Origin of the sequence: Belnapia arida (genome assembly GCF_016773205.1) — a bacterium.
Lineage (GTDB): Bacteria > Pseudomonadota > Alphaproteobacteria > Acetobacterales > Acetobacteraceae > Belnapia > Belnapia arida.
Window position 1 is genome coordinate 108,253 of the sequence record NZ_JAETWB010000005.1, and the last position, 175,471, is coordinate 283,723.

Consider the following 175,471-nt stretch of genomic DNA (forward strand, 5'->3'; position numbering starts at 1 on the left):
GCAGGCTGGCGATGGACTGGGCGCCGGGGGGGCTCGAATGCCACATCGCCCTGCCCGCCGCCCGCGTGGTGGCAGCGGCCGACCCGAACCAGCCCCAGCCGGCCGCCTAGCCGCCCCTCCACCGGACCCGAAGCCGACCGGGGCTGCCAGACCCGACCTGCGACCGCCGGCTTCCGCCTATGCCGTGAGCTGGTCGAGCGGCCAGCGTGGCCGTGGCGCATGGCCGAGCGGGTCGGCCAGGCCGCGCCGCAGCCGCTCGACCCCAGCCCAGGCGACCATCACCGCATTGTCGGTGCAGAGCCGGATGGGCGGCGCCACCAGCGCCAGCCCCCGCTCCCCCGCCACGCGGCCGAGCGCCGTGCGGATCGCCGCATTGGCCGCGACGCCGCCGGCGACCACCAGCGCCGTCGCCGCGGGCAGCATGTCGAGCGCATGCCGCGCCCGGTCGGCCAGGACCGCCGCCACCGCCGCCTGGAAGCCGGCGGCGAGGTCGGCCCGATCCCCTGCCGGCAGCGCGCCCGGCGGGTGCCTGGCGACGGCATGGGCAACCGCCGTCTTCAGCCCGCTGAAGGAGAAGTCGCACCCGGCCCGCCCCAGCAGCGGCCGCGGCAGGGCGAAGCGGCGCGGATCGCCGCTCGCCGCCAGCCGCTCCAGCGCCGGCCCGCCCGGCCAGGGCAGGCCGAGCAGCTTGGCCGATTTGTCGAAGGCCTCGCCCACCGCATCGTCGAGCGTGGTACCGAGCCGGCGGTATCGCCCCACCCCCTCCACGGCGACGCATTGGCAATGCCCGCCCGAGAGCAGCAGCAGCAGGTAGGGGAAGCGCGCCCCGCCCTCGACCAGGCCCGGCAGGGTGGCGGTCAGCGCATGCGCCTCCAGGTGGTTCACCGCGACGAAGGGCAGGCCATGGGCGATCGCCAGCCCCTTGCCGAGGCTCGCCCCCACGATCAGCCCACCGATCAGCCCGGGTCCGGAGGTGGCGGCGATGCCGGCGAGGTCGCTGAAGCCGAGCCCCGCCTCCGCCATCACCCGGGCGGCGAGGCCCGGCAGGTGCTCCAGATGGGCCCTCGCCGCGATCTCCGGTACCACGCCGCCGAAGGCCGCATGCTCCTCCAGCTGGCTCAGCACCGCCTCGGCGAGAATCGTCCCATCCGCCCGCAGCACTGCCGCCGCCGTCTCGTCGCAGCTCGATTCCAGGCCCAGCACCGTGGCCGAGGCATCCATCCGTACTTTCCCCTTCCCCGCGGCCGCTCTATGACGCCGCGATGCCGCTCGACGATACCCTCGCCAAGGTTCCGCACCATGGCCGTGCCCTGCCGCTCCGCGTCGGCACGCGCGGCTCGCCGCTGGCGCTGTGGCAGACCCGGCACTTCCTGTCGATCATCACCCACGTCTGCCCTGTGCTGCGCGCGGCCGAGGCCTTCGAGGAGCGGATCATCGCCACCTCCGGCGACCGCATCCAGGACCGGCCGCTGGCGGATATCGGCGGCAAGGGCCTCTTCGCCAAGGAGATCCACGAGGCACTGCTCGACCGGCGGGTCGACTTCGCCGTCCACAGCCTGAAGGACCTGGAGACGCAGCTGCCCGCCGGCATCAGCCTGGCCTGCACCCTGGCGCGTGAGGATGCGCGGGATGCCATCGTGCTCGGCCCCGGCTGCACCCCGCCGGACCCGGCCGACCCCTATGGCTGCCTGCCGGCAGGCGCCCTGATCGGCACCGCCTCCGTCCGGCGACAGTCGCAGATCCTGCATGCCCGGCCCGACCTGCGCTGCGGCGTCATCCGCGGCAATATCCAGACCCGGCTGGGCCGGGTGCGGGCGGGCGACTTCACCGCCTCCTTCCTGGCACTCGCCGGGCTGAAGCGGATGGGGATCGAGCGCGAGGCAGGGGTCGTCCTCGATGCCGAGGCGATGGTCCCGGCCGCTGGCCAGGGCATCGTCGGCATCACCTGCCGCAGCGCGGATGCCGAGCTGCTGGAGCTGCTCTCCGCCATCGAGGATCGCGCCGCGGCGGCGGTCAGCCGGGCCGAGCGGGCACTGCTCGGGGCGCTGGACGGATCGTGCAGGACGCCGATCGGCGGCCATGCCCGGCTGCTGCCGACCGGGGCGCTGCACCTCACCGGCCTCGTCGCCCGGCCGGATGGCAGCTTCCTGCTGAAGCGCTCCGTCACCGGCGCGGCGGCGGATGCGGCCCGGCTCGGCGCCGCCCTCGGCGCGGAGCTGAGGGCCGACAGCCCGGCCGATCTCTTTGCGTGAGGCCGTGCTCGTCACCCGGCCGGAGCCGGGGGCGGAGGAGACGGGGCGCCGCCTCGCCGGCCTCGGCTGGGAGCCGGTGCTGGCCCCTGCCCTGCGTCTTGCCCCTCGCCCCATGGCCGCCCCCGTCGGGGTGCAGGCGCTGTTGCTGACCAGCCGCGCCGCGGCGCGGGCGGTGCGGCCCGGCGCGCTGCCGGCGGGCCTGCCAGCAGACCTGCCGGTGCTCGCCGTCGGCGAGGCGACTGCGGCCGAGGCGCGGCATAGCGGTTTCGTGAAGGCCGAGGCCGCGGCGGGGGATGCCGTCTCGCTGGCGCAACTGGCAGCTGCACGGCTCGACCCGGCGGCCGGTCCGCTGCTGCTGGCGGTTGGCCAGGGATATGGGCTGGAGGTGGCGTCGGCGCTCAGGCAGCGCGGCTTCAGGGTGCAACGCCGGGTTGCCTATGCCGCCGCCCCGGCGCCCGGCCTGCCCGACCGGGCCAGGAAAGCCCTGGCCGATGGACGGGTCGTTGCTGCGCTGTTCTTCTCGCCGCGTTCGGCCCATTGTGCCATCTCCCTGTTCCACGAGGCCGGGCTGGCCGAAACCGCTGCGTCGGTCATGGCGTTGGCGTTGAGCCCCAGGGTCGCGGCGGCGCTGCGAGCAGCACCCGCCCCTCTGGCGTGGCGCGCCGTGCAGGTCGCCGACCGGCCCGACCAGGACTCGCTTCTGCAACTGCTCGGACCCAGGTTAGCGAAACGATGAGCAAAGCTCCCGACCCGAAGCCGAAGGCCTCGCGCGCCGCCGCGCCCAACCGGCCGCCGAGCGAATCCCCCGTCACCACGCCCGCCATCCCGCCGGGCGCCGCCCCGGCGGTGAGGGCGGAACCCATCCCGGTTGCTGCCGGCATCACGCCGCCCGCGGCGCCTCCCGCACCGGCTGCCGCCGCGGCACCCGCTGCCGCGCCCGCATCAGCCTCCATCACGGCCCCGGCTCCAAAACCGGCGATGGCCTCGCCGCCGCCGCCACCCCCTCCCCCACCACGGAATTCACCATTGAACCAGCCTGAACCGCAGCCTTTCATCGGCAAGCGAATCGACCCGGCGGCGATCGTGATCGGCATCGGCGGCGCGGTGCTGGTGCTGGCCCTCTGGTGGCTGCTGACGACGCCCCGCTCCTCGCAGGAAGCCAGCGTCGATCCCGCGCGCGTGGCGCAGATCGAGCAGCGGGTGACCGCGCTCGACGGGTTGCGCGGCGAGGTCGGCGCGCTGAACGGACGCATCCAGCAGGTCCAGCCGCTGGAGGCGCGCATCAAAAGCCTCGAGGAGCGGCCGGTGGCGACCGACACCCGCCCGATCGAGACCCGCCTCGCCGCGCTGGGCGAACAGGTGGCGGCAAATGAGCGCAACTCCGGCCAGGCCAATGAGCGCGACACCGCGGTGGAGCGCCGGGTGCAGGCGCTGGAGGCGCGGCCCACCGTCGATCCCGCCGGCTTCGCCCCGCGCGACGCGGTCGAGCAGATGTCCGGCCGTGTCGAGCGGCTGACCGAGCGCGTCGAGCAGCAGGCCGGCAGCCTCGATGGCCGCTTGCAGGACCAGGCCCGCGCTGCCGAAGGGCGCCTCGCCGCGCAGGACAAGGCCGTGCAGGACCGGCTCGGGGCGCTGGAGGGCACGCTCAACCAGCGCATCGCGGCGCTGGAGGGCACGCTCAACCAGCGCATCGCGGCGCTGGAGGGGACGCTTGGCCAGCGCATGGCCGCGCTGGAGCAGGCGCAGCAGCGGCTGGCGGCGATTGAGGGGCGCACCGCCCGCCTCGCCGCCATCGACGGGCTGCGCAGCGCGCTGACGGCCGGGCAGCCGCTCGGCGCGGCGCTCGGGCGCATCGACCAGCCGCCGCAGGCGCTCTCCCGCTTCGCCCAGGCGGCGCCGCCGACCGAGGCTTCGCTCCGCCTTTCCTTCGAGGATGCGGCCAAGGCCGCGCGCGCCGCCTCCGATGCCGCGCAGGGGCCGGACGGCAGCCGCGGCGGCGTGGTGGACAGCGCCCTCTCCCGCCTCGGCGGGCTGGTGACGGTCCGCCGCGGCGACCAGGTGGTCTGGGGTGATGCGGCGGAGGCCGAAATCGAGCGCGCCCGGCGCGCGCTGGAGGCCGGGGATATTGAGATGAGCCTACAGCATATCGACAAGCTGCCGCCGCAGGCGCGGCAGGCCATGCAGGGCTGGGCCGACCAGGCCCGGGCGCTGATCGCGGCGCGCGCGGCGCTCCGCCAGCTGGCGGCGGGCTGAGCCGATGGCCCGCGCGATCTGGGTGCTGCTGCTCCTCGGCATCGGCACCGCCGCCGCCATGTGGCTCGCGGAGCTTGGCGGCACCGTCGAGATCAAGGTGGGGGATGCCTGGATCGGCACCAGCTTCCCCATCGCCCTGCTGGTCCTCTGCCTCGCTTTCCTGGTGCTGCACGGCATCCTCAGCCTGATCGGCGCGATCCGCCGCTGGCCGGGGCGGGCGCGCAACAAGCGCGCCTGGCGCCGCCGGCATGACGGCGACGCGGCGCTGACGCGGGCGCTGGTCGCGCTCTCGGCCGGCACCGCCGAGGCGGCGCGGCTCGAGGTGCGGAAGGCCCGCAAGCTGCTCGGCGACACGCCGCAGACCCTGCTGCTGGCCGCCGAGGCGGAGCGCCTCTCCGGCCATGACGAGGCGGCCGCCGCCGTCTTTCGCCAGCTCGCCGAGCGCGACGATGCGCGCTTCATCGGCCTGCGCGGCCTGCTGCGGCAGGCGATGGCGCGGGGCGACTGGAATGCCGCGCTGGCCCTGGCCAAGGAAGCCGAGGCGGTGCAGCCCGGCGCCTCCTGGTTGCGGGAGGAGCGGGCGCAGCTCGCTCTCCAGACGCGCAATTGGCGGGAGGCGCTGAGCCTGGCGCCGAAGGAGGCGCCTCGCGCGCCGCTCGCCCTGGCCGCGGCCGGGCAGGAGCCGGATGGAGCCAAGGCGGCGGAGCTGGAGCGGCAGGCCTTCCAGGCCGACGCCACCTTTGCCCCGGCGGCCATAGCCCATTCCAGGCGGCTGCGCGGCGAGGGCAGCCCGCGCCGCGCCAAGGGCGTGCTGGAGGAGGCTTGGGCGGCCACGCCGCACCCGGACCTCGCTGAACCCTATCTCGCCGACGAACCGGACCCGCTGGCGCGGGTGAAGGCGGTGGAGATGCTGATCCGCCGCAACCCGACCGCGGCCGAGAGCCGGCTGCTGCTGGCGCGCGTCTCGCTGGCCGCCGGCCTGACAGGCCGGGCACGGGGCGCGCTGGAGGCGGTGGTGAAGTCGGGCGAGGCGGACCGGCGGGCCTATCTGCTGCTGGCGGAGCTGGAGGAGGCGGAGCATGGCGAAACCGCCGAATCCCGCGCCGCGCAGGCCCGCTGGCTGCGCGAGGCTGCCGGCGCCCGGCCGGAGCCGCGCTGGCGCTGCGGGCATTGCGGGACCGAGCATCGCCGCTGGGCGCCGGTCTGCGAGGCCTGCGACACTGCCGGCCGCATAGCCTGGACGGCGGAGCCGGCGGCGGAGCGGGATGCGGCGCCGGTTGGCGCGCGGGCGATCAGCGGGCCGTTGCAAGCCGTGACTGGCTGACCTGCGCGAAGGGTGTTGCCGTGGCGGGCGGGCGCGGGTATTGAGCGCCCGTCTGCGTTGCCGACATAGCTCAGCGGTAGAGCAACTGATTCGTAATCAGTAGGTCCCCAGTTCAATCCTGGGTGTCGGCACCAGACTTCCCCTTGATTGGTTATGCGGCGATGGACGTGGCGGATTCGCCGGCTTCCAGCGTGCGCAGGGCGGCTTGCCCGGCCTTCCAGGCATCTTCCGCATGGGCGAAGCCGGTGGTGGCGCGCAGCACGAGGGTTTCCGAATCCGAGCGGTGGATGGTCCAGCCCCAACGGCGTGGTGCGCGGCCCTGGACCTCAACCTTCACATAGCCATGAAAACGTTTATGGCGCTCGGCGTGCATAGCAATCTCCTGGGGGGTCCGGATGAGGTGCTGTCGGCGTTCGTCGCAGCAGCAACCTCAGGATGATTACGCTGCAGCGCGGCATACCGCTATGCGTTGATCAGTCACTTCGGTGTCAGGTCGATGCGTATTCGTCACGCGTAACGGCGTCCTCTGTTAAGAACCGAGTGATGCAGCTGGTGGATATCATCAACCTGAGATTGTCACCCTCCGGAATGAGCACGCCATGCCGTTGTTCGGCCTGATCCCCCTCCCAACCGCGGCAGAGGCCACGGAATGGTCGGCGAGCACTTATCGCGGTCCCTGCTACGTCATGGCGTCGGATGAACGCCGGGCGCGGCTCTATGCCGCGAGCTTCTTCGCCCGACCGGATGCGGCGCGGCTGGATTCCGGGCTTCAGGTGGAGTCGCCCTGGGTGCGGCCGCGAATGGTCGCGTTGCAGCTCACCTTCCGGCATGTCGACCGCTCGGCGCCGGAGGGCACGGTCGTCGTGCCGGAGGCACGCGAGGCAATCGTCCTGCCGCAAACACGCAGGGCTGCGGTCTTGCCGCAGGCGCGCGGGGCGACGGTCCTGCCGCAGGCAGGCGGGGCGACGGGGCTGCCTGCGGCAGGCGGGGCGGCTGTCCTGCCGCAGCACTGCGGGGCCAAGGTGGTGTCGCTGTCGGAGTGGCGGGCGCTGCGGGGCTAGGTCTCGGCTGCCAGGGCGGCCTCGGCGCGCAACAGGGCACCGCACATCGCCAACGGCAAGGTGCAGGCCCATTGGCGGTGCAGCAGGCCGCCATCGGTCCGGCGACAGGCCATGTGGACGCGGTCGCCGGAGCGGATGGGAGCAAGCCAGGCATAGCGCTGCGGCAACAGGCCCCAGGCGAGGTTGGCCTGCCGCGTGTAGGGCAGCACATCGCCTTCGAGGGCAAGGGCGAGGTGAAGGCTGAGATCGGCGCCACCACCGCCGCGCTCGACCTGGCCGAGGCGGTCCGCGAGGTAAAGCAATTCCTCGGCGCGGGTCACATCACGCCCGGCACGGGGTCAGCCTTGCGTCTTGTGGCCAGGGCGATTGTGCGTCGACTTGTCGCTGCCACTGCCGGAGATGTCGCGCTGCTTGTCGCCCTTGCCGCCGCTGGCGGAGGAGCTGCCGGAACCGGTGGCGGTGCCGCCGGCATTGCTCGTGCCGCCTTCGCCGGAATGGTGCTCGGCGGCGCGGCGGTTGTCCTGCTTGGCGGTACTCATCGCGTCCTCCCCATATGGGATGAGGGACGAACCGGGATGGGTGGGGGAGGTTCCTGCCGAAGGCTCAACGGCCCCGCGGCGAGGTTCCTGGTGGAGCCAGGCGGAATCGAACCGCCGACCTCTTGAATGCCATTCAAGCGCTCTCCCAACTGAGCTATGGCCCCCCAGGAAGGAGGCGCCGTATAGCGGTGCCCGGCAGGGTGCGCAAGCCCCTCCGCGCCTCTTTCCCGCGATCATCGACACGACTAGGTTGCGGCCACGATATCCGCCGCAGGCAGGGAGCTGGCGCCCATGGGGAAGGTCTATAGCGACGCGAAGGAGGCCCTGGCCGGGACGCTGCGCGACGGCATGATGATCATGTCCGGCGGGTTCGGGCTGTGTGGCATTCCCTCGCTGCTGATCGAGGCGATTCGCGACAGCGGCGTGAAGGATCTGACCATCGTCTCGAACAATGCGGGCATCGACGATGCGGGGCTCGGCCTGCTGCTGCAGACGCGGCAGGTGCGGAAGATGATCAGCAGCTATGTCGGCGAGAACAAGACCTTCGCCGAGCAGTACCTGGCCGGGCAGCTCGAGATCGAGTTCAACCCGCAGGGCACGCTGGCCGAGCGCATCCGGGCCGGCGGCGCGGGCATCCCCGCCTTCTACACCAAGACGGGCGTGGGGACGAAGGTCGCCGAGGGCAAGCCGACGGCGGAGTTCGACGGCGAGACCTATGTGATGGAGCGCGGCCTCGTCGCCGACCTCGCCATCATCCATGCCTGGAAGGGCGACACCGAGGGCAACCTCGTCTATCGGAAGACGGCGCGGAACTTCAATCCGATGATGGCGACGGCGGCGCGGATGACGGTCGCGCAGGTGGAGCGCATCGTGGAGGCGGGCGACATCGACCCGGACCACATCGTCACGCCGGGCATCTTCGTGAAGCGGATGATCGAGTGCCCGGCCGGTTTCGAGAAGCGGATCGAGCAGCGCACCACGCGCAAGCGCGTTTTGGCCTGAGGGAGAGCGACGATGCCCTGGACGCGTGACAAGATGGCCGCCCGCGCGGCGGCGGAGCTCGAGGACGGCTTCTACGTCAATCTCGGCATCGGCATCCCGACGCTGGTGGCGAACCACGTGCCGTCCGGCATGAGCGTGCAGCTGCAGAGCGAGAACGGGATGCTGGGCCTCGGGCCGTTCCCCTACGAGGGGGACGAGGATCCGGACCTCATCAATGCCGGCAAGCAGACCATCACCGAGCTGCGGACGAGCAGCTATTTCTCGAGCGCCGACAGCTTCGCCATGATCCGCGGCGGACATATCGACCTGTCGATCCTCGGCGCCCTGCAAGTGGCGGCGAATGGCGACCTCGCCAACTGGATGATCCCCGGCAAGATGGTGAAGGGGATGGGCGGGGCGATGGACCTCGTCGCCGGGGTGAAGAAGGTGGTGGTGCTGATGGAGCACACTGCGGGCGGCAAGCCGAAGCTGCTGCGCGAATGCTCGCTGCCGCTGACGGGGGCGCGGGTGGTGGACATGGTCATCACCGAGCTTGGGGTGTTCGAGATCGCTCGGAAGGGCGAGACAGAGGTGAAGCTGGTCGAACTGGCGCCGGAGGTGACGCTGGAGGAGATCACGGCGAAGACCGAGGCGGGGTTCACCGTGGCGCTGCGGAATGGTTGAAGCCGGATAAGAACGGCTCAAGCGGCCTCAATTCCGGGGCCTGGGAACCGGGCCAAGTCTTTGACTGGGCTCCGTTTTCCTGGCGTCGCTTGAAGTTTTTAGGGATTTAGGGCGTCGCGCCGGTGCGGCGCGACGCGGCTCGCCGGGCGGGCGAGATGAAGTTCCTGCTTGCAACCCAAAGTAACGATTCCTTGTTCAGGAAATCCGTGACTGGGAATGGATCAAGATGTCCAATCCTCGACCGGAGGGTGAAACCCTCCGGCGAGAGGAAACACCAGAATGTCGTATCTTCCCGGCACGCAGGCCGATGACACCTTGCGTGGTACGATCGGCAGCGACCTCATCCTCGGTCACCAGGGCGACGATGTCCTCTTCGGGCGGGCGGGCAGCGATGTCCTGCTCGGCGGGGCCGGCAACGACTTCATCGCCGGCGACAACTACTTCCTGCTGACGGAGCCTTACGCCTCCGCGAATTATGGCCCGATCCTGGGCTCGACGCCGGGGCCGGGCAACAACCTCATCCTCGGCGGTGCCGGGGATGACACCGTGCTGGCGGGCTATGGGGCGAACACGGTGTTCGGCGGGGCCGGCGACGACTCGATCATGGGCTATGGCACCATCCCGAGCCACGACATGGAGCTGTACGAAGCCTTGCCGCAGCACCTGCATGGCGGCGCGGGCAACGACTTCATCCGGGGCAGCTCGAGCGACGACCTGCTGGCGGGCGGGGCCGGGCGTGACACGCTGCAGGGCAGCACCGGAGTGGATGCGCTGGTCGGCGGCGGGGGGCGGGACGTGTTCATGTTCGGCTACCTGGCAACCTATGGGGGGGCGCGGGATACCGCGGTCGGGCCGGCGGAGCGGGACATCATCCGCGACTTCCATCACGGGCAGGACGTGATCGACATCTCGGGCTACTACAACCACCACGCGCCGCCCAGGGGGCAGCCGGCGGGGATCTTCCTTGGCACGGGCGACTTCGTGGTGAGCTATGCCATGCAGGCGCGCTACGACATCGAGGACGGGAACACGATCATCAAGATCTCGGCGCCGAACGGCTTCCGCAACGTGGACGACCCGCCGGAGAAGCCGACGACCTATTGGCAGGAGATCGAGCTGACCGGCATCCACCACCTGACGGCCAGCGACTTCATCCTGCCCGACAGCCTCGGGCCCTTCTGAGGCAAGGATATATTCCTATACCCTTGGCCCGGACGTTTTGCAAGCGCAAAGTCAGGCCGGGGTCCGGGGGGACGCCTGTCCCCCCGGTGGGGTTGGACGCACTGCGTCCGACGGGGGGCCTGGCCCCCAGCCTTACGCCGCCTTCCGCGTCAGCGCCGGGTAGTCGGTGTAGCCGTGCTCGTCGCCGCCGTAGAAGGTCTCCTTCTGCGGCACGGCCAGCGGGGCGCCGGTGTGGAGGCGCTCGACGAGGTCCGGGTTGGCGATGAAGGGGCGGCCGAAGGCGATGGCATCCGCCCTCCCCTTGGCCAGCGCGGCCTGGGCCAGCGGCAGGTCGTAGCCGTTATTCGCCATGTAGGCGCCGCGGAAGGCGCGGCGGAGGGCGCCGAAGTCGAAGCCGCCCGCGTCGCGGGAGCCACCGGTCGCGCCCTCGACCACATGGAGGTAGGCGAGGTTGAAGGGGGCGAGGGCCGCGACGGCGTGGCCGAAGAGCGCCTGCGGGTTGCTGTCGCGGATGTCGTTGGCGGGCGAGATCGGGGAGAGGCGCAAGCCGACGCGCTCGCCGCCCCAGACGGAGGTGACGGCCTCGGTCACTTCGAGCAGGAGGCGGGTGCGATTCTCGATGCTGCCGCCGTAGCGGTCCGTCCGCTGGTTGGTGCCGTCGCGGAGGAACTGGTCGATCAGGTAGCCATTGGCGCCATGGATCTCGACGCCGTCGAAGCCGGCCTCCTGCGCGTTGCGGGCAGCGCGGCGGTAGTCCTCGACGATGCCGGGGATCTCGTCCGTCTCGAGCGCGCGAGGGGTGACGAAGGGGGCGAAGCCGCTTTCGGTGAAGGCCTGGCCTTCCGGCTTGATCGCCGAGGGGGCGACGGGGAGCGCGCCGCCGGGCTGCAGGCTGGGATGCGAGATGCGGCCGACATGCCAGAGCTGGAGGACGATGCGGCCACCGGCCTGGTGGACGGCCTCGGTCACCTGGTGCCAGCCGGCGACCTGCTGCTCCGTGACGATGCCGGGCGTGTAGGCGTAGCCCTGGCCCTGCTGGCTGATCTGCGTGGCCTCGGCGATGATGAGGCCTGCGGTCGCACGCTGGGCGTAGTAGGTGGCGTTCATCGGGCCGGGGATGCCGGCGCTGCCGGTGCGGCTGCGGGTCAGCGGCGCCATGACCACGCGGTTCCCCAGGTCGATCGCGCCGAGGCGCACGGGCTGGAAGAGGTCGGACATCGGGCAGGCACTCTCATGTTGCGTTGCAGCGAGAGGTGGGCAGGCCCGGTGGATGGTCCAATGCGTCGTGTCGATACCGGCTATTCACGGGTTGGATAGAACGACTTCGGCTGGTGGCGGGGCTTCGCGTGGCGGCAGGCGGCGCAGCAGCCAGAGCATGATCGCCATGGCCGGCAGCGCGGCGACCGTCGTCATCAGGAAGAAGACGGGCCAGTCGAGCCAGGCGGCGAGGAAGCCTGAGCCGCCGCCGAGGGTGCGCGTGGCGAAGGCCGCCAGCGAGGAGAGCAGCGCGTATTGCGTGGCGCTGAAGGCCCGGTTGGTCAAGCTCGAGAGATAGGCGAGGAAGGCGGCGTCGGCCATGCCGTCGGTGAAGTTCTCGATGCCAACCTGGGCCCAGAGCAGCGGCAGGTCGTGGCCCGCAAGCGCCAGCGCGACATACATCAGGTTGGAGAGCATCTGGCCGAAGCCGGTCAGCACCAGGGCGCGGGCGATGCCGAGCCGGCGGATCAGCCAGCCGCCGGCCAGCGCGCCGGCGAGGATGGCCAGCAGGCCGAAGACGTTGTTGATCGCCGCCAGCTCCAGCCGGGTGAAGCCGAGCTGGGCGTAGAAGGGCTGGGTCATCACGCCGGCCAGCGCCTCGCCGAGCTTGAAGAGCACGACGAAGAGCAGGATCGCCAGCCAGTGCCGGCGCTGCATGAAGTCGAGGAAGGGGTCGATGATGGCGGCGCGGAGGCGGCCGCCGGGAGCCGTCGTCGCCAGCCGAGGCGGGGCGGCGGGCTCGGGGGCGAGGAGGACGGCGAGCAGGCCGATGCCGAGGAGCGCGGCGCAGAGGCCGTAGCCGAGGGCCCAGCCGCCCAATTCCGTCACGGCGAGGGCGCCGGCGCCGCTGGCCAGCAGCGCGCCGCGATAGCCCCAGACATAAAGGGCGAGGCCGTAGCCCTGCTCGTTCTCTTCCAGCAGGTCGATGCGGTAGGCATCGACCACGACATCCTGGCTGGCGGAAAGAAAGGCGACGAGGGCGGCGAGGGCGAAGGTGGCGGCGTAGCCGGTGGGGCCCGGCGTCGTCAGGCCGAGGGCGGCGATGGCGAGGATCAGCGCCGGCTGGATGCAGGCGAGCCAGCCGCGGCGGCGGCCGAGGGCGCGGAAGAAGGGCGGGGCGAGCTGGTCCAGCGCCGGGGCCCAGAGGAATTTCAGCGTATACGCCAAGCCAAGGGAGGCGGTGAGGCCGATCAGCTCCACCGAGAGCCCCTGCTCCGACAGCCAGCGGCGCAGCGTGGCGGCGGTCAGCGGCAGGGGAATGCCGGAGGCGAAGCCGAGGGCGAGCAGCACGAGGTATCGGCGGTCGCGCCACCAGGCGGAGGGAGCGGGATGCGGCATGCATCCCGGCTAGCAGAAGCACGGGCGGCTCGCCATGGCGGTGCGGGGCCGTGGCAAGGGACCGGAAAGGAAGCGCGCCGGTCGCCAAGCGGGGCGGTGGCCGGCGGGCTTCGGAACACTTCGCAAGGCCGGCCCGCGCCCCGCCTTCCGCGGCAGAGCCGCGAAGCGGTTCAGCGGGCCATCAGGGGCGGCCGCCGCCGCCACCGCCGCCACCGCCGCCCTGGCCACGGGGCGAGCCGAGGCGGTCCTGGCGGTCCAGCTCCTGCGCGGCGAAGGCGGTGGCGGCGGCGACGCGCGGCAGGTTGGGGAGGTTCGACAGGCGCTGGAGGGTGGCGGCGCCGCCGGCGGGGAAGGCGGGGTTGGAGAGGACGCGCTCGGCCGCGGCCTGGTCGCCGGCATTGATGGCGCGGGAGGCGGCGTAGAGCGACTGCACCACCGGCTGGGCCTGGGCATTGGGGGCGATGCCGATGGCCGGGCGAAGCTCATTCAGCCCATCCGTGAAGAGCGGGCCGATGGGGCCGTTGAAGCCGCGCCAGCGCGGGCCATAGGGCAGCTCGGTCGCCAGGTATTCGTAATTGGCGACGGCGCGGGCGGCGGCGGCGGGGTTGCCGGCGAGGCTCGACGGATTGCCGAAGGCATAGGAAGTGCCGATGACCGCCGAGCGGGTCGGGTCGCCGGCACCCTGGACGGAATCGGGGGGCAGGGTGGCGTAGCCCTGGGGCGGCTGGTCGGGGGTCACGCAGCCGGCGAGGAGGGCGAGCGTCGCCAGGAGGGGGAGGGTCGGGCGGGGCATTGGCGGTTCCTCTTTTGGACCTTCAGCGCGGGGCGGGGCGGCAGGTTGCCTTCCGCGGCTTTGGCGTGAAGATGTGGTGCAAGCAACGAGATGGGAGGGGCGGCATGAGCAGCACAGTGGCGGAGACGCCGGCCGCGCGGCTGCGCCGGCGCTTCCCAAGCTTCGATGATCTGCAGCGGCGGGCGCGCCGGCGGGTGGCGCGCTTCGCCTATGACTTCGTCGCGGGTGGCGTGGGTGACGGGGCGCCGAATGTCGCGCATAACCGGGCGGCGATGGATGCGGTGCGGATCGTGCCGCGCTATGCGCTCGACGTCTCGGCCGTCTCGGTGCGGACGGAGCTGTTCGGGCGGGTCTACAACGCGCCGGTGGGCGTGGCGCCGATGGGCAATATCGGCATGGTCTGGCCGGGGGCGGATGCGATCCTGGCCGCGGCGGCGCAGCGGGCGGGCATCCCCTATGTCTCCTCGACGGTCGCCAATGTCGGGATGAAGGAGCTGGCGCGGATCGCGCCGGATGTCTTCTGGTTCCAGCTCTATGGGTTGCCGGGGGAGAACCATGCGCTCTCTTTCGATCTGATCCGGCGGGCGGAGGCGGTGGGGGCGCATGCGCTGGTCGTCACCCTCGACGTGCCGGCACGGCAGAAGCGGGTGCATGACGTGCGCAACGGGCTGGTGATGCCCTTCCGCTACCGGCCGCGCACCGTGTTCGACATCGCGCGGGCGCCGCTCTGGGCGATGGCCTCTCTCAGGGCGGGGCTGCCGAGCTTCCCCAACATGCGGGCCTATGCCGGCGAGGGGGCGGGGCTCGCCGAGATGGCGGGCTTCGTGCAGCGGAACATGGTGACGGGTGTGACCTGGGAGGACATCGCCCGCTTCCGTGAGGCCTGGCCAAGGGCGCTGGTGGTGAAGGGGTTGCAGCACCCGGAGGATGCGGAGCGGGCGGTGCGGCTCGGCGTCGACGGCATCTGGGTGTCGAACCATGGGGGGCGGCAATTCGACGCGGCGCCGGCCTCGATCGACACAGTGCCGGCGATCGCAGCGCAGGTGGCGGGCCGGGCGAAGGTGCTGTTCGACGGGTCAATCCGCTCGGGGCTGGATGTGCTGCGGGCGGTGGCGGTGGGGGCGGATATGGGATTTGCGGGGCGGGCCTTCCTCTATGCGGTGGCGGCGCTTGGCGAGGCAGGAGGCGACCATGCGGCGGCGGCCTTCGCCGAGGAGGTGCGGGGGACCTTCGCCCAGGCAGGCGTGCTGAGCGTGGCCGATGCACCGCGGGCGACGGTGCTGCATCCCGGCGCGGTCAGGTTCGAGCCGCCAAGGAATGCGCCGGGGCAGGCTGCGATCAATCCTGGCTGAAGATGCGCCGGAGGACGCGGCGTGCGGCATGATCGGCGGCGGGGAGGCTGCCGCCATGGATGCCGATCGGAATTTCCGGGGCTCTGTCCCGGCGCTGTACGACCGCTATCTCGGCCCGATGATCTTCGCGCCCTATGCGGAAGACATGGCGGCGCGGCTGGCGGGGTTGGCCGAGGGACATCTGCTGGAGACGGCGGCGGGGACGGGCATCGTCACGCGGGCGCTTGATGCGGTGCTGCCGCCGGGTGTCGGCATCGTGGCGACGGACCTCAACCAGCCGATGCTCGACCATGCGGCGGGGCAGGCTGCCTCCGCGCGGGTGAGCTGGCGGCAGGCGGATGCGCAGGCGCTGCCCTTCCCCGATGGGATGTTCGATGCCGTGGTCTGCCAGTTCGGGGTGATGTTCTTCCCCGACAAGGCGCGGGCCTTCGCCGAGGCGCATCGGGTGCTGAAGCCGGGCGGGCGCCTGCTGTTCAGCGTCTGGGACCGGATCGAGGCGAATGACTTCGCCGATGCGGTGGTGAAGGCCGTGGCGGGGCTGTTCCCGGATGATCCGCCGATGTTCCTGGTGCGGACGCCGCATGGGCATCACGAACTGGCGCCGCTCTGCGCGCTGCTGCGGGAGGTTGGGTTTGGGGCGGTCGAAGAGGAGGCCGTCGAGCGGGAGAGCCGGGCGGCGGAGGCGCGGGCTGTTGCCATCGGCTTCTGCCAGGGGACGCCGATGCGGGGCGAGATCGAGGCGCAGGGCGACGGGGCGCTGACGGCGGCGACGGAGGCTGCGGCCAAGGCCGTCGCGGCAAGGTTCGGCGAGGGGCCGGTCGTCGGGCGGATCAAGGCGAAGGTGGTGACGGCGGTGCGGTAGGGTGGCTTCCCTGCCTCAGGTCCTGGGCGCGGGTGCCGGCCAGCCATGCGAGTTCTCGGAGCCCGGGCGGTTCTTCAGCCACCAGGACCAGTCCTGCGGCAGGAGCGAGAACGGGTCGTCATGCGTCAGCTCGCGCGCGGCCCAGACCGGCCAGTGGGGGTTGGCGAGCGCCGGGCGGCCGAGGAAGACGAGGTCGATCAGCTCCTCGCGGATCACCCGGTCGGCGATGGCGGGCGTGCCGAGGTTCCAGCTGACCGCGACCGGGATGCCGCATTCGCGGCGGACGCGGTTGCCCCGCTCCACCATGAAGGCGGCCTGCGCAAAGGGCGGCTCGCGCAGGTCGTCGGTGTTCATCCCGAGGCTCAGGTCGGCGAGGTCGAGGCCGTGCCGCTTCAGCTCGCCGACCGCCCAGACCGCGTCGTCGAACTGCACGCCGTCAGGATGGAAGTCGTCGGAGCCGAGGCGCATGGTCAGCGGCAGGCGCTCCGGCCAGACGGCGCGCACGGCATCGAGCGCCTCGCGGTGGAAGCGCAGCCGGTTCTCCAGGCTGCCGCCATAGGCGTCGGTCCGCTGGTTGGCGAGCGGTGAGAAAAAGCTGGCGCCGAGATAGCCATGGGCGAAATGCATCTCCAGCCACTCGAAGCCGGCCGCGAGCGCCCGCCTCGCCGCATCGGCATAGGCGCGGTGCAGGTCGTGGATCTCGGCGGCGCTCAACGCCTGCACCGGGTAGGTGTAGCGGCCGCCATAGGTGATGGCGGAGGGTCCGCGCACCTGCCAGCCATCCGGGTGGTCCGGGGCGATCTGCCGCTTGCCCTCCCAGGGCTTCTGCTCGCTGCCCTTGCGTCCGGTATGGCCGAGCTGGATGGCGGGGACGGCGCCCATCTCCTTCACCAGGGCGCAGACGCGGGCCAGGCCCTCGATCTGGGCATCGTCCCAGAGGCCGGCGCAGCAGGTGCCGGTGCGGCCGTCCGGGGTGATGGCAATCTGCTCGGGGAAGACCAGGCCGAAGCCGCCGGCGGCGCGCGAGCCGAGCAGCATGAGGTGGTAGTCGCCTACCTTGCCGTCCACCGACCGGTACATGGTCATGGGCGACATGGCGATGCGGTTGCGGAGGGTGATGCCCTTGAGGGTGTAGGGGCTGAACAGGTCGGGCATGGGACCTTGCTGACAATGGCCGGGAATACCACGACATTGGCGGATCGGGCCGCCGCTGGCGAGCGGCCCGTTGCGCTGGCCGCCGCGGCGATGCGCCTCAGGCGGCGGTGCCGATGCCGTCCAGCTCGGCCATCGCATCCGCCGGCAGGGCGAGTTCGGCGGCGGCGAGGTTCTCCCGCAGGTGGGCGACGGAGGAGGTGCCGGGGATCAGCAGGATGTTGGGCGAGCGGCGCAGCAGCCAGGCCAGCGCCACCTGCATCGGCGTGGCGCCCAGCCGCTCCGCCACCGCGGAGAGCGTCGAGGATTGCAGCGGGCTGAAGCCGCCGAGCGGGAAGAAGGGCACATAGGGGATGCCGTCGCGGGCGAGCGCGTCGATCAGCATATCGTCGCCGCGATGGGCGAGGTTGTACTGGTTCTGCACGCAGGCGATCTCGCAGAGGCGGCGGCCTTCGGCCACTTGCTCGGGCGTGACGTTGCTGAGGCCGATATGGCGGACCAGGCCCTGGCGCTGCAGCCCGGCCAGGGTGGCGAGCGGGGCTTCGATCGAGCCTTCGGCGGGGCCGTGGACGTCGAACATGATGCGGAGGTTGACGGCCTCCAGCACGTCGAGGCCGAGGTTGCGGAGGTTGTCGTGGACGGCCTGCGTCAGCGCCTCGGCCGAATAGGCGGGGAGCCAGGCGCCCTTGTCGTCGCGCCGGGCGCCGATCTTGGTGACGAGGGTGAGGTTGGCGGGATAGGGCGAGAGCGCCTCGCGGATCAGCTGGTTGGTGATGTGGGGGCCGTAGAAGTCGCTGGTGTCGATGTGGTCGACGCCGGCGGCGGCGGCGGCGCGGAGCACGGCGAGCGCAGCGTCCCGGTCGCGGGGCGGGCCGAAGACGCCGGGGCCGGCGAGTTGCATGGCGCCGTAGCCGAGGCGCTTCACCTGGCGGCTGCCGAGCTGGAAGGTGCCGGCCTTGTCGATGTTGGTCATGGGGGTTCTCCTGGGTGCCGGCCAGAGTTAGGGCCTGCCGCACTGCGCGAGAATCAGGCATGATCCGCACGACCTGTGCGGAATAACGGACAATGGCGACGGATCTGGGCGAGTTGCAGGCCTTCCTCGCCGTGGCGCGGGCGGGGGGCTTCCGCGAGGCGGGGCGGGCGGCGGGGGCCAGCGCCTCCGGCCTCAGCGAGGCAGTGCGGCGGCTGGAGACGCGGCTCGGCGTGCGGTTGCTGCACCGGACGACGCGGAGCGTGCGGCCGACCGAGGCCGGCGAGCGGCTGCTGGAGCGGCTGGGGCCGGCGCTCGGCGAGGTGGAGGCCGCGATGGATGTGGTCAACGGCTTCCGCGACCGGCCGGCGGGGACGCTCCGGCTCAACGTGCCGGTCAGCGCGGCGCGGCTGGTGCTACCCGCGATCGTGCCGGGATTCCTCGCGGCCTATCCCGAGATCCGGCTGGAGATCACCGCCGAGGAGGGCTTCGTCGATGTGCTTGCCGCCGGCTGCGATGCGGGCATCCGCTACGACGAGCGGCTGGAGGCGGACATGATCGCGGTGCCGATCGGGCCGCGCGTGCAGCGCTTCGCCACGGCCGCCTCGCCGGACTATCTCCGCCGCCGTGGACGGCCGGAGCATCCGCGCGATCTGCTCGGCCATGCCTGCCTGCGCGGCCGCTTCCCGAGTGGCAGCATGCCCCCCTGGGAGTTCGAGCGGGAGGGCGAGACGGTGCGGGTCGATCCCACCGGGCCGCTGGTCGTCAGCATCGGCGGGGCGGTCGATCTGTCGGTGGATGCGGCGGTCGGCGGCGCGGGGATCGTCGCGCTGTTCGAGGACTGGCTGCGGCCGCATCTCGACAGCGGGGCGCTGGAGGCGGTGCTGGAGCCGTGGTGGCCGGCCTTCTCGGGGCCGTTTCTCTACTATTCCGGGCGGCGGCTGGTCCCGGCGCCGCTCAGGGCCTTCATCGACTTCATCAAGCACCGTCCCGCAGCAGGCCGGCGATGATGCGGTCGAGCGCGTCGAGCGTGTTGCAGACGGCGGCGACGCGGCAGTGCGGGGCGTAGCGGGGCATGTCGGAATCGCCGGTGCCCCAGATCGGGCGGGGCTCCGGGTTGAGCCAGACGATCTGCTTGGCGCGGTTGGCCATGGCGGCGAGGATCTCCGCACGTGGGTCCGTGCGGTTGCCGCGGCCGTCGCCGAGGATGATGACGGTGGTGCGGCTGTCGAGCAGGGCCATGTGCCCTTCGGCGAAGTCGGCGAGGGCCTGGCCGTAATTGGAGGAGCCGAAGCCGGCGCGGTCGAGCACGGCGGGGATGGCGCGCTCGATCGGCTGGCGCTCCAGCAGGTCGGAGACGGGGACCAGCGTGCCCGAGAAGGCGAAGGCGTGCAGGCCGGACAGCGCCTCGTTCAGCGAATAGAGGAAGAGCAGCAGGAATTGCGCCATGGCGGCGACGGAGCCGCTGACGTCGCAGAGCACGACGAGGCGCGGCTTGTCGATCACCTCCTCCTTCCAGACGGGGAGGAAGGGCAGCCCGTCCCAGCCCATGTTGCGGCGGATGGTGCGGCGCGCGTCGAGCAGGCCGCGGCGCTGGCGCTTGCGGCGGCGGCCGTACTGGGTGGCGAGGCGCCGGGCCATGGCGCGGACCAGCTTGCGCATGCGGTCGTGGTCGCGGCGGTCGATGGCGGCGAGGCGGGTGCGGGCGAGGCTGCGGTTGCGGTACTCCTCCGCCTGGCCGCGGGCGTAGAGGGCGAGGTTCTGCTGCACCAGCTCCTTCACCTGCTCGCGCAGGCGGTCCCGCCCCTCGCGGAGGCGGTCGGCGGTTGGGGGCGGGGCGGCGGCAATCTCGCGATCGAGGGCGGCGAGGCCCATCCGCTCCAGGATGCGGCGGGTGTAGAGGTTCACCTGGGTGAAGATGGTGATGTTGGCGACCTCCAGCTCCGCCGCGGCGCCCTCGGCGGCGGCGGCGAGGGCGGACTGGTCGCCGGCGAGGAGCATCCGCGCCAGCGGACTCTCGGCCGTGCCGGGGGTGGCTTCCTCCGGCTGCTCCGGGGTGAAGGCCGGGCGGGAGAAGAAGAGGTCGAAGCAGTCGGCGAAGAGGCGCTTCTCCTCCGCGGACTTCGCCAGGACGAGGGAGAGCGTGTCGCGCAGGGTGGTGCGGTCGGCATAGCCGACCTGCTCCACGGCGCGGGCGGCGTCGATGCTCTCGGCCGGCGAGATGCGGAGGCCGGCGCTGCGGGCGGCGCGCAGGAAGTCGAGCAGCGGGCCCTGCATCAGCGGATCGGGACGGCGTCGCGCCGGGCGGCGGCCAGCAGCTCGGCGAGGCGCGGCTCGGCGGCCTCGATATCGGCCTCGAATTTCAGCAGGACGTTGAGCGTGTCGCGCACCAGCGCCACGTCCAGCTCGCGGACATGCAGCAGGAGCAGGGTGCGGGCCCAGTCGATGGTCTCGCTGACCGAGGGGAGTTTGCGCAGGTCCAGCGTGCGGAGCTGCTGGACGAAGGCGACGAGCTGGCGGCGCAGCTCGTCCTCGAGGCCGGGGAGGCGGGCGGCGAGGATGCGCGCCTCCAGCCGGGCATCGGGCAGGCCGATATGGAGGTGGAGGCAGCGGCGCTTCAGCGCGTCGCCGAGGTCGCGCTGGCTGTTGGAGGTGAGCAGGACCAGCGGCGGGACATCGGCGCGGATGGTGCCGATCTCGGGGATGGAGACCTGGTAGTCGGAGAGCAGCTCGAGCAGGAAGGCCTCGAATTCCTGGTCGGCCTTGTCGACCTCGTCGATGAGGAGGACGGCGCCGCCGGGCTCCCTCAGGGCGCGCAGCAGGGGGCGGGGTTCGAGGAATTGCTCGGAGAAGAAGAGGTCGCCGAAGCCGTGCAGGCGGGCGAGGGCGGCATCGAGGCCGGGCTCCTCGCCAAGGGCGGCGCCGAGGCGGTCCTTCAGGATCTGGGTGTAGAGCAGCTGCTTGCCATACTTCCACTCATAGAGGGCCTTCGATTCGTCGAGTCCCTCGTAGCACTGCATGCGGATCAGCCCGATGCCGAGCCACCTGGCCAGCGCCTTCGCCAGCTCCGTCTTGCCGACGCCGGCGGGGCCTTCGACGAGGATGGGCTTCCGCAGGTGATGCGCCAGCCAGGCCGCGGTGGCGATGGGGCGGCTGGCAATGTAGCCGGCGGTGGCGAGGCCGGCCTCGGTCGCCTCGATGGAATGGAGCCGGTCGTGCCAGGGGGGTGTCATGGGGTGGGGCGTTTCTCCGTTTGCCCGGGATGATGCCCTGTCGGCGCGCGGGCGCCAAATCGGCGGAGGCGGTCTGGACCTCGGGCATGGGCCGGGTAGAGTGGTTGCGGAGAACGAGCGTCCAGGGGGAAAGAGTCCGTGCAATTATCCGACCGGGTGACCGGGGGGGTCCTGGTGGTCCTCGGGGGCCTCGCGGCCTGGAGCGGCTCGCGCCTGCCGGCGGTGCCGGGGCAGGATGTCGGACCGGCCGCCTTCCCGATGCTGATCGGCTCCGGCCTCGTGATCTGCGGGGCGTTGATCGCCCTCGGCATCGGCCGCAGCTTCGAGGTGCCCGAGGGGGAGATGCCGGAGGACGCGCCGGCGACGGCCTCGCGCTTCCATGGCCTGCGCGTGCTGATCCCGCCCGCCCTGCTGCTGTTCTACATGCTGGCCTCGGAGCCGCTGGGCTTCCTGCTGACGGCGGGCATCATGGTCTTCGTCGTGGCCTGGGCACTCGGCGCGTCGATGCGGCTCGCCGTGCCGCTGGCGCTGGTGGCGCCGGTCTTCGTGCATCTCGCCTTCTACAAGCTGCTGCGGGTGCCCTTGCCCGACGGCGTGCTGCCGGCGCCGTGGTAGGCGCATCATGAACGAAGTCATCGAAGCCTTCCGCCTGGTCGCGGCGCCCGATGTGGTGATCGCGATCGTCGCCTCGGCGATCTATGGGCTGGTCGTCGGGTCTCTGCCTGGCCTCTCGGCCACCATGGCGACGGCGCTGCTGGTGCCCGTTACCTTCTGGCTGAGCCCGATCGCGGCCATCGCCACCATCATCACCGCCTCGGCCATGGCGATCTTCTCGGGCGACATTCCGGGCTGCCTGCTGCGCATCCCGGGCACGCCGGCCTCGGCCGCCTATACGGACGAGGCCTATGCGATGACGCGGAAGGGCCAGGCGGAGATGGCGCTCGGCGCCGGGCTCTGGTTCTCGGCCATCGGCGGCATCGTCGGCACCCTCTCGCTGGTGCTGATGGCGCCGCTGCTCGCCGAGATGGCGCTGTCCTTCTCGACCTTCGAGTATTTCTGGCTCGCCTTCCTCGGGCTGATGTGCGCGACGCTCGTCGCGCGGTCGTCGCCGATCAAGGCGATCGCCTCCATGCTGCTGGGGCTGCTGGTGTCCTGCATCGGGATGGAGAATCCGGCCGGCACGCCGCGCTTCACCTTCGGCCTGACGGATCTGCTGGGCGGCATCGAGCCCATTCCGGCGCTGGTCGGCGTGTTCGCCGTCAGCGAGGTGATGCGGGCGATGGCGACGGCGGAGCCGCCGAAGCTGCCGGACCGGAAATTCGGCTCCATCCTGGCCGGGCAGTGGATGCTGACCAAGAAGTACCAGTGGCCGATGTGGCGGGGGAACCTCATCGGCATCATCATCGGCGTGCTGCCGGGGGCCGGGGCCGACATGGCCGCCTGGGTCAGCTATGCCATGTCGAAGAAGTTCTCGAAGGAACCCGAGAAGTTCGGGACGGGGCATCCGGAGGGGCTGGTCGAGGCGGGGGCGTCGAACAACGCCTCGCTCGCCTCGGGCTGGGTACCCTCGCTGCTCTTCGGCATTCCGGGCGACACCATCACGGCGATCGCCATCGGCGTGCTCTACATGAAGGGGCTGAACCCGGGGCCGACGCTCTTCACCGAGAATGCGCGCAGCATGTATGCGCTCTATCTCATCTTCATCATCGCCAACATCATCATGATTCCCTTGGGCATCGTCATGATCCGCATCGCGTCCAAGGTGCTGCGGGCGCCGCGGGCCTCGATCATGCCGGTGATCCTGCTGCTCTGCGCGGTCGGCGCCTATGCGACGGGGAACAACCTGTTCTCGGTGCTGCTGGTGGGCGCCTTCGGCATCCTCGGCTTCGTCATGGAGCGGAACGGCTATCCGGTGGCGGCGCTGGTGCTCGGCATCGTCATGGGGACGATGGTGGAGCAGAATTTCATCACCTCGCTCATCAAGTCGGACGGCGACGTGATGCCCTTCTTCGAGCGGCCGGTCTCCGCCGTGCTGGCGGCGATGACCATCGGGGCGCTGCTCTGGCCGCTCGGCGTCTGGATCTGGAACCGCACGGGCGGGCGGCGCTTGCCGGCATAGGGTGCGGTATAGTAACGATAATCACAAAGTCAGCCGGAGGACATGTCATGGTTTCGATCGATCGCCGTGGGTTGCTGGGGGCGGGCGCTGCCCTGCTCGCCTCCCCTGCCCTCGCCCAGCCGCGCTGGCCGGCGCGGCCGGTGCAGCTGCTCTGCCCCTGGGCCGCGGGCGGCGGCACCGATGCGGTGGTGCGCATCGCTGCCACCCTGCTGGAGCGGGAGCTGGGCCAGCCCTTCAACGTGGTGAACCGCACCGGCGGCTCCGGCGTGGTGGGCCATACCGCCATCGCCCAGTCGAATCCGGACGGCTACACGCTCGGCATCATCACCTCCGAGATCTGCATGCTGCACTGGCAGGGGCTGACGGAGGTCACCTACAAGAACTTCACCCCGCTCGGGCAGCTGAACAACGACCCGCCGGGCATCCAGGTGAATGCCAGCTCGGCCTACCAGAACGTCCAGCAGCTGGCGGATGCGATCAAGGCGAGCCCGGCGGGCAAGTTCAAGGCGAGCGGCACGGGCCAGGGCGGCATCTGGCACCTGGCGCTGGCGAGCTGGCTGGGCGCGATGGGGCTGAAGGCGGACCATGTGCGCTGGGTGCCCTCCAACGGCGCGGCGCCGGCGATGCAGGACCTGGCGGCGGGCGGGCTCGACTTCACCACCTGCTCCGTCCCCGAGGCGCGGGCGATGCTGGATGCCGGGCGCGCGCGCAGCCTCGCCGTGATGGCGCCGGCGCGGCTCTCGGCCTTCGCCAGCATCCCGACGCTGAAGGAGACGATGAACATCGACATCACCGCGGGCGCGATGCGGATCATCGCCGGGCCGGCCAACCTGCCGGCCGAGGTGAAGGCAGCGATCGAGCCGGCGCTGAAGAAGGTGTTCGACAGCAAGGAGTACCAGGACTTCATGAACGCGCGCGGCTTCGGCCTGGTCTATGCCGATGGCGCCGGCGCGGGACAGGCGCTGGCGGCGGCGGACAAGGCGCTCGGCGATGCGATGAAGGCGGCGGGACTGGCGAAGGCGTAGAACGAACTCCGCTCGGGTGGCATCACCCGAGCGGAGGCAGAACCGTGCAACGAGGTAGCGCGGCTTCCATGAGCTAAGGCGAACGGACGTCGCCCTATCTCACCTTCCGCCCGGCGCGGATGGCTTCCAGCCGCGTCGCCATGCGGCGGCCGGCGGCTTCCATCGAGAGGTCGCGTTGCAGTTCGGCCTGGGCGCGGGCGCCGAGGGCGCGGGCGAAGTCGCGGTTCTCGAAGACGCGGCGCATGAGCCGCGCGGCATGCGCCTCGGAGGGCTCGGCCCAGCGGGTGCCGGCGTCGTAGGGTGGGATCGGCTTTGCGATCTCGACGAGGCGATAGTCGACAAGGAGGCTGTTCTCCTCGCTCATGAAGTCGAGGTTGCCCGAATAGCGCGTGCCGATGACCGGCTTCGCCAACAGCATCGCCTCCGCCATGGTGAGGCCGAGCCCTTCGCTGCGATGGAGCGAGATGTAGCAGTCGCAGGCGTCCATCAGCGAGATGGTCTCGTCGAAGGTGAAGACGCGGTCGATGACGATGATGCGGCCGCCCGCCTCGGCCGCGGCGGCGTGCAGCTCGGCGATGAGGGCCGGGTGCTTCTCGCCGAAGGAGGTCTTCAGCACCAGCGTCGCCGCATCCGCCGCGGTGAAGGCCTGGCGGAAGGCGCGGATGAGGCCGAGCGGGTTCTTCCGCTCCATGATGCTCATCATGTGGAATGCGAAGAGGAAGGTGAAGCGGCCGGGCGGGATGCCGAACTGCTCCGGCGTGCGGCGGGTGAAGGGCGGCAGGGCGACGCCGGGCATGAATTCGAAGACGGGGATGTCGAAGCGGGAGCGGAGCGCGTCGCCGACGAAGCGCGTGGCGGTCCAGATTTCGTCGGCTTCGGCGACGGCGCCGGTCCAGGCGGCGGGCACGGAATCCAGCTCCCAGTACCAGTAGCCGATGCGGTGGGTGCGCGGGCGGCGCGGCCGCAGCCCGACGCGGTCATAGGCCTTGTGGAAGAAGGGCTCCGGCTGGATGTGCAGCAGTGTCGCGTCGTACAGCTCGAAGCCGCCGAAGGCGGCGTGCTGCGGCAGGTCGTGCTCGGCATCGACCGGCACGTCGCGCATCGGCATGTCATAGCCGAAGCCGCGGAGGCCCTCGGCGATGGAGAGGGTGGAAGTGCGCAGGCCCGAGGGGTAGCAGAGGTGGCCGATGATGGTGAGGCCGGGGCGCGCCAACGCTTCGGCCAGCGCCTCTTGCGGCTGAGCGGCGAGCCAGGCGCGGGCGGCTTCGTCGAGCGCCGCCTCGGGGCCGGCGAGCCAGTCGAGCAGGGCGCGGGCGGTGGCGGAGGTGGAGAAGGCGTCGGGGTGGCGGTGCTGCCAGTGCGGGCGGCTGTACCAGCCGAGGCGGATCTGCTCGGCCGGGGTCTGGGTTTCCGGCCAATGGGCCGGGTCGGTCCAGTCGCCCTCGCAGCGATAGGTGGCGCGGAGCCAGGCGGCCATGCGGCCGCTGCCGAAGGCGGTCGGCCCGTCGGGGAAAAGGGCCTGCCAGCCGGGATTGAAACGGTGGCTCAGCAGCAGCTCGCGCGCAGGGTCCTCGGCGCAGAGGAGCGCCAGCCACCAGATCTCCTCGCGGCGCAGCGGGGCGCCGTCGCGGCGGAACAGCAGGCTCAGCAGGCCCGCGCGGCCGGGGGGCAGGAAGGCGAGCGGCACTTCCTCGGGTAGGCCGCCCTGGCCGAGCACGGCCTGGCGGGCGCGGGCCGCGGGGTCGGCGGCGAGGGCGGCGGCGATATGCGGCAGGGCGTGGGCGGGCAGGCCGAGGGTGGTGGCGCCCTCGGTGGCGAGCCAGCGGGCGAAGCTGCCCTCCGCGCCGGCGGAGAGGGCGTCGCGGAAGCGCGCGCGGAGGTCGGGGCGGCGGCGCAGCAGGTCGACGATCCAGCGGGCGGCGGACCAGGTGTCGCCGATCGCCTCGGCGCGGAAGGGAGGCCAGAACAGCGCTTCGGCAGGCAGGCCAACCGCCTCGGCGACCTCGGCATCGTTGCAGAGGTCGAGCGGCACCGGCGCGGCAAGGCCGGCGTCGTGGCGGCGCGACCACTGCACCAGGTTGGCGGCATTGCCCGGCTCCGCCCCGATGCGGAGGCGCGGGATGTTGCTTTCGGCATCGAGCGCGGGGTGGAAGAAGGGATCCTCATGATAGCCGAAGCGGCGGAGGTCGAGCGCGGTGCGCGTCAGGTCCGCCACCGGGTTGCTGTGGCCGCGGCTGGCGCCCTCGTGGTGGATCAGGCGGGCGAAGGGCGTGTAGGCGGTGCGCCAGCCGAGGGCGCGGGCGGCGAGGCAGAGGGCGACGTCGCTGTTCGCCATGACGAAGCTCTCGTCGAAGCCGCCGGCCTGGGCAAATGCCTCGCGCCGGACCATCTGGCAGGCGCCCATGATGGCCGAGACCGTGCGCGGCACGGAGGGCGAGCCGATCGGCCCCCACTCCGCCTCCGGCGCCAGGCGGAAGAGCAGGCCGCAGAGATGCATGCCGATGGTGACGCCGGCATGCTGCAGCCGGCCGTCCGGATAGACCAGCATGGTGCCGACCACGCCAACGCCGGGGCGCTGGGCATAGCGGACCAGCTCGGTGAGCCAGTCGGGCCGGGTCACCGCGATGTCGTTGTTGAGGAAGAGCAGCAGCGCGCCCGTCGCCGCGCGGGCACCGGCATTGCAGGCAGCCGAGTAGTTGAAGGGATCGCGGAAGGCGACGAGGCGGATGCGGCCCGCCGCCTCGAGCCTCGCGTAGAGGGCCAGCGTCTCCGGGTCGGAGGAGCCGCTGTCGACGATGACGATCTCGATGCGCGGGTAGTCGGTTTCCTCCAGCAGGCCACGCAGGCACTGGCCAAGCAGCGCGGGCTGGTCGCGGTTCGGGATGATGACGGAGACGAGTGGCGGCTCGGCGATGGGCCAGGTGGCGCGCTGGGTGCCGTCGTGCTGGGTCGCCACCTCGGCCGCGATGCCCTGGCGCTGCCAGTGGGCGGCGAGCACGGCGCGCAGCTCGGCCGCTTCCGGGCTGCCGGCCTGCGGGCGGTCGCCCATGGACTCGGCCGGGCGGTGGCAGAGGATGCGGGGGATGCGGGCTACCCGTGCGCCGGCGGCGGTGAGGCGGAGGTGCAGGTCCCATTCCGCGCCGGCGCCGGTGCCAGGGGTGAAGCCGCCGGCGGCTTCCACCGCGGCGCGATCGAGCGCCACCGGACGGCCGGGGTAGTTGAAGGCCTCCAGCAGGTCGGGCGACCATTCCGGCTTCAGGAACGGCTCCATGCGGCGGCCGTCAGGACCGATCCGGTCCTCGTCGCCATGGACGAGCGTGGCCTCGGAGGCGGCAAGGGCGGCCAGGGCGTCGGGCACCAGGGTGTCGCCGGGGTCGAGCACCAGCAGCCGCTCGCCGCTCGCGCCGGCGGCGAGGACGGCCAGCATGGCGCCGCGCTCGGCGCTCTCCAGCGGGAGGGTCGTGAGGCGGGCGGCGATCAAGGGGTCCAGCCCGGCAGGCGGCGAGGCGCCGGGGGCGAGGCCGATCCGGCAATCCCAATCGGTACCCGCCTGGGATCGCAGGCTGCCGAGGGTGGCAGCCAGCGCAGTCGTCCCATCCACGAGAACCGGCAGCAGCAGGGAGATGCGGCGGGGCCGGAATGCGATGGGCGGCGGGACCAGGCCCTCCTGCTCCGCGATCCACTGCTCGTAGCGATTCCTGGTGGAGACGACCGGCGGCGCGGTCACCGTGCCGTCGCCGAGCAGGGTCTGGCCGAGGATCTGGCGCAGGCCGGCCCGGCCCTTGCTGCGCCAGGCAGCCTCCAGGCTACGGGCGGATTGCGTGAAGTGCCGCGGCTCCTGCATCCAGCGTTGGCCGAGCGAAAGGGCGAGGCGGGCGCCGACCAGTGGACGCGTCGTCGGATGCGCTTCGATGAGGTGGAGGCGGAAGGGGCCTTGCGACACTGGCGACGTCATCGCCAGGGCGATGGCCCCGGGCGGCAGGTAGATTATCAGGCTCCAGCGCCCGCGGGCTGAGGACCGCGGCATCACGACGCGAAGCGGCTGGTACCCGCTGCCGGTATCGACCTTGAAGCCCGGCACCGCCAGGGCATTGCGCGGTGCCTGGACCATCATGGTGAGGCGCAGCCAGCCCTTCGGCAGGCCGGCGGGACCGGGCTCCAGGCGGAAGGCCGCAGCCGGGCTGGTTGCCTCCCACCAGCCATCCGCGCCGTCGATCTCCGCCAGGTCGCGCAGGACCCGCGGCTTGAGAGGATAGGACTTCGGCATCAGGAGCATTCCGTTCAGGACATAGGCCAGCGGGCAGGCCTATTCACCGGCTGCAACGCGGCTGCGCCAGTCGGCGAGCACGGAGCGCAGAGTCTCTTCCCAAGGGATGGTCGGAGCCCAGCCCAGGATCTCACGGGCCCGCCTTGGGTCGCCCTGGACACGTTCCACATCGGTCGGGCGGAGGCGGACGGCCTCCTGCTCGATGCGGGCCTCGACGCCGGCCAGGGCGAGCAACGCGTCAAGGATGTCGCCGATGCGGCGCGGGGTGCCGCCGCAGAGGTTGAGGGCAAGGCCTGGCGGCAGGCGCTCCGCCAATTCCAGGGCGCGGACATAGCCGGCGCAGATGTCTCGCACGTCGAGCAGATCGCGCCAGCGGTCGAGGGCGCCGGTGCGCAGGACGGGTTCCTGCTGCCCGGCCTCGATCCGGCAAACCTGGCGGGCGAAGTTGGCGACGGCGAATTGCGGCGCCTGGCCGGGTCCCACATGGGTGAAGGGGCGGAGCCGGATGGCGCGGAGGCCGCGCAGCGCCATCTCGCCGATCGCCAGGTCGGCGGCGGCCTTGCTGGCGGCATAGGGATTGGCGGGCTGGAAGGCGGCGTCCTCGTCGAGCGGCTGCCCGGCCTGGAAGCCGAGGCCGTAGATCTCGCCGGAGGAGACGTAGAGGAAGGCAGCCTCGGGCGCCTCCCGCAGCACCGCTTCGGCCAGCGCCAGGGTGCCGAGCAGGTTGGGCCGCCAGGTTTCGTCCGGGGCGCGGAAGGAAGCGGCGACATCGGCCTGGGCGGCGAGATGCAGCACCGCATCCGGCCGGACGGCGGCGATGGCGCCGGTCATGCTGCCGTGGTCGAGCAGGTCGAGGTGCAGGCTCTCATCCGTGCCGGGGATGGCGGGCCTGCGTCCGGCGCCGATCAGCACCGCCGCAGGAAAGGCGGCCCGGAGCGCAGGCAGCAGGCTGCGGCCGACGAAGCCACCGGCGCCGGTCACCAGGATACGGGCCGGAGCGGCCATGCGGGCGGCTCAGCGCATGCGGGCGCGGTGGCGGAACAGATCGGCCTCGACCATCTCGGTGATCATCTCCTCGAGCGTCGTCCGCGCCGACCAGCCGAGCTTCGCCTTCGCCTTGGAAGGATCGCCGAGCAGAACGTCCACTTCGGCGGGACGGAGGAAGGCCGGGTCGGCCTTCACGAATTCCTCGTAGTCCAGGCCGACATGCCCGAAGGCGATGCGCGCCATGTCGCGCACCGTGACGGTACGGCCGGTGGCGACGACGTAGTCGTCCGGCTTCTCCTGCTGGAGCATCATCCACATCGCCTCGACGTAGTCGCGCGCATGGCCCCAGTCGCGCTTGGCGTCCATGTTGCCCATGAGCAATTCGGTCGCCAGGCCGAGCTTGATGCGGGCGGCGCCGTCGGTGACCTTGCGGGTGACGAATTCGATGCCGCGCAGCGGGCTCTCATGGTTGAAAAGGATGCCGCCGGAGGCGTGCAGGCCGAAGCTCTCGCGGTAGTTCACCGTCATCCAATGCGCGTAGAGCTTGGCGACGGCATAGGGCGAGCGCGGGTAGAAGGGCGTTTTCTCGCTCTGCACCGGCTCCTGGATCAGGCCGTACATCTCGGAGGAGGAGGCCTGGTAGAAGCGGGCGCCGGGCGCCACGAGCCGCACTGCCTCCAGCAGGTTGTTGGCGCCGAGCGCCGTCACCTGACCGGTCAGCAGCGGCTGGTTCCAGGAGGTCTTGACGAAGGACTGGGCGCCGAGGTTGTAGACCTCGTCCGGCTTTACCTCGTTCAGGATTCGGATGAGCGATGACAGGTCGATCAGGTTGCCGTCCATCATGCGCACCCGCCCGGCGATGCCGAGCCAGCGCAGGCGCTCGTCGATCACGTCACCCGAGGAGGAGCGGCGCAGCAGGCCGAAAACCTCGTAGCCCTTGTCGAGCAGGAGCTTCGAGAGATATGCCCCATCCTGGCCGGTGACTCCGGTAATAAGTGCGCGCGGCATGCGAAATCGATCCTGTAGGGGCTCTTGGTCGCGTCCTTAGCGACATCGGATGGAAATTCCAAGGCTGTGAGCCATAGCTACCGTCCGGCCCGAGGACTTCACGGGCCGGGGCTCCCTCCCCTTCCCTCCTGCAACAGCCGCGTCAGGAGGTCGATCTGTTCCTGCTGGCGCGCGAGCAGCGCCTCGATCTCGCGGGTGCAGAGTTGGTCCAGCTTCTCGTGCAGGGCCATGATCTCGATCTCGGCCTTGAGCTTCACCTCGTAGTCATGCGCGGCGTCCAGCCGGTCGCGCACGGCCTGGCGGTTCTGGCTCATCATGATGATCGGCGCCTGAAGGGCGGCGATCATCGAGAGCAGCAGGTTCAGGAAGATATAGGGATAGGCGTCGAAAGGGCGCGGCAGGACCGCGTTCAGTAGCGTCCAGGCCAGCAGGAACAGGCCGAAGCTGAGGATGAAGGCCCAGGAGCCGCCGAATTCGGCCACGCGGTCTGCCAGGCGTTGGCCGAAGGTCAGCTCGCCATCGAAATCGCGCTCGATGTCGCGGCTGATCACCCGCCGCTCCTTGGTCGAGGTGAGGACAAGCCGCTCGGCTGGGCTGAGGTCGCGGGGCTTGCGGCCGAACCAGCGATGGGCGGCGGTGTCGGTAGGCTCGGGCATGCTGGGACTCCAGGGGATGGGCCGAAGATAGCTTGCCCGATGCCGGGGGAGAGGCCACCTTTCCGGGCAGAGCGACAGCAAGGGGGCGGGCGTGGCCGGGTTCAGGAGCACCGAGAATTACATCGCCTCGCGCGACCTGGAGGTCGCGGTCAATGCCGCCGTCACGCTGCAACGGCCCTTGCTGGTGAAGGGCGAGCCCGGCACCGGCAAGACGGTGCTGGCGCATGAGGTGGCGAAGGCGCTCGGCCTGCCGCTGATCGAGTGGCACATCAAGTCCACCACCAAGGCGCAGCAGGGGCTCTACGAGTACGATGCCGTCTCGCGGCTGCGCGACGGGCAGCTCGGCGACGAGCGCGTCCACGACATCTCGAACTACATCGTGCGCGGCAAGCTGTGGGAGGCCTTCGCGGCCGACCGGCAGCATGTCCTGCTGATCGACGAGATCGACAAGGCCGACATCGAATTCCCGAACGACCTGCTGCTCGAGCTCGATCGGATGCAGTTCTTCGTCTACGAGACGAAGGAGACGGTGGTGGCGCGGCACCGGCCGGTGGTCATCATCACCTCGAACAACGAGAAGGAGCTGCCGGATGCCTTCCTGCGGCGCTGCTTCTTCCACTACATCCGCTTCCCCGACCGGGAGACGATGGAGCGCATCGTCCAGGCGCATTTCCCCGACATCAAGCAGGAGCTGGCGCGGGAGGCGCTGAACGTCTTCTTCCAGGTCCGCGGCGTCGGCGAGCTGAAGAAGAAGCCGGCGACCTCCGAGCTGCTGGACTGGCTGAAGCTGCTGATGATCGAGGATCTGCCGCCGGAGGTGCTGCGCAGCCAGGACCCGAAGGTGGCGATCCCGCCGCTGCACGGGGCGCTGCTGAAGAACGAGCAGGACGTGCACCTGTTCGAGCGGCTGGCCTTCCTCTCGCGGCAGCGGCAGAGGTAGCGGGCGGTGCTCGCGCATTTCATCCTCGCGCTGCGCAACGCCGGTATCCCGGCCAGCATCACCGAATACCTTGCCCTGCTGCGCGGGATGAAGGCGGGGGTCGCCGACTACAATGTCGACGACTTCTACCACCTCAGCCGGGCGGCGCTGGTGAAGGACGAGCGGCACCTGGACCGTTTCGACCGGGTCTTCGGTGAGGTGTTCAAGGGGCTGGAGGCGCCGGAGGGCGAGGGCTTCGATACGCTGGTACGGCAGCTGCCGGAGGAATGGCTCCGCAAGATGGCGGAGAAGCTGCTGACCGAGGAAGAGAAGGCGGCGATCCAGGCCGCGGGCGGGTTCGACAAGCTCATGGAGATGCTGCGGCAGCGGCTGGCCGAGCAGAAGGGGCGGCACCAGGGCGGCAGCAAGTGGATCGGCACGGGCGGGACCTCGCCCTTCGGGGCGCACGGGTACAACCCGGAAGGAGTGCGGATCGGGCAGGAGGAGAGCCGGCACCGGCGGGCGGTGAAGGTGTGGGACAAGCGCGAGTTCCGCGACCTCGACGATTCGGTCGAGATCGGGACACGGAACATCAAGCTGGCGCTCCGGCGGCTGCGGCGCTTTGCCCGGCAGGGGGCGGCGACGGAGCTCGACCTGCCGGACACCATCCGCTCGACCGCGAACAATGCCGGGTCGCTCGACCTGAAGATGGTGCCGGAGCGGCACAACACGGTGAAGGTGCTGCTCTTCCTCGATATCGGCGGATCGATGGACGACTGGGTGAAGCTCTCGGAGGAGCTGTTCTCGGCGGCTCGGGCGGAGTTCAAGCACCTCGAGCATTTCTACTTCCACAACTGCCCCTATGAGCGTCTGTGGACCAACAACCGGCGGCGGCGGGAGAGCGAGGTCTCGACCCTCGAGGTGCTGCGGAAATACGGGCCGGACTACAAGGCCGTCTTCGTCGGGGATGCGAGCATGAGCCCCTATGAGATCGTCCAGCCCGGGGGCAGCGTCGAGCATTGGAACGAGGAGCCGGGGAGTGCCTGGATGGCGCGGCTGACCGGGCATTTCCGGCGTAGCGCCTGGCTGAACCCGATGCCGCAGGCGGGCTGGGGGCGGACGCACTCCATCGGTCTGATGCGACAGGTGATGGAGGACCGGATGTTCCCGCTGACCCTCGGCGGGATCGAGGCGATGACGCGGGAACTCAGCCGCTAGGCTGAGCCCCCGGCCCGGTTACGGCAGCGGCTGCGGGCTGGCCGACAGGCTGCGGAGATAGGCGATGATGTCCGCCCGGTCTTCCGGCTTGGAGACGCCGGCGAAGGCCATGCGGGTGCCGGGGGCATAGGTCATCGGCTTGAAGAGCCAGCGATTCAGCTCCTCATAAGTCCACGGGCCCTGCTTGCCCTTCAGCGCAGCCGAGTAGTTGAAGCTCTCGAGATGGCCGTGCGGCTTGCCGACGACGTCATAGAGGTTGGGGCCGACGCCGTTGCGGCCACCCTCGGTGAAGGTGTGGCAGACGGCGCAGAGGCGGCGGCTGATGGCCGCGCCGTTGTCCGGGTTGGCATTGGCCAGCAGCGGGGCGATCGCCGGCAGCTCGGCCGAGGCGGCGGCCGGGGCCGCGGCGGGGGCACCGCCCGGGGCCGGGGCGGCGGCCGGCGGAGCAGCTGCAGCGGCGGGTGCGACGGCCGGGGCCGCGGCCTCGCCGGCGGGCGGCAGCGGCTTCGGGCTCGGCGAGAGGCTGCGCAGATAGGCGACCACATTGGCGCGCTGCTGGGTGTTGCTCAGGCCGGCGAAGGCCATGCGGGTGCCCGGCGCATAGGAGGCCGGCTTGTAGAGCCAATGGTTCAGCTCCTCGTAGTCCCAGGGGCCCTGCTTGCCCTTGAGCGCCGCCGAGTAGTTGAAGCCTTCGACATGCCCATGCGGCGCGCCGACGACGTTGTAGAGGTTCGGGCCGATGCCGCTCCGGCCGCCCTGGTCGAAGCTGTGGCAGGCGCCGCAATTGCGCTGGGCGATCTGCTGGCCGGCGGCGACGTCGGCGCTGGCGAGGAGGCCGGAGATCGGCTCGGCCTGCGGGGCGGCGGCCGGAGCGGCGCTCGGGGCGCCGCCGGTCGGGTCGCCGATGCGGATGGCGCTTTCATGCGGCTTCTCGCCATGCACCAGCAGCTTGCCCACCTGGCCGGCCACCATGAAGGTGATCCCGGCCGTCAGCACGGCGGCAAAGGCCTTGTTCAGCTCGAGCGAATTCATAGGCGGTGACGTCCTCGGAGCGGCGGCGGCCAGTGGGCCGCGCGTAACGGGCGCGGGGCGCAAGGGCCAGGATGCATATAGCCGAAGCGGTGGTGCCCGCAACCCGTCCCGGCCGCCAAACATGCCAAGGGCCGGCCTTCCCCGCGCAGGGAAGGGCCGGCCCCTGGCTGGCGGGCGCGCTACTGCCGGATCGGCGGCGGCGCCTCGATATTGGTGATGCGGGCGAGCTCCGGGTAGTCCCGCAGCATCGAGACGCCGTTCAGGGGCTTGTTCACGCCCTGGTGGCAGGTGGTGCAGTTGACCTTCAGCGGATCCTCATGCGGGCCGAGGCGGGCGCGCTGCGGGCCGCCCGGCGGGCCGTTGGGGTTGGCCGCCCAGAGGGGCTGCAAGGGGTCGATGAAGTTGTGGTTGATGTCCCGCACCATGCGGATGCCGTGCCAGGCATTGGTCCGCTGGGGGGCGCTCTGGTCCCAGGCGGAGAAGGCGCGGCTGTTGTGGCAGGTGGTGCAGTTCACCCCGAGCGCCTGGGAGAAGTGCATCATCAGCCCATAGGTGAACTCGGCCTCCTTGATGCCCTGGCTGTTGCCGGCGGGCAGCGCGTCCGGCGTCTGGACGCGGATGTTGGCGGCCTGGTCCAGGTAGCGGCTGAAGGGGTCGTAGGGAAGCGAGCTGTCGCCCACCACCGGCGAGGCGAGGTTCTGCCCGTTGGAGGAGGCGGAGAAGCCCTCGCCGCGCATCGGGCCGGTATTCTCCGACCAGACATTCAGCGGGACCGGGTTGCCGCGGTGGCAGGTATAGCAGGTGACGCCGGTCTCCAGCACATGCGGCTTCCATTCCGCATTGATGCGGGCGACCATCTGCAACATGCGGCGGGCCACGACCTTGGTGTAGACCTCGTCGGAGGCCATGTTCGCCGGGTTGTGGCAGTAATTGCAGCCCTGCTGCGGGGAGACCCAGGCCGTCATCGCCGCCATGGTGCGGGCGAATTCGGCGACGCCGAGTTCGCCCAGCACCTGCACATTCCGATAGGCCTGGCCGGCGCGGGGGCCGACCGAGGGCACGCGCGGGATCATCGGCGGCAGCTGGTTGGCCGCGGCCAGCGCCGGCTGCAGCCGCGGGTTGGCGATGTTGCCGAGCGCGACGCCGCGGAAGCCGGTCTGCACCGTTTCCACAGGCGGGCGCTCGAAGGTGAGGAGGATGACCGCGAGGCCGAGCAGCCCCGCGAGCACCGCGCCGAGTTTGAGGGAGAAGCTCATTGTGCGGCTCCCGGAGCGAGGAGTGGGTCGGGCATGGCGCGGAAGACCTCGGGATAGGCCGGTGCGATGCCGTGCTTGACGCCCCAGAGGTACCAGTTGTCGACCACCGTGCCGGTCAGCAGGATGCCGATGCCGCCCGTCAGCGGGCAGAGCACGGCGAACCACCAGAGCCAGCGGTGGACGCTCTCGAAGGTGGCGTTGAAGCCCATGGTCCAGCGCCAGAAGATGGCGCAGCGCTCATGCGCCGTGCCGCGGTCGATCACCTGCTCCACCTCGCGCTCCGCGCCGAAGCGGCCGGCCGCCAGGATGGTCGCCCCATGCATCGCGAAGAGCAGGGTCGAGCCGTAGAGGAAGACGATCGAGAGCATGTGGAAGGGGTTGTAGAAGAGGTTGCCGTAGCGGAGCGAGAAGGCCGCCGTCCAGTCGAGATGCGGGAAGATGCCGAAGGGCACCGCCTCGGACCAGGAGCCCATCAGCAAGGGCCGGAAGAAGCCGAGCACCAGGTAGAGCCAGATGGCGGCGGCGAAGGCCCAGGGGACGTGGGTGCCGAGGCCGAGCTGCCGGGCACGGCGGTAGGTGCGGGCCCACCAGAGCAGGATGGAGACGGTGAGGAACAGGCCGGCGAGCAGCCACCAGCCGCCTTCCGCCAGCGGCGGGATGCTGAGGCCGTAGGCGGGCGAGGGCGGCTCCAGCGCCAGCCAGGGGAGCTGGCGGATGAACTGGACGGGATCCCAGTTCACCGAGGCCAGCATGTTCAGGCCGATGATCTCGAAGGCGGCGAAGCCGAAAATGAGCGAGATGATGCCGAGCCAGCCGAGATAGACCGGGCCGACCTGGGCATCGCCGAGCCAGCCGAGGATGTAGGCGAAGTTCGGCTTGCCGTCGCGCGGGCTGCTGCCGCGGACGAGCGGCACGCCGACATAGGCCGGGCCCCTGACCTGCACGCGGGTGAAGATGTTCTGGTATTCCGCCATGGGGATGTTCCTCCTCCTTGCTTGGGCTCAGTTCCAGATCGGCAGGTTGAGCCACCAGCCCCACCATTGCGGCCAGCCATGGGTCCAGAAGGGACCGGAGATGACGATGCAGACCGCGCTCCAGAACCCGGCGGACAGCGCGAGGAAGAGCCCGACGCGGTGGATGCCGAGCGTGCCGATGGAATAGCCGATGGTGTCGCGGAAGAAGGTGTTCTCATGCTCGGCGGTCTTCACGTCCTCGCCCGGGGCGGGGTTGATGGCCGAGAGCACCAGCGCGCCGTGCAGCGACAGGGCGAGCGTCGTGGTGAAGAAGAAGGTCACCGCGAGCATGTGCGCCGGGTTGTAGTGGAAGTGCAGGTACTGGTAGCCGGTGTTCGACACCCAATCGAGGTGGCTAAGGATGCCGTAGGGGAAGCCATGGCCCCAGGCGCCCATCAGCACAGGGCGGATCACCACCAGGGTGAAGTAGGCGAAGACCGCCATGCCGTAGGCGACGGGAATGTGGTAGCCCATGCCGAGCTTCCGCGCGATCTCCGCCTGGCGCAATGCCCAGGAGACGAAGGCGCCGAGGGCGCAGACCGTCACGATCTGCCAGATCCCGCCATCCTTCAGCGGCGCGAGGCCGAGGCCGTATTTCAGGTCGGGCGGGGCGATGTTGATGGTCCAGGGGTTCCAGGTGCCACCGATGGCGGCGCCGTAGAAGAGCATCAGCGTGCCGACCAGGGTGCAGAAGACCGTCGTGACGCCGAAGAAGCCGACATAGAAGGGCCCGACCCAGAAGTCGAACAGGTCGCCCCCGACCAGGGTGCCTCCGCGGACGCGGTACTTCCTCTCAAAGCTGAGCATCGCCATGGTGGATACCCCGAACGGGGAGGTGCTCTGTGCGGGCAGCCTCGTTGAAGCCGGATCGGCGGCGGACGGAGGGATGCCCCGTCCGCCACCCGGGCGGTCGCGCCAGAACGGATTGCGAAGGAGCGCAGGCGCCCCGAAGCGTGAATCCGCCCTGCCAACAACCGGCCAGGGCAGCGGGCGCGTAACGCGCCCGTTGCCCTAGACGACCGAACTGATGGTGTCGGTGATCATCGCCTGCGGGCGCGGACCCTCGATCCAGTTGAAGCGGTTCGTGCTGAGCAGGATGAAGTGGATCACCAGCGCGAGCACGAGAAGGAAGGTGAAGAGCCCGACCAGCGCGCGACGCGGGTCGAACAGCAGCCAGATGCGCCACATGAGTTCTGCCCTCCCTTCAGGTGAGGTAGGTTGCGAACGAGGCCGCGCCGTCGATCATCGACTGCACGTAGCCGCGCGGCCCGGGGAGCCACGGGCGCCATTGCCAAACCAGGAAATGCGCGACGATGGCGATGACGGTGAAGATGATGAAGGACGTGACGAAGATTCCGTGGAATTCCTTCGCCTCGTTCTCCGTCAGCCCCGTCAGCGAGCCATCTCGCATATCGGTACCGGCCATCTCGATTGCCTCCGTGATGGCGGCCTTGCGGCCGTTACCGCGCAACTCCCGCGCGGCAGGGATCGACGCGGCCGGAATAGCCACGCACGAGGGAAGGCCGCGCTGTCTGGGCGCGCGGCGATGGGCCGGAGGCGGTCATGCGACGCGGCCCTCCGCTAATTCCTGGATGAGGCGGGCGATGCGGGTGGCGGTCACCACCGGCTCGGCGGCCTCGCGGGCGTCGCGCTCGGCGCGGTCGCGGAGGCGCTTGGCCGCCGAGATGCGGAGCAGGAAGGGCTCGGTCTCGAGATGCGCCTCGAGCAGCGACTGCGCCTCCGGCTCCCAGCGCTCGGCGGGGCGGGCGGGGGTGGCGGCGACGCGGTCGAGGTCCGTCCCGAGGGGGAGGATGTGGAAGAGCGCGTCGAACAGCGCGTTGCAGTATTCCTGGATGAGGTAGGTCGCACCGGCATAGCCCATGAAGGGCGTGCCGGTGGCGCGGCGGATGATCGCGCCCGGAAAGCTCGCCGGGATGTAGGTGCTGCGGGCCTTGGCCTCGGCGGCGTACATCCGCTCGTTGTAGGAGCCGAAGAGGACGAGGTGCGGCGTCTTGTGGACCGCCATGCGGACGGCGGCGTTGTCGGTTTTCATCCCCGGCTGGCGGGCGAAGGAGAAGGCGCAGGGGATGCCCATCTCCTCCTCGAGGAAGCGGCGGAGGCCGCGAACATAGGTCTCGGTGGCGACGATGGCGAAGCTGGCCGTCGCGTAGAAATCCTGCGTCACGCTGCGCCAGAGGTCCCAGATCGGCTTGATCGTGGTGTGCTTCTCGCGCTCGATGAAGGGCTCCGGGTCGAGGCCGGTCAGCTCGCCGAGCTTGCGCAGGAAATTGGTCGTGGCGAAGAGGCCGATGGGGGCCATCAGGTAGGGCCGCTCCAGCGTCTCGCAGAGCTTGCGGCCGAACTCGCGGTAGAGGCAGATGTTGACGTCCGCATCCGGCAGGCGGGCGATGTCGTCGACATGGCTGCCGAGCGGGAAGACGAGGTTGATCTCGCATCCGATCCCCTCGACCAGGCGCCGGATCTCGGCGAGGTCGGAGGGCATGTTGAAGGTGCCGTAGATCGGGCCGATGAGGTTGACGCGGGGCGGGCTGCCCTCGGCGCGCTTGCGGGCGCGGACCTTCTTTGCGCCGAACTCGGTCCAGAGCCAGTTGATGGCGCGGTCGGCGGCCTGCCACTGGTCCTCGTCGATGGTGCGGGGGATGAAGCGGCGGAGGTTGCTGCCCTCGGGCGTCACGCCGCCGCCGATCATCTCGGCGATGCTGCCGGTGACGACGACGGCGGGGAGGTCGGCATCGCCGGTGGCGGCGGCGCGCTTCATCGGGCCTTCGGTGCCGGTCTGGGACAACGCCTCCTCGTCGAGGCCGGTGACGACCACGGGCAACTCGTGCGGCGGCAGGGCGTCGGTGTAGTGGAGGACGGCGGTGACGGGCAGGTTCTCGCAGCCGACCGGGCCGTCGATCACGGTGCGCAGCCCGCGCACGGCGCTGAAGGCATAGACGGCGCCCCAGTAGCCGCCGGCGCGGTCGTGGTCGAGGACGAGCATTGTGCTAGCTCCCCACCGCTTCGTCGGCCTTGAGCTTGGCGGCGCGCAGCTTGCGCTGGCGGTCGCGGAAGCCGGCGGGCTCCTCCGGCTTGCCGCGGAAGCCGTAGCCGGCGCGGTCGGGCGTGCCGACGCCCTCGAAGAAGGAGACCATGCGGGAGAAGCGCTCCCTCCCCCGCGTCTGCGCGGCGACGATCGCGGCCATGGAGCCGGCGCCGGCGGGACCGAACAAGGGCCGGGCGGAGACCATGTTGGTGAAGTAGAGGGCGGGGATGCCCATCTCCTTCGCCTTCTGCACCAGCGGCGTGGTGCCGAGGGCGAGGTCGGGCCTGACTTCCGTCATCGCCGCCATGTCCTGCTCGAGGCTGGCGCGGTACTGGACATGGGTGCCGTGGGCGGCGAGCCAGGCGCGGTCGGCCTCGGACCATTCGGTGCGCGGGCAGGCGGTGCCTACATAGGGCACCTCGGCGCCGGCTTCGGTCAGCAGGCGGGCGACCAGCAACTCGGAGCCTTCGTAGCCGGAGACGGTGATGCGGGCGCAGATCGGCGCGGCGGCGAGCGCGGCCTGGATGGCTGGCAGGGCCTTGGCCTTGGCGATGTCGATGCGGGATTGCGGCAGGCCGGCGGCGCGGCCGATGCCCTGCAGCCAGGCCTCGGTGCCGTCGAGGCCGACGGGGCCGGAGCCGACGATGGGGCGGCCGGCGGCGACGAATTCGCGGATGCTCGCGGTGTAGAAGGGGTGGGTGGCGGCGGCGACCTCGCAGTCGAGGGCGGCGTAGAGGTCGCGCCATTCGCGGGCGGGCGTCTGCGGGGCGACGGCGAGGCCCATCGGCGCCAGCAGCGCGGCGATGCCCATGGGGTCGGCGGGGAAGAGCTCGCCGATCAGCGCGACGGTCGGCTTGCCATCGACCAGCGAAGCGGGGCGGGCGACGGGGCCGGCCTCGGCCTCGTGGCGGGCGTAGCGGAGCATGGCGCCGGCGAGGACGTCCTTCGCCTCGGCATGGGTCGGGACGCCGAAGCCGGGCACGTCGATGCCGATGACGCGGACACCGTCGATCTGCTTCGGCAGCAGGTCGAGCGGCACGCCGGAGGCGGTGGGGACGCAGAGGTTGATGACGATGATGGCGTCCAGCTCGTCGGGCTTCGCGGTGGCGTGGACGGCCTCGCGGATGTCCTCGAAGAGCTTGCCGGTGACCAGCGTCTCGGAATTGAAGGGCACGTAGCCGACACTGCGGCGGGCGCCGTAGAAATGGCTGGTGAAGGTGAGGCCGTAGACGCAGCAGGCGCTGCCCGAAAGGATCGTCGCCACGCGGCGCATGCGAAGCCCGACGCGGAGCGAGCCGAAGGCGGGGCACATGCTCTGCGGCTGGTCGTGCGGGCCGCGCGGGTAGTCGGCCATCAGCCGGTCGAGCGCATCCGACTTGCCGGCGGCGCGGGCGGCCGCCTGCATCGTCTCGCGGCCGCCGTGGCAGGATGCGCCCTCGGCCATGCTCAGCTGCCCTCGTAGACGACTTCGAGGGAGGGCTTCTCGACCAGGGCCGAGCCGCACATGTCCTCCATCGTCGCCGGGTTCAGCACCACGCCGCGGCCGACCGCATCGCCCTTGAAGAGGCCGAGCAGGTTCTCGTGCGTGAGCGGGCTGGGGCGGACGGGTGGGGCCGTCGCCACCTGCTCGGCCAGCGTCTCGAAGACCGAGGCCCAGGGGCTGCCGGGCATGCCGACGATCTCGTAATTGGCGGACTTGCGGCGGATGTCATCATCGGCGGGGATGGCCGAGAGGACGGGGATGCCGACGGCGTCCGCGAAGGCCTGGGCCTCGCCGGTGCCGTCATCCTTGTTGATGACAAGGCCGGCGACGCCGACATTGCCGCCGAGGCGGCGGAAGTAGTCCACCGCCGAGCAGACGTTGTTGGCGACGTAGAGGCTCTGCAGGTCGTTGGAGCCGACGACGATGACCTTCTGGCACATGTCGCGGGCGATCGGCAGGCCGAAGCCGCCGCAGACCACGTCGCCGAGGAAGTCGAGCAGGACGTAGTCGAAATCCCACTGGTGGAAGCCGAGCTTCTCCAGCAGCTCGAAGCCGTGGATGATCCCCCGTCCGCCGCAGCCGCGGCCGACCTCCGGCCCGCCGAGCTCCATGGCGTAGACGCCGTCGCGCTTGAAGCAGACATCGCCGATCTGCACGGCCTCGCCGGCCAGCTTCTTCTTCGACGAGGTCTCGATGATGGTGGGGCAGGCGCGGCCGCCGAAGAGCAGGCTGGTGGTGTCGCTCTTCGGGTCGCAGCCGATGAGCAGCACGCGCTTGCCCTGCTGCGCCATCATGTATGAGAGATTCGCCAGGGTGAAGGACTTGCCGATGCCGCCCTTGCCGTAGATGGCGATGATCTGCGTCTCGCGCTTCACCGGGCCCGTGTGCGGGGCGTCCGGCTCCTGCGCGGCCTCGGCGCGGAGCGCGTCCTGCATGCTTGCCTGCGGGGTGGCCGAGTTGGGCTTGCCGACGGATGCGTTCATGAACACTCGCTCCAATCCAGGACCATCTTGAGGCAGGACGCATCGGTGAAGGCGGTGCGGTAGGCGGAGGCGGCCTGCGGCGCGGCCTCCCGATGGGTGATGAGGCCGTCGAGGGAGAGGCGACCGGACCCGATCAGCGCGGTCACCGCGGCGAGGTCCGGGGCGCGCCACTCGGCGGCGATTCGGATTCGCGCCTCGCGCATGAAGGCGGGCGGGAAGGCGAAGGAGAGCGGTGCGGCGTAGAAGCCGGCCAGCACGATCTCGCCGCCCGGGGCGAGGCGGGCGATCAGCGTGTCGAGCAGGGCACTGTCGCCGCTGACATCGACGATGCTGCGGTAGTCGCGCCGCGGGTCCGCTGACGGGTCGAGGACGGGGTAGCCCTCAGCGCCGGAGCGGCGGGCGGGGCTGCTCTCCCAAACGGTGGGCGGGGCGGCGCCGGCGGCAAGCGCGAGGCGGGCGAGCAGGCGGCCGAGGACGCCGTGGCCGACGATCAGCTCGGGCTGCGCTGCGCCGGCGGTTGCATGATGGGCAGTGGCGGCGAGGGCCAGCAGCACCGCATTCTCGCGGAGGGAGGAGGCGGCGAGGACAGTTTTCTCGCCGGCGACGACCAGGCGGCGGGCGGCGCCGCCGAACAAGCCGCGCACCGGGCCGAAGCAGCGGGCGCCGGGGACGAAGACGCGCTGGCCGGGCGTGCGGCCCGAGAGCGGGCCGGCCTGCGCGATGCGGCCGACCGACTCATAGCCGGGGACCAGCGGATAGCCCATGCCGGGGAAGCTTGGCATCTGTCCGCTCCAGAGCAGGCGCTCCGTGCCGGTGCTGATGCCACTCCATTCGACGTCGACGACGACATCCTCCGCGCCGGGCGGGGTGAGGTCGAGGCGGCGGAGCATCAGTTGCTCCGGTTCCTGCAGCAGGACTGCCATGGTGTCCATCGTCAGCCCTCCCTCTTCTGATTGGTGTCAGCTTAGACTGACACTAGTAGGTGTCAAGGATTAACGACAACTTCGGCTGTCATCACCCGAACGAGCAGCGGCGTGCGGGTCGGGCGCAGGCGAGGCGCGGTGAAGCCGGCTTGGCGGAGCAGGACGGACAGCTCGGCGGGCGTGCGGGCGCGGCCGGTGCCCATGGCGAGGAGGTAGAAGCCGAAATAGGCCTCGCCGATCGGCTCGGCGCCGCGGGTGGCGGCCATCGGCTCGGCGAGCAGCAGCGTGCCGCCGGGGGGCAGGGCGGCACGGGCGGCACGGAGGATGGCGAGCGCCCGGTCGTCGTCATGGTCGTGGATGACGCGGACCAGGCTGAGGATGTCGGCGCCTTGCGGAAGCGCGTCGGTGGTGACGTCGCCGCCGTGCAGGCTCGCGCGGTCAGCCATGCCGGCGGCGGCGAAGCGGGGGCGGGCGCGCTCGGCGACGGCGGGGAGGTCGAAAAGCATCAGGCGCAGATGCGGGTGGCGCGTGCCGGCCGCGCGGAGGAAGGAGCCGTCGCCGCCGCCGACATCGAGCAGGCAGCGGTGGCGGCGGAGCGGGAGGGCAGCCAGGACCTCTTCCGCGATGATGGGCTGGGAGGCGGCCATCAGGTCGGTGTAGGCGGCGACCTGCTCAGGGCGGAGGCTGGCGGGCGCCGCCGTCCCGGCGTAGGGCCAGTAGCCGGAGAGGTGGTTGCCGCCGCGCGGGCGGCGCAGCAGCGCGACCGGGTCGGCGAGGTCGCCGTAGACGAGGGCGTGGTGCTCCACCATCGCCGTGACGCCCGGGTTGTCCACCATGGCGGCGCCGAGGGGGCCGAGGCCCCAGCGGCCGCCGCCGCGCCGCGCCAGCAGGCCGAGCGAGGCGGCGGCGGCGAAGAGCCGGGCGGCGGCCTCGGGCGGCAAGGCGAGGCGGGCGGCGAGGCACGCCTCCTCCTCCGGCCCGTCGCGCAGGATCTCGAACAGGCGGAGGCGGACGCAGGCGAGCAGCACCTGCGAATAGACGAAGCCGGCGCAGAGATCGAAGAGCGCGCGGACGCGGCGGCGCGCGACCGGGCGCGTCAGCGGGAAGCGCGCCGCCAGGCTGCGGAAGCGCGGGCTGGCGAGGATGCGATCGTAGGTGTCGCGCGCACGGTCCAGCAAGCCGGCGGGGCGGACCATGGCGCCGGACATGCGGGCTATGCGGCCCGCACCGCGAGGCTGCGCGGCAGCAGGCGCTGCGTCTCCAGCAGGATGACGGCGCGGAGGCCCTCGGCGCCCGGGCAGGGCGGGATGGCGGCGGCGGCATCGGCGGCGAGGGATTCGAGGCGGGCGATGGCGCCGGGGAGGCCCAGCTGGAGGACGGCGCTCGGGCGGTGGTGGGCAGCGTCCTGGCCGATGGGCTTACCGAGTTCCTCCTCGTCGGAAACGGCATCGCGGATGTCGTCGGCGACCTGGTAGGCTTCGCCGAGGCGGTCGCCGAGGAGGCGCCACGCGTCCGGGTCGGCGCCCGCGGCGGCGGCGCCCGCGGCGGTGGCGGCGGCGAAGAGGGAGCCGGTCTTCTGCCGCTGGTATTCGGTGAGGTCGCAGCGGGGCTCGCTTTCCCAGCCCTGGCCGGCGACGATGCCCGTCGGCATGCCGACCGAATCGCCGATGGTCAGCATCAGGGGGCCGAGGCGCTGCGGCGCGGCGGCGGCGGCGCGGGCCATCAGCTGGAAGGCGAGGACGATAAGGGCATCGCCGGCCAGCACTGCCAGAGGTTCGTCGAAGGCGCGGTGCAGGCTCGGCTTGCCGCGGCGGGTGGCGGCGTCGTCGAAGCAGGGCAGGTCGTCATGCACGAGGGAGGCGCAGTGCAGGAGTTCGATGGCGGCGCCGGCGGACTCCGCGAGGCCGGGCTGGTCGTCGCCGACCGCGCCGGCGACGGCGAGGACGAGGCGCGGGCGGAGGCGGGCGCCGCGGGGGAAGACGGCGTAGCGCATGGCTTCGGCAAGGCGCGGCGGGCTGCCGGGGCCTTCGGCGAGGGCGATGGCAGCGTTGAGGGCTCGTTCGATCCGCGTCACGGCGTCCATGGCGACCTCCCCTGCCTTGATTGTAAGGCTTGATTGTCAGTAGGAAGTGTCATCTTTAATGGACAATGGCGTCAACGACTAATCCAGCTGATGCGCGAGTGGTGGTGATCGGGGCCGGGATCGCCGGGCTGGCGGCCGCCGTCGTGCTGGCGGCGCGGGGGCTCGACGTCACCGTGCTCGAGCGGGGGGCGGCACCGGGCGGGAAGATGCGGGAGGTCGCCGTGGGCGATGCGCGCATCGATGGCGGGCCAACGGTCTTCACCATGCGCTGGGTCTTCGAGGAGCTCTTCGCCGAGGCGGGGGCCTCGCTCGATGAGCATGTCGGGCTGCGGCCGGTCTCGGTGCTGGCGCGGCATGCCTGGGGCGAGCGGGAGAGGCTCGACCTGTTCGCCGATATCGGGGCATCGGCCGATGCGATCGGGCGGTTCGCGGGGGCGGCGGAGGCGCGCGGGTATCGCGACTTCTGCGAGCGGGCGCAGAAGATCTACCGGACGCTGGAGGGGCCGTTCATCCGGGCGGCGCGTCCGACGCCCCTGTCGCTGGCGGCGGGGGCGGGGCTGCGCGGGCTCTCCGACATGTGGGGCGTCTCGCCCTTCGCCACGCTCTGGAAGGAGCTGGGGAAGCATTTCCGCGATGCGCGGCTGCGCCAGCTCTTCGGGCGGTATGCGACCTATTGCGGCTCATCGCCTTTCCAGGCGCCGGCCACATTGATGCTCGTCGCGCATGTGGAGCAGGCTGGGGTTTGGCTGGTCGATGGCGGGATGCATCGCCTGGCGCTGGCGCTGGCGGGGCTGGCGGAGGCCAGGGGGGCGCGGTTCCGCTACGGCGCCGAGGTGCGGGAGATCGAGGCGCAGGGCGGGCGGGTGTCGGGCGTCGTGCTGCGGAGCGGCGAGCGGATCGGGGCGGAGGCGGTCATCGCCAATGCCGATCTGGGTGCGTTGGCGGGCGGATTGCTCGGAGCGGCGGCGCAGGGCGCGGTCGAGAGGCCGGCGGCGGAGCGGAGCCTGTCGGCGATGACCTGGTGCCTGGAGGCCAGGGCTTCGGGTTTTCCGCTGGCGCGGCACACGGTGTTCTTCTCGCGCGACTACGCGGCGGAGTTCCGCGACATCTTCGGGCGCGGGCAGCTGCCCTCGGCGCCCACCGTCTATGTCTGCGCGCAGGACCGCGACGATGCGGGGGCCGGGCCCGATGGGCCGGAGCGGCTGCTCGTGCTGACCAATGCGCCGGCGCTCGGCGACCGGCGCGCCTTCACCGCCGAGGAGACCGCATCATGCGAGAGGAACAGCTTCGACCTGCTGCGGCGCTGCGGGTTGCAGGTGGAACGGCGGCCGGAGGCGACGGTGCTGACCACGCCGCTCGGCTTCGAGCGGCTGTTCCCGGCGACGGGGGGTGCGCTCTACGGCCGGGCGTTGCATGGCTGGGCGAGCAGCTTCGGGCGACCGGGGGCGGTGACGCGGCTGCCGGGCCTCTACCTGGCGGGGGGGAGCGTGCATCCGGGGCCGGGCGTGCCGATGGCGGCGATGTCGGGGCGGCTGGCGGCGGCGCAGCTGCTTGGGCACCTGGATTCGACCGTGCGGTCGCGCCGGACGGCTATGCCTGGTGGTATGTCGACGCGCTAAGCGACGATGGCCGGCACGGGCTGACGATCATCGCCTTCCTCGGCAGCGTCTTCTCTCCGTACTACGCGATGGCGCGGCGGCGGGGGGCGGCGGATCCGCTGCATCATTCGGGGCTGAATGTCGCGCTCTACGGCGCGCCGCGGCGCTGGGCGATGACAGAGCGCGGGCGCGATTCCGTGCGGCGGAGTGCGACGACGCTGCAGCTCGGGCCGAGCGCGCTGGACTGGGATGGCGAGGTGCTGACCATCCGCATCGAGGAGGTGACGGCGCCGATCCCCTCGCGGCTGCGGGGCGTGGTGCGCGTCAGGCCGGCGGGGATCAATCCGCGGCGTTTCCTGCTGGATGCGGCGGGGCGGCATCGCTGGCAGCCGATCGCGGCGGTGGGGCGGGCGGAGGTCGCGTTCGAGAAGCCGGGGCTCGCCTGGTCGGGCGCGGCGTATTTCGACACCAATGACGGCGATGCGCCGCTGGAGCGCGACTTCGTCGAATGGGACTGGTGCCGGGCGCCGCTCAGTGAGGGGGCGGCGATCCTCTACAACGCGGAGCGGCGGGACGGGACGCGGCAGTCGCTCGCGCTCCGCGTCGATGCGGCGGCGCAGGTGCGCGAGATGGCGGTGCCCTCCCCTGCCCTGCTGCCGCGGACGCGCTGGGGCATCCGCAGGCCGACGGGGGTGGATGCGGGGCATGCGCCGCGCGTCGTGCAGGTGCTGGAGGATGCGCCCTTCTATGCGCGCTCCGTCGTCGAGACGCAGCTCTGCGGCGAGCGGGCGACGGCGGTGCATGAGAGCCTGATGCTCGACCGGTTCGCGGCGCTGCCGATCCAGATGATGCTGCCGTTCAGGATCCCAAGGCGGTGGTGGTAAGCAGTCCGCTGCGCAGTCCTGAGACGGGGCCGGCCGCAGCCACCACCTTGCGCTACCCCCTGATACCTCGCTACCACGGTCTGGTCGTGCCGGCCCCAAGGCATGCGATCTTCATCCTGCAGCGGGAGTGCCCGGCTTGTCGGTCGACATCTTCGTATCTCATGCCCAGAATGGTGAGGACGTGGTGCTTCGCCGCGCATTCCGGGACCTGACAGGCCCGGGATTCTATGTCGATATCGGCGCCTGCCACCCGACCGAGGACAGCGTCACGCTGCATTTCTACGAGCAAGGCTGGCGAGGTATCAACGTGGAGCCGGACGAGGTGCTGCACGCCGCGCTGGCCGAGGCCCGCCCGCGCGATGCGAATATTTGCGCAGCCATTGGGCGGACGCGCGGCCGCGCAACCTTCCAGCCGACCGGAATCCGCGGCCACGGTACGCTGGACCCCGGCCTCGCCCGTATCCGGGCCGGCCAGGCGGAAGGAGCGCAGGTCCCGGTCTTCACGCTGCCGGACATCATCGACTGCTATGGCCCCGAAGACGGCGAAGTCGCGTTTCTCAAAGTCGACGTCGAAGGCTGGGAGACGGAGGTCCTTGCCTCGGCCGACTGGGACCGGCACCGACCAAGGGTCGTCTTGGTCGAGGCGGTCGACGACACCGGGCGTCCGACGCATGAGGCCTGGGAGCCAGCCCTCCTCGCACACCGCTACCGCTTCGCGCTTTTCGACGGGCTGAACCGCTTCTACGTGCGGGAGGAGGATGCCGCGCTGCTCCTGCCACGACTCGCGGCGCCGGCCAATGTGCTGGACGGCTGGCGCCATGCACGCGAGCAGGATGCCATCGGCCGCGCGGAGGCGCTTGCGGCGAAGCTGTCTGCCGCCGAAGCCCGGGCCGACGCTCTCGGAGCGGATGCCGAGGAGGCTCGCAGCGAAGCCTTTGCCGCCGTCCGACGGCGAGAAGCGGATGCCGAGGAGGCTCGCCGCGAAGCCTTGGCCGCCGTCCGACAGCGAGAAGCGGATGCCGAGGAGGCTCGCCGCGAAGCCTTGGCCGCCGTCCGACGGCAAGAGGACGCCGTCCAGGCCAGTGTAGCGGAAGCACGGAACGTGCTTGAGGCAGAGTTGCAACGAGCCCGCGAGGCGGAGGCGTCCGCGCTGCGCCGGGAGGAGGCGGCCGAGGCGCGCTTGGCCGAGCTTGAAGCTGCAACCGCCCTGGCACCGGCACCGGCACCGGTAGCGGTAGCGGCACCGGATCGCAGCGCTGAAGTCTCGAACCTGGAGGTGCAGATAGCCAACCTGGAGGCGCAGGTCGCCGCGATGCGGCGGTCGACATCCTGGAGGGCAAGCTACCCGATCCGCCTCGCCGGCAAGACGGTATATCGGCTGGCCGGCCGGAATGGCTGACCACACGATGCCGGAAGCGGTTCCGCCGGCAACGGCCGCGACGCCGGCCGATGCCGAAGCTGCCCAGGTCCTGGAACAGTACCGCCTCCTGTCTGGCCGCGCGGCACCGCCCGCGCCTGCCCCGCTAGATGCCGCCCTCGCGCAGCGGATGGCAGCCGCGCCTTGGCCCTTCGCCTCTGGCGATGGGCGACATGCGGGCCCTGTCCTCGCAGGCTTGGGCTTCGCGCTGGAGCGAAGCAGGGTCCGCCGGGGACATCGCGTCCTGGAAGCGGGAGCGAGCGGAGGTCCGCTGTCCTTCCTGATGGCGAAGCTCGGCTGCGCGGTCACGCTCCAGACGGACGACCCGACCGAGGCCGAGGCGCTGCGCCGGCAGGCGAACGAGGGCGGGTTGCCGGTCCAGGTCGCCGGCGGCCCGCTCGGCGCAGTTAGCGGCCGGTTCGACATGGTTCTCAGCCATGGAAGCCTGCGCCGGCGCCTGGACCACCGCGGATTCCTCGCGCATGTGCGGGATGTCCTCCTGGCACCGGGCGGCCGGTTGCTCCTCGTCGGCGAACCCCTGGCCGAGGATCGGCCCTCGGCCTGGGGCCTCGATACGGCTCCGGAGGCGGCGGACGCCATGCGACGGGATGGCGCCCTCGCGCTGTCCTTCCGGCCGAGCTACCTCCTCCACACGCTGGCAGAGCTCGGCTTCGACGCCGACCTGTCCTCTTGTCCTTACTCTCCCTATGGGAACACGTTCGTCGCCGGGCGCCGCCGTGACGCGCGCCCTGCCACACCCATGCATCCACCAGCGCCCTAGGATCAGGGCGATGCCGCGAGCAGGCTCGTTTCCCGGAGCTACGGAAGCAGCGCCGGGTTCCGCCACCCCTGCACGCCGTCGACCGCGACGGATCCAACGAGATCCTGCGGGTTCGGGAAGGCCGGCCGCTCGATCTCCAGTTGCCAGCCCGACGCACGCAGGGCCTGGAAGAGGCGGCCCTCGATCGGCCTGGAATGGGTGCCGATCAGGAGATACGCGACCTTCTCGCGCAGCAGCGGCATCGCGGCCTCGACGAGGTCGGCCTCGCCGCCCTGGATGTCGACGTGCAACAGGTCGATCCGGGCGTGCGGCGCCGCCAGCTCGGCCAGCGAGACCATGGGCAGGACCTCGTAATCGCCGGAGCGCAGCGCCGCCTCGCGCTGCGCCTCGGTCGCACCGAAGACCGGCTCGAGGCCCCAGGACATCCCCGCGTGTTGCTGCCGCGGAAACAGCGCCGTGCCGGAGGCCGCGGCGGCGATCCCGTGGTGCAGGCTGCGCTGCTCCGGGGCGAAGCCGTTGGCCGTGGTCGCCTCCTCGGCAAAGCCGATATGCCCACGGTCTCCCTCGACGCCGATCAGGTGGACGCTGAGGCCCGCCCGCCGCGCGGCAACGCCCGTGTTGTTGAGCCAGCACCCCCAGCCGCAGCCGAGCTCGATGACCGTGAAGCTGCCCCGTGCCAGGTCGACGGCGCGGAGCGCGGCGCCCCATTCGGCGATGTCGGCATGCCAGTTCGCCGGGATCGGGATGCCTTCCACCGTGCCGGCCCGGTCGTCGAGGATGGTCGGGAAGAATTTCGGATCGATGACCACGCCGAGGAAATTGGTGAGGTAGCCGGGCCGCGGCGCGAGGCCGGTCGCCGCATGGCGCCGCATCACCTCTTCCGGGTCGAAGACGGCGGTGTAGTGGAAGAAACGGCTGACCGCCCGGTTCCGCCAGAGCGCCAGCTCGGCCGCCGCCTCCGGCCCGAAGCCGCCCGCGGCATCGCGCTCGCGCAGCAGCGCGTCGCGCTCCTGCAGCAGGGCGTCTCGCGCCTCCCGCAGGCGCCGGAGGCGCGGGAGGCGCATGGCGAGGTCAAGGAGCATGCTCAAGGACGGACTCCGTAGCGGTCGAACAGCGCCTCCGGCGGGCCGTCCTCGGCGGTGGCCCGCCCGGCCTCCCGGGCGGCAGCATAGGCCGCATAGAGCTTGGCGAGCTCGCTGCGAAAGGCCGGCAGGTGCTTGCAGCGTTCGATCAGCCGCGCCACCGAGGTGCCATCGCGGATCGCGGGCTCCGCCTCCATCAGGGCCATGCGCGTCCACTCGCCGGCATTCCAGGCATGCTTCGTCCGGTGGCGGTCGACGCGCACCGGATCCACTCCGGCGAGCTCGGCGGCATCGAAGAGGTCGGGCATGCGCTCCAGGTGCCAGATCAGTGCCCAGCGCAGCCAGGAGACGTTCATGTTGACGACGATGGCCGGCTGGCCCACCCACCAGGCGGGCCGGTCCGCCAGCGCCGCCAGGGCATAGACCGAGGATGGCACGCAGGTCAGCAACGAGGAGAAGGGTGTCCCAGAGGTGTCCTGCCCGTAGGCCCGCAGCGCATGGTCGCGGCGGAAGGCGCAGGCATAGATCGCCGTGAAGAGGTTCTCGTTGTAGGCCGCGACCTCCCGCAACTCGCGGACGTATCGGTTGGGGCCGCCATGGCCGATGGGCCTGGCGTTGCGGATGACCGAGCTGGCGTCGGCGATCTCTTCGGGGGAGTCGAAATTCGTGTAGGCGTAGTTCAGGTACGCCATTTCGACATCGGGATGCGCCCTGAGGCCCTCCAGCACCGCACCGATGGCGCCGTCGACCACCAGGTCGTCGTCGCCGATCAGCCAGATGTAGCGGCCGCCGGAGGCCCGGGCGGTCTCGCCGAGGTTGCCCAGCATGCCGACATTGGCCGGGTTGCGCCGCAGGGTCAGGCCCGGCAGGCCCGCATAGGGCGCCAGCACTTCCGGCGTCGCATCGGTCGAGGCGTTGTCGCAGACGACGACCTCGACCTCCGCGCCATAAGGCCGCGCAGCCTCTATCAGCCGCGGCAAGCTGTGGCGCAGCCAATGAGCACGGTTATAGGTGGTGATGGCGCAGCTCAGCAGCGGACGCGGGCGCGCCGGCCCCGCGAGCACGGCCGGGAGCGGCCAGCCCGGAGCGGTCCCCGTCCGGGCCAGCGCCAGCACGACATCCTCTGCATATTCGTCCCAGTTGCGGATGGGGCGGGATACCGCCTCCCGCCCGAGCCGCGCCAGCAGCCCCTCCTCCGAGGCCAGCCGGGCGATGCCGCCGGCGATCTCGGCCTCGTCGAGCATGTCCACGACCAGGGCGCCGCCGCCGGGCGCCACCTCGGCGAGCGACGAGCCCTCGTGGCAGAGGCAGGGCAGGCCGCGCCAGAAGCTCTCCAGCACCGGCAGGCCGAAGCCCTCCTCCCAGGAGGCGAAGATGGTGGCGTGGCTGCGCTGGTAGAGGGCCAGCACCTCCTCGTCCGACAAGTGGCTGTGCAGCGTCACCCCGCCCGCCTCGGCGGCCAGGCGCTCGATTTCGGCGTCGAGCGCCTCGTAGCCGGCGCGGCGCCCGACCATCGCGAGCTCGATCTCCCGGTCTGGGCAGGAGCGGCGCGCCTCCATCAGCGCCCGCAGGACGCGCGGGTAGTTTTTCCGCGGCTCCCAGGTCCCGATGGCGAGCAGGCGCAGGGGCTCGCCCGGCGCCGGCGTGGCCTGCGGCGCCCGCTGCCGCGCCGTGCCGGGCAGGTCGCCCGCCAGCGGGCAGGGGACCAGGGCCGGCACCGGGAGGCCGCGCTCCGCCAGGTAGCGCCGCAGGTCGCCGGCGACGCTCCAGGAGATCGGCAGGGCAACATCGATTTCGCCGAAGAGCGCGGCGTAGTGGTTGAACGCCTCAAGCGCCACGGCCGGGAAGCCTTTCTGCAGCTTCACCGGGATCGCGTCGTAGAAGATCGATGCGACCCGCATGCCGAGCTGCCGGCCGAGCCTGGCCGGGTTCGACCCCGGAGGAACGGTCGGCACGACGATCTCGGGCAGCAGCAGCCATTCGCCGCGCAGGTCGGCGGGAAGCGCCTCCATCCGGGACGGCGCGGGCCCGCCCCAGGCGCCGAGCGACGTCGCCTCCTCCGCGGTCAGCAGGCCGAGACCGCCTGTTGCGGGCTCCCATTTCACCGGGACCAGATCCACCCCGGCACGCTGCAGGGCGGCGCCCAGGGCGCGGGTCACCCGTTGTACGCCGGTGTTGAAAGGCTGGGTCGCCGTGAGCCCGGCCCAGTAGTAGAGGCGCCGGGGCCGCTGCATCGCCGGGGCCACCGAGAGCCGCGCGCGCTCCCGGTGAAGCTCTGCCAGCATGGCGCCGCCATCCGCCGCCACGCGGAAGCGCCGGCGCAGGGTGGCGGTCCGCGGCAGCGTCCGCAGCGCGAGGGCCAGCGCCGAATCGCGGCTTGCCGGGGTCGAAAACAGCAGCAGGTCCATCGTCGCCAGGGCACGCAGCTCCAGCGCCGTCACCTGCAGCTCTGGCGGGATGACGGCTGCGACCTTGAGGCCGAGCGCCCTCGCCTCCACCTCGCCGCGCATCGCCTCACCCAGGTCGGCGACCGTCGAGATGGGCAAGATGGCCCAGAGGTTGCCGAGCTGGCCGTCGCCTGGAGCGACCACTGCCTCGCTGCCATCAGCGCCGCCGGGTAGCCAGGCCGCGGAGTCCCGGCGCCAGCGCAGGCGCCTGACCGCGGCACCTGCGGCCCGCAAGGCCTCGGCAAGCGGCCCGGCCCCCTGCGCCGTGCCCTCGAGCACGACGACGCGGCCGAGCCCGGGCAGTTGTCGGAGTTCCGCGAGGATAGCATCCCCGTAGTCCGCCCAATCGAGCAGGTGGCGGCGGCAGGCCTCCTCAGCGAGGCGATGACGAAGCGCTGCGTCGCAGGCCAGTTGCTCCAGGGCATCCTCGATCGCGGCGGGGTCGCCCGGATCGATGGCAAGGCAACCGCCGCCCTCGGCGATCTCGCGCATGGAGCCACGGTCCGAGCAGAGGCAGGGGCGGCCGCGCCAAAGGCTCTCGGCGACCGGCAGGCCATAGCCCTCGGCGAGGGAGAGGAATACCGTGGCGTCGCAGGCCCGCATGAGCGCGCCGACCTCCTCGTCGGGGCGGTAGCCGAGCAGGCGTATCACCCCGCCCGATTCCGCAGCGAGCTGCTCCGCCCGCTGCGCCACGGCGGGATGCAGGCTGCCGACTACATCGAGTTCGAAATCGAGGTCTGGCCGCCGCAGGCGCAGCCGGCTCAGCGCCTCCATCACGGCGACCTGGTTCTTCCGCGGCTCGACCGTGCCGAGGGCCAGGAGGCGAAGGCGACCCTCCGCCGCCGGCGCCGCGGCGTCGCCTGCCTCCCGCGGCGTGCCGCAGATCTCGGCCGCGAGTGGTACCGGGCGCACTGGCGGAAGGCGGGCCCGGTCGAAGCCCTGCTCCCGCCACCAAGCGAGAAGGTCGTCGCCCGCCGTCCATGAGATCGGCAGGATCACCTCGCAGGCGGCCAGCGCCGTGGCGTAGTCCGCATGGGCGGGGGCCATTGCCTCGTAGCCCGGCGCCCTGAGCGGGATCAGGTCGTAGAAAAGGGCGGCGAGCCGCAGGCCATGGTACCGCGCATAGTCGAGGACCACGGCGAGGGCGGGCACGGCCGTGCTGTCCGGGTCGACATGCGGCACCTCGGGCAGCAGCAGCCAGGACCCATCCCGCGATCCGGCCTTCGCCAGGTGTAGCGGGCGGCCAGCATGGGCCGGGACGGCAAGGCGCGGCCCGCCGAATTGCGCAAGCCCCTCGACCAGCCCGGCCTCCGCCTCGACGATGGCCTCCTGGAGGGGGCACCAGCGAACGGGGATCAGCTCGACATCGGCGCGGCCGGCAAGCGCGGCCCCGAGCGCGCGGACGACCCGCTGCACGCCGCTGTTGCCGGGGTACACCGCCGTATGATGGATCCAGTAGTGGATCCGGATGGTCCCCATTGCCGCCCCGGGCCTCGGCTCGACCAACTCAGACGATCTCGATTTCGGGGAAGGGAAAGATCATGCGCCCGCCATTGGCCAGGAATTCGGCCTCGCGGCGGATGATGCCCTCCTTGAAGTGCCAGGGCAGGACGAGGAAATAATCCGGCCGCATGGCGCGCGCCTCGGCCTCGGACACGATCGGGATGTTGGTGCCGGGAGTATAGGCCCCGAATTTGTCCGGGTTGACCTCGGCGATGACCTGAACTTCAGCGGTGGTGATGCCGCAGAACTGCAGCACGACGTTGCCCTTGGTCGAGGCGCCGTAGCCGAAGACCTTCTTGCCGTCGGCCGCAAGGGTCTTCAGCAGGCGGGTGAGGTCATCGCGGTGGCGGTAAACCCGCTCCTCGAAGTCGCGGTAGGGGCGCGGCGTCGAGAGGCCCATGCGATCCTCCTGTTCGAGCAGCCAGCCGATGACCGCCTCGGAGCCCCGCCTCGGCTCGCTCGCGCGGACGGCGCTGACCGCGAAGCTGCCGCCGTTCACGGCGTTCATCTTCACGTCGATCGCGCGCAACCCGGCAGCGGCGAGGATCCGCTGCACCGCGCCGAGGGAGTAGTATTCCAGGTGCTCGTGGCAGACCGTGTCATAGCTCGTCAGCCGCAGCATCGAGGGCATGTAGCTCTGCTCGAAATGCCAGACGCCGCCCGGGGCCAGCACCTCCTCGACCTGGCGCGCGAAGGCGATCGGATCTTCCAGATCGTAGAACATGGCAATGGAGGTGACGACCTTCGCCGGCTTTCCGCCCGCCGCGAAATAGGCGCGGGCCGAGAAGAAATCGGGGATCAGCTTGATGTCGTCCGGATAGTACTGACGGAACTTCACCCCGGTCGGGTCCATGCCGGTCCGCGACAGGCCGGACACCGAATAGGCCTTGAGTGAGGTCGCGTCGTTGCTGCCGATGTCCAGCACGGCATCGCCCGGCGCGACCTCGGCGAGGCGCTCGAGCTCCCGGATCTTCTGGGTCAGGTGCTGGACCATGCTCTGGTTCAGGCCCGAGCGATAGCCGTAGTTCTCGCCGTACATCTCGCCGAGGTCATAGGAGCAGTCGAGCTGCAGCAGCCCGGAATTGGGACACCACACGAGGCGCAGCGGGCCGGTCGTGACCGGTTCCGCGACGTCCTTCGGGAAGACGCCGGTCAATGCCTGCTGCCCGAGGTCGAGGACCGGAATAAGGGTCGTTCCCCCACCGATGCGGCATTGCTCGATCGGCGTGTAGCGCTTGTCGGTCACACATCACTCCTCTGATGGCAGCCTACGGTCAGTCACGGTGCGGCGGGATCACCGAGGGGCCCATGGCGCCGCCGTTATTCACACCTCGGGAGCCCGTCCGCAAGCCTCGGCGTCGGAGTGCCTGGACACGGGCTCCCCGCCTGTCCTCAGGAGCCGCCAGCGGCCCGCGCATCATCCGCGCCGCCTTGCGTCGTGCCCCGGGTCCTTCCGCTTGTCGCGCCGGAGCCGGATCAGCTCCCAGACCGCGAGGCCGAGGACGAGGAAGAGGATCAGCGCCCATTCGAACTGGGCCAGGACTTCCATCATCGGCCGGTTGCCTCACAGCGGTGTGAAGCGTCGATCACTGCCATGGTAGTCATATATCACCTGTCGCGTGCGGTCCGGTCCCGGTCCGGGGCCGGACTTATCAGAGACAGGGAGGATACCCCATGGCCAATGGCTGGACGACCGACGCCTCTGCGATCCGTGCCGAGCCAACCATACGGCGCATCGGCATCGCCGATCTGCGCGAGGCCCTGCGAGAGGGGCTCGACGATTTTCTGGCGACGCCGACGCAGCTCGCCTTTCTCTGCGTGCTCTATCCCGTGGTCGGGCTGGTGGCTGCGCGGGCGATGGCGGGAGGCGAGATGCTGCCGCTGCTCTTCCCGTTGGTCGCGGGGCTCTCGCTGGTGGGGCCGGTGGCGGCCGTCGGGCTCTACGAGATCAGCCGGCGGCGGGAGGCAGGGCAGCCGGCGAGCTGGCTCAACGCCTTCGACGTGCTGCGCAGCCCCTCCTTCTTCTCCATCGCGGCGATGGGGGTGCTGGTGATGGCGATCTTCGTCGCCTGGCTCTTCGCGGCGCGGATGATCTTCGAGGCGACGGTGGGGCCGGTGCCGGGCTCCATCGGCGAGCTGGCGCGGATCGCCTTCAACACGCCGGAGGGGCATCGGCTGATCCTCATCGGCAATGCGGTGGGCTTCGTGCTGGCGGTCGCGGTGCTGATGCTGACGGTGGTGTCGGTGCCGATGCTGCTCGACCGGAATGTCAGCGTGGGGACGGCGATCCAGACCTCGGTGCGCGCCTGCCTCGCCAATCCGGTGACGATGGCGGTCTGGGGCCTGCTCGTCGTCGCGCTGCTGCTGCTGGGGAGCCTGCCGGCCTTCATCGGGCTCGCCGTGGTGATGCCGCTGCTCGGGCATGCCACCTGGCATCTCTACAGGCGCGTCGTGGCCTGATCCGCGCTAGCCTTCCCCCGGACCCGGGGGAAGGCATGGGCTGGCTGTTCGAGGATGGGTTGGTGGCGCCGCTGCTGCTCGGCTTCGTGCTGGGCGAGGCGGCGCTGCTGCTTCTGCTGCATCGGCGGAGCGGGCGGGGATTGCCGCCGGGCGATGTCGCAGCGCTGCTGGCGCCGGGGGCCTGCCTGATGCTGGCGCTCTGGGCGGCGATGGCGGGCGCCTGGTGGGGGTGGATCGGGCTCGCGCTCAGTGCCGCGTTGGTGGCGCATCTGGTCGATCTCGGGCGGCGGTGGTCAGGCCGGTAGGCGGTGGCGGGCCTTGGTGCCGAGCCAGTGGCCGTAGGCGGCGAGCAGGGCGAGGAAGCCGATGAGGTCGAGCGGGCCGAAGATCCCGGCGCCGCTCGTCAGCCAGAAGGCGAAGGCGACCTGGCCGCCGGCGATGACGAGGCCGAGATTGACCAGCGGGGGCATGACGCCGCCCATCATCTGCAGGGATGGATGCAGGGCGGGCGGGGCCTCGCCGCGGGCGGCGGCCTGTTCCGCGCCGCGGCGGCGGCCGAAGGCGGACCAGACGAGCCAGGCGGCGCCGGCGAGCATGAGGATGCCGGGCAGGTTGCGCATGGGAGCCTCCTATCCGTTGCGGCGCAGCTCCTGCTGCTGCAGCCGGGTGAAGAGATCGACGAGCCAGGCGATGCGCTCGTCGAAGGAGCGGGCGGGGGCGCGGGGGCGCGGGCGCGGCGGCATGGTGGCGGCGACGGCCTCGACGAGATACCGCGTCGCCTCCAGCGGCGGGGCGCCGACGGCCGGGCGCGGCATCAGCAGGGCGCCGAGGCTGCGGGCGAGCAGCACCGCCTTGCGCCGGCCGGGGACGGTGGCGCGGCGCGTCACGCTGTCAAGGCCGGCGCGCTCCACCGCGCGGCCGATCTCGGCATAGATGAAGCGGGCGGCGCCGATGCCGGGGCGGCAGGTGAGCGGCAGGCTGGCGATGCCGCCCTCGGAGCGTCGGTAGAGCGCGTCGGCGACGGCGAGCAGGCGTTGGACGACGCTGGCGAGGCGCGCGTCGAAGGCGGGGGCGGCGAGCCAGGCATCCGGATCGAGGCCGGCCTCGCGCATCCAGGCGCGCGGCAAATAGAGGCGGCCGTTGCGGGCATCCTCGCCGACATCGCGGGCGATGTTGGTGAGCTGCATGGCAACGCCGAGGTCGCAGGCGCGGGCTACGACCTCGGGCCGGCGCTCCTCCATCAGCAGGGCCATCATGGCGCCGACCGAGCCGGCGACCCGGGCGGCATAGGCTTCGAGCTCGGCCAGCGTCTCGTAGTGCCTGCCGGACTGGTCCCAGGCGAAGCCGTCGAGCAGGGCGGCGGGCAGGGCGCGGGGGATGGCGTAGCGGGCGGCGACGGCGGCGAACGCGCGGTCGGCCGGGTGCGGGTGCGGACGGCCGGCATAGGCGGCGTCGAGCCGCATGTGCAGGGATGCGAGGGCGGCGGGGCCGCCGCCGTCGTCGATCACGTCGTCGGCGATACGGCAGAAGGCGTAGAGCGCGGCGGCGGGTTCGTGGATACGGGCGGGGAGGAGCTTGCCGGCGGCGTGGAAGCTCTTCGACCCGCCGCGCAGCAGGGCACGGCAGGCGGCGAGGTCAGCGGCGGCGAGGACGGGGTTGGTGCGCATCAGGGGGTGGCCTCCGTGCGGTGTCCTGCCGTGGCGGCCTCCCGGGGATGAGGGGCGGCGCGGCGGTGTCGGGGGGGATGCCTAGGCGAGGACGGAGGCATGCGGCACCACGCTGTCGAGGACCTTGGCGGAGGAGATGACGCCTGGGATGCCGGCGCCGGGATGCGTGCCGGCACCGACGAGGTAGAGGCGCTCCACCTCCTCCGAACGGTTGTGCGGGCGGAACCAGGCGCTCTGCGTCAGCACCGGCTCCAGGCCGAAGGCGGCGCCGTGGACGGCGAGCAGGTCGTCCCGGAAATGCTGCGGCGTAGTGAGGCGGGAGGTGACGATCTCCTGCTCGAAGCCGGGCAGAAGCGTCTCGTGCAGGCGGCGGGCTATCATTTGCCGGTAGGGTTCGGCCTGCCCGGCCCAGTCCATGCCGCTGCCGAGATGCGGGACCGGCGACAGGACGTAGAAAGTGTCGCAGCCGGGTGGCGCCATCGATGGGTCGGTCGCGGTCGGGCGGTGGAGGTAGAGGCTGCAATCCTCCGCGAGGTGCTTGCGGGTGAAGATGTCGCGCAGCAGGCCGCGGTAGCGCGGGCCGAGCAGGATCGTGTGGTGGCCGACCGAATCGTAGCGGCGGCGAGTGCCGAAATACCAGACGAAGAGGCTCATCGAGTAGCGGGCGCGGGCCAGCTTGGCATCGGTCCAGCGTCGGCGCGCGACGCCCGGCAGCAGCTTGCCGTAGGTCCAGGCAGCGTCGGCGTTGGAGACGACGACATCGGCGGCGATGGTCTCGCCATCGGCGAGCGTCACGCCCGTCGCGCGGCGGCCGGTGGTCTCGATGCGGGCGACCTCGGCCCCGCAGCGGAGGCGCCCCCCCTGCCCTTCGATCAGGCGGACAAGGCCCTGGATCAGGCTGCCGGTGCCGCCCATGGCCCAGTGGACGCCCCAGCGCTGCTCGAGATGCGAGATCAGCGCGTAGATGCCGCTGGCGGCGAAGGGATTCCCGCCGATCAGCAGCGGATGGAAGCTGAAGACGGTGCGCAGCCGCTCGTCGCGGAAATGCGCCGCCGCCGTGCGGTAGACGCTGCGCCAGGCCTGCAAGCGCGCGAGGCCGGGGGCGACCTTCGCCATGTCGGTCCAGTGGCCGAAGGGCGTGTGGCCGAGCTGCTCGAAGCCGATGCGGCAGGTCTCGGCGCTGAGCGCCATAAAGCGCTCGTAGCCCGCGAGGTCGCCGGGATCGAAGGCGGCGATCTGGGCGCGCATCGCAGCCTGGTCGCCCGAATAGGTGAAGGTGGCGCCGTCGTCGAAGCGGATGCGGTAGAAGGGATCGAGCGCGCGGAGGTCGATGTCGTCCGCCATGCGGCGGCCGCAGAGCGTCCACAGCTCCTCCAGCAGGAAGGGCGCGGTGACGATGGTCGGGCCGGCATCGAAGGTGAAGCCGTCCTGCCGGTGGACGCGCGCGCGGCCGCCCGGCTCGGCCAGGCGTTCGAGCACCGTGACGCGGTAGCCGCGGGCGCCGAGGCGGATGGCGGCGGCGAGGCCGCCGAAGCCGGAGCCGATCACCACCGCATGCGGACGCGTGGCCTGCGGGAGCAGGGCTGGCAGGCCGGGTGGCGCGGCGGGTGTAAAGTCGGGCATTAAAGCCAAGTGTAAACCTGGCTTGACGGAAACCACCAGCGCGGAGAGTGCGGCTTGCGACGAATTGCGAAGGTGGTGGTGGCACTGCTGGCCCTGGCGGCCATCGGGCTCGGCGGCTGGCGTCTGCATGCGGCGCGCGAGGGGGTGGTGGAGACGTCGCTGGCCGTCGGCGAGATTCCGGCGCGGGTGTTCCGGCCGGCCTCCGGTGCGGCGGGGCCGGTGTTGGTCGTGGCGCATGGCTTCGCCGGATCTCAGCAGATGATGCAGGCCTTCGCCGTGACGCTGGCGCGGAACGGGTATGTGGCGGTGACCTTCGACTTCCCCGGGCATGGGCGGAATCCGGTGCCGCTGGCGGGTGGGCTGAGCGACGACCGGGCGGCGGCGGGGGCGCTGATGGCGGCGCTCGGGCGGGTGGTGGAGGCGGCGGGGCGGCTCGGCGACGGACGGCTGGCGCTGCTCGGGCACTCCATGGCGGCGGATATCGTGATGCGCTGGGCGGTGCCGCGGCCGGAGGTGGCGGCGATGGTCGCGCTCTCGGGCTTCGGGCCGGAGGTAACGGCGGACCGGCCACGCAACCTGCTGCTGCTGGTCGGGGCCTGGGAGCCCGGCTTCCTCCAGGAGGCGGCGCGGAAGGTGGTCGGCCCGGCGACGGAGGAGCGCGTCACCTACGGGCGGTTCGACGATGGGACGGGGCGGCGATACGCCCTCGCCGCGGGGGTGGAGCATATCGGCATCCTCTACAGCCGGGATGCGCTGGCGGAATCGCTTGCCTGGCTCGATGGCGTCTTCGGGCGGTTGGGCGACGGGTTCCTCGATATCCGCGGCGGGGCGCTGGCACTGCTCTTCGGGGGGTTGCTGGCGCTGGGCTGGCCGCTCTCGGCGCTGCTGCCGCGGGCGGTGGCGCGCGAGGAAGGCGGGGGGATGGGATGGCGGCGGTTCTGGGTCGTCGCGCTGGTGCCGGCGGTGGCGACGCCGCTGCTGCTGCGGCTGGTGCCGGGGCGGTTCCTGCCGCTGCTGCTCGGCGATTACCTCGCGCTGCATTGCGCGCTCTATGGCGTGCTGACGGGGCTGCTGATGTGGTGGCGGGGCGCGGGGTGGAGCAGGGCGCGGCCGGGACGGGTCGCGCTCGGGGCCATCGGCGTTGCGGCCTATGCGATGCTCGGCTTCGGTGTGGCGATCGACCTGTTGCTGACGAGCTTCTTGCCGGTGGGGATGCGGGCCTGGCTGGTGCCGGCGATGCTCTGCGGGACGCTGCCCTGGTTCCTCGCCGATGAGTGGGCGGTGCGGGGGCCGCATGCGGCGCGCCTCGCGGCGCCGGCGACCAAGCTCGCCTTCCTCGTCTCGCTGCTCCTCGCCGTGGCGCTGGATCCGCGGCGGCTGTTCTTCCTCGTCATCATCGTGCCGGTGATGCTGTTCTTCCTTACTGTCTATGGGCTGGTGGGGCGGTGGAGCTGGCGGGCGACGGGGACGCCGCTGCCGGCGGCGATCGGGCATGCCCTGGCCCTGGCCTGGGCGCTGGCGGCTACCTTCCCGCTGGTGGAGTGAGGAACGTCGTGCGCCTCGTCACCACGTGGCGGAATTGGCGGATGCCGAGGGCGACGGCCACCGCGACAACCGGGATGGCGATGCCGGTGACGACGTCGACATCGAGATGCAGGCCGGCGGCCTTCAGCCCCTTCGCCACATAGGCCACCAGGCCGACGATGTAGTAGGTGATGGCGGCGACGGAGAGGCCCTCGACCGTCTCCTGCAGGCGGAGCTGAAGCTGGGCGCGGCGGTCCATGTTGGCGAGCACCACCTGGTTCTGCTGCTCGCGCGTCAGGTCGACACGGGTCGAGAGCAGCTGGGTGGCGCGGGCAACGCGGCGGGAGAGCGCATCCTGCCGGGCGGCCATGGCGCGGCAGGTGTTCATGGCGGGGGCGAGGCGGCGCTCCATGAATTCCTCGAGGGTCTGCATCCCTTCCATCCGGCCCTCGCGGAGCTCGGTGATGCGGCGATGGACGAGGGCGTGATAGGCCTCGGCGGCGCTGAAGCGGTAGAGGGTGCGGGCCTCGCGGCTTTCGGTCTCGGCGGCGAGGCGGGTGAGGCTGTCGAGCAGCTCCGGCTCGTCGGCGGCGCGGGCGGTGACGAGGGCTTCGGTTATCTCGGCCAGCTTGCGCTCGCTGGCGGTGATGGGCGGGCCGAGATCGCGCGCAAGCGGCAGGGCGAGCAGCGCCAGCATGCGGTAGGTGTCGATCTCCAGCAGGCGCTGGATGAGGCGGCCCGCCTGCCGCGGGGTGGTGCGGATATCCTCGACGAGGATTCGGCTGAAGCCGCCATGGATGCGGAAATCGGTGACGACGCGGGCGGCACCGCCGCTCATCGTGCCGCCGATGAGGCTGTTGCCGGCGAAGAGGCGGTCGGCGAGCGCATCCGGCTCGGCCTCATCGGCGGGGAGCAGGGCGAGGTGGGTTGCGACGAGCAGCTCGCCCGGCAGCGCCTGCACCCAGCCGGGCGGCAGGGCGGCGATGGCGGGGCTGGCGAAGGGATCGGCCGCATCGGCGCCGGGGGTGATCACCATGATGCGGCTGAACTCGGTGTGGCGCTCCCATTTCAGCCGGAAGGGGCCGAAATCGGCGCTGAAATGACTGGCGCCGGGCAGCGGCGGCGGGATGGCGGAGCGGCGGGCGAGGTCGCAGACCGCCTCCCAGGAGGCGTCGCGGCGGGCCGGGTCGGTCAGCAGGGCGAGGTAGGAGAGGCGGAGCGGCGGGGCCAGGGCCTCGGGCGGGCGGGCATGGACCTCGTCGTTCAGTTCGAGGCGCTGGGGGTGCGAGGGCGGGAGGATCATGCCTCGGCGAGGGAGGCGAGGCCCAGTTCCTCGGCCAGGCTGGTGATGAGGGCTGCGATGCGCTCCGGCTGCTCCTCATGCGCGAGGTGGCCGAGGGTGGGGAGCGGGATGACGCGGAGGCCGGGGAGCATCGCCTTGAGGCGGCGGGCATCGGCAGGGGGGATGGTGCGGTCGGCGCCACCGACCAGCAGGATCAGCGGCGGCTTCAGGCGGCGGAGGTCGCGCAGCAGGGGGTGGAGGTCCCAATTCGCCATCATGCCCAGGGCGGCGGCGACATGGGCGGGGCGGCGGACCAGGCGGGCATAGAGCTCGACGCCGCGCGGATCGAGGGCGGAGCCGGTGTCGCGCAGCAGGCGCTCGACGACGCTGCGCTCGGCGGCGCGGCGGGCGAAGAACCAGGGGACGGCGGGCACCCCGGCGAGCATTCGGGCGATGGGGGAGAAGACCTGGCCGGCGAAGCCTTCGAAGGGCAGCAGCGCGGCGTTGAGGCCGATGACGGCGCGTGGGGCAATGCCGGCGTCGAGCGTCATGCGGGCGAGGATGGCGGCGCCGGCGGAATGGCCGGCGGCGAGGTCCGGCGGGAGGCCGAGCGTGCGGGTCAGCTCGGTCAGGGCGCGGGCCATCACCGGCAGGGACAGGCGGGCGCCGGTGGGCGTGTCGGTAAAGCCGTGGCCGGGGAGGTCGGGGGCGACCACGGTGAAGCGGCTGGCGAGCAGCGGGAGCAGGCCGCGCCAGGAATGGGTCGCAGCGCCGGTGCCATGGGCGAGGAGCAGCACGGGCCCCTCCCCCGCCACCTGGACATGCCAGCGGAAGCCGGCGGCCCTGACGAAGCGGCTGGCGGAGCGGTTCGGCCAGTCGCGACCGTCGGTCGCCCAGTCCGGGCGGTTGGAGGTCATCCTTGCCGGACCGCCCGGGAGATGGCGGCGGCGTCGGCATAGGGGAGCGGGATGTAGCGGCCGCCCAGGGCCGCGGCGAGGCTGCGGCCGGCCTCTTGCGGGCGGGGCGAGGTGTCGACCAGCAGCGCGGCGATGCGGGCGGCGCGGAGGGCGCGGGCGGCCTCCAGCGCCTCGGCCATGGCCCGCTCGCGGCCGGGCCTGCCGTCGCGGGCTATGTTGGCACGGCCATCGGTCAGCAGGACCAGCAGCGGGGTCTGGCCGCGGCGCTGGATGGCATCCGCCAGCGCCAGGGCCCCGTCGAGGGCCGAGGCGATGGGGGTGCCGCCGCCGCCGGGCAGGGCGGCCAGGCTGCGGCGGGCGCGGACCAGGGAATGGGTCGGCGGCAGGAGGAGTTCGGCGCCGGTGCCGCGGAAGGCGAGGAGCGCGACGCGGTCGCGGCGGACATAGCATTCGGCGAGCAGCAGCTCGACCGCGCCCTTCGCCTCGGCCAGGCGGTGCAGGGCGGCGGAGCCGGAGGCATCGACGAGGAAGAGCGTCGCCGTCTCCGAGCGCTGCTGGAAGCGGCGGATGCGGATGTCCTCGCGGGCGATGCGGAGGCGTGGGCTACCGCCGCCGCGCAGGCGCTGCCAGGGGGCGGCGGCGCGGAGGGTATCGACCAGGGCGAGGCGGGCGCCGCCGCGCAGTTCGCCGGGGCGGCTGCCGATGGGGCGGCCGCGCAGGGGCGAGGCGCGGCGGGTGCCGGAGGTGCCGGGCGTGCGGGTGCGGGCGGGGGCGAGGCGAAGCTGGTCCAGGAGCCCGGCGGGGATGGCGGCCTCGACGGCGGCGAGGAGGATCTCGCCCATCTGCTCGGGGCTGGGCTGGGGGGGCTGGTCCTCGGCCGTCTCGGGCGGCGGGGGTGGCGCCTCCGGCTCGGGGGCGGCGGGGGCCTGGGTGGCGCGGGGGCCGAGGACGAGGCGGGCGGCCAGCGCCGCATCCTCTTCGGCCACCGCCTCGCGCCCAGCCAGGGCGGCGGCGGCGCGGGCAAGGCGCAGCGCCAGCAAGGGCGGGCGGAGGCTGTCGATGCCGAGGGCGGCGGCGGTGGCACAGAGCGCCTCCAGCACGTCCGGGCCGGCAAGGATGCGGGGGAGCAGGGCGCGGGCGGCGATGATCTGACCGGCGGTGGGGGTGAGCGCCGTGGTGGCGGAGGGCGGGATCGGGGTGAGGTCGAGGCGGAGGGCCAGGCGGTCCAGCAGCGCCGCGGGCGGGGATTCGTCGGGCCCGATCCCTTCGTCGAGGGCGATGAGCGTGATGCGGGCGGGGGCGCGGAGGGTGAGGCCGTCGCGCTCGGCGGCGACCTCACCGGTGTCCAGCGCGGCGGCGAGGCGGGCAGCGGTGCCAAGGGCCAGGCGCTCGGCCATCGCCAGGAGAAGGAGGCCGCCATCGGCCTCGGCGAGGAGGCCGCGCTCGGCGACGGGGCGGCCGGATTGCAGCGTGGCGGCGAGGTCGAGGCCGCCGAGCAGGCGGGAATCGGCGATGCCGGGGGGCAGGCGGCGCCAGGGCGTCGCCGGCGGCAGAAGGCCGCGCAGCAGGGCGAGCCAGGCGTCGCGCACCGGGCCTGGCGGGGCGCGAAGGGTGGCGCCGCCGAGCCCGGCCGGGTCGATGGCCAGGAGGGCGGCGGCCCGCGCGGCATCGACCCAGGGCTCGGCGGTTGAGGTCACGGGACGAAGACCTCGGCGATGGCGCGTTCGACCCTCGTCGTGGAGACGGCCTCGTCCAGCGGGTTGCGGCGGAGGCGGTGGCGGAGCGCGGGCGGGGCGACGCGGCGGAGGGCGGTGTCGTCCACCTCGGCCTCGCCCTCGAAGGCGGCCAGGGCGCGGGCGGCGCGGATGAGGGTCAATTCGCCACGGAGGCCGTCGGTGCCGAGGGCGAGGCAGAGGCGGGCGGCGCGTTCCAGCGCAGCATCGGGGAGCGTGATGTCGGGCAGGCGGGTGCGGGCGGTGAGGATGCGGTGCCGCAGCGTCGCTTCCGCGCCGGACCAGTGGGCGGTGAAGGCGGCCGCGTCGCGCTCGAAGGCGTCGCGGCGGCGGATGACCTCGATGCGGCTGGGCAGGTCGCGCGGCGTCGTCACCTCGACCGAGAGGCCGAAGCGGTCGAGGAGCTGGGGACGAAGTTCCCCTTCCTCGGGGTTGCCGCTGCCGACCAGGACGAAGCGGGCGGGGTGGCGGATGGAGAGGCCCTCGCGCTCCACGACGTTCTCGCCGGACGCGGCGACGTCGAGCAGCAGGTCGACCAGGTGGTCCTCCAGCAGGTTCACCTCGTCGATGTAGAGGAAGCCGCGATGGGCGCGGGCGAGCAGGCCGGGCTCGAAGACCTTCACCCCTTCGGCCAGGGCGCGCTGGATGTCGAGGGCGCCCAGCACGCGGTCCTCCGTCGCGCCGAGCGGCAGGTCCACGACGGGAACGGGCGCCATGGCGGTGCGGAGCGGACGGCGGCCGCGGCATTCGGCGCAGAGCGATGGCTCGTCACCAGGGTCGCAGCGATAGGGGCAGCCCTCGATGACGGGGATCTCGGGTAGCAGGGCGGCGAGCGCGCGGATGGCGGTGGACTTGCCGGTGCCGCGGTCGCCGAAGACGAGAACGCCGCCGATGCCGGGGTCGATGGCGGCGATGAGGATCGCCAACTTCATCTCCTCCTGCCCGACGATGGCGGAGAAGGGGAAGGCGCGCCGCCCGGTCACGGCCGCCTCCCTCCGGCCGGCGCGGCGAGCGGGCCGCGCCGGGTCTGCTTCAGCCCTTCGCGGCCCAGACTGCGCACCAGCCCTCGGGCTTGATCTCGCCGTTGACGATGGCGCAGGCGTTCGGCGGCTGAAAATGCAGGCAGCCGTCGCACCGTTGGCCGTCCTTTGGCTGGACCTGGTACATCACCATCTCGGGGGCAAGCTTGTCCTGCGCCCGCGCGGTGGCAATGGCGACCGGCGCCAGGGCCGCGAGGCCGGCGATCTGAAGGCCAGTCCTCTGCAGGAATTCGCGGCGCGCCTGCGGCTTTCTCGTCCTGTCCATGTCTCGCTTGTCCTCCTCCTGTGGCCCGGCCCACGAAGCTTGGGCCCGGATTCAGATTTGCCAAGCGCAGCAAGGAGGGAATTCGTTCCATGAGAATGATTCTCAAGCCGCGCGCTGGAGGCTGAACTGCGACCAGATCTCGGACAGTGCCGAGACGAGATGGTCGATATCCGCCGCGCTGTGCAACGGGCCGGGGGTGAAGCGCAGCCGCTCCGTGCCGCGCGGCACCGTCGGGTAGTTGATCGGCTGGACGTAGATTCCGTAGTGGTCCAGCAACAGGTCGCTAATCTGCTTGCAGACCACCGGGTCGCGCACCATCACCGGGACGATGTGGCTCGGGTTCTCCAGATGCGGCACGCCGGCGGCGTCGAGCTTGGCGCGGAGTTGCGAGGCGTTCGCATGCAGCAGGTCGCGCTCGACGCTGCTCTCCTTGAGATGGCGGATGCTGGCGATGACACCGGCTGCCGCCGCGGGCGGCATGGAGGTGGTGAAGATGAAGCCCGAGGCGTAGGAGCGGACGAAGTCGCACATCGCGGCGGAGCCGGCGATGTAGCCGCCGACGACGCCGAAGGCCTTGGCCAGCGTGCCCTCGATGACGGTGAGGCGATGGGCGACGCCGTCGCGCTCGGTGACGCCCCCTCCCCGCTTGCCGTAGAGGCCGACGGCATGGACCTCGTCGATATAGGTCATCGCGCCGTATTCCTCGGCGATGTCGCAGAGCTCGGCGATGGGGGCGATGTCGCCGTCCATCGAGTAGACGCTCTCGAAGGCGACGAGCTTCGGCGTCTCCGGGTCGAGTTCGGTGAGGATGCGGCGGAGGTCGGCCGGGTCGTTATGGGCGAAGACGCGGCGCTCGGCGCGGCTGTGGCGGATGCCCTCGATCATCGAGGCGTGGTTCAGCTCGTCGGAGACGATGACGCAGCCGGGCATGCGCGAGGCGAGCGTCGAGAGCGTCGCCCAGTTCGACATGTAGCCGCTGTTGAAGAGCAGCGCGGCCTCCGTGCCGTGGAGGTCGGCGAGCTCCTGCTCGAGCATGACGTGGTAGTGGTTGGTGCCGGCGATGTTGCGCGTGCCGCCGGCGCCGGCGCCGCACTTGTCGAGCGCCTCATGCATCGCGGCGAGCACCTTCGGGTGCTGGCCCATGCCGAGATAGTCGTTGGAACACCAGACCGTCACCTGCTGCTGGCCGCGCGGGCGGTGGTGCGTCGCGTAGGGGAAGGCGCCGGCCTGGCGTTCGAGGTCGGCGAAGACGCGGTAGCGGCCTTCGCGGTGGAGGGCGCCGATCTGCTTCCGGAAGAACGCCTCGTAGTTCATCGTCCCCTCTCCCTTTCAGGGCTTATGGCTTCAGGCGGCGGGGCGCAGCACGCGCAGGTGCTGAGGCTCCGCCTCCACCACGGCCGGTGCGGCCGGGCGGCGTGACTTCATGCTCCAGTTCCAGAGGGCTTCCGCCGGGATGGGGAGTACCAGGAACCAGTGTTCGAGAATGGCGAGCGCGGTCAGCACGCCGAGGAAGGTGAAGCCGGCAGCCTCGAAGTCGCTGGCCCCGCCGGCCAGGGCACGGTGGAAGAACCAGGCGCAGAGCAGCGTGCCGCCGGTGACGGAGAGCGGGAAGAGCAGGTTCATCGGCTTGCGGGCGAAGAAGCTGCCGAGATAGGCAAGGTGCGGCGGCAAGAACTGCTCGTTGAGGTTCCGCACGCCGAGAAAGACGTTCAGCTTGGCACTCTGCCGCATGCCCCAGAGCAGCAGGAAGGTCCAGGCGCCGATCTGGTTCGGCTGGCCCCAAGTCAGCGCCAGGACCGCGACGGCGCCGGCGACGATCGCCAGCTCATGGTGGAGGATGGTGAGCACGGCGAGGCGGAAGCGCGGCCAGCCGGTGCAGCCCGGTGGGCAGGGCGCACGGCGGGGCCCGGTGGCGAAGCCCATGAGGAAGGCCATCTCCTGCCAAGCCCAGGCGAGCAGGCCGCAGGAGAAGGCGCAGTAGGCGCCGAGGGGCGAGGCGTCCGCGCTACTGGCGGCCAGGCCCCAGAGGGCGGCGCCGAGCATCGCGGTCGCGCCCAGCATGCTGCGCCGATAGGTCCGCGCCGGCAGCCCGTCCAGCCAGATGATCGCCCCGGTGCTGAACCACCAGACGAACAGCGCATAGAGGGCGGGCAGACCATAATCGGCCATGGGGCGCTACCAGGCAGGCGCCATGCGGATCTGCGCCGGCAGCGCCGCATGCTTGCCCGGGAGGAGGTAGAGGCGGGCGAAGGTGGCGGCCGCCGCGACGCCGAGGCCGGCGCGGTGCAGCCTGCCGACGAGGCCGCCGCGGGCCTTGGCCGCCGTCATCTTCTGCGTGATGCGGAAGAGACGGTCGAAGCCGCGGCGCATGGCCGGGTGGTCGGTATCGAGCGTCACCGGGAAGACCTGCTTGCAGATCTCGGTGCAGGTGTCGAAGACCTGGTAGTCGTAGTCGGACGGCGTCATGCCGAGGGCCTTGTGGAACTCCGGCCGAGCGTGGTCGCGCACATACATCGTCGCATAGACGGCAAGCTGGAAGAACTTAACCCAGAGCTTATTGCGGCCTTCGAGAAGCTTCGGGTTGGCGCGCATCAGCAGGGCGAAGGCCTCGCCGTGGCGGAACTCGTCGTTGCACCACTTCTCGAACCACAGAAAGATCGGGTGGAAGCGCAGCTCCGGATGCCGCTCGAACTGGCGGAAGATGGTGATGTAGCGGGCATAGCCGATCTTCTCGCTGAGGTAGGTGGCATAGAAGATGAACTTCGGCTGGAAGTAGTGGTACTTCTTCGCCTTGGTGAGGAAGCCGAGGTCGACGCCGATGCCGATGTCCTTCAGCGCGTCGTTGATGAAGCCAGCATGGCGCGCCTCGTCGCGGCTCATCACGCCGAAGAGGTCGCGCATGTCGGGGTTCTTCACCCGCTTGCGGATCTCGGCATAAAGCACGCAACCCGAGAATTCGGCGGTGACGGAGCTGACGAGGAACTCGACCAGCTCCTTCTGCAGGAGCTCGGGCAGCGCATCGAGCCTGAACTCGTCGAAGGCCTCGGTGCGGACGAAATGGCCCTTGTTGGGGTCGGCGTGGAATTCGGCCATCAGCGCGTCCCATTCGGCGCGCAGGCTGCCGACATCGATGCGGTCCATGGCGTCGAAGTCGGTGGTGTAGAAGCGCGGGCTGAGGACGGTGTCGGTCGTCGCCTCGCGGGTGACGGCGTTGACCGGCCGGCGCGGTGCGGGAGTTACGGCGTTCATGGCGCTTCCTTGGGCTCGAAGCCGCAATGGTAGAGTTCGGTCAGCTCCAGGATGGCGGAGGCCTCGGTCCAGGCGCGCTCCAGCCAGCCCGCGCGGATGACGGTGGCGCGGGCCTCGAAGCGCATCGTAGCACCTGGGGCGACATGGTTGGGCAGGCCATGGACGAGGACGCGGTCGCCGGGGCGGAGCTGCACGCCTTCAGGAATGGCATGGGCGTGCAGACTGTCGAAGGTCTGCTCGATATCGATGGTGCAGGGCACCTCGAAGCGGCGACCGCCGGTGAGGCGGGATAGCAGGCCGAGGCTCATGGCAGGGCCCTCCCCGCGGTCAGCAGCCGGGCGAAGGCTTCCATGTTCGTTGGGCCGAAGGCCTCGAGGCCGATGCTGGCGCCGGTTGCCGGGTCTTCCAGCGTCAGCCTGCCATCGGGCCAGGCTGCGAGGCGGAAGGGCGCGCGGCCGGCGATCTCCTCGCGGCGGCGGTCGCGCACCAGGGCGCGCAGCGCGCCGCGGACGAAGCCGTTGGTGCCGGGCTCCAGCACGGCGATGTCGCGGCCGGCTTCCGCGTCGCGGACGAGGATGGCGCCGTCGGCGCGGTCCTCGAAGCCGAGGCTGCGGGTGAGCGTCGGCGTCTCGTTTCGTGGCGCGGTGGTGCCGGCGCCAGCCATGCGTCCGAGGCCGGTGGCGACGAGGACCGTGAGGATGAGCAGGCCGGCGCCGATCAGCGGCCCGCGCGGCACCGGCATGTCGTGGGAATGGCTGCGCATCTTCCCTCTCCTCAGGCCGCGGCCGTCTGCGGGCCGGTTGTGGCCCCGGCGGAAGTGGCGGAGGCGACCGGACGGACCGGCATCGCCGCCGCCGCGGCCAGGGCCCGCGACAGGATCTGCGCCACCGCTTCCACATCCGGGATCGCGCGCAGCGCAGGCTCGGGACGAGCGTAGCGCCACGGACGGACATGCGGCCAGAAGAAGATGTAGGAAATGCGTTGGCGCGGCGCGATCGTCAGCGTCAGGTCGCCGCTGCCATCGGCATGGCGACGAAGCGCCGCGGCCTCGATGGCGGCGAAGGGGATGTTCACCGTCATCGACAGCGCGATGCCGATACGGAAGACGATGCGCCTGCTGGTGATGGTGTAGGCGCTGGTGCGCGCCACCAGCACGGCGAGCAGCAGGATCAGTGCCAGCGCCACCAGGGCGAAGGGCAGGAACCAGGCGGCATCGCGCAGCGCGACCGGCAGGCTCGCACCATCCATCAGCGAGGCGGTGCAGCGGGCGCCGAGCAGCAGCGCGAAATAGAGGGCGAGGCCGCGGAGATGCAGGCCGCGCCGGGCATAAAGGCGCCAGTCGGGCGCACCCTGCCAAAGGATCGCTTCATTGGCCGGGGGGCGCTCAGGCAGGCCCCAGACCGGCTCCAGCTCATGTTCCTGCATGGCGGCCTCCTTCAGATGAGCGGGCCGAGGCGTTGCGGCGTGGCGTACATGTGGCCGCCGGCGAAGTAGCCGCTGATGCGGTCTTCCTCGCGCAGCGTAATGGTGTCGGCATCCTTCAGCATCGGCGCCTCGACGAACTGGTTCGCCAGGACCGAGACGACCTTGACGATGCGGCGCTTCGCATCCACGCGGGCGAGCGCCATGGGGAAGACCACGCGGCGGGCACCGGAGGAGCCTTCGGCATCGGCCTCAAGGTAGCGCACCACGGTCTCGGAGCGGTCCACCCAGCAATCCATCACCGTGCCGGCGATGCGGCCATCGGCGGTGACGACCTGATAGCCGCGCGGGTCCGGGTCCTGCGCGGCGAGGTAGTAGCCGGTGGCGGCGCGCAGCGGGACGATCTTCGGCAACTGCTCGTCGAAGGTCACGTCCGGCACTTCGGCGCGGAGGGCATAGGAAGCGGGGCCGACGCCGTCCTGCATCGGGTCACCGAGGGGCTGCATCGGCGCGCCGGGCCAGGGAGCAGTCGGGATCAGGATTCCATCGAGGTTCCGCTCCTGCGGGCGCGGGATCCGGTGGCCCTCATGCGCGAGCTTCAGGGCCTTCGGAGCCGGGATCGGCGGGAAGCCCTGCACCTGGACATGGGGCGAACGCTCGTTCTCCAGCGGGTAGCCTTCGCGCTTGTCCTCCTGGCGGAGGTAGAGGATGAGGCCGGCGAAGAAGAGCCAGAAGGCGTAGAGCGCGACCTGCGCGACATCGATATAGCTGGTGATGGCACCGGTTTGCATGACGGCGTTCCTCCGCTAGCTCGGGGACCCGGCGAGGCCGAGCGTGGGTGTGGGCCGCGGCCGGACGACGCTGACGAGCGGGCCGATCACGGCAATGGTGGCGAAGAGCAAGACGATCTCGAGCAGGTAGACCGCGCCGTAGCCGGTGGCGGCGACGGTGAGCGTCGTGCCGAGGCCGCCATGCATGGCGAATTCCGAGACGAGATCGCGCAGCACGCCGCCGATGGCGACGGCGCCGCCGGCGCAACTCGCCTGCACCGCACCCCAGGCGCCGAGCGCGAGGCCGGCCTGGCCGCTGCGCGCGAGGTCCATACAGGCCGTCAGCGTGCCGACGGTGAAGAGGCCGCTGCCGAGGCCGATCGCCACCGTGCCGAGGCCGAAGGCGACGGCGCTATCGAGGGGCGCCGCGAAGATGACGGCGGCGAAGCCCGTGGCGCCGACGAGCGCGCCGAAGCCGGCGATACGGTGCGGGTCCGCGCCACGGCCGAGGCCGCGCGCGGCCATGGCGAAGCCGGCGATGCCGCCGCCGGCGAAGAGCGCGGTCAGCGTCGTCGTCGCGGCGACGGACAGGCCGAGGATCTGGCCGCCATAGGGCTCGAGCAGGATGTCCTGCATGCTGAAGGCGGCGGAGCCGAGGCCGATGGCGGCCAGCCGCCGGGTCCAGCGCCCCTCCCCGCGCAGGCGCCGCCAGCTCTCGACGAAGCCGGGCTGGGGGCGGCTCACGCGGGTGCGGTTCGGGTCGCGCGGCTCCTGCTTCCAAAGTGCTACGCAGTTCAGCACCATGGTGAGCAGCGCCGCGCCCTGGATCACTTGGATCAGCCGGATCTGGCTGAAATGCTGCAGCAGCGCACCGAAGCCGAGGGCGCTCACCATCATGCCGAGCAGCAGCATGAGCGAGAGCAGGGCGACGACGCGCGGCTGGGACTCGGGCGGGGCGAGGTCGGTGGCGAGCGCCAGGCCCACCGTCTGCGTCGTGTGCAGGCCGGCGCCGACGAGGAGGAAGGCCATCGCCGCGCCGATATGGGCGACGATCGGCGGCGCGTTGCTGTCGCCCGAGAGCAGGATCAGGGCGAAGGGCATGATCGCCAAGCCGCCGAATTGCAGCAGCGTGCCCATCCAGATGTAGGGAACGCGGCGCCAGCCGAGCGCCGAGCGGTGGTTGTCGGAGCGGTGGCCGACCAGCGCGCGGAAGGGGGCGAAGAGCAGCGGCAGGGAGACCATCGTCGCCACCAGCCAGGCGGAGACGCCGAGCTCGACGATCATCACCCGGTTCAGCGTGCCGATCAGCAGCACGGAGCCCATGCCGACCGAGACCTGGAAGAGCGAGAGGCGCAGCAGGCGGCCGAGGGGCAGTTCGGCTGAGGCGGCATCGGCGAAGGGGAGGAATTCGGGGCCGATTCTCGTCCAAGCCCGTGCGATGCGGCTCATCTGCGGCGCACCTCCAGGGCCTGGGAGATGTAGAAGCCGGCGGCGATGCGGCGGCTGCGGGCGGGCTGCCAGCCGGGGAGGCCGGCGGCTACGAGGCGCGCGAGGCGGCGCTCTGCGACCGGCTCGATGGCGGGCGAGCGGTCGCCGCGCGGGAAGAACTGGCCCGCGGCGTGCATCGCCGCCAGCAGCGGGGTGCGCGGGGCGAAGGTCAGCAGCATCGAGTGGCGGGTGCGGGCGGCGAGGCCGGCGAGCACCGCCACGACATCGGGTGCCCGGTAGTGGATCAGGCTGTCCATGGCGACCACGTGGTCGAACTCGCCGAGCGCTGGGTCCTGCATGTCGCCGGTGAGGAACTCGACATGGCCGGCGCCGGTGTTGCCGGCGGCGCGCTCGGCGGCGAGCGCCACCAGGGTTGGCGAGAGGTCGATGGCGGTGACATGGGCGCCGCGGCGGGCGGCCTCGACGGCGAGCGCGCCGGTGCCGCAGCCGGCGTCCAGCAGGCGGCGGCCGGTGAGGTCGGCCGGGAGGTAGGACAGCAGCGTGGCACGCATGGAGTCGCGGCCGACGCGGACGGTGGCGCGGACGCGGCCGACCGGGGCGGTGGAGGTGAGGCGCGTCCAGGCCTCGACGGCGGTGCGGTCGAAATAGGTCTCAAGCTCGCCGCGGCGGGCGGCGTAGGTGCTGCTCGGCATCAGTCGAATCCCAGCAGGTCGAAGATGTCGCGGTCCTTCATGGGCGAGGCGCTGAGCGCAGCCGTCCCGGCCCAGAGGTTGGCGGCGAGGCGGAGGTACTCCTCCTGCACCGCCTCCAGCTCCGGCGTCGGGTCCATCTCGAAGAGGGTGGACTTCTTCAGGCGGGAGCGGCGGATGACGTCGAGGTCGGGGAAATGGGCCAGCGTCTGCATCCCCGTCACGGCGTTGAACTTGTCGATCTGGTCGGTTGCCGCGCTGCGGTTGACGATGACGCCGCCGAGCCGGACGTCGTAGTTCTTCGACTTCGCCTTGATGGCGGCGACGATGCGGTTCATGGCGAAGATGCTGTCGAAGTCGTTGGCGGCGACGATGATGCCGCGGTCGGCATGCTGGAGGGGCGCCGCGAAGCCGCCGCAGACCACGTCGCCGAGCACGTCGAAGATCACCACGTCGGTGTCTTCCAGCAGGCGGTGCTCCTTCAGCAGCTTCACCGTCTGGCCGACGACATAGCCGCCGCAGCCGGTGCCGGCGGGCGGGCCGCCGGCCTCGACGCACATGACGCCGTTGTAGCCCTCGAAGACGAAATCCTCGGGGCGCAGCTCCTCCGAGTGGAAGTCGACCGTCTCGAGCACGTCGATCACCGTGGGGATCAGGCTTTTGGTCAGGGTGAAGGTGCTGTCGTGCTTCGGGTCACAGCCGATCTGGAGGACGCGCTTGCCGAGCTTCGAGAAGGCGACCGAGAGGTTGGAGCTGGTGGTGCTCTTGCCGATGCCGCCCTTGCCGTAGACGGAGAAGACCTTGGCGCTGCCGATGGTCATGTTCGGGTCCAGATGGACCTGCACGCTGCCGTCCCCGTCCATCCGGGCGGGCACCACCGGGCGCCGGTGGAGGGCGGCATGCGGCGTCTCGATTCTCATGCGGCCATCTCCACGGTGATGCCTTCGAGCCGGTCCTCCAGCTCCTCCCCCGCCTGGCGCAGGGCGTCGAGCACGCCCTGGTCGGGCGACCAGTAGCGGCGCTCATGCGCTTCCAGCAGGCGGTTCGCGATCTTCGCCGAGGCGGTCGGGTTCAGCGCGGCCAGGCGTTCGCGCATGGCGGCGTCGAGCACGAAGGTCTCGGTGAGCTGCTGGTAGACCCAGGGGTCGACCTCGCCGGTCGTCGCCGACCAGCCGAGGGTGTTCGTCACCTGCGCCTCGATCTGGCGGACGCCCTCATAGCCATGGGAGAGCAGCGCCTCGTACCATTTCGGGTTGAGAGCGCGGGTGCGGGTCTCGAGCGCGACCTGCTCGGAGAGGGTGCGGACGGCGCCGTCGCCGCGGGTCTGGTCGCCGATATAGATCGAGGCGCTGCTGCCGCGGGCGCGCTTCACCGCGCGGCTGATGCCGCCGAGCGTGTCGAAGTAGTGGTCGACGGTGGTGACGCCGAGCTCGACGGAATCGAGGTTCTGGTAGGTGACCTCGACGCTGGCGAGGACATGGGCGAGGACGGCGGCATGGCGCACCGGCTTGCCGTTGACGCCATAGGCGAAGCCCTTGCGGCGCTCATAGGCGTCGGCCAGCTCGTCTTCGTCGGTCCAGGCGCCGTTGCCGACGAGCTGGTTGACGTTGGCGCCATAGGCCCCGTCGGCGTTGCCGAAGACGCGGAGCGCGGCTTCCGCCATCGACCCGCCATGCGCGGCCTGGAAGGCGAGTGCGTGCTTGCGGATGAAGTTGCGCGAGGGGGCCTCCTCGGCCTCGGCGGCGAGGAGCGCGGCTTCGGCGAGCAGGCGGGTCTGCAGGGGCAGCAGGTCGCGGAAGATGCCGGAGAGGGTGACGACGACATCGATGCGCGGGCGGCCGAGCGTCTCCAACGGCAGGAGCTGGGCGCCGCAGAGGCGGCCGTAGCTGTCGAAGCGCGGGGCGGCGCCCATCAGCCATAGGGCCTGGGCGATGGGGCCGCCCTCGGTCTTTAGGTTGTCGGTGCCCCAGAGGACGAGGGCGACGGTCTCCGGCAGCGCGTTGCCATCCGCCGCGTGGCGGGCGAGCAGGCGGTCGGCCTGGCGGGCGCCGTCCTGCACGGCGAAGGCGCTCGGGATGCGGAAGGGGTCGAAGCCGTGCAGGTTGCGGCCGGTGGGCAACACCTCCGTCGTGCGCAGCAGGTCGCCGCCGGGGGCGGGGTGGAGGTAGCCGGCATCGAGCGCGTGCAGGAGGGCGGGAATTTCGTGGTCCTCGGCGAGCAGGGCGTCGAGATGGGCGCGGCGCTCGGGCTCCGTCACGCCGGCGGCGTCGAGCATGGCGGCGCGGTCGGTGGCGTTGGGCGGCTCGCCGATGACGTGCAGGCCGTAGGGGATCAGCGTCTCCTCCAGCGCCAGCAGCTCGCGGCCGAGGGCGAGGATGGTTCCGTCCGCGTCGTCCCAGGCGGGCTCGGCGGCGGCGAGGTCGACGGCGGCGGCCTGGGCCTGGATCAGCGTGGCCAGCGCCGCCTGCTGCTCCGGGTCGCTGCCGGGCTCGAGCGCGCGCCAGCGGTCGATGGAGGCCTTCAGGTCCAGCAGGCCGCGATAGAGGCCGGCATGGGCGACGGGCGGGCTCAGGTAGCTGATCAGCGCGGCGCCGGCGCGGCGCTTGGCGATGGTGCCCTCGGAGGGGTTGTTGCTGGCGTAGAAGTAGAAGTTGGGCAGGTCGCCGATCAGCCGGTCGGGCCAGCATTCGCCGGACATGCCGGCCTGCTTGCCGGGCATGAATTCCAGCGCGCCATGGGTGCCGAAATGCAGCACCGCGTGGGCGGCGAAATCCTCGCGGATCCACCGGTAGAAGGTGCTGAAGGCGTGGGTCGGGGCGAAGCCGTGCTCGAAGAGCAGGCGCATCGGGTCGCCCTCGTAGCCGAAGGCGGGCTGGATGCCGATGAAGACGTTGCCGAGCTGGAGGCCGAGCACGAGGATGCCGGCGCCGTCGGTCTGCAGCTTGCCCGGCGCCGGGCCCCATTGCGCCTCGATCTCGGGCAGGTAGGCCTCGCGGCGAAGGATGTCGTCGGTCGGGACGCGCAGCGCGACATTGGCATCCGTGCCGTAGCGGGCGCGGTTGCCGTCGAGGATCATGCCGCGGAGCTCGTCCACCGTGGCCGGGACGTCGAGCGTGTAGCCGGCGTCGCGCAGGCCGACCAGCGTGTGGTGGAGCGAGGCGAAGACGCCGAGATAGGCGGCGGTGCCGGTGGCGCCGCTGTTCGGCGGGAAGTTGAAGAGGATGATGGCGAGTTTGCGGGCCGCGCGCTCGGCCCGGCGAAGCTCGACGAGCCTAGCGATGCGGGCGGCGAGCATAGCGGCGCGCTCGGGATGGGCGGCCATCTCATGCGCGCTCTCGCCGTCGGAGGTGCCGGTGCGGCCGCCGAAGGTCATCGGCCAGATGCCGCCGTCGAGCTCGGGGAGGGCGACCATCATCGTCGCCTCGACCGGCAGCAGGCCGCGGGCATCGGCCTGCCATTGCTCCATCGTCTGGAATTCGAGCGGGTGGGCGGCGATGTAGGGGATGTCGAGCTGGGCGAGGATCGCCTCGGCGGCGCGGGCGTCGTTGTAGGCGGGACCGCCGACAAGCGAGAAGCCGGTGAGCGAGACCAGCGCGTCGATGCAGGCAACGCCGTCCTTCAGGAAGTAGCGCTCGATGGCCGGGCGCGAGTCGAGGCCGCTGGCGAAGGCGGGGATGACGCGGAGGCCGCGCGCCTCGAGCGCTGCAATGACGCCGGCATAATGGGCGGCGTTGTTGGCGAGGACGTAGGAGCGGAGGATCAGTAGGCCGGCAGTGCCGGCGCTGCCCGCGGCGGGCAGGTCCTCGACCCGCTCGGTGATGCGGGCAGCGACGCGGGGGTGGAAGAGGCCGACCTCCGGGTATTCGATCGGCGGGGCGGCGGGCTGCAGGCGTCCCTGCGGCTGCTGGCGGGGCCCCGTCGCGTAGCGGCCGACCAGCAGGCGGATCATGTTCGCCAGGTTCTCTTCCGAGCCGGCCAGCCAGTATTGCAGGGCGAGGAAGTAGGCGCGCACGTCCTGCGCGGTGCCGGGGACGAAGCGCAGCAGCCGCGGCAGCTGCCGCAGCATCTTCATCTGATCGCGGCCGCTGCTCTGGCCGCCGGGCTTGCGGTTGCCGCGCAGGCGCTTGAGCATGCCCATCACGCCCGTCGCCTCCGCATCCATGCGGAAGCGGCCGATGCGGGTGAGGCGCATCACCTCGCCGGCGGAGAGCAGACCGAGCATCGCGTCGCAGCTCTCGCGCCGCGCGGCGAGAGCGGGGAGGACGGCCCGGATATGGTCCTCGAGGAAGAGCATGGAGGCGACGACGATGTCACCGCGGGCGATGTCGGCATGGCAGGCGGCGAGCGCCACCTCGTCCGAGCCCCATTGATCGGCGGCGTGGACGACCAGCGACAGGCCGGGGAGCTCGCGCCGCAGCGCCGTCACCGCATGCATCACCGCGCCGGACAAATGGCTGTCCATGGTGACGACCACCACGCGGATCGGCACGGCGCTAACGGCTGAAATGGGCTTTGGCATCGTAGAGCGCCTCGATGGTGATTGTGCCGATGCCGTGTTCGGTGGCGTAGCGCTCCGTGTTCCTGCGGGCCTTGCCGCGGACGAAGAAGGGGATCTTGCCGAGTTCGCGCTCTGCCTCGGCGGCCCAGGTGAGGGTCGCCGGGGGCGTCGGCGCGGCGGTGGCCGTGGCGGCGGCCGCGCCGAGATGGGAGGGGGCGGCCTCGCCGTGGAACTCGAAGTCCTCGCGGAACATGCCGAGGAGGTGCTCCTCGAGGCCCATCATCAGCGGATGGACCCATGTGTCGAAGAGGACGTTGGCGCCCTCGAAGCCCATCTGCGGCGAATAGCGCGCGGGGTAGTCCTGCACATGGACGGGGGCGGAGATGACGGCGCAGGGGATGCCGAGGCGTTTGGCCGTGTGGCGCTCCATCTGGGTGCCGAGGATCAGCTCGGGCTGGGCGGCCTGGATGGCGGCCTCGACTGCGAGGTAGTCGTCGGAGATGGTCGCCTCGATGCCATGGGCCTTGGCCGCGTCGCGCAGCTCGCGGGCCTGCTCGCGGGCGTAGCTGCCGAGGCCGACCAGGGTGAAGCCGAGTTCCTCGGTCGCCATGCGGGCGGCGGCCAGCGCATGGGTGGCGTCGCCGAAGACGAAGACGCGCTTGCCGGTCAGGTAGTTCGAGTCGACGGAGCGCGAGTACCAGGCGGAGCGTGCGGTCTCGGCGGCGAGGATGGGGGCGGCATCGAGTCCCGCGAGGCCTGCGACCTCGGCGATGAACTCGCGCGTGGCGCCGAGGCCGATGGGGATGGTCTTCGTCGCCGGCTGCGCATGGGCGCGGGTGAGCCAGGCGGCGGCGGGGCCGGCGATCTCGGGGTAGAGGACGATGTTGAAGTCGGCTTCGCCGAGGCGGGCGAGGTCGGCCGGCGTCGCGCCGAGCGGGGCGGTGACGTTGATGGCGACGCCCATGCGGGTGAGGAGATCGGTGATCTCGCGCAGGTCGTCGCGGTGGCGGAATCCGAGGGCGGTCGGGCCGAGGATGTTGCAGCTCGGCGTGCGGCCCTCGGCGCGCGGCGCGGGCGGGGCGCAGAGGCCGCGGACCAGGCGGTAGAAGGTCTCGGCGGCGCCCCAATTCTCCTTCTTCTGGTAGCTCGGCAGCTCCAGCGCGACGACGGGGATGGGCAGGCCGAGGGCGCGGGCGAGGCCGCCCGGGTCGTCCTGAATCAGCTCCGCCGTGCAGGAGGCGCCGACGATCATCGCCTGGGGCTGGAAGCGCTCGAAGGCCTCGCGGGCGGCGGTCTTGAACAGCTCGGCCGTGTCGCCGCCGAGGTCGCGCGCCTGGAAGGTGGTGTAGGTGACGGGCGGGCGGTCGCCGCGCCGCTCGATCATGGTGAAGAGCAGGTCGGCATAGGTGTCGCCCTGCGGCGCGTGCAGCACGTAGTGCAGGCCCAGCATGGCGGTGGCGACGCGCATCGCGCCGATATGCGGGGGACCTTCGTAGGTCCAGACGGCGAGCTGCATGGCGCTACACCATCAACCGCGTGCGGCGGTCGAGCGGCCGGGCGAAGAGCGCAGCGAGGTCGCCGGCTTGGTCGTAGCCCTGGATCGGGGTGAAGACCAGCTCGATGGACCACTTGGTGGTGAAGCCCTCCGCCTCCAGCGGATTGGCGAGGCCGAGGCCGCAGACGACGATGTCGGGCCGCGCGGCGCGGCAGCGGTCGAGCTGGCGGTCGACATCGCCGCCCTCGCTCAGCATCGCATCGGCGGCCAGCAGGGCCAGCTCCTCGGCGAGGTGCTGGCGGTGCAGGTACGGCGTGCCGATCTCGACCGGCTGCATGTCCAGCTCGCGTGACAGGAAGCGGGCGAGCGGGATCTCGAGCTGGCTGTCGGGGAAGAAGGTGATGCGGCGGCCCGCGAGCAGCGGGCGGTGGCGGGCGATGGCGGTGCGGGCGCGCTGCTCGCCGGCCGTTGTCACCTCGCGGAAGCGGGCGGCGGGGATGCCCCAGGCCTCGGCGGCGGCACGGAGCCAGGCGGTGGTGCCCTCGGCGCCGAGCGGAAAGGGCGCGGCGAGGCGGCGGGCCCCGCGGTCCTCGAGCAGCCGCGCCGTCTCGGCGAGGAAGGGCTGGGCGAGGAGGAAGCGGGTGCCGGGACCCACGCCGGGCAGGTCGGCGGCGCGGCGGGGCGGCAGGAAGGCGACGGGGCCGATGCCGAGGGCCGCGAAGAGGCGGCGCATCTGGTCCTCGACCACCTCGGCCAGCGCGCCGACGACGAGGAGGCCGGGCGCGGGATCGGCGCGCATCTCCGGGACGAGGGCGGCGAGGCAGGCATCCTCGCCCTGGGTGAAGGTCGTCTCGATGCCGCTGCCGGAGTAGTTCAGCACGCGCACGCCGGGGGCATGCGTCGCGTTCAGCCGCTGCGCGGCGCGCGAGAGGTCGAGCTTGATGACCTCCGACGGGCAGGAGCCGACGAGGAAGAGCAGGCGGATGTCGGGGCGGCGGGCGAGGAGCTGGGCGACGACGCGGTCGAGCTCCTCGTTCGCATCCGTCATGCCGGCAAGGTCGCGCTCCTCCATGATGGCGGTGGCGAAGCGCGGCTCGGCGAAGATCATGACGCCGGCGGCGGACTGCATGAGATGGGCGCAGGTGCGCGAGCCGACGACGAGGAAGAAGGCATCCTGGATCTTGCGGTGCAGCCAGATGATGCCGGTGAGGCCGCAGAAGACCTCGCGCTGGCCACGCTCCCGCAGGACCGGCGCCTCGGTGCAGCCGGCATCCGGGGCGCGGGCGAGCGCGGCGGCGCTCACTTGGAATAGCCCAGTGCGGTCGGCCAGGCGGCTTCGTCGCGGCGGGCGGCGCGGAGCTTAAGGAGGAATTGCGCGGCGTTGATGACATAGGAGGCGTAGGCCGCGAGCGCCAGCAGCATCAGGTCGTGCGTGTCGCCGATGCCGGCGGCGAGCGCCACGAGATAGGCGGTGTGCAGCGCGAGGACGAGCATGCTGAACACGTCCTCCCAGAAGAAGGCGCGGGCGAAGAGGTAGCGGCCGAAGACGACCTTCTCCCAGATCGAGCCGGTGACCATGATGGCGTAGAGCACCGCGGTCTTCGCCAGGATGGAGAGGGTGGTGGCCTGATAGCCCTCGCCGGTCGCCAGGTAGTTCAGCACCAGGCCGAGGCTGACGAGGAAGACGCCGAACTGCACAGGGGCGAGGACGCCCTGCACCATGGTCCAGCCGGTGGCGTCGCGGCGGCGGCGCTCATCCTCCGTGTAGAGGGGCAGGCGACGCGTGCGGGCCACCTGCCGACCGGATGCCGTGCCCCAGGGGCAGGCATCGATGGAATCGATGAGTCGAGTCACAACGCCGATTGTAAACATTGCTTGACAACCCTCTGCTCAGAAGGTCCGCTGAGGAACCGGTGCGAAGGCGATGCCATCGGAGGCGTTGCTTGGTACGGAAATACCTGCATCACCTGCTCGCATCGTTCTTGTACCGGCTGCCCTCCCGTTGCGTGACGCTCAGTGATGGAAGGCTAGGGCTGCCGGCTTCAGAGTGTCAAGCTCGATTGACGTAAAGACAGATTGACATTCATCCGGGCCGGAGCCGATAGTTTTCGGCGGGAGACAACCAATGGCCGCCATGGGACAAACCGCCGGCTCTACCTTGCGCCGGAACCTGTCTAAGGCCCTGGCGGAAGCCGGTGCAGACCCGGCCCCGCGCCCCCCCCTCGTCGAATCGCAACGTCCGGGTCATTCTCCCCGCTTCGGCGACGCGCTGGCGGCCGAGGTGATTCCCCGCCTCCGCCTTGCCCATGCCGTCCAGTCGAGGAGTCTCGCCTTGGCCGACACGGCACCCATCGATGCGCTTGGCGCCATGCTGCTGCAGCATGACTTCGCCTCCGCGGTGGCCTATGTCGAGGCGACGCACCGGTCGGGCATGGCGGTCGAGGACGTCTACCTGGACCTGCTGGCGCCGACCGCCCGGCTGCTCGGGCAGTTCTGGGCCGATGACGTGTGCGACTTCGCCACGGTGACCCTAGGGCTCGGGCAGCTCCGCCGCATCCGGGAAAGCCTCGTTTCGCATCTCGTCGAGGGGGCGCAGCCGCTGCGCGCGGCCGGGCACAGCGTGCTGCTCGTGCCGGTGCCGGGCGAGCAGCATGTCTTCGGCCTCGAAATGGTGGCGGACTTCTTCCGCCGCGCCGGGTGGCAGGCGCAATCCGTGCCGATCCGATCGATCAGCGACCTGACCGGCATGCTGCGGCGTGTGCACGTGGACATCCTTGGCCTGACACTGGGAGGGACGCAGCGGATGGACCTGTTGGCAGCGACTATCCGCAAGGCAAGGCAGGCCTCGCGCAACCGTGGCATGGCGGTGATGGTGGGGGGGCCGGCCTTCGTCGGCCATCCCGAATATGCAGCCCTCGTCGGGGCCGACGCCACAGCAGCGGATGCGAGGGAAGCGCCGATCCAGGCGGCGCGGCTGCTGCGCTTGTTGGTGGAGCGGGCCTGAGGCAAGGTCTGGCCAAAACTTCCAGGGAGGAAGCGTCCCCTTATCGAATGAAGGAATCTCTCGCCCGTGAAGGCGTTTAAGGCCCCGAAGACATCGCTGGGCAATCTCGATGCGGAAGCCGCCGCAATCCTGATCACCGCCGCGGCGGATATCGCCCTCATCATCGATGAGCATGGCGTCATCCGAGACGTCGCCTTCAACAGCGAGGACCTCGCCGCGGAGATGGAGGGCGAGGAGAGCTGGCTCGGCCGGCCCTGGCTCGACACCGTGGCGGAGGACAGCCGGCCGAAGGTGGAGGCCATGCTGAAGGATGTGGCCGACCGCGCCCTGCCGCGCTGGCGGCACATCAACCAGGGTGCCGGCAGGGACGGCTCGGTGCCGATCCTTTTCTCGACCGTGCGGGTCGGCGAAGGCGGACGGGTTGTTGCCTTCGGGCGGGACCTCAGGCCCCTCTCCTTGCTGCAGCAGCGGCTGGTCGAGGCGCAGCAGTCGATCGACCGCGACTATGCGCGGCTGCGCCATGCCGAGACGCGCTACCGCATGCTGTTCCAGCTCTGGACCGAGCCGGTGCTGATTCTCGACGCGGCGACGCTCGCGGTGCTCGAGGCCAACCGCGCGGCGGACCAGCTGCTCGGCCGCGGCGGCAAGCGGGGCACGGTACGTATCTTCCTCGACGTCTTCGCAGAGCGCGCGCGGGAGCGCATCCAGCTGATGCTGGCCGGGATGCGGGCGACGGGCCGCGCGGAGGATGTGCAAGCCGTGCTGCAGGAGGATGGGCGGGACGTGCTGGTCTCCGCCACGCCTTTCCGGCAGGAGAATGCGAGCCTGGTGCTGGTGCGGCTGACCTATCCGCAGGGCGAGGCCGGGGCGGTGGTGCTGCCGCGCGCCAAGTCGAAGATGCTGCGGCTGGTCGAAAGCGTGCCGGATGCCTTCGTCGTCACCGAGCAGGACGGCCGCATCGTCACCGCCAATGCGGCCTTCATCGAGATGGCGCAGCTCGGCGCCGAGGAGCAGGCGGTGGGGCAGCCGCTGGAGCGCTGGCTCGGCCAGCCGGGCGTCGAGATGGAGGTGCTGACCGCCAATCTCCGCCAGCGCGGGCCGGTGCGGCTCTTCGCCACGACGCTGCGGGGCGAGTATGGCGCGACGGTCGATGTGGAGATCTCCGCCGTCACGGTGATGAACGGCACGGGGCCCTGCTTCGGCTTCGCCATCCGTGACATCGGCACCCGAGTGACGGCGCCGGGGCGGGCGGCGGGGCGGGCGCCGAGATCCGTCGAGCAGCTGACCGAGCTGATCGGGCAGGTGCCGCTGAAGGACCTGGTGCGCGAGGCGACCGACGTGATCGAGCGGCTCTGCATCGAGGCGGCGCTCGAGCTGACGGGCGACAACCGTGCCTCGGCTGCCGAGATGCTCGGGCTCAGCCGGCAGAGCCTCTATGTGAAGCTCCGGCGCTACGGGCTCGGCGACCTGCCGGCCGAGAACGACGGAATGGGATGACCGCATGAGCGACCGTGCCCTCCGCTTCGACCCCGCCGCCTGCCTCGAGTTGCTGAAGCCGATCACCTGGTTCGCGCCGATGTGGGCCTTCTCCTGCGGCGTGGTGTCGTCGGGCGTGGGAGGCGCGGGGCGCTGGCATGTGATCGCGGCGGGGCTGCTGCTGACCGGGCCGCTGGTCTGCGGCACGAGCCAGGCGATCAACGACTGGTTCGACCGGCATGTCGATGCGATCAACGAGCCGGGGCGGCCAATCCCTTCGGGGCGCATCCCCGGGCGATGGGGACTCTATATCGCCATCCTCTGGACGCTGGTCTCGCTCGCCGTGGCCACGGTGCTCGGGGTGTGGGGGTTCGCGGCGACGGTGCTGGGGCTGGCGCTGGCCTGGGCCTACAGCGCGCCGCCACTGCGGCTGAAGGCGAATGGCTGGTGGGGCAATGCGGCCTGCGGCGCCTGCTACGAGGGGCTGCCCTGGATCACCGGCGCGGCGGTGCTCGGGGCGGCGGCACCGGATGGGCGGGTGCTCGCCATCGCCGCGCTCTACAGCATCGGCGCACATGGGATCATGACGCTGAACGACTTCAAGTCGGTCGAGGGCGATGCCCGCATGGGCGTCGGCTCCCTCCCCGTGAAGCTCGGTGTGGAGCCGGCGGCGCAGCTGGCCTGCGTGGTGATGGCGGTGCCGCAGGTGGTCGTGGTCGCGCTGCTGTTGAGCTGGGGGAGCGCCTGGCAGGCGGGGGCCATCGGCCTGCTGCTCGCGGTGCAGCTCTGGCTGATGCAGAAGCTGCTGGCCGATCCGCGCGGCAAGGCGCCCTGGTACAACGGCACGGGCACGACGCTCTATGTGCTCGGGATGCTCTTCGCGGCCTTCGCAATCCGTTCCCCCTTGGGGCCGGTGCTGCCGTGATCGGCTGGCTCGGCATCCTGCGCCTCGGGCTGGTGCAGACCTCGCTCGGGGCGGTCGTCGTGCTGACGACCTCGGCGATCAACCGGGTGATGGTGGTGGAGCTGGGGCTGCCGGCGACCATCCCCGGCCTGCTCGTCGCTCTGCATTACGCGGTGCAGCTGATGCGGCCGGCGATGGGGTATGGGTCGGATGCCGGTGGCAGGCGGACGCCATGGATCATCGGCGGCGTCGGGGTGCTGGCGCTGGGCGGCATCGGCGCGGCGCTGGCGACGGGGCTGATGGCGGAGTGGCGCGTGGCCGGGCTGGCGTTGGCAGCCGCGTCCTTCGTGATGATCGGGCTCGGCGTGGGCGCGGCGGGGACGTCGCTGCTGGCGCTGCTGGCCACGAGGGTGGCGCCGGCACGGCGGGCGCCGGCGGCGACCATCGTCTGGCTGATGATGATCTTCGGCTTCATCGTGACGACGGCAGTGGCGGGGCGGTTCCTCGATCCCTTCTCGCCGGCACGGCTGCTGGCGGTGGCGGCGGTGGTCTCGGGCCTCGCCCTGTTGGTGACGGTGCTGGCGGTCTGGGGAATGGAGCCCAAGGCACTCCGCACAGAACCCGACACCGCGCCGCGGGCCGGGTTTCGGGCGGCACTTGCGGAAATCTGGGATGAGCGGCAGGCGCGGCAGTTCACCGTCTTCGTCTTCGTCTCGATGCTCGCCTACAGCGCGCAGGACCTGATCCTCGAACCCTTCGGGGGCGTCGTCTTCGGCCTCTCGCTCGGGGAGACGACGAAGCTGGCCTCGCTGCAGCATGGCGGGGTCTTCGGCGGGATGATCCTGGTGGCGGTGCTCGGCGGGCGGTTCGGTTCGCTGAAGGGCTGGACGGTGGCAGGATGCGCTGCCTCGGCGGTGGCGCTGTTCGGGCTGGCTGGAGCCGGTGCGGTGGGGCCGGGCTGGCCGCTCGGTGCGTCCTATGTGGCGCTCGGGGTGGCCAACGGCGCCTTCGCGGCGGCGGCGATCGCCACGATGATGCAGCTCGCCGGCCAGGGGCGCGGCGGGCGCGAGGGGATGCGCATGGGTCTCTGGGGCGCGGCGCAGGCCATCGCCTTCGGGCTCGGCGGGCTGGCGGGGGCGGGGGCGAGCGACCTGGCGCGCAGCCTCATCGCCTCGGCGCCCATCGCCTACGGCACGGTGTTCTGCGGCGAGGCGGCGCTCTTCCTCGTCTCGGGCGTGCTGGCGGCGAGGATCGGCCGTGCGGCGGCGCCGGGGCTTCGCCTCGGCGGGCTCGCCGCGTCGCGCAACGGATAAGAATCGGGAGGAACGACCATGGCCAACGAGCCGGGAAGCTTCGATGTCGTCGTGGTCGGCGGCGGGCCCTCCGGGGCGACGGCGGCAGATGACCTGGCGCAAGCCGGGCGGCGGGTGCTGCTGCTCGACAAGGCAGGACGGATCAAGCCCTGCGGCGGCGCCATCCCGCCCCGTCTGGTGCGCGACTTCGACATCCCCGACCGCATCATCGTGGCGCGGGTGAATGCGGCGCGGATGATCGCGCCCTCCGCGCGCGAGGTCGACATGCCGATCGAAGGCGGCTTCGTCGGCATGGTGGACCGGGAGCATTTCGACGAATTCCTGCGAGTACGCGCGGCGGAGAACGGGGCGGAGCGCGCCACGGGCAGCTTCGAGCGGATCGAGCATGAGGCGGATGGGACGGCGGTCGTCGTCTATGCCGCAAAGGATGGCGCCGAGGTGCGCGTCAGGACGCGGCTGGTGATCGGCGCCGACGGGGCGAAGAGCAAGGTGGCGAAGCAGGAGGTGCCGGCGGCAGCCAAGGTGCCCTGCGTCTTCGCCTATCATGAGATCGTCGCCTCGCCGGCCGATGGCACGGGCAGCTTCGACGCGAAGCGTTGCGATGTTTTCTACCAGGGGCGGCACTCGCCGGATTTCTACTCCTGGATCTTCCCGCATGGGGAGACGACGAGCATCGGCACCGGCTCCGCCCATAAAGGCTTCTCGCTACGCAGCTCGGTCGGCGCGCTGCGCGAGGCGACGGGGCTGGCGGGGCAGGCGACGATCCGCCGCGAGGGGGCGCCGATCCCGATGAAGCCGGCCAAGCGCTGGGACAACGGGCGCGACGTGGTGCTGGCGGGGGATGCGGCGGGCGTAGTCGCGCCGGCCTCGGGCGAGGGCATCTACTATGCCATGCTCGGCGGCAGGCTGGCGGCGGAGGCGGCGGAGGCCTGCCTCGCCACGGGCGACGCGCGGGCGCTCGGCCTCGCGCGCAAGCGCTTCATGAAAGCGCATGGCCGCGTCTTCTGGATCCTCGGGATCATGCAGTATTTCTGGTATTCCTCCGACAAGCGGCGGGAGAAGTTCGTCGCCATCTGCGAGGACAAGGATGTCCAGCGGCTGACCTGGGAATCCTACATGAACAAGGAATTGGTCCGCCGCGATCCGCTCGCGCATGTTCGGATTTTCTTCAAGGATCTGGCCCATCTTTTCGGCTTCGCCCGCGCCTGAGCAGGAGTGCCCTCGATGACCCGTTTGCGCTCCCTCGACATCCCGACCGCGCCGCGCCATGGCGCAGGGCAGAGCCTGCCGCTGAAGGTCGGTACGCGCGGCTCGCCGCTCGCCCTGTGGCAGACGCGGCATTTCCTCTCGATCGTCAGCGGCTTCTGCCCGGTGCTGCGCAATGCCAAGGCCTTCGAGGAGCATGTCATCAGCACCGAGGGCGACCGGGTGCAGGACCGCCGGCTCGCCGATATCGGCGGCAAGGGGCTCTTCGCCAAGGAGATCCACGAGGCGCTGCTGGATGGGCAGGTGGATTTCGCCGTCCACAGCCTGAAGGACCTGGAGACGGAGCTGCCGCCGGGGATTGTGCTGGCCTGCCTGCTGCAGCGTGAGGACCCGCGGGATGCGATCATCCTCGGGCCCGTGTGCGGGGCGCCGGACCGGCGCGATCCGCTGGCCTGCATCCCGCATGGGGCGCTGATCGGCACGGCGTCCGTCCGGCGGCAGTCGCAGATCCTGGCGATGCGGCCGGACCTTCGCTGCGAGATCATCCGCGGCAATGTGCAGACGCGGCTGGGGCGGGTGCGGAACGGGGATTTCGCCGCCTCCTTCCTGGCGCTGGCCGGGCTGAAGCGGATGGGCCTCGAGCGCGAGGCGGGCGTCGTGCTCGAGGCCGATGCGGTGGTGCCGGCCGCCGGGCAGGGCATCGTCGGCGTCACGGTCAGGGCCCGCGACGTGGAACTGCACGAGCTGCTCGCCGCCATCGAGGACCGGGAGGCGCGGATCGTCGCCACCGCCGAGCGGGCGCTGCTCGGGGCGCTGGACGGCTCCTGCCGGACGCCGATCGGGGCCTATGCGCGGCTCGGGGCGGATGGGGTGGTGCGGCTGACGGGGCTCATTGCCCGGCCGGATGGCAGCTACCTGCTGCGCGACAGAATCGAGGGGCCGGCGATGGAGGCGGAGCGGCTCGGGCGGACGCTCGGCGAGCGGCTACGGCGGGAGGCGCCAGCGGATATTCTTGCCTGACAACGGGTTGACGGACCGGCTCCGCATCGGGAGGCTGCGCGCTCACCGGATGAAGGAGCCTTCGCGTGCTGAGACGCTTCCTGCTCGCCGCCCCGTTGCTGGTCCTCGCCCTCGCCGCGCCGGCGCAGGAGGCGGACCACCCGCAGAACAGGCCGCTGGTCGTCGGCTCCGACTTCGGCGTGGCGCCCTGGATGGTGCGCGGGGCGGGCGGGCCGGAGGGCTTCGGCGTCGACCTGATGACGGAGATCGCCAAGCGGCTGGGACGGCCGGGGGTGGAGATCGTCGACGTGAACTTCTCCGGGCTGTTCGCGGCGCTCTTCGCCAGGCGCTTCGAATTCACGGCCAATCCGCTGAACATCACCGAGGAGCGGGCGCAGCGGATGCTCTATACGGAGCCCTTCTTCGCCACGGGCAACGGCTTCATCACCCGACGCAACGAGACGTTGGCGGGGCTGGAGGCGCTGAAGGGCCGGGCCATCGCGGTCAACCGGGGGACGATCAGCGACACCTGGGCGACGGCGAATGCCGAGAAATACGGCTTCGAGGTGCAGCGCTACGACACCTTCCCCGACAGCGTGCAGGCAGTGCTGACGCGCCGCGCCTTCGCCGCGATCAACGAGATTCCGACGACGGTCTATGCCGCCAGCCAGAACCGGCAGATCACTGTCGCCTTCAAGGACTATACGGGGCGCAATTTCGGCATCGCCTTCCGTCCGGAGAGCCGGGAGTACCGCAACCGGGTGGAGGAGGTGCTGGAATGCATGAAGGGGGACGGCTTCCTCGCCCGGCTGCATGAGAAGTGGTACGGGGCGCCGCCGGATGCCGGCTCCTCGATGACGCAGGTTTTCCCGGGCTATGGGCCGCCGGGGCTGCCGGGCTTCGAGGATACGGCGCACACGCCGCGCTGCCAGTAGCCGCCGCATGGAGCGGCTGGCCGAGTACTACCTCAACCTCGACATCCTGCGGAGCTACGGGCCGGAGATCGCTGCCGGCCTTTGGGTGACGCTGGCGGCGGCCATCGCCACGGTCGTGCTCGGCATCGGGCTCGGCTTGGCAATGGCCGTGGCGATGGCGGCCAGGGTGCCGGTGCTGCGACAGGCCATCGTGGTGTGGATCGAGCTGTTCCGCACGCTGCCGCAGCTCGCCGTCATCATCGTGCTGTATTTCGGGCTGCCCTATGCGGGGGTCACGCTCTCGCCCTTCTGGGCGACGGTGGGGGCGCTGGGGGCGGTGCTGTCGGCCTTCGCCGCCGAGATCTTCCGCAGTGCGATCCAGGCGCTGCCGCGGGGGCAGTGGGACGCGGCCTATGCGATGGGGTTCCGGTTTCGTGGGACCTTCTTTCTCGTGATCCTGCCGCAGGCGGTGCGGCTGGCGATTCCGCTGCTGACCAACAGGGCCATCGCCATCACCAAGGGGACGGCGCTGGGGACGGCGGTCTCGCTCTCCGAGGTGCTGGGGCGGGCGCAGAGCGCGATGGCGATCGCGGCCAACCCCTCACCGCTGACCCTCGCCGCGGCGCTCTATCTGGTGCTGTTCCTGCCGTTGGTCATCGCCAGCCGGTGGCTCGAGGCGCGGCGGGTGGTGCCGCGCTGATGCTGCAGGACCTGATCGACAACTTCGCCGACTGGGACAGCCTTGTGCGGGTCTGGCCGCTGCTGGCGCAGGGGGTGTGGCTGACGGCGAAGCTGGCGCTCGTCGCCCTGCCGCTCGGCATGCTGGCGGGGCTGCTGGTGGGGCTGGGCTGCGCGCTGGGGGGACGCGCCGTGCGGGTCGGGCTGCTGTGCTGGATCGACCTGTTCCGCGCCTTCCCGGTGCTGGTGCTGCTGGTGCTGATCTATTACGGCCTGCCCTTCCTCGGGCTGACGCTGCCCGCCTTCGCCGCGGTGGTGCTGGCGCTGGTGCTCAACAACTCGGGCTATTACGGCGAGATCTTCCGGGCAGGGTTGGCCAGCATCCCGCATGGGCAGCGGGAAGCAGCGGCGGCGCTCGGCCTCTCGCCGTTGCGCGCGATGCTGCTCGTCGTGCTGCCGCAGGCGCTGCGGGCGGTGATCGCGCCGCTCGCCTCGAACAGCCTGGAGCTGGTGAAGGCGACCTCCATCGCCGCGATGGTCGCGCTGCCGGAGCTGTTGCGGAGCGCGCGGGTGGCGCAGGAGCAGACCTACAACCCGACGCCGCTGATGGCGGCGGCGGTGCTGTATTTCGTGCTGCTCTGGCCCTTCGCGCATGCGGTGGCGCGGCTGGAGCGGCGGATGCTGAAGGCGAGCGGGGCAGGGCGATGAGGCTGAAGGATCGCGTGGCGCTCGTCACCGGCGGGGCATCGGGGATCGGCCGCGCGATCGCGGCGCGCTTCGTCGCGGAGGGTGCGACGGTGGTGATCGCCGATGTCACGACCGCCGTGCGCGAGGGCGGGCAGCCGACACATGAATGGCTCGGCATCGAGCATATCGCCACCGATGTGTCGGTGGAGGCGGAGTGCGAGGCGGCGGTCGCGCGGGTGACCGAGCGGCACGGGCGGCTCGACGTGCTGGTGAACGATGCGGCGGTCACCCTCGGCAAGCCGCTGCTGGACTGCACGAGGGAGGAGTGGGACCGGGTTCTGGCGGTGAACCTCACCGGCTGCTTCCTGATGAGTCGCGTGGCGGTGCGGCAGATGGTCCAGCAGGCGCCGCGGGGCGAGGTGCGGGGACGGATCGTCAACATCTCCTCGCAGCATGGGATGGTCGCCTCCCCGGGCGACATCGCCTATGGGACCTCGAAGGCAGGCGTCGCCTATCTGACGCGGCAGGTGGCGGTGGACTACGCGGCGCAGGGTATCGTCTGCAATGCGGTGGCGCCGGGGAAGATCCTCACCGGCAAAACGGGGCGGGCCATCGACCCGGCAATGATCGCCTATTCCCATGCGCGTACGCCCTGGCCACGGCTCGGGCGGCCCGAGGATGTGGCGGGGGCGGCGCTGTTCCTCGCCTCGGACGACGCCATGTACGTCACTGGGGAGAACCTGATGGTCGATGGCGGGTGGATGGCCTACTGAGGCCCAGACCCCGGCGACCGCCGCGGCATGATCCGTATACGCATTAAATGCGCTTAATCGCAAACTTGTAGGTTGTGCCGGACGTCCGTTGTTTCAAAAATGGATCTCGGAACGGAGATCAAGATGGCAGCCCTGCTTCACCTTTTTACTTACGGTATCGCGACCTATTTCGCTCTCATTCTTGTCTATCTGGGCTACTGCCTCGTCAGGGACAGGAACCGGCAGCATGGGCGGGATGCCTATGCAGCCAGGGCCGGCGCCAGCAGGGCGAAGGCCGCCCGGCGCCGGCCGGCCAGCAGCGGGGAATGGGCTGCCGGCTTCTGAGGAAGCGGCCGGCAGCGGCCTCAGGCCGGGGCCTGAGACCTGTACCAGTCCAGCAGCTGCACGCCGTTCCAGTGCAGCACGCCGCTGTGCTTCGCCACGTGGTCGTAGAAGCGCTCCAGATACCTGATGCGGTGCGGCTGGCCGGAGATGTAGGGGTGGATGGCGATGGACATGATCTTCGCCCGCTCCGCCCCCTCCTCGTAGAGCCGGTCGAACTGGTCGATGGCGCGCTTCAGCAGGTAGTCGCTCTCATGGTGCTGGACGAGCATCATCGGAATGTCGTTCAGCTCCACCGTGTAGGGCAGGGTGACGAGCGGGCCGCGCTCCGTGCGGATGGTGGTGGGCTCGTCGTCATAGACCCAGTCGCCGATGTACTGCACGCCGGCCTCGGCCAGCAGCTCCGGCGTCTCCAGCGTCTGGGTGAGGCCCGGGCCGAGCCAGCCGACGGGGCGGGTGCCGGTGAAGCGCTCCAGCGCATCCATCGAGCGATGGATCATGGCGCGCTGGTCCGGCTCCTTGTGGATCGGCCCCTGCTCCCAGGAATGGCCCATGAACTCCCAGCCGGCCTTCAGCGCCTGGCGGGCGACGCGCTCGTAGTCCTCGCAGACACGGGCATTGATCGAAAGCGTGGGCGCGATGCCGAGGCGCTCGTAGAGCTTGAAGAAGCGCCATACGCCGACGCGCATGCCGTATTCGTGCCAGGACCAGTTCGGCACGTCGGGCAGCAGCACCTGGCCGGTCGGCGGCGGGAGGACCTGGCGGGCCATCGGCTTGCCGATGTCCCAGGCCTCGAGGTTGACGATCGTCCAGACGGCGATGCGCGCCTCGCCGGGCAGGCGGAGCGGGGGCCGGTCGACGATGGCGGAATAGGCGGCTCGGTCGCGTGGCTGCATGGGCATCCTAGATCCTCCGCACGCCCCAGAAGACGCAGTGGCCGGTGGGGATATCGGTGATGTTGCGGCGATAGGCGGTCACCCGGGAATACTCGCCGAGCGGCACATAGGGCAGGTCCTGCATCGCCTGACGCTGGATGTCGCGGGCGATGCGCTGCCGGGCGGCGAGATCGGCGGCAGCCATCCAGTCGCGGCGGAGCTGCTCGATGCGCGGGCTGTCGGGCCAGCCGAACCAGGCCGCGGCGCCGTTGGCGCGGAGCGCGAGATGGGAGACGGGGTCGAGCTCCCCGGCGCCTGCGATGCCGCTGACGAAGATGCTCCAGCCCCCCTGCGAGACAGGGACCTTGCTGGCGCGGCGCTGGACGATGCTGCCCCAGTCGGCGGCCACCACCTCCACCGCCATGCCGGCCTGACGGAGCGCGTCGGCGACGACCTCGGCCAGGGCCTTGAGCTGGGCGACATCGTTGGGTTGGAGGATGGCGACCGGCTCGCCGCGATAGCCGGCGGCTTCCAGCGCGCGGCGGGCGGCCGCCGGGTCGCGCGGGCCGCGGAGCGGGGCGAGGCCGTCCTCGCAGGCCATCGGCGTGCCGGAGAGGAAGGTGCCGGCATCGTCGCTCCAGGTGGCGCGGTCCTCGCCGAAGGCGGCGAGCATGCAGTCGGCCTGCGAGATCGCCGGCAGCACGGCGCGGCGGATGGCGGGGTTGCCGAAGGGCGCTTGCAGGTGGTTGAAGCGCAGCACGCAGGCATTGCGGTCGTCGACGGCGGTGACCACGAGGTCGCGGTTGCGGCGGAGCAGGCGGGTAAGGTCGGCGCCGGCATATTCGAGCCAGTCCACCTCCCTGTGTTGCAGGGCGGCGGCGGCCGTCGCCGGATCGGGAAGGATGTGCCATTCCATCCGGTCGAAATGCACCCGCTTCGGGCCGGCGGTGCGGCTGGGCGTGCCGGGGCGCGGGAGGTAGCCCTCGAAGCGGGCATAGGCGAGGCGGGCGCCGGCCAGGCGTTCCTCCGGCAGGAAACGCCAGGGGCCGCTGCCGACCATTTCGACAAGGGGACGGCCGGGGTCAGTGGCGGCCAGGCGTTCCGGCATCATCGCCGGCATGGCGGCGGTGACCTTGCCCAATGCCTGCGGCAGCAGCGGGAAGGGCTGCTTCAGGCGGAACAGGATCCTGCGGTCGTCGGGGGCGGAGAGCTCGTCGGTCGCGGCCAGCAGCTCGGCGCCGACGCCGTCGCCCGCAGCCCAGCGGCGGATGGAGGCGGCGCAGTCCCGCCCCCGCACCGGCTCGCCGTCATGGAAGCGGAGACCCTCGCGCAGGGTGAGGGTCCAGCGGCGGCCATCCTCCTCGACGACATGGCCCTCGACCATCTGCGGCTGGATGCGATAGCCGGCATCGGTGCCGTAGAGAGTGTCGAAGACGGCATAGCCGTGCAGCATCGTCACCGTCGCCGTGGTGGCGATGGGGTCGAGGATGGCGAGGTCGGCCTGGGGGACGAAGCGCAGCACCCGCGGCGCCTGGGCGAGGGCCGGGCTGGCGAGGGCGGCGGCCAGGGGGGAGGCCAACAGGCTGCGGCGAGGGAGGCGCGGCATCGCGGCAGCTTGGCAGCCCCGGAGCAGCGCGCCAAGCTCACCGCCTCGGGAGTGACAACCATGGCCCTGCGCTGCGACCTCATCATCCGCGACGCCATGCTGATCGACGGCACCGGCGGGCCGGCGCGGCGGGGCGATCTCGGCGTCAGCGGGGACCGGATCGCGGCCGTAGGCGACCTCTCCGGGGCCGTTGCCGACCGCGAGGTGATGGCTGGCGGCCGGGCGGTGGCGCCGGGCTTCATCGACGCGCATACGCATGACGACCAGGCGGTGCTGTGCGGGCCGCAATGCATGGCCTGCAAGACCTCGCAGGGGGTGACCACGGTGGTGGTCGGCAATTGCGGCATCAGCCTCTCGCCGGTGCCGATGGCCGAACGCCCGCCGGCGCCGCTCGATCAGGTCTGCGCGCCGGAGTGGTGGATCTTCGACAGTTTCGGCGCCTATGCGGAGCGGCTGCGGCGGGAGCCGGCCGCGGTCAACACGCTCGCGCTGATCGGGCACATGTCGCTCCGCCTCGGGGCCATGGGGCGGGACCTCGACCGGCCGGCCACCGACCGCGAGGCGGAGGCGATGCGCCGCAAGCTCGCCGAGGCGCTGGCGGAGGGGGCGGCGGGGCTCTCGACCGGGCTGTTCTATGCGCCGAGCAGGCACGCCCCGACCGAGGAGGTGATCGCCGTCGCCGAGGCGCTCCGGGCGCATCGCGGACTCTATGTCACCCATATGCGGAACGAGGCGGAAGGGGTGCTGGATAGCATCGAGGAGACGCTCTCGATCGGCGCCGCGGCCGGGGTGCCGGTGGCCATCAGCCACCACAAATGCGCCATGCCGGAGAATCACGGCCGGTCGCGGGAGACGCTGGCCGCGATCGAAGCGGGAGCGCGGCGGCAGGCGGTGGCCTTCGATGTCTACCCTTACGCCGCCGCCTCCACCTCGCTCGCTGCGCGCAAGCCGCGGGCGGACGTGCCGGTCAGGATCGCCGCCTCCCTGCCCCATCCCGAGATGGCGGGGCGGATGCTGGACGAGGTGGCGGCCGGATGGGGCGTCTCGCTGGAGGCGGCGGTGGAGCGCCTGCTGCCGGCCAGCGGCATCTTCCACAACATGGCGGAGGAGGATGTGCAGCGGATCATGGCCCACCCCATGGCGATGATCGGCAGCGATGGCGGGCCGCTGGCGGAGCACCCGCATCCCCGGCTCTGGGGCACCTTCCCCCGGGTGCTCGGGCATTACGGGCGCGATCTCGGCCTCTTCCAGGTGGAAGCGGCCATCCACAAGATGACCGGCCGGCCGGCCGCGGTCTTCGGCCTCGAGGGGCGCGGGGTGCTGGCGCCGGGGGCCTTCGCCGACCTGGTGCTGTTCGACCCGGCGACCATCGCCGACCGCGCGACCTTCGCCGAACCGCGGCAGCCGGCGGCGGGGATCGCCGAGGTCTGGGTCAACGGACGGACGGCGTATGCGGAGGCGGGCGGCGCGACGGAGGCCCGGTCCGGACGCCTCCTGCAGCGAGTCGCGGCGTGATCCCTGCGGGGTGCGACAGACGCGACAATTCTTCCGCGACGATGGGACCGCTATGAGACGCATAAGGCGTTCAATGACGTCCATGCCCGACCATGCCCCGACGCAGGATCTGATGGACCCCGCCGAGGCCTCGCTGCTGCTGCCTGCCCTGCTGCGCCGGATGAAAGCCGGCATCGGCGTGTTCGAGCCCGACCTGACGCTGCGCATCGCCAACCCGGCGCTCGCCACGGTGCTGGGGCTGACCCTGCGGCCCTTCCGTGGCCAGGCGCTGCCCTCATTGCTCGGCGCCTCGATCGGGCCGGCGCGGGGCCCCTTCGAGGCCCCGGCCGGCGGTTCCGCCCGTTGGGTCACGCCGGATGAGCGCCACCTCGAGGTCGAGGTGGAGGTACTGGCCGATGGCAGCCGGCTCGGCCTGTTCCGCGACGTGACCCGGCAGCAGGAGGCGGAGGAGAGCCTGGCCACGGCGCGCAGCCGCAGCGAGCTGCTGCTGCGCTACGTCACCGACTGCGTCGTGCTGCTGGACCCCGACGGGGTGATCCTCGAGAACACCGACCGCTCCGGCCGGCTGCTCGACCTGCCGCCGGAGCTGGTGCAGCCGGGCTGCACCCATCAGGACGTGCTGCGCTACATGTACCAGCGCGGCGACTACGGCTTCGAGGAGGCGGAGGACGCCTTCGTCGCGCGGCGGCGGGCGGAGATCCTGGCCGCCGGCGACCTCACCTTCACCGCGCTGATGCCGAACGGGGTCTGGGCGGAGTATAATTTCTGGCCGCGGCGGGACGGCCATCTGCTCATCATCATCCGCGACGTGACCGCGCTGAAGGAGGCGCAGGCGACGCTGGAGGCGGAGCGGGCGCAGGCACGGCGGCTTCTGGCCAGCCTCGGCGATGCGGTGATGCTGTTCGATGCGGACGGCACCCTGCTCGAGACCAACGGGCATGAGGAGTCGGTGCTCGGCCTGCCGCCGGAATTCGGCCGGCCCGGCGCGCGCTTCCAGGATGCGCTGCGCCACATGGTACGGCGCGGCGATTTCGGCCGCGACCGGCCGGAGGATGCCGAGGTCGCCATGCATTGGCTGGCGCTCACCTCGCCCGGCCGCAAGCGGCTGGCGCAGCGCTTCGCCAATGGCCGCTGGATCGAGCTGCACTACCACCCGCAGCCGGACGGCAAGCTCTGCATCGTCGCGCGCGACATCACCGAGATGCGCGAGAGCGCCCTGGCGCTGGAGGCGGAGCGGGCGACGCTGCGCACCGTCATCGACAACCTCGCCGATGGCGTGATGCTGTATGACAAGGACTACCGCTGGCGCATTGCCAACCGGCAGCTCATGGACTTCCTCCGCCTGCCGCCCGAGATCGCGCATCCGGGCGCGAGCGGGCGGGACATCCTCCGCTTCCAGGCCCTGCGTGGCGATTTCGGGCCGCCGCCCGAGGACCAGGCGGCGCTCGAGGCGCTGGTGGAGGAACGCGCCCGGGCCATGCTGCAGCCGGGCGGCAACCGCTATGTGCGCAAGACCGCCGGCGGGTATTGGATCGAGTTCAACATGCTGCCCTTACCGGATGGCGGGCTGCTCACCTGCTTCCGTGACATCACCCGCCTCAAGGACCAGGAGGAGGCGCTGGAGGTGGAGCGCGCCCTGCTCCGCCGCGTGCTGGACGGGCTGCAGGACGCGGTGATCCTGCTCGACCCCGATGGCGCCATCGTCGAGACCAACGGCAAGGCCCCTGCCCTCTTCGGCCTGCCGGAGGAGCTGATGCAGCGCGGCTCCTCGCACCAGGCGGTACAGCGCTGGCGCTACCGCCACGGCGAATTCGGCTTCGACCGGCCGGAGGACGAGGTGGTGGAGGAGCGCTGGGCGACCGTGAAGGCGAGCGAAGGGCCGATGCCGCTGCGCCTGATGCCGAACGGAAAGTGGGTGGAGAACCAGTTCCGCACCCTCCCCAACGGCCAGATCCTCGCCACCTGCCGGGACATGACGGCCTTGAAGCTCAACGAGCAGGCGGCGCTGGCCGCCAAGGGCGAAGCCGAGGCGGCGCGCGACGCAGCCGAGGCGGCGGCGCGCGCCAAGGCGACCTTCCTCGCCGCCATGAGCCACGAGATCCGAACGCCGATGAACGGCGTGCTCGGGATGATGGAGATCCTGGAACGCTCCGGCCTCTCGGCCGATCAGGGCCGGGCGCTGGCCGTGATGCGGGAGAGCGCGCAGTCGCTGCTGCGCATCATCGACGACATCCTCGATTTCTCGAAGATCGATGCCGGGCGGCTGGAGGTGGAGGCGCTGCCCTTCAGCCTGCGCAGCCTGGTGGACGGCATGGTGGAGACGCTGGCGCCGCAGGCCCGCGCCAAGGGCCTCGCCCTCTTCACCGACCCGGCGGGGCCGGGGCCGGACTGGGTGACGGGCGACCCGACGCGGGTGCGGCAGATCCTCTTCAACCTGCTCGGCAATGCGCTGAAATTCACCGAGCGCGGCTTCGTCCGGGTGATGGCGGATACGCGGCCGGAGCCGGACGGGCGGGTGCAGGTGGTGCTGGCGGTGGAGGACAGCGGCATCGGCATGGATGCGGCGGCGCAGCTGCGGCTCTTCCAGCCCTTCGCCCAGGCCGACAGCTCCACCACGCGGCGCTTCGGCGGGACGGGTCTCGGCCTCTCCATCGTTCGGCGGCTGGCGCAGCTGATGGGCGGCGACGTGACGGTGGAGAGCACGCCGGGCCGCGGCAGCCGCTTCACGGTGACGCTGCTGCTTGCCCCGGCGGCGGCGGGGGAGGTGGCGGAGGAGGCGGTGGCGGCCAGCCCAGTGGCGGCACCGCAGACGCTCGAGGGGCTGCCGCGGCTGCTGCTGGCGGATGACCATCCAGTGAACCGGGAGGTGCTGCTGCGCCAGCTCGAGGTGCTCGGCCTCAGCGCCGACGTGGCGGAGGACGGGGCGGCGGCGCTGAAGCTCTGGCAGGCGCGGCGGCACGGCATCCTGCTGCTCGACCTGCACATGCCGGAACTCGACGGCTTCGGCCTCGCCCGGCTGATCCGCGAGGAGGAGGCGGCGGAAGGGCTGCCGCGCACCGGCCTCGTCGCGGTGACGGCGGATGCGCTGAAGGGCGAGGATGCGCGCTGCTATGCGGCGGGAATGGATGGCTTCCTCTCCAAGCCCGTCTCGCTCGATGCGCTGGCCCGCACCCTCGGCCGCTGGCTGCCGGAGCTGGCCCCCGAGGCGGCGACGGCGACGGATACGGTAAGCGGCGCGCTGTTCGACCCGGAGGCGTTGCGCGGGTTGTTCGGGGCAGATGCGGCGCGGCTGTCGGGCATCCTCGACAGTTTCGCCGCCAATGCCTCGCAGGAGGTGGCGACGCTGGCTGCGGCGGCGGAGCCGAACCGGCTGGCGGGCACCGCGCACCGGCTGAAGGGTGCCTCGCACATGGTCGGCGCGCGGCTGCTGGCGGAGCAGGCGGCGCGCGTCGAGAACCTGGCGCGCGAGGGTGAGCTGGCGGCGGCGCGGCAGGCGGCAGCGGGGATGGAGGCGCTGCTGGCGCAGACGCTGAAGGCGGCGCGGGCAGGATTGTAGCGCCGGCGGCGCGGCATGGTATGCAGGGCGATGCTCCCTGCCCTTCCCTTGGCCGCCGACTGACATGCCCGATTTCGGCAATGGGGTGCAGAGCTTCGTCCTCGCCTTCTCGGCGCTCTTCTCCATCGTGAACCCGATCGGCGCGGCGCTGGTCTTCAGCGAGGTGACGGCCGACCGCAGCCATGCGGAGCGGGTGCTGCTGGCCAAGCGCATCGGCCTCTACGCGGCGATGATGATGCTGGGGGCGCTCTGGCTCGGCGCCTATGTGCTGGAGTTCTTCGGCGTCTCGCTGGCGGCGCTGCGCATCGCCGGCGGGCTGGTGGTGGCCGTGCGGGCCTGGAGCCTGCTGATGGCACCCGAGGCGATCGAGGCACGCAAGCAGGAGCAGGCGGGCGAGGCGACCGGCGCGGCGGACGATGCCTTCTTCCCGCTGACCATGCCCTTCACCACGGGGCCGGGCACCATCTCGGTCGCGGTCGCGCTCGGCGCCAACCGGCCGCCGGGCGGAGTGGGGGCGATCCTGCCCTTCTTCGCCGGGGTCTCGGCGGCGGCCGTCGCCGTCGCGGTGACGGTTTGGCTCGCCTATTCCTCGGCGGACCGGCTGACCGGCCTGCTCGGCGAGGCACGGGCGCGGGTGGTCTCGCGGCTTGCGGCCTTCCTGATGCTCTGCGTCGGCACGCAGATCACCCTTGGCGGCGTCGTCGACGTGCTGCGGCCGCTGCTGGCGGGACGCTGAAGCTTAATCCCGCGGCGGGACGAACATGTAGCCGACGCCGCGGACGCTGCGGATCGCCTCCGGCTTGGCCGGGTCCGCCTCCAGCTTGCGGCGGAGGCGGAGGATGCGGTTGTCGATCGCCCGGTCGAAGGCATCCGCCTCGCGGTGGGAACTGGATTCGAGCAGCCAGTCCCGCGTCAGCGGCCGGTTGGGGTGGCTGACGAAGAGCTTCAGCAGGTCGAATTCGCTGGCGGTCAGCGCATCCTCGCTGCCATCGGAGCGGACCAGCAGGCGGCGCTCCAGGTCGAGCATGCAGGTGCCGACGCGAACCTCGGAGACCTTGACCGGCGGCGGGGCAGCGGCGCCGGCGGTGCGGCGCAGCAGGGCGCGGACGCGGGCGAGCAACTCGCGCGGCTCGAAGGGCTTGGTGACATAGTCGTCGGCGCCGGATTCGAGGCCGACGACGCGGTCGACCATGTCGCCCGCCGAGGTCAGCATCAGGATGCCGATGCGCGCCGAGCGGCCGCGCAGCCAGCGGGCCAGGGCGAAGCCGTCCTCCGCCTCGCCAAGCTGGACGTCGAGGATGGCGAGGTCGGGCATGGATTGCTCGGCCATGCGCTTCAGCTCGGCGCCGGAGGAGACGGGCACCGGGCGCAGGGCGTGCTGGGCCAGGTAGTCGGTGACCAGCTGGCGCTGGAAACCGTCATCCTCCACCAACACGATGCGGGGTGCCGCCATGCGTTTCCCTCTTGGAAATCGGCGGCGGAGTGTAACCGAGGCAGGCTGCTCGGCAAGGGCCATGGGAATGACGCAAAATCTTCATCCAGGCGTCATTCCGCTTTCCTGGGGCGCGACTAGCTGATCAGCCATGACCGGAAGGGACAGGGACACCATGCTGCCGCTCGACGAGCCCGACTTCATCGAGATCGAGGATATCGGCAGCAACCCGGCGCCGCGTGAGACCCTGGCCGAGATCGCCGGGCGGCGGCTCTCGCGCCGCGGGGTGCTGGCCGGGGCGACGGCCGCCGCGGCGCTGGCTGCCGCCGGGCCGGCCCTGGCCGAGGCGGCGGGGCCGTCGAGCCTTGGCTTCGGCGAGTTGTCCCACCGGATGAGCCAGCGCGACGCGGTGGCCGCAGGCTATGAGATCCAGACCGTGATCCGCTGGGGCGACCCGGTGCTGGCCGATGCGCCGGCCTTCGATCCGGCGGCGCAGACCGCGGCGGCCCAGGCGCAGCAATTCGGCTACAACAACGACTATCTCGACTTCTTCCCGCTGCCACGCGGGTCGGGGGCGAGTGACCACGGGCTGTTGGTGGTCAACCACGAATACACCAACACCAACCTGATGTTCGCCGGGCTCGGCGCCGGGCGGGCCGCGGCGCAGAAGGCGAACGCCGGGCAGGCGGCGGTGGAGCAGGCGGCACATGGCCTCTCCGTCGTCGAGATCCGCCGGCAGGACAGGCGCTGGGTGCCGGTGCGCGACGGGGGGCTGAACCGGCGCATCACGGCGGAGACGCCGATGCGGATCAGCGGCCCGGCGGCAGGGCATGAGCGGCTGAAGACGAATGCCGACCCGACGGGCACGCGGGTGCTGGGCACGCTCAACAACTGCTCCGGCGGCAACACGCCCTGGGGGACGGTCCTGACGGCGGAGGAGAATTTCAACGTCTATTTCGGCGGTGCCGCGGCGGAGACGGGGGCGCAAAGGAACCACTACAAGCGCTACGGCATCATCCCCGAGGCCAACTATGCCTGGCCGCGCTACGAGCCGCGCTTCGACCTCGACCGCGAGCCGAACGAGCCGAACCGCTTCGGCTGGGTGGTCGAGTTCGATCCCTACGACCCACACTCGGTGCCGGTGAAGCGGACAGCGCTCGGGCATTTCAAGCACGAAGCGTGCAACCATGTGGTCAGCGCGGACGGGCGCGTCGTCATCTACATGGGCGATGACGAGCGCTACGAGTACATCTACAAATTCGTCACGGCGCGGCCCTTCGTCGCGGGCGATGCGGCGGCCAACCGCGACCTGCTGGACGAGGGCACGCTTTATGTCGCCCGCTTCCAGGATGACGGCACGCTGGCCTGGCTGCCGCTGGTGCATGGCGAAGGACCGCTGACGGCGGCGAACGGCTTCGCCTCCCAGGCGGATGTGCTGATCGAGACGCGGCGGGCGGCGGACCTGCTGGGCGCGACGCCAATGGACCGGCCTGAGGATGTGGAGCCGAACCCGGCGACGGGCCGCGTCTATGCCATGCTGACCAACAATGGCTCCCGCACGGCGCAGCGGCTGAACGCCGCCAATCCGCGGCCGGGTAACGACCATGGGCATGTGGTGGAGATCATCCCGCCCGGCGCCGGGACGGGGCGGGTCGATCATGCGGCGGCGACGGGGAGGTGGGAGATCTTCCTGCTCGCCGGCAAGCCGGGCGTCGATGCCGGGGCGCGCTACCACCGGGCGACGAGCGACCAGGGCTGGCTCTCCTGCCCCGACAACTGCGCCTTCGACAAGCATGGGCGGATGTGGATCGCGACCGACGGCGCGCCGGCGGCGGCGGGCGTGGCGGATGGGCTCTATGCCGCGGATACCAGCGGCTATGGGCGGGCACTCCCGCGGCTCTTCTACCAGGCGCCGACCGGGGCGGAGGTCTGCGGGCCGTGCTTCACGCTGGATGGGGAGACGATCTTCCTCGCCATCCAACATCCCGGCGAGGACCCGGGCAGCAGCTTCGAGCGGCCGAGCACGCGCTGGCCGGACTTCCAGGAGGGCATGCCGCCGCGGCCTTCGGTGATCGCCATTACCCGGAAGGGTGGGGGCGAGATCGGGAGCTAGGGCTCCCGCTGCCACTCCGGGCCGTCGAGGCGGCGGTCGACCTGGTGCTTCGCCTCCTCGATGAGGATGGCGAGGCCGGCGGGCACCGTGTTGCGCAACACCGCCCGCGGCTGGCCGCCGGGCGGATGGATGGAGACGGTCCAGCCTTGCGGTGCAGCGCCACGGGCCACCAGGCGATGGGCGCGATAGAGGCTGGAGCGGGGCGGGGCTCGGCGGTCCATGCGGCATCCGTGATCCGACCTCGCCCAGACTCATCCGTTCCGCGTGGACGGTCAAGCGGGCTGACACATATTTTTCATCGAAACGGAACACCACTGTCACCGGGTGCGACTAGAGCCGGCCCCGCAATCAGGACGAAGGGGCTGGCGTGGCAGGCATCACCATCAGCGGCGTGGTCAGGCAATTCGGCGCCACGCCGGTGCTGCAAGGCGTGTCGCTCACGGTGGAACCCGGGGAGTTCATGGCGCTGGTTGGGCCGTCGGGCTGCGGCAAGACGACGCTGATGCGCATCATCGCCGGGATCGAGACGGCAGATGCTGGCGAGATCGTGATCGGCAACCGAACGGTGACGCGGCTCCGGCCGGCCGAGCGGGACATTGCCATGGTGTTCCAGTCCTATGCGCTTTACCCGCATCTGACGGTGCGGGAGAACATCGCCGTGCCGCTGGCGATGCGGCGGCTCTCGACGCCGGAGCGGATGCCGCTGCTCGGGCGGCTGCTGCCAGGCACGCGGGCGAAACGGGCGGCAATCGGCGAGGAGGTGGTGCGGGCGGCGGCGCCGCTCGGGCTCGCAGCTCTGCTGGACCGGCGGCCGGGGCAGCTCTCCGGCGGGCAGCGGCAGCGGGTGGCGCTGGCACGGGCGATCATCCGCCGGCCGGCAGCCTTCCTGATGGACGAGCCGCTCTCCAACCTCGACGCGGCCCTGCGCGTGCAGACGCGGCGGGAGATCGTCGACATCCATCGCGCGGCGGGCGTTGCCACGCTCTACGTCACGCATGACCAGGCCGAGGCGCTGACCATGGCCGACAAGGTCGCCGTGATGATGGGGGGCGAGCTGCTGCAGGTGGCCTCGCCCGAGGCGATCTATGCCGACCCGGCCGATCTGCGCGTCGCAGGCTTCATCGGCTCGCCCCGCATCAACACGCTGGCGGCAGAGGCGGATGCGGCGGGGCGCGTCACCGTCGCCGGCCTGCCAGCCGGCCTCAGGACCGAGGCGCGCGGGACGCTGACGCTGGCGCTGCGGCCCGAGGCACTGCGGCCGGCACCGGCGGGCCTGCCGGCGGTGCTCGAGCATCTGGAATTCCTCGGCGACGGGCTTCTCCTGCATGCGCGCCACGCACCGGACGGGGCTCCGCTGATCGCGCGGCTGGAGCCGGAGGCGCGGGAGGGCTTGCAGCCGGGGGCGGCGCTCAGGCTTGGCTTCGCGCCGGGACGGGCCCTGCTGTTCGGGGCCGATGGCAGGCGGGTGGCGACGCGTGCGGATGCCGCGCTGGTGGCGGCGTGAGGCGCCTCGCCGGGGAGGCGGTGGCCGGGGCGCTGATGACGCTGCCGGCGGGCATCGCCTACCTGCTGCTGCTCCTGCTGCCGACGCTGGCGACGGTGCTGCTGGCCTTCACCGATTACGAGCTGGGGGCGCCGGCGCTCGGCTGGATCGGGCTCGACAATTTCCGCGAGATGCTGGCCGACCGGGGCTTCGGCGTCTCGGTGAGGAACACGGTGGTCTATGTCGGGCTGGTGACACCGGTCTCCATCCTCGGCGGGCTCGGCCTTGCCTTGCTGGTGGAAGCGGGGGTGAAGGGGCGCGCCTTCTTCCGCGCGGTGTTCTTCCTGCCGGTGGTCTCGCTCACGGTCGCCATGGCGGCGGCCTGGCAGTACCTGCTGCATCCGACCATCGGGCCGGTGAACGCGGCGCTGCGGGCGATGGGGGTGGGGACGCCCTTCTGGCTTTCCTCTTCCGACACGGTGCTGCTGAGCCTCGCCGCCATCGGCGTCTGGGAGAGCATCGGCTTCAACATGGTGCTGTTCATGGCGGGTCTCACCGCCATTCCGCGCGAGCTCTATGCCGCCGCCGAGGTGGATGGGGCGCGGGGCGGCTTCGACCGCTTCCGGCTGGTGACATGGCCGCTGCTCGGGCCGACGACGCTCTTCGTGCTGACCATCAGCATGATCCGCTCCCTCCGCGTCTTCGACACGGTGGCGGTGCTGACGCAGGGGGGGCCGAACAAGGCCTCCGAAGTACTGCTGTTCACCATGTACCAGCAGGGCTTCACCTATCTGCGGCTCGGCTATTCGGCGGCGATCACCCTCGTCTTCCTCGCCGTGGTGCTGGCACTGATGTGGGTGCAGACACGGGTGCTGGACAAGCGGGTGCATTACGCATGAGGGCGCGGATCGCGGTGCTGGCGCTGCTCGGCGCGCTGGTGCTGATGCCTTATCTCTGGATGGTGGCGGCGAGCGTGAAGCCCGTCAGCGAGATCTTCCGCGCCTCGCTCTCGATCTGGCCGGAGCAATTCGCGGCCGCCGAGAATTACGGCAAGGTGCTGACCCGCGTGCCGGTGCTGCATTACATCTGGAACGGCATCGTCGTCTGCGGCGGCATCCTCCTCTTCCAGCTGCTCTTCGCGGTGCCGGCGGGCTATGCGCTGGCCAAGCTGCGCTTCCCCGGGCGGGGAATCGCCTTCGGCGCGGTAATGCTCGGGCTGCTGGTGCCGCCGCATGTGCCGGCGCTGCCGCTCTATGTGGCTGCGAGCGGGCTCGGACTGCTCGACAGCTACACCGCGCTGATCGCACCCTTCACCATCTCGGCCTTCGCCATCTTCCTGTTCCGGCAGTTCTTCAGCGCGCTGCCGGACGACCTGCTGCATGCGGCGCGGCTGGACGGGATGGGGGAGTGGTCGATCGTCTGGCGCGTGGTGCTGCCGAATGCCTGGCCGGCGGCGACGGCCTTCGCCATCTTCTCCGTCGTCAGCCATTGGAACGACCTGTTCTGGCCGCTGATCGTCGTGCAGGGGCATGAGCATGCGACGCCGGCGCTCGGCGTCCTCTACTTCCGCTCCGAGGAGGCGGGAGACGATTTCGGCGCGATGATGGCGGCGGCGGTGCTGATGACGCTGCCCCTCGTGCTCGCCTTCCTGCTGGCGCAACGCCGCTTCGTGGAAGGCATCGCCACCACCGGACTCAAAGGCTGACAGAAGGAGACGATCATGGCCCTGATTACCCGCCGCGCGACGCTCGCGCTCGGCACCATGGCGCTTGCCGCGCCGCGCATCGGCCGGGCGCAGGCGCCGGTCTCCATCACCGTGCATTACGCGCAGCCCTTCATCTACAAGGAGAGCTACGACGCGATTGCGGCGGCTTTCGCCAAGCGCGAGCCGAACATCCAGGTCGAGTTCGTCACCACGCCCAACTACGAGGAGGGCATGCAGCTCATCCTGCGGCAGCAGGCGGCGGGGCGGATGCCAGACCTCACCTACCAGGGCTTCAACCGGCTGCGGCTCTTCGCCGAGCGCGGCATCGCCCAGGACCTGATGCCGATGCTGACGGCCGAGGGTGACCCGGCGGCGCTGGGCTATGCGCCGAACCTGCTGGCGCTCAGCCATTTCGGCGGGTTCCAGGCGGGGCTGGCCTTCGCCGCCTCCAACCCTGTGTGTTTTTACAATGCGGACCTGGTGCGGCGCGCGGGCGGCGACCCGGACCGGATGCCGACGGACTGGGACGGGCATATCGCGCTTTCCCGCCGCATCGAGGCGCTCGGCGACGGGACGGAGGGCATGTTTTATCGCTGGATGGGCGATGACTGGATGTTCTCCGCCCTGCTCTTCGGCCATGGCGGGCGGATGCTGACGGAGGACGAGCGCGACATCGGCTTCGCCGGGCGCGAGGGGCTGGAGAGCCTCCGGCTGATCGACCGCATGGTGAAGGAGGGCGGCATGCCCAACCTCACCACCGATGCGGCGCAGCAGGCCTTCGCCGCAGGCAAGCTCGGCATGATGTACTGGACGACGGCGGTGCTGCGCGGCGCCATCCAGCAGGTCGGCCGGAATTTCGAGCTGCGCACGGGGCCGATGCCCATCATCGATGCCGAGAAGGGGCGGCTGCCGACCGGCGGCGCGGCGGGCATGCTGACGGCGAAGGACCCGGCGAAGCGTGAGGCGGCGTGGAGATTCCTCCGCTTCTCGACCAGCCCCGAGGGCACGGCGCTGATGGCGCGGAACACCGGCTACATCCCGATGAACCAGATCGCCATCGACGATCCGCGCTGGCTCGGCGAGTTCTACCGCGACAATCCGCTCTACACGACGGCGGTGAAGCAGGTGCCGATCTCGATCCCGTGGTATGCCTTCCCCGGTGCCAACAGCGTGCGGGTGACGCAGGTGATCGTCGATAACACGGCGCGCATCGTCGAGCAGCGGGCGACGCCGGAGCAGGTGCTGCCCGAGATGGCGGCCGAGGTGCGCCGGCTGCTGCCACGGCGGGGAACCTGATGTTCACCATCCTGCAGATCTCGGACGCGCATCTCTCGCCGCGGAACGGGCTGTTCCGCACGAACCTGGCGCGGCTGCGGGACTGGGCGGAGGCAGAGAGGCCCGACCTGCTGATCGCCAGCGGCGACCTGTCGCTGGATGGGGCGGACCGGGAGGAGGACCTGGCGCTCGCGGTGGAAACGCTGCGAGGCTTCGGGGTACCGCTGCTCGCCATCCCGGGCAACCATGATGTCGGCAGCCATGCCCGCACCATGCCGGCGCAGCCGGTGGATGCGGCGCGGCTCGACCGGTTCCGGCACGTGGTGGGGCCGGACTGGTGGATGCGGGATGTGCCCAGCTGGCGGATCATCGGCCTCGATACCGAGATCATGGGCACCGGCCTCGAGGCGGAGGCGGCGCAGGCCGGCTTCATCGCCGAGGCGGCGGCGACGGAGCGGCGGTTAGCACTCTTTCTGCACAAGCCGGTCTTCATCACCAAACCCAGCGATCCGACCTTCGACTACTGGTCGGTGCCGCCGCAGGCGCGGGCGGCGCTGGCGCCGGTGCTGGGACATCCCGGGCTGCGGCTGGTGGCCTCGGGGCACCTGCACCTGCATCACGGCTTCCAGCGAGGCGCGGTGCGCTATGCCTGGGCGCCGCCGGCCTCCTTCGTCGTCGATCTGCCGCAGGACGGGCTGCCGGGCGAGCGCCGCACCGGGGCGCTGCTACACCGGCTGCTGGAGGACGAGGTGGAAACCAGCCTCGTCTCGCCCGAGGGGATGGAGCTGCCCTGGCTCTCGGCGATCCGGGCGGAGACCTATCCGGGCTGACGGATGCAGGCGGCGACATAGGGCATGAAGTGGGTGACGGGGGGCGTCTCCAGCCCCTTCACCTTGGCCTGCTCGTCGAAGCGGCGAAGCTGGACCGCCGCCTCGGCCTCCGGGATGGCGCGGAAGGCGGCGACTTCCCCGGCCGACATCGGGCCACCTTGCAGCTCCAGGCTGCGGATGGAATCCGGGGCGAGCTTGCCGAAATAGTCGCTCTCCGTCGCGCAGAGATAACGCTTGGCGGCGACGTGGAGACGGACGGGCTCCGTCACCTCCGGCCCGAACCAGCGGGTGAGGAAGGCGTAGCCCACCGCCTCATGCTGGTCGTCGATGCCCGTCTCGGCGGGGTTCTCGCCGAGGTCGTGGACCAGGTGGCCGATGTCGTGCATCAGCGCGGCGGCGATGAGGGCGGGCGGGCAGCCCTGCCGCTTCGCCAGCCAGGCGGATTGCAGCGCGTGCTGGCGCTGGTTGATCTCGGCGAGGCCGTACTGTCCGTCGGCCTTGAGCGTGAGCAGGCCCTCGATCCGGGCGAGGCGTGGGTCGATCATGCGGGTACCCTGCGGTCTGCGATCGGGCCGGAGATTATGGCGGGCCCGCCCAGGCCGTACACGGGCGGGGCGGCGCCCAGGCTGATGTTTCATCGCATCGTCGCAATCGCCCGGCCGCAACCGGCGTGGTTGACACCATCGGCGCGGGGATTACCGTCCGTCAGTCCATCACACGCAAGGAGGCCAGGCCATGGCCCTGACGCTCGAGCAATTCGCCGCCGACTGCCATGACGCCCTCAAGTCCCACCCCGGCACCGAGGGGCGGGTCGCGGTCTGCGAGCTGGTGCAGAAGGCCTTGCAGGACCGCGAATTCGTCGCCTCGATCCTGCCCGAGGGCACGCCGGAGCGGAAGGTCATCTATGAGGACGCGGAGCTCGGCTTCGCCATCCTCGCCCATGCCTATGTCGGGGCGAAGAGCAGCACGCCGCATGACCACGGCCCCTCCTGGGCGATCTACGGCCAGGCCGAGGGCGAGACGATCATGACCGACTACGAATGCCTCGCCCGCCCGACCGAGAGCACCCCTGGCAAGGCGAAGCCGGTGCGCGACTACTCGCTGCAGCCAGGCGATGCCTATCTCTACGAGCCGGGCGAGCTTCACGCCCCCCGCCGCGACGGCCCGACCCGGCTGCTGCGGATCGAGGGCATGAACATGGACCGCGTGAAGCGCCTGCCCTATGTGGCGGTGACCGAAGCGGCGGCCTGACCGTCCCGTTGCAACATCCTGGCCCCGCGCCACCTCCCCCGCTAGGCTGATCGGCGAAAGCTGGGGGAGGGCGGGATGGCCAGGCTCAACATCAACGGGCGTGTCGTCGATATCGCGGTCGAGGACGATACGCCTCTCCTCTGGGCGATCCGCGAGCAGGTGGGGCTGACCGGCACCAAATACGGCTGCGGTGTCGCCCAATGCGGCGCCTGCACCGTGCATGTGGACGGCGTCGCCACCCGCTCCTGCTCGACGCCCGTCTCGGCCCTCGACGAGAACCAGAAGATCGTCACCATCGAGGGGCTCTCGCCCGATGGCAGCCACCCCCTGCAGCGGGCCTGGGTGGCACTCGACGTGCCGCAATGCGGCTACTGCCAGTCGGGGATGATCATGGCGGCCGCAGCCCTGCTCGCCGCCAACCCGAAGCCGAGCGATGCCGATATCCGCGGCGAGATCACCAATATCTGCCGCTGCGGCACCTATAACCGCGTCCAGGCCGCCATCAAGCAGGCGGCCGGCGGCAACCAGGCCAATGGCTGAGGGGGCGGGGATGAACCAGATCGCAAGCCTGAATCGGCGCGGCTTCCTCCAGGTCTCGGCGGCGCTCGGGGCCTTCACCCTCGGCATTCGCGTGCCGGAGGCGGTCGCCCAGGGGGCAGCGCAAGGCGCCGCCTCGCCCGAGGTCAATGCCTGGGTGGTGGTGAAGCCGGATGACAGCATCATCATCCGCATCGCCCGCTCGGAGATGGGCCAGGGCACGCTCACCGGCCTCGCCCAGCTCGTGGCCGAGGAGCTGAATGCCGACTGGTCCAAGGTTTCCACGGAATACCCGACTCCGGGGCAGAACCTGGCGCGCAACCGCGCCTGGGGGAACATGTCCACGGGTGGCAGCCGCGGCATTCGCGAGAGCCACGACGTTGTGCGGAAGGGCGGTGCGGCGGCACGGATGATGCTGGTGGAGGCCGCGGCCCGCGGCTGGGGCGTGCCTGTCTCCGAGTGCCGGGCGGCGAACAGCACCATCACCCACCAGCCCTCCGGCCGGACCACCACCTATGGCAAGGTCGCCGAGGCGGCGGCGCGGCTGACGCCGCCGACCGACATGCCGCTGCGCGACCCGAAGGACTGGACCATCGCCGGCAAGCCGCTGCCGCGGCTGGACACGGTGGACAAGACCAACGGCAAGCAGATCTACGGCGCCGACCTGACGCTGCCGGGGATGCTGAATGCGGCCATCCGCGACTGCCCGGTCTTCGGTGGCAAGGTGGCGAGCTTCGATGCGGCCAAGGTCGCCGGCATGCCGGGGGTGAAGAAGGTGGTGCAGGTGGGCGAGACCGCCGTCGCCGTCATCGCCGATACCTGGTGGCGGGCGAAGACGGCGCTCGATGCCCTGCCCATCACCTGGGACAACGGGCCGAATGCGCAGGTGTCTTCCGCCAGCATCGCCGAGGTGCTGAAGGCTGGGCTGGAGGCGCCGGAGGCCGCCATCGGCAACCGCGCGGGCGATGCCAGGGCGGCCATCGCATCGGCCGCGAAGCGGGTGGAGGCGGTCTACGGCTACCCCTTCCAGAACCATGCGACGATGGAGCCGATGAACGCCACGGCGCTCTGGACGCCGGAGCGGTGCGAGGTCTGGACGCCCACGCAGAATGGCGAGGCGGCGCTGGCCGCGGCCTCGGAGGCGGCAGGCCTGCCGCCGGCGAAGTGCGAGGTGTACAAGATCCATCTCGGCGGCGGCTTCGGCCGGCGCGGCGCGGTGCATGACTGGGTGCGCCAGGCAGTCGAGATCGCGAAGCAGATGCCGGGCACGCCAGTGAAGCTGCTCTGGTCGCGCGAGGAGGACATGCTCCACGGGCGCTACCACCCGATCACCCAGTGCAAGCTGACGGGCGCGCTGGATGCGGCGGGCAACCTGACGGGGCTTGCCATGCGCATCTCCGGCCAGTCGATCGTCGCCGGCATCTTCCCGCAGAACATCCGCGACGGGCGGGACCCGGTGGTGTTCCAGGGGCTCAGCCCAGGCGGCGAGGAAGGGGCCTTCGGCTACGCCATCCCCAACATCCTGATCGACCATGCGATGCGCAACCCGCATGTGCCGCCGGGCTTCTGGCGCGGGGTGAACCTCAACCAGAACGCCGTCTATGTGGAATGCTTCATGGACGAGCTGGCGCATGCGGCGGGCCGCGACCCGCTGGAGTTCCGACGGGCTCTTCTGAAGAACAGTCCGAAGCACCTCGCCGTTCTGAACGCGGTCGCCGAGCGCGGCGGCTGGGGCCAGCCGGCGCCGGAGGGGCGCGCGCGCGGCCTCGCCCAGATCATGGGCTTCGGCAGCTATGTCGCGGCCTGCGCCGAGGTCTCGGTCAGCCCGGCCGGCGAGCTGACGATCCACAAGATCACCGCCGCCACCGATCCGGGTCATGCGGTCAATCCGCAGCAGATCGCGGCGCAGGTGGAAGGGTCCTTCGTCTATGGGCTGAGCGCGGCGCTCCATGGCGAGTGCACGGTCGCCGAGGGGCGGATCGAGCAGGAGAATTTCGACACCTATCCGGTCATGCGCATGGCGGAGATGCCGGCGGTGGAGGCGATCCTGATGCCCTCGGGCGGCTTCTGGGGCGGGGTCGGCGAGCCGACCATCGCCGTCGCGGCGCCGGCGGTGCTGAATGCGATCTTCGCCGCGACCGGCAAGCGGGTGCGGCAGCTGCCGCTGAAGCATGCGGATCTGCGTCGCGCTTAGCGTGATGGTGGCGCTGCCGGCCGTGGCGGCGCCGCCGCCTGGCGCCTCCTCCTGTGCCGGCTGCCATGGCGGGGGCGGGATGCCAGTGCTCGCCGGGCAGCCGGCGGAGGCGATCGTCGCGGCGATGCTTGGCTACAAGGCGGGCCAGGGATCGCCCACGGTGATGGACCGCATCGCCCGCGGCTTCACCGAGGCGGAGATCCGGGCCATCGCCGCCTGGGTCTCGGCGCCGCGGTGAGGCGGCGGGCATTGCTCGGCGCGGCGCTGCTGGCCGCGCCCGCCCTGGCGCAGGCGGCGCCGAAGGTGGTCGTCATCGGCGGCGGCTTCGGCGGCGCGGCGGCGGCGCGGGCGCTGCACCGCCTCGGTGTCTCGGTGACGCTGGTGGAGCGGGACGCCACCTACCTCTCCTGCCCCTTCAGCAACGCGGTCATCGCCGGGCTGCGGGAGATGGAGGCGCAGCGCTTCGGCTATGACGGGCTGCGGCGGGAGGGCATCGCCGTGGTGCATCAAGCGGCGCGGACGGTCGAGGACCGCCGGGTGGTGCTGGCGGATGGCGACGCCCTCCCCTTCGACCGGCTGGTGATGGCGCCGGGGATCGCGTTGCACCCGGATGCCATCCCCGGCCTCGACACCGAGGCGATGCCGCATGCCTGGCGCGCCGGGCCGCAGACCCTGCTGCTGCGGCGGCAGCTTGAGGCAATGGAGGATGGCGGGCTAGTGGTGCTCTCGGCGCCTGCCAACCCCTATCGCTGCCCGCCCGGCCCCTATGAGCGGGCGAGCCTCATCGCGCACTACCTCAAGACCCATAAGCCGCGCTCCAAGCTGATCCTGCTCGACGCCAAGGATGCCTTCTCCAAGCAGAAGCTCTTCGAGGAGGCCTGGGCGGCGCTCTATCCCGGCCTGCTGGAATGGGTGCCGCTCTCCTCGGGCGGCAAGGTGGTGGAGGTGGATGCGGCGGCGCGGGTGGTGCGGACCGAGTTCGGCGAGCATCAGGCGGCGGTGGCCAATATCATCCCGCCGCAATCGGCCGGGCGGATCGCCCAGGCGGCGGGGCTCACCGACCGCAGCGGGTGGTGCGCGGTCGATCCGGTCAGCTTCGAGTCCCGGCAGCGGCCGGGCATCCACCTGATCGGCGATGCAATCATCGCCGGCGCCATGCCGAAATCCGCCTTCGCTGCCCATGCCCAGGCGCTGGTCTGCGCCGAGGCGGTGGCGGCGCTGCTGCGGGGCGAGGCCCCTGCCCCACCGAAGCTCATCAACACCTGCTACAGCCTGGTGGAGCCGGGCTACGGCATCTCCATCGCGGGCGTCTACCAGCCGAAGGACGGGTTGCTGGCGGATGTGCCGGGGGCGGGCGGGACCAGTGCGCTCGGCGCTCCGCCAGCGGTGCGGGCGGCGGAGGCGGGGTATGCGGAGGACTGGTTCCACACCGTCACGGCCGATGCCTTCGGCTAGGACCGCGCTCCTGGTCCTGCTGCTGGCGGGCGGGGCGCGGGCGGAGGAGGGCATGCCCTCCCTCACCGGCGAGCCGGGCGATGCGGCGCGGGGGCGGGCCATCGTCACCTCGCGGCAGCGGGGGCTGTGCCTGCTCTGCCATGCCGGGCCCTTCCCCGAGGAGCGGTTCCAGGGCGACCTGGCGCCGAGCCTGGCCGGGGCAGGAGCGAGGCTGACGGAGGGGCAATTGCGGCTGCGGCTCGTCGATGGGCGACGGTTGAACCCGGACACCATCATGCCCTCCTACTACCGCACCGAGGGGCTGGTCCGGGTCGGACCGGCCTGGCAGGGGCGGCCGATCCTGGCCGCCGGGGAGATCGAGGATGTCGTCGCCTTCCTTGTCACGCTCAGGGATTGAACGCCGCGCGCTGGGCGCCGGGCTGCTCGCCGTCGTGCTGGCCCGGCCGGCGCGGGCGGAGCGGCCGGGGCTGCGCGAGGCGGTGCTCGGCTTCACCGGCGGGGCGGAGCCGGCGGAGGGCGGCGTCACGCTCGACATCCCGCCGCTGGTGGAGAACGGCAATACCGTGCCGGTCACCATCGCCGTCGAGAGCCCGATGACGGAGGAGGAGCATGTCCGCCGCATCGCCCTCTTCAACGAGCGCAACCCGCAGCCGCATGTCGTCACCGCCCGGCTCGGGCCGCGGGCCGGGCGGGCGCGGCTCTCGACGCGGATGCGGCTCGCCACCTCGCAGCGGCTGGTGGCGGTGGCGGAGATGAGCGACGGCAGCTTCCGCGCGGCGAGCGCGGACGTGATCGTGACGCTCGCCGCCTGCGTGGAGGGCTGAGGCGATGGCCCGCGTCCTCATCAACCTGCCCCGCACCGCCCGGCGCGGCGAGGTGATCGAGATCCGCACGCTGATCCAGCACGTGATGGAGACCGGCTACCGGCCCCGTGCGGATGGCAGCGTCGCGTCGCGCGACATCATCACCCGCTTCGCCTGCCTCTATGACAACGAGGAGGTCTTCGCGGCGGAGCTGGCGCCCGCCATCGCGGCCAATCCCTTCCTCAGCTTCAGCCTGGTGGCGGCGGAGAGCGGCATCCTCGCCTTCACCTGGACGGGCGACAACGGCTTCGAGCAGACCGAGACGCGCAGCCTGACGGTGACATGAGGCGGCTCGCGCTCGCCCTGCTGCTGCTCGGCGCCACGGCGGAGGCGCGCGAGTCCAGCTTCGCGCTGATGTCGCCGGAGACGCAGGCGATGCAGCGGGAGGACAGCGCCAACCCTGGCATGCTCTGGGTGGAGGAGGGCCGGGCGCTCTGGGACAGCGCGGGCTGCGCCGGCTGCCATGGCGATGTGGTGGGGATGCGGGGCGTTGCCGCCCGCTACCCGGCCTTGGATGCGGCACCGATCGACCTCGCGGGGCGGATCGCGCAATGCCAGGAGGCACGGCAGCATCGCACGCCCTTCCCGCGCGAATCCGAGGAGGCGCTGGCGCTCGCGGCGGTCATCGGCCTGCAATCGCGCGGGATGCCGGTCAACCCGCCGGACGATCCGCGCCTGGCACCGGCGCTGGCCCGCGGCGAGGCGCTGTACCGCGAGCGGCGCGGGCAGCTCGATCTCTCCTGCGCGCAATGCCATGACGCCAATGCCGGGCGGCATTTGGCCGGCAGCCCGATCCCGGAGGCGCATCCGACCGGCTATCCGCTCTACCGGCTGGAATGGCAGGGCATGGGCTCGCTGCAACGGCGGCTGCGGAATTGCATGATGGGGGTGCGGTCGGAGCCCTATGCCTATGGCGCGCCCGAATACGTCGCCATCGAGTTGTTCCTGATGCGCCGCGCGGCCGGCATGGCTGTGGAGACGCCGGCCGTACGGCCTTGAGCCGGGGCGCCCCCCCTGCCAGCCGCCATGCGCCGCGAGGCTCAGCGCTTCTCGACGTTCCAGAACACCATGACGGGCGAGGGCAGCATGCCCTCGATATTGGCCCGGCGGGCATAGGGCATGTCGGCCTGGCCGAGCGGGCGGTAGGGCTGAACCTCGGCGAGGCGCGCCTGGAGCGCCTCGGCCAGGCGCTTGCGCTCTGCCTCGTCGGCCGCTTCGATGAAGGCCAGACGCAGCCGCTCCGCCTCCTCGTCGCAGGGCCAGCCGGCCCAGTTGCGGCCGTCGCAGGCCATGCCGGTGCCGATATTCGTCAGCGGATGGAACATCGTCGCGCCCGAGGCGCCGGTGGCGAAGATGTTCCAGCCGCCCTGGGCGGGCGGGTCCTTCCGCGGCTGGCGGGTGATGACCGTGCCCCAGTCGTTGTATTGCAGGTCGATGTTCATCCCCGCCTGGCGCATGCCGGCGGCGGCGACCTCCGCCATGCGGCCGATCCAGGGAATGTCGTTGGTGGTGATGAAGACCAGCCGCTCGCCGCGGTAGCCGGCCTCGGCGAGGAGCGAGCGGGCGCGCTCCAGGTTCGGCCGGGCGTAGGGCGCCGACCCGGCCTCCGACCCATAGGCGGTGCCGCAGACGAAGAAGGCCTCGCAACGCCGCCACCAGCGCTGGTCGCCGAAGCCGGCGGCCATGGCTTCCGCCTGGTCGACGATATAGGCCAGGGCCAGCCGTGCGCGTGGGTCGTTGAAGGGCGGGAAGAGGCTGTTCGGCCGCAGCATGCCCTGGGTGCCGAGGGCGTTCAGCCGGTCCACCACCGTGCCGCGCTGGCGGGAGACGACAGGCACGAGATCGGTCGCCACCTGCTCCCAGATGTCGATCTCGCCCGATTGCAGCGCGGCGGCGACGGTCGAGGCATCGGGGATGTTGCGCCACTCCACCCGGTCCACCTTCACCACGCGGCCGCCGGCGAGGCCATCGGCCGGCTCGCTGCGCGGGCGGTAGTCGGGGTTGCGCGCATAGACGACGCGCTGCCCGGCCATCCAGTCCTCGCGGACGAAGCGGAAGGGGCCGGAGCCTATGGTGGTCGCGATCGGGCGGCCGGGATCGGTCGCCGCATCCTCCTCGCGCATGATGGCCGGGATGGCGCCGACGGCGGAGCCGAGCGCATAGGTCATCAGCCCGAAGGGACGCTTGAGGACGAGGGCGAAGCTGCGCTCGTCGGTGATGTCGAGGCTGGCCAGCGCATCGCCGAGGCGGGAGCCGACGATGTCGCGCGCCATCCAGCGGCGGAGCGAGGCGGCGACGTCGCGCGTCGTCACCGCCCTGCCGTCATGGAAGCGGAGGCCTTCGCGCAGGGTGAAGCGCCAGGTGAGCCCATCCTCGCTGACCGACCAGCGCTCCACCATCTGCGGCCGGGGCTGCAGGCCGGAGTCCCAGGCGAAGAGGGTCTCGTAGATCATCAGCCCGTGCAGCCGGGTGATGCTGACGGAGACGGCGACGGGGTCGAGCGTCTTCAGGTCGGCATGCGGCACGACGCGCAGCACGGATTGCGCGGCGGCGGGCAGCGCCAGCCCGGCGCCGAGCAGGGCGGCCAGGATGGTGGAGCGGAGCGTCATCGGTGGCCTTCCTTCATGCCCGCCGGTAATCGAGCACCCGGCAGCGGTTGGTGACGAGGCGGGCGCGGTCGCCCTGGACATGCAGGCAGGGGCGCTGCGCCCAGGGCCCGTCGGCCCGGCGGAACAATGCGCGCCCGCCGCCGAGCGGCAGCAGCGGCATGGCGGCGCGCAGCGGGCCGGTGCCCATGGTAAGCGTCCCACCGCCGGGGCCGATGGCGAAAGCGCTGCCGAACTCCTCGTTGCGCCATTCGCCCTGCCAGGCGGGGTCGTGGGCGGCGTCCTGCACGGGGAGGAAGCGGCGGGCGACGTGGTTCACCTCGCCGGCGATCGCCGCGCCCTCCTGACGGAGGCGCATCCACATATAGGGGCTGCACGAAACGGCCCAGCCATCCTCGCCCGCGACGAGGCCTTCGCGCGCGCCAAGGAAGGTGACGGCGCTGCCCTCCACCTCGATCCAGAAGGGCCCGCCATCCGCGGCGGCATAGAGGCCCGGGCGGAGCGTGCCGGGCAGGACCGGTGGCGCCGGGTCGAGGCCAAGGCCGGCCGCCATCACCGCCAGCGCCAGGGCGAGGCTGTCCACGTCCTCCCGGTTGGTCAGGACGATGACGCCAGCCTCCAGCTCGCGGCTGAACAGGACCTGGTTCTTGAAGCCGGGCAGCGACCCGCCATGGCCGAGCAGGACATGCGGGCCGAGCGGCGTGCGGCCGAGGCCGAGGCCATAGGCGGTCTCCCGCCCGTCGACGAGGCGGCGCGGCGCCGCGAGGGCGTCGAGCACACCGGCGAGCGGGCCGTGCCCTGCCATGAGCGCAACAAGCCAGGCGGCGAGGTCGAGGGCCGGGCCGGCGAGGCCGCCCGAGGCGGAGAGATGCGGGCCGTAGCGCCCCTCATGCCAGCGCCCGGCGTCGTCGCGCCAGTAGCCGCGGGCGAGGCCGGGCACCGGGTCGGTCCAGTCCTCGGGGAACTGCGTCGCCGCCATGCCGAGCGGCTTGAAGAAGGTCTCGCGCCAAGCCGCGCCGACATCGCCGGCCCGGCCTTCGAGCAGGTGCTGCATGAGGCGGTAGCCGGTATTGGTGTAGCTGATTTCCGTCCCTTGCGGGTAATTCAGCGCCGGCAGCCTCGCCACCAAGTCGAGGAGCATGTCCCGCGACATGGCGGCCGAGGGCGGCACATGGCACTGCCAGGCGGCCTCCATGGCATCCGGCAGGCCGGAGGTCATGCCGAGCGCATGGCCGACCGTCACCGCGCCCACGGCCGGGGAGAGGCCGGGCAGGTGACCGCCGAGCCTGGCCTCCAGCCCCGGCCCGGCGCGCAGGGCCAGGGCGGCGAGCACCTGCTTGGTGAGGGAGGCCCAGCGGAAGGCGGTGTCCGGGGTGATCCCGAGGCCATGGGCCAGGTCGGCGAGGCCGCCGCAGGCGGCATGGGTCGGGCCGTCGCGACCGAACAGGAGGATTGCCCCGCCTGGCCCCGCCTCGGCCGTCCAGGCGGCGGCCTGGGCTTCGGCATGGGCGGCGGCGGCGCTGCGATCGAAGCGGGGCATGAGGCACGGTGGCGCAACGGCGGCGAAAAGGAAAGCCGCCGGCCAAGCCCTTGTCCTCGCGCGGCAAACGGGGCATCTGGCCCGCTCCGGCCACCTCCAGCCCCGTCAGGACCAGGACCATGCGCGTGAAGGATGTCAAGAAGGTCGTTCTGGCCTATTCCGGCGGCCTCGATACCAGCGTCATCCTGAAGTGGCTCCAGACCACCTATCGATGCGAGGTGGTGACCTTCACCGCCGATCTCGGCCAGGGCGAGGAACTGGGCCCGGCGCGGGACAAGGCGCTGCTGCTCGGCATCAAGCCGGAGAACATCTTCATCCGCGACCTGCGTGAGGAATTCGTGCGGGACTTCGTCTTCCCGATGTTCCGGATGAATGCCCTGTATGAGGGCCAGTACCTGCTCGGCACCTCGATCGCCCGGCCGCTGATCGCGCAGGAGCAGATCCGCATCGCCGAGGAGGTCGGCGCCGATGCCGTCGCCCATGGCGCGACCGGCAAAGGCAACGACCAGGTGCGCTTCGAGATCGGCTACTACGCGCTGAAGCCCGATGTGAAGGTCATCGCCCCCTGGCGCGAGTGGGAGCTGACGAGCCGCACCAAGCTGCTGGAGTTCGCCGAGGCCAACCAGATCCCCATCGCCAAGGACAAGCGCGGCGAGGCGCCCTTCTCGGTCGACGCCAACCTGCTGCACAGCTCCTCCGAGGGGAAGATCCTCGAGGAGCCCTGGGACGCGCCGGACGAGATGGTCTGGCAGCGCACCATCAGCCCGATGGAGGCGCCCGACAGCCCGACCGAGATCGTGGTCGAGTTCGAGCGCGGCGACGCGGTCGGCATCAACGGGCGCCGCATGTCCCCGGCGACGCTGCTGACCGAGCTGAACGCGCTCGGCAAAGCCAACGGCATCGGCCGGCTCGACCTGGTCGAGAACCGCTTCGTCGGGATGAAGTCGCGCGGCTGCTACGAGACGCCGGGCGGCACCATCCTCTGGCAGGCGCACCGGGCCATGGAAAGCATCACCCTCGACCGCGAGGCGGCGCATCTCAAGGATAGCCTGATGCCGCGCTATGCCGAGATCGTCTATAACGGCTTCTGGTTCAGCCCGGAGCGGCGGATGATCCAGGCCATGGCGGACGAGAGCCAGCACAGCGTCAGCGGCGAGGTACGGATGAAGCTCTACAAGGGCAATGTCATCGTCACCGGCCGCCGCTCGCCCAACAGCCTCTACTCGATGAAGCACGTCACCTTCGAGGAGGACCAGGGCGCCTACGACCAGTTCGACGCGCAGGGCTTCATCAAGCTGAACGCGCTGCGGCTCCGCCTCGGCGCCATGGCCGGGCGCCGCGGCGGCGCGCTGTAGCCATGCGGTGGCCGCGGCGCGATCGGGTCCGGGTCGTGCTGCGGAGGCTCTACCGGGCGGAGGTGCCGGAGGCCCGGCGCTTCCGCTATGCCCTGCTCGGCCTCGACCTGGTCAGCATCGGCTGGATCGTCACGGCTTCCTTCCTGCCGCTCAGCACGCCGGTGCTGGCGGTGGATGTCGGGCTCGGCCTCGTCCTGCTGGCCGAGTTCGCCGCACGGGTCGGTGCCAGCGCGCGACCCTGGCGGAGCCTGACGCAGCCGCTGGAGCTGGCCGACCTGCTCGGCATCCTCTCCCTGCTGCTCGCGCCGCTGCTGCATGGCGGGCTCGGCTTCCTCCGGGTGCTGCGGACGCTGCGGCTGCTGCATTCGGTCCGGCTGATCACCTCGCTCCGCAGCGACCTTCCCTTCTTCCGCCAGAACGAGGAGGCGGCGCTGGCGGCGGCGCAGCTCGGCGTCTTCATCTTCGTCATGACCGGCGTGGTCTTCGAGACGCAGCACCGCGGCAACCCGCACATCACCAACTACTCGGACGCGCTTTACTTCACCGTCACCACCCTGACGACGACGGGCTTCGGCGACATCACCCTGCAGGGGCCGCTCGGGCGCTTGCTCTCTGTGGTAATCATGCTGGCGGGCGTCACCCTGTTCCTCCGGCTGGCGCAGACGCTGTTCCGGCCGAACAAGGTGCGCTTCTCCTGCCCGGATTGCGGCCTGCAGCGGCACGAGCCGGATGCGGTCCACTGCAAGGCCTGCGGCATCCTGCTCAACATCCCGGACGAGGGCGAGGGCTGACTGGAGCGGCCTCCGCTCGACCGCGCTCGCGGAAGCCGCTCCAGCCTGTTGTCCAATCGATCAAATTACCCCTCCCGGGTAATTCCACCCGTCCGGGGTTTGCTCTACTCCGCCCGGAGACCGGTCTGGGCGACGATCTGCTTCACCACCGCCCGCTCGCGCTGGATGCGGGCGGCGAAGGCGGCGGAGCCTTCGGTGACCACGTCGTTGCCGGCCATCGTCAGCCGCTCCTGCGTCGCCGGGTCGCCGGTGGCGGCCAGCAGCGCCGCTTCCAGCCTGGCCATGACGGGGGCGGGCGTGCCGGCGGGCGCGAAGAGGCCGTTCCAGCTCGTCAGGTCGTAGCCCGGGAAGCCGCTTTCGGCGATGGTCGGCAGGCTGCGCAGGCTGCCGCGGCGCTCGCCGCTGGTCAGCGCCAGGCCACGCACCTTGCCGTCCTGGATCAGCGGGCCGAAGGTATTGGCCGTGCCGATCGCCGCGTCGATGACGCCGCCCGCCAGGTCGCGCGCCGATTCCGCGCCGCCGCGGTAGGGGATGTGCTCCAGCCTGATGCCGGCGCGCCTCTCCAGCAGGGCGCCGGCCAGGTGACCGACCGTGCCGATGCCGGGCGTGCCGTAGCTGACGCCGGGATGGGCCTTCGCATAGGCGCGGAAGCCGGCGACATCCTGCGCCGGGAAGTCGTGCCGGACGACCAGGACGTAGGGCAGCGCGACCGCCTGGCCGACCGGGGCAAAGGCCGTCTCGTAGTCAAAGGTGAGGCCCTTGACGATGAAGGGCACGACGAGGAAGGCGAAGCTCTCGAAGAGCAGCGTATGGCCGTCGGCCGGTGATTGCGCGACGGCCCCGGCGCCGATCGAGCCGCCGGCGCCCGTGCGGTTCTCGATGACGATGCCCTGGCCGAGATGCTCCGCCATCTTCGGCGCCAGCAGGCGCACCACCGTGTCGGACTGGCCGCCGGGGGCATAGGGGGCGATGATGCGGATCGGGCGGTCCGGCCAGGCCTGCGACGCGGCAGGGCGGATGGCGGCAGCCGCGAGCGCGCCCCCGATCAGCATGCGGCGTCCTGGCATGGCCTCCTCCCCCGGCTTTCGGCGCAGGCTGCGGGCGCGGGCGGCGACGGTCAAGCGGCCCGCAGCTCGGAGACGGCGAGGCGCGCCTGGGGCAGCGAGCGCGGGTACTTCTCGGCGAGGAAGGCGATGAGCTGCTCCCGCATCAGGCAGCGCAGGTCGAACATCGCGCCGGAATTGGCGGCGCTCATCAGCACGCGGATCTCGACGCTGCGCTCCTTCAGGTCGGTCACCTGCACGGCGAAGACGCGCCGGTCCCAGAGCGGGGTCGCTTCGACGATGCGCTGCGCCTCGGCGCGCAGCTCGGCGACGGGCACGGTGTAGTCCATGTGAACGAAGACGGTGTCGAGCAACTGCGCGCTGGTCTTGGTCCAATTGCGGATCGGCCGCTCGGTGAAGTAGCCGATGGGGACGACGAGGGAGCGCTGGTCCCAGGTGGCGATGGTCACGTAGGTCGCGGTGATCTCCGCCACATGGCCCCATTCGCCCTCGACCAGCACGGCATCGCCGAGGCGGATCGGCTGGGTCAGCGCGATCTGGATGCCGGCGATGAGGTTGGAGACGGCCGGCCGCGCCGCGAGGCCGGCGACGATGCCGGCGACGCCGGCCGAGGCGAAGAGGCTGAGGCCGACGGCGCGGACGGCAGGGATCGCGGTCAGCACCAGGCCGGCGGTCAGGGTGATGCCGGCCGAGACGGCGAGGCGGCGGAAGACGATCAGCTGGGTGCGGCGGCGGCGTTGCAGCCAGTCGGCATTCTCGCCCAGTTCGCCTTCGAGATAGGCGTCGAAGGCGGCGGCGACCTTGCGGGTCAGCGCCCAGCCGATCGCCACCACCAGGCCGAGGGCGGCGGCGCGGCTGGCGGCCTGCTCGGCGGCGGTCGGCAGGTCCACGGCGGGAAGCGCCACCTCGACCGCCAGCAGGGCGATGGTGACCCGCACCGCGCCGCGGCCATCAGCCAGGATGCGGCGTAGCAGCCGGGCCTGGCTGCCGGCCAGCACGCGGTCCAGCAGCGCATGGACGAGGCGGAGCGCCACCAGCGCCAGCGCCGGGGCGAGGACAAAGGGGATCAGGAGGGAGAGCCAGAGCGGCAGTTCCCGCCCTCCGACCAGGAGATTGCTCAGCATGGGCACGTCTTCCATCGGGCAGCCGGCGCCCCAACGCGGCAGCGGCGGAACCGTGGCGCCCGGGCCGCGCTGGATACTCGATACGGAGGAGATGCGAGATGCCGGAAGAGAAGAAGGGAACGGGCGAGAAGCCGTGGAGCGAGGAGGAGATGTCCCGCGGGGCGGCGAAGCCGGAGGAGATCGAGGAGGCGGGCGGCTCGCCCGGGGGTCGGCCGAACGACGATCGGGCCAAGACCGAGAGCGCCGCCGCCGAGACGGCGGACGACAAGCAGCGCTGATCCGCGCCCCCTGCATTGGACGCGGCGGGGCAAGTGCGGGCATGTTCGGCCCATGTACAACCCTGCCGCCTTCCGGGAGGACCGCCCGGAGATTCTGCATGGCCTGATCCGCGAGGCGCGGCTGGCGCTGCTCGTCTCGAACGGGGCGGAGGGCGTGCCGGACGTTACGCACCTGCCGCTGACGCTGGATGCCGAGCGAGGCGAGCTGATCGGGCATCTGGCGCGCGCCAACCCGCATGCGGCGGCACTGCGCGCGGCGGGCCGGGCCATCGCCATCTTCCGCGGGGCGGAGGCCTATGTCTCGCCCAACTGGTATCCGTCCAAGGCCGAGCATCACCGGGTGGTGCCGACCTGGAATTACGAGGCGGTGCATGCCGAGGGGCCGGTCGAGATCATCGAGGATGCGGCGCGGCTGCACGGCATCGTCAGCCGGCTGACCGAGGAGAAGGAGGCGGCACAGCCGCGCCCCTGGTCGGTCGGCGAGGCGCCGGAAGCCTTCGTCGCCGGCCAGCTGAAGGGGATCGTCGGCTTCGTGCTGCGGATCGAGCGGCTGACCGGCAAGCGGAAGCTCAGCCAGAACCGCGCCGCCCCCGACCGGGACGGCGCGGTAGCGGGGCTGGCCGCGAGCCATGACCCGCGCGACCGCGCCACGGCTGCGGCGATGCGGCGCCTGGCCGAAGGGGGCTGACCCCCGCCGCCTCCGGCTCTAGCCTTCCAGCGGACGCATCGGGGAAGGCAGGCCATGCTGCGTGGCATCGGGGCCATGATCGGGGTGGGGATAATGATGGCTGGCCTGGCGCCACCGCTGGCCGCGCAGCCGGCGCCGCGGCGGGACGAGTTCTTCTGGCTCGGCGAGATCAACAAGGCCAGCACCGTCATCAACTCCGAGGAAGGGCTGCTGGACCCGGCGCTCGCGCCGCGGATCGCCGCCGGGCTCGACGCCGTGCTCCAGGCGGGCAACCGGCCGGGCGGGCAGCGCCCCAGTCTGGTCATCACCTTCGAGCCGCTGCTCATCGAGGCCGCGGGCGTCGAGGCCACGCTGCTGCATGCCGGAAGGTCGAGCCAGGACATGCTGGCAACGGTCCGCGCCGCCATGCTGCGCGACGGGCTGCTGCGCCTGGCCGGGCAGCTCCGCCGCACCACGGACTCGATGCTCCGCGTCGCGGAGCGGCATGCTGCCACCCCGGTGCCGAACTATACCAACGGCGTCGCCGCCCAGCCCAACAGCTACGGCCATTACCTGCTCGGCCACATCGCCGGGCTCGACCGCGACGCGCAGCGGCTGCGCGAGGCCTATGCCCGGCTCGACCTCTCGCCCATGGGCACGACGGTGCTGAACGGCACGAGCTGGCCGCTGAACCGCGACCGAATGGCGCGCTATCTCGGCTTCCCGGACAAGGTGGACAATGCCTATGACGCGGCGCAGGTCGCCGCCACCGACCTGCCCGTCGAGATCGGCGCCATCGCCACCGGCGTCGCGCTCCATGCCGGCGCCCACATCGCCGATGTGATGACGCAATATGCGCAGCCGCGCCCCTGGATCCTGCTCGAGGAAGGCGGCGGCAACACCTATGTCTCGAGCGCGATGCCGCAGAAGCGCAATCCGGGCCTGCTGAACGATGCGCGGCGGCAGGCCTCGACGGTGGTGACGCTCGGCATGGGTCGGGCCTTGCAGGCGCACAACATCCCGCCCGGCATGAACGACCCGAAGGTCACCGCCGACAACATGGCGGTGATCGCCGCCACGGTGGCCCTGCTGGAGCGCTGGGACCGCATCCTGCACGCCCTGGTCCTCAACCCGGAGCGGGCGCTGGAGGAGCTGAACAGCGACTGGACCGCCTCGCAGGAGGTGGCGGATGTTCTGATGCGACGCTACCGCCTGCCCTTCCGCGTCGGCCACCACTTCGCCTCCGAGGTGGTGGATCACGCCAAGGCGCATGACATCCGCCCGGCCGACTTCCCCTATGCGGAGGCGCGGCGCATCTATGCGGAGACGCTGCACGAGATGCGCCTGCCGGAGGCCGAGTTGCCGATGAACGAGGCGGAATTCCGTGCCGCACTCGACCCGGCGGCCATCATCCGCAACCGGGCGACCAGCGGCGGACCGCAGCCGGCGGAGATGGCGCGGATGCTGCGCGCCGCCGGCGACAGGCTGGCGGCGCAGGAGGGCTGGATCGCCGAGCGCCAGGCCCGGATCGATGCCGCCCTCGCCGCGCTCGACGGCGACTTCGGCAGGATTCTCGCCCGGGCTCGGTGACGCCGGTCAGGCCAGGGTCGCGCCCTGCTTCTTCCAGAAAGCCTCGGCCGCCGGGTGCCAGGGCACGCCGGCCGCCGAGGTCTTCTGCCGATCGAGCGTGAAGCCGCGGCCCTCGGCATGCACCTGGGCGAGTTCCGCCCGGCCGTTCCATGTGCTCTCCAGGATCTTCGTCACCTGCTCGTCCGGCATGGTGTCGAGCACGGCGAGGATGTTGGCCACCGACATCTGCTGGTTGTCCGTGGTCTGGCCGGGATAGGTGCCGGAGGGGATCACCTCGGGGAAATAGACCGGGCCGTACTTGGCGGTGATCTTCGGCACCAGGTCGGCATGATCGACCAGCCGCATGGTGATGCCGGGCGAGGCGGCGAGGTCGGTCACCGCGCTGGTCGGCACGCCGGAGACGAAGAAATAGGCGTCGAGCTTGCCGTCCTTGACGGCATTGGTGCTCTCGGCCGGCGACAGGCGCTCGCGCGCACGGAAATCCTTGTCGCGGTCGAGCCCGGCGGCCTCGATGAGGCGGAAGGCCATCACCTCGGTGGCCGAGCCGGGCGCGCCGCTCGAGATGCGCTTGCCTTTCATGTCGGCGATGCTCTGGATGCCGCTTGAGGCCGTCGTCACCGCCTGCATGCGGTTGGTATAGAGCACGGCGATGGCGCGGACCTTCACCGGGCGGCCGCGGAAGCGGTCCTGCCCGTTCACCGCATCCACGCTGGCATCGACCTGAGAGAAGATGAGGCCGACGCGGCCGGCGCCGAGCAGCTGATTGTTGGCGACGGAGCCGCCGGTGACCTCGACGGTCGCGCTCATCCCCGGGATGGTGCGGGAGAGGATGTTCGCGAGGCCGCCACCGAGCGGGTAGTAGACGCCGCCCGTGGTGCCGGTGGCGATCGCAAGCTGGGTGTCGGCGGCGCTGGCCAGGCGCGGGGCGGCGAGCAGGGCGGCGGCGCCGAAGGCGGTGCGGCGGGTGAGCATGGTCATGGCGTTGCTCCCGGAATGGACGTTTGATTGCAGGATCAATAAGGCCGGGCGCTGTCCCGGGGAAGCCCTCACCGGTGGCGGGTAGCTGCCCTGGCACCGACGTGACGCTGCGGGTTACCGCCGCAGCCGCCGGACCATCGCCTCCGGCAGCACCCGCTTGATGCGCCGCTTGATGCCGTCGCGGGTCCTGTGCAGCAGGCGGACCGCCCGGTCGCCGAAGCCCACCGGGTTGACGGGAAAGCGCAGCAGTCCCGGCTCCAGCAGGCGGATGACGTCGCGCTGCAACCGGCCGTCCGACCGGTCCGGCTCGGGCGGCGTGATCAGGGCCGACAGGATGCGGCTGCAATTCGCCGCGGGGAGCGAGCGGCCAGGCAGCATGTCCAGCCCATGCTCGACCGCGGAGAGCCAGCCGCCGGCGCGCTGGTCGAGGTAGAAGGAGTCGACCAGGTCGAGGCCATCGTCATGGCGGCGGCGCCAGTCGAGCCATGCATCGAGCGCCGCCACCGTCGGCGGATGCGGCGCCGTGGCCTCGAACCGGGACCAGAGCGACGCGCCGGTTGCATTACCGAAATTCAGGCCAACGAAGCGCGAGGCGTAGAATCGGCGGCCGAATTCGAAGCATCCGCCGCGGACCAGCGTGTCGTCGGCGCCGAGGAAGCGGTACTGGTTCTGCGGAATCAGATGCGCATCGTCGGCGTCGCTGTAGCTCTCGAGCCCATGCTCGCGCCAGAGGCGCAACGCCGCCTCGTCGAAGGCCTCGGGGCCGATGACGTGGTGCCGGACGCCGAGATGGCGGCTGATGCGGCCTGCGATCTCGATATCGGCCGGCTTCACGCCGTCGAAGCTCTGCGTCACGCATTCGAAGCGCGTGCCGGCGGCGAGCAGGCTGGCGAGCAGGGTGCGGGAATCGAGCCCGGCGGTCAGGGCCAGGTAGGTGGTGCCGGCGCGGTCCTTGAGCGTGCCGGCGAGCGTCGTCAGATCCGCGGCCATGCCGTCCCGGGCGGCCGTGACCGAGGCGGCGGGACGGATCGGGCAATCCACGCGCTCCGCCGTCGCGGTGGGGATGGCGAGGCGCTGGTCCCGCATCAACCGGGCGATGCCGGCGACCCCGGCGGCAGGGGGCGGGGTCCAGTTCAGCCCCGACCAGGCGATCTCACGGTGAATGACGGCGCCGCCACCGAGCTGTGCGGCGAGGCTCGGGCTCGAGGTGACGAGCGGCCCGTCGGGCGTATCGCCGTAGTGGATGGGCAGCAGCGCGCTCGGATCCGGATAGAGGTAGGGCCATTCGATCCGGGCGAAGCGTCCTGCCAGGTCGTCCGGCCCCGCCCCGGGCGCCAAGGCGATCGCAGAGCCAAGCAGCATCATGCTCCGGCCACCCTGCTCCAGGACCTGCACCGGCAGGTCTCGCTGGTAGGACAGGTGGAATTCGTTGGAAATGGTCGTCGAGGTCCAGTCCTCGTCCGGCAGGAAGGGCTGCCTGGAGATGACGAATTGGCGGCGATGGGCGCGCGGCCCCGCATCCGAGATCAGCACCCGGCCTGTTCCCCCTGCTTTTCGGCCGGGGAGCCTTGGACCCGCGGCTGCCACCACTCCGATCGGCGGGCTGCGCAGGCTTTAGATGAAAAATACCTTAACTAAATTACACGAATTGCGGCGCCATCGCCGCTCCCGCAGGCCGGCCGGGATCGCCAGACGGGGCGCGGAAGGCGGCGGAAGCCAGGCTTGTTGCGCGGGATCAATGCGGCACGGTCCGCGGCAGCGCAGGCTTGGGCATCGGCGAAGGAGAACCCCGATGACCACCCTGACCGCCCACGACCTGATGAGCGTCGATGTCATCACCGTGCCGCCGGAGACGCCGGTGGCCGCCATCGCCCGGCTGCTGGGCGAGCGCGGCATCTCGGCCGTGCCGGTGCTGGATGGCGCCGGCACCCTGCGCGGCATCGTGACCGAGGCCGACCTGATCCGCCGCCTGGCCGGCGTCGAGGATCGCCCGGCCGGCTGGCTGCGGCAGCTCTTCACCAATCCAGTCCAGGAGGCGGAGCGCTATGCCCGCACCCACGGGCTGACCGCGGCGGATGTGATGACGGAGCGCCTGGTGACCGTCACGCCCGGCACGACCGCCGCGCATGTGGCGCATCTGCTGGAGGAGTTCGGCATCCGCCGTGTGCTGGTGGTGGAGGGCGGGCGGCTGCGCGGCATCGTCAGCCGGGCGGATCTGCTGCGGGCGCTGGTGGCGCCGCCGGAGCCGGCGCACGGGCTCTCGGATGGGCGCATCCGCACGGCGGTGCTGGCGGCGATGCGCAAGCAGCCCTGGGCGGACAGCTTCGGCACCATGGTCGAGGTACAGGGCGGCGCCGTCACCTTCCACGGCTTCGTTCGCAACGAGGCGGTGCGGCGGGCGCTGCGGGTGCTGGCGGAGAACGTGCCCGGCGTCACCCGCGTGGTGGACGACATGCAGGCGATGCCGGCCTACCTCTCCGTCGCCGCATAGGGCCTGACGCCGGCGAGGATGGCGGCGCCGAGGGCGAGGAACACCACCACCGTCGCCATTCCCGCCCGCTGACTGCCCGTCGCCGTGGTGACGGCGGCGAGCGCCGCGGGACCGAGGAAGCCGGTGACGCGCCCGCTGAGGGCGAAGAGGCCGAAATGCGCCGCCACCTCCTCCGGCGGCGCGAGGCGGGCCATCAGCGTCCGGCTGGCTGCCTGGGCCGGGCCGATGAAGAGGCCGAGGGTGAGGGCGAGGGCCCAGAAGGCGGGCTTGCCCTCCACCACCAGCAGCCCGGCCGAGAGCAGCACCAGCGCGCCGAGCGAGACCATCACCGTGCGCTTCGAGCCCATGCGGTCCTCGATGAGGCCGAAGCCGGCGGCGCCGAGCCCGGCCGTCAGGTTCAGCGCGATGCCGAAGACCAGGATCTCCTCGAACTCCATGCCGAAGACGCCGGCGGCATAGATGGCGCCGAAGGCGAAGAGGGTGTTCAGCCCGTCGGTGTAGAACAGCCGGGCGACGAGGAAGCGCGCCATCACCGGGTTGCGCGGCAGGCCGCGCAGCAGGCGGATGATCTCCGCCATGCCGCCTTGCGCCGCCGTCCGCCAGCCGGGCTTCGGCCCATGGTGACCGGGAAGCAAGGCGAGGACAGGCCAGGCGAAGGCGGCAACCCAGGCGGCGGTCAGCAACGCCGTCGCCCGCACCGGCTCGGCGCTTGCGGCGTCGAGGCCAAAGAGGGGCGGCTTCGGCTGCACCAGCACGAAGAGCGCGACGACGAGGCAGGCGAGGCCGCCGGCATAGCCGAGGCCCCAGGCGAGGCCGGAAACGCGGCCGATCTGCGCCGGCGGCGCCACCTCCGGCAGGAGGGAGTTGTAGAAGACGTTGCCGAGTTCGAAGGCGATGGTGGCGAGGCCGACGCAGGCGAGCGCCCAAAGCGCATCCTCCGGCCGCGGCTCGGCGAACCAGATCCCGGCCGTCGCCATCACCATCACCCCCGTGCAGAGGCCGAGCATCGGCCGCCGCCGCCCACCCGCGTCGGCGACAGCGCCGAGGACGGGCGAGAGCAGGGCGACGGCGAGCCCCACGATTGTTTGCATCCAGCCCCATTGCGCCTGGCCGGTCGCGGCGTCGGGGGCGATGCCCTTGGTGAAATAGGCGGCGATGACGAAGGTGGAGACGACGGTGGGGAAGGCGCTGTTCGCCCAGTCGTAGAGGGCCCAGGCCCAGGCCTGCCGCGTCATGCCACGCGCCGGGCGAGGTCGAGCCAGGGCGCCTCCTGCCAGCTTCGGCAGGCGAGGCCGGAGGTGGAGGGAAGCACCATCACCGGCGGCGTCCCTTCCCACCAGCCGAAGCGCGGGGCGCGCAAGCCAAGCCAGCAGGCGGCGGCGGCCTTGCCGTTGAAGGCGAGCAGGCGCGGGGCGACGGCGGCCAGCCGGGCACGGAGGCCGGGCAGGTCGTAGCCGTCGCGCGGCAGCGTGGCATCCGGGCCGAAGGCGGTCTTGCAGAGATCGGTGAGGCCGATGCCGAGGTCGAGCAGCAGGGGGTACTCCTCCGGCCGGAAGCGCCGCGGCGTCAGGCCGATGCGGTGCGAAATTTCCCAGAATTTGTTGCCCGGCCCGGCATAATAGGCGCCGCGCGCGGCGGAAACCGTGCCCGCCGCGCTGCCGCAAATCACCAGCCGCAGGCCGGGGCGGAGCAGGTCCGGCAGGATGTGGCTCACGCCACCGCCGCCAGCGCCCGGACCGCGACGCCGATCGCCGCCAGGTCGCCGGCCATCGCCGCCTCGCGCGCCAGGGCGAGGGGCGGCTCGATCCGGGGCGCGGTGCCGGCGAGGCGGGCGGCGGCCAGCCGGGCCTGGGCCGTGCCGAGATCGGCGAGCAGCGCCGCCCGAGCGCGCGGGCCGAAGGCGCCGGGCGCGGGCGCGGCCTGGGCCGCTTGGCGCAGTGCCTCGACCCCGTATTCCGCGCCGATGGCGGACCAGGCGGCGGCGGCCTCCTCGGGCGCGGCACCGGTGGCGCCGGCCAGTTGCAGGATGACCGGCGCGGCGGCCAGCCGCCCGGCGGCGGAGGCCAGCGCCACGGCGGCCTCAGGCAGCCCGGCCTCGCGCCAGGCGGCGGCCTCGGGGCCGGGCTCGGTGCCGGCGACCAGGGCCTCGACGCCAGGGCGAAGGGCGGCCAGCGCCAGCTCCAGCGGCCGGGGTGCGTCGAGCAGGGCGAGCGCGGCCTCCTCCTGCAGGCGGCGCAGCGCCAGCAGCAGGTCGAGCCGGGCGGGGGCCGGAGCGGCGCATGCATCCGCCGCATCGGCCACGCCGGGCAGGGCGAAGACCTCGCCGGCCAGCCAGGCGGCGCGGGCGATGGTCACCGGGTCGGCCGCCGCCGCCAGCCGGCCGAGGGCGGCGCAGCCGAGGCGGTTCGCCACCTCATTGGCAATGGCGGTCGCCACCAGCTCCCGCCGCAGCCGGTGCCGGGCGATCATCTCCGGGAAGCGCGCCTGCAAGGGATGCGGGAAATAGGCGAGCAGCAACGGGGCGAAGACCGGGTCGTCCGGCAGGTCGCTCTCCTCGATCGCCTCGGTGAGCCACAGCTTGGCGAGCGGCAGCAGCGCGGCGATGGCGGGGCGGGTGAGCGCCTCGCCGGCAGCGATGCGGCTCGTCATGGTGGCGGCATCGGGCAGGCCGGCGACGCTGCGGTCAAGCACGCCCGCCGCCTCCAGCCGCTGCATCAGCGCGGCCTGGGCCGGCAGCGCCTCGGCCCCGGTGCGTTCCTCGAGCGAGACGGCGAGGGCTTGCTGCGCATTGTCGCGCAGCACCAGCTCCGCCACCTCGTCCGTCATCCCGGCGAGCAACGCGTCGCGCTGGGTGCGCGTCAGCGCGCCGGAGGATTCCGCATCGGCGAGCAGGATCTTGATGTTCACCTCGTGGTCGCTGGTGGAGACGCCGGCGGAGTTGTCGAGCGCGTCGGTATTGATGCGTCCGCCCGCGCGGGCGATCTCGACGCGCCCGGCCTGGGTGACGGCGAGGTTGGCGCCCTCCCCCACCACGCGGGCGCGGATCTCGTGGCCGTTGACGCGGAGCGCGTCGTTGGCGCGGTCGCCGGCCTCGGCCTGGCTCTCGCTGCCTGCTTTCACATAGGTGCCGATGCCGCCGAAATAGAGCAGGTCGACCTGGGCGCGGAGGATGGCCTGCATCAGCGCCGCCGGCTCGATCCGCTCCGCCTCGATACCGAGCAGGGCGCGCACCTGCGGCGAGAGCGGGATAGTCTTCAGGCTGCGCGGGAAGACGCCGCCGCCGGCCGAGATCCTCGCCGTGTCGTAGTCGGCCCAGGAGGAGCGCGGCAGGGCGAAGAGGCGGTGGCGCTCGGCGAAGGAGGCGGCCGGGTCGGGCGTGGGATCGAGGAAGATGTGGCGGTGGTCGAAGGCGGCGACCAGCTTCGTGCGCGGCGAGATCAGCAGCCCGTTGCCGAAGACGTCGCCCGACATGTCGCCGACGCCGGCGCAGGTGAAGTCCTCGGCGAAGATGTCGTGGCCGAGCTCGGCGAAGTGCCGCGCCACCATCACCCAGGCGCCGCGTGCGGTGATGCCCATGCCCTTGTGGTCGTAGCCGGCCGAGCCGCCGCTGGCGAAGGCGTCGCCCAGCCAGAAGCCGTACTCGGCGGAGAGGCCGTTGGCGATGTCGGAGAAGGTCGCGGTGCCCTTGTCGGCGGCGACGACCATGTAGGGGTCGTCGCCGTCGCGCCGCACCACGCGCGCGGGCGGCACCACGCCCTGCGGCGAGAGGTTGTCGGTGATGTCGAGCAGCCCGCGGATCAGCAGCCGGTAGCAGGCGACGCCTTCGGCCTGGAAGGCCTCGCGCTCGGCGGGGATATTCTTGAGCACGAAGCCGCCCTTCGCGCCGGTCGGCACGATGACAACGTTCTTCACCCGCTGCGCCTTCATCAGCCCGAGGACCTCGGTGCGGAAATCCTCCCGCCGGTCGGACCAGCGGATGCCGCCACGCGCCACCGGCCCGGCGCGCAGATGCACGCCCTCCATCCGCGGCGAATGGACGAAGACCTCGCGCCAGGGCCGCGGCGCCGGCATCTCGCCCGCCGCGGCGCTGTCAATCTTCAGCGAGAGGTAGCCATGGCCCTGGAAGTAGTTGGTCCGCAGCACCGCGCCCAGCACTTGGTGCAGGCGGGAGAGGATGCGGTCCTCGTCCGGGTTCTCGACGGTGTCGAGCAGGGCGCGCCAAGCGTCATCCAGCGCCGCCTCCTCGCCGCGCGGGCGGTCCGGGTCGAAGCGGGCGTGGAAGAGGTCGAGCAGCAGCCGAGCCGCCGCTGGATGGGCGGCGAGCGCCGCCTCCACGCTGGCCTGGGCGAAGGCAAAGCCGACCTGCTTCAGCCAGCGATAGAGCGCGCGCAGCAGCCAGCATTCCCGCCAGCCGAGGCCGGCACGGAGCACGAGGCGGTTGAAACCATCCGCCTCCGCGCGGCCGTCGAGCAGGGCGGCCAGCGCCTCGAGCAGGGCGGGGAAGCGGGCGGGCTCGGCGGCGGCGCCGGGCTCCAGGGTGAAGACGTGCAGCACGACGGCCCCGGCCCCGGCGGGGACAAGGCGGTGCGGCACTTCTTCGATGGCGCGGAGGTCGAGGCTCTCGAAGAGCGGCAGCGCATCGGCCAGCGGCAACGGGCCGCCGGGATTGGCCAGCCGCAGCACGAGGCCGGCGGCGCCCGGCGGCCGGGCCAGCGCGGCGGCGGGGCGGCCCTCGGCAAGCGCCCGTTCGGCGAGCGCGAGGTCGGCCGCCCCCTCGGCGCCGGTCGCCGTCTCGCGGTAGCCGGGCGGGAAGGCCTCTTGCCAGCGGGCCAGCAGCGCCGCGGCGGCGGCCTCCCCCCGCTCGGCGGCCAGCGCCTCGGAGAGCCGGTCGGCGAAGCCGCGCGCCGCCTGGGCGACGGCCGTCTCCAGCGCCGCCTCGTCCAGTTCGGGCGGATGCGCCGGGTCGGTGCCGATGATGTAGTGGATGCGCGCCAGCGGCGAATCGCCGAGCGCGATGTACCAGGCGCTCAGCCGGCCGCCGCAGGCCCGCGCCAGCATGGCGCCCACGCGCTCGCGCAGCCGGGTGTCGAAGGTGTCGCGCGGCAGCCAGGCGATGGCCGAGACGAAGCGGCCGAAGGGGTCGCGCCGCAGCACCAGCGCCGGGCGCGGCCTGATCTGCAGGTCGAGCGCGCGGCGGGCGGCCGCCAGGATCTCCGGCTCCGGGGCCTGGAACAGCTCGTCGCGCGGCCAGGTGTCGAGGATGTTGCGCAGCGCGCGGCCGTCATGCGCCTCCGGGTCGTAGCCGGCGGCGGAGAGGATGCGGTCCACCTTCTCCGCCAGCAACGGGATGCTGCGCGGGTTGCGGTTGTAGGCCGAGGCGGCGAAGAGGCCGAGGAAAAGCCGCAGCCCCGCCACCTGCCCCTCGGCGCCGAGCAGGTCGGTGACGATCACGTCGGCATGCTGCGGGCGATGCACCGTGCTCCGCATATTGGCCTTGGCGATGGTGACGGCGGCGCTGTCGGTCAGCGCGGCGCGGAGCGCGGGCGGCAGGGCGCCCTCGCCGCGCAGCACGTCGAAGACGGGCAGGGCAGCGTCGCGCAGCAGGCCGAGATTCTCGGCCTCCACCGGGTGCAGCGCCCCTTCGGGCGTGAGGTCGAGGCGGCGATGGCCGAGCAGGACGTAATTGTCCTCGCCCAGCCAGCGTAGGAAGCCGATGGCGCCCGGCTCGGCGCGGGGCGCCACCTCCGCCGCCGCCTGGCGCAGCAGGGCGGCCATGGCGGGAAAGTCCTCCACGGCGCGGCGGGTATCGGCCATCGCCCGGGTCAGCGCCGCTTCGAGCCCGGCCCAGTCATCGGGCGCCACGGCGGGCTGGCCCGGCAGCAGCGCGGTGGGCGCGGCGCCGAGGGTGATGCGCATCATGCTCTCGGGGGCGCCCTCGCCGCCGAGGGAGAGCAGGCGTCCGGCCGCGTCGCGCCGCACCGGTACCACGGGGTGGAGGAGCTGGCGTACCACCCGCCCCTGCCGGGCGAGCGCACCGAGCGCGCTGTCCACCAGGAAGGGCATGTCGTCGGTGACGATCTCCGCCACCGCATGCGGCCCCTGCCCGGCGGCGGGCGGGATGAGGCGGATGCGGGCGCCCCCCGGCGGCCGGTCCTGCGCCAGGGCGAAGAGGCTGGCGGCGGCGGCGGCCACCGCCTCCGGCGCGGCAAGCTCGGCGGCCGGCACATCGGCATGCAGGACGCGGAGCAGATGGGCGGCATCCGCCGGAAGGGCGGGGGCCTGGCGCCTCAGCGCCTCCTCCGCCAGGCGGAGCAGTTCAAGCCGGGCCGGCTCGGTCATCCGTCGTATCCCCCCGTGGTTCGGCCGCCCCTCTCTTCGCGGCTTCCGCCGCCTGCGGCAAGCCTAACGGAACGGTCCCGCTTCGGCGCGCGATCTGCTACACCGCGGGCATCATGACCATGACCCTTGCCGAGCTGCTCGCCCCGGTGACGCCCGAGCGGTTCTTCACCGAGTATCATGACCGCAAGCCGCTGCATGTGCAGGGCGGGGCGGCGAAATTCGCCCATGTCCTATCCTGGCGGCAGATCAACCGGCTGCTGGACATGACCCATATCTGGTCCGGCCACTCGCTGCAGCTGGTGATGGACGGCACGCCGGTGCCGCCCGAGCAGTATTGCGGCCGCGCCACCAGCCGGGACAATGCCCAGGTGCTGCAGCCCGAGGCACCCAAGGTGCGGGACTGGGTGAAGCGCGGCGCCAGCATCGTCATGAACGACGTGGACAGCCTCACCCCCGGCCTCGCCGCCGTCTCCGCAGCGCTGGAGGGGGCCGGGCTCGGCAAGGCGCAGGCCAACGTCTACATCTCCTGGCAGAGCCACAAGGCCTTCCCCGCGCATTTCGACACGCATGAGGTCTGGGCGGTGCAGGTCGAGGGCGAGAAGACCTGGAACCTCTGGGACGGTCGCGCCGAGTGGCCGATCGCCCACCCCGTCTTCCGCGCGATGCCCCAGGCGCAGCACGAGCAGCAGAAGGGCCGGCTGCGCGAGAAGGTGCTGATGCGGCCGGGCGATCTGCTCTACCTGCCGCGCGGCTGGTACCACGATGCGCTGGCCGAGGCGCCGGCCTCGGTCCACATCGCCTATGGCGTGCATGCGCCACTCGGGATGGACCTGCTCAACATCCTGGTCGAGCGGGCGCTCTACGACCCCGAGTTCCGCAAGCCCCTGCCCCGGCAGGACGGCTCTGCGGCGGCCAAATTCGCCCTCACCAGCCGCGCTGGCGCACTCGGCCAGCGCCTGGCCGAACTCTGCCGCGAGCCGAAGGTGATGGAGGTGCTGGAGCGCTTCGTCGCCGACTACCGCTTCCATCGCGGCGGCAACGACCTGCTGGCCGCCCGCGACATCGCCCCGGCCAGCGAAAAGCCGGGCGTGGAGACCGACGCGCCCGCCTTCCGTGTGCTGGCGCCGGGGGCGAAGCCCGTGCGGCGCGGGGCGGAGTGGGTGCTGAAGACCGCCGGCGGCGTGTTGCCGCTCGCCGGCGCCGAGGTGGAGGCGGCCGGCTGGTTGCTCGCCCGGCCGGATGTGGCGGAGCCGGAGCTGCGCGCGGCTCATCCAGGGGTGGATGCGGCGGCGCTGCTGGCGCGGCTGCGGGATGCGGGGCTGCTGGTCGCCGCATGATGATCCCGCTGATTGCTGCCGCCCTGCTGCTGCCCGGCCTCGTCTTGTCCAAGACGGTCTGGGCGCAGCCCCGCCCCTTCTCCTGCATCGGTGCCGAGCAGCTGGAGGATGACGCCTTCGCCATTCCCTTTGCCCGTGGCGCCGCCCAGCCGCGGGAGGAGGCACGGACCAACCTGGCCGCCGCCGCCGAACGGGCGAAGCGCGAGCCGGAGCGGATGCTCTGCGTGCTCGGCCATGCCGACCAGCAGGAAGGCGGGGCGCAGGCCGGCTTGCAGCTGGCCGCGAAGCGCGCCGGGGCGGTGGCCGAGGCGCTGGCGAAGCTGGGGGTGGAGCGCGACCGCATCCGCGCCGAGGCGCGCCGGGCCGCCTTCGCCCGTGGCGCCGTACCGGCGGAGCGGAGCGTGACTGTGGTGCTGCTGCCGCCGGCACCCTGAGGCGCGTCAGGGGGCGTGAACAGCCGCCATCAGATCGACGGCGACCAGCCGGGTATCGAGCCACGGCGAATGCCAGGCGGCCAGCAACGGGTCCGGATGCACCGCGACCGTGTATTGGCCGGCCGCGACCCGCCTGGCCTCTTCGGCGGATCGGGCGTGGATCTGGCAGGGGTTCCGGTGCCAGCTCAGGCCCCAGGCGGGATCCGTCAGCCCATCAAGGGCCGGACGCAGCATGAACAGGGATGTCGACATTTTCCGAACCGCTGGGGTGAAACGAAAAAGACAGCGATGCTGTCCTTCTCATCCGCTACGGTGAATGGGTCGAACTGGATGCGTGGTTTGGATCGGAATTGCGCACGCCTGGATCACGCTTCCCTGAATGCCGTGTCCAGCCTGCCTCTTGCCAAAGAGGCCAAGGCTCCGCCGCCTCCCACTCCCGCGCCAGGGCGCAGAGCAGCCCGTCCGCGCCGGGCTGCCCGACGAGCTGGAAGCCGATGGGCAGGCCAGCGGAGGAAGGCCGGCTTGGCAGCGCGAGGCCCGGCAACCCGGCCAGGTTGGCGAAATTGGTGAAGACGGCATGGCCACGCGGCCCGACTGCCTGGCCGTCGATGACGGGCGGCGCGACCTCCTCGGCCGGCCAGGGCAGGGCGGCGGCGGCCGGGGTCAGGATCAGGTCATAGGCGGTGAAGAAGCTGGCCATCCGCCGACGGAGAGCGGCGATGCCGTCGAGTGCGGCGAAGAGTGCGGTGGCGGGGAGCGCCCGGCCAGCCTCGGCCATCTCCCGCAGCATGGGCGCGCTGGCCTCGCCGCCGCGCGCCGCCAGCAGCCAGGCGAGGCCGGCCTGGCCGATGGGGTTGAACAGCGCGGCCAGCATCTCCGTCTCGAAGGGCGGCGCGCCTTCCTCCACATGATGACCGAGTTCGGCGAGCCGCGCCGCCGCCGCCGCGGTGCTGGCGGCGATCTCCGGATCGACCGGGTTGGCGCCGAAGCGGGGGACGAAGAGGATGCGCTGCCGCCCCGGCACCGCTGGCACGGCGAAGGGAGGCAGGGCATGGCTCAGCGGGTCCCGCGCGTCGGGCGGGGCGAGCAGGGCGAGGAAGGCGATCAGGTCGGCGCTGGTGCGGGCGATGGGGCCGATCTGCTCGAGGTCGAGCAGGATGGCGGGCAGCCCGTCGCAGCGCGGCACCCGGCCGGGCGTCGGCTTCAGCCCGACCAGTCCGGCATGGGAAGCAGGGCGACGAATGGATCCTCCACCATCCGTGCCGAGCGCCAGCGGCCCGAGCCCGGCCGCGACCGCCGCGACAGCCCCGCCGGAGGAGCCACCCGGCGTCAGCGCCATGTTCCACGGGTTGCGGGTCGGGCCGAAGACCGGGTTGCTTGTATAGCCCTGGAGGGTGAATTCCGGGACGTTCGTCTTGCCGAGCGGCACCAGCCCGGCGGCGCGCAGCCGGGCGACCAGCAGCTCGTCCCGCTCCGGTACGCCGCCCGCGAAGAGTGGGCTGCCCCAGGCGCAGGGCAGGCCGGCCATGGCGATGTTGTCCTTCACCGTGAAGGGCACGCCATCGAGCGGCGAAAGCGGAAGGCCGGCACGCCAGCGGGCGGTGCTCGCCGCGGCGGCAGCGCGGGCGCCGTGCTCGTCGAGGGCGATGATGGCGTTGAGGCGCGGGTTCAGCCGCTCGACCCGCGCCAGCACCGCCTCCAGCGCCTCGGTCGGGGATAGCCGACCCTGCGCGAAGCGGCCGGCCAGCGCGGTGGCGGAAAGAAAGGCGAGATCCTCGCTCATCCCATCATCCCGCGCAGGCGGGCAAGGCCGGCCGACGCCTCCTCGGCCATGCGGGCGATGATGGCGCCGGCCGGCTCCACCCCCTCAATCAGGCCGACGCATTGGCCGGCCCAGACATAGCTCTCCGCAAGGTCGCCGCCATCGGTGCCGCGGGCATTGGCGGTGCCGGCGATCATGGCGATCAGCTCCTCCTTCGGCGCCCCGGCGGCCTCGGCGGCGACGATGCGCTCCGCATGCGGGCTGCGCAGCACACGGCCGGGCATGCCGAGCGTCCGCTTGATGAGCATGGTGTCGCCCGGCGCCGCAGCCGCCAGGGCGTTCTTGTAGTTGTCATGCGCGATGGCCTCGGCGCTGGCGACGAAGCGGGTGCCCATCTCCACCCCCTCGGCGCCAAGGGCGAGGGCGGCCAGCAGCCCGGCGCCGGTGGCGATGCCGCCCGAGGCGAGCACCGGGATCTTCACCGCCGCCACGGTGCGCGGGACCATCACCATGGTCGTCTCATCGGAACGGCCGATATGGCCGCCGCCCTCGTAGCCGACGGTCGCCACCATGTCGGCGCCGGCGGCCTCGGCCTTCCGCGCCAGCTCGGGCCCGGCGGTCAGCACCAGGGTCTTCGCCCCCACCTGCTCGCAGCGGCGGATGAAGGGGGCCGGGTTTCCGGCGGTCAGCGCGATGATCCGCACCCCCTCCTCCAGCGCCGCCTCAAGGCCCGGGGTGATGTCGTTGCGGCCGATCGGAAAGTTCACCGCGAAGGGCTTGTCCGTCAGGCTGCGGCAGCGGCGGATCTCGGCCCGCAGCGCCTCCGGCCCGTCGAGGCCGGCGGTGCTGATCTGCCCGAGCCCGCCCGCGTTGGAGACGGCGGCGGCGAGGTCAGCGAAGGCCACGCGCGCCAGCCCGCCCTGCACGATCGGGTAGCGGATGCCGAGCAGGCGGGTGACGCGGGTTTCGATGGCGTGCGACATGGAATCCTTGGGGCTGAGGAAATTGGGATCATGCTGACGCATCTGGGCGGGATCGACCATGCCGTGGTGCTGGTGCGGAACCTGGACGCCGCGGCGGCCGGCTTCGCCCGGCTCGGCTTCACCCTGTCGCCGCGCGGGGTGCATTCGCCGGAGATGGGCACCGGCAACCACTGCATCGTGCTGCGCACCGACTATGTGGAGCTGCTCGGCGTGCTGGCGCCGACCGAGCGCAACACCCGCTGGCGCGAGGTGCTGGCGGAGCGCGAGGGCATCTCCGCCATCGCGCTGCGCGCCCAGGATGCCGAAGCGGGCGCCACCGAGCTGGCAGCGCGCGGCACTACCACCCTGCCGGTGCAGCGCTTCGGCCGGCCTGTCACCATGCCGGATGGCGGGGCGGCGGAGGCGCGCTTCCGCACCTTCCATCTGGCGGAGGCCCCTGCCCCGGGCCTCAGCCTCTTCGCCTGCGAGCACCTGACGCCGGAGGCCACCTGGATCCCCGGGCTGATGGAACACCCGAACACCGCCGAGGCCCTGGCCGGCATCGAAGTGCTGGCGGCCAACCCCGTCGCCGCGGCCGAGGCGATGGGCCGGGTGCTGGACCGCACGCCGGAGGCCGAGGCGGATGGGGCGATGCGGCTGGAGACCGGGGCGGCGCCGCTGGTCTTCCTCACGGGGATGCATCTCGCCGGGCGCTACCCTGGCCTCGACCTCACCGGCCTGCCGGCGGAAGGGCCGGTGACGCTGGCGGTGCGGGTCGCCAACCCCTCTGCCGCTGTGCGCTGCGCCGCCGGAACGGGGGCGATGGAGGGGCGGTTCGGCCTCGCCGTGCCGCCCAGCGCAGCGCATGGGCTGATCCTCGCCTTCCGGTAAGGGGCAGGGCGATCCTGCTTGCCCAACCGGTAGGCGGCTATCATTATCGGTATATCAGGCGCCCGCCAGACGGCGCCCCAGCCAAGGATCACAGGGACGATGTCCGAAGCCGCGACCCTCGAAAGGCCCACTCCGCAGCAGGCGGACCATGTCGATGTGCTGATCGTCGGCGCCGGCATCTCCGGGGTGGGCGGCGCCTACCACCTGAAGACGCAATGCCCCGGCACCAGCTTCGCCGTGCTGGAGGCCGCCGAGACCTTCGGCGGCACCTGGTGGACGCACAAGTATCCCGGCATCCGCTCCGACAGCGACCTCCACACCTTCGGCTACCGCTTCAAGCCCTGGACCGGCACGCCCATCGCCACTGCGGACGAGATCCGCAAGTACATGGGCGAGGTGATCGAGGAGAACGGCCTCGACCGCCACATCCGCTACAACCACCGCATCCACTCCGCCTGCTGGTCGAGCGCCGACAACCTCTGGACCATCGAGGCGACGCGGGGCGACACCGGCGAGGCGGTCCGGATCACCGCCGACTTCCTCTGGATGTGTCAGGGCTACTACCGCCACAACGACGGCTACATGCCGGACTGGGCAGGCAAGGAGCGCTTCCGCGGCCGGCTCGTCCATTCCGAGAACTGGCCGGAAGACCTCGATTATGCCGGCAAGCGCGTCGTCGTCATTGGCTCCGGCGCCTCGGCGGCGACCATCGTGCCGGCCATGGCGGGCAAGGCCGCGCATGTGACGATGCTGCAGCGCACGCCGACCTATTTCCGCACCGGGCGCAACGCCATCGAGCTGGCGGAGGAGCTGCGCAAGCTCCAGGTGGACGAGACCTGGATCCACGAGATCGTCCGCCGCAAGATCCTGCTGGAGCAGACTGTCTTCACCGAGCGCTGCTTCAACGAGCCGGACAAGGTGAAGGCGGAGATGCTGGCCAATCTCCGCTCCATCCTCGGGCCGGATTACGACCTGGACAGGCATTTCACTCCGAACTACCGGCCCTGGCGGCAGCGCATCGCCTTCGTGCCCGATGCCGACCTGTTCCAGGCGGTGGCGCGCGGCGAAGCCTCGGTCGTCACCGACGAGATCGAGCATTTCGACGAGGCGGGCATTCAGCTCAAGTCGGGGCAGCATCTGGAGGCGGACATCATCGTCGCCGCCACCGGCTTCCACCTGAACGTGCTGGGCGACATCGCCTTCGAGATCGACGGCAAGCCGCTCGCCTTCCACGAGACCGTCACCTATCGCGGAATGATGTTCACCGGCATCCCCAACATGGCCTGGGTCTTTGGCTATTTCCGCGCGAGCTGGACGCTGCGGGCGGACCTCGTCGGCGATTTCGTCTGCCGACTGCTGAAATACATGGAGGCTAAGGGGGCGAAGCGCGTCGAGGTGGCGCTGCGGCCCGAGGACCGCGACATGCCGATCCTCCCCTGGATCGATCCGGAAAATTTCAATCCGGGCTACCTGATGCGGGGGATGCACCTGCTGCCGAAGCGCGGCGACAAGCCGGAATGGCAGCATACCCAGGACTACTGGTCGGAGAAGGATGCCTTTGCCGCCATCGACCTGAACGACGCCGCCTTCGTCTATCGCTGAGCGGAGGTCCCATGGCGCTTCTCGACCGGGCGAAGGCCCTGCTCCAGCGGCCCGAGCAGGAATGGCGGGTGATTGCGGCCGAGCCTGCGGATACGCAGAGCCTCTTCACCGGCTATGCCGTGCCGCTCTCCGCCCTGCCGGCGGTGGCGGGCTTCATCGGCTCGGCGATCTTCGCCGGCTATCTGGGTAGCGTGCTCGGGGCGCCGGTCGGCGTGTTCCGGCTGCTGATCAATGCCGTGCTAGGCTATCTGCTGGGGCTGTTCGGCCTGTGGCTCTGGGGCAAGGTGGTGCAGGCGCTCTCGCCCCGCTTCGGCGGGGTGGGGGACGAGGTCTCGGCGATGAAGCTCGCCGTCCATAGCCCGACGGCGGCCTGGATCGCCGGCATCTTCGCCATCATCCCGCCGCTGGCGATCCTCGGGGTGCTCGGCCTCTACAGCCTCTACACCTTCTATAAGGGCGCGCCGATCGTGCTGCGCATGCCGCAGGACCGGGTGATGGGCTTCACCCTGTCCGCGGTGGTGGTCGGGATCGCGGTGAATATCCTGGTCGTGATGGTAGCCGGGCTGGCGATCAGCCTGTAACCGCGCCACCAACCGACCAAAGCGAGCCGCTGGTCAGCCAAGCGTAGAAATCGGCGGGCGGGGTCGCGCGCGGCTGGGGCAGCGGGGCCGGCTCGGCGGCCCGGCCCCGCTCCTCGGTGCGGATGGCCTCGAGCCGGGCGCGGATAGCAACGAAATCCTCGGCGATGGGCGTGGTCACGGGGCAGGCGTCCTCGGTCCGAATCAGGAAGGTTCCGGCATCATGATGCCGAAGCCTTCCCGAATCATGGACGAAGTACGCCCAGGCCTTACGCCGCCTCGCTATCCGAACGACGAGCGTGCTTCTTGCGCTCATGCGGGTCGAGGTAGCGCTTGCGGAGGCGGATCGCGCCCGGCGTCACCTCCACCAGCTCGTCGTCCTCGATATAGGCGATGGCCTGCTCGAGGCTCATCCGCCGCGGCGGGATCAGCAGCAGCGCCTCATCCTTGCCGGCGGCGCGGATGTTGGTGAGCTTCTTCTCCTTGATCGGGTTCACGTCCAGGTCGTTGTCCCGGCTGTGCTCGCCGAGGATCATGCCGACATAGACCTTGACGCCCGGATCGACGAAGAGCGTGCCGCGCTCCTGCAGGTAGAACAGCGCGTACTGGATCGCCTCGCCATCGGAGTTGGAGATCAGCGAGCCGTTGCGCCGCCCCTCGATCGGCCCCGCCCAGGGGAAGTAGCCGAGGAAGAGGCGGTTCATCATGCCCGTGCCGCGCGTGTCGGTCATGAATTCGCCGTGGTAGCCGATGAGGCCGCGCGAGGGGATGTGGAAGGTCAGCCGGACCTTGCCGCCGCCCGAGGGCCGCATGTCCTGCATCTGGCCCTTGCGTTGCGACATCTTCTCGACGACGACGCCCGAATAGGCCTCGTCCACGTCGATCAGCGCCTCTTCGAAAGGCTCCTCGCGCTCGCCCGTCTCCGGGTTGTCGCGGGTCAGGACGCGGGGGCGGCCGATGGTCAGCTCGAAGCCCTCGCGGCGCATCTGCTCGATCAGCACGCCGAGCTGGAGCTCGCCGCGGCCGGCCACCTCGAAGGCGTCCACCTCCTCGCTGACCTTCACGCGGATGGCGACGTTGCCCTCGGTCTCCTTGAAGAGCCGGTCGCGGATCTGTCGCGACGTCACCTTCTTGCCCTCGCGGCCGCCGAGCGGGCCGTCATTGATGCGGAAGGTCATGGCCAGCGTCGGCGGATCGACCGGGATGGCGGGCAGCGGCGCCGTCACCTCGGGCGAGGCGATGGTGTCGGGGATCGTCGCATCGGACAGGCCGGCGATGGCGATGATGTCGCCCGCCTGGACCTCCTCGACCGGCACGCGGTCGAGGCCGGAGAAGGTCATCAGCTTGGTCAGCCGGCCGCTCTCGACCACCGTGCCGTCCTGGCGCAGCACGCGGACCGGCATGTTGACGCGGGCGGTGCCCTGCTCGACGCGTCCAGTCAGGATGCGGCCGAGGAAGTTGTCGCTCTCGAGGATGGACGCGTTCATTGCGAAGGGCTTCTCGAGATCGACCTTCGGCGGCGGGACATGACTCAGGATCAGGTCGAACATCGGCGAGAGGTCCTTCCGGGCCCCTTCCAGCTCGAGATCGGCCCAGCCCTGGCGGCCGGAGGCGAAGAGGGTGTGGAAGTCGAGTTGCTCATCCGTCGCACCCAGCGCGGCGAACAGGTCGAAGACCTCGTTATGCACCTCGTCTGGGCGGGCGTCCTGCCGGTCCACCTTGTTGATGACGACGATGGGCCGCAGGCCGCGGGCCAGCGCCTTGGTGAGGACGAACTTGGTCTGCGGCAGCGGTCCCTCGGCGGCGTCGCAGAGGACGATCGCGCCATCGACCATGGAAAGGATGCGCTCCACCTCGCCGCCAAAATCGGCGTGGCCGGGGGTATCGACGATGTTGATCTTCACGCCCTTCCACTCGACCGCAGTGGATTTGGCAAGGATGGTGATGCCGCGCTCGCGCTCCAGGTCGTTGCGGTCGAGCGCGCGCTCGGCGACGGCCTGGTTGGCGCGGAAGGCGCCGGCCTGCTTCAGCAGGTTGTCCACCAAGGTCGTCTTGCCGTGGTCGACATGCGCGATGATCGCGACGTTACGGATTTCCATTGCGGGGCCTTAATTCCGGTGCCGCCGCAAAGCAAAGCGAAGCCCGGCCTCGGCAGCCGGGTGCGGCTGGGGGTCGGGCAGAGCAGGCTGGCGGCTTGTTGCAGCGCACACATAGGGCTTTGCCGCGCAAAAAGCGAGGGCTGAGTGTGGAAAAGGCAGACGGGAGGGGATTGAGGCCCCTCCCCCCTGGTTCTGCTCCTTAGCGGCCGCTGCCTTGAGTGGGGGCGGACTGATTGGTCGCGCCGCTCGCATTGCCGCTGCTCGGGGTGCCGGTCGTCACGGCGCCGCCGCTGCTGCTGCGGCCGCTGCCCGTCACTGGCGGCGTCGGCGTGGTGCCTGGTGTCGGCGCGGCGCCGACACCGCCGGCGCCATGGTTGGTGGTGCCATGGCTCGTCGCCGGATTGCCGTCACGCCGGGTCTGCGGGTCCCGCGGGGCGTTCATCCCGGTGCCTTGCACGCGAAGGATGCCGTCGGCCCGGCTCATCGAGCGTCCGGCTGTGCCACCATCCTGCATCATGCTGCGGCCATAGGTGCCCTGGCCGGACATGCCGCGGGCCGTCATGTTCTCGTCCTGCATGGACTGGCCAGGCATGCCTTGACCGGACATGCCCTGCCTCGACATGCCTTGGCCGCTCATCGGCATCGTGGAGGCGTCGGCGCCGCTGCCCATGTCGCTGCCCTCGCGGCGGAGGATGGCGATGGCCTGCTGCATCTGGGTTTGGGCGCCGGCGCGGTCGCGGCTCTGAATCGCGCTGCGGGCGGAGGCCAGGCTGTCGAGCGCCGGGCTGCGCATCGGTTGGCCGGCGCGGTCGGACGGAATGCTGCGGGTCAGCAACCGGGTCTCGCTCCGCTCCAGCAGGTCGGTGGCCTGGGCAGTGCGACCGCGGCGCAGCGCCTCGCTCGCCTCCTCGACCAAGCCAGCGGCATCCTGCCGGTTCTCCTCGCGCATCGCCCGGCGCTCGGCGCGGCGCTCCGAGTGCATACCATGGTGGCGATGGTGCGGCATGCCGGTCTCGGCTAAGGACTGGGCGCCATGCGGCGCCATCGGGGGCGACATGGTCGCCGGGCCGGTCTGCGCCAAGGCCGGCAGTGCGAGCAGCGCCAGGCCGAAGGTCGTCGTGAGCAGCTTGGTTTTCAGATGCATGGGGGCGTCTCCGTTGGCCACCGGCCGGATCGGGGACGCGGCCGGGGCGAGAGGGCCCGCGGCGCTGGCCCCGCCAAGGCGGGGCCGCCACCGGGCCGTGTTCAGCCCAACACAGTGGAGACGGGGTGGTTCCCCGGAACGGTCGCAACCAGGGCTTTCAGATCGGCCTGCGGCCTTGCACCGAAATGCGAAATCACCTCTGCTGCGGCGACGGCACCCCAGCGGCCGCATTCCGGCAGCGGCAGCCCGCCCGTAAGGGCGGCCAGGAAGCCAGCGGCATAGGCATCGCCGGCGCCGGTGGTATCGACGACGCTGGCCGGCGTGGCGGCGACCTCATGCCGCTCACCCCCCGCAAGGATCAGGCTGCCGCGCTCGCTCCGGGTCAACGCGGCCAGCGCCACCTCCCCTGCCGCCTGCGCCGCAGCAGCCTCGAAATCGGTCTGGTAGAGAGCAGTGACCTCGGCCTCGTTGGCGAAGAGGATATCGACCTCCTCGCGCACGAGCTGGCGGAAGGCTTCGCGGTGCCGCTCGACGCAGAAGGCGTCGGAGAGGCTGAGCGCCACCTGCCGGCCCGCGGCATGGGCGGCGCGGGCGGCGGCGCGGAAGGCTTCCTGCGCCGCCGGCGGGTCGAAGAGATAGCCCTCGAGATAGGTGACCTTGGCCCGCGCGACCTCGGCCGGGTCGACATCGGCCGGGGAGAAGGCGGTGCAGGCGCCGAGGAAGGTGTTCATCGTCCGCTGCGCATCCGGAGTGACGAGGATGAGGCAGCGCGCCGTCGGCGCCCCGCCCCGCAGCGGCGGGGTCGGGAAATGCACGCCGGCCGCGCGGATGTCATGGGCGAAGACCTGGCCCAGCGCATCGTCCGCCACCTTGCCGAGATAGCCGACCCGCGCCCCGAGCGCAGCGGCGACGGCGCAGGTATTGCCGGCCGAGCCGCCGGAGCTTTCCACCCCCGGCCCCATCCGGCCGTAAAGCCCCTCCGCCTCTTCGGCCCCGATCAGCCGCATCGCGCCCTTGTCGAGATCCTCGGTGGCAAGGAAGGCGTCATCCGCGCGGGCGAGCACATCGACGATCGCGTTGCCGATGCCGAGAATGTCGAGGGTGGGCTCGCTCATGGGACCTCATCGGGGGCGTTGGGGCCGGGGCATTGTGCCAGGGGCCGGGCCGGGATAGCCCCCGCCCATAGCCCCCGCCCCTGGCTGCCGCAACCATGGAGAGGATTCCACCCGCATGATCGCCGCCTGCCTGCTTGCCATTCGCCAGCTCGGCGACCCGGCCTTTCTCGGCCCGCTCGCCAAGAGCTTCGGCGCGGCGCTGCTCGCCTTCCTAGGCCTCGCCGCGCTCTCCGCCTGGGCGGTCGCCGGGGTCGCGGGCGGCAGCGGCTGGCTGGCCGGCATCGCCGGGGCGCTGGGCGGGCTGCTGGTGCTGGTGCTGGCCGTCTGGCTCTTCGTGCCGGTGATGCTGGCGCTCTCCGGCCTCTTCCTCGATCCGGTGGCGGCGGCGGTGGAGCGGCGCTTCTACCCGCAGTTGCCGCCCGCGCAGGGCGCCGGATTGATGGCGCAGATGCGGTTCAATCTCGTCTTCGCGCTGAAGACGGGTGTGGTGACGCTCGCCGCCCTGCCGCTGCTCGCCTTCGCGCCGCCCTTCGGCGCGGTGGCGCTCTGGCTGGTCTCGACCGTTGCGCTCGGCCACGGACTGTACGAGGGCGTGGCGCAGCGGCGCATGCCGGTAGAGGCGGCGCGGGCGGAGCGGCGGCGGCGCGAGATGCCGGTGCTGCTGATCGGCGCACTGCTGGCGGGACTCTCGCTGATCCCCGGCCTCAACCTGTTGGTTCCGGTTCTCGGTACGGCGGCGATGACGCATCTGCTGCACCGCGAACGAAATCGAACCGAATAAGTAACGTACCACAAATTCCGCCGACGCCATGCAACACGCCGTTGTGTTGGTACAATGCCCCATGTTAGCCGGTGACTGTCGGGTCGGCTTATGGGGAATACGCGCGGCCCGTCGATGCGCCGCCGTGGCGCAGCGCCGTGGATCTTTGGGGGACAGCATGGCCATCTTCGGCCGCAAACGCGAAGACGGGCCGGCAATGCCGGCCATCGACCCTGGAACGGGCCAAGGGTCGGTCGAGGCTCCGAACCCGGCATCTGGGACCGAAGGGACCGGTACGACCTCCGCCGCACGCGACGCCGACTTCGCTGTGCCGCCCTTCCGCTCAACACTTAAGGACACGCCCATGATGTCGATGGCCCCGAAGCCGAATGCCGCCCCCGCCACGCCGTCCCTGGCGCCCCGCCCGGCGGCGCCGGGCGCGGCCGCGCCCCTCGGCGTGCCCGCCCGCCCGCCGGCCCGGCCCGAGGCGGCGGAGCGCCGCACCCTGGTGGTCGGCCGCGGGATCAGCCTGCAGGGTACGGTCAGCGATGCCGAGCGGCTGGTTGTCGAGGGTACCGTCGAGTCCGAGATGATCCAGGCCGCCGAGCTCTTCGTCGCGCCGACCGGCGTGTTCCGCGGCGAAGTGCAGGTCGAGGATGCCGAGATCGCCGGCCTGTTCGACGGCACCATCTCCGCCCGCGGCTCGCTCACCATCCGCGGCACCGGCAAGGTCACCGGCACCGCCCGCTACCGCAAGCTCTCGGTGGAGGAAGGCGGCCAGGTCTCCGGCCGCATGGAGATGATCACGGAGGGCAGCGCCGCCCCGGCGCCCCGCGTGATGGCAGCTCCCGTCGAGGCCTGATGCCGAACGCGCCGCCGGGGCCCTCCCCGGCGGCGTGCCGCCCGCTCCGGAGCCCGCGCCGCCATGGCGCCCCGCCCCCCTCTCCTGTTGCCGGTCCTCGGCCTGCTCGGCGCCTGTGCCGCGCCGGAGGAGCGGGCCGATGCGCTCCGTCAGGCCTTCGAGACCAGCCGGGCCAGCTTCGCCCCAACATCCCCACCCTTGGCCACCTCCTTGACCACGACTCCGATTGCCGTGGCGGCCATGCCGGTGGCGGCGGAGCCCGCCGCGGCCCGGCCGGTCGTCGCCACGCAATTCCTCGGCCTCGGGCCGGAGGTGCTGCGGCGCTGGCTCGGCGAGCCCAGCTTCCGCCGCCATGAGGGGACGGCCGAGATCTGGCTCTATGCCGGCCCGGCCTGCGCGCTCGATCTCATCCTCTATCCCGAGAGCGGGAGGCTGCGCGTCTCCCATGCCGCGGCGCGGGCCAGCGGGGCGGAGCCGCGCACCGAGGCCCATTGCCTGCGCGAGCTGGCAGGCAGTCCCCGCCCCACCGATCGCGGCGCCTGACGCTTGCTGCTCTATCTCGATGTCTTCGTGCCGCCCTTCGGGCTGCTGCTGCTCGGCGCGGTGCTGAAGCGCTGGCTGCTGCCGCAGGACGCCATCTGGGCAGGCATCGAGCGGCTGGTCTTCTGGGCGCTGATGCCGGCGTTGCTGGTCTCGGCCATCGCCTCGGTCGACATCCTCGCCCTGCCGCTCGGGCGCATGGGGCTCGCCATCTGGCTCAGCCTGCTGACGGGCGGGGCGCTCAGCCTGGCGCTGGCCGCCGCCTTCCGGGCCGATCACCCGGCCACCACCTCGGTCTTCCAGGGCGGCATCCGCTTCAACAACCTGATGGGCTTCGCCGTCATCGGCGGTATCTTCGGCGCGGGCGGCACGGCGCTCGGAGCGGTGGCGACGGGGCTGATCGTGCCCTTCGTGCAGACGCTGACCACCATCGTCTTCGCCATCGGGCCGGGCGCGGGTGGCAGGCTCTCGCCGCTGCGCGTGCTGCGGCAGCTCGTGCTCAACCCGCTGTTGCTCGCCTGCCTTGCCGGCTTCGCCGTCGCGCTGCTCGGTGGGCTGCCGCATGGGGTGAAGCCGCTGCTGCAATCCCTCGGCCAGGCCTCGGTCGCGCTCGGCCTGCTCTGCGTCGGCGCCGCACTTTCCCCCGGCGCGCTCGGTGGGCGGCTGCCGCTGCAATTGGCGACCAGCGCGATCAAGCTGCTGCTGATGCCGGCGCTGACCTTCGCCCTCGGCCGGGCGCTCGGGCTGGAGCCGCTGCCGCTCGCCGCCGCCGTCACATTCATGGCGCTGCCGACGGCGACGACCAGCTATGTCATGGCCCGCGCCATGGGCGGCGACGCCCCGCTGATGGCGGCCATCACCAGCCTGGAGCACATGCTCGCCGTGGCGACGCTGCCGTGCTGGATCTTGCTGCTGCAATCCTTGCTGGCCGCTGCGGCACCGTGACGAAGCCGGCCGAATTCCGCTACATGCAGCGGGGCAACTGAGGGTTCGGGTAATGCTGGGACGACGCACTCTACTGGCCGGGCTGAGCGCCGCGGGCCTCGCCGCCACGGCGCGGGCTCAGGGCTTTCCGGAGCGTCCGCTGCGCTGGATCGTCGGCTATCCGCCGGGCGGGGCGAGCGACGTCTTCGCGCGGCTGATCGGCGCGCATATCGGCACCCGGCTCGGGCAGAACCTCGTGATCGAGAACCGTCCGGGCGGCGGCGCCGTGGTCGCCAGCGAGGCCGCGTCGCGCAGCGCGCCGGACGGCTACACGCTGCTGCATGTCGACAACGGCATCCTCGTCTACAACCCGGCGCTCTATTCGCGCCTGCCCTACGATCCGGACCGGGACCTTCAGGGCGTCGGCTTCATCGGCCGCTTCCCGCTCTTCCTCGTCGTGCGGCCGGACAACCCGGCAAAGGACTTCGCCGATTTCGTCGCGCAGTCGAAGGTGCGGGCGCCGAATTACGGCACGCCCGCCGTTGCCTCGCCGCATCACCTGGCGATGGAGATGGTGAAACGCCGCACCGGGCTCGAGGCGACGCACGTCCCGTATCGCGGCGGGCCGGCGGCGATGCAGGACCTGCTCGCCGGCAATGTCGAGAGCGTCGTGATCGATTGCGCGAGCGGCATCCCCTTCATCACCACGGGCAAGGTAAAGACCCTCTGCGCCTTCTCCGAGGCCCGCTCCGCCCGCGCACCGGACGTGCCGACGCTGCGCGAGCTCGGCCATGCGAATGCCATCGCCTATGGCTGGCAGGGGATGAGCGTGCCGGCGGCGACGCCGGCGCCCATCGTCGCCAAGCTTGCGGATGCGCTGAAGGCCGGTGTCGGCGCGGAGGACGTGCAGGCGCGCTACCGTGACCTCGGCATCGAGAGCGCGCCTTGGTCGCCGGCTGAGTTCGCCGATTTCGTGCGGCGCGAGAATGCCGAGTGGCGGCCGCTCATCCGCGAGCTCGGCATCCGGCTCGACGGCTGAGGCGGCGCCTCGCTTGAACCCCCTGCGCGCCCTGGCCCGCTGGCGGCGGCGGCACCGCATCCTGCCGCTGCTCGGCGACACCAGGCTGCGTGGGGAGCGGGAAGCGGGGCTGCTGCGCTGGAGCGTGAAAGTGCTCGGCGCCGAGATGGCGCAACGGCACTACGCCGCCGGCCTCGCCGGGCCAGGGGCGCCGGTCCCCGCCGGACCGACGCATCTCGGCCTCGCCAGCCGCACCTGCCGGCAGGCCGATATCGAGCATGACTGGCTGCGGCACTGGGCGCGCGTCCTCGGCACGCCACCGGTCTATCACCGCAAGCTCTGGGAGGATGCCTTCGTCCTCCAGGCCGCATGGGAGGCAGGGATGCTGTCGCCTGGCCGCCGCGCCCTCGGCTTCGCGGTGGGGCGGGAGGCGCTGCCGGCGATCCTCGCCGCACATGGGGTGGAGGTGGTGGCGACCGACCTCGACGCAGGTGACGCCCGGGCTCGCGACTGGATCGAGACCGGGCAGCATGGCCAGGCTGCGGAGGCGCTCTACCGGCCGGAGGTGCTGTCGCGGGCGGCGTTCGACCGGCTGGTCAGCTTCCGCCCGGCCGACATGGCGCGGCTGCCGGAGAGTCTGCGGCAGCGCGGCTTCGACCTGGTGTGGTCGGTCTGCGCCATGGAGCATCTCGGCAGCCTGGAGCGCGGGCTCGACTTCATCCTTGCGGCGATGCGCTGCCTGAAGCCGGGCGGCCTCGCCCTGCACACCACGGAGTTCAACCTCGACGGCGCCGGCGGCACGGTGCGTCGGGGCAGCACCGTGCTTTACCAGCGGCGGCACCTGGAGGGGCTGGCGGCCCGGCTGGCGGCTGAGGGGCATCGCATGCTGCCGCTCGACGACAACCAGGGCGCGGGCATGCTCGACCGCTTCATCGACCTGGCGCCACTCCTGGAGGCGGAGGGGCCGCCGCTCGGCCCGCTCTTCCCGCCGCATCTGCGGCTGTCGGTGCAGGGCTATCCGGTGACCTCGGCGGGCATCCTCATCGTATCAGGTGCTGGCTAGCACGGCTCCCGCACGGCTGATGCGCTTGTGCCCCTCAGGGCGCCTGTGGAGGAGGTTACTCGGTGCCCCAGGCCGCTCATGGCTCGCCGCTGGGCTTTCAGCCGCGCCCAGCGCTGCTGCTCTCCGGGATGAACTTCGCGTCTGCGGCTCCGAAGGCTGCACGAATGGTCTTGAGAGTACTGCTTCGAGGCACCGTGGTGACCAGATCGAAGTCAGCAACCGGCCATGCGGGAGCAGCATCAGCGGTTGTTGGAGTAGGACCTGCTGATTGCAGAGAGGCAGCCCCGGCGGGTTTCAACCTATCGAGCGGCCGCTTGGTGATGGAAGGTGAGGCGTCGATATTCGTGCGGACATATGCGCTGCAGGCGGATACGAGACCATGATGCAAAGGCATCTCGACGATCGTCCACGGTCCTTGAGTGATCCGCTCGTCCGTGAGCGGCGACGGGCGATGTTGGATCAGCCGCATATGCACCCGCTTCGAGCTACCGCTGACGGTCTTCGGCAGCGGCCGGGCGTCGTGGTTCCAGACGCTGACCCGCTCGACGGCGGGGCCGAGGCGCACATGCTGTTCCTCCTCGAGAAGCCAGGGCCCATGACGGATTCAAGCCGCTCTGGCGTGCGGAAGGGTTCGGGCTTCATCAGCCGCAATAACGACGATCCCACGGCGGAAGCGACATGGCATTTCATGTCCGAAGCCGGCATTCCGCGACGAAAGACGCTGATTTGGAACGTCATTCCCTGGTGGAACGGCACCATCGACATCAAGCGGGACGAACACGAACAAGGATTGCAAGCAACGGCGAGGCTCATTGAGCTGCTGCCGAAACTGCGCGGCGTCGTCCTGGTCGGGAAAAAGGCAGGACGGGCACAGCCCTTCCTGGCCGGGAAGGGCTTGTACATTGCCACCTCGCCGCATCCTTCTCCGCAAGTCCGTGCGGCCTTCCCCACGATGTGGCGTGGGATTGGAACGACATGGCACGAGGCGGCTCGCCACCTCGGTTGCCTGTCAGACTGACGAATTGAGAATCGACTTCAGCATGTGCCGAGCTTGCCAGAGCGGTTTCCTGCCTGACTGAATCGCTTGTGACCCACAGGGGTTTGGGGAGGTACTTCACTTGTGCCCTGGCGCGAGGGGCGATGCGGATGTCCAAGGTGCCGTCGGTCGACTTGCGGGAACGCGCGGTGGCGGCGTGGGCGGCAAAGGGGATGCAATAGCCAGGAGCGAGATGTACGCGATGCGCTTGGCTGGCCCGAGGCACTGCCTCGAACTGCGGCAGCTACGGGACCAAGGCGTGCGTGATTGCTGATGGCCGCGGCCGAGCCATTGCCTTCGCGCTCGCGCCCGGTCAGGCTTACGAACTACCCGTGGCATCAAGACTGCGCGGCTGCCTGCCGGACGTTCCCGGCTGGGTCGCCGGCGACCTCGGTTTCGCCTCCGACGCTTCCGCGAGCGCATTTGGGCCATGGGGGCGCGGCCGGCGATCCTACCTTGGCGTACCAATGCAGAGGTCGCCTGCCCGGACTGGATCTACGTCAACCGTCGCCCGGCTGAGAACCTTTGGGCAGGTCTTTAAGAGTCGCGCGCGATTCGACACCAGCTCTGAGAAAACCGCGCGATCCCTCCTTGGCGTCCTCTGCCTCGCCGCAACAGCCGTCTGGATCAAAGCCATCAGGCTTTAACAAGCATCAGGACAGCTCACGTCAAACCCATGCAACGTTGGGGTACGAACTCTACTCGTCGGTCAAGTGCGTCACGCATGTCATCTGTGCCCAGTCCAACTATCGGCTCGCGTGAGCCGCGCCCAATCGCTTGGCTACGCCCTCGCAGCGATGGTTTATCAGCTGCCAGTTGGACCCGCACCGTTTGTGCACGAGCTAACGATAGCCGGTTGTTGAGCAGATCTGAACCTGTGACGCTGGTGTGACCGATAATCTGTAGGCACATATCGCGCTGAACCACGCGATCGGCGATCTGTCGCAGCCACATAGGATACGGGGCGCTAATATCGGGATTGCGCACGAACTCAGAAGTACCTGGACGGAACAGTAGCTTCACCGCCAGCCGATTGCGCGCCAAGCCATAGTTCACCATTTCGTTGAAAGCCGTCTCGGCTTCCTGTCGACGGCCTAGTGCCCAGTTCGCCAGGTAGAGGCCGTTCAACACGCGCGCCTGTTGACCCCCTGGCTCGTTCTCTGCCTGCCGGTAGAGGGCAAGGGCCTGATCAAACCGATTCCGCTCATAAGCATCAATCGCGCCAGCAACGGCGGCCTGCGCCCGCAGTCCACGTAAATAGGTGGGGTCCATGGGCGTGCCTGGCTGGCCAGCACAAGTGCGCAGATAGGCTGCCATTGCCTCGTCGTCGAGCCAAACCGGGCTTTCGCTTGAGAAGCGAACAGGTGTCGGATCAACCGTTTCGGCCCGCACCCAAGCGGTGGGATGCGATAAAATTGTGCCTGTTTGGAGATCGCCCAGTACCGCCCAGATACGATAGGTGCTGCTTGGCCCAGACGTATTCGTGAGACTACCTGATGCGGTCACCGTCGTGATTGAACCAAGGAGGATGAGAGGTTTCTCGTCGAGCACTGTAACGTTGAAGGGCTTCAATTCGAAGGCCGGGTAGCGTTCGCGTACGAGGTTTTCAATACTGGCGACCATTGATCGGGTTGCATTGGTTTCCATACCGCTGGCGCGATCGATCAATGGATCGATGACGAGCGGCCGTCGGCCGCCAGGTGGCGGTGGCAGATCCTTGGCACCCGCAAGGGTCGCCTCGGCTAAGCGCACCACGGCCTCCTCCAACGGAAGCGCGTCCCGCGGCGGCGTGATGGCGGCGGCATTGAACGTCTGTCTGTCAGAAGTTACTGACGCAGCGCAGGCGTTCAACAGCGCAAGCGTTACGCAGCCGAGAATTAGCAGTAAATGTCTGGACCGCGCGGGCCGGTCAGGACCGCGGTGTGCAAGCGGATCGCAAGAGCAAGAGGTCATCGTGAGTGGGCCTTTCTCCGAGCTGCAGCCTAGACAGCAAGGGTGTGCACTGCGAGTTGGCAGGCTGCCGCCGCACGGTGGTACCCTCGCTACCGGTTCGCTTTATCGCCACTGGCGCTCTTGCCGCCGACTGTGGGGGTAATTGAGGCGGGGCCAAGAGGGAAAAGGTGAGCGCCGGATTGGTGCTACTATGAGGTCTTTTCTCACCGCCGTTGGTATTATTGTCGGCATCTGAACCAGGCCTCGACGGCAGCATGTCGAGTTGCGCCAGATCGGCAACGGCTGTGCCAAGTGGCGCGGGCGTTAGCGCGACCTCAGGCGTCGGTGGCCAAGCTTGCGGTGAGGTTTCAACCGTAGCCAACCCATTTGGCGCCTCGGCTGATCGCACGGAAGGTAGGCGTGGCGCGTCGGTGTGTTCATGAAGTGGCGCAGCTGCAACGAGAGGCGGCATTGCACTGGCGGTCGACGAAGGGGCATCGTTTGAAAGCGCGGTGGCTGCAGCGTCACGAACTGGAACTTCAGGCAAAGCTGTGCTGGAGGATGTGATGACCTGATAAGCGGTTTCCGGCACAATGAGTCCGGACGCAACCTTGTCCGCCGCGCCCTCGCTTTGAAAAGACATTGGCAGGTGAGCGGAGGGAGGCGGCAAACTTCCGGCGGATGTTGACTTCGATGAGGAGCCGAAGTCGGTAACGGCCAGGGCAACGCCGCCAATTATCGCGACGATGCCTAACGCCAGCAAGGCTTCGGGTTTTGCCAGGCTGCGTTTGGGGCGGCTCTTGCCACCGAGCATGGTCCATATCTCAGCAACTCTGGTCGCGCCGAAATGGTCAAGGGGAGGCTGGTTAGAGAAGGCCTCATTGAGCACACGCAAGATGCTTGGGACTTCGTCCGGCGCCAAACAGCAATACACAATCGGCACAGCGTCAAAGTGGGCCGGCATGTGACTAGTGGATCTTAAGGTATTCTGCAGAATGGATACTGCGCGCGGTGTTGTCTTGGGCGCGATATCGATCAAAGCAATACCGCGGTCTGGATGCATCAGCACCGCATCGACGCACGGACGATAATCCTGTGCACCGCCGACGGCCGGGCCGGAAAGCATTTCCCAACGACGCATTCGGAGGGCAACCGGTCTAGCAGCGCCGGAGGTTGCGGAACTGTTGGTTAACCATCGTGGACCCGTTCCGATGGCTTCGTTGGTACCTGCCTTGTATGCCATCTAAGTAAGATAGCACGACTGTCCGCCCTTCCACTCCTTTGCAGTAACAGCCAAGCGGAAAACTATTTGATGCTTACATGAAGTCTTTTTATAACGCACGAGTAGATAATGCTGGCTGTTTGGAGCCAGATTAAAATTTAGATTTTCGAAGCGACCGTACTAACGAGACCTGAGCACGGGTGCACAGAGCAGGCGCGGATCTTCGCGGTGTGGGCTTCGGGGCGCCTCGGGCACCGTGATGCGCGTCGGTTTTGACCTGCCTTGGAAGGCTAAAGGGCGATGCGGACAGACGCGTCTCATGTCAGGCCGCCGCAGCATGCAGCAGGAAAACGGTACGCTGGGGAGTGTAAGCTATGGCAGCAAGCCGCACCTGCAGTCCTGCCTTGGCAAGGCCGAGTCAGCGCATCCGCCGTAGGCCATAGCTGCTCTTCCGAGCGGTCCCTCGTAGGCCTCCAGCCGCAGCGCCGGCGTGCCGCTGTTGCCGACCGCGGCCGGGGTGTGGCGTCGAGGAAGACCTTGGCGCTGTCCGCCTCAAGCGTCATCGTAGTGTGGCTGCATCACCTGCCGCAGGCTGGGCCATCGCTCGCGCAGCTGCCGGAGCGCCATCCAGGGCGTCCAATTGGTCGACCAGAAGCCCAGCCAGACTACGGGCGGCCGCTGGGCTCAACCTCGAGGTGCGGCAGATCCAGCGGTTGCTACACGCCTAGCGGGCGGAGCCGGTGGCAACCACACTCCTGTTCGCCTGCCTGGGAGTCGCCCGCGACACGCGCCGTCTGCCGGCGGCGGTGGATGGCCTCATCGAGCAGGTGATCGACAGCGTCCATCTGAAGCGCGAGCGGCCGCGCCTGCCGGCGCTGCTGCGGCAGGTGCGCCACGACTGCCGCGCTGGCGGCCTATCGCCGCCCTCCATGAAGGCGCTGCGGGCCAGGGTATCGGCACGGCGGTTGCGCGAACGGGTCCGCGCCCGGGAGGGCGGCGCCGTAGCGCGGGATCGCCTGGCGACGGCGATCGGTCATCTGCAGGCTGAAGGGCCGCTCGGGCTCGTGCAGGTGGACCACGCGCTGATCGACGCGCACACGCGCAGTGTCCTGGGTCTGCTGCTGGCGCTTGATCCACCGTCCTCCAACTCGGTGGCGCTCGCCCTCACCCATGCCGTCCTGCCGAAGGAGGCGTGGCTCGAGGCATGGGCCCTCACCCTGGCCTGGCCGATGCGCGGCCTGCCGGGCCGGTCCACCTCGACAACGTGCCGGACTTCCACGCCCGCGCGCTGAACCCCGGTTGCGAGCAGCACGGCATCGCACTCGACTACCGCCCGCCTGCAATGCCGCGCTATGGCGGCCACATCGAGCGGCCGACGGGCACGCTGATGGATCGGCTTCACGCCCTGCCGGGCACCACCTTTTCCTCGACTGCCGAGCGCGGTGATTACCCTGCGGAGGTGAGGGCCGTGCCGACGCTGGGCAAGCTGGAGCGGTGGAATCGACTACTTCGACGGCGCGCTGGCGGTGCTCATCGGTACGCGGCCTCGGCTGCGGGTGCGCTACGACCCGCGCGACCTCAGCGCCATCTTTGCCGAGATGCCGCAGGGCGGCCCGCTCCGGGTGCCCTACGCCGATCTGGTACAGCTTCCGAACAGCCTCTGAGAGCACCGCGCTGCCACCGGCGGTTGCGCGCCGAGGGCTGGCGCATGGTGGATGAGGAAGCGATCTTTGCCGCGGTCGCAGAGCAGCGCCGCACCGTCGCCGAGGCCTGCGCGGCCAGCAAGGCGGCCCGACGGTCGGCGGCGCGCATCGCCAAGGCCCGCCGGATGCCGGTCACACCAACCGCGCTGGACCGGCAAGTCCCGCCCGATCACATGTGGCACCCACTGAGCCGGAGGAGGCCCGCGTGCCGCTACTGACGGAGGCAGACATCGCCGTCTCGGAGTTCCTGACATGAACGGCGAGGCCTCTGCCCACCTGCACCGGAGGTTCAGGCCGCTGCAGACCTGCCGGACGAGCAGCGGATCGCTTGCAACCGTGCCGAGCGCTGCATTACCCAGCCCATGGCAACGACGGCGCTCGCGTTGCTGCAGGAGGTGATCGACCAGCCACCTCGGGAGCGGTTGGAGAACGTCCTCCTGATGGCGGAGTCCGGCATGGGCAAGACCAGCCTCATCCGCAAGTTCGAGCGCGCCAACGCCGCCGCTGGGCGTGACGGCGAAGGCGTGCGGCGAATGCCGGTCGTGGCCGGGCTGATGCCGCCCGAGCCCACCGAGCACGACTTCGGGCAGGTGCTGGCGGCACTCGGGGCACCATCGATCACGGCGCGTCCGGTGGGCCGGGCCGTCACCTCGCGCCGCGACGTCGCCTGCCGCTGCTGCGGGATCGGCTCGTTCAGGGCATGCCGCTGCGCCAGCCCTCGGCGATCGACTCGCCGCGCCTGTGTCGGCTGCTGGCCGAACGGGCCGGCGGCATCACGCTGCACATCCATCGTGCCTCCGAGCGCGCCACGATCGCGGCCGCCCGCTCGGGCGAGGAGCGGATCACCGCCGCCACGCTCAAGGCGGCGGCAGTTTGGGGTAGCACCCCGATCGCCGCAACCTGTCAGAAGCGGAGGCTTCCTCACGCTCCTGGCCCTATCTGACCGGGGCGCCCGGTGCGCCGCCCCTTCCAGTCGCGCCGCTGCCGATGCCCGGCGAGGCCTTCACCTCATGGCTCGCCCAACTCAAGCCCGGCGACATCCTCGTGGTGGTCGCCCTCGACCGGCTGGCCCGCTCGTTGTCGCACTTGTTTGAGGTGGTCGAAGGCCCGCAGGCCCGTGACGTGCACTTCCGCTCGCTCCGCGACCCGATCGATACGGCGAGCCCGCAGGGCCTGTTCACCCTCCAGGTCCTCGGCGCCGCGGCGCAGCTCGAACGTACGCTGATCCGCGAACGCACCCGCAGTGGCATGCGCGCCGCCGCCGCCCGCGGCAGCCGGCCCGGCAACCTGGGCCTGCGGGCGGGGGACCCGGCAGCGCGGCGGGTGACCTCGAAGGCACGCCGGGCGTCCTACCTGGCGCGCTTGGTGGTCGGCGCCGATGCCTGGCTGCCGGCCGTGCAGCGGCTGCGGGCGGATGGCCGCGCCTGGAACGATGTCGTCCGCTACCTCAATACCCGCCGCGCCACGGGCGCGCCGCCCTGGACCTCGGAGCGCCTCGTCCGGGCGGTGCATGGTAGCGGAGGCCTGGCTGAGCCCGCGCTTCTCGCCCCGGCCCGGCCGGCACCGCTCCCCGACCAGCTGCTGGCCGTCGTGGCCAGCGTCCTGCGGTCCGACCCGCGAGCCACGCTGCAGGAGATTGGCGCGCAGCTGGAAGCCATCTGCGAGCCGACGCCGCGCGGCGGTATGACCTGGCAGCCGGGATCAGTGGCCCACGTCGTCGCCCGCGCTAGGAAGGTCAGCCCGCTGCCGGAGGCACGATAGCACCTAACCCTCGTCCTTGGGTCGTCCCGGCGCGCTGCCTCACCAGCCAGGCCGCCCCGGCACGCTGGAAAACCAAGTGAGGCGCACGATCAAGGACCGGCCCCGCGACGCCGGTCCGGGCAAGCCCAAGGGCGCCATGGCTGGCGGGCAGGCGGCAAGCGGCTACGCTGACCACGCCATCCGACGCAGGGTACGGATCACAATCCAATGCCCTTATTCAGGACGCCACGACACAGATCAGGAAACGCGACAATGGAGGCGCACTACAACGAGGAGCGGCCGCGCTCAGCCCCTTGGCAACTTGATCCCGAGAGCCTTCGTCAACCAGCCCAGGAACTTGCATAGCCCCCGGACCAGAGTTGGGGGCAGGACCACGGCTCGCCGGCGTCACATTATCGGCGGATGCTTCTACGGGGTCAGATCACCGACAATACGCGCCATGGTTTTCGACCACGACAACCATGCATCTTCTAAGTAGAAACAGCAAAGCCAAAAATTTCAAGATGCAGACGAGATCACGCCACCATTGCGGTGTATTGCCAGCAAGGATTAGATTCAATCCTTGTAGCATTGCAACGGGTCAGCCGGGAGATTTGCGACTTAACGGCTCCGGCTAAACGAGCGGCTGCATCACTGAACGGGAATGCATCACAACGCGGGAGCGAGACATGACCTACCATTTGGAAGGGCGTCTGCTCGAAGTCTGCGACTGCCGTGTCCTCTGCCCATGCTGGATCGGCGAGGATCCCGACAACGGCACCTGTGACTCGGTCCTCGCCTACCATTTCGACAAGGGCACGATTCAAGGTGTCGATGTGACGGGGCGAACGCTGGCGATTGTCTCGCACATCCCAGGCAATGTTCTGGCGGGGAACTTTCGCGTCGCTCTCTATCTCGACCAGGGCGCATCGGATGCGCAGGAGAAAGCACTTCTGGATGTCTACACCGGCAAGCTAGGCGGTCCGGTTGCGGACTTTGCCAAATTGGTCGGCGAAGTCATCTCGGTGGAGCGAGTACCGATCACCTTCGACGTGAATGAGGGCAAGGGAACGCTCAAGGTGGGCGAGACCAGCCATGCCGAGATGGACCACTATAAGGGCCCGGACGGCTCCGTCACGACCTTGACCAATACAATCTTTTCCACCGTACCAGGTGCGCCGGTCTTCGTCGGCAAGGCGACGCGCTACCGCTCGAAGCATGCCGAGCTGGGCCATGATCTCGACCTCCAAGGGCACAACGCGTTGCAGAGCACCTTCGTTCTGGACGGCTAATCATGCCGGCGACGCCATCGCGGTCGGGGATAACCCCGGTCATGGGGGGATTGGTAGCGACCGCATGGGTGACGCTCTACCTCTGGGAGCAGAGCCCCTACGGCCGCTATCTCGACCACGGCAACTGGACTCACATAGGCTTGGCCGCGGGGATCTGCCGCGTGCTGCCGGCAGGCGAGGTCCTGCTGCCAGGGCTGCTTTACACCGGCGGCTGGCTGCTGATGACGGCAGCGATGATGCTACCAACAATCTTGCCACTGCTGCGACGTTTTGACCGGCTAGTTGCTGCACGCGGCGACCGCGTCGGCCTGCTAGCGCTGCTAGTCACCGGCTACCTGCTGGTGTGGCTCGGCTTCGGGATGGCAGCACATCTGCTGGATCTGGCGCTGCACGCGATCGCGCGGCAATCTAGTTGGTTGGCCTTCCATGCTTGGGTCCTCGGCGCCGGTGTGCTGGCGATGGCTGGGCTGTTTCAATTCAGCCGCCTCAAATACCATTGCCTCGACCGATGCCGCACGCCGCTCGGCTTCATCATCCGGCATTGGCATGGGCGGACGCCACGGCGTGACGCGCTGCGACTCGGGGCGCATCATGGGTTGTTTTGTGTCGGTTGCTGTTGGGCGCTCATGCTGCTGATGTTTGTAGTAGGCACCGGCAATGTCGGCTGGATGCTGCTGCTTGGGGCGGTGATGGCGGCTGAAAAGAACCTTATTTGGGGACGGAAGCTGGGTCGGCCACTGGGCCTCGCCTTACTTGGCTGGTCGGGGTTGATCACGCTGGCTAACAGCTAACCCTCCTATTCGCCGAGCAGCAATGGCCGGGGTCCGCGGGCTGATCTGGGCGATGGGCATGTCGTTGGAAGTGGCGGCGTGGTAGTTGGCGTGGCGTGGCGTGGCGCGTTGGTCGCGCCACTGAGCATACATGCCAGGCAAAGGATCAATATCCTCTGCCGGCCTTAGTAGAACAACTTGGTGAGCGCGGCCTGAACGGCGCCGAAGAAGCCAAGGAAATAAACGGAGGCGGCCACAGCCACCAGGATTTCGCGGACATTCTCGCGGGCGACAAGGAACAGATGGGACATAGTCGCCTCCGTTGGGTAATGTTCGTGGGATCGCCGGCTGGCGTCCTGGCACGAACCGCTCAGCGCGGCTGCGCGTAGACCAGGGCGGCGTTGTCGCCGCCGCCGACCAGCCATGCCTCGCGGCTGGGGTTAGCGGGCGCCATGGTCAGGTATTCCAGTGCCGGCCCGTCGCCGAGGCTGCCTACGAAGCGCGCGAACAGGGAGGGCTGCGACGGCATGCCGCCACCGCTGCCGGCACCGTAGGTGCTGTAGGTGATGGTCATATTGTCGCCGCCACCCTCGATGGTGGCGCCGCCGCCGCCGACGAGGGATCCGCCTGTTGCCGCGCGGGCGGTGCCGTCCAGCGGGGCCTGCGCCTGGGCCGCACCGGCGGCCAGGGTGATGGCAATGGCGGATGCGAATGCGATGCACTTCATGATCGGGGCTCCTCTCCTCGCCTCATCGGGCGACGGCAGGACAATGCCGGGGCGACGTGTGACGGGCCGTGAGTGCGACCGTGGGAAAACCGTGCGGCACCGTGGTATCGGCCAGACATGAATCCTGCGGTGTGACGAACATGCCATCGCGCAGGCGCATCCAAAGGTGGAATTTACGCCACGACATGAAGCTTTCGGCGTCTACGCTGCGATGCAGATCGACGAGCCGCGTCTACTGTTGCTAGTCTCACGTTGCTTTCCAAAGCGGCTGATAGGACATCGCATGATGCGGCGGGAGTTCATCGCCCTGCTTGGCACGGCGGCGGCACGGCCAGGTGTCGGACACACGCAGCCGCTCGCATTGCCCGTTATCGGCTATCTCGGTCCGGAAGCGCCCGAGCCCTTCGCCAGCCGCGTGCTCGCCTTCCGCGACGGCCTCGCCAGCACGGGATATGTGTCGGGCCGCAATGTAGTGATCGATTTCCGCTGGGCGGAGGGCCGCTACGACAAGCTGCCGGCGCTTGCGGCGGAACTTGCTGACCAGCAGGTCGCCGTCATCGCCGCACCCGGGGGCGCACCCGTCGCACTTGCCGCCAAGTCGGCGACCACCACGATCCCGATCGTGTTCGAGATGGGTGGCGATCCCATCGCACTCGGCGTGGTTGGTAGCCTGAGCAGGCCCGAGGGCAACGTCACCGGCGTGTCGAGCCTCAGCGTCGAGGCGAGCCCAAAGCGGATGGAGCTCCTGCACGAGGTGGTTCGCGCTGGGCGCGACGACGGCGCCAGCCCGCTGCTGCTTGGCGTCGTAGCGAACCCGACCAGCCCGACCGCCATGTCGCAGGTCGGCAGCCTGCAGACCGCCGCCGAGGCGCTTGGAGTGCGGACCCACGTCCTGCAGGCCGGTGTCGAAGCGCAGTTCGGCACAGTGTTCGAAACATTGTCCGGAATCAGCGCGCGCGGCGTCGTCTTCACCTCCGATCCCTTCTTCGCCTTCCGCGGTCAGCAGCTTGCGGCGCTTGCGACCCGCTATGCCATGCCGGCGATCACCCAAACCCGGGATTTCACCATCGCCGGCGGCTTGATGAGCTACGGGGGCGACTTTGTGCAATCCCACCGGCAGGCGGGGATCTACGCCGGGCTTATCCTCAAGGGCGCGAAGCCGGCTGAACTGCCGGTGCAGCGGGTTACGAAGCTCGAGTTGTTCATCAACCTGGATACCGCCAGACGCTTCGGCCTAACCCTGCCGCTGCCGCTGCTTGCGCGGGCGGACGAGGTGATCGAATGACCGAGCAAGTCGCGGCACCGTCATGGCCGTGAACCTCTCCGGCGCGCCAGACGGCCAGGTGAGGCCGCTGGCTATGGCCGCCGCGGCGGATCGGGCGCCTCCTCGCAGGCACCCGGTCCTCGCGTGGCTGTCGCGCGCCGCCGCCGCCGCGTTCCTGCCATCCGGCCTGGCGCGCCGCTTCGCCCGCACCCTGATCGGCCTCGTCGTCTTCACGTTCCTCGCCAACGGCGCGGTCAACATGGTGCTGTCCTACGACGAGGCCTCGGCCTCGGCCGTGCACGTGCAGCGGGAGAAGGCACTCGCGGCGGCCGAGCGCGTGGCGCAGTTCATCGGCGAAATCGAGAACCAAATCGGCTGGACGACGCGGGCCGAATGGGCCCGGTTGGACCTCAACCAACGCCGCTACGACCTGATCCGCCTGCTGCGCCAGACGCCGGCCATCATGGACGTACTCTACATCGACGCCGACGGGCGCGAGCAGCTGCGGCTCTCGCGGCTCGAGCCAGACGTGGCCGGCGGTGGCGCCGACCTTTCAGCCGACCCGCGCTTCACGCAGGCCATCGCAGACCGCGTCTGGTACGGCCCGGTCTACTACGAGCGCGGGTCCGAGCCATACATGACACTGGCCATCATCCATGCCGGGCGCCGGCCGGGCGTTACCGCGGTCAGCGTGAACCTGAAGCTGATCTGGGACGTGGTTACCGCGATCCGCGTCGGCGAGACGGGCTATGCCTACGTTACCGATGCCACTGGCCGACTCGTCGCACATCCCGACATGAGCCTTGTCCTGCGCGGGACGGACCTGTCGCACTTGCCCCAGGTTGCCCGCGCAGTGCGCGACGCCCAGGGCGACGACATCGCGCCCGGGAACTCGGTCCGCCCGGATTGGAGCACGGTGCTCTCGGCCTATGCCACCATCCCGCGGCTCGGCTGGCTCGTCTTCGTCGAGCTGCCACGGCGCGAAGTGCTAGCGCCTGTACTCGTGACGCTCTACCAGACGCTGATCCTGCTGGGCGTTAGCGTTCTCCTCGCCCTGCTGCTGGGCAGTTGGCTCGTGCGGCGGATGGTCGTTCCCATCCGCCAGCTGCAGGCCGGTGCGCAGCGCCTCGGTGAAGGCGACCTACGCCAGCGCATCGCAATCACCTCGGCGGACGAGATCGGCGCGCTGGCGCACCGCTTCAACGTCATGGCGGCGCGGGTGCAGGAGGCACAGGAGACGCTGGAGGCCAAGGTCGCGCACCGGACCGAGGAGCTGGCGCAGTCGTTGAACGAGCTGCGCACGGCGCAAGACCGGCTGGTCCAGACCGAGAAGCTCGCCTCGCTCGGCCAGCTCACAGCCGGCATCGCGCACGAGATACGGAATCCGCTGAATTTCGTGAACAACTTCGCCGAACTCTCGGTTGATCTGCTGCGGGAGCTCGAGGAGGCGCTCGCCGTGGCCGGACCCTTGCTCGACGCGGCGCTGCGCGAGGAGATTGCGGAACTCGCTGCCATGCTGCGGGACAATCTAGGCCGGGTGGTTCAGCACGGAAGGCGTGCCGATAGCATCATCCGGAACATGCTGGCCCATTCCCGCGAGGGCGGTGGGGAGCGGCGCGCGGTGGACCTCAACGCCTTCGTCGAGGAGGCGCTGAACCTGGCTTACCATGGCGCACGGGCGGAGAAGCCGGGCTTCAACATCGCGCTCGAGAAGCACCTAGATCCCGCGGTCGGACAGGTCGAGCTCTACCCGCAGGAGTTCACCCGCGTACTGCTGAACCTGTTCGGCAACGGATTCCATGCGGCGCATGCCAAGCGGACCAGGGACGCGGCGGCCGAGTTCCAGCCGACGCTTTCCGTCACGACGCGGGCACTGCCGAGCCAAGTCCAGATCCGCGTACGCGACAACGGGGCCGGCATTCCGGACGCGATCAAAGCACGGATCTTCGAACCCTTCTTCACCACCAAGCCCACCGGCGAAGGCACGGGCCTTGGCCTTTCGCTCTCGCATGACATCGTTGTGAAGCAGCATTGTGGAATGATCGACGTCGTGACGGAGGCAGGCAACTTTACCGAATTCGTCGTCACCCTGCCCTGCACCGGGACGCCTCCGGACGGGAGGGAGGCATGAACGCGCTTATCCTCGTCGCCGACGACGAGGCGGACATGGAGCCGCTGTTCCGGCAGCAGTTCCGGCGCGACATCAAGGCCGGCCGCTTTCAATTGGTGTTCACGACCTCGGCCCAGCAGGCACTGCGGGTCATCGACGACGCGGGACCGCACGACATCGTCCTGTTGCTGTCGGACATCAACATGCCAGAAATGAGCGGGCTCGACCTGCTGGCACGCGTGAAGGTGGAACGCCCCAACCTTTCGGTCATCATGGTCACGGCTTATGGCGACGCGGATACGCGGCGCCGCGCGCTGGCGGGCGGCGCCGATGGCCTGCTGCCGAAGCCGATCGATTTCTCTGCTCTGCGGGCCGAGGTCGACCGCTGCCTCGCCCAGTGGAGGGCAGGGCCGTGACGACGATCCTCGTGGTCGATGACGAGCCGGATCTCAAGGCGCTTATTCTGCAGCGGTTCCGGCGACGGATTCTTGCGGGCGAGATGGCGTTCCTCTTCGCCCGCGACGGTTTGGAAGCGCTCGACCTCGTCTCGCGCCATGGGGGCATCGGCCTCGTTCTCGCCGACATCAACATGCCCCGGATGGATGGGCTGACGCTGCTCGGCGAGTTGCAGAAGACGGCAGAGCCGCTCGCCACCGTAGTTGTTTCCGCCTATGGCGACATGGGCAACATCCGCGCCGCCATGAACCGCGGCGCCTTCGACTTCCTGACCAAGCCGATCGACTTCGCCGATCTTGAGGCGACAGTCGTTAAGACGCAGCGCTACGTTGCCACCCTGCGGGAAGCGCGCGCAGCTGAGACCGAACTCCAACGCCAGCGCGAGCTGCTGCTGCAAGCAGAAAAGATGGCGACTTTCGGCTCTCTACTCGCTGGCGTCGCACACGAGTTGAACAACCCGCTCTCCATCGTGCTCGCTGGCGCCCTGATGCTGGAGGAGGAAGCGGCGGAACTCCGCCTGCCAAGCCTTGCTAGGAGCGCGGAGCGGATCCGCGTGGCGGCCGAGCGCTGCGCGCGGATCGTCCGCAGCTTCCTCGCCATGGCGCGGCACCAGGAGGTCCAGCGACGCCCGATCGTCGTGGCCGCCCTGATCGACGGCGCGCTGGAGTTGCTGGCCTACGGCCTGCGAAGCGACGGCATTGAGGTGACGCTGAATGTCGCAGCCGGGCTGCCGCCGCTGTTCGGCGACGCGGACCAGCTGCACCAGGTGCTGGCGAATCTCATCACCAATGCCAAGCAGGCCTTAGAGCATCAGTCCGGGCCGCGGCGCCTTTGCATTGCGGCGAGGGCGACCTACGACGCGGTCCAAATCTCGGTCGCCGACAACGGACCCGGCATCTCCGCCGAGTTGCGTGACCGGATCTTCGACCCTTACTTCACCACAAAGCCGGTCGGGACGGGAATCGGCCTTGCAGTATCGCGCCGGATCGCGGACGCGCACGGGGGTTCGCTGACGCTGGCGGAAGGGGACTGCGGCGCATGCTTCGTCTTGCGGCTGCCGCGCGCTGAGCAGGATGCGGTCGCGCCGGCCATGGCTGACGCGCATCCAGAAACCACGCCGCCAGCGGTCCCGCGGACGGCACTCGTCATCGACGACGAGCTCGAACTCGCTGGTGTGCTCGCGCGCCTGCTCGCTGTGCATGGCTTCCGCTGCGACTTCGCCGTGACGGGGCGGGACGCTCAGGACCTGCTGTCCCGCGGTGAGTACGACGCCATCCTTTGCGATCTGCGCATGCCCGACATGGACGGGCAGGAGCTTTACTGTTGGCTGAAGCGGCAGCGGCCGCACCTATGCCAGCGTACCGCCTTCGTAACTGGTGATGCGTTGAGCCAGGCCACGGCCAGGTTCCTCGCCCGCTCGAACCGACCCGTTTTGGAGAAGCCCTTCCTGCCCGAGGAGGTGCATCGGCTGGTCGCCGCCCTGGATGCCGGCGGGGCCTAGTGCCCGGGCGCATCCGCGGTGAAGGACATCTGGAAGCGCCGCGGCTCGTCACCGACAAGGTGCAAGGCCTGACCATCGAACAGCACCGCGTTGCAGCCGTCATCCGATGTGCAGAGCGTGTCGCTGTCGATCCACCATTGCTGTGTCACCAAGCGCCGGTCCAGGTGCGCCGAGTGGAACTGGTACTGCTTGCCATCGGTGCTCCAGAAGGTGGACAGGGTGGCCCGCATGCCCCAGCGGTTCCAGTCCACCCCGCTCAGCTGACGCCCAGTGAAGGCGGCCCGGATCGCAGCGCCGTCTAGCCTCTGTCCCGCCGGCCGCAAGATGCGTTCGCCGCCGAGGAGCGCCTGCCGCAGCCGTTCGGGTGGCCAGCCTGTGGCGCAGCCATAGGCCGCCTCCAAACTGCGGCCGCTGGTGATGTGGTAGGTTCGCACAGGCCCGAGTTCAGCCCGGTCAAGGCCATTGGTCTGGGCGTCGTGCACCCGCAGGCCCTTGCGCCGAGCCGCGGCCGACCACCCGATCCAGGCGGCGTGCGGCACGCTCCGGTCGCGCCGGTCGCCGATGACGAAGATTTCAGCATTCGACCTGATGGTCGCAACGGAGCGCATTGGGTCGGCCAGATCGGGCATCCGCAGGGCGAAGTCGTCCGCGACGATCCCGTCGGGCCTACTGTGGAACTGCGCCAAGTCGAGCGGTGCCGACGCGATGACGGCGCAGCGGATATCGCTACGCCTAGCCAGGAGGTTGGCCACCAGCAACCCGCCCGACGAGAAGCCCGAGAGCACGGCGTCGCGGAAGCCGTAGCGGCGCTTCAGCATACCGACGGCCCCATCGACGAGTTCCACCTCGTCGAGCGTATGGCGGTCCTGCGCGTGGTTGCCGGACGAGCCATGCATGCCTGGCCGCGCGATCAGGAACACCGGCATGTTCTGCATCGTGCCGGCCAGGATTCTGGCGGCGAGCCGCCGTGACCCGGCATCTTGCTCGTAGAACTCACTGACGCGGTCGACCTGCACCCGGCCGCCCGCGACGCGGTAGCCGATGCCCGGCGGGTCGCCCGGAAGGTGCAGCAACGCGACCGGAGAGGGTCCAGCCGCGCCGCCGGCGGCGTAGCGCAGGCATTCGCGGCGGCCGCTGGTCTCGACCCAGAGTGCGTCGGGGAGGGCGCGGCACCCTACCTCGGTCGCCGTCGCGCCGCTGACCAGCCCCTCGCGGGTGAAGGTGTCGGCTGAGAAGCCCGCCGGCGCCGGGGGTGCCTGCGACCCGGGACTTATAGCGCATCCTGCGGCGAGCAACGCCGATGCGAGTGCGATGCGGACCGGGAACGGCCTGGGGCAGAGCGTGATCACGCCACACCTTTGGTGCGGAACCGCTGACAGGTAGGCCCTTCCCGACTGTCGCATAGTGATCAGCGCAGAGAACAGCCAGCCCCGCCGCGGCACGGGCTTGGCGCCGATTACCACGCTTCGCATCGGCCATTCCTCACCTTCGTCAACGATGCCTCCCACGCCGCCCCGCCAGGCTGTGCCCGTCTTTGACAGACGAAGGAAAACACGCAGTGCATACCATCATCACCAAAAGGCGACCCTTTCATCTCGAATTGTTGTGGTTGCCTCTCCAGGCCATCCGCCTCTGGTGCCGCGAGCAACGCGCGGCGGCGATCCTGGGCCGCCTGGACGACCGGATGCTGAAGGATATCGGCATCGACCGGTCCGCCATCCCCTACGAGGCGCGCCGGCATTCCATCGGGCCGGGCAGCTAATGCCATGGCGTCGCATGCAGGCCGAGGCGATGCGCGTCGAGACCGACGCACATCGTCGGACGGAATCTGCCCCACCCCTCCGCATCCGGCGACTGGACGAGGAGGAACTGCCGGCCATCGAACAGCACCTGCTGGAGTTCGGCTGGCTCGACCGCCATGCCCGCTTCGGCGCGGGCACGAGCGACCTGGCGGTCGCCGCCTATGTCCTGCGGATGAACCCATCCTGCGCGATCCTGGTGGGCGCCGTGGAGGAGGCGAGCGGCAAGATCGTTGGTCTGGCCGGGGCGCAGCTGGCGCTCGCGCCGGGCCACGTGAAAATGGCGGTCACGGTCCACCCGGACCACAGCTCCTGCGGCCTCGGACGGCGCCTGCTCCGGCAGGCACTCTCCGGCGCCGCTGCGCAGGGGCAAGAAGTCGCGCATTTCTTCTTCTCTGCCGATAACCGGCCGATCCTCGCACTGGTGTGCAGCCTGGGCGCGGACATGGCCGCCACCTTTGACCGCGCGGAACTCCGGCTGGACGCCTTCGGACCGCCAACGCCGCCACCCTTCGTATTGCTATTGCGCCAGGGCGGTCACGGCAGCGTGAGACGTGTGGTCGCGCATCCGGGGATATGCGAAACATTAGCCGCGAAATCGGGACGATGCAGCGGTGACGACGGTCCACCAACCTGCACCCAGTCTGGGGTTTGGCGAGGCGTGGCGCCGCGCCGTTCCTGACGCGACGCCGGCGCAGAGGGCCGGCGTCGCCAGGGCCGTATTGCCCCTCGGCCGAGCCGACCTCATGCACGCCATAGCGGCTTCCGCAGCAACGCCTGCACCTCGGGCGGACCGAGGCCGGCATCGCGCTGCATACGTCCATCGAGCGCGTCGAGTTCGCGCCGTTCCACCGCGCGCCGGTACGCCAGGCGCATGGCGCGTTGCGCCGCTCCCGCGCCTTCCCGCAATGCGATCCAGGCCAAGTACGCGAGTTGGCGTAGGTCCTGGCCGCAGATCAAGGTCTGGACGGACGATAACAACATCATCTTGTTCCCCGATGCCTAGGCGGGCCGAAGCGCCACGCCGCGTCAAGCCTCGTCGGACGGCGTGGCATTCGGCATGGGCATGGGCGTGGAATCGGCTGCAACGTGCGCGAGGGCGGCCATGCTGACCATCCGCATGCTCGGCGAACTGGCGGTGCTGCGCGATGGCGTGGCGCAGCCGCTGCCGCCCTCGAAGAAGACCCGTGCGCTGCTCGGTTATCTCGTCGGGACGGGGCGGCCGCAGCGGCGGGAACGGCTATGCACCCTGCTCTGGGATGTTCCCGACGATCCGCGAGGTGCCCTGCGCTGGAGCCTGAGCAAGCTGCGCGGTCTCGTCGACGAACCGGATGGCCCGGTGCGGATCCTAGCCGACCGCGATACCGTCGGCTACGCGCCCAAGGGCGCGCATAGTGACCTGCTCGCGCTGCGCCAGCTCTGTGAGCAACCGCTTGCGCGGGCCGCGACCGGGACGCTGACCGACGTCGCGGCGAGCGTCGGCGGCGAGTTCCTGGCGGGCCTCGACCTGCCGGCACAGCCAGACTTCCAAGCCTGGTGCCTGGCCGAGCGCGAGGATACCCGCCGACAGCATGCGGCGGTGCTGGAGGAGCTGGTCAACCGCCTCTCGGCTGCGGCGCCGGAGGAGGCGGTCGGGCATGCCCGCCGCTGGGTGGAGCTGGATGGCTTCGAGGCAAAGTCGCGCGCCGCGCTGGTCGGATTGCTTGTGCGGCTCGGCCGGCGCGCGGAGGCCCAGCAGCATTGCGAGACGGGCCTGCGGCTGCTGCAGGAAGCGGGCCTGCCGCCCGGGCCCCTGATGGCCGCGGCGCGGGAAATTCGTAGCCGGCCTTCGCCGATGGCACCGCTCCAGGCATCAGCCGAACCGATGCCAGCGCCGGTAGTTGCCGCAGCGCCGCCCGGCGTTGCCAGACGCCTGATCATCGTCGACGACGAACCCGAGATCGGCCGGATGGTGGCGGAGTATCTCGGCCGGCACGGCTTCGCGGTGCGCACCGCGACCAGTGGGCGAGCACTGCGCCAAATGCTGGCCGAGGAGCCGGCCGACCTGGTGGTCCTCGACGTAAACATGCCAGAGGAGGACGGCTTCGCCGTCGCGCGCAGCCTCAGCGTTGGCGCGGATGGCCCGCGCGTCCTTTTCCTCACCGCGGCCATCGACGTCGTCGACCGCGTGGTTGGGCTGGAACTTGGAGCCGAGGATTACATCACGAAGCCGTTCGACCTGCGCGAATTGCGCGTGCGGGTTCGCAACGTACTGCGTCGGGTGGACGAGGCGGCCGGCGAGTCCAAGTCGAGCCCAGCGCCGCACGAACCCGAGGTGGAGCCGGCGCCGATGCTCCGGCAGGAAATCCGCTTCTGCCTCGCCGCGGATCGCGTGCGGATCGCCTATGCGACCAGCGGCGAGGGACCGCCGCTCCTTAAGCCGTCGAACTGGCTGACGCATCTCGAATTCGATTGGGAAAGCCCGGTTTGGCGTCACTGGATGCGCGAGTTGTCGCGCGGCCGCCGGCTGGTCCGCTACGACGCGCGCGGCAACGGCCTCTCCGACTGGCAGGCCGAGGACCTCTCGCTGACTGCCTCCGGGCGTGACATGGAGGCGGTGGTCGAGGCTGCAGGCCTCGAGCGCTTCGCGGTGCTCGGCATCTCGCAGGGATGCGCCACCGCCATCGCCTACGCCGCGGAACATCCCGAGCGCGTCAGCCACTTGGTGCTCTATGGCGGCTACGCCCGGGGCTGGGCACAGCGGGACAACCCCACCGAACTGGCGACTCGGCAAGCGTTGGTCACCTTGATGCGGCATGGTTGGGGTGCCGACAATCCGGCCTTCCGCCAGTCTTTCACCAGTCTCTTCATCCCTGACGGCACCCAGGAGCAGGCGCGCTGGTTTAACGAGTTGCAGCGGATCACGACGTCGCCGGAGAACGCGGTCCGGCTCCAGGAAATGTTTGGATCCGTGCAGGTCGAGGTGCTGCTGCCGCAGATCCGCGTTCCCACCCTCGTGGTCCATTGCACGGGCGATGAGGTGGTGCCCTTCGAGGAAGGACGCCGCCTTGCCACGGGAATCAGAAGCGCGCGCTTCGTGCCGCTTGAGGGACGCAACCACATCCTGCTCGAGAACGAGCCGGCTTGGACCCGCTTCCTGGCCGAGATGCGCGCTTTCCTCGACGGAACCGACGGCGCCTAGGACAGATGCGCCACCCGCGACGGTGGCGTCTGCGAAAAGCCTGGCAGGCGGTCGCCACGCATGTAGTGCCGTTCTGGCCGATAGCCACTGCCGCGCAGCCAAGCCCAAAAGCTGCGGAACGCTCGGCACGTGATCGTCATGGCTGCGCCCCCGCCCAGCCCGGTGCGAGACGGATGGCGGCCAGGCGCCCGTCAGGCCACGCATCGGCCGTGGTGCTGTCGAGGAAGGCGGGGTAGCCGGCCGTGAAGGCCTGGCAACCGCGAGGTTGGGCAGCGGCTCAAGGGGGAGCCTGTGGTCGAGGCGCTGAACCGCCTCGTCGGGCAGCAAGGTGCACCGAAGTATCTGTCTGCCGACAGCGGTAGCGAGTTCACCGGCCCGCTGGTGGACCTCTGGGCCTACCACCACGGGGTGCAGATCGACCTCTCGCGGCCCAGCAAGCCGACCGACAACGCCTTCATCGAGACCTTCAACGGTTCGCTGCGGGACGAGCGCCTGAACCTGCATTGGTTCGAGACGCTGGCCGGGGCCCGTGCCATTGTCGAGGCTTGGTGAAGGGACCCCAATGATAGCCTTCCTTGCTCTGTTGCGAGCCTATCCGGGCAGGATGAGGCCTGAAGTCCCACTTTGGAGATCATGGACAATGAACTGCTCCGCTTTGCCCGGCTCGCGGTGACGGTGGCGCGCCGCGTAGCCCCCACCCCGAGCCGCTTCGCCACCCCGACCTACACGCCAGCTTCCCTGTTCGCCCTGCTCCTGCTGCGGGAGAGGTTGCGGCTGACCTACCGTGGCCTGGAAGACCTTCTCTGCCTTGCA

166 protein-coding genes, 2 tRNA genes and 1 pseudogene (1 of these 169 cut by a window edge) are annotated in these 175,471 nt (G+C 70.9%); 88 read left to right on the plus strand and 81 right to left on the minus strand.

Annotation, left to right across the window (positions count from 1 at the left end; genetic code table 11):
- Positions 1–110 carry the end of a PAS domain-containing protein gene (locus tag JMJ56_RS13640; RefSeq protein ID WP_202832317.1) on the plus strand. It extends 1,441 nt beyond the left edge of the window, so the window shows 110 of its 1,551 coding nt (coding positions 1,442–1,551); the start codon falls outside the window, past its left edge; the stop codon is at positions 108–110.
- A gap of 67 nt (positions 111–177) precedes the next feature.
- On the opposite strand, the gene tsaD is transcribed toward JMJ56_RS13640, so the two are convergent.
- Positions 178–1,221, minus strand: a complete 1,044-nt coding sequence (tsaD, locus tag JMJ56_RS13645; protein ID WP_202832318.1) for a tRNA (adenosine(37)-N6)-threonylcarbamoyltransferase complex transferase subunit TsaD — start codon at positions 1,219–1,221, stop codon at positions 178–180.
- Positions 1,222–1,262: 41 nt separating this feature from the next.
- On the opposite strand from tsaD, the gene hemC (JMJ56_RS13650) reads away from it, so the two are divergent.
- The 5 genes from hemC (JMJ56_RS13650) (at position 1,263) to JMJ56_RS13670 (ending at position 5,963) form a co-directional block, all read left to right on the plus strand.
- Entirely contained in the window at positions 1,263–2,252 is a 990-nt protein-coding gene (gene hemC, locus JMJ56_RS13650; protein WP_202832319.1) for a hydroxymethylbilane synthase, read from the plus strand.
- Positions 2,245–2,988 carry a uroporphyrinogen-III synthase gene (locus JMJ56_RS13655; RefSeq protein ID WP_202832320.1) on the plus strand — a complete coding sequence of 248 codons (744 nt, stop codon included), beginning with the start codon at positions 2,245–2,247 and terminating at the stop codon, positions 2,986–2,988. Before hemC (JMJ56_RS13650) ends, JMJ56_RS13655 begins: the two co-directional genes overlap by 8 nt.
- A complete protein-coding gene (locus JMJ56_RS13660; RefSeq protein WP_202832321.1) occupies positions 2,985–4,505 on the plus strand; it encodes a COG4223 family protein in 1,521 nt (506 codons plus the stop codon). The genes JMJ56_RS13655 and JMJ56_RS13660 overlap by 4 nt, the downstream gene beginning before the upstream one ends.
- 4 nt (positions 4,506–4,509) lie before the next feature.
- On the plus strand, positions 4,510–5,829 hold the full coding sequence (locus JMJ56_RS13665) for a heme biosynthesis HemY N-terminal domain-containing protein (RefSeq protein WP_202832322.1): 1,320 nt from the start codon (positions 4,510–4,512) through the stop codon (positions 5,827–5,829).
- A 59-nt stretch (positions 5,830–5,888) separates the two neighbouring features.
- Positions 5,889–5,963 (plus strand) — tRNA-Thr (locus JMJ56_RS13670).
- Positions 5,964–5,980: 17 nt separating this feature from the next.
- Here the strand turns inward: JMJ56_RS13670 and JMJ56_RS13675 are convergent.
- Positions 5,981–6,202, minus strand: a complete 222-nt coding sequence (locus JMJ56_RS13675) for a hypothetical protein (protein WP_202832323.1) — start codon at positions 6,200–6,202, stop codon at positions 5,981–5,983.
- A gap of 226 nt (positions 6,203–6,428) precedes the next feature.
- Here JMJ56_RS13675 and JMJ56_RS13680 point away from each other — a divergent pair, with 226 nt between their 5' ends.
- Positions 6,429–6,890, plus strand: a complete 462-nt coding sequence (locus tag JMJ56_RS13680; RefSeq protein WP_202832324.1) for a hypothetical protein — start codon at positions 6,429–6,431, stop codon at positions 6,888–6,890.
- Here the strand turns inward: JMJ56_RS13680 and JMJ56_RS13685 are convergent.
- From JMJ56_RS13685 to JMJ56_RS13695, 3 genes are all read right to left on the minus strand, one after another.
- Positions 6,887–7,210 carry a hypothetical protein gene (locus JMJ56_RS13685; protein WP_202832325.1) on the minus strand — a complete coding sequence of 108 codons (324 nt, stop codon included), beginning with the start codon at positions 7,208–7,210 and terminating at the stop codon, positions 6,887–6,889. The genes JMJ56_RS13680 and JMJ56_RS13685 overlap by 4 nt on opposite strands.
- 18 nt (positions 7,211–7,228) lie before the next feature.
- On the minus strand, positions 7,229–7,429 hold the full coding sequence (locus tag JMJ56_RS13690; RefSeq protein ID WP_202832326.1) for a hypothetical protein: 201 nt from the start codon (positions 7,427–7,429) through the stop codon (positions 7,229–7,231).
- Between the two features lie 88 nt (positions 7,430–7,517).
- Positions 7,518–7,593: transfer RNA gene (locus tag JMJ56_RS13695), tRNA-Ala, on the minus strand.
- A gap of 127 nt (positions 7,594–7,720) precedes the next feature.
- Here JMJ56_RS13695 and JMJ56_RS13700 point away from each other — a divergent pair.
- The 3 genes from JMJ56_RS13700 to JMJ56_RS13710 all read left to right on the plus strand — a co-directional run bounded on the left by JMJ56_RS13700 (position 7,721) and on the right by JMJ56_RS13710 (position 10,276).
- Entirely contained in the window at positions 7,721–8,431 is a 711-nt protein-coding gene (locus JMJ56_RS13700) for a CoA transferase subunit A (RefSeq protein WP_202832327.1), read from the plus strand.
- 12 nt (positions 8,432–8,443) lie between these two features.
- Positions 8,444–9,094, plus strand: a complete 651-nt coding sequence (locus JMJ56_RS13705) for a CoA transferase subunit B (RefSeq protein WP_202832328.1) — start codon at positions 8,444–8,446, stop codon at positions 9,092–9,094.
- Between the two features lie 279 nt (positions 9,095–9,373).
- Positions 9,374–10,276 (plus strand): calcium-binding protein, encoded by a 903-nt coding sequence (locus JMJ56_RS13710; protein WP_202832329.1) that lies wholly within the window; start codon positions 9,374–9,376, stop codon positions 10,274–10,276.
- A gap of 132 nt (positions 10,277–10,408) precedes the next feature.
- On the opposite strand, the gene JMJ56_RS13715 is transcribed toward JMJ56_RS13710, so the two are convergent.
- The 3 genes from JMJ56_RS13715 to JMJ56_RS13725 form a co-directional block, all read right to left on the minus strand.
- Complete coding sequence (locus JMJ56_RS13715) at positions 10,409–11,494, minus strand: alkene reductase (protein WP_202832330.1); 1,086 nt, start codon at positions 11,492–11,494, stop codon at positions 10,409–10,411.
- An 84-nt stretch (positions 11,495–11,578) separates the two neighbouring features.
- A complete protein-coding gene (locus JMJ56_RS13720) occupies positions 11,579–12,871 on the minus strand; it encodes an AmpG family muropeptide MFS transporter (RefSeq protein WP_202832331.1) in 1,293 nt (430 codons plus the stop codon).
- Positions 12,872–13,052: 181 nt separating this feature from the next.
- A complete protein-coding gene (locus tag JMJ56_RS13725; RefSeq protein ID WP_202832332.1) occupies positions 13,053–13,664 on the minus strand; it encodes a hypothetical protein in 612 nt (203 codons plus the stop codon).
- 104 nt (positions 13,665–13,768) lie between these two features.
- Between JMJ56_RS13725 and JMJ56_RS13730 the strand changes: the two genes are divergently transcribed.
- Together JMJ56_RS13730 and JMJ56_RS13735 are read left to right on the plus strand one after the other, a co-directional pair.
- On the plus strand, positions 13,769–15,016 hold the full coding sequence (locus JMJ56_RS13730) for an alpha-hydroxy acid oxidase (RefSeq protein ID WP_236037740.1): 1,248 nt from the start codon (positions 13,769–13,771) through the stop codon (positions 15,014–15,016).
- 55 nt (positions 15,017–15,071) lie between these two features.
- Entirely contained in the window at positions 15,072–15,878 is an 807-nt protein-coding gene (locus JMJ56_RS13735) for a class I SAM-dependent methyltransferase (protein WP_202832333.1), read from the plus strand.
- 15 nt (positions 15,879–15,893) lie between these two features.
- Here the strand turns inward: JMJ56_RS13735 and JMJ56_RS13740 are convergent, their stop codons facing one another.
- Both JMJ56_RS13740 and JMJ56_RS13745 read right to left on the minus strand, forming a co-directional pair.
- Entirely contained in the window at positions 15,894–17,033 is a 1,140-nt protein-coding gene (locus tag JMJ56_RS13740; protein ID WP_202832334.1) for an oxidoreductase, read from the minus strand.
- Positions 17,034–17,130: 97 nt separating this feature from the next.
- Entirely contained in the window at positions 17,131–18,003 is an 873-nt protein-coding gene (locus tag JMJ56_RS13745; RefSeq protein ID WP_202832335.1) for an aldo/keto reductase family oxidoreductase, read from the minus strand.
- A gap of 92 nt (positions 18,004–18,095) precedes the next feature.
- Here JMJ56_RS13745 and JMJ56_RS13750 point away from each other — a divergent pair, with 92 nt between their 5' ends.
- Positions 18,096–19,010, plus strand: coding sequence for a LysR family transcriptional regulator (locus JMJ56_RS13750; protein WP_202832336.1), 915 nt, complete (start codon positions 18,096–18,098; stop codon positions 19,008–19,010).
- Here the strand turns inward: JMJ56_RS13750 and JMJ56_RS13755 are convergent.
- A complete protein-coding gene (locus tag JMJ56_RS13755) occupies positions 18,979–20,277 on the minus strand; it encodes a vWA domain-containing protein (protein WP_202832337.1) in 1,299 nt (432 codons plus the stop codon). The genes JMJ56_RS13750 and JMJ56_RS13755 overlap by 32 nt on opposite strands.
- Positions 20,277–21,233 carry an AAA family ATPase gene (locus JMJ56_RS13760; protein ID WP_202832338.1) on the minus strand — a complete coding sequence of 319 codons (957 nt, stop codon included), beginning with the start codon at positions 21,231–21,233 and terminating at the stop codon, positions 20,277–20,279. Before JMJ56_RS13760 ends, JMJ56_RS13755 begins: the two co-directional genes overlap by 1 nt.
- Positions 21,234–21,371: 138 nt before the next feature.
- On the opposite strand from JMJ56_RS13760, the gene JMJ56_RS13765 reads away from it, so the two are divergent.
- The 3 genes from JMJ56_RS13765 to JMJ56_RS13775 are packed head-to-tail and all read left to right on the plus strand — an operon-like array spanning position 21,372 to position 24,377.
- Positions 21,372–21,848: a tripartite tricarboxylate transporter TctB family protein gene (locus JMJ56_RS13765; RefSeq protein ID WP_202832339.1), complete on the plus strand. Its 477-nt coding sequence runs from the start codon at positions 21,372–21,374 to the stop codon at positions 21,846–21,848.
- 7 nt (positions 21,849–21,855) lie between these two features.
- On the plus strand, positions 21,856–23,352 hold the full coding sequence (locus tag JMJ56_RS13770; protein WP_202832340.1) for a tripartite tricarboxylate transporter permease: 1,497 nt from the start codon (positions 21,856–21,858) through the stop codon (positions 23,350–23,352).
- A gap of 47 nt (positions 23,353–23,399) precedes the next feature.
- The gene (locus JMJ56_RS13775) at positions 23,400–24,377 is read left to right on the plus strand and encodes a tripartite tricarboxylate transporter substrate binding protein (protein WP_202832341.1); all 978 of its coding nucleotides are present in this window, start codon (positions 23,400–23,402) and stop codon (positions 24,375–24,377) included.
- A 94-nt stretch (positions 24,378–24,471) separates the two neighbouring features.
- Here the strand turns inward: JMJ56_RS13775 and JMJ56_RS13780 are convergent, their stop codons facing one another.
- From JMJ56_RS13780 to JMJ56_RS13795, 4 genes are all read right to left on the minus strand, one after another.
- Positions 24,472–28,644 (minus strand): glycosyltransferase, encoded by a 4,173-nt coding sequence (locus tag JMJ56_RS13780; RefSeq protein WP_202832342.1) that lies wholly within the window; start codon positions 28,642–28,644, stop codon positions 24,472–24,474.
- A gap of 39 nt (positions 28,645–28,683) precedes the next feature.
- Positions 28,684–29,649: a GDP-mannose 4,6-dehydratase gene (locus tag JMJ56_RS13785; protein ID WP_202832343.1), complete on the minus strand. Its 966-nt coding sequence runs from the start codon at positions 29,647–29,649 to the stop codon at positions 28,684–28,686.
- Positions 29,650–29,658: 9 nt separating this feature from the next.
- Positions 29,659–30,639 carry a GDP-mannose 4,6-dehydratase gene (gmd, locus tag JMJ56_RS13790; RefSeq protein WP_202832344.1) on the minus strand — a complete coding sequence of 327 codons (981 nt, stop codon included), beginning with the start codon at positions 30,637–30,639 and terminating at the stop codon, positions 29,659–29,661.
- 98 nt (positions 30,640–30,737) lie between these two features.
- Positions 30,738–31,295 (minus strand): DUF1003 domain-containing protein, encoded by a 558-nt coding sequence (locus JMJ56_RS13795; protein ID WP_202832345.1) that lies wholly within the window; start codon positions 31,293–31,295, stop codon positions 30,738–30,740.
- Positions 31,296–31,386: 91 nt separating this feature from the next.
- Between JMJ56_RS13795 and JMJ56_RS13800 the strand changes: the two genes are divergently transcribed.
- Positions 31,387–32,235 carry an AAA family ATPase gene (locus tag JMJ56_RS13800; RefSeq protein ID WP_202832346.1) on the plus strand — a complete coding sequence of 283 codons (849 nt, stop codon included), beginning with the start codon at positions 31,387–31,389 and terminating at the stop codon, positions 32,233–32,235.
- A gap of 6 nt (positions 32,236–32,241) precedes the next feature.
- Positions 32,242–33,432 carry a vWA domain-containing protein gene (locus JMJ56_RS13805; protein WP_328702376.1) on the plus strand — a complete coding sequence of 397 codons (1,191 nt, stop codon included), beginning with the start codon at positions 32,242–32,244 and terminating at the stop codon, positions 33,430–33,432.
- Between the two features lie 18 nt (positions 33,433–33,450).
- On the opposite strand, the gene JMJ56_RS33850 is transcribed toward JMJ56_RS13805, so the two are convergent.
- From JMJ56_RS33850 to JMJ56_RS13865, 12 genes are all read right to left on the minus strand, one after another.
- Positions 33,451–34,464 carry a c-type cytochrome gene (locus JMJ56_RS33850; protein ID WP_236037741.1) on the minus strand — a complete coding sequence of 338 codons (1,014 nt, stop codon included), beginning with the start codon at positions 34,462–34,464 and terminating at the stop codon, positions 33,451–33,453.
- 179 nt (positions 34,465–34,643) lie between these two features.
- A complete protein-coding gene (gene pufC, locus JMJ56_RS13815; protein WP_202832347.1) occupies positions 34,644–35,720 on the minus strand; it encodes a photosynthetic reaction center cytochrome PufC in 1,077 nt (358 codons plus the stop codon).
- The gene (pufM, locus tag JMJ56_RS13820) at positions 35,717–36,694 is read right to left on the minus strand and encodes a photosynthetic reaction center subunit M (RefSeq protein ID WP_202832348.1); all 978 of its coding nucleotides are present in this window, start codon (positions 36,692–36,694) and stop codon (positions 35,717–35,719) included. The genes pufC and pufM overlap by 4 nt, the downstream gene beginning before the upstream one ends.
- A gap of 27 nt (positions 36,695–36,721) precedes the next feature.
- Entirely contained in the window at positions 36,722–37,546 is an 825-nt protein-coding gene (gene pufL, locus JMJ56_RS13825) for a photosynthetic reaction center subunit L (protein WP_202832349.1), read from the minus strand.
- A gap of 198 nt (positions 37,547–37,744) precedes the next feature.
- Positions 37,745–37,921, minus strand: a complete 177-nt coding sequence (gene pufA / locus JMJ56_RS13830) for a light-harvesting antenna LH1, alpha subunit (RefSeq protein WP_082012450.1) — start codon at positions 37,919–37,921, stop codon at positions 37,745–37,747.
- A 16-nt stretch (positions 37,922–37,937) separates the two neighbouring features.
- Positions 37,938–38,243, minus strand: a complete 306-nt coding sequence (gene pufB, locus JMJ56_RS13835) for a light-harvesting antenna LH1, beta subunit (RefSeq protein WP_407927907.1) — start codon at positions 38,241–38,243, stop codon at positions 37,938–37,940.
- A 51-nt stretch (positions 38,244–38,294) separates the two neighbouring features.
- Positions 38,295–39,737 (minus strand): chlorophyllide a reductase subunit Z, encoded by a 1,443-nt coding sequence (gene bchZ / locus JMJ56_RS13840; protein WP_202832350.1) that lies wholly within the window; start codon positions 39,735–39,737, stop codon positions 38,295–38,297.
- Positions 39,738–39,741: 4 nt separating this feature from the next.
- Positions 39,742–41,223: a chlorophyllide a reductase subunit Y gene (gene bchY, locus JMJ56_RS13845; protein WP_202832351.1), complete on the minus strand. Its 1,482-nt coding sequence runs from the start codon at positions 41,221–41,223 to the stop codon at positions 39,742–39,744.
- A 2-nt stretch (positions 41,224–41,225) separates the two neighbouring features.
- Positions 41,226–42,245 (minus strand): chlorophyllide a reductase iron protein subunit X, encoded by a 1,020-nt coding sequence (locus tag JMJ56_RS13850; protein WP_236037742.1) that lies wholly within the window; start codon positions 42,243–42,245, stop codon positions 41,226–41,228.
- Positions 42,242–43,177, minus strand: coding sequence for a chlorophyll synthesis pathway protein BchC (bchC, locus tag JMJ56_RS13855; RefSeq protein ID WP_202832352.1), 936 nt, complete (start codon positions 43,175–43,177; stop codon positions 42,242–42,244). Before bchC ends, JMJ56_RS13850 begins: the two co-directional genes overlap by 4 nt.
- Positions 43,178–43,230: 53 nt before the next feature.
- Positions 43,231–44,376 (minus strand): methyltransferase, encoded by a 1,146-nt coding sequence (locus tag JMJ56_RS13860; protein ID WP_202832353.1) that lies wholly within the window; start codon positions 44,374–44,376, stop codon positions 43,231–43,233.
- Between the two features lie 5 nt (positions 44,377–44,381).
- On the minus strand, positions 44,382–45,251 hold the full coding sequence (locus tag JMJ56_RS13865) for a polyprenyl synthetase family protein (RefSeq protein WP_202832354.1): 870 nt from the start codon (positions 45,249–45,251) through the stop codon (positions 44,382–44,384).
- Between the two features lie 65 nt (positions 45,252–45,316).
- Between JMJ56_RS13865 and crtD the strand changes: the two genes are divergently transcribed.
- The 4 genes from crtD (at position 45,317) to JMJ56_RS13885 (ending at position 49,931) form a co-directional block, all read left to right on the plus strand.
- Complete coding sequence (gene crtD / locus JMJ56_RS13870) at positions 45,317–46,870, plus strand: 1-hydroxycarotenoid 3,4-desaturase CrtD (protein ID WP_202832355.1); 1,554 nt, start codon at positions 45,317–45,319, stop codon at positions 46,868–46,870.
- Between the two features lie 68 nt (positions 46,871–46,938).
- Complete coding sequence (locus JMJ56_RS13875; RefSeq protein WP_202832356.1) at positions 46,939–47,733, plus strand: carotenoid 1,2-hydratase; 795 nt, start codon at positions 46,939–46,941, stop codon at positions 47,731–47,733.
- 136 nt (positions 47,734–47,869) lie between these two features.
- Positions 47,870–49,132 (plus strand): FkbM family methyltransferase, encoded by a 1,263-nt coding sequence (locus tag JMJ56_RS13880; protein ID WP_202832357.1) that lies wholly within the window; start codon positions 47,870–47,872, stop codon positions 49,130–49,132.
- A 7-nt stretch (positions 49,133–49,139) separates the two neighbouring features.
- Positions 49,140–49,931, plus strand: coding sequence for a class I SAM-dependent methyltransferase (locus JMJ56_RS13885; protein WP_202832358.1), 792 nt, complete (start codon positions 49,140–49,142; stop codon positions 49,929–49,931).
- Between the two features lie 38 nt (positions 49,932–49,969).
- Here JMJ56_RS13885 and JMJ56_RS13890 read toward each other — a convergent pair whose 3' ends face one another.
- The 4 genes from JMJ56_RS13890 to JMJ56_RS34850 all read right to left on the minus strand — a co-directional run bounded on the left by JMJ56_RS13890 (position 49,970) and on the right by JMJ56_RS34850 (position 56,515).
- The gene (locus JMJ56_RS13890; RefSeq protein WP_202832359.1) at positions 49,970–51,019 is read right to left on the minus strand and encodes a class I SAM-dependent methyltransferase; all 1,050 of its coding nucleotides are present in this window, start codon (positions 51,017–51,019) and stop codon (positions 49,970–49,972) included.
- The gene (locus tag JMJ56_RS13895; RefSeq protein ID WP_202832360.1) at positions 51,016–54,939 is read right to left on the minus strand and encodes a glycosyltransferase; all 3,924 of its coding nucleotides are present in this window, start codon (positions 54,937–54,939) and stop codon (positions 51,016–51,018) included. The genes JMJ56_RS13890 and JMJ56_RS13895 overlap by 4 nt, the downstream gene beginning before the upstream one ends.
- 28 nt (positions 54,940–54,967) lie before the next feature.
- Positions 54,968–56,209 carry a class I SAM-dependent methyltransferase gene (locus JMJ56_RS13900; protein ID WP_328702377.1) on the minus strand — a complete coding sequence of 414 codons (1,242 nt, stop codon included), beginning with the start codon at positions 56,207–56,209 and terminating at the stop codon, positions 54,968–54,970.
- Between the two features lie 171 nt (positions 56,210–56,380).
- Positions 56,381–56,515 (minus strand): hypothetical protein, encoded by a 135-nt coding sequence (locus JMJ56_RS34850; protein WP_268885006.1) that lies wholly within the window; start codon positions 56,513–56,515, stop codon positions 56,381–56,383.
- Positions 56,516–56,637: 122 nt separating this feature from the next.
- Between JMJ56_RS34850 and JMJ56_RS13905 the strand changes: the two genes are divergently transcribed.
- Positions 56,638–57,423, plus strand: a complete 786-nt coding sequence (locus tag JMJ56_RS13905) for a DUF2189 domain-containing protein (RefSeq protein WP_202832361.1) — start codon at positions 56,638–56,640, stop codon at positions 57,421–57,423.
- Between the two features lie 35 nt (positions 57,424–57,458).
- Complete coding sequence (locus JMJ56_RS13910) at positions 57,459–57,728, plus strand: hypothetical protein (protein ID WP_202832362.1); 270 nt, start codon at positions 57,459–57,461, stop codon at positions 57,726–57,728.
- Here JMJ56_RS13910 and JMJ56_RS13915 read toward each other — a convergent pair.
- The 3 genes from JMJ56_RS13915 to JMJ56_RS13925 all read right to left on the minus strand — a co-directional run bounded on the left by JMJ56_RS13915 (position 57,717) and on the right by JMJ56_RS13925 (position 60,713).
- A complete protein-coding gene (locus JMJ56_RS13915) occupies positions 57,717–58,043 on the minus strand; it encodes a hypothetical protein (protein WP_202832363.1) in 327 nt (108 codons plus the stop codon). The genes JMJ56_RS13910 and JMJ56_RS13915 overlap by 12 nt on opposite strands.
- Positions 58,044–58,052: 9 nt before the next feature.
- Entirely contained in the window at positions 58,053–59,090 is a 1,038-nt protein-coding gene (locus JMJ56_RS13920; RefSeq protein WP_202832364.1) for a phytoene/squalene synthase family protein, read from the minus strand.
- Positions 59,091–59,171: 81 nt separating this feature from the next.
- Positions 59,172–60,713 carry a phytoene desaturase gene (locus tag JMJ56_RS13925; protein WP_202832365.1) on the minus strand — a complete coding sequence of 514 codons (1,542 nt, stop codon included), beginning with the start codon at positions 60,711–60,713 and terminating at the stop codon, positions 59,172–59,174.
- 54 nt (positions 60,714–60,767) lie between these two features.
- On the opposite strand from JMJ56_RS13925, the gene JMJ56_RS13930 reads away from it, so the two are divergent.
- Positions 60,768–62,258, plus strand: a complete 1,491-nt coding sequence (locus JMJ56_RS13930; RefSeq protein WP_202832366.1) for an alpha/beta hydrolase — start codon at positions 60,768–60,770, stop codon at positions 62,256–62,258.
- Here the strand turns inward: JMJ56_RS13930 and JMJ56_RS13935 are convergent.
- The 19 genes from JMJ56_RS13935 to bchF all read right to left on the minus strand — a co-directional run bounded on the left by JMJ56_RS13935 (position 62,236) and on the right by bchF (position 82,840).
- Complete coding sequence (locus JMJ56_RS13935) at positions 62,236–63,540, minus strand: DUF3422 family protein (protein WP_202832367.1); 1,305 nt, start codon at positions 63,538–63,540, stop codon at positions 62,236–62,238. The two genes, JMJ56_RS13930 and JMJ56_RS13935, sit on opposite strands and share 23 nt — an antisense overlap.
- The gene (gene bchO, locus JMJ56_RS13940) at positions 63,537–64,436 is read right to left on the minus strand and encodes an alpha/beta fold hydrolase BchO (protein WP_202832368.1); all 900 of its coding nucleotides are present in this window, start codon (positions 64,434–64,436) and stop codon (positions 63,537–63,539) included. Before bchO ends, JMJ56_RS13935 begins: the two co-directional genes overlap by 4 nt.
- Positions 64,433–66,133, minus strand: coding sequence for a magnesium chelatase subunit D (locus JMJ56_RS13945; protein ID WP_202832369.1), 1,701 nt, complete (start codon positions 66,131–66,133; stop codon positions 64,433–64,435). The genes bchO and JMJ56_RS13945 overlap by 4 nt, the downstream gene beginning before the upstream one ends.
- Positions 66,130–67,152 carry a magnesium chelatase ATPase subunit I gene (gene bchI, locus JMJ56_RS13950; RefSeq protein WP_328702378.1) on the minus strand — a complete coding sequence of 341 codons (1,023 nt, stop codon included), beginning with the start codon at positions 67,150–67,152 and terminating at the stop codon, positions 66,130–66,132. Before bchI ends, JMJ56_RS13945 begins: the two co-directional genes overlap by 4 nt.
- A gap of 49 nt (positions 67,153–67,201) precedes the next feature.
- Positions 67,202–67,474, minus strand: a complete 273-nt coding sequence (locus tag JMJ56_RS13955) for a high-potential iron-sulfur protein (RefSeq protein ID WP_202832370.1) — start codon at positions 67,472–67,474, stop codon at positions 67,202–67,204.
- Positions 67,475–67,576: 102 nt separating this feature from the next.
- Positions 67,577–68,788 (minus strand): 5-aminolevulinate synthase, encoded by a 1,212-nt coding sequence (hemA, locus tag JMJ56_RS13960; protein ID WP_202832371.1) that lies wholly within the window; start codon positions 68,786–68,788, stop codon positions 67,577–67,579.
- 30 nt (positions 68,789–68,818) lie between these two features.
- Entirely contained in the window at positions 68,819–69,643 is an 825-nt protein-coding gene (gene puhE, locus JMJ56_RS13965) for a putative photosynthetic complex assembly protein PuhE (RefSeq protein ID WP_202832372.1), read from the minus strand.
- Between the two features lie 6 nt (positions 69,644–69,649).
- Complete coding sequence (acsF, locus tag JMJ56_RS13970; RefSeq protein ID WP_202832373.1) at positions 69,650–70,723, minus strand: magnesium-protoporphyrin IX monomethyl ester (oxidative) cyclase; 1,074 nt, start codon at positions 70,721–70,723, stop codon at positions 69,650–69,652.
- Complete coding sequence (locus JMJ56_RS13975) at positions 70,720–71,031, minus strand: hypothetical protein (protein WP_202832374.1); 312 nt, start codon at positions 71,029–71,031, stop codon at positions 70,720–70,722. Before JMJ56_RS13975 ends, acsF begins: the two co-directional genes overlap by 4 nt.
- Positions 71,028–71,486, minus strand: coding sequence for a photosynthetic complex assembly protein PuhC (puhC, locus tag JMJ56_RS13980; protein ID WP_202832375.1), 459 nt, complete (start codon positions 71,484–71,486; stop codon positions 71,028–71,030). The genes JMJ56_RS13975 and puhC overlap by 4 nt, the downstream gene beginning before the upstream one ends.
- Before the next feature lie 11 nt (positions 71,487–71,497).
- Entirely contained in the window at positions 71,498–72,148 is a 651-nt protein-coding gene (gene puhB, locus JMJ56_RS13985; protein ID WP_202832376.1) for a photosynthetic complex putative assembly protein PuhB, read from the minus strand.
- Positions 72,149–72,159: 11 nt separating this feature from the next.
- Complete coding sequence (gene puhA, locus JMJ56_RS13990; RefSeq protein ID WP_202832377.1) at positions 72,160–72,936, minus strand: photosynthetic reaction center subunit H; 777 nt, start codon at positions 72,934–72,936, stop codon at positions 72,160–72,162.
- 15 nt (positions 72,937–72,951) lie between these two features.
- Positions 72,952–74,364 carry a BCD family MFS transporter gene (locus tag JMJ56_RS13995; RefSeq protein ID WP_202832378.1) on the minus strand — a complete coding sequence of 471 codons (1,413 nt, stop codon included), beginning with the start codon at positions 74,362–74,364 and terminating at the stop codon, positions 72,952–72,954.
- Entirely contained in the window at positions 74,361–75,056 is a 696-nt protein-coding gene (gene bchM, locus JMJ56_RS14000) for a magnesium protoporphyrin IX methyltransferase (RefSeq protein ID WP_202832379.1), read from the minus strand. Before bchM ends, JMJ56_RS13995 begins: the two co-directional genes overlap by 4 nt.
- Positions 75,056–75,973 (minus strand): ferredoxin:protochlorophyllide reductase (ATP-dependent) iron-sulfur ATP-binding protein, encoded by a 918-nt coding sequence (gene bchL, locus JMJ56_RS14005; protein WP_407927908.1) that lies wholly within the window; start codon positions 75,971–75,973, stop codon positions 75,056–75,058. Before bchL ends, bchM begins: the two co-directional genes overlap by 1 nt.
- Positions 75,970–79,572 (minus strand): magnesium chelatase subunit H, encoded by a 3,603-nt coding sequence (locus JMJ56_RS14010; protein WP_202832380.1) that lies wholly within the window; start codon positions 79,570–79,572, stop codon positions 75,970–75,972. Before JMJ56_RS14010 ends, bchL begins: the two co-directional genes overlap by 4 nt.
- A complete protein-coding gene (bchB, locus tag JMJ56_RS14015; RefSeq protein WP_202832381.1) occupies positions 79,547–81,067 on the minus strand; it encodes a ferredoxin:protochlorophyllide reductase (ATP-dependent) subunit B in 1,521 nt (506 codons plus the stop codon). The genes JMJ56_RS14010 and bchB overlap by 26 nt, the downstream gene beginning before the upstream one ends.
- Before the next feature lie 4 nt (positions 81,068–81,071).
- Complete coding sequence (locus tag JMJ56_RS14020; protein WP_202832382.1) at positions 81,072–82,349, minus strand: ferredoxin:protochlorophyllide reductase (ATP-dependent) subunit N; 1,278 nt, start codon at positions 82,347–82,349, stop codon at positions 81,072–81,074.
- Positions 82,346–82,840, minus strand: coding sequence for a 2-vinyl bacteriochlorophyllide hydratase (gene bchF / locus JMJ56_RS14025; protein WP_456318789.1), 495 nt, complete (start codon positions 82,838–82,840; stop codon positions 82,346–82,348). Before bchF ends, JMJ56_RS14020 begins: the two co-directional genes overlap by 4 nt.
- 538 nt (positions 82,841–83,378) lie before the next feature.
- On the opposite strand from bchF, the gene JMJ56_RS14030 reads away from it, so the two are divergent.
- From JMJ56_RS14030 to JMJ56_RS14080, 11 genes are all read left to right on the plus strand, one after another.
- On the plus strand, positions 83,379–84,050 hold the full coding sequence (locus JMJ56_RS14030) for a cobalamin B12-binding domain-containing protein (protein ID WP_202832384.1): 672 nt from the start codon (positions 83,379–83,381) through the stop codon (positions 84,048–84,050).
- A 66-nt stretch (positions 84,051–84,116) separates the two neighbouring features.
- On the plus strand, positions 84,117–85,547 hold the full coding sequence (ppsR, locus tag JMJ56_RS14035; protein ID WP_202832385.1) for a transcriptional regulator PpsR: 1,431 nt from the start codon (positions 84,117–84,119) through the stop codon (positions 85,545–85,547).
- 4 nt (positions 85,548–85,551) lie between these two features.
- On the plus strand, positions 85,552–86,451 hold the full coding sequence (chlG, locus tag JMJ56_RS14040; RefSeq protein WP_202832386.1) for a chlorophyll synthase ChlG: 900 nt from the start codon (positions 85,552–85,554) through the stop codon (positions 86,449–86,451).
- A complete protein-coding gene (locus JMJ56_RS14045) occupies positions 86,448–87,743 on the plus strand; it encodes a BCD family MFS transporter (RefSeq protein WP_328702379.1) in 1,296 nt (431 codons plus the stop codon). The genes chlG and JMJ56_RS14045 overlap by 4 nt, the downstream gene beginning before the upstream one ends.
- Before the next feature lie 18 nt (positions 87,744–87,761).
- Positions 87,762–88,952, plus strand: a complete 1,191-nt coding sequence (locus tag JMJ56_RS14050) for a geranylgeranyl diphosphate reductase (RefSeq protein WP_202832387.1) — start codon at positions 87,762–87,764, stop codon at positions 88,950–88,952.
- A 15-nt stretch (positions 88,953–88,967) separates the two neighbouring features.
- Positions 88,968–89,969 carry a hydroxymethylbilane synthase gene (hemC, locus tag JMJ56_RS14055; protein WP_202832388.1) on the plus strand — a complete coding sequence of 334 codons (1,002 nt, stop codon included), beginning with the start codon at positions 88,968–88,970 and terminating at the stop codon, positions 89,967–89,969.
- Between the two features lie 65 nt (positions 89,970–90,034).
- Entirely contained in the window at positions 90,035–90,883 is an 849-nt protein-coding gene (locus tag JMJ56_RS14060) for an ABC transporter substrate-binding protein (protein WP_202832389.1), read from the plus strand.
- A 7-nt stretch (positions 90,884–90,890) separates the two neighbouring features.
- A complete protein-coding gene (locus tag JMJ56_RS14065; RefSeq protein WP_202832390.1) occupies positions 90,891–91,562 on the plus strand; it encodes an amino acid ABC transporter permease in 672 nt (223 codons plus the stop codon).
- Positions 91,562–92,248: an amino acid ABC transporter permease gene (locus tag JMJ56_RS14070; RefSeq protein WP_202832391.1), complete on the plus strand. Its 687-nt coding sequence runs from the start codon at positions 91,562–91,564 to the stop codon at positions 92,246–92,248. Before JMJ56_RS14065 ends, JMJ56_RS14070 begins: the two co-directional genes overlap by 1 nt.
- Complete coding sequence (locus tag JMJ56_RS14075; protein ID WP_202832392.1) at positions 92,245–93,000, plus strand: SDR family NAD(P)-dependent oxidoreductase; 756 nt, start codon at positions 92,245–92,247, stop codon at positions 92,998–93,000. Before JMJ56_RS14070 ends, JMJ56_RS14075 begins: the two co-directional genes overlap by 4 nt.
- 123 nt (positions 93,001–93,123) lie before the next feature.
- A complete protein-coding gene (locus tag JMJ56_RS14080; RefSeq protein WP_202832393.1) occupies positions 93,124–93,324 on the plus strand; it encodes a hypothetical protein in 201 nt (66 codons plus the stop codon).
- Between the two features lie 20 nt (positions 93,325–93,344).
- On the opposite strand, the gene JMJ56_RS14085 is transcribed toward JMJ56_RS14080, so the two are convergent.
- Positions 93,345–94,217, minus strand: a complete 873-nt coding sequence (locus JMJ56_RS14085) for a polysaccharide deacetylase family protein (protein ID WP_202832394.1) — start codon at positions 94,215–94,217, stop codon at positions 93,345–93,347.
- Between the two features lie 7 nt (positions 94,218–94,224).
- Positions 94,225–95,802 carry an ABC transporter substrate-binding protein gene (locus JMJ56_RS14090; RefSeq protein ID WP_202832395.1) on the minus strand — a complete coding sequence of 526 codons (1,578 nt, stop codon included), beginning with the start codon at positions 95,800–95,802 and terminating at the stop codon, positions 94,225–94,227.
- A gap of 60 nt (positions 95,803–95,862) precedes the next feature.
- Between JMJ56_RS14090 and JMJ56_RS14095 the strand changes: the two genes are divergently transcribed.
- From JMJ56_RS14095 to JMJ56_RS14105, 3 genes are all read left to right on the plus strand, one after another.
- A complete protein-coding gene (locus JMJ56_RS14095; RefSeq protein ID WP_202832396.1) occupies positions 95,863–97,317 on the plus strand; it encodes an N-acyl-D-amino-acid deacylase family protein in 1,455 nt (484 codons plus the stop codon).
- Positions 97,318–97,399: 82 nt separating this feature from the next.
- Positions 97,400–100,873, plus strand: a complete 3,474-nt coding sequence (locus JMJ56_RS14100; protein WP_202832397.1) for a PAS-domain containing protein — start codon at positions 97,400–97,402, stop codon at positions 100,871–100,873.
- Between the two features lie 64 nt (positions 100,874–100,937).
- Positions 100,938–101,609 (plus strand): MarC family protein, encoded by a 672-nt coding sequence (locus JMJ56_RS14105; protein ID WP_202832398.1) that lies wholly within the window; start codon positions 100,938–100,940, stop codon positions 101,607–101,609.
- A gap of 3 nt (positions 101,610–101,612) precedes the next feature.
- Here the strand turns inward: JMJ56_RS14105 and JMJ56_RS14110 are convergent, their stop codons facing one another.
- Entirely contained in the window at positions 101,613–102,326 is a 714-nt protein-coding gene (locus JMJ56_RS14110; protein ID WP_202832399.1) for a response regulator, read from the minus strand.
- Positions 102,327–102,480: 154 nt separating this feature from the next.
- On the opposite strand from JMJ56_RS14110, the gene JMJ56_RS14115 reads away from it, so the two are divergent.
- Complete coding sequence (locus tag JMJ56_RS14115) at positions 102,481–104,418, plus strand: PhoX family protein (protein WP_202832400.1); 1,938 nt, start codon at positions 102,481–102,483, stop codon at positions 104,416–104,418.
- On the opposite strand, the gene JMJ56_RS14120 is transcribed toward JMJ56_RS14115, so the two are convergent.
- Complete coding sequence (locus JMJ56_RS14120) at positions 104,415–104,639, minus strand: hypothetical protein (RefSeq protein ID WP_202832401.1); 225 nt, start codon at positions 104,637–104,639, stop codon at positions 104,415–104,417. The genes JMJ56_RS14115 and JMJ56_RS14120 overlap by 4 nt on opposite strands.
- A gap of 146 nt (positions 104,640–104,785) precedes the next feature.
- Between JMJ56_RS14120 and JMJ56_RS14125 the strand changes: the two genes are divergently transcribed.
- Genes JMJ56_RS14125 through JMJ56_RS14145 form a run of 5 tightly spaced genes read left to right on the plus strand, consistent with a single transcriptional unit; the run spans position 104,786 to position 109,711 of the window.
- Positions 104,786–105,922, plus strand: a complete 1,137-nt coding sequence (locus JMJ56_RS14125; RefSeq protein WP_202832402.1) for an ABC transporter ATP-binding protein — start codon at positions 104,786–104,788, stop codon at positions 105,920–105,922.
- Positions 105,919–106,800 carry a carbohydrate ABC transporter permease gene (locus JMJ56_RS14130; protein WP_328702380.1) on the plus strand — a complete coding sequence of 294 codons (882 nt, stop codon included), beginning with the start codon at positions 105,919–105,921 and terminating at the stop codon, positions 106,798–106,800. The genes JMJ56_RS14125 and JMJ56_RS14130 overlap by 4 nt, the downstream gene beginning before the upstream one ends.
- A complete protein-coding gene (locus tag JMJ56_RS14135) occupies positions 106,797–107,606 on the plus strand; it encodes a carbohydrate ABC transporter permease (RefSeq protein ID WP_202832403.1) in 810 nt (269 codons plus the stop codon). Before JMJ56_RS14130 ends, JMJ56_RS14135 begins: the two co-directional genes overlap by 4 nt.
- A gap of 15 nt (positions 107,607–107,621) precedes the next feature.
- A complete protein-coding gene (locus JMJ56_RS14140; RefSeq protein WP_202832404.1) occupies positions 107,622–108,902 on the plus strand; it encodes an ABC transporter substrate-binding protein in 1,281 nt (426 codons plus the stop codon).
- Positions 108,902–109,711: a metallophosphoesterase family protein gene (locus tag JMJ56_RS14145; RefSeq protein WP_202832405.1), complete on the plus strand. Its 810-nt coding sequence runs from the start codon at positions 108,902–108,904 to the stop codon at positions 109,709–109,711. The genes JMJ56_RS14140 and JMJ56_RS14145 overlap by 1 nt, the downstream gene beginning before the upstream one ends.
- Here the strand turns inward: JMJ56_RS14145 and JMJ56_RS14150 are convergent.
- The gene (locus JMJ56_RS14150) at positions 109,699–110,256 is read right to left on the minus strand and encodes a phosphonate degradation HD-domain oxygenase (protein ID WP_202832406.1); all 558 of its coding nucleotides are present in this window, start codon (positions 110,254–110,256) and stop codon (positions 109,699–109,701) included. The two genes, JMJ56_RS14145 and JMJ56_RS14150, sit on opposite strands and share 13 nt — an antisense overlap.
- A 190-nt stretch (positions 110,257–110,446) precedes the next feature.
- Here JMJ56_RS14150 and JMJ56_RS14155 point away from each other — a divergent pair, with 190 nt between their 5' ends.
- The 9 genes from JMJ56_RS14155 (at position 110,447) to soxA (ending at position 117,010) form a co-directional block, all read left to right on the plus strand.
- Positions 110,447–110,962 carry a cupin domain-containing protein gene (locus JMJ56_RS14155; RefSeq protein WP_202832407.1) on the plus strand — a complete coding sequence of 172 codons (516 nt, stop codon included), beginning with the start codon at positions 110,447–110,449 and terminating at the stop codon, positions 110,960–110,962.
- Between the two features lie 75 nt (positions 110,963–111,037).
- Positions 111,038–111,502, plus strand: coding sequence for a (2Fe-2S)-binding protein (locus JMJ56_RS14160; protein WP_202832408.1), 465 nt, complete (start codon positions 111,038–111,040; stop codon positions 111,500–111,502).
- Positions 111,503–111,512: 10 nt separating this feature from the next.
- Complete coding sequence (locus JMJ56_RS14165; protein ID WP_236037743.1) at positions 111,513–113,693, plus strand: xanthine dehydrogenase family protein molybdopterin-binding subunit; 2,181 nt, start codon at positions 111,513–111,515, stop codon at positions 113,691–113,693.
- Entirely contained in the window at positions 113,671–113,931 is a 261-nt protein-coding gene (locus tag JMJ56_RS14170) for a c-type cytochrome (protein ID WP_202832410.1), read from the plus strand. Before JMJ56_RS14165 ends, JMJ56_RS14170 begins: the two co-directional genes overlap by 23 nt.
- Positions 113,928–115,148 (plus strand): NAD(P)/FAD-dependent oxidoreductase, encoded by a 1,221-nt coding sequence (locus JMJ56_RS14175; RefSeq protein WP_328702381.1) that lies wholly within the window; start codon positions 113,928–113,930, stop codon positions 115,146–115,148. Before JMJ56_RS14170 ends, JMJ56_RS14175 begins: the two co-directional genes overlap by 4 nt.
- Entirely contained in the window at positions 115,135–115,545 is a 411-nt protein-coding gene (gene soxX, locus JMJ56_RS14180; protein ID WP_202832411.1) for a sulfur oxidation c-type cytochrome SoxX, read from the plus strand. Before JMJ56_RS14175 ends, soxX begins: the two co-directional genes overlap by 14 nt.
- Positions 115,511–115,972 carry a SoxY-related AACIE arm protein gene (locus JMJ56_RS14185; protein WP_202832412.1) on the plus strand — a complete coding sequence of 154 codons (462 nt, stop codon included), beginning with the start codon at positions 115,511–115,513 and terminating at the stop codon, positions 115,970–115,972. Before soxX ends, JMJ56_RS14185 begins: the two co-directional genes overlap by 35 nt.
- 4 nt (positions 115,973–115,976) lie before the next feature.
- Entirely contained in the window at positions 115,977–116,297 is a 321-nt protein-coding gene (locus JMJ56_RS14190; RefSeq protein ID WP_202832413.1) for a thiosulfate oxidation carrier complex protein SoxZ, read from the plus strand.
- Complete coding sequence (gene soxA / locus JMJ56_RS14195; RefSeq protein ID WP_236037744.1) at positions 116,294–117,010, plus strand: sulfur oxidation c-type cytochrome SoxA; 717 nt, start codon at positions 116,294–116,296, stop codon at positions 117,008–117,010. The genes JMJ56_RS14190 and soxA overlap by 4 nt, the downstream gene beginning before the upstream one ends.
- A gap of 41 nt (positions 117,011–117,051) precedes the next feature.
- Here soxA and JMJ56_RS14200 read toward each other — a convergent pair whose 3' ends face one another.
- Positions 117,052–118,620 carry an ABC transporter substrate-binding protein gene (locus tag JMJ56_RS14200; protein ID WP_202832414.1) on the minus strand — a complete coding sequence of 523 codons (1,569 nt, stop codon included), beginning with the start codon at positions 118,618–118,620 and terminating at the stop codon, positions 117,052–117,054.
- A 13-nt stretch (positions 118,621–118,633) separates the two neighbouring features.
- Positions 118,634–120,157, minus strand: coding sequence for a serine hydrolase domain-containing protein (locus JMJ56_RS14205; RefSeq protein ID WP_202832415.1), 1,524 nt, complete (start codon positions 120,155–120,157; stop codon positions 118,634–118,636).
- 119 nt (positions 120,158–120,276) lie between these two features.
- On the opposite strand from JMJ56_RS14205, the gene JMJ56_RS14210 reads away from it, so the two are divergent.
- Together JMJ56_RS14210 and JMJ56_RS14215 are read left to right on the plus strand one after the other, a co-directional pair.
- Positions 120,277–121,512 carry an argininosuccinate synthase gene (locus JMJ56_RS14210; protein ID WP_202832416.1) on the plus strand — a complete coding sequence of 412 codons (1,236 nt, stop codon included), beginning with the start codon at positions 120,277–120,279 and terminating at the stop codon, positions 121,510–121,512.
- Between the two features lie 2 nt (positions 121,513–121,514).
- Positions 121,515–122,303: a potassium channel family protein gene (locus tag JMJ56_RS14215; protein WP_202832417.1), complete on the plus strand. Its 789-nt coding sequence runs from the start codon at positions 121,515–121,517 to the stop codon at positions 122,301–122,303.
- A 104-nt stretch (positions 122,304–122,407) separates the two neighbouring features.
- On the opposite strand, the gene JMJ56_RS14220 is transcribed toward JMJ56_RS14215, so the two are convergent.
- Together JMJ56_RS14220 and JMJ56_RS14225 are read right to left on the minus strand one after the other, a co-directional pair.
- Complete coding sequence (locus JMJ56_RS14220; protein ID WP_202832418.1) at positions 122,408–123,370, minus strand: Bug family tripartite tricarboxylate transporter substrate binding protein; 963 nt, start codon at positions 123,368–123,370, stop codon at positions 122,408–122,410.
- 50 nt (positions 123,371–123,420) lie between these two features.
- Entirely contained in the window at positions 123,421–124,491 is a 1,071-nt protein-coding gene (locus JMJ56_RS14225) for a mechanosensitive ion channel family protein (RefSeq protein ID WP_202832419.1), read from the minus strand.
- Between the two features lie 98 nt (positions 124,492–124,589).
- Between JMJ56_RS14225 and JMJ56_RS14230 the strand changes: the two genes are divergently transcribed.
- From JMJ56_RS14230 to JMJ56_RS14240, 3 genes are read left to right on the plus strand one after another with little or no spacing between them, the layout of a single operon-like run.
- Complete coding sequence (locus tag JMJ56_RS14230) at positions 124,590–124,769, plus strand: hypothetical protein (protein WP_202832420.1); 180 nt, start codon at positions 124,590–124,592, stop codon at positions 124,767–124,769.
- A gap of 52 nt (positions 124,770–124,821) precedes the next feature.
- Positions 124,822–125,457 (plus strand): FMN-binding negative transcriptional regulator, encoded by a 636-nt coding sequence (locus JMJ56_RS14235; RefSeq protein WP_202832421.1) that lies wholly within the window; start codon positions 124,822–124,824, stop codon positions 125,455–125,457.
- A 54-nt stretch (positions 125,458–125,511) separates the two neighbouring features.
- Positions 125,512–127,026, plus strand: coding sequence for an argininosuccinate lyase (locus JMJ56_RS14240; protein ID WP_236037745.1), 1,515 nt, complete (start codon positions 125,512–125,514; stop codon positions 127,024–127,026).
- Positions 127,027–127,032: 6 nt separating this feature from the next.
- Here the strand turns inward: JMJ56_RS14240 and JMJ56_RS14245 are convergent, their stop codons facing one another.
- Both JMJ56_RS14245 and JMJ56_RS14250 read right to left on the minus strand, forming a co-directional pair.
- Entirely contained in the window at positions 127,033–128,004 is a 972-nt protein-coding gene (locus tag JMJ56_RS14245) for a TAXI family TRAP transporter solute-binding subunit (protein WP_202832422.1), read from the minus strand.
- 114 nt (positions 128,005–128,118) lie between these two features.
- Positions 128,119–129,537, minus strand: a complete 1,419-nt coding sequence (locus tag JMJ56_RS14250) for an adenine nucleotide alpha hydrolase family protein (protein ID WP_202832423.1) — start codon at positions 129,535–129,537, stop codon at positions 128,119–128,121.
- Between the two features lie 259 nt (positions 129,538–129,796).
- Here JMJ56_RS14250 and JMJ56_RS14255 point away from each other — a divergent pair, with 259 nt between their 5' ends.
- A complete protein-coding gene (locus tag JMJ56_RS14255; protein ID WP_236037746.1) occupies positions 129,797–130,495 on the plus strand; it encodes a CBS domain-containing protein in 699 nt (232 codons plus the stop codon).
- Here JMJ56_RS14255 and JMJ56_RS14260 read toward each other — a convergent pair.
- The 3 genes from JMJ56_RS14260 to JMJ56_RS14270 are packed head-to-tail and all read right to left on the minus strand — an operon-like array spanning position 130,474 to position 136,834.
- Complete coding sequence (locus tag JMJ56_RS14260) at positions 130,474–131,730, minus strand: MFS transporter (protein WP_202832424.1); 1,257 nt, start codon at positions 131,728–131,730, stop codon at positions 130,474–130,476. The two genes, JMJ56_RS14255 and JMJ56_RS14260, sit on opposite strands and share 22 nt — an antisense overlap.
- Positions 131,727–132,209, minus strand: a complete 483-nt coding sequence (locus JMJ56_RS14265) for a mismatch-specific DNA-glycosylase (RefSeq protein WP_328702382.1) — start codon at positions 132,207–132,209, stop codon at positions 131,727–131,729. The genes JMJ56_RS14260 and JMJ56_RS14265 overlap by 4 nt, the downstream gene beginning before the upstream one ends.
- Positions 132,206–136,834, minus strand: coding sequence for an NAD-glutamate dehydrogenase (locus JMJ56_RS14270; protein WP_202832425.1), 4,629 nt, complete (start codon positions 136,832–136,834; stop codon positions 132,206–132,208). The genes JMJ56_RS14265 and JMJ56_RS14270 overlap by 4 nt, the downstream gene beginning before the upstream one ends.
- Before the next feature lie 119 nt (positions 136,835–136,953).
- Here JMJ56_RS14270 and JMJ56_RS14275 point away from each other — a divergent pair, with 119 nt between their 5' ends.
- Together JMJ56_RS14275 and JMJ56_RS14280 are read left to right on the plus strand one after the other, a co-directional pair.
- Positions 136,954–138,171, plus strand: a complete 1,218-nt coding sequence (locus JMJ56_RS14275) for a cupin domain-containing protein (RefSeq protein WP_236037747.1) — start codon at positions 136,954–136,956, stop codon at positions 138,169–138,171.
- Entirely contained in the window at positions 138,168–138,605 is a 438-nt protein-coding gene (locus JMJ56_RS14280; protein WP_202832427.1) for an OmpA family protein, read from the plus strand. The genes JMJ56_RS14275 and JMJ56_RS14280 overlap by 4 nt, the downstream gene beginning before the upstream one ends.
- Before the next feature lie 6 nt (positions 138,606–138,611).
- On the opposite strand, the gene JMJ56_RS14285 is transcribed toward JMJ56_RS14280, so the two are convergent.
- The 3 genes from JMJ56_RS14285 to JMJ56_RS14295 are packed head-to-tail and all read right to left on the minus strand — an operon-like array spanning position 138,612 to position 141,350.
- A complete protein-coding gene (locus JMJ56_RS14285; protein WP_202832428.1) occupies positions 138,612–138,857 on the minus strand; it encodes a hypothetical protein in 246 nt (81 codons plus the stop codon).
- A 55-nt stretch (positions 138,858–138,912) separates the two neighbouring features.
- Positions 138,913–140,388, minus strand: coding sequence for an amidase (locus tag JMJ56_RS14290; RefSeq protein WP_202832429.1), 1,476 nt, complete (start codon positions 140,386–140,388; stop codon positions 138,913–138,915).
- Positions 140,385–141,350 (minus strand): NAD(P)H-dependent flavin oxidoreductase, encoded by a 966-nt coding sequence (locus tag JMJ56_RS14295; RefSeq protein WP_202832430.1) that lies wholly within the window; start codon positions 141,348–141,350, stop codon positions 140,385–140,387. Before JMJ56_RS14295 ends, JMJ56_RS14290 begins: the two co-directional genes overlap by 4 nt.
- Positions 141,351–141,380: 30 nt before the next feature.
- On the opposite strand from JMJ56_RS14295, the gene JMJ56_RS14300 reads away from it, so the two are divergent.
- The 3 genes from JMJ56_RS14300 (at position 141,381) to JMJ56_RS14310 (ending at position 144,403) form a co-directional block, all read left to right on the plus strand.
- Positions 141,381–142,220 carry a VOC family protein gene (locus JMJ56_RS14300; protein WP_202832431.1) on the plus strand — a complete coding sequence of 280 codons (840 nt, stop codon included), beginning with the start codon at positions 141,381–141,383 and terminating at the stop codon, positions 142,218–142,220.
- A gap of 99 nt (positions 142,221–142,319) precedes the next feature.
- The gene (locus JMJ56_RS14305; RefSeq protein ID WP_202832432.1) at positions 142,320–143,822 is read left to right on the plus strand and encodes a flavin-containing monooxygenase; all 1,503 of its coding nucleotides are present in this window, start codon (positions 142,320–142,322) and stop codon (positions 143,820–143,822) included.
- A gap of 11 nt (positions 143,823–143,833) precedes the next feature.
- Positions 143,834–144,403, plus strand: coding sequence for a YIP1 family protein (locus JMJ56_RS14310; RefSeq protein WP_202832433.1), 570 nt, complete (start codon positions 143,834–143,836; stop codon positions 144,401–144,403).
- Here JMJ56_RS14310 and JMJ56_RS14315 read toward each other — a convergent pair.
- The 4 genes from JMJ56_RS14315 to JMJ56_RS14330 all read right to left on the minus strand — a co-directional run bounded on the left by JMJ56_RS14315 (position 144,393) and on the right by JMJ56_RS14330 (position 148,758).
- Positions 144,393–144,581, minus strand: coding sequence for a hypothetical protein (locus JMJ56_RS14315; RefSeq protein ID WP_202832434.1), 189 nt, complete (start codon positions 144,579–144,581; stop codon positions 144,393–144,395). The two genes, JMJ56_RS14310 and JMJ56_RS14315, sit on opposite strands and share 11 nt — an antisense overlap.
- A gap of 88 nt (positions 144,582–144,669) precedes the next feature.
- Positions 144,670–146,499 (minus strand): translational GTPase TypA, encoded by a 1,830-nt coding sequence (gene typA, locus JMJ56_RS14320; protein WP_202832435.1) that lies wholly within the window; start codon positions 146,497–146,499, stop codon positions 144,670–144,672.
- A gap of 199 nt (positions 146,500–146,698) precedes the next feature.
- Positions 146,699–147,643, minus strand: coding sequence for a hypothetical protein (locus JMJ56_RS14325; protein WP_202832436.1), 945 nt, complete (start codon positions 147,641–147,643; stop codon positions 146,699–146,701).
- A gap of 101 nt (positions 147,644–147,744) precedes the next feature.
- Positions 147,745–148,758 (minus strand): adenosine kinase, encoded by a 1,014-nt coding sequence (locus tag JMJ56_RS14330; RefSeq protein WP_202832437.1) that lies wholly within the window; start codon positions 148,756–148,758, stop codon positions 147,745–147,747.
- A 115-nt stretch (positions 148,759–148,873) separates the two neighbouring features.
- Here JMJ56_RS14330 and JMJ56_RS14335 point away from each other — a divergent pair, with 115 nt between their 5' ends.
- From JMJ56_RS14335 to JMJ56_RS14360, 6 genes are all read left to right on the plus strand, one after another.
- Complete coding sequence (locus JMJ56_RS14335; protein ID WP_202832438.1) at positions 148,874–149,539, plus strand: EI24 domain-containing protein; 666 nt, start codon at positions 148,874–148,876, stop codon at positions 149,537–149,539.
- A gap of 343 nt (positions 149,540–149,882) precedes the next feature.
- Positions 149,883–150,380, plus strand: coding sequence for a bactofilin family protein (locus tag JMJ56_RS14340; protein ID WP_236037748.1), 498 nt, complete (start codon positions 149,883–149,885; stop codon positions 150,378–150,380).
- Between the two features lie 63 nt (positions 150,381–150,443).
- Positions 150,444–150,923, plus strand: a complete 480-nt coding sequence (locus tag JMJ56_RS14345; RefSeq protein ID WP_202832439.1) for a hypothetical protein — start codon at positions 150,444–150,446, stop codon at positions 150,921–150,923.
- 3 nt (positions 150,924–150,926) lie between these two features.
- On the plus strand, positions 150,927–151,865 hold the full coding sequence (locus JMJ56_RS14350) for an AEC family transporter (RefSeq protein ID WP_202832440.1): 939 nt from the start codon (positions 150,927–150,929) through the stop codon (positions 151,863–151,865).
- A 52-nt stretch (positions 151,866–151,917) separates the two neighbouring features.
- Positions 151,918–152,883: a Bug family tripartite tricarboxylate transporter substrate binding protein gene (locus JMJ56_RS14355; RefSeq protein WP_202832441.1), complete on the plus strand. Its 966-nt coding sequence runs from the start codon at positions 151,918–151,920 to the stop codon at positions 152,881–152,883.
- 13 nt (positions 152,884–152,896) lie between these two features.
- Entirely contained in the window at positions 152,897–153,925 is a 1,029-nt protein-coding gene (locus JMJ56_RS14360; protein ID WP_236037749.1) for an SAM-dependent methyltransferase, read from the plus strand.
- 97 nt (positions 153,926–154,022) lie between these two features.
- Here JMJ56_RS14360 and JMJ56_RS14365 read toward each other — a convergent pair whose 3' ends face one another.
- Positions 154,023–154,490 (minus strand): hypothetical protein, encoded by a 468-nt coding sequence (locus JMJ56_RS14365; protein ID WP_202832443.1) that lies wholly within the window; start codon positions 154,488–154,490, stop codon positions 154,023–154,025.
- Here JMJ56_RS14365 and JMJ56_RS14370 point away from each other — a divergent pair, their 5' ends adjacent.
- Complete coding sequence (locus JMJ56_RS14370) at positions 154,491–154,943, plus strand: uracil-DNA glycosylase (RefSeq protein ID WP_202832444.1); 453 nt, start codon at positions 154,491–154,493, stop codon at positions 154,941–154,943.
- Positions 154,944–155,624: 681 nt separating this feature from the next.
- On the opposite strand, the gene JMJ56_RS14375 is transcribed toward JMJ56_RS14370, so the two are convergent.
- Positions 155,625–156,728 (minus strand): OmpA family protein, encoded by a 1,104-nt coding sequence (locus tag JMJ56_RS14375; RefSeq protein ID WP_202832445.1) that lies wholly within the window; start codon positions 156,726–156,728, stop codon positions 155,625–155,627.
- A 2,127-nt stretch (positions 156,729–158,855) separates the two neighbouring features.
- On the opposite strand from JMJ56_RS14375, the gene JMJ56_RS14380 reads away from it, so the two are divergent.
- The 7 genes from JMJ56_RS14380 (at position 158,856) to JMJ56_RS14410 (ending at position 163,641) form a co-directional block, all read left to right on the plus strand.
- Entirely contained in the window at positions 158,856–159,407 is a 552-nt protein-coding gene (locus JMJ56_RS14380) for a hypothetical protein (RefSeq protein WP_202832446.1), read from the plus strand.
- 207 nt (positions 159,408–159,614) lie between these two features.
- On the plus strand, positions 159,615–159,779 hold the full coding sequence (locus JMJ56_RS14385) for a Mu transposase C-terminal domain-containing protein (protein WP_328702383.1): 165 nt from the start codon (positions 159,615–159,617) through the stop codon (positions 159,777–159,779).
- Positions 159,780–159,823: 44 nt separating this feature from the next.
- Entirely contained in the window at positions 159,824–160,036 is a 213-nt protein-coding gene (locus tag JMJ56_RS14390) for a hypothetical protein (protein WP_202832448.1), read from the plus strand.
- A 144-nt stretch (positions 160,037–160,180) separates the two neighbouring features.
- Positions 160,181–160,912 (plus strand): TniB family NTP-binding protein, encoded by a 732-nt coding sequence (locus JMJ56_RS35500; protein ID WP_202832487.1) that lies wholly within the window; start codon positions 160,181–160,183, stop codon positions 160,910–160,912.
- Positions 160,806–161,579, plus strand: a complete 774-nt coding sequence (locus JMJ56_RS14400; protein WP_202832449.1) for a recombinase family protein — start codon at positions 160,806–160,808, stop codon at positions 161,577–161,579. The genes JMJ56_RS35500 and JMJ56_RS14400 overlap by 107 nt, the downstream gene beginning before the upstream one ends.
- A gap of 668 nt (positions 161,580–162,247) precedes the next feature.
- Positions 162,248–162,850 (plus strand): DUF1326 domain-containing protein, encoded by a 603-nt coding sequence (locus JMJ56_RS14405; RefSeq protein WP_202832450.1) that lies wholly within the window; start codon positions 162,248–162,250, stop codon positions 162,848–162,850.
- Positions 162,851–162,852: 2 nt separating this feature from the next.
- Positions 162,853–163,641: a DUF2182 domain-containing protein gene (locus JMJ56_RS14410; RefSeq protein ID WP_202832451.1), complete on the plus strand. Its 789-nt coding sequence runs from the start codon at positions 162,853–162,855 to the stop codon at positions 163,639–163,641.
- A 164-nt stretch (positions 163,642–163,805) separates the two neighbouring features.
- On the opposite strand, the gene JMJ56_RS34855 is transcribed toward JMJ56_RS14410, so the two are convergent.
- Positions 163,806–163,931 (minus strand): hypothetical protein, encoded by a 126-nt coding sequence (locus JMJ56_RS34855; RefSeq protein WP_268885007.1) that lies wholly within the window; start codon positions 163,929–163,931, stop codon positions 163,806–163,808.
- Between the two features lie 59 nt (positions 163,932–163,990).
- Positions 163,991–164,347: a hypothetical protein gene (locus JMJ56_RS14415; protein WP_202832452.1), complete on the minus strand. Its 357-nt coding sequence runs from the start codon at positions 164,345–164,347 to the stop codon at positions 163,991–163,993.
- Between the two features lie 211 nt (positions 164,348–164,558).
- Between JMJ56_RS14415 and JMJ56_RS14420 the strand changes: the two genes are divergently transcribed.
- From JMJ56_RS14420 to JMJ56_RS14435, 4 genes are read left to right on the plus strand one after another with little or no spacing between them, the layout of a single operon-like run.
- A complete protein-coding gene (locus JMJ56_RS14420; RefSeq protein ID WP_202832453.1) occupies positions 164,559–165,632 on the plus strand; it encodes an ABC transporter substrate-binding protein in 1,074 nt (357 codons plus the stop codon).
- A 22-nt stretch (positions 165,633–165,654) separates the two neighbouring features.
- Positions 165,655–167,742 (plus strand): sensor histidine kinase, encoded by a 2,088-nt coding sequence (locus JMJ56_RS35280; RefSeq protein WP_202832454.1) that lies wholly within the window; start codon positions 165,655–165,657, stop codon positions 167,740–167,742.
- Positions 167,739–168,137, plus strand: a complete 399-nt coding sequence (locus tag JMJ56_RS14430; RefSeq protein ID WP_202832455.1) for a response regulator — start codon at positions 167,739–167,741, stop codon at positions 168,135–168,137. The genes JMJ56_RS35280 and JMJ56_RS14430 overlap by 4 nt, the downstream gene beginning before the upstream one ends.
- Positions 168,134–169,678 carry a hybrid sensor histidine kinase/response regulator gene (locus JMJ56_RS14435; protein WP_202832456.1) on the plus strand — a complete coding sequence of 515 codons (1,545 nt, stop codon included), beginning with the start codon at positions 168,134–168,136 and terminating at the stop codon, positions 169,676–169,678. Before JMJ56_RS14430 ends, JMJ56_RS14435 begins: the two co-directional genes overlap by 4 nt.
- Here JMJ56_RS14435 and JMJ56_RS14440 read toward each other — a convergent pair.
- Entirely contained in the window at positions 169,675–171,027 is a 1,353-nt protein-coding gene (locus tag JMJ56_RS14440; RefSeq protein WP_202832457.1) for an alpha/beta fold hydrolase, read from the minus strand. The two genes, JMJ56_RS14435 and JMJ56_RS14440, sit on opposite strands and share 4 nt — an antisense overlap.
- A 209-nt stretch (positions 171,028–171,236) precedes the next feature.
- Between JMJ56_RS14440 and JMJ56_RS14445 the strand changes: the two genes are divergently transcribed.
- Complete coding sequence (locus JMJ56_RS14445) at positions 171,237–171,440, plus strand: DUF1127 domain-containing protein (protein WP_202832458.1); 204 nt, start codon at positions 171,237–171,239, stop codon at positions 171,438–171,440.
- 14 nt (positions 171,441–171,454) lie between these two features.
- The gene (locus JMJ56_RS14450; protein ID WP_202832459.1) at positions 171,455–172,159 is read left to right on the plus strand and encodes a GNAT family N-acetyltransferase; all 705 of its coding nucleotides are present in this window, start codon (positions 171,455–171,457) and stop codon (positions 172,157–172,159) included.
- A 62-nt stretch (positions 172,160–172,221) separates the two neighbouring features.
- Here JMJ56_RS14450 and JMJ56_RS14455 read toward each other — a convergent pair whose 3' ends face one another.
- On the minus strand, positions 172,222–172,461 hold the full coding sequence (locus JMJ56_RS14455) for a hypothetical protein (RefSeq protein ID WP_236037751.1): 240 nt from the start codon (positions 172,459–172,461) through the stop codon (positions 172,222–172,224).
- A 121-nt stretch (positions 172,462–172,582) separates the two neighbouring features.
- Between JMJ56_RS14455 and JMJ56_RS14460 the strand changes: the two genes are divergently transcribed.
- The 3 genes and pseudogenes from JMJ56_RS14460 to JMJ56_RS14470 form a co-directional block, all read left to right on the plus strand.
- Positions 172,583–174,658 carry an alpha/beta fold hydrolase gene (locus JMJ56_RS14460; protein WP_202832461.1) on the plus strand — a complete coding sequence of 692 codons (2,076 nt, stop codon included), beginning with the start codon at positions 172,583–172,585 and terminating at the stop codon, positions 174,656–174,658.
- A 261-nt stretch (positions 174,659–174,919) separates the two neighbouring features.
- Positions 174,920–175,207: pseudogene (locus tag JMJ56_RS14465) on the plus strand (integrase core domain-containing protein); the annotation flags it as partial.
- Positions 175,208–175,291: 84 nt separating this feature from the next.
- Positions 175,292–175,471, plus strand: a 180-nt coding sequence (locus JMJ56_RS14470) for a hypothetical protein (RefSeq protein WP_202832463.1), incomplete at its 3' end; no start/stop codon positions are given.

Bases quoted from the DNA above. Each gene is read 5' to 3' on its own strand.
- tsaD (WP_202832318.1), bottom strand. From the start codon at position 1,221: ATGGATGCCTCGGCCACGGTGCTGGGCCTGGAATCGAGCTGCGACGAG.
- hemC (WP_202832319.1), top strand. From the start codon at position 1,263: ATGCCGCTCGACGATACCCTCGCCAAGGTTCCGCACCATGGCCGTGCC.
- JMJ56_RS13660 (WP_202832321.1), top strand. From the start codon at position 2,985: ATGAGCAAAGCTCCCGACCCGAAGCCGAAGGCCTCGCGCGCCGCCGCG.
- JMJ56_RS13665 (WP_202832322.1), top strand. From the start codon at position 4,510: ATGGCCCGCGCGATCTGGGTGCTGCTGCTCCTCGGCATCGGCACCGCC.
- JMJ56_RS13675 (WP_202832323.1), bottom strand. From the start codon at position 6,202: ATGCACGCCGAGCGCCATAAACGTTTTCATGGCTATGTGAAGGTTGAG.
- JMJ56_RS13680 (WP_202832324.1), top strand. From the start codon at position 6,429: ATGCCGTTGTTCGGCCTGATCCCCCTCCCAACCGCGGCAGAGGCCACG.
- JMJ56_RS13690 (WP_202832326.1), bottom strand. From the start codon at position 7,429: ATGAGTACCGCCAAGCAGGACAACCGCCGCGCCGCCGAGCACCATTCC.
- JMJ56_RS13700 (WP_202832327.1), top strand. From the start codon at position 7,721: ATGGGGAAGGTCTATAGCGACGCGAAGGAGGCCCTGGCCGGGACGCTG.
- JMJ56_RS13705 (WP_202832328.1), top strand. From the start codon at position 8,444: ATGCCCTGGACGCGTGACAAGATGGCCGCCCGCGCGGCGGCGGAGCTC.
- JMJ56_RS13710 (WP_202832329.1), top strand. From the start codon at position 9,374: ATGTCGTATCTTCCCGGCACGCAGGCCGATGACACCTTGCGTGGTACG.
- JMJ56_RS13715 (WP_202832330.1), bottom strand. From the start codon at position 11,494: ATGTCCGACCTCTTCCAGCCCGTGCGCCTCGGCGCGATCGACCTGGGG.
- JMJ56_RS13720 (WP_202832331.1), bottom strand. From the start codon at position 12,871: ATGCCGCATCCCGCTCCCTCCGCCTGGTGGCGCGACCGCCGATACCTC.
- JMJ56_RS13725 (WP_202832332.1), bottom strand. From the start codon at position 13,664: ATGCCCCGCCCGACCCTCCCCCTCCTGGCGACGCTCGCCCTCCTCGCC.
- JMJ56_RS13730 (WP_236037740.1), top strand. From the start codon at position 13,769: ATGAGCAGCACAGTGGCGGAGACGCCGGCCGCGCGGCTGCGCCGGCGC.
- JMJ56_RS13735 (WP_202832333.1), top strand. From the start codon at position 15,072: ATGGATGCCGATCGGAATTTCCGGGGCTCTGTCCCGGCGCTGTACGAC.
- JMJ56_RS13740 (WP_202832334.1), bottom strand. From the start codon at position 17,033: ATGCCCGACCTGTTCAGCCCCTACACCCTCAAGGGCATCACCCTCCGC.
- JMJ56_RS13745 (WP_202832335.1), bottom strand. From the start codon at position 18,003: ATGACCAACATCGACAAGGCCGGCACCTTCCAGCTCGGCAGCCGCCAG.
- JMJ56_RS13750 (WP_202832336.1), top strand. From the start codon at position 18,096: ATGGCGACGGATCTGGGCGAGTTGCAGGCCTTCCTCGCCGTGGCGCGG.
- JMJ56_RS13755 (WP_202832337.1), bottom strand. From the start codon at position 20,277: ATGCAGGGCCCGCTGCTCGACTTCCTGCGCGCCGCCCGCAGCGCCGGC.
- JMJ56_RS13760 (WP_202832338.1), bottom strand. From the start codon at position 21,233: ATGACACCCCCCTGGCACGACCGGCTCCATTCCATCGAGGCGACCGAG.
- JMJ56_RS13770 (WP_202832340.1), top strand. From the start codon at position 21,856: ATGAACGAAGTCATCGAAGCCTTCCGCCTGGTCGCGGCGCCCGATGTG.
- JMJ56_RS13775 (WP_202832341.1), top strand. From the start codon at position 23,400: ATGGTTTCGATCGATCGCCGTGGGTTGCTGGGGGCGGGCGCTGCCCTG.
- JMJ56_RS13780 (WP_202832342.1), bottom strand. From the start codon at position 28,644: ATGCCGAAGTCCTATCCTCTCAAGCCGCGGGTCCTGCGCGACCTGGCG.
- JMJ56_RS13785 (WP_202832343.1), bottom strand. From the start codon at position 29,649: ATGGCCGCTCCGGCCCGTATCCTGGTGACCGGCGCCGGTGGCTTCGTC.
- gmd (WP_202832344.1), bottom strand. From the start codon at position 30,639: ATGCCGCGCGCACTTATTACCGGAGTCACCGGCCAGGATGGGGCATAT.
- JMJ56_RS13795 (WP_202832345.1), bottom strand. From the start codon at position 31,295: ATGCCCGAGCCTACCGACACCGCCGCCCATCGCTGGTTCGGCCGCAAG.
- JMJ56_RS33850 (WP_236037741.1), bottom strand. From the start codon at position 34,464: ATGAATTCGCTCGAGCTGAACAAGGCCTTTGCCGCCGTGCTGACGGCC.
- pufC (WP_202832347.1), bottom strand. From the start codon at position 35,720: ATGAGCTTCTCCCTCAAACTCGGCGCGGTGCTCGCGGGGCTGCTCGGC.
- pufM (WP_202832348.1), bottom strand. From the start codon at position 36,694: ATGGCGGAATACCAGAACATCTTCACCCGCGTGCAGGTCAGGGGCCCG.
- pufL (WP_202832349.1), bottom strand. From the start codon at position 37,546: ATGGCGATGCTCAGCTTTGAGAGGAAGTACCGCGTCCGCGGAGGCACC.
- pufA (WP_082012450.1), bottom strand. From the start codon at position 37,921: ATGTGGCGCATCTGGCTGCTGTTCGACCCGCGTCGCGCGCTGGTCGGG.
- bchZ (WP_202832350.1), bottom strand. From the start codon at position 39,737: ATGCTCGTCCTCGACCACGACCGCGCCGGCGGCTACTGGGGCGCCGTC.
- bchY (WP_202832351.1), bottom strand. From the start codon at position 41,223: ATGGCCGAGGGCGCATCCTGCCACGGCGGCCGCGAGACGATGCAGGCG.
- JMJ56_RS13850 (WP_236037742.1), bottom strand. From the start codon at position 42,245: ATGAACGCATCCGTCGGCAAGCCCAACTCGGCCACCCCGCAGGCAAGC.
- bchC (WP_202832352.1), bottom strand. From the start codon at position 43,177: ATGGACACCATGGCAGTCCTGCTGCAGGAACCGGAGCAACTGATGCTC.
- JMJ56_RS13860 (WP_202832353.1), bottom strand. From the start codon at position 44,376: ATGTCCGGCGCCATGGTCCGCCCCGCCGGCTTGCTGGACCGTGCGCGC.
- JMJ56_RS13865 (WP_202832354.1), bottom strand. From the start codon at position 45,251: ATGGACGCCGTGACGCGGATCGAACGAGCCCTCAACGCTGCCATCGCC.
- crtD (WP_202832355.1), top strand. From the start codon at position 45,317: ATGGCGTCAACGACTAATCCAGCTGATGCGCGAGTGGTGGTGATCGGG.
- JMJ56_RS13875 (WP_202832356.1), top strand. From the start codon at position 46,939: ATGGCGCGGCGGCGGGGGGCGGCGGATCCGCTGCATCATTCGGGGCTG.
- JMJ56_RS13885 (WP_202832358.1), top strand. From the start codon at position 49,140: ATGCCGGAAGCGGTTCCGCCGGCAACGGCCGCGACGCCGGCCGATGCC.
- JMJ56_RS13895 (WP_202832360.1), bottom strand. From the start codon at position 54,939: ATGGGGACCATCCGGATCCACTACTGGATCCATCATACGGCGGTGTAC.
- JMJ56_RS34850 (WP_268885006.1), bottom strand. From the start codon at position 56,515: ATGATGGAAGTCCTGGCCCAGTTCGAATGGGCGCTGATCCTCTTCCTC.
- JMJ56_RS13905 (WP_202832361.1), top strand. From the start codon at position 56,638: ATGGCCAATGGCTGGACGACCGACGCCTCTGCGATCCGTGCCGAGCCA.
- JMJ56_RS13910 (WP_202832362.1), top strand. From the start codon at position 57,459: ATGGGCTGGCTGTTCGAGGATGGGTTGGTGGCGCCGCTGCTGCTCGGC.
- JMJ56_RS13915 (WP_202832363.1), bottom strand. From the start codon at position 58,043: ATGCGCAACCTGCCCGGCATCCTCATGCTCGCCGGCGCCGCCTGGCTC.
- JMJ56_RS13920 (WP_202832364.1), bottom strand. From the start codon at position 59,090: ATGCGCACCAACCCCGTCCTCGCCGCCGCTGACCTCGCCGCCTGCCGT.
- JMJ56_RS13925 (WP_202832365.1), bottom strand. From the start codon at position 60,713: ATGCCCGACTTTACACCCGCCGCGCCACCCGGCCTGCCAGCCCTGCTC.
- JMJ56_RS13935 (WP_202832367.1), bottom strand. From the start codon at position 63,540: ATGATCCTCCCGCCCTCGCACCCCCAGCGCCTCGAACTGAACGACGAG.
- bchO (WP_202832368.1), bottom strand. From the start codon at position 64,436: ATGACCTCCAACCGCCCGGACTGGGCGACCGACGGTCGCGACTGGCCG.
- JMJ56_RS13955 (WP_202832370.1), bottom strand. From the start codon at position 67,474: ATGGACAGGACGAGAAAGCCGCAGGCGCGCCGCGAATTCCTGCAGAGG.
- hemA (WP_202832371.1), bottom strand. From the start codon at position 68,788: ATGAACTACGAGGCGTTCTTCCGGAAGCAGATCGGCGCCCTCCACCGC.
- puhE (WP_202832372.1), bottom strand. From the start codon at position 69,643: ATGGCCGATTATGGTCTGCCCGCCCTCTATGCGCTGTTCGTCTGGTGG.
- acsF (WP_202832373.1), bottom strand. From the start codon at position 70,723: ATGAACGCCGTAACTCCCGCACCGCGCCGGCCGGTCAACGCCGTCACC.
- JMJ56_RS13975 (WP_202832374.1), bottom strand. From the start codon at position 71,031: ATGAGCCTCGGCCTGCTATCCCGCCTCACCGGCGGTCGCCGCTTCGAG.
- puhC (WP_202832375.1), bottom strand. From the start codon at position 71,486: ATGCGCAGCCATTCCCACGACATGCCGGTGCCGCGCGGGCCGCTGATC.
- puhB (WP_202832376.1), bottom strand. From the start codon at position 72,148: ATGCAGGAACATGAGCTGGAGCCGGTCTGGGGCCTGCCTGAGCGCCCC.
- puhA (WP_202832377.1), bottom strand. From the start codon at position 72,936: ATGCAAACCGGTGCCATCACCAGCTATATCGATGTCGCGCAGGTCGCG.
- JMJ56_RS13995 (WP_202832378.1), bottom strand. From the start codon at position 74,364: ATGAGCCGCATCGCACGGGCTTGGACGAGAATCGGCCCCGAATTCCTC.
- bchM (WP_202832379.1), bottom strand. From the start codon at position 75,056: ATGCCGAGCAGCACCTACGCCGCCCGCCGCGGCGAGCTTGAGACCTAT.
- bchL (WP_407927908.1), bottom strand. From the start codon at position 75,973: ATGAGAATCGAGACGCCGCATGCCGCCCTCCACCGGCGCCCGGTGGTG.
- JMJ56_RS14010 (WP_202832380.1), bottom strand. From the start codon at position 79,572: ATGCCAAAGCCCATTTCAGCCGTTAGCGCCGTGCCGATCCGCGTGGTG.
- bchB (WP_202832381.1), bottom strand. From the start codon at position 81,067: ATGCAGCTCGCCGTCTGGACCTACGAAGGTCCCCCGCATATCGGCGCG.
- chlG (WP_202832386.1), top strand. From the start codon at position 85,552: ATGAGCGACCGTGCCCTCCGCTTCGACCCCGCCGCCTGCCTCGAGTTG.
- JMJ56_RS14050 (WP_202832387.1), top strand. From the start codon at position 87,762: ATGGCCAACGAGCCGGGAAGCTTCGATGTCGTCGTGGTCGGCGGCGGG.
- hemC (WP_202832388.1), top strand. From the start codon at position 88,968: ATGACCCGTTTGCGCTCCCTCGACATCCCGACCGCGCCGCGCCATGGC.
- JMJ56_RS14065 (WP_202832390.1), top strand. From the start codon at position 90,891: ATGGAGCGGCTGGCCGAGTACTACCTCAACCTCGACATCCTGCGGAGC.
- JMJ56_RS14070 (WP_202832391.1), top strand. From the start codon at position 91,562: ATGCTGCAGGACCTGATCGACAACTTCGCCGACTGGGACAGCCTTGTG.
- JMJ56_RS14075 (WP_202832392.1), top strand. From the start codon at position 92,245: ATGAGGCTGAAGGATCGCGTGGCGCTCGTCACCGGCGGGGCATCGGGG.
- JMJ56_RS14080 (WP_202832393.1), top strand. From the start codon at position 93,124: ATGGCAGCCCTGCTTCACCTTTTTACTTACGGTATCGCGACCTATTTC.
- JMJ56_RS14085 (WP_202832394.1), bottom strand. From the start codon at position 94,217: ATGCAGCCACGCGACCGAGCCGCCTATTCCGCCATCGTCGACCGGCCC.
- JMJ56_RS14090 (WP_202832395.1), bottom strand. From the start codon at position 95,802: ATGCCGCGCCTCCCTCGCCGCAGCCTGTTGGCCTCCCCCCTGGCCGCC.
- JMJ56_RS14095 (WP_202832396.1), top strand. From the start codon at position 95,863: ATGGCCCTGCGCTGCGACCTCATCATCCGCGACGCCATGCTGATCGAC.
- JMJ56_RS14100 (WP_202832397.1), top strand. From the start codon at position 97,400: ATGCCCGACCATGCCCCGACGCAGGATCTGATGGACCCCGCCGAGGCC.
- JMJ56_RS14105 (WP_202832398.1), top strand. From the start codon at position 100,938: ATGCCCGATTTCGGCAATGGGGTGCAGAGCTTCGTCCTCGCCTTCTCG.
- JMJ56_RS14110 (WP_202832399.1), bottom strand. From the start codon at position 102,326: ATGGCGGCACCCCGCATCGTGTTGGTGGAGGATGACGGTTTCCAGCGC.
- JMJ56_RS14115 (WP_202832400.1), top strand. From the start codon at position 102,481: ATGCTGCCGCTCGACGAGCCCGACTTCATCGAGATCGAGGATATCGGC.
- JMJ56_RS14120 (WP_202832401.1), bottom strand. From the start codon at position 104,639: ATGGACCGCCGAGCCCCGCCCCGCTCCAGCCTCTATCGCGCCCATCGC.
- JMJ56_RS14135 (WP_202832403.1), top strand. From the start codon at position 106,797: ATGAGGGCGCGGATCGCGGTGCTGGCGCTGCTCGGCGCGCTGGTGCTG.
- JMJ56_RS14140 (WP_202832404.1), top strand. From the start codon at position 107,622: ATGGCCCTGATTACCCGCCGCGCGACGCTCGCGCTCGGCACCATGGCG.
- JMJ56_RS14145 (WP_202832405.1), top strand. From the start codon at position 108,902: ATGTTCACCATCCTGCAGATCTCGGACGCGCATCTCTCGCCGCGGAAC.
- JMJ56_RS14150 (WP_202832406.1), bottom strand. From the start codon at position 110,256: ATGATCGACCCACGCCTCGCCCGGATCGAGGGCCTGCTCACGCTCAAG.
- JMJ56_RS14155 (WP_202832407.1), top strand. From the start codon at position 110,447: ATGGCCCTGACGCTCGAGCAATTCGCCGCCGACTGCCATGACGCCCTC.
- JMJ56_RS14160 (WP_202832408.1), top strand. From the start codon at position 111,038: ATGGCCAGGCTCAACATCAACGGGCGTGTCGTCGATATCGCGGTCGAG.
- JMJ56_RS14165 (WP_236037743.1), top strand. From the start codon at position 111,513: ATGAACCAGATCGCAAGCCTGAATCGGCGCGGCTTCCTCCAGGTCTCG.
- JMJ56_RS14170 (WP_202832410.1), top strand. From the start codon at position 113,671: ATGCGGATCTGCGTCGCGCTTAGCGTGATGGTGGCGCTGCCGGCCGTG.
- soxX (WP_202832411.1), top strand. From the start codon at position 115,135: ATGCCTTCGGCTAGGACCGCGCTCCTGGTCCTGCTGCTGGCGGGCGGG.
- JMJ56_RS14185 (WP_202832412.1), top strand. From the start codon at position 115,511: ATGTCGTCGCCTTCCTTGTCACGCTCAGGGATTGAACGCCGCGCGCTG.
- JMJ56_RS14190 (WP_202832413.1), top strand. From the start codon at position 115,977: ATGGCCCGCGTCCTCATCAACCTGCCCCGCACCGCCCGGCGCGGCGAG.
- soxA (WP_236037744.1), top strand. From the start codon at position 116,294: ATGAGGCGGCTCGCGCTCGCCCTGCTGCTGCTCGGCGCCACGGCGGAG.
- JMJ56_RS14200 (WP_202832414.1), bottom strand. From the start codon at position 118,620: ATGACGCTCCGCTCCACCATCCTGGCCGCCCTGCTCGGCGCCGGGCTG.
- JMJ56_RS14205 (WP_202832415.1), bottom strand. From the start codon at position 120,157: ATGCCCCGCTTCGATCGCAGCGCCGCCGCCGCCCATGCCGAAGCCCAG.
- JMJ56_RS14210 (WP_202832416.1), top strand. From the start codon at position 120,277: ATGCGCGTGAAGGATGTCAAGAAGGTCGTTCTGGCCTATTCCGGCGGC.
- JMJ56_RS14215 (WP_202832417.1), top strand. From the start codon at position 121,515: ATGCGGTGGCCGCGGCGCGATCGGGTCCGGGTCGTGCTGCGGAGGCTC.
- JMJ56_RS14220 (WP_202832418.1), bottom strand. From the start codon at position 123,370: ATGCCAGGACGCCGCATGCTGATCGGGGGCGCGCTCGCGGCTGCCGCC.
- JMJ56_RS14225 (WP_202832419.1), bottom strand. From the start codon at position 124,491: ATGCTGAGCAATCTCCTGGTCGGAGGGCGGGAACTGCCGCTCTGGCTC.
- JMJ56_RS14230 (WP_202832420.1), top strand. From the start codon at position 124,590: ATGCCGGAAGAGAAGAAGGGAACGGGCGAGAAGCCGTGGAGCGAGGAG.
- JMJ56_RS14235 (WP_202832421.1), top strand. From the start codon at position 124,822: ATGTACAACCCTGCCGCCTTCCGGGAGGACCGCCCGGAGATTCTGCAT.
- JMJ56_RS14240 (WP_236037745.1), top strand. From the start codon at position 125,512: ATGCTGCGTGGCATCGGGGCCATGATCGGGGTGGGGATAATGATGGCT.
- JMJ56_RS14245 (WP_202832422.1), bottom strand. From the start codon at position 128,004: ATGACCATGCTCACCCGCCGCACCGCCTTCGGCGCCGCCGCCCTGCTC.
- JMJ56_RS14255 (WP_236037746.1), top strand. From the start codon at position 129,797: ATGACCACCCTGACCGCCCACGACCTGATGAGCGTCGATGTCATCACC.
- JMJ56_RS14260 (WP_202832424.1), bottom strand. From the start codon at position 131,730: ATGACGCGGCAGGCCTGGGCCTGGGCCCTCTACGACTGGGCGAACAGC.
- JMJ56_RS14270 (WP_202832425.1), bottom strand. From the start codon at position 136,834: ATGACCGAGCCGGCCCGGCTTGAACTGCTCCGCCTGGCGGAGGAGGCG.
- JMJ56_RS14275 (WP_236037747.1), top strand. From the start codon at position 136,954: ATGACCCTTGCCGAGCTGCTCGCCCCGGTGACGCCCGAGCGGTTCTTC.
- JMJ56_RS14280 (WP_202832427.1), top strand. From the start codon at position 138,168: ATGATGATCCCGCTGATTGCTGCCGCCCTGCTGCTGCCCGGCCTCGTC.
- JMJ56_RS14285 (WP_202832428.1), bottom strand. From the start codon at position 138,857: ATGTCGACATCCCTGTTCATGCTGCGTCCGGCCCTTGATGGGCTGACG.
- JMJ56_RS14290 (WP_202832429.1), bottom strand. From the start codon at position 140,388: ATGAGCGAGGATCTCGCCTTTCTTTCCGCCACCGCGCTGGCCGGCCGC.
- JMJ56_RS14295 (WP_202832430.1), bottom strand. From the start codon at position 141,350: ATGTCGCACGCCATCGAAACCCGCGTCACCCGCCTGCTCGGCATCCGC.
- JMJ56_RS14300 (WP_202832431.1), top strand. From the start codon at position 141,381: ATGCTGACGCATCTGGGCGGGATCGACCATGCCGTGGTGCTGGTGCGG.
- JMJ56_RS14305 (WP_202832432.1), top strand. From the start codon at position 142,320: ATGTCCGAAGCCGCGACCCTCGAAAGGCCCACTCCGCAGCAGGCGGAC.
- JMJ56_RS14310 (WP_202832433.1), top strand. From the start codon at position 143,834: ATGGCGCTTCTCGACCGGGCGAAGGCCCTGCTCCAGCGGCCCGAGCAG.
- typA (WP_202832435.1), bottom strand. From the start codon at position 146,499: ATGGAAATCCGTAACGTCGCGATCATCGCGCATGTCGACCACGGCAAG.
- JMJ56_RS14325 (WP_202832436.1), bottom strand. From the start codon at position 147,643: ATGCATCTGAAAACCAAGCTGCTCACGACGACCTTCGGCCTGGCGCTG.
- JMJ56_RS14330 (WP_202832437.1), bottom strand. From the start codon at position 148,758: ATGAGCGAGCCCACCCTCGACATTCTCGGCATCGGCAACGCGATCGTC.
- JMJ56_RS14335 (WP_202832438.1), top strand. From the start codon at position 148,874: ATGATCGCCGCCTGCCTGCTTGCCATTCGCCAGCTCGGCGACCCGGCC.
- JMJ56_RS14340 (WP_236037748.1), top strand. From the start codon at position 149,883: ATGATGTCGATGGCCCCGAAGCCGAATGCCGCCCCCGCCACGCCGTCC.
- JMJ56_RS14345 (WP_202832439.1), top strand. From the start codon at position 150,444: ATGGCGCCCCGCCCCCCTCTCCTGTTGCCGGTCCTCGGCCTGCTCGGC.
- JMJ56_RS14355 (WP_202832441.1), top strand. From the start codon at position 151,918: ATGCTGGGACGACGCACTCTACTGGCCGGGCTGAGCGCCGCGGGCCTC.
- JMJ56_RS14370 (WP_202832444.1), top strand. From the start codon at position 154,491: ATGCTGTTCCTCCTCGAGAAGCCAGGGCCCATGACGGATTCAAGCCGC.
- JMJ56_RS14390 (WP_202832448.1), top strand. From the start codon at position 159,824: ATGGTGGATGAGGAAGCGATCTTTGCCGCGGTCGCAGAGCAGCGCCGC.
- JMJ56_RS35500 (WP_202832487.1), top strand. From the start codon at position 160,181: ATGGCAACGACGGCGCTCGCGTTGCTGCAGGAGGTGATCGACCAGCCA.
- JMJ56_RS14400 (WP_202832449.1), top strand. From the start codon at position 160,806: ATGCCCGGCGAGGCCTTCACCTCATGGCTCGCCCAACTCAAGCCCGGC.
- JMJ56_RS14405 (WP_202832450.1), top strand. From the start codon at position 162,248: ATGACCTACCATTTGGAAGGGCGTCTGCTCGAAGTCTGCGACTGCCGT.
- JMJ56_RS14410 (WP_202832451.1), top strand. From the start codon at position 162,853: ATGCCGGCGACGCCATCGCGGTCGGGGATAACCCCGGTCATGGGGGGA.
- JMJ56_RS34855 (WP_268885007.1), bottom strand. From the start codon at position 163,931: ATGTCCCATCTGTTCCTTGTCGCCCGCGAGAATGTCCGCGAAATCCTG.
- JMJ56_RS14415 (WP_202832452.1), bottom strand. From the start codon at position 164,347: ATGAAGTGCATCGCATTCGCATCCGCCATTGCCATCACCCTGGCCGCC.
- JMJ56_RS14420 (WP_202832453.1), top strand. From the start codon at position 164,559: ATGCAGATCGACGAGCCGCGTCTACTGTTGCTAGTCTCACGTTGCTTT.
- JMJ56_RS35280 (WP_202832454.1), top strand. From the start codon at position 165,655: ATGGCCGTGAACCTCTCCGGCGCGCCAGACGGCCAGGTGAGGCCGCTG.
- JMJ56_RS14430 (WP_202832455.1), top strand. From the start codon at position 167,739: ATGAACGCGCTTATCCTCGTCGCCGACGACGAGGCGGACATGGAGCCG.
- JMJ56_RS14450 (WP_202832459.1), top strand. From the start codon at position 171,455: ATGCAGGCCGAGGCGATGCGCGTCGAGACCGACGCACATCGTCGGACG.
- JMJ56_RS14455 (WP_236037751.1), bottom strand. From the start codon at position 172,461: ATGTTGTTATCGTCCGTCCAGACCTTGATCTGCGGCCAGGACCTACGC.
- JMJ56_RS14460 (WP_202832461.1), top strand. From the start codon at position 172,583: ATGCTGACCATCCGCATGCTCGGCGAACTGGCGGTGCTGCGCGATGGC.